We start from the raw sequence: 226,019 nt of genomic DNA, 5'->3' as shown, positions 1-226,019 counted from the left end.
CGCGCTCGACGGTGACCGGGTTTTCGACCGCCAGCAGCTTCTTCGGCGCCAGCCGGCCGAGCACCAGATTGGCGTCGGTGATGGTTGGCTCCAGGCCGCCGCGCCCGTAGCAGATCGGGCCGGGATTGGCGCCGGCGCTTTCCGGGCCGATCTGGATCAGGCCGGCGGCGTCGACGCGGGCGATCGAGCCGCCGCCGGCGCCGACCGTGTGCACGGCCACCATCGGCACGTGGATCGGCATCGCATACTCGATCTCGATCTCGTTCGAGACCGCCGGCTCCGCGTTGCGGATCAGCGCCACGTCGGTCGAGGTGCCCCCCATGTCGTAGGTGACGAGGTTTTCGTAGCCGGCGCGTTTTCCCGTATAGGCGGCGGCGATGACGCCCGAGGCCGGGCCGGACATGACGGTCTTGGCCGATTCACGTGTGACGAAGCGGGCCGAGATCATGCCGCCATTGCCGTTCATGATCAGGAAGTCGCGGGCATAGCCTTTTGCGCCCAATTCCTTGCGCAACCGCTCGACATAGCGCTCGAGGATCGGCTGCACCGAGGCGTTGACCGAAGCGGTGACGCCGCGCTCGAATTCGCGCGCCTCCGACAGCAGCGCGTGGCCCGACGTGATGTAGCCGTTCGGCCAGAGCTCGGCGGCGATTTCCGCGGCGCGCCGTTCATGCGCCGGGTTGGCGTAGGAATGCAGGAAGTGGATGACGAGGGATTCGCAACCGGCCTCGATCAGCGCCTTCACCGCGTCGCGCATTTCAGCCTCGTCGAGCGGCGTGCGCACAGTGCCCGACGCCTCGACACGCTCCGAGACTTCGAGCCTCAGATTGCGCGGAATGATCGGCACGAAGCTGCCAGTCATGCCATAGGCCTGCGGTCGCGTGCGCCGGCCGAGCTCGATCACGTCGCGAAAACCGCGCGTCGTGATCATGCCGGTTTTCGCCAGCCGGCGTTCGAGCACGGCATTGGTGGTGGTGGTCGTGCCATGCACGATGAGGTCGATGCCGTCGATCGGAAATCCGGTGGCGCCAAGCGCCGAAACGACCCCGAAAGCCTGGTTGTCGACCGTGGTCGGGGTCTTGGCTATATGCACCCGGCCACCGTCGCGTCCATCGATCAGAAGCAGGTCGGTAAAGGTCCCGCCGACATCGATACCGGCGACGACGCTGCCCAGGGAATCCGGCGGCTGCACCGAAAAATTCTCTTTCATTGTCGAAACCCGAAATGCGCGGACTACGGATATGTCACAGTTTGGAAAGGTGTTTCGCGGCGGTATCTTGACGCAAATATCGTTTGTATACTAATAAATTCCGGACACAAGAGCTTACCGCCTCGGAGTGTGCAGACAGCACGCCGGAACCTGAATGGTTCGGGCGCGCAGGTGAAGGTTTGGCGCCCGCGTTCGCAGTTGGGCCAGAAGGTTGGATTTGATGAACACCACATCCGCATTCAATACCGCCGGCGCCCGCCCGCTGCAGTTTCCGATTCCGGCCAATGTCTATGCCGAGACCGTCGTCTCGGTGAAGCATTATACGGACCGGCTGTTCTCGTTCCGCATCACCCGGCCGCAGTCGCTGCGCTTCCGTTCCGGCGAGTTCGTCATGATCGGCCTGCCCAATGCCGAGAAGCCGGTGTTCCGTGCCTATTCGGTGGCGAGCCCAGCCTGGGACGACGAGCTGGAATTCTTCTCGATCAAGGTGCCGGACGGCCCGCTGACCTCGGAACTGCAGAAGATCCAGGTCGGCGACACCGTCATCATGCGCCAGAAGTCGACCGGCACGCTGGTCGTCGACGCGCTGACGCCCGCCAAACGCCTGTTCATGATCTCGACCGGCACCGGCATCGCGCCCTTCGCCAGCCTGCTGCGCGACCCCGACACCTATGAGAAGTTCGAACAGGTCGTCCTGACCCACACCTGCCGCGACACTGCCGAGCTCATCTATGGCCAGGAGCTGGTCGCCGGGCTCGAAAGCGATCCGCTGATCGGCGAGCTGACCGGCGGCCGTGTCACCCTCTACAATTCGACGACCCGCGAAGAATCGGCGCGCATGGGCCGCATCACCGCGCTGATCGGGTCCGGCAAGTTCTACACTGATCTCGGCATCGACAAGCTCAATCCGGAAACCGACCGCATCATGATCTGCGGTTCGATGCACATGCTGAAGGACGTCAAGGAACTGGCCGAAAGCCTTGGCTTCGAGGAGGGCTCGCTGCATCATCCGGCGAGTTTCGTTGTCGAACGCGCCTTCGTCGGCTGAGCCGGTCAACTCGCTCAAGAATCGAGTTTTGACCTTTCGGTCAAAAACTAGCTGCTTTCGCAGCCTTTTTCAGCTATGACCCGCTGAAGGACTCGTGAACTACGACTTCACGGGCTATCTTCGGCGCAAGTCGATGAATGAAAGGGCAGGAGATGAGCAGCACAATCCGCGAAGCCGATCTTGGCTCGCCCAAGGTGACGCCGCTGCCGGCGCGGGCCGCCGCCAACACCCCCGTCCCGCTGGACCATCGCATTGCGCGCAACCCCGGCATGAAGCTTGACCTCGGCTTCATGGAATCGGTACGCAGCGTCAACCGCTCGGCGCTGGAACGCCGCGTCGCCAGCCTGACCAAGCGGCGGTCGATCAAGGCCGACAATCAGGCCGCCTGGCTGCTGCGCGCCGTCGCGTGCATGGACCTGACGACGCTGAATTCCAACGACACCGAAGAGCGCGTGCGCCGGCTGTGCGCCAAGGCGATCAATCCGTTCCGCCGCGACATCGTCGAGGGTCTCGGTATTGCGGGCGAGGTCATTCGCCCGGCTGCCGTCTGCGTCTACCATCCCTTCGTCGCCACCGCGGTCGATGCCGTGCGCGGCACCGGCATCCACGTCGCCGCTGTTTCCACCGCGTTCCCGCACGGCCTTGCCCCACTTTCCACCCGCCTGCAGGAGATAGAAGCCTCGGTGAAGGACGGCGCCGACGAGATCGACGTTGTCATTCCACGCGGGCTGGTGTTCGGCGCCAAGTGGCGGGAACTCTACAATGAGATCGTCTCGATGCGCGCCGCCTGCGGTGACGCGCATCTGAAGGTCATTCTCGGCACCGGCGACCTCGCCACGCTGCGCAATGTCATGCTGGCCTCAATGGTGGCGATGATGGCGGGCGCGGATTTCATCAAGACCTCGACCGGCAAGGAAAGCGTCAACGCAACGCTGCCCGTCGGCCTTGCCATGGTGCGCGCCATCCGCGCCTATTTCGAAGAGACCGGCTATCTCATCGGCTTCAAGCCGGCTGGCGGCATCTCCACGGCAAAAGCCTCGCTCGACTGGCTGGTGCTGATGAAGGAAGAACTCGGCCGGCCGTGGCTGGAGCCCGAGCTGTTCCGCTTCGGCGCCTCGAGCCTCTTGACCGACATCGAGCGCCAGCTCGAACACCATCTGACCGGGCACTATTCGGCCAACCATCGCCACGCCATGGCTTGAGCGCCCCACCCCGATCAGCCTAGCCGATCGACCCTCCCCACAAGGGAGTGAAGGAGGAACCCCATGAACATTCTCGACCGCTATCACGCCATGGAATACGGCCCGGCGCCGGAAGCCCGCAACGAGGCCGACGCCTGGCTTGCGGCGCGCGATTTCGGCAAGGCGCTGTTCATCGGCGGCGACTGGAAAGCCGCTTCCGGCGGCAAGACCTTCGAGACCAGCGAGCCCTCCGCCGGCAAGCTGCTGGCCAAAGTGTCGGACGCCAATGCCGCCGATATCGACGCGGCGGTTTCGGCCGCAGCCAAGGCGCTGCCGAAATGGTCGGCGTCTTCAGGCTATATCAGGGCGAAAGTGCTCTATGCCATCGGCCGCGCCATGCAGCGCCACCAGCGCCTGTTCGCGGTGCTGGAATCGATCGACAACGGGAAGCCGATCCGCGAAAGCCGCGATATCGACGTGCCGCTGGCCATCCGCCATTTCATCCACCATGCCGGCTGGGCGCAGGCGCTGGACAGGGATTTTCCCGGCCACAAGGGTGTCGGCGTCGTCGGCCAGATCATCCCGTGGAATTTTCCGCTGCTGATGCTGGCCTGGAAGATCGCGCCGGCACTTGCCGCGGGCTGCACCGTGGTGCTGAAGCCGGCCGAATTCACGCCGCTGACCGCCATCCTGTTTGCCGAAATCTGCGAACGGGCCGGCGTGCCGAAAGGTGTCATCAACATCGTCCAGGGCGGCCCGGAGGCGGGTGCGGCCATCGTCAACCACCCTGGCATCCAGAAGATCGCCTTCACCGGTTCGTCGGAAGTCGGCAAGATCATCAGGAAAGCCACGGCTGGCTCAGGGAAAAAACTGTCGCTGGAGCTTGGCGGCAAGTCGGCCTTCATCGTCTTCGAGGACGCCGATCTCGACAGCGCCGTCGAAGGGTTGGTCGACGGCATCTGGTTCAACCAGGGCCAGGTCTGCTGCGCCGGTTCCCGGCTGCTGGTGCAGGAAGGCATCGCCGATGCCTTGATAGCCAAGGTCAAGACACGCATGAGCCGGCTGCGGGTCGGCAGCCCGCTCGACAAGAACACCGATATCGGCCCGCTGGTCGACGCCACACAGCTCGACCGGGTCAAGGGCTTGGTTGCCGAGGGCGCCAGACAGGGCGCCGTGTGCTGGCAGCCGGACGCCGCACTGCCAACGTCGGGTTACTACCACCTGCCGACGCTCGCCACCGGTGTTTCGCCGGCTAACATCCTGGCGCAAGAGGAAGTGTTCGGGCCGGTTTTGGCGACCATGACCTTCCGCAACACGGAGGAAGCGATCGAGCTTGCCAACAACACGCGCTATGGGCTGGCCGCCTCGGTGTGGAGCGAGAACGTCAACCTCGCCTTGCATGTCGCGCCGCAATTGAAGGCCGGCGTCGTCTGGGTCAACGGCACCAACATGTTCGACGCCGCCTGCGGTTTCGGCGGCTACCGAGAGAGCGGTTTCGGCCGCGAGGGCGGGCGCGAAGGCATGTTCGAATACCTGGCGGCCAAATTGCCGCTTGGCCCGGTGATCAAGCCGGCGGCTGCCTCTGCGCCACCTGCCGAGCAATCCGACGGCGATACGATCGACCGCACGGCAAAGCTGTTCATCGGCGGCAAGCAGGTGCGGCCGGACGGCAACTATTCGCTGGCTGTCGCCACCGCCAAAGGCAAGCTCGCCGGCGAGGTCGGTCTCGGCAGCCGCAAGGATATCCGCGATGCCGTTTCGGCGGCGCGGGCCTGCAAAGCCTGGCCCGAGGCGACGGCCTACAACCGCTCCCAGGTGCTATACTATCTGGCCGAAAATCTTTCCGGCCGCGCCGGCGAATTTGCCGCCCGCCTCACCGAACTGACCGGCGCCACGCCCAAGGCGGCGCGCGACGAGGTCGACCAGTCGGTCGAGCGGCTGTTCCTCTATGCCGGCCTTGCCGACAAGTTCGAAGGCCGCGTGCACCAGCCGCCGGCGCGTGCCGTGACGCTGGCGCTGCACGAACCGGTCGGCGTTGTCGGCGTCGTCGCACCCGACGCGTCACCGTTGCTGGGCCTGATCTCGCTGGTCGCACCGGCGCTCGCCATGGGCAACACCGTGGTCGCGGTGCCGTCCGAGCGGTACCCGCTGCTCGCCACCGACCTCTATCAGGTCATCGAATATTCCGACGTTCCGCCCGGCGCCATCAACATCGTCACCGGCCGCACGGCGGAACTTGCCGGGGTGCTGGCCAAGCACGACGATGTCGACGGGCTCTGGGTGTTCGCCGATGCCGACACCTGCGCCAAGGCGGAGGCCGAGTCGATCGGCAACCTCAAGCGCGTCTGGAGCGGCAATGGCCGCGGTCTCGACTGGGCGTCCGACGAGGCGGCCGGCGATGCCTTCCTGCGCCGCGCCGTCGAGGTCAAGAACGTCTGGGTGCCTTACGGCGACTGAGCAGTTGCGACGCTGCCGCGATGGTGAGCGCAGGGCAATCGAGTCAGGTTTGATTTCGCTCCACCAGCCTTTTCCGGGCGCTGGCGCCGCCCCTCACCTGCCTGCCGGCATCCTCTCCCCGTATAGTGACGGGGAGAGGGGCGCTGCCATCGACGATTTCGCCAATCGCCAGCGGCGCAAGATCGGCGCCGGCGTTGCGGTCAGCCCCTTCTCCCCGTCACTATACGGGGAGAAGTGCCCGGCAGGGCGATGAGGGGCGGCGCCGACTTCGGCAATTGGTGGTCTCCGCACAAGTCGAACTTGTCGTTGGTCTGAGGCGATTGCCGCGATGGTGATCGTGTTCGGACTTGACGCCCGGATGCATGTTCTTTAACGAGAAAAAACATCTTTATCTGTGGGCTGACAGGCGCGCAGGCCGCATGATGGCGTCCGACTGGCCCATGACGCCGTGGCCGACCACCGGTAGACCCGGACGATCCCAAGCGGACGAGGAGAAGAGCATGGCGGATCTGGCAGGCAAGGTCGTTGTCATCACGGCAGCGGCGCAAGGCATCGGCAAGGCGAGCGCGCTGGCCTTCGCCAAGGCAGGTGCCGTCGTCTACGCCACCGACATCAACGAGGCGCTGCTGGCGGAGCTCGCCAAGACATCCGACATCAAGACCCGCAAGCTCGATGTGCTCAACGACGATGCCGTCAACGCCGCCTTCGCCGAGATCGGCAAGGTCGACGTGCTGTTCAATTGTGCCGGCTTCGTCCATTCCGGCTCGATCCTCGAGATGAAGGACGCCGATCTCGATTTCGCCTTCAACCTCAATGTCCGCGCCATGATACGCACCATCAAAGCGGTGCTGCCCGGCATGCTCGAGCGCGGCGACGGATCGATCATCAATATGTCGTCGGTTGCTGGCGCCGGCAAAGGCGTGCCGAACCGCTTCGCCTATGGCGTCACCAAGGCCGCGGTCATCGGCCTGACCAAGGCAATCGCCGCTGACTATGTTGCCAAAGGCATTCGCTGCAATGCCATTTGCCCCGGCACGGTCGAGAGCCCGTCGCTGCAGGACCGCATGCATGCGCAGGGCGACTACAAAGCCGCCCGCGCCGCCTTCATCGCCCGCCAGCCGATGGGCCGGCTCGGCACGCCGGAGGAAATCGCCGATCTCGCCGTCTATCTGGCCGGCGCTACCTATACGTCCGGACAGGCCTATAATATCGACGGCGGCTGGTCGATCTGAACCAAACGACTGAGGAGACATACCATGAAGCTGCTGCGCTATGGCGAGGCGGGGAGCGAGCGCCCCGGCCTGCTCGATGCGGATGGAACGATCCGTGATCTCACCGGCCATGTCGCCGACATCGGCGGTAAGGCACTCGATCCGGCATCGCTGGCGACGCTGGCCAAGCTCGATCCGAAGTCGCTGCCGGCGGTTTCCGGCAAGCCCCGCATCGGCGCCTGCGTTACCGGCACCGGCAAGTTCATCTGCATCGGCCTCAACTATTCCGACCACGCCGCCGAAACCGGCGCCACCGTGCCGCCGGAGCCGATCATTTTCATGAAGGCAAGCTCGGCTATCGTCGGGCCGGACGACGACGTGCTGATCCCACGCGGCTCGGTGAAGACCGACTGGGAAGTCGAACTGGCCGTGGTCATCGGCAAGACGGCGAAATATGTCAGCGAAGCCGACGCGCTCGACTATGTCGCCGGCTATTGCGTCGCCCACGATGTCTCCGAACGCGCCTTCCAGGCCGAGCGGCAGGGCCAGTGGACCAAGGGCAAGTCCTGCGACACTTTCGGCCCGATCGGCCCGTGGCTGGTGACCAAGGACGAGGTCACCGACCCGCAGAACATCAAAATGTGGCTGACCGTCAACGGCAAGACGATGCAGAACGGCTCGACCAAGACCATGGTCTATGGCGTGGCATACCTTGTTTCCTACCTCAGCCAGTTCATGTCCCTACACCCCGGTGACATCATCTCGACCGGCACGCCACCCGGCGTCGGGCTGGGCATGAAGCCGCCGGTGTTCCTGAAGGCCGGTGATGTCGTCGAGCTCGGCATAGAGGGCCTTGGCCAGCAGAAGCAGACGTTCAAGGCTGACGTTTAGGCGCATACCGCTCTTCCTTCTCCCCTTGTGGGAGAAGGTGGATTGTCGCGCAGCGACAAGACGGATGAGGGGTGCTGGACAAAACGCGACGTTAAAACATCGAAGGATTTTAGGCGCCTACACCTTTAAGGTAGTGATCCTTCCAACACCCCTCATCCGACCGAGCCTCGCTCGGCCACCTTCTCCCACAAGGGGAGAAGGCAGGTCCCGCCGCAGCGCCAGCTACTTCAGCACCTTCCCATCCGCCCCAAACCTATACGTCTTGGCCGGGTCCGGCGTCGCATAGAGCGTGGCGCCCGGCTCGGCGTCGTAGACGCCGAAGATGCGCACGGTGATCAGGCCGGCCTTCTCGCAGTCGAGATAAAGATTGGTGTCGGCGCCGAGATGCTCGGCGTGGACGACCGTGCCTTTCCAGGCACCGGATTTCGGATCGACGGTCAGATGCTCCGGCCGCACGCCGATGGTCTTGGCAGTTTCACCAAGCCTGGCGCCGTCCACGAAGTTCATCTTCGGCGAGCCGATGAAACCGGCGACGAACTCATTCGCCGGCGAATTGTAAAGCTCCATCGGGCCGCCGATCTGCTCGATCCGGCCGGCATTCAGCACCACGATCTTGTCAGCCAGCGTCATCGCCTCGACCTGGTCGTGGGTGACGTAGATCATCGTTGCCTTCAGCCGGCGGTGCAGCTGAGCGATCTCCAGCCGCGTGTTGACGCGCAATGCGGCATCAAGATTCGATAAGGGTTCGTCGAAGAGGAACAGCTTGGGCTCGCGCACCACGGCGCGGCCGATGGCGACGCGCTGGCGCTGGCCGCCGGAGAGTTCGGCCGGCCGCCTTTCGAGATAGGGCTCCAGCGACAGCATCGACGAGGCAATCCCGATGCGGCGGTCGATCTCGGCCGCCGGCGTGCTCGCCTGCTTCAGCCCGAGGCCCATATTGTTCTTCACCGTCAGATGCGGGTAGAGCGCATAGGTCTGGAACACCATGGCGATGCCGCGCTTGGCCGGCGGCGTGACGGACACGTCCTGGCCGTCGATTACGACCCGGCCCGAGGTCGAATCCTCCAGCCCGGCAATGACCCGGAGCAAGGTCGACTTGCCGCAGCCCGACGGGCCGACGAAGACGACGAATTCGCCGTCCGTCACCTCAAGGTTGATGCCCTTCAGCACCTCGACCGGCCCGAAGGCCTTCTTCACGTTCTCGATGTTCAGCGAGCCCACGGCTTCGTCCCTATTCTAGAGTTTGACGGCTGCGCCGCTGCGCACGCTCGCGTCTGCGGCAAGGCAGACGGCGAGCGATTTCACCGCATCGTCCATATGCCTGGTGAGATCCATATCCTCGCGGATCGCCTTCAGCACGAAGGCCTGTTCGAGATCGCAGAGGTCCTGATGGCCGGGCTCGCCCGCCATCGACAGCATTTCGTCAGGCTTGGCGAACTTGCCGTCCGGGCCGGTCGCCGCACTGTGCAGGCGAATGGTCGAGGTCTTGGTGTGGGTATCGATGTCATCGGACTTCACACCCTCTTTCATGACGATCGACACGCAGCCATTGGGCGAAATGACGTCCTTCACGAAGAAGGCCGTTTCCGAAATCATCGGACCCCAGCCGGCTTCGTACCAGCCGACCGAACCGTCATCGAACAGCACCTGCAGATGGCCGTAATTGTACATCGAGGGCGCGATCTCCTCGCTCAGCCGCAACCCCATGCCGCGCACCTCGACCGGCCTGGCGTCGGTGATCTGCAGCATCACGTCGAGATAGTGCACGCCGCAGTCGACGATCGGCGACGTCGTCTGCATCAACTGCTTGTGCGTGTCCCAGGTATGGCCGGAGGATTGCTGGTTGAGGTTCATGCGGAAGACATAGGGGCCGCCGAGCTTGCGCGCTTCGGCGATCAGCCTGATCCAGGACGGGTGATGGCGCAGGATGTAGCCGATCACCAGCTTCCTGCCGTTGGCCTTTGCCGCCGCAACGACGCGCCTGGCATCGGCCACCGTCGTTGCCAACGGCTTTTCGACAAAGACATGGCAGCCGGCCTCGAACGCCTTCACCGCATAGTCGGCATGGCTGTCGGAATAGGTGGCGATGCAGGCGACATCGGGCTTTTCGTCGCGCAAAGCCTCGTCGAAGGAGCGCCTGATGCCATAGGAGGAAAGCCCGTCCGGTAGCGGCACGTCGGAGCGGTTGACCAGTGCCGCAATCTCGAAGCCCGGATTGGTGTGATAAGCCAGCGCGTGGCTGCGGCCCATATTGCCGAGGCCGGCGACGACGACACGAAGGGGTGCTTGCGAACTCACTTGACGGCTCCCGAGGTGATGCCGCGGATCAGCTGCCGCGAGAAGATGACGTAGAGGATCAGCACCGGCATGATCGCCAGCGAGAGAGCTGCCAGGATCGCGTTCCAGTTGGTGACGAACTGGCCGAGGAACAGCTGCGCGCCGAGCGTCACCGTCTTGGTCTCTTCCGACGGGGCCAGGATCAGCGGGAACCACAGATCGTTCCAGATCGGGATCATGGTGAAGACGGCGACGGTCGCCATCGATGGCCTGACCAGCGGCAGCACCAAGCGGAAGAAGATGGTGTATTCGGACAAGCCGTCGATGCGGCCGGCGTTCTTCAGGTCGTCGGACACCTGCTTCATGAATTCCGACAGGATGAAGATGGCGAGCGGCAGGCCTTGGGCGGTGTAGACCAGGATCAGCGCCGTCAACGTGTTGACCAGGCCGCTCGCCACCATCAGCTGCAGGATGGCGACGGTGCCGAGGCGGATCGGGATCATGATGCCGAGCGCCAGATAGAGCCCCATCAGCGAGTTGCCGCGAAACCGGTATTCCGACAGCGCAAAGGCAGCCATGGCGCCGAACAGAAGCACGAAGAACAGCGAAGCGACGGTGACGACGAGGCTGTTCTGGAAATAGTGGATGAAATCGCCCTGGCCGATGACGGTGGTGTAGCCGATCAGGTCGAAAGTTTTTGGCGTCGGCGGCGTCAGCGGCGCGCCGAAGATGCCGGCGCGGGACTTGAACGAATTCATGATGACGAGGATCACCGGAAACAGCGCGATCGCCGTATAGGTCAGCAGGATCGCGTGGGCGCCGATGGTGCGGGGCAGGGATCGGGTGGCGGTGCTCATCTCTTGCCCCTCAGAACTGGTAGCGACGCAGGCGCGTCTGCACGAGGAAGAGATAGACGCAGACGCCGCCGAGGATGATCAGGAACATCATCGTGGCGATCGCCGCGCCCATGTTGGGGTCGCCGACCTGCAACTGGAAGCCGAAGAAGGCGCGGTAGAGGAAGGTGCCGAGAATGTCGGTCGAATAGTTCGGCCCGGCGAGCGCGCCTTGCGCGGTGTAGATCAGGTCGAAGGCGTTGAAATTGCCGACGAAGGTGAGGATCGAGATGATGCCTATCGACGGCAGGATCAGCGGCAGCTTGATCTTCCAGAACTGCGACATGCCGGTGATGCCGTCGCATTCGGCGGCCTCGATCACCTCTTCGGGGATAGACAGCAGGGCGGCATAGATCAGCATCATCGGGATGCCGACGAACTGCCACACCGAGATCAGGCTGAGCGCCGTCAGCGCGTATTCTTCCTTGCCCAGCCACGGCGTGAACAGGCTTTTCAGGCCGACGAGATCGAGCAGATGCGGCGCCACGCCCCACAGCGGCGACAGGATCAGCTTCCAGGCGAAGCCGACGATGACGAAGGACAGGATGGTCGGCACGAAGATCGCCGTGCGGTAGAAGGCGGCAAATCTCAGCCTCGGGCTGGACAGAAGGGCAGCCAGCATGACGCCGATCGGGTTCTGCACCAGCATATGGATGATGAAGAACCAGACATTGTTTCTCAGCGCGTTCCAGAAATTCACCGACCAGTTGGGGTCGCCGAACAGCGTGCGGAAGTTCTCCAGCCCGACGAAGACCTGATGCTGCTCGATGTTGCGGAACAGCGACAGCTGCAGTGTGCCGGCCAGCGGCAGGATCATGATCGCCGTATAGACAAGCACCGCCGGCGCCAGGAAGACGCCAATGTGCCAACGGAACGGTCTTTTCGGTCGTATTTCTGCGGCCATGAGTTCGGTTCCCGCCGTCTCTCGGTTGCAAATGGTGTGATGCTAGATGATGCCTCAATGCACGGCCGAATATTCTTGCCCGGTGCGGCAAGAACAAAGGCCCGCGACTGATCAGCTAGCCTTTCCCCACAATGGGAGGGTAAGGCCGAGAGGCGGTGCCGACAATCGCTATCTGAACGGGCGCAATCTGAAAAACCAGGGTAGTCCGAGACCGGCCAGGCATACGCCCGGCCGATCTCGTTGCCTGAGCTCTTACTTCGCCGGCTTGTACCAGCTGTCGAGGCCGGTCTGCAGCTTCTTGGCCGCAGCTTCCGGGGTGTCGGTGCCGTTGATGACGTTGGCCGATTCAACCCACGTCTCGTTTTCGAGGTTCGGCGTGCCACGCGACAGGATCTGGTAGGTCGAGCGGATCGTCGACTTGCACTTGCCACGCCAGGAGACGAATTCCTGGGCCAGCGGGTCTGCCATCTTCACCGGCGAGGAGTTCAGGCTGAAGAAGCCCGGCAGCGCGTTGGCGTAGATGGTGGCGAAATCCGGCGAGGCGACCCAGGACAGGAAGGTCTTGGCCGCATCGGCGTTTTTCGAAGCCGCATTCAGGCCCATGCCGATATCGGTATGGTCGGAGATGTAGCAGGTGTCGCCGGCTTTCTCGACCGGCGGCGGGAAGGCGCCCATCTTGAACTGGGCCTGGGTGTTGAACAGGCCGATTTCCCACGAGCCGGCCGGGTAAATGGCGGCGCGGCCAAGCGTGAACAGGTTCTGGCTGTCCGGATAGGTCTGTGCCTCGAAGCCGTCGCCGAGATACGGCTTCCACTTGGCCAGTTCCTCATACGGCGCGACCCAGTCCTTGTCGGTCAGCTTCTGGTCGCCCTTGATGAGGGCGGCGCGGCCGTCCTCGCCCTTCCAGTAGTTGGGGCCGATGTTCTGGTAGCCCATGGTCGCGGCTTCCCAGAGATCCTTGGTGCCCATCGCCATCGGGATGTAGGTGCCGTCGGCCTTGATCTTGTCGAGTGCGGCGAAGAACTCGTCGCGGGTCTGCGGCACCTTGATGCCGAGCTTGTCGAAGGCGTCCTTGTTGTAGATGAAGCCGTGGATGACCGAGGCCATCGGCACGCAGAAGCTCGCCTTGCCGTCGTCGGTCTGCCAGGCGGACTTGGCCACCGGCGAGAAGTTCTCCATGCCGGGCAGCGCCGAGAGGTCGGCAAGGTTGCCCTTCTTGAACAGTTCAAGCGACTTGTCGAACGGGCGGCAGGTGATCAGGTCGCCCGCCGAGCCGGCAGCAAGCTTGGCGCCCAGCGCCGCGTCATACTCGGTCGGCGCCGACGGTGCGAACACCACCTTGATGCCCGGGTTCTTGGCTTCGAAGGCCGGGATCAGCTTGTCCTTCCAGATGGCAAGGTCGTCGCCGCGCCAGCTTTCGATGTTGAGCGTTACGTCGCCGGCATAAGCCACCCCGGCCGAGCCGAGAATGCTGGTGCCCAGAAGCAGTGCCGTCAGTAGTTTCGTTGTCATGCTCAGTCTCCCTGTTGACCTTTTTCAGGTTCGGTTTTGATGAGAACAGAGGCTGCGCGCCCCTTGCTCCCCTCGATCGCGGAAAGCGCCGGCCTCAGCTTCTGGCCGGTTCCTTCCAGCAGTTTCTCCGCCGCATCGGCGCTGTCGGCGCCGGCGGCGAGCAGAATGGCGGTCTTGACCGCGCCGCCGCTCTTCTCGAGCAGGTGGACGGCTTCGTCCCTGCCGCGCCCGCTGACGGCGGCGACGATGCGCGCCGCGCGGTCGCGCAGCTTGATGTTGTCGGCCATCAGGTTGACCATGTAGCCGTCATGCACATGGCCGAGATGGACGGCGGTCAGCGTGGACAGCATGTTCAGCGCGATCTTCTGGGCGGTGCCCGCGCCCATGCGCGTCGAACCGGCAATCAGTTCCGGCGGCGTTTCGAGCAGGATCGCGGTTTCGGCCTGCCGCAGCAGGGCCGAGTCCCGGTTGTTGGCGATGCCGATGGTGGCAGCCCCGCGACGGGCGGCTTCCTGGATGGCCCGGACCGCATAGGGCGTCGTGCCGCTGGCCGAAATGGCAATCAGGCAATCGCCCTTGCCGATGCCGGCGTTGATGACGGCTGCTGCCGCCTCCTCGGTGTCGTCCTCTGGCCCGCCGGCCAATGTCCGGAAGGCTTCGTCGCCGCCGGCGATCAGGATGGCGATGCGGTCGCGGTGAATGCCGAACGTACCGGGCAACTCAAGCGCGTCGGCCAGCGCCATCAGGCCGGAACTGCCGGCCGCGGCGTAGGCAAGCTTGCCGCCGCCGCTCAACCTGCCGGCGATGATCTCGGCCGCCCTGGCGATTGAGGAAATGGCATTGCGCACGACCTTTGCGGCTTCGATCTGCGCATCGGCCAAAGAAGAAAGGATGGCGTCCGGGGCCTGGATATCCAGCCCCTCGGCATTTTGGTGAAGCGCTTCGGTGCGCGTTTCGGCCATCCCGGTTCCTCCAATGCGGGAACAATACCAAAAAAATACCACTTGTCCACATGCATTAACGAATTCGACGCTCGGAAATCGCTGAGCCGACGAAATGCCTAGGTTTTTCAATAAAATACAGCTTAATCTTTTTGAAACGGAAATTAACCCTTGGCTATTGGTATTTTATTGGTATTATCCGCCCGGAGGAGAAATCGCGTGAATTTCGTGCTCGGCATCGATGGCGGCGGCACCAGCTGCAGGGCCGCCCTGGCAACTGCGGATGGCGCCGTCATTGGCCGCGCCAAGAGCGGCGCCGCAAACATCCGCACCGATCTCACCGGCGCCCGGTCGAACATCGTCGAAGCGGCGAGGCAGGCGTTCATCGCCGCCGGACAGGATCCGGAGGTGATCCCGCAGACACCGGCCATTCTCGGCCTTGCCGGCGCCAATGTCGGCACCTACCGGCAGCAGCTCGAAGCGATCCTGCCGTTCAGCATCAGCCGTGTCGAGACCGACGCCGAGATCGCGCTGGAAGGGGCCGTCGGCGCCGGTGACGGCGCCATGGCGATCCTCGGCACCGGCACCGCGTATATGGCGCGCAAGAACGGCAAGTCGCGCGCCATCGGTGGCTGGGGCTTTCAGGTCGGCGACCAGGGCAGCGGCGCCCGCATCGGCCGCGACCTGCTCGAACAGACGCTGCTTGCCTATGACGGCGTCCGTGAGGGTTCGCCGCTGACGCAGAGCATGCTGGCGGTCTTCCGCAACAATCCGCAGGACGTGGTCGAATTCACCACCAACGCCAAGCCCGGCGATTTCGGCGGCTTCGCGCCCAAGGTGTTCGAGCATGCCGAAAAGGGCGACAGCGTCGCCAACTGGATCCTGGACAGGGTGGTCGCCGATGTCGAAGCCGCGCTTGGCGCGCTCGACCTTGCGGATGACGCGCCGCTCTGCCTGCTCGGCGGGCTGGCGCCGCTTTATGCGCCGCGCCTGTCGGCCCGCTACCGGGCGCTGCTGAAGCCGCCCCTCGACGATGCACTGGGCGGCGCGGTGCAGATGGCGGCCCGCCTTTTCGCCAAGCCAGCGGAGGCGGCTCTATGAGCGATGCCGCCGACCAGATCTTCGCCACGCTGAAACAGTCGTCGCAAAGCGGTGCCCCGCTCTATCTGCAACTCAGGAAGAGCATCGAGGACGCCGTCAATCGCGGCCTGATCGGACCGGGCGACGCATTGCCCTCCGAGCGCGACATCGCCACCAAGGCCGACATTTCGCGCGTCACTGTGCGCAAGGCGGTACAGGACCTGGTCAAGGGCGGTATCCTGGTGCAACGCCATGGCTCCGGCACGTTCGTGGCGCCGCGCATGGAGCGCGTCGAGCAGTCGCTGTCGCGGCTGACCTCGTTTACCGAGGATATGGCGCGGCGCGGCATGGCGGTGCGTTCGGCCTGGCTCGACCGCGGCCTTTACGCGCCCTCGCCCGACGAGATGATGGTGCTCGGCCTGTCGTCGAACGAACTGGTGGCGCGGGTGGCGCGCCTGCGCATCGCCAACGACACGCCGCTGGCGATCGAACGCGCTTCGCTGTCGGCCAGCGTGCTACCCGACCCGGCGGGAATAGGGTCCTCGCTCTATGCGGCGCTGGAATTGACCGGCAACCGGCCGGTGCGGGCTGTGCAGCGCATCTCCGCCGCCAACCTCGGCGACGGAGACGCGCGTCTGCTCGAGGTGCCGCCGGGCATTGCCGGCCTGCACATCGAACGCATTTCCTATCTGGCGAGCGGCAAGGTGATCGAATTCACCCGTTCCATCTACAGGGGTGACGCCTATGATTTCGTCGCCGAACTGCGGCTGACAGGGCCGAGCGAAGAGGGCCGACCATGACCACAGAGCCGACAATGCCGACTGAGCCGACCAAGTCGGCTGGAATGACCCATATGCGGCGTGAGATCGAAGAGATCCCGCTGGCTGTCGCCCGCCTGCTCGACGGCTCCGGCGCCGTGCTGACCGAAGCAGGGCGCGGCATCCGCGAACGCGACCCGCAGTTTGTCGTCACCGTGGCGCGCGGTTCATCCGACCATGCCGCCACCTTCATGAAATATGCCGTCGAGCTGACCGCGGGCCTTGCCGTCGCATCGGTCGGTCCGTCGATCGCCTCGATCTATGGAGCCGAGCTCAGGCTCGGCGGTTCGGCCTGCCTGGCGATCTCGCAGTCGGGCAAGAGCCCCGACATCGTCGCCATGGCCGAAACGGCGCGAGCCGGCGGCGCGCTGACCATCGCCATCACCAACACCGCCGATTCGCCGCTGGCGCGGGCCTCGGACTATGCCATCGATATCCTGGCCGGGCCGGAGCGCAGCGTCGCGGCGACCAAGACCTTCATCAATTCCGCCGTCGCCGGCCTTGGCCTGATGGCGCATGCCACCGGCGACGAGGCGTTGCTGGCAGCACTTTTCGAATTGCCCGAGCATTTCCGCAAGGCGATCGCCTGCGACTGGATGACGGTGCTGGCCGAAACGATCGAGAAGCAGAAGTCGCTGTTCATCCTTGGCCGCGGCCCGTCGGCGGCGATGGCCAACGAGGCGGCGCTGAAGTTCAAGGAGACCTGCGGCATGCATGCCGAGGCCTACAGTGCGGCCGAAGTCATGCATGGCCCGCTGGCGCTGATCGGCCCGGACTTTCCGGTGCTGGCGCTGGCCGCGCGTGACGCATCCGAACCGTCCGTCGCCGAGGCCGCCGACAGCCTGGCGGCCAAGGGTGCGCCGGTGTTCGTCACCTCGGCACTTGCCCAGCGCGCCGTGCGCCTGCCACATGTCGCCACGGGCCATCCGCTGACCGATCCGCTGACGCTGATCGTCTCCTTCTACATGTTCGTCGAGGCCTTTGCCCGCCATCGCGGCCTCGATCCGGACACGCCGCGCAATCTTCGCAAGGTGACGGAGACCGTATGAACGACCGCTTTGCCCTGACTGGCGCCCGCATTTTCGACGGCGACGACTGGCACGATGGCGCAGCACTCGTCGTGCGCGACGGCCTTGTCGAGGCCATCCTGCCCGCCGGCGCCATTGCCTCCGACATCCGCATCGTCGAGACCGGCGGCGGCATGCTGGCGCCCGGCTTCGTCGACCTGCAGGTCAATGGCGGCGGCGGCGTCATGCTCAACGACCACCCCGATGTCGCCTCGCTCGAAACCATCTGCCGGGCGCATGCGCCCTTCGGCACCACGGCGTTGCTGGTGACGCTGATCACCGATACGTCCGACATCACCGCTGCCGCCGTCGCCGCCGGCGAAGCTGCAACGCTACGGAAACTGCCGGGTTTCCTCGGCCTGCATCTCGAAGGCCCGCATCTGTCGATCGCCCGCAAGGGCGCGCATGATCCGGCGCTGATCCGGCCGATGCTTGACGTCGACCAGGCGAAGCTGATCGCGGCGCGGCAGAGACTGCCGGTGCTTTTGACCACCATCGCACCAGAATCCGTCGAACCGGTGCGCGTCTCGGCACTGGCCAGGGCCGGCGTCATCGTCAGTCTCGGCCATTCCGACACCGGCTACGCCATGGCCAGCACCTTTGCCGCGGCCGGCGCCTCGATGGTCACGCATCTGTTCAACGCGATGAGCCAGATCGGCAACCGCGAGCCCGGACTGGCTGGTGCGGCCATCGATATCGGCTCCCTGTCGGCCGGCCTCATCGCCGACGGCATCCATGTCGATCCTGCCACCATCAAGATCGCGCTGCGCGCCAAGCAGGGACCGGCCAAAATCGTGCTGGTCACCGACGCCATGGCGCCGATCGGCACCGACATGACCTCATTCACGCTCAACGGCCGCACCATCTACCGCAGGGATGGCAGCCTGCGGCTTGCCGACGGGACGCTTGCGGGTGCCGATCTCGACATGATCTCGGCTATTCGGTTCATCCACCGCGTCGTCGGGGTCGAGCTTTCCGAGGCCTTGCGCATGGCCTCACTCTATCCCGCGCAAGCGATCGGCCAGTCGCATCGGCTCGGGCGCTTCGCCAACGGCACGGCTGCCGATATCGTTGCGCTGTCGGACGACCTCGATGTTGCAAGCGTCTGGATCGGCGGCGACAAGGTCTTTGCAGCCGGCTCCAACAGCGCTGGGTGATATCAGGCCATGCATGACATCGATTGCGTCATTGCGGGAGCAGGTGTCGTCGGGCTCGCCATCGCCAGGGCGCTTGCCCTGTCGGGCCGCGAGGTGCTGGTGGTCGAGCAGGCCGGCGCGATCGGCACCGGCACAAGTTCGCGCAATTCCGAAGTCATCCATGCCGGGCTCTACTATGCGCCGGGCAGCCTGAAAGCCCGGCTCTGCGTCGAAGGGCGTGAACGGCTCTACGCGTATTGCCGCGAGCACAATGTTGCCCATGCGCGCACCGGCAAGCTGATCGTCGCCGTCGAACCGGGCCAGTTGGACAGGCTGGACGCGATCAGGGCCAACGCGCAGAGTTGCGGCGTTGGCGATCTCGAAATCTTGACACAGGCACAAGCCGAGAGCCTCGAACCCGCGCTGGAATGCGCCGGCGCGTTGCTGTCGCCATCGACCGGCATCATCGACAGCCAAGCACTGATGCTGTCGCTGCGCGGCGATGCCGAGGCCGCCGGTGCATCCTTGGCATTGCTCACGTCCGTTACCGGAGCGGCGATCGAAGCCGATGGTATCCGGGTCGACACTCGCGATGCCGAGGGCGAGGGCTTCGCCCTGAAGGCTGGCGCCTTCGTCAACGCCGCGGGCCTCGATGCGCAGGCTCTCGCCGGTCGTATCGAAGGTTTTCCGCAACACCTTGTTCCGCAGCGATGGCTGGCGCGCGGCAATTATTTTTCACTCTCGGGCCGGTCACCCTTCTCGCGGCTGATCTATCCGGTGCCGGTCAATGGCGGCCTCGGCGTCCATCTCACCCTCGATCTGGGCGGCAGCGCGCGCTTTGGTCCGGATGTCGGATGGATCGACAGCGTGGATTATACGGTCGACCCTGCTCGTGGTGCGGCCTTCTACGGCGAGATCAGGCGCTATTGGCCCGATCTTGCCGACGGCGCCTTGCAGCCGGCCTATGCCGGCGTCCGGCCAAAACTGTCCGGCCCGGGCCAGCCTGCGGCCGACTTCACGATCCAGGGTCCGGCCGAGCATGGCACAGGGCCGATCGTCAATCTGTTCGGCATCGAGAGCCCCGGCCTGACGGCAAGCCTGGCGATCGCCGAGCATGTTTGCGAGCTTTTGTACCCCGGCTGACGAACAGCCTGCGCATGTCCAGCCTTTAAGATGTGTAGAGACCCTTGTAAGTGTCGCGCAAAAGATTCTTCTGCACCTTGCCCATGGTGTTGCGCGGCAATTCGTCGACGAAGATCACCTGCTTCGGGTGCTTGTATTTTGCGACGCGTTCAGCGATGGCGCCGAGAATTTCAGCCCCGGTGATATTCGATGCCGGCGATCGCACGACGACAGCGGTGACGCCTTCGCCGAAATCCGGATGGGCGACGCCGATGACGGCGCTTTCGCTCACCCCGTCAAGCGCATCGATCTCGCTTTCGAGTTCCTTTGGATAGATATTGTAGCCGCCGGAAATGATCAGGTCCTTGCCGCGGCCGACGATGTGGACGTAGCCGTCGGCGTCGACGATGCCGAGATCGCCGGTGATGAAGAAGCCATCGGCGCGGAATTCCGCCTTGGTCTTTTCCGGCATGCGCCAATAACCGCCGAAGACGTTCGGACCCTTGACCTCGATCATGCCGACCTGGCCCTGGACAAGCGGACGGCCAGTGTCGGGATCGGCGATGCGAAGCGCCACACCCGGCAGGGGGAAGCCGACCGTGCCGGCGCGTCGCTCACCGTCATAGGGGTTCGAGGTGTTCATGTTGGTCTCGGTCATGCCGTAGCGTTCGAGGATCGCGTGGCCGGTGCGTGCGCGCCAGGCCTTGTGAATCTCGGCCAGCAGCGGCGCCGAACCGGAAATGAACAGGCGGATGGTCTTTGCCGCCTGGCGGTCCAGCCCGTCCTGCTGCAGCAGGCGCACGTAAAAGGTCGGCACGCCCATCAGGGCGGTGGCGCGCGGCATAAGCGAAACGATGCGGGCCGGGTCGAATTTCTGCTCGAACAGCATCGAGGCGCCGGCCATGAGGACGACGTTGGTGGCGACGAACAGACCATGCGTGTGGAAGATCGGCAGCGCGTGGATCAGTACATCGTCGGCCGTGAAGCGCCAGTGGTCGACCAGCACCCGCGCGTTCGAGACAAGGTTCTCGTGGCTGAGCATGGCGCCCTTCGAGCGGCCCGTCGTTCCCGAGGTGTAGAGGATCGCCGCGAGATCGTCCTTGGCCCGCACCACATCGTAGAAGTCCGCCGGCAGCCGCGAGGCCTGATCCGTCAGGGATCCCTCGCCATTGCGGCCGAGCGTGACGGTGGCGGCTCCCGACTTTTCCGCCAGTGCGCCGATGTCGGCCGCCCTTGCCGGATCGCAGACGACCAAGCGTGGCGCCGCGTCGCCGAAGAAGTACTCGAGCTCGGCCAGCGTGTAGGCTGTGTTGAGCGGTAGGAAGACGGCGCCGGCACGCAAGCAGGCGAGATAGAGCAGGACGGCTTCGGGACTCTTCTCGACCTGCACGGCGACGCGATCGCCGGGCTCGACATCCAATTGCAAGAGCGCATGCGCCAGCTGCGCCGACCGCGCCAGCATATCGCCATAGGTCAGCGAGCGGCCATCATCGGTTTCCATCAACAGGCGATCGGGCGCCGACATCCGGGAACGGAACGCGTCGAACAGATGGTTGCTCATGAAGTCTTCCCGGGGATGGTGGAAACGGCGGCGCCGGGCATGCTTCGGCATGCATGGGCGGCAAAGAGTTCGCGGTTCTTGACCGCGCCGTCAAGACCCGCGGACAAGGGTTTGCCCGTGGCGCCGATGGGTTGCAGGGATGGCTGCAAAAGACCGCCGGAACCGACGCTATCGTCGGGCGCGTGCGGCCTTGCCGGCCGACTTCAGACTTTCACTTTGCCTGATGCGTTCCATGCACATGGCAGCGGTCAGCTGGTAGTGATTGATCAGCGCTTCGACGGCGCCGTCGGCATTGCCGTCCAGCGCACATTCTGCGATCCGGCGATGCTCGCCGAAATCGTCGCGATGGGCGCTTTCGCTGTCACTCGCCATTTGCCGGTAGCGGTAGGCGTGATCGGAAAGCTGCTCGCAGAACCCCACCAGCCATTGCGACCGGCAGGCCGAAATCAGGACCCGATGGAAGACGCGATGCAACTTCTCCCAATCCGGATTGAGCGACGAGAGATTCTGCGGCGAAAGACGTGATGCACGCCCCAGGCGATGCAGCGCCAGTACGAGTTGTTCTTCCCATTCGGCGGTGCGGTGGGCGATCGATTCGCGAATCGTCCGCTCCTCGAGCCAGCAACGGGTGCGCGTCAGCTCTTCGAGCTCCGCCGCGCTGACCGGCATGATGAAGAAGCCGCGCTGGTCGTGCCGGCCGAGAAGCCCTTCCGAGGCGAGGCGATTGAGAGCCTCGCGAACAGGGGAGGCGCCAGCCCCATATTTGGAAACCACCCATTCGACCCGCAGCTTGCTTTCGGCTTCAAGAACTCCACCGAGAAGGTCATCCCGCAATTGGTGATAGACCGTACTGGCAAGCGTGCTCTTGGGCCCTGCGCCGTCGTCGTTCAGATTGGCAGCTCCGTATGTCAAAGCGACTCCTTGTCCCCAAATTATGTTTGGGCAATTCGAGTCCGAAGCATCCCCCTTCGTACACATACCATATCGCGTCTGGCCTCAGAGGCTCAAGCAGAAGATCACGCTATTGTACTTAAGCACAAAGGAATATACGGCATTTTGCCGTTCAGCGATGCAAAGTCGCGTATTTCTACAACCTTCGGAAACTTAACGTGTTTTGTATGCACGCAGGATCATCTGTTCTTGTCAGCACGCGCGATCGTCTTTTCTGCCGCGCGCAAAAGACGGACCGAATCAAGCCACTCGTCCAGGCTCGATGCTTCGCGAATCAGACCCTGACGGACCCTGCCGGGCATGAGAGCCGTTGGCGGCCAATTGGACTTGAAGACAGGATGGGCGTCGTGGATCAGCCGGCTGCCTTGTCGGCGGCCGTCCTGATCGCCTGGATGTTTTGCCGGTAGGCGTCGACGCTGCCGCCCTGGAAGATCGCGGCGCCTGCCACCAGCACGTCGGCGCCTGCGGCAGTAACCAGTGGCGCGGTTTCGGCTGACACACCGCCGTCGATCTCGATGCGGATCGGCCGGTCGCCGATCAGCGCCTTGACCCGCTTCACCTTGTCGACGATCGCCGGAATGAAAGCCTGGCCGCCGAAGCCCGGATTGACGGTCATGATCAGGATCAGATCGAGCCGGTCGAGCACATACTCGACCGCACTTTCCGGTGTTGCCGGATTGAGCGACACGCCGGCCTTCTTGCCAAGGTTCCTGATGGTCTGTAGCGAGCGGTCGAGATGTGGCCCGGCCTCGGCATGCACCGTCATGCCGTCGCAGCCGGCCTCGGCGAAGGCGGCCAGATAGGGGTCGGCCGGCGCGATCATCAGATGGCAGTCGAAGAAGGCCTTGGTGCGGTTGCGGATCGCCTTGATCACCGGCGGGCCAAAGGTGATGTTGGGGACGAAATGTCCGTCCATGACATCAAGGTGAATCCAGTCGGCGCCGGCAGCCACCACCGCTTCGACTTCATCGCCGAGCCTGGAAAAATCCGATGCCAGCACCGAGGGTGCAATCAAGGTTTTTTTGCTCATGGGCGCGGCCTTTCCGAGCGCCCTTCTGATCCGGTCACTCTATCGACTGCCTAATGCGCCGAAGGTGACTTGTCGAGTGCGCAGGCGGCTGGCTGCACAGGCTACGTCCCGCCGACGTCGGCTGCCGGTGCCCCCGGTCCAAACAAAAACCCGCCGGATTGCTCCGGCGGGTTTCTTGCCTGTGTCGCGGACGATTACGGCTTCAAGTTCTGGATGTTTCCAGCCGGATCGCCCTGCTGTTGCTGGTCAGTTTGCGTCCTGCGCCGCGGAAGCAGCTGCTGCAGGACGTTCGGGTTCAGCAGGCCTGGTTCCAATTGCCCACGGATCGGCCTACAGTTCGGATAGCGCCCTATCGTGCCTTCCGGGCAATGCCGCCTGATGATCGGCTGGCACTGGCCATTGATCATCTGCGAGCCCGGTGCGCACTCCTCCACCTGCGGCCTGGACCTGCGGCATGCGCCGTCGATCACCTCGGTCCCGCGCGGACAGACACACTCGCCGCGCTTGTTATGGACCTGGCCGCGTATGTCGCACTGCTCCACCGGCGGCTGTTTGCGCCGGCAGGCATTGCCTTGCACCTCGGTACCCCTCGGGCAGACACAATTGCCGTTGGCGTCGTGGACCTGGCCACGGATGGTGCATTGCTCGGGTTGCGGCCGGATCGGACGGCAGGCATTGCCCCTGACTTCCGTACCCTTCGGGCAGACGCAATCGCCATCGGCATTGTGGACCTGGCCACGGATGGTGCACTGCTCGGGCTGCGGCCGGATCGGTCGGCAGGCATTGCCCCGGACTTCCGTACCTTTCGGGCAGACACAATCGCCATCGGCATTGTGGACCTGGCCACGGATGGTGCACTGCTCAGGCTTCGGCCGGATCGGACGGCAGGCATTGCCCCTGACTTCCGTACCCTTCGGGCAGACGCAATCGCCGTCCGAATTGTGGACCTGACCGCGGATGGTGCACTGCTCAGGCTTGTCGGTCTTGACGCACTTTCCGTTTTGAAGCCCGGTTCCGCGTGGGCAGACACAGCGTCCGTCCTCGGTGCGGATCTGGCCTTCGAGCAGCACGCAGGGCCGCGGCTTTGGCTCGACGATGACACCACCGTCGGGCGAGCACTGGCCGTTGCGGAAGGTGGTGCCTTGTGGGCAGACACATCTGCCGGCGTCGTTCATGACGAAACCTGGCGAGCACTCCTTCTTCACCTCATGCGTGATGGTGAAGGGGTGGCACGCATAGGCCTTGCCACGGTCGCCCTGGACATTGGCCTGGTCGCCGGGGAGCATGTCGCCGCCTTGCACCCGTGTGTCGGGAGACAGGACGCCGACGCAGTTCTGGCCGCTGACGTTGCCCTGCAGATTGGCCAGGCGGCCGTCGTCGGGAATGACCACGGTGACTTGGTGCACCTGGCTCTCCCCGGCGCCGAGCGTCAGGTTGGCAATGCAGGACAGTGGCAAGGTCGCCGGTTCCGGCGAGCAGCCGAAAGGCGGATCGATCGAGGTGATCGCAACGCCGTCCAGCCTGCCCAGCCCTTCGACGCCGATCGCATCACCGATGCGAACCGGACCGGAGAAGGGGCTCGTCCCATCGTTCGTGATGGTGATCTCGAACGAGCAGGGTTGGCCGAGCTTGCATTCGCGGTCGCCGGTCTTTTCGACGCGGATGATCGAAGAGCCGCCGCCCTTGGCGCAGGCCTGGCCGATCGGATAGACGATGTCGTCGCCGGGGGCCGGACCATATGAACCCCGCGCGCAGTTCTCGAACTCGCCGTTCGCCGAAACCGTCACGTCGAAGTGGCGGCTGGTTCCAGGCGTCATGACGGCACCGGGAATCTGGCACGACAGCGCATTGGCCGGAACCGGTCCGCACGCCCATTCAGCGCCGTCGGGGGTGACGGTCTGGATCTGGACGGGCGCACCGCCCGCCACCAGCGTGGCGGCGTCGTTGACCCGGACCGGACCGGTGGGGGCGGCCGTCCCGGCATTGACGACGGTGATGCGGCAAGAGACGACCGCGGCACCGGCGAGCGAGCCATTGCACACCTTGGTGATGCGCAGAGCCGGCTTGCCGCCATTTGGATGACGGATGCGTTCCTTGGCGCAGGCCTTGTTGTTGGTGAGGTCGGTTTCACCAGGGATAGCCCTCACCTCGGCGCAGTTCTCCACCGTGTCGGACTGATAGCCGGCCGGCATGACCGCCTTGACGAAGATCGGCGTCGAGGCGCCCGGTGCGAGCGAGATGCCCGCATTGTCGCAGCGGAACAGGCCGGGGCCGGTCGGGCCGCAGGTCCATGGCGGGGTCGGGCCAAAGGTCGAGGAGGCCGGCGCGCCGCCCGGATAGCTGTCGATCACCGTCAGCGGCCCATTGTAGGTGAGGGTGCCGTTGTTGATGATATCGATCACGAAGGTGCAGATCCCGTCGGCCGTACAGACCTCGGTGCGGGCACGCTTCTTCAGGATCAGGTCGACCTTCTTTTCGACCGGTGGCTGGCAGTCGCGATCACGATCGCCACGCCGGCAGATCGGGATCGAGGCGCAGCCGCGATCGTTCGACTGGCTGCCGAACAGCGGCTTGCCGCTGGCCGCATAATTGTAGGCGGCGCAGTTGCGCAGCACGCTGCCTTGCCAACCGCCAGCCGGCTTGAAGCCGAGCTTGAGGTCAACGAAGGCCCCCGGATTGAGCGTGGTCACCGGATAGGTGCACGTCATCGGGGTGGTGCCAGGCACGCAGACCCAGGGCGGATTGGGCCCTGAATCGAGCGTCGAGCCGGCCGGCAGCGTCACCTCGTCGAGCACGATCTTGCCGTGGTAGGCACCGGTGCCGACATTGGTGACCCTGATGGTGAAGTCGCAGCCGCCGCCCATCGTGCAACGCTGGACTTCGGCACGCTTTTCAACCTTGAGGTCCGGTTCCTTGTCCTTGGGCGGGCATCTCTGGTCGCGCGGAATGACGATGTCGATGGTCTGCGTGCAGCACAGGCCCCAGCCTTCCTCCGGGCCGGCATAGGTTTCGATGCCGGTGACGATGAGGTGGATGACGTCGCCAGGCGACGCGCCGACGATCTTCCAGTTGAGCACGCCGCCGCCCGCCGGCACCAGCTGGGTGTCGGGGATGATGGTGATGCCGGGTGTCGTCGTCGACACCTGCACCCATTTGCCGCCCATCTCCGGGCCGACCGGCATGTGGTAGATGAAGGCGCCGCCACCGGGCACGCAATCAACCGTGCCGCGTTCCACCTTGAAGCATTCCTTGCCGGGAGGTGGCGGCGGCGGATTGCACTTGGTGACGTCGATCTTGATCGAGGTCTTCTCGCCGGTCTTGAAGTCGCCGTCGTCGGGCTTGCTCGGATCATGCGACGGTATGATGGTCCCCGTGCCGGCTTCCGGCGTCACCTTGATCATGCCCTGGTTGTCGACGATGGTCGGCGAAGGAAATGCCGCATGGTCGATCTTGGCCGTGATCTGGAAGGTGATGACGCGCTCGTTGGTAGCGCCGACGCCGTCGAGATCGGAGGCGGAAATCCGGAAATCGGAAACCGTCGCCGTGTCGTTGGGATTTGCCGATGTGCTGATCGTTGCACCCGGCAGTGGTCCGCCGGCCGCATCCGTGCCGTCGCCGGCCACATTGACGTTGACGATCTCAAGGCCGTGCGGAAGCTGGTCCTTGAAGTCGAGCCGGGCCTTTTTCAGTCTGGCCGCGAAGCCTGGGTCGGCAAAACCCTGCGGGTCGCCGCGCAAGCCGAAGCTCAGGGAATAGACGACATAGTCGCAGCCTCTCTGGGTGCCCTTCTTGGTGAAGAAAGGCACGACCCGGCCCGGTTCCGGATTGATGATGCGCGGATTGTCGAGGTCGAGTCTGGGCTCCGTAATGACGGTGTAGACCTCTTCGGCGAAACCTTGCACCGGGGTCAGGGTGGCGACCGCGATACCGGCCGCCATAAGCCAGCGCGCGCCGCGCCTGGCGAGTGACAGGGGTTTCATGATCGTCTCCAAGACGGTTGACTGCTTTGACTGGTTGCTCGTTGCGAGCGGGGAAAGTGCGAGATTTTTCATATTCCCCTCCTCAACGTTCGCAGCTGACGGCTGGGGTTCTGAGCGGCAAAGTCATCTTGCAGCAAGGGTAGTAGCCACCCTTGTCCTTGTCGGACTTCCTGTAGAAGCAGAGCCCAACATCGACTGTGTCGCCCGGATAGTGGCCGGTGATGCCGATCGTGTATGGCGTGCCGGGCGCATGCGACATGGGGGACGTCACCCCGACGCCTGGCGTCCTGGACTGGGCCTTGATCGAATCGCCGCCGAAGCCGGCATGGTCATGGAGATAGAGATCGGCCTCGAGGCCGGAAGGCGTGCAGTAATACTGGACGTCCTCGACATCGATGCAGGGAGGCAGATTGCCGGGCGGTGGGAAGTCCGGCGGGTAGAAGGGGGGCAGGTAGCCGCCCGGGATTTCTTCATAATAGCCGGCGCGGCCTTCACAGGGATGCCAGACCGCGACGTCGCCGACATGGCCTTCCACTTCGGGATCTTCGAAATAGCCATCGAAGTCGACGAACCAGGAGCCGAAGGGCGGCACGTTGGCCGGCTTGACCAGCTCCTTCGGCGTGATCTGCACGCCGTGCACGGCCGTCGGCCCACCGGCGGCGAGCTGCTCGGCGAGCGCCGGATTGTCGCGCAGCTTGTCGCCGGTGTTGACCAGCGTCTGCGTGCAGACCGAGGTGTCGAGATTGCCGTCGGCATCATAGCCATATTGCAGATCGAGACCGCCGGCCGACTGCCGGTTGCCTTGCGGGAAGCCGACGGCATATTCCTGCGGCACCTCGACCCAGACCGATTCCGTCGCCGGATCGTCCGGATTCTCGCGCCAGTAGCGGATGACCTCGCCCTTGCCGGAATCGGCGAACTGACTGTAATCGTAACGGTTTTCGACCGGGCCGCGCTGCGCCAGATACATGAAGCCGCTATTGTCGAAGGCGATGTCGGTGACGGCGTAGTCCTTGTCGGCCTTGGCCGTCAGTTCCCAGCGCGGGTCGCCGGCAAAGGTGCCGTCGCGGGCAATGCCCACCGACCAGATTTCCGACTTTTCGCCGACCGAATAATAGAGCCGGCCGCCATGATAGGAGACGCCCCAGACGCGGCGCTCGTCCTGCGTGTAGCCCCAGCTGTCGGGGTCTTCGCTATCGAAGGCCGCGCCCTGTATGTCCATCACCGAACCATCGTCGGCGACCGGAGCCAGTCCGTGCGCCGGACGCCCGGCAACGCCATGGTCGAAGCTGTCGATCAACCTGCCTTCGGCGTCGATGCGATGGATCAGGCCGGTGTCGAGGTCGGAGGCGAAGAACTGGCGGTGGATGGGATCGAAGGTGAGATTGCCTATGCCGGGACCGCTGTTGGTGTCGATGTCGGCAAACTTGGAGACCTGGCCGGTGATGCCGTCGATCTTCCAGACGGTGCCCGGGCCGCCACCGTTTTCAGTGCCGAACTGGCCATCCATGAAGGTGGCGCCGGCCGCGCCGCGGCGCTGCCGCTCCGGCCTTCCATCGCCGTCGGCATCCGGGGTGACGATGCGGATGCCGTGCAGCGAGGTGGCGCCGGCATAGAGATTGGGAACGCCCGACGGAACGCCGTCGCGCACGCCGTCATCATAGGTGAGGCCGAACACCTGGCCGATCTGTTCGGCCGTCACCTCGAAAGGCGGCGGCGTGGAGGCGAGCTGGCCGGCGGCCGGCCCGCCGAGATGCGAGACGTCGAACACGCGCAAGGTGGCGCGCGTGGTGTCGATGAAGGTTTCGTCGACCGGATCGACGCCGGGCGGCAGGCCTTCGTCGAAATGGGGAATGATGGTGCCGGAAAATCCGGTTACCGCCATCGAGCCGGGATAGATGATCTGGGTGTCCTGCGCCCGTGCTGCGCCACCCAGGCAAAGGCCGGTAGTGAGTGCCAGCGCCAGCAATCCGCCCGGATGCATGGCGCGGCGCAGGCCGCTGTTGAGAGAAGACACGAACGTGCCGCGGACGCGAGACATGAAGCTACCCCCGTTAGCCACGGGAGAAACATCCGGCGTTACCGCGCAAACCAAGGCAAGGCGCGGTGGTCCGGCACGTTCTTCCCTGATCGAATTGTCTGCTTTCCTCATCTTGACGATACGCCTGCTCTTACGCAGGGTCAACGGAATCAACGGGAAGCCCAGCGCGTCGACCTCGTCCCGAAGGCGGTGGTCGCGCCGAGCTCCTGTTGTTCCCGGAGACCGCAGAGCCTCTGGGTTAGTGGTCATGGGGGCTTCCTTTCCGGGCCGCACCATGCGGCACCTGGACGTCAGTCGCAGGCTGAGGTGGAAAGGTTCATGGAAGCCTTGCGCAGAATGCTTGCGCGCGATGCTGCCTGTTCTTATATACGCGCCAAGCCGTTCGGCGCCGGAATGCCGGTTGCCGGAACGGAATTTCTTGTGAACAGGGGCTTTCGTCGGAACGCCTGTACGGGTCCTGAGAGCCTGCTTAGCGGAGAGACTAGAAAAATGGCAAAAGTAATCGGTATCGATCTCGGCACCACCAACTCCTGTATCGCCATCATGGATGGCAAAGAGCCGAAGGTGATCGAGAATGCGGAAGGCGCGCGCACGACGCCTTCCATCGTCGCCTTCAGTGGCGACGGCGAACGTCTCGTCGGCCAGCCGGCCAAGCGCCAGGCGGTCACCAATCCTGAAAACACCATCTTCGCGGTCAAGCGCCTAATCGGCCGCCGCTATGACGATCCGGTGACGGAGAAGGACAAGAAGCTTGTCCCCTACAAGATCGTCAAGGGCGACAACGGCGATGCCTGGGTCGAGGCCGGCGACAAGAAGCAGTCGCCCAGCCAGATCTCGGCCATGATCCTGCAGAAGATGAAGGAAACGGCGGAAGCCTATCTCGGCGAGAAGGTCGAGAAGGCGGTCATCACCGTTCCGGCCTATTTCAACGACGCCCAGCGCCAGGCAACCAAGGACGCCGGCAAGATCGCCGGGCTGGAAGTGCTGCGCATCATCAACGAGCCGACCGCGGCCGCGCTCGCCTACGGCCTCGACAAGAAGGATGGCAAGACCATTGCCGTCTATGACCTTGGCGGCGGCACGTTCGACATTTCGGTGCTCGAGATCGGCGACGGCGTGTTCGAGGTGAAGTCGACCAATGGCGACACCTTCCTCGGCGGCGAGGATTTCGACATGCGCCTGGTCGAGTACCTGGCGGCCGAGTTCAAGAAGGAACAGGGCATCGACCTGAAGAACGACAAGCTGGCCCTGCAGCGCCTCAAGGAGGCGGCTGAAAAGGCCAAGATCGAGCTGTCGTCGACGACGCAGACCGAGATCAACCTGCCCTTCATCACCGCCGATGCGACCGGGCCGAAGCACCTGACGCTGAAGCTGACGCGCGCCAAGTTCGAGCAGCTGGTCGACGACCTCGTCCAGCGCACCATCGACCCCTGCAAGGCGGCGCTCAAGGATGCCGGCCTGAAGGCTGGCGAAATCGACGAAGTCGTCCTGGTCGGCGGCATGACCCGCATGCCCAAGATCCAGGAGATCGTGAAGCAGTTCTTCGGCAAGGAGCCGCACAAAGGCGTCAACCCGGATGAGGTCGTCGCTCTCGGTGCCGCCATCCAGGCCGGCGTGCTGCAGGGCGACGTCAAGGACGTGCTGTTGCTCGACGTGACGCCGCTGTCGCTCGGCATCGAGACGCTGGGTGGCGTGTTCACGCGGCTGATCGAACGCAACACGACGATCCCGACCAAGAAGAGCCAGGTGTTCTCGACGGCCGAGGACAGCCAGTCCGCCGTGACCATCCGCGTCTTCCAGGGCGAGCGTGAAATGGCCGCCGACAACAAGGCGCTTGGCCAGTTCGACCTGGTCGGCATCCCGCCGGCGCCGCGCGGCGTGCCGCAGATCGAGGTCACCTTCGACATCGACGCCAACGGCATCGTCAACGTTTCGGCCAAGGACAAGGGCACCGGCAAGGAGCACCAGATCCGCATCCAGGCATCGGGTGGCCTTTCGGACGCCGACATCGAGAAAATGGTCAAGGACGCCGAGGCCAATGCCGAGAGCGACAAGAAGCGGCGTGCGGTGGTCGAGGCCCGCAACCAGGCCGAGGCGCTGGTGCATTCGTCCGAGAAGTCGCTGAAGGAATATGGCGACAACGTCTCGGAAGCCGACCGCACGGCGATTGCCGATGCGATCACGGCGCTGAAGGCCGCGGCCGAAGGCGATGACGCGGCCGACATCGAGGCCAAGTCGCAGGCGCTTGCCGAGGCTTCGATGAAGCTGGGCCAGGCCATGTACGAGGCTTCGCAGAAGGAAGCGGCGGAAGCCGACGCCAAGGCGGATGCCGCCAAGGACAGTGACGTGGTCGATGCCGATTTCGAGGAAATCGACGAGGACGACGACAAGAAGAAGTCGGCCTGAACCGTTTGACGGCAAGATAAAGCGAAAAGCCCGGCGCAGGCCGGGCTTTTTTGCAACCCTGGCGGAAAAAATCGCTGAAAAACACGGACAGAACCGCGCCGGCCCTAGCATCCGGGCAGCACCGCTCCTAAATCGAGACAACGTGCCGGCAAACGACGCAACAAGTGCATCAAGACGTTGAACATCCGGACTGCGGGAAAAAATGAAAGCTGATTTCTACGAAACGCTGGGCGTCCAGAAAGGCGCCGACGAGAAGGAGCTCAAGAGCGCTTTCCGCAAGCTCGCCATGCAGTTCCATCCCGATCGCAATCCCGGCGATCATTCCTGCGAGCACAAGTTCAAGGAAATCAACGAAGCCTACGAGACGCTGAAGGACCCACAAAAGCGCGCGGCCTATGACCGTTTCGGCCACGCGGCCTTCGAGCAGGGTGGCATGAATGGCGGCGCGCAAGGCTTCGGCGCCGGCGGCTTCGCCGACATTTTCGAGGATATTTTCGGCGACATGATGGGCGGGCGCCAGCGCCGCTCGTCGGGCGGCCGCGAGCGCGGCGCCGACCTGCGCTACAATATGGAAATCTCGCTGGAGGAAGCCTACGCGGGAAAGACCGCGCAGATCCGCGTGCCGGCATCGATCTCCTGCTCGGAATGCTCGGGCAGCGGCGCCAAGCCGGGCACCCAGCCTGTCACCTGCTCGATGTGCAACGGCCACGGCAAGGTGCGCGCCACGCAAGGCTTCTTCTCGATCGAACGGACCTGCCCGCAATGCCAAGGCCGCGGCCAGACCATCAAGGACCCGTGCCCGAAATGCGCCGGCCAGGGCCGCGTCACCGAAGAGCGTTCGCTGTCGGTCAACATCCCGGCCGGCATCGAGGACGGTACCCGCATCCGCCTTGCCAATGAGGGCGAGGCCGGCCTGCGCGGCGGGCCGTCGGGCGACCTCTATATTTTCCTGGCGGTCAAGCCACACGAATTCTTCCAGCGCGACGGCGCCGATCTCTATTGCAAGGTGCCGATCTCGATGACGACGGCCGCCCTTGGCGGCTCCTTCGAGGTGACGACGCTGGATGGCACGCAGACCAAGGTGAAAGTGCCGGAAGGCACACAGAACGGCCGCCAGTTCCGGCTCAAGGGCAAGGGCATGCCGGTGCTGCGCCAGCCCAATGTCGGCGACCTCTACATCCAGACAGCGGTCGAGACGCCGCAGAACCTCACCCGCCGCCAGCGCGAGTTGCTGGAGGAGTTCGAACAGCTCTCCTCGCAGGACAATTCGCCCCAATCGAGTGGCTTTTTCACCCGCATGAAGGATTTCTTCGAATCCTTCGGCGAGCGCTGATGGGAATTCAAGGCAAGCCGCGTGATTTCGTGAAATGCGTCGCGTCTTGAGACGCGACGAAACTTATCTTATCCACGACATGCGTCTGACCACGCCTTGCCTTGCGCTGCTCAGATGTTAAGTAATTTGGGGGGAGTGCTGAGGAGAGCTTGCATGACACGTCCCGGACTGCGCAAGGCGCTTGCCGAAAAGTTCGATGACGAGCTCAAATTCTTCAAGGGCTGGATCGACAAGCCGAAGACGGTCGGCTCGATCGTGCCGACCAGCTCGATCACCGCCCGCAAGATGGCCTCGATCGTCAATCCGAAATCCGGCCTGCCGGTGCTCGAGGTCGGTCCCGGTACCGGCGTCATCACCCGCGCCATCCTGGCCCAGGGGGTGCGGCCCGAAAATCTCTACGCTGTGGAATACTCCACCGACTTTGTCCGCCACCTGCGGCAACTCTATCCCGGCGTCAACGTCATCGAGGGCGATGCCTTCAACCTCAACGCCACGCTTGGCGAGAAGAGCGGGATGATCTTCGATTCCGTGGTTTCCGGCGTGCCGCTGCTCAATTTTCCGGTGGCCCAGCGCATCGCCTATATCGAGAGCCTGCTCGACCGTATTCCGGCCGGACGGCCGATCGTGCAGCTGACCTATGGCCCGATGTCGCCGATCCCGGCCGGCCGTGGCGACTACACGGTTAAGCATTTCGATTTCATCTTCCGCAACATCCCGCCGACGCAGCTGTGGATCTACCGGCGCGAGGCGCATTAGGGCGACCTGCATTTCGACCTTGATTTTTGGGCAGGTGCGTTGATTTGAGCCGCCTCTGGCTGTACCTGTCCGGGAACAAGGTTGGCCAATGGCAGTGATCCCGAAAATCCTCGTCTTCGCCGGCTCGGTGCGCAGCGGCGCCTACAGCGGCAGGACCGCCGACGTGGCGCAGAAGGAGCTCGCCATGCAAGGCGCGGAGGTGACCCGCATCTCGCTCGCCGACTATCCCCTGCCGATCCTCGACGAGGATCTGGAAAAGGAAAAGGGCGTTCCCGTAAACGCCCTGAAACTCGGCCGTCTGGTCATCGCCCATGACGGGTTGCTGATCGCCACCCCCGAATATAACGGCTCGATCCCGCCGCTGCTCAAGAATACGATCGACTGGGTGAGCCGGGTGCGCAGGGATGGCAGCCGGACGGTCAGGCCACTGGCCGGCAAGGTGGCCGGCCTCTGCTCGTCCTCCAACGGGCATTTTGCCGGAATCCGCTGCATCAACCATCTGCGCGCCGTGCTGGTGCGTTGCCAGATGGAGGTAGTGACGCCGGAATGCTCGGTGCCGGAGGGCGGCAGCGCCTTCGACGAGGGCGGCAATTTCCGCGACGAAAGACTGTACAAATCGATGGAGCACCTATGCCGCACGCTGATCGAAACCTCGCGCATGCTGTCGACCCGGATCGAGGCGTGATCGCCGATTCCATGCGGGCAAAATCCATGGTCCCATCGATACAGGCCAAATCCATGCAGGAAAGACTGATCGTCGGCCTCGACGTGCCGACCGTGCGGGAGGCCGAACGGGCGGTGCGCGAACTCGACGGCGTCGTCTCCTTCTACAAGATAGGCTACCAGCTGGCCTTTGCCGGCGGGCTCGACCTTGCCAGGGAACTGGCCAGCGGCGGAACGAAGATCTTCCTCGACATGAAGCTGCTCGACATCGACCACACGGTGGCCAAGGGCGTCGAGAACATCGTCAAGATGGGCGTGACCATGCTGACCATCCACGCCTATCCAAAGGCGATGGCGGCGGCGGTGGAGGCGGCCAGGGGTAGCGGCCTTTGCCTGCTGGCGGTCAGCGTGCTGACCTCGATGGACGAGCAGGACATGATCGACGTCGGCTATGAATACGACCCGCATACGCTGGTGCTGCGGCGCTCTGAACAGGCGCTGCATGCCGGCATGGGCGGCATCGTCTGCTCGGCCGCGGAAGCGGAAGCGGTGCGCCGCATCGTCGGGCCCGACATGGCGGTGGTGACGCCCGGCATCCGGCCGGCGGGCAGCGACCATGGCGACCAGAAGCGCGTGGTGACGCCGGCACAAGCGATCCGCAACGGCGCCAGCCATCTCGTCGTCGGCCGGCCGATCGTCGCGTCGGCCAACAGGCGAGAAGCAGCCGAAGCGATCATCGCCGAAATGCGCTCAGCGTAAGGAACAGGGAGAAGAGGAATGCCCAAGGGATACTGGATCGCCCGCGTCGATGTGCGCGATGCCGAAGGCTACAAGGAGTATGTCGCCGCCTCGAAACTGGCCTTCGACCGCTTTGGCGCGAAATTCCTGGCGCGCGGCGGTGCGCATGAGCTGGCCGAGGGTGTCGGGCGCGCCCGCAACGTCATCATCGAGTTCGAATCGCTCGCCGTGGCGCACGACTGCTACCACTCGCCGGAATACCAGCGCGCGGTCGCCATCCGCCAGAAGGTCGCCGACGGCGAGATCGTTCTCGTCGAAGGCATCTGAGGCCATCGACCAGAGCCTGGCGGCGCGTCAGACGAAGTCCTGACGGCCCCGTTCCCTTGGCTCCGCCCCGCTAAGCCGAGCTTCCAGTCAGCTAATGCTTGAAGGCTAGGCAGTTTCGCTATGCCCTGGCCGACAGCCGGGCGGAGCCGTTCGACAGCGACCGCCACGCGGCCGGCGCATCCAACAATCGACTGCCGAGCTAAAGTCGCTTTCGTCCAAGGTGAATGCGACTGGGTTGGTTGCCCATTGACATGCAGGTATTTACCTGCATATTACACCTCACAAACCAACGAGTGAGGCTGATGGACGCTGACAAGGTTTTCAAGGCACTGGGCGACCCGACACGCAGAAGGCTGCTTGACCTTCTTTGCGAGAAGAACGGGCAGACGCTCAGTCAGCTTTGCGAAAACCTGGACATGGCGAGGCAATCAGCCACCCAGCACATCGACCTGCTGGAAGCGGCGAACCTGGTGAGCACGGTCAAGCGCGGCCGGGAAAAACTGCATTTTATCAACCCCGTGCCGCTGCACGAAGTCTACGAGCGGTGGGTGCGGAAGTTCGAACGGCAGCGGCTCAGTCTGCTGCACGATCTGAAGCAAGAACTCGAAGGAGAGGACCAATGACCAGAGAGACGACCAGCTTTGTCTACGTGACCTACATCAAATCGACGCCGCAAAAAGTGTTCGAGGCCATAACCCGGCCTGACATAGCGAAACGCTACTGGGGCCATGAGAACGTCTCCGACTGGCAGCCGGGATCGACATGGGAGCATATCCGCGCCAATGACGAGCGGACCGTCGAACTCGTCGGCAAGGTCGTCGAGATCTCGCCGCCGACCCGTCTCGTCATCACCTGGGCGAACGCTTCGCAAGCCAACGATCCCTCACAATACAGCCGGGTGACGTTCGGCATCGAGGAATACGACACCATGGTGCGACTGACCGTCACCCATGACGAACTCGAAGCCGGCAGCGGCATGGCGAAAGGCGTCAGCCAGGGATGGCCGGCCGTGCTGTCCAGCATGAAATCCTTCCTCGAAACCGGCAGCGGCATCGACCTTTTCGCCAAGCCGAAATCGGCCTGATGCCCTGCGATATCATGCAGAACCAGGCCAGTGGAGAACGACAATGACCAAGCGCTATATCGGTGGCTGTGCATGCGGCGCGATCCGCTATGAAACCAGCGGCGAGCCGATCTTCCAGAACCACTGCCAGTGCCTCGACTGCCAGAAGCGCGCAGGCACCGGCCACGGATCCTATCTGACCTTCGGACGGCGCGCCGACATGAAAATCGCAGGCGAGGCGACCACCTGGCGCGTGAGAGGCGACAGCGGCAACGAAAAGATCCACGCCTTCTGCCCGACCTGTGGAACGCCGGTCTACCTGACATTCATCGCCATGCCGGACCTGATTGCGGTCAACGCGACCAGCCTTGACGACCCCGGCCAATTCGACCCGCAGGTGGTCACATACGCCATCCGCGGCCATGCATGGGACACGATCGACCCCGCGTTGCAGAAATTCGAGCGAATGCCGGGATAGCGGGTCGCCTTGGGCTGTCATGTCATGTCGGGCGCTCGTCGCGGGCGCTTGCGCCCGGTGGCGGGGCTCCGAGCATTTCCGGATGCGCCGCCGCGCGTTCAAATATGGTGGTTTTGGCCGAGTAGCCGGCTGGCAGCGGTTTCGGCCATGGCGTCGGCAAGCTCGAGATCCCATTGCTGGCGGCAGTAGGCGCGGAAATCGAAGCAAGGCAGGCCGGGGCAGACCTCGAACTCGATGAGGTGAACCGTGTCGTCGGCCTCGATGCGAAGGTCGATGGAAAACACGTCGCGCAGCCCAAGCCCGCTCATCAGCCGCTCGGCTATCGCGCGAACCCTGGCGTCGGCGATCGGCTGGCTGTCGGCGACCGCAACGAGCTCCGGTTCGGCATAGTGTCCGGCCGCCTTCGCCGCCTCGCCAGTGTCGCCGTAAAGCGCCCGGCTGTCCGCCATGGTCTGGAAATCTGTGCCCGAATCGACAAAGGCCACGCCAAGCGCTTCGACCCCGGCGCCCGGCACCAGGCCGAGGAAACTGGCGCGCACGTTGCGGCCGGCAACATAGGGCTGGACGACGACATCGTCGCGATAGGCCGCAAAGACACGCCGGCTAAGCTCCAGTGCGTGGCCGAGATCGCTGATGCGCGAATCCGCCCAGATGCCGATCTTGGCACCTAGCTGGTTGGGCTTGACGAACCAGCCGGCGGCCGACGCAGGCGGCTCCACCAGCCATTTGCCGTCGCGCGCAAGACCGGCTTGCGGCACCGGCAGACCGAGCGCGCCAAGCACCGCGCCGGAACGGAACTTGTCCTGGCAAAGCGCAAACAGCGCATCGTCGGCGCCGATCGTCTTGAACCCGCCGAGCCTCGCCAAGGCGGGTGCGGCACCGCCCCGGAAATAAGCGATGCCGTCGGTCAGCGTCCACACTAGTGTCGTGCTGGGATGCTCGCCGGCGAGCACGCCTGCGGCATCGTCGAGCGCCACCGGCGTGAACGACAGGCCGCGCGCCTGGCAGGCAGCGGCAAGCGCATCGAATTCATGGGCGAGATCGGTCGACTGCGCCAGATAGGAGGCGATTTCGGCGGCACGCTCCGGTGCATGACCGTCGGCGACGAGACGGTCGTGGCAGGCTTTTTCCGGCTCATGGACGAGGATCAGTTTTGGCTTTTGGCTCGTCATGGATTTGCATGGTTTTCCAGCGATGGCATCGCCTAACATCGCATGGGAGGCGCAATCGGCTGCCGCGAAACCGACCGGGTCGGACGGTTGCGTGATAACGCACCGGCCGACCGCGGTTCAATCAGGCGATCAGCACGCGCGGCTCGAAGCGGCCGTTGACCTTGACGTCGAGCAGGAAAGTCATGCCCGCCTGCGGATCGAGCTTGCGCTGCTTGTCGTCCTTGCCCTTCCAGGCCGAGGTCACCGCCAGCCGGTCGGCTTTGGCGCCGACAAAGGCCGGGCAGGACGCCTGCGTCACCGGCATGGGAATTTCGCGCAGCAATGTGCCACTGGGCGAATAGGCCTTCACCACCTTACCGCCCCAGACCGCATTCCACAGCACGCCGTCACGGTCGACGACCGAGCCGTCGACGTAGCCCTTCGACGAGCGGTGGTCGACGAACACATTCGATTCGCCAACCGGTAGGCCAGTCGCCGGATCGCAGGCGACGCGCATCAAAAGGCCGGTCGCGGTGTCGGTGTAATAGGCGATCGTCCCGTCCTCGGAAAAGCAGATCGAGTTCGACACGGTGATGCCGGAAAACAGTTTGCGCAGCTCGCCCTTGAAGAACCAGTAGATCGAGCCCGCGCCCTTGCCCTCGTCCTTGGCCATCGTGCCGACCCAAAAGGCACCGCAGGGATGGACGCGGGAATCATTGGAACGCGTCAGCGGATTGTCGGCCTCGATCGGCGTGTGCAGCGTCATGGTGCCGGTCGCGACGTCGCGGACATGGAGGCCGGTCTCGGTGGCGATCAGCTGGCGCTGGTCGTCGATGATGGCGATGGCGCTTGCCATCTGGCCAAGCTCGTGGATTTTCAATGCGCCGCCGGCCACCGGCTTTTCCAGAAGCTGGCCGTTGACGATGTCGAACCAGAATAGCGCATCGGTGGCGGGATCGTAGCTCGGCCCTTCGCCGAGCTGGCAGATGTGGTCGGAAAAAACCGAAACCTCGCTCATCATGCTTCTCCGAACACTGCATCCCAGGCCGCGACGGCGGCGTGTGCGCGTGCCGCTACGTCGTCGACGCTCATGCCAGGCTTGAACAGGCTGGAGCCAAGTCCAAAGACCGTCACGCCCACAGCCTTGTAGCCGGCAAAGTCCTTTTCCGAAACGCCACCGACCGCACCGACCAATGTCTGTGCCGGCAGCACCGCCCGGATCGCGGAAATGCCTGCCGCTCCGAGCACGCTCGCCGGAAAGAATTTCAACGCCGAAGCGCCGAGCCGGATCGCCTGGAAGGCTTCGGTGGGCGTGAACACGCCGGGCATCGTCACCATGCCGTAGTGCATCGCTCTCGCCATCACTTCGGCATCGATGTTGGGGCTGACCAGCAGCCGGCCGCCGGCCTTGTGCAAGCCATCGACATCGGCAGGCGTCAGCACCGTGCCGGCACCGACCAGTGCCGTTTTCGGCAGCACTTCGACAATGCGGGCGATCGACGAAAACGGCTCCGGCGAGTTGAGCGGCACTTCGATGGCCTCGATGCCGGCGTCGAACAGCGCCTGGCCGATCGCGATCGATTCGACCGGCTTGAGCCCGCGCAGGATGGCGACCAGGCCGCGCTTGAGCTTCGGGAAAGGTGCGGTCAGGCTCATGGGGCTGCTCCGGTTCTGGCGATCATGCCGTTCTCGCGTGCCGCTTCGATGAGACCTGCACGCACCGCCTCGTCGGCATCGACGGTGCGGACCTTAAGTCCGGCAAGGCCGAGGGCGGCCTGGTAAAGTGCTGCAAGCGCACCGGACGCCACCAGCACGACAGGTTCGGCGCCGGCGCCATGGCGGCGGCTGGCCGAGGCGATCTCGCCACCGATCAGCAGGCCGGACAGGCAAGCGGCGGCATCATCGGCTTTTAGATCCTGCAGCAGGCCGGCGGCGCGGATGGAAAACAGCCTCGAGGTGACATCGCCGGCCTCGGCCAGTGCGGTTTCGCACCAGCTGCGGAAGAATGGATTGTCCGAGGTGACCGGCTTGGGATGTTCGCCGAGCGAATGGCGCAGGATCGAGTGGGCGGCAAGCACCGAAAACAGCTCGCCGGTCGGCCAGGTACCGAAACCCGCAACGGCGCCGTCCTCGACCAGCACCCATTTCGAATGGGTGCCGGGCATGCAGACCAGCTGGCGCCCCTTGGCCGGCAGGCCGGCCCCGGCAAGCTGGGTCTCCTCGCCGCGCATGACGTCGGGCGCATCGATCTGGCGCTGAGCGAGGCCAGGCACGATGCGGACGTCGCGGTGCTGGCCGGGTACCCGCGCGGCACCCCCCAGGACGGCACTGAGCGGCGCCGGAACGGTGACATAGGGTGCCTCGAGCCAGCCCTGGCGAGAGCCGGCCATGCCGCAGACGATGACAGGCAGCGCCTGCGGCGCGGCCATCGCCACCAGATGCCCTTCGAGAATGGTCGAAAAGCCCTTTTGCTGGGCGGTGATCAGGCCATCGTCGCCACGGCGTTCGGCAAGAACCTTGCCGTCTTTGCCGATCAGCCAGACCCGCATGCGGGTCGTGCCCCAGTCGACGGCGGCTACCGCTGGCGCGTTGCCGGCAAACCCTGGGCTCACAGGAAACCTCCATCGACGATCAGCATCTGCGCGGTCAGCATGCGCGAGGCATCCGAGGCGAGGAACAGCACCGTGCCCACGATGTCGTCGGGCTGCATCACCTGCTTGATGCACTGCTTGGCGACATGGGCGGCAAGCGCCTGTTCGGTCACCCAGAGCTCCTTTTGCCGCTCGGTGATCACCCAGCCGGGCGCAATGGCGTTGACGCGGATGCCGTCGACGCCGAGCTTGCCGGCAAGCCCCTTGGTCAGGCCCAGGATACCGGCCTTGGCGGCGGTGTAGGCCGGCATGTCGGGGTGGTTGATCAGATAGGACGTCGAGGTGAAGTTGATGATCGAGCCGCCGCCGGCCCGCTTCATGCCCGGCGCCACCGCTTGAGCGGTGAAGAAATGCGGTCTGAGATTGATCGCCTGGTTGTTGTCCCAGAATTCCACCGTCACGTCTTCGACGGCGTGGCGCTCGTCAAGCGCTGCATTGTTGACCAGCACGGTGACATCGCCATGCGCATCGGCCGCCCTGGCTGCCGAGGTCCGCAAGGCCTCGACGTCGCGCAGGTCGGTCTTGAGATACAGCGGGCGGCGGCCGAACGCTTTCTCGATGCGATCGGCAAGGGCAGTGCTGGGGCCGTCGGCGATGTCGATGAAGGCGACATTGGCGCCCTGGCGCACAAACCCCTCGGTCAGTGCCGCACCAATACCGGAACCGCCGCCGGTGATCAGCACCGAGGCTCCCTCGAGGTCGGCAAAATGCGCCGATGGCATCATATCTGTTGTCTCCCAGCGCATGACCCCGAAAATCGGACCGATTTTCGGAAAGGATCATGCGCAAATACAAAGTGCTACAGCGTCCTTTGCGCGTCCTGAAGGACGCGCGGCGCTGTAGTCAGGCCGGCGCGCATCCTAGCCAGACACGTCGTGCGGGCAAGGGCGAAAAGGCGGATTTGCTGGCTTATGTCAGACAAAACGACAATGCGCCGCACTGGACGTGCACGGCGGCATCATCGGGATCGCGGACCGCTTCGAGATCGCCGGTCAGACCGCCTTGGCGTGCAAAGCGCCGCGGAAGGAATCGCGGAGGTAGCCGAGCGTGGCATCGGCGTCGACCGGTTTGCCGAACAGATAGCCCTGCCCGCCGGCACAGCCGAACTGGACCAGGCGGTCGGCCTGCGCCTCCTCTTCGATGCCTTCGGCGACCACATCCATGCCGAGCCCCTCGCACATGGCAAGAATGGCGCGGATGATGTGTTCGGACGGGCGGTCGTCGAGAATGGAGGAGACGAAGGCGCGGTCGATCTTGAGCTTGTCGAAATGGAATTCGCGCAAGCGGCCGAGCGAGGACTGGCCAGTGCCGAAATCGTCGAGCGAAACGCGGATGCCGACGCGGCGCAGATCCTCGACGATCTTCTCGGCCGAGGCAGGATCGTTCATCAGGCCGGTCTCGGTGATCTCGATCTCCAGCCGGCGCGGATCGAAGCCGGTGCGCTCAAGGATGGCCAGTATGTGCAGGCCGGTGTTCTGGTCGACGAGCTGCGAGGGCGACAGGTTGAACGACAGGAACAATTCCTTCGGCCAGCTCCTGGCCGCTTCGGTCGCCTTGCGCAGCACCAGCTGCGACAGCGGGCCGATGATGCCACGCTCCTCGGCAATGGGAATGAACACCGTTGGCGGCACCGAGCCGAGGTCGCGATCGGTCCAGCGCGCCAGCGTCTCGAAACCGATGGTGCGGCGCGTGCTGAGGTCGACGATGGGCTGGAAATGCGGCTCCACCTCGCCGGCCGAGACGGCGCGGCGCAGCGCCTGTTCGATGCGGGTGACGCGCTTGGCCGCCTCTTCCATTTCGCGGGTGTAGACGACGACGCGGCCACGGCCGGAGCGCTTGGCGTGGTAGAGCGCCGTCTCTGCCTTGTTGATGAGGATCTCGGTGGTCTCGTCGCCCGAATAGAACAGCGAACAGCCGACCGAGGCCGAAAGCCTGGCGGTGCGTTCGCCGACATCATAGGGCGCCGAAAGAATCTCGATCAGCATGCGGGATTTCTCGGCCGCCGCCTCCTCGCTGAACACCATCGGGTAGAGATAGGCGAATTCGTCGGCGCCGATGCGGCAGACGGTGGAATGGCCGTCCATCGAGGCGCGCAGCCGCATCGCGACCTGGATCAGGATATCGTCACCGGCCTTGTGGCCGAACAGGTCGTTGATCGGCTTGAAGCCGTCGAGGTCGAGAATGCCGACGGTAAACGGCGCCGGGTCGTCGGCTCGGTCGCTGATCAGGCGATCGACCTTGTCGAAGAAGCGGCGATGGTTGCCAAGCCCGGTCAACGGATCGGTAAACGCCAGATCCGTGCTCTCCCTGTTTGCCTGACCGGTGCCAAACGAAGTTTGCATCGGTGTCCCTGTTTTGTGACTTCGGAATTTAGCTTCAGACTGGCAGCAAACCCTTTAGGAAAGGTATCGCCAAATCGATTATTCGCGGGTAAAGCGCGTCGTGTACGGAGGTGCGAGGTGCGTCCAGCCCTTGTTTCAGGCCACCTTCAGCCCCTGGGCCGGACACGGTAGAGTTCGAGCGAGGCGCCCTTCGTGTCCGCGATCGGCTCCAGCCATTCCGGCACGTTGCCGCGCATCAGCCCGGCAAGAAAACCGTCCGGCGCGGTGGTGGCCAGAAGCTGGCTTTCCGAGTTGCCGCGGCACAGCGCGACAAGGCCGACGTGATGATCGCCGACGATCGACCTGGCCTGCGCATCTGTGCCGAGGAAAGCGTCGAGTGCAAGCAGGTCTCCCGCGACGTTGCGGTGGTAGGGCCCGGCGAACACGCGATGCCCGGAGTACACCAGGATCGGCGATCCGATATTGGAGACGGCAAGCACGGTGGTATCGGGCAGCCTGCCGAGTGTGGCGAAAGTGGCCTTGGCCTGGCAGGACGGGTCGACGCTCGCGCCGACACTGGCGTCGCTGGTGATTTTTACACCGGTGGCGAGCGCCGCCGACGCCGCCTGGGCGGCGCCCGACCAGATCGAGTTCACCGAGATCAGCCACGCCGCCGCCATTCGCAGCACCGAGCCGCGCGACGGGTTTGTTTCGGCCCGCCGCCGCCATTTGGCGATCCAGGCCGACAATGGGATCACCGCGAAGGCGATGGAGAATGTCGAGCCGCGCACTTGCCAGACACTGACCAGGAACGCCACGACCAGCAGCATGGCGACAAGACTGTCCTGGCGCCGCCAGCCGCCTCGGCGCAGGCGCAACGCCATCAGCACGAGCGCCACCAGCGGCGTGGCATATCGCGCCGCCAGCTCGGCGGGATTGTGGGCGGTGAGCTGGAACAGCGACTGCGCCTCGTCGATATGATCGAGCCATAGCGTCTTCAGGCGCGGATCGAGCCCGGCATAGGGAGAGGCCAGGCATTGCGGGTACAGCAAAAGGAGGACCGCGCCGAGCACGAGCGCAAGCACGCCAACCGACAGCAGACGCTGCCCGCGCGAGCGCCCGGCCGCTTCGATCGAGGCGATCGCCGCAAGGCCGGTTCCAGCAAGGGCAGCGACGACGAACTGCATCGTCGAGAAGGCATCGCATTGCGCCTGGCCCCAGGCCGACAGCGGGATGGTGGCGACAAAGACAAGCGCTGCGACGCCGGCAAAGCCAAGGCCGAAATCCCTGGCGATCAGCCTTTCGCCCGATGCGTCAAAGGCAAACAGGATCGCCACGCAGATGCCGATGGCAGCGACGTAGGGGGCGGTTTCCATGCCGACGGCCAGCGTCAGCGCGGCGCACAGGCCGGCAAGGAACGCCGCCGGCCGGCGCATACGCGCTTCGAGCAGGAAATTCAGGCTGGCGACGGTCAGCATCAGCTGGACATTGTGATGATCGAGCGCGCCGGGCTCGAAGATGCCGATGAAATACAGTGCTGCCGCGCCGACGATGACGGCGGGCAGCACCGCGCCATCGCCGGCAAAGCCGCGCGCGGCGCGAATGATGAAGACCATGGTCAGGCCGAAGAGCAGAGCCGGCCACGCCACCTGCGCGACGTTCTCGGCAAGCGTGGTGTTGCCGGTCAGGCTCGATGCGGCGAGCACGATGGCGGCGATCGGCGCATCGACCAGCCGCGACCAATGCATGACGAAGCCGCCTTCGAGGCCCATGCGGTATTGATGCAGGTCGAACCAGCCCTGGCCGGCCAAGAGGTCGCGCACCTCGACCAGCCGCAGCAGATTGTCATTGTCGCCGCCGGCATTGGTCAGCGCCGGGAATCCGGCGCAGGCGTTGACGACAAGGAAGCCGAGCGTGGCAAGCAGCGCCAGCATGAGGTCCGCTCGCCAGGAGGCGCGTGCCCCGTCTTTGGAAAGCATCGCGGTATGAGCGGTGGTCATGGAGTGGGCTTTCAGCCTGTGTCTGTCGGCGCACGCTAGCGCCCGCCGCTTCACAAAGCGTAAAGCGGCGCGATTTGCGCCGCTTTTGGGCGCCATGCATCAGTCGCGCGCGGGAAACACCCACAGCGACGACAAAACGTAGCTCACCGTGCTTGCGGCAACCGTCATCAGCGCCGACATGGCAAGCGCCGACATGCCGAAACGGGTGACCGCCAGATGCGACACCAGGCCCGAAAACAGCGCGCATCCCACCTGCAGCGCGAGATAGCGCGGCATGGCGCTGGCATGATCGTGCTGGCCGCCGAATGTCCAGCCGCGCTGCGCGCTATAGGCGACAACGAAAGTGATCGCATAGGCGACGACACTGCCTATGAAGGGCGAAAAGCCCAGCGACACCAGGAGCCACGAGAGGAGGAACAGCAGCAATGCGGCGCCGACGCCGACCGTCAGGAACCGGAACAGGCGCGTCCGGACAAAGACCGGCAATGCTTCGCTCATGCGTCGCGCGCCGGCAGTTGGTTAGCCGGCGATTCACTGGCCGGCAACTCATTGGCCGGCAGTTCACCCGATTGACCGGTCCGCCCAGACTTCAGCCGCTTGACCGGTATTTCCAGGACACCGAGCAGAAAAGCCGAGAAGAAGACCTGGAAGGAAATGACGATCAGGCTCAGGCCCAGCACGACGATGCGCGGGATTTCGGAATCGTTCAGCGGGCCGAAGCCGAGATGCGCCCAGCGCGCCACGGCGTAGCCGAAGAACAAGACGCCGCCGGCAAAGCAGATGCCAGCATTGGCGGCGAGACGATCGGTGCTGATGGTTCTGGTCAGCCAGTCTGAACGGCGGCTTGGCGGCAGGATACCGGTTATCTCGGCATAGTATCGCGAAATGGCGCCGAAAGTGATGAGCTGGACGCCGGTGACGACCATGAAACAGGCGGCGACGAAGGTGTTGAGGTCGAGTGACAGATTGTCGATCACGCGCAGCGGCCCGAACACCAGCAGCGCCGCGAACAGTATGCCAAGGCCGCCGAGCACCGTGCCCGGGATGAAGAACATCCAGCGCGGGTTGTAGACCAGCAGGAACTTCAGGTGTCGCCAGCCATCGCGCCAGGTTCTCAGATGCGGCGGCCGGCTGCGGCCGTCGGGCTTGAGCGTGGTCGGCACTTCCTCGATGCGCAGGCCGGCTAGGGCGCCGCGCACCACCATCTCGCTGGCGAATTCCATGCCGGTGGTCTGCAGGTCGAGCTTCCTGATGCTGTCGGCATTGAAGCCGCGCAGGCCGCAGTGGAAATCACCGGTCTTGATGCGGAAGAACAGGCGGCCGACAAAGCTGAGCACCGGATTGCCGAGGTAGCGGTGCAGCGGCGGCATGGCGCCGGCCTCGATGCCGCCCTGGAAGCGATTGCCCATGACCAGGTCGGCGCCGTCGCGCAGCCGCGCGACGAAGGCTTCCAGCGCGCCGAAATCATAGCTGTCGTCGGCATCGCCCATGATGATGAAGCGGCCCTTGGCAGCCGCGATGCCGCCCAAAAGGGCCGCGCCATAGCCTTTTTGGGCCACCGGGACGACACGGGCGCCTCCCGCCGCTGCAATCGCCAGCGATCCGTCGGTGCTGCCATTGTCCGCGATCAGCACCTCGCCGGAGATGCCCGCCTTGTCGAGGAAGGTTTTCGCCTTGCCGATGCATGCGGCGAGCGTCTCGGCCTCGTTGAGGCACGGCATGAGGATGGTGAGTTCGAGCTGTTTGGTTGCGGTGGCGCGGATGGCGGTGACGGCGTTCATTGGTCGTTGTTCCATCGAGTGCCCGGCGCGCGTCAGTTCGGCCGGGCGTAATCGGACTTACCGTTGCACGGCAAGGCTTAAGAAAGCGATGACGCGCAGCCTCGCCTTGTCTCCAATCGGTCGGCAGGGCGGGCTCGCGGTTGTCTGATGCCAATCTTCAATATGTCGCGATTGGCAGACGGGCAGTGAGCCTGTACAGGCAAGACAGTCGCCCATCCGAGCCGCCGGAGACCTGCCATGAAGCTGAAAATCGCCGTCCAGATGGACCACATCTCCACCGTGTCGATCGCCGGCGACACGTCCTTCGCGCTATCGCTGGAGGCGCAGCGGCGCGGCCATCAGCTGTTCCACTACACGCCCGACCGGCTATCGCTGCGCGAGGGCAAGGTGTTTGCCCGCATCGAGGAGATGCAGGTGCGCGACGAGAAGGGCAACCATTATTCGCTGGGCGAGAGGGTGCGCACCGATCTGGAGGAAATGGATGTCGTCCTGCTGCGCCAGGACCCGCCCTTCGACATGAACTACATCACCACCACGCATATCCTCGAACGCATCCACCCGAAGACGCTGGTGGTCAACGACCCGGCCTGGGTGCGCAACAGCCCGGAAAAGATCTTCGTCACCGAGTTTTCCGACCTGATGCCGGACACGCTGATCACCAAGGATCCGCTCGAAGTCGCCGCCTTCCGCAAGGAGTTCGGCGACATCATCATCAAGCCGCTCTACGGCAATGGCGGCGCCGGCATCTTCCACATGCTGGAGGCCGACCGCAACCTTGCCTCGCTGCTCGAAATGTTCGGCCAGATGTTCCGCGAGCCCTATATCGTGCAGCGCTATTTGAAGGATGTGCGCAAGGGCGACAAGCGCATCATCCTGATCGATGGCGAGCCGGTCGGCGCCATCAACCGGGTGCCGGCCGAGCACGATTCCCGCTCCAACATGCATGTCGGCGGCCGTGCCGAAAAGACCGAGTTGACGACGCGCGAGCGCGAAATCTGCGCCCGCATCGGCCCTGCGCTGAAAGCGCGCGGCTTCATCCTGGTCGGCATCGATGTCATCGGCGACTACATGACCGAGATCAACGTAACGTCGCCAACCGGCGTGCGCGAAGTCAGGCGCTTTGGCGGCTCCGACATCGCCAGCCTGTTCTGGGACGCGGTCGAGGACAAGCGGAAATAGACCGTTTTCATTTTGTCTTAACCATGTTCCGTTTTTTCAACCGGGCACAACCCGGCCGCGACCGGCGGGGCTGGGTATTCCTGCAATGTTCCTGATTTGATCAGTCGGGCATATCAGCCCGCTGCGGATCGACACTGGCCATGGGCTTTCTTCCCAACCACTGACCTTGCTGTTTCCCATTGGTTGCGCGACAGCTAATCGCCCAAGCTTCCGATCGAAGCCGACTCATGAACGGCGCGTCCTTGCCGGTGAATTCTTCAGCTTACGTGAGGCAACCGCATGTTCTTGTAATGTTCTTGCCTAACTCCGAAATCTGTGGTTGTCTTCTCCGATCTCGCTCGCGCCCTGATCGCCAAGGCATAAGCGAACCACTATCCGGGGGCATAAAATGGTGGCGCGGGTTCGCACGGTCGCTTTCCAGGGCATCGAGGCCGTGCCGGTCGACGTGCAGGTGATGATCTCGCCCGGCAAGGTCAACATGCATATCGTCGGCCTGGCCGACAAGGCGGTGGCCGAAAGCCGCGAGCGGGTGCAGGCGGCACTGCATGCCTCCGGCCTGTCGATGCCGTCGAAGAAGGTCACCGTCAATCTGGCCCCGGCCGACCTGCCCAAGGAGGGCAGCCATTACGATCTGCCGATCGCGCTTGGCCTGATGGCGGCATTGGGCGCCATTCCGGGCGACATGCTTGCCGGCTATGTCGTGCTTGGCGAATTGTCGCTCGACGGCACAATTGCCGCAGTCGCCGGCGCCTTGCCGGCGGCAATCGGCGCCAACGCCGAGGGCAAGGGCCTGATCTGCCCGTTCGCCTGCGGCCCGGAAGCAGCCTGGGCCGGCAAGGATTTCGACATTCTGGCGCCGCGCAGCCTGATTGCGATCGCCAATCATTTTCGCGGCACGCAGGTGCTGTCGCGACCGGAGGCCGGCATCCACGCTGCGGCGCGCGACCTGCCCGACCTCGCCGATATCAAGGGCCAGGAGACCGCCAAGCGGGCGCTGGAAGTGGCGGCCGCCGGTGGGCACAACCTTTTGATGATCGGGCCGCCGGGATCGGGCAAGTCGATGCTGGCGCAGCGGCTGCCGTCGATTCTGCCGCCGCTGGCGCCGAAGGAATTGCTCGAAGTGTCGATGATCGCCTCGGTGGCCGGCGAACTCGGCGAAGGCAAACTGACCGACCGGCGGCCGTTCCGCGCGCCGCACCATTCGGCCTCGATGGCGGCGATGGTCGGCGGCGGCATCCGCGCCCGGCCGGGCGAAGTGTCGCTCGCCCATCACGGCGTGCTGTTCCTCGACGAGTTTCCCGAATTCACGCCGCAGACGCTCGATGCACTGCGCCAGCCGCTGGAGACCGGCGACTGCATGATCGCACGCGCCAACCATCGCGTCACCTATCCGGCGCGCATCCAGCTGGTCGCGGCGATGAACCCGTGCCGCTGCGGCATGGCCGGCGAGCCGGGCTATCGCTGCCTGCGCGGCGAGCGCTGCCGCACCGATTATCAGGCGCGCATCTCAGGCCCGCTGCTCGACCGCATCGATCTCAGGATCGAGGTACCGGCGGTCTCGGCCAGTGACCTGATCCGGCCCGACCGGGCGGAGAAAAGTGCCTCGGTGGCGCTGCGGGTGGCGCGCGCCCGCACAATCCAGCGCGAGCGTTTCGAGCGGCTCGGAGTCGGCTCCACCACCAACGCGCATTGCGCGCCGGCGGTCATCGAGGAGATCGCCATGCCGGATGCCGCCGGCCTGTCGCTGCTTAAGGACGCCAGCGAAAAGCTCGCCTTTTCAGCGCGGGCCTATCATCGCGTGCTGAAAGTGGCGCGCACACTGGCCGATCTCGACGCCAGCGAAACGGTCGGCCGCATCCACCTGGCCGAAGCGATTTCCTACCGCATGAGTTCGGAGCGCGTGGCGCAGGCGGCGTGACGCCCCCTGCCCTTCAAGGGCTGGAAACGCAAGCGGCGGCACCTTGCCCTTGGCTCCATGAATCTTCGGCTCAGACCGAGGCGCGCGCCTTCAGCTCCAGCCGCCGCGCGTGAAGCACCGGCTCGGTGTAGCCATTGGGCTGGATGCGGCCCTTGAACACCAGGTCGCAGGCGGCCTTGAAGGCGATCGAGTTGTCGAAGTCGGCGGCCATCGGGCGGTAGAGCGGGTCGCCGACATTCTGCAGGTCGACGATGGCCGCCATGCGCCGCAGGGAATCCATCACCTGGATGCGCGAGCAGACGTCGTGGTGCAGCCAGTTGGCGATGTGCTGCGAGGAGATGCGCAGCGTTGCGCGATCCTCCATCAGGCCGACATCGTTGATATCTGGCACTTTCGAACAGCCGACGCCCTGATCGATCCAGCGCACGACATAGCCCAGGATGCCCTGCGCGTTGTTGTCGAGCTCGCGCTGGATCTCGTCGGGAGTCCAGTTCGGGCGCACCGCGACCGGCACCGACAGGATATCGTCGAGCTTGGCCTTGGGCCGGTTCTTCAGCGCCGCCTGCACGGCGTGGACATCGACCTTGTGGTAGTGCGTGGCATGCAGCGTCGCCGCCGTCGGCGACGGCACCCAGGCGGTGTTGGCGCCGGCCCTGGGATGCGCGATCTTCTGCTCCAGCATCGCCGCCATCAAATCCGGCATCGCCCACATGCCCTTGCCGATCTGGGCATGGTCGGCCAGCCCGCATTCGAGCCCGGTGTCGACATTCCAGGCCTCGTAGGCAGAAATCCAGGCGGCCTGCTTCATGTCGCCCTTGCGGATCATCGGGCCGGCTTCCATCGAGGTGTGGATCTCGTCGCCGGTGCGGTCGAGGAAGCCCGTGTTGATGAACACCACGCGTTCTTGTGCCGCGCGGATCGCTTCCTTGAGGTTGACGGTGGTGCGCCGCTCCTCGTCCATGATGCCCATCTTGATGGTATTTCTGGCCATGCCGAGCAGTGCCTCGACGCGGTCGAAGATCTCGACGGCGAAGGCGACTTCCTCCGGCCCGTGCATCTTGGGCTTCACGACATACATCGAGCCGGCGCGGGAGTTGGCGCGCCGTCCGTTCCGCCCGACATCGTGCAGCGCGATCAGCGCCGTCATCGCCGCATCCATGATGCCTTCCGGCACCTCGTTGCCGTCGCGATCAAGGATCGCCGGATTGGTCATCAGGTGGCCGACATTGCGGACCAGCATCAGCGAGCGGCCTGGCACGGTCAGCGTGCCGCCGGCGGGCGCGGTGTAGGTGCGGTCGGGGTTGAGGTTGCGGACAAAACTCTTGCCGCCCTTGGTGATCTCCTCCGCCAGATCGCCCTTCATCAGGCCGAGCCAGTTGCGGTAGACGACGACCTTGTCCTGCGCATCCACCGCCGCGACCGAGTCCTCGCAGTCCTGGATGGTGGTCAGCGCCGATTCCAGGATGACATCGGCGATCCCCGCCGGATCGGTCCTGCCGATCTGGTTGCCGCGGTCGATCACGATCTCGATGTGCAGGCCGTTCCTGACCAGCAGCACGGCATCCGGATTGGCGGCATCGCCGCAATAACCGACGAATTGCGTGGGGTTGGCCAGCGTGGTCGAGCCGGCGCCGGCGCTCAGCCGCAACGCCCCTTGCGCCAGCGACAGGCCGTTCACCCCGGCCCATTTGCCAGAGGTGAGCGGGGCAGCTTCATCGAGAAAATTTTTCGTCCAGGCAACGACCTTGGCGCCGCGCGCCGGATTGAAGGTCTTGCCTTTCCCGGCGCCGTCGGTTTCGGGAATGGCGTCGGTGCCATAGAGCGCATCGTAGAGCGAACCCCAGCGCGCATTGGCGGCGTTGAGCGCGTAGCGGGCATTCATCACCGGCACGACCAGCTGCGGGCCGGCAACGACTGCAATTTCCGGGTCGACATTGTCGGTGGACACGCTGAAGGCCGGCCCCTCGGGGACGAGATAGCCGATCTCCTTCAGGAAGATCTTGTAGGCCTCCATGTCGATGGGCGCGCCATGGTCGCGATACCAGCCGTCGAGCTTCTCCTGGATAGCGTCGCGTTTTGCCAGCAGCGCCCGGTTCTTGGTGCCGAGGTCACGGACGATGACCGAGAAGCCGTTCCAGAAATCGGCCGCTTCGACGCCGGTGCCGGGCAACGCCTCGCCAGCCACAAAATCATGCAGCTCGCGGGCAATCCGCAATCCGGCGATCTCGATACGATCGGTCATAAGCTGGTCTCCAGACGAAAGGCTCGGTCGGGCGTTTGGCATGTCAGGTTTGCAGGGTCAATTCGGCTTAAGGTGAAGGGAACTTTTAGGCAAGGTCGCCGAAACCGGCGATGAGAGCGTCCTTGTCCCGTTCACGGGGAGAAGATGGCGGCAGCCAGATGAGGGGCGGCGCTAGGATCTACAAAGATGGCGCCACTCTTTCGATCGTCGGCGCTGCCCCTCATCCCCCTGCCGGGACCTTCTCCCCGTGAACGGGGAGAAGGGGCTAAACAGCAATCCTTGGCCTTCCCGAGGCCACCGCCACCACATGCGCCTCGATGAACATGCGCTGGGCTTCGACGGTCGAGACGCGGAATTCGGTCGCGACCTCGATTTCGGCACTGTCGGTGCCGGCATCCCTGGCGCGCTGGGCGACGATGGCGCGGACATCGGCCTCGGCCGCCGCGATGGCCGCCGCTTCGTCGAGGAAATCGCTCACGGTTTCACCCGAGGCAAGTCGAAACAGGCCTTCCTTGGGCTGGCTGACCCGCGCCTCGGCAGAAACCCTGACCTGGCCGACGACGGCGCCGAGCGCGTTGGCGACGTCGGTATCCTCCGGCACCACGCATTCATTGCCGATCAGCGGCGGCAGGCCGGCATAGTGCAGGGGTGCGGAAGCGCCGAGGCCGATGACCGGGCGGTCGAGCGCGACGCTCAGCCGGGCGATGCCGGGGTGCGAGTCGACGGCGCGCTGCACCAGCGCATGCGCCACCGTCGACGCGCCATCAAGGCCGTCCTCGGCAAAGGCGGTTTCGAGGATGTATTCCGCCGACCAGCGCGTCAGCGTCACCAGGACGCGCTCCGAGATCACCTCCGGCGACACGGCGATGGGCTGGCCGCGGCCGTCACGCTTGCGCGCGAACAGCTCAGCGCCGAGGCGAGCGCCGACCGGATCCCAGTTCGCCTGCTTGCCCAGCACATGGGCGGCGTCCGACGGCGTGAAGCCGGCGACATGCACCAGCCCGCGCGACACCAGCCGGTTCAAGGTCGCGTTCTGCGCGTTAGAGGTCAAAAGCCTGTCTACGGCGAGCGGCACGGCCCCGATCGCCTCGTAGAGCCGCGCTTCGGCGCCGGTCAGTCCAGCGGCAAGCCGATCCGGCACGCCGGTGCGCACCGCAAAGCGGCCGTCCATGCGACCAGGATTGGGCGCCCGCAATTGCCGTTCGAGTTCCGCCGTGACGGCGGCGCCGTGGGCCATCCCCGCCAGCGCCAAGGGCACCAGGCGGCGCGGTCCGAGCAGGATTTTCGGGTTGAGTGCGCCATCCTCCAGCGCCACTTCGGAATCGCCGCCAAGGCCGAAGGTGCGCATGGCCACCGCCTCGACCATGGTGCGGAAGCCGCCGACGGTGGCGCCTTCCGGATCGAGGCGCGGCCGGCCCTTGTCGAGCACGGCGACGTCGGTGGTGGTGCCGCCGATGTCGGAGACCATGGCATTGTCGAGCCCGGTCATGTGACGGGCGCCGACCAGGCTGGCGGCGGGGCCGGACAGGATGGTCTCGATCGGCCGCTGGCGGGCAAACGCCGCCGACACGAGCGCACCGTCGCCGCGCACCACCATCAGGGGTGCGGCGATGTTGCGCTGTTCGAGAAAGCCTTCGGTTGCCGCCACCAGCCGGTCGATCATCGAGATCAGCCGGGCGTTGAGCAGAGTGGTCAGCGCGCGGCGCGGACCGCCAAGCTTGGCCGACAGTTCATGGCTTGATGTGACCGGCAGGCCGGTCTTTTCGCGGATCAGCTCGCGAGTGGCGATCTCGTGCGCCGGATTGCGAGTGGCAAAATAGGCGCAGACGGCAAAGCCGGAGACCGACGCGCCGAGTTCCGGCAGCGCTGCCTCCAGTCCGGACAGGTCGAGCTTGGCGGCGTTGCCATGCACGTCATGGCCGCCGGGGCAGAACACCACCGCGTCGGTCCCGAGCGCGGCCTTCAGCCCATCGCGAGCGAGGTCAGCTTCGGAGAAGCCGATCATCACCAGCGCCACGCGGCCGCCCTGGCCCTCGACCAGCGCGTTGGTGGCAAGCGTCGTCGACATTGAGACCAGCTTGATGGCGGCCGGATCGGTGCCCGCCTTCTGCAGCACCGCGTCGACCGCGCCGGAAATTCCGACGGCCAGGTCATGCCGCGTGGTCAGCGCCTTGGCCTTGGCCAGCACCTTGCCCTTGTTCGGCCCCTCTTGCTTGCCTTCCGTTTCAGACCACAGCACGGCATCGGTGTAGGTACCGCCGGTGTCGATCCCGAGGAACAGCGGCTTTGGCTTGGTCTTGGCGGTCATTTCTGATGGCGGTCCGGCTGGCGAAATTGTTTGTCCCTGCCCTTAGCCGATACGGAGCGGCCGATAAAGCCGCGAGCGCTGGGCCACGTAGGAGTTCCATCTCTCGCCACAAGGGGGATTGGCAGCTCCGCTAAGGTGTCGAGATTCAGGTCAGGCCAGCCGGAAATGGTGGCTTCCGAGAACCGGAGCGGAGCGTACTTAAAGTACGTGAGCACAGGAAGCGGAAGCCGCCGTTTGCAGGCCGGCCTCACCTGAAATCTCGACACCTTAGCCCACAAACCCAACCTTCTTGTGTGTCCCATCGCAAAACGGCTTGTTGGCCGAGTGGCCGCAACGGCAGAGGAAGGTGCGTTGCGTGCGATCCACCGTGTGGCCGGTGCCGGTGACGATCTCGAGATTGCCCTCTAGCTTGAGCGGGCCGTTTTTCGTCGGGGTGACGTTGAGCGGACCGTCCCGCATTTCCAGCGCCGGCGTGTCCTTCAGCGGCGGCTCGCCGGTGGCGGTGAACCCTGATTTGTTGTGGCTGCCGTCGCAGAACGGCTTGTTTTCCGAAGCGCCACAGCGGCAGAGCGTAGCGCGATAAAACGTCTCACCGTCGAGCACGATCTCGGCATGCACGGCCAGCGGACCGTTTTCCCGCAGGCGCACGGTGTTGACCACCGGTGGCTGTTCCTGCGGGCCGCCATCCTTCCTGATGTAGGTGATGGCGCCGGAGGGGCAGCTTTCGGCGATGGCGACGATCTTCTCGACGCTGGCCGCCTCGGGATGGATCCACTGCCCCGGCGCGTTGGGCACGAAGACATGCGGGTCGCCGAGCACGCAGTTGCGCGAATGAATGCAGCGCTTGCCCGAGAACCCGACGTCGATCTTGTCGCTTTCGACCATACCGGCCATGGCTACGCTCCTGTTGCCTGAAGCGCGTCACATCCAGACGGACAGACGCGGCGCGCTTTGGGTATTTGTCCAGGCTATGTTCTAACGCAATTCCCGTCGGAACCGCTTCACACTTTTCCTGGAATTGCTGTACGGCTCCAGCAGGAAAACCGTCAAGCTGGCAAACCGGTCAGGGGACCAGATCGATTTCCTCGGTCTCGCCGCCGCTGCAGGTATAGCAACAGTCCTCGCATTTTTCCTTGTTGCCGGGGCCGACGCCCCAATAGGTCTCCTCGTCACCATCGACCCAGGCGCCGTAACAGATCGATTCCCCTTCGTTGCAGGTTATCGGCAAAGACTTGGTCTCGCCGTCATTGAGGTAGAAATCCTGGTTGTTGCCCGGCCAGACATAGTCGCGGTCCTGGCTGTAAAGCTCGAGGCGCATGGCATTGGGGTGGCTGTTCTTGATGGCAAAGGTAACGTCGCCGGCATGTGCCGACGGCACGACCAGCATGGCGAGAGACAGCGCGGCCAGCGTGCGGCGCGCATAGGCATGAAACATGGTAACCCCCTGGAAAGACACGGCCTACCCGGCCGCGGGGCGACCATCGCACGCTGCATTGAATCGCGGAAGTGGGTCGGCTGAATCGATCCCTGACTAAATTTGGGTCCGACTGCCCCAGGCCTTTGTTTTTACGCATGTCGTCCTCTCAAAACCGCCGAGCATCCCCGGGTCAAGCGCGAGGGCATGCTTTGGAAGACATGCATTGAGGTGTGTTGAGATTCAGGTCAGGCCGAGCCGAAAATGGTGGGTTCCGAGAACCGGAGCGGAGCGTACTTAAAGTACGTGAGCACCGGAAGCGCAGGAACCCGCCATTTGCAGGCCGGCATCACCTGAATATCGACACCTTAGGGCACCAGGTCGATCGTCTCTGTCGTGTGTTCCACGCAGATGAAGCAGCAGGTGTCGCAGGGCTGGTCGTTATCCGGCCCGACGCCGGCGGAGATGCTGTCGTTGCCGTTGACCCAGGCGCCGTAGCAGATGTGTTCGCCCTGATTGCAGGAGAGCGGCACCGATTTCTGCGAGGCCGGATCGATCAGGAACACCTGACCGTTGCCCGGCCAGACCGTTTCGCGGTCGCGGCTGAACAGCTCGACCGCAACCGCTTCCTTGCGCAGGTTCTTGACGAAAAAGGCCATCTCGGCAGCCTCGGCCGAGGTGGTGAAGACCAAGGCAGCAAATGCAGCCATGCGAAACAGCGTCACGGTCTCGATCTCCCGAATCATGGCGCCAGAATCGCATGCCTGCCGGGAACTAGAAAGACGCAGGATGCTCCGCCGCGATCTGCCGCCCCAGCCTCGTCACTTGACCCACCAGAAGGTCGAGATCCTCGCGCCGGGTGCGGTGGTTGGTGATCGCCACCCGCAGCCAATGCTGGCCATGCACCGTGGTGTCGGAGAGTGCTGCAATGCCCTCTTCCTGCAGCCGCAGCATGATTTCGGTGTTGAGCGCCTTCGGCGCCTCGCCGGCGAGGCCCGGCTGATAGCGGAAGCAGACGATGTTGATGGTCGGCAATGCTGCCAGCTCCAGTTCAGGCTCGGCCTCGATCAGCCCGGCGAGGTAACCCGCCTGCGCAATATTCTGGTCGATCAGACGTCCGAACTTGTCGGCGCCATGCTCCTTCAGCGCCATCCACACCTTGAGTGCGCGAAAGCCGCGCGACGTCTGCAGGCCGTAGTCGTGCAGCCATTCGCCGGAGGCGAGACCGCGCGGGGTCGATTCCAGGTATTCCGGCGTCACCGCGAAGGTCTTGCGATGTGCGACGGCGTCCCTGACCAGGGCGCAGCCGACCTCGAATGGTGCGTGCAGCCATTTGTGCGGGTCGAGCGCGACCGAATCGGCCCATTCGATGCCGGCGACGCGATGGGCATTTTCGGGTGCAATGGCGATCAGCGCGCCGATGCAGCCGTCGACATGGAACCAGAGGTCTTCCTCATGCGCCAGTTTGGCTAGCGCCCGCAGGTCGTCGATCGCCCCGGTGTTGACCGTGCCGGCCGTGCCGATGACGCAGGCCGGCTTGAATCCGGCCGCGCGGTCCTCGGCGATTGCTGCGCGCAAGGCGGCGATGTCCATGCGCATGCCGGCATCGGTCGGGATGCGGCGCAGCGCCCGGTTGCCGAGGCCGAGCGCTTCCATCGCCTTGCGGTGGCAGGAGTGGATCTGGTCCGAGCCATAGAAACGCAACGGCTTCTCGATGGCGGCAACGCCATGCTCGCGCACGTCGATGCCGGCCTTGACGTTGCGCGCCACGGTCAGCCCGATGATGTTGGCCATCGAGCCTCCGCTGACCAGCGTGCCGCCGGCAGAAGCGGGAAAACCCAGCATCTGCTTGCACCAGTTCACCACCTGGCTGTCCATCAGCCCGGCGGCGTGGTTGCCGCCGCCAAGATTAGAGCCCTGGATTGCCGCCAGGAAGTCGCCGAGCGCGCCAGCAAAATTGCTAGACCCCATGTACCAGGACCAGAAGCGCGGATGGATGTTGCCCATTGGATAGGACATCACAGTCCGGGAGACCTCGTCATAGACAGCGGCTAGGGGCGACGGCGATCGCGGCAGGGGTGCCGCGAAGACATCTCTTACATCCGCCGGCATCTCCCGCCATACCGGGCGGTCGCGCACGTCGCGCAGATAATCGACCGCATCGTCGATGACCCGGTGCGACAGGACCTGCACATCGGCCCAGTCCTGGGGGTCAAGCGTTTCCTCGGTCGTGCCAAGGGTTTCTTGCACCATGTCCATGATGGGTCTCCGTCAAGCCGCCGGAAACTGGCAGCCGGGCGTCGAGCGCGACAGGGCGATCTCGTCGGCATCCATCTCGGCCTCGATGCCGTCGAACAGCGGCGTCGACATGTAGCGTTCGCCGGTGTCGGGCAGCATGCACAGGATGACCGCGCCGGCCGGCGCCCGTTCGGCGACCTGCCGCGCCACCGCGAAGGTGGCGCCGCCGGAAATGCCGGTGAAGATGCCTTCCTGGCGTGCCAGCGCCTTGGCCCATTTGATGCCCTCGAGCCCGGCAACCGGCATCACCTCGTCATAAAGGCTGGCGTCGATCGCTTCCTGCAGCACGTTGGGGATGAAGTCCGGCGTCCAGCCCTGGATCGGGTGCGGCTCGAAGGCCGGGTGGGTGGCGGCAGGAGCGCCGTCGGCAGCGCGCTGCTGCGCCTTGCCGCTGCCGATGAGTTGCGCGTTGGCCGGCTCGGAGAGCACGATGCGTGTCTCCGGCCGTTCCCGCCGCAGCACGCGCGCCACGCCGACGACCGTGCCGCCCGTGCCATAGCCGGTGACAAAGCCGTCGAGCCGCGAACCGGCAAAATCATTGATGATCTCGCGCGCCGTCGTCGCCTCGTGGATGGCGGCATTGGCCGCCGTCTCGAACTGGCGGGCGAGGAACCAGCCATTGGCCTCAGCCAGTTCCACCGCCTTCTTGTGCATGCCAAAGCCCTTCTCGGCGCGCGGCGTCAGCACCACCTTGGCGCCCAGCATGCGCATCAGCTTGCGGCGCTCGACCGAAAAACTGTCGGCCATGGTGACGACCAGCGGATAGCCCTTCTGCGCACAGACCATGGCCAGCCCGATGCCGGTGTTGCCGCTGGTCGCCTCGACCACCGTCTGGCCCGGCTTCAGTGAGCCGCTGCGCTCGCCCGCCTCGATGATGTTGAGCGCCAGGCGGTCCTTCACCGAGGCTCCCGGATTGAAGAACTCAGCCTTCACATAGATCGTTGCATGGGCCGGCGAGAGATTGTTGATACGCACCACCGGCGTGTCGCCGACTGTGTCGAGAATGCTGTCGAACAGGCGGCCGCGCCCGGCGGTGGTCCTGATTTTCTGCTTCTGCAACATCTTTGATCTCCTCGATCGTTTGCCATCACAAGCCGGTTACAAACCGGCGGGTTGGGCGGCGAGGTTTCGAGACCTTGCCGCGCTAGGACAGACATGCCGGCATTGCGGCAATGGCGGCATCCGGCGCGGAACTTCGCCGCCAGATGCGCTTTGTCGGTTTCGGTGATACAGCAAGGGCCGACAGGCCAGCGTGGGAGCAGGCGTGGAAACGCACGTGGAATCCACCCGATCGAGACTGGACAGCCAAGTGACCGGCCCGTCCGTGCGCCTGCTTGGAACGCTGACGATCTCCCGCAACGGCGTTGCGGTGGCGCTGCCGGCCTCACGCAAGCTGCGCGCGCTGTTTGCCTATCTGGCGCTGGCGCCGCACGCCGTTGGCCGCAGTCGCCTGTGCGAGCTGTTGTGGGACGTGCCCAACGATCCCCGCGGCGAGCTGCGCTGGTGCCTCAGCAAACTGCGCGGCGCGCTCGACGAGCCGGATCGGCGCCGTGTCTCCACGCAAGGCGACACGGTCGCGCTTGACCTCAGCGATTGCCTGGTCGATGCGCTGGAGGTCAGCCACGCTGCGGAGCAAGGGATCGGCACCCTCGATGCGGAGCGGCTAGGGGCGCTGGCCAAACTGTTCGCCGGCGATTTCCTCGACGGGCTGGAGCTCGAACGCAGCCCGCATTTCAACAGCTGGCTGGTCGCTCAACGCCGCCGTTTTCACTCATGCCACGTCGCCGTGCTGGAGCATCTTGTCGCAAACCATCCGGCTGACACCCCGGATGTGTCCGCGCATCTCGACAAATGGGTCGAGCTGGCGCCGTTCGACACGCGCGCGCATCTGGCGTTGCTGGCCAATCTGGCGGAGCACGGTGAGATTGGCGCGGCCGAGCAGCATCTGGCGGCGGCAGAACAGTTGTTTCAGTCGGAGGCGATCGATTTCGGACCGGTCAGTGCCGCCTGGCGGGCGATGCGTGAGCAACGGCCAGCCGTCTCGCAGCGGGCGCCGCCGGCCGGCCTGTCCGCGGTATCGCAATTGGTCGCCACACCCGGCCATACCGGCCCGGTCGAACCGAGCCACGCCTCGCTGGCCGTCATGCCGTTTGTCGAGGAGACCGGCGGCTCGCGCGGTGGGCTTGCCGACGGTTTTACCCACGACATCATCACGCGCCTGGCGAAGCTCAGGGATTTCTTCGTCATCGCGCGCGGATCGGTGTTTGCACTGGCCGAGAAGAACATCGCACCCGAGGATGCCGGCCGGCGGCTGAATGTCGACTATGTCGCCACCGGCACGGTGCGCAGCCGGCCCGGCCGTCTGATTGTCAGCGTCGAACTCATCGAGGTGCGCACGGCCAGGATCGTCTGGGCCGAGACGTTCGAGCGCCGGTCCGACGACATCTTCGGCTTGCTTGACGATATCGGCAACAGCATCGTGTCGTCGATCTCGGCCGAGATCGAAACGGTCGAGCGCAACCGCGCCATGCTCAAGGCGCCCAATTCGCTCAACGCCTGGGAGGCCTATCACCGCGGCCTCTGGCACATGTACCGCTTCACCCAGGTCGAAAACGAGCAGGCGCGGCATTTCTTCGACATGGCCTTGCGGCTCGATCCGACTTTCGCCCGCGCCTATGCCGGCCTGTCCTTCACTCATTGGCAGAACGCCTTCCAGCGCTGGGGCGACCGCGACCGGGAAAGCGCGCTGGCCTTCGAGAGCGCCGGCCACAGCCTGCTGGTCGACGACCACAATCCGGCCGCGCACTGGGCGATGGGCCGGGCGCTGTGGCTGCGCGGCGAACAGGACGGTTCGCTGCTCGAACTGGAACGGGCGGTGGACCTCAGCCCTAACTTCGCGCTTGGCCACTATGCGCTGTCCTTCGTCCACTCGCAGTCGGGCGACCCGCAGGCGGCGATCGGCTCGTCCGACCATTCGCGCCATCTCAGCCCGTTCGACCCGCTGCTGTTCGGCATGCTGGGGGCGCGGGCGATGGCGCATGTCCGGCTCGGCCAGTTCGAGGAGGCGGCCGAATGGGCGCTGAAGGCAGCGGCGCGGCCCAACGCCCACGCCATCATCCTGGCGATCGCCGCACACTGCCTGGCGCTGGCGGGCCGGCTCGACGAGGCGCAGGGCTTTGCCGCCGCCATCCGCAAGACATTGCCGAACTATTCAAGCGACGATTTCATCGGCACCTTCCGCTTCGAGCCGGATGCCGCGGCACTGTTCCGGCAAGGCGCCAGACGGCTCGGGCTGGGCTGAAACCGAGGATCAGGACCCGGAACTTCGCCTCAATTCCGCCGGGTTAACAAAGTCGGAAGGAGTTGCTTAACGGTTCCCGGCTATGTCACGCCCGGGAGGTCTGACAAAGTGAGTATGATGAGCAACAGCCCCGACAAGCGCAACGAATGGCGCGCCATCTTCTACGTGCAAGCCCGCGTTGCCATCCTGTTCGTGCCGGTTGTGGCCAGCCTGCTGATCATAGCCGCGCTTGCCGGCAACGAACGCAAATCCGTTCCCAGCACGATCGACCCGACCGTCACAGGCTCCGTGCGATAGAGCGGCGGTCGTCCCTCTTCGGGGCGGCCGGCGACGAGGAAGGGCCAGGCGCGTGGCGTGCACTATCGGCGCGTTGCCATTTGGCGCTAAAGTCGCCCCATGGCACTGAAGGAATGGGCACGAACAATCAAGCGCGACGTGCATGCGCTCTACCTCGCCGCGCGCGATCCCCGAACGCCATGGTATGCCAAGGCGCTTGCCGTGTGTGTCACGGGATACGCCTTATCCCCAATCGACCTGATACCCGATTTCATCCCGGTGATTGGCTACCTCGACGATGCGATCCTGGTCCCCTTGGGCGTCCTTGCCGTGGTCAAGATGATCCCGCCTGAGGTAATGGCGGAACACAGGGAGACCGCCGCCCTTGCCGTTGACAGGCCCGTGAGCCGCAGCGCCGCCGTGATCATCGCTTGTATCTGGGTCGCTTCGGTCGCGCTGGCGGGATGGCTGGGGTATCGATATTTCGCTGGCAGATTTTGAGGTCGCGTCCCGATAACGTCGGGCTCAATAAAAGCGCGGGATCGGACCGTTCTGCGGCGTCGTGCGGTCCCCGAGATCGAGAAAGGCCTCGTCGATGTAGCACCAGCCCCAGCCTTCCGGCGGATCGTAGCCCTCGATGATCGGATGGCGGGTGGCGTGAAAATGCTTGGTGGCGTGACGGTTAGGCGAGTCGTCGCAGCAGCCGACATGGCCGCAGGTGCGGCAGAGCCGCAGATGCACCCATTGCGAACCGCTTTTCAGGCATTCCTCGCAGCCGAGCGCGCTCGGCGTCACGTCCTTGATATCACCCGCATGTCTGCATTCATCCGCCATCACACTCTCCCGATCAATTGAGGCGCGACGGCGTGGCTGCCATCTTGCGCTAGATAGCCGTGCAACGCCGCCACCACCTGGGCACCCTCGCCGACGGCCGCCGCGACGCGCTTGACCGAGCCGGCACGGACGTCGCCGATGGCAAACACACCGCTGCGGCTCGTCTCCATCACCCTATGCGCCGATCCCAGGTCTGATCCGGTGCGCACGAAGCCGTTGGCATCCAGCGCCACGTTGCAGTGAGCCAGCCAGTCCGTATTCGGGTCGGCGCCGATGAACAGGAAGAGATGGCGGATCGGGCGCGTCGTTTCCACGCCGCTGGCGCGGTTGCGCCACCGCACCGTGTTGAGATTGCCTTCGTCGCCTTCCAGCGCTTCGACCTCGGTCCCGGTCAGCACCTCGATGTTCGGCTGCGCCCTGATGCGCTCGACGAGATAGCGCGACATGCTGGCATCGAGGCTGCCGCCGCGCGCCAGCAGCGCCACCTTGTGCACGTGGCTGGCCAGGTAGACAGCCGCCTGTCCGGCCGAATTGCCGGCACCGACCAGCGCCACCTCCTGGCCCTGGCAAAGCCGCGCTTCGATCGGCGAGGCCCAATAGTGCACGCACGTCCCCTCGAACTGCGCCAGATTGGCGACATCGAGGCGGCGGTAGCGCGCGCCGCTGGCGATCACCACGGTGCGCGTCCGAACGGTCTCGCCGTCGCCGACGTCAAGCGTGTAACGGGCACCGTCGGTCCCAGCGCTCAGCAGCTTCGCCTCGTCGGGAATCACCATTTCAACTCCGAATTTCTGCGCCTGGTTGTAGGCGCGCGCCATCAGCGCCATGCCCGAAATGCCGGTGGGGAAACCGAGATAGTTCTCGATGCGCGAGGAGGCGCCGGCCTGCCCACCGAAGGCCCGGCAATCGAGGACGATGGTAGACAGACCTTCGGACGCCGCATAAACGGCCGCTGCCAGCCCCGCCGGCCCGGCGCCGACTATGGCGACGTCGTATAATTTGTCGGCATCGATCGGCCGCAGCAGGCCGATGCAGCGGGCGAGATCCTTCTCGCCGGGATTGAGCAGCAGCCGGCCGCTCGGACACAGCACGATCGGCAGATGGTGGAGGTCGACATCGAAGCGCTCGACCAGGGTTTTGGCGCAGGGGTCGCTGTCAGAATCGAGCACGCGGTGCGGCTGGCCGCTGCGGGCCAGGAATCCCTGCAATCGCAAGACGTCGGCATTGTTGACGGGTCCGATGATGATCGGCCCGCTGGTTGCGCTTTCCAGCAGCCCGACACGGCGCAGGATCAGCGCCCGCATGATGCGCTCGCCGAGATTGGCCTCCTGCACCATCAGGTCGCGCAGCCTCTGCGAGGCGATGACGAACGCCTTCACCGGCTCGGCGGCCCGCGCATCCACCAGCGAGGGGCGGGCCGAAAGCTGGGCCAGTTCGCCGACAAAGCTGCCCGGACCATGCGTCACGATCGTTTCGCGCCGGCCGAGCCCGCCGTCCTGGATAATGTCGACCCTGCCCGACAGGACGACGATCAGGCCGGGCGCCACATCGCCGGCCGTGACGATGTACTCGCCGGTGGCGTAGGCGCTGGCCTCGCCGAACCGGCGCATGCGATCGATGTCGGCTTCAGCCAACGTGGGAAACGCCTGATCCCGACGGGCGCCGAAGATCGGGTTGGTGGTCGATTGAGACATAGTTTCGACCGTACCGAACCGGCGGCGCAGTTTGAAGCGGTTTGTTCAGCGCCTAGCCGGGAGGAGAGGTTGGCGGCAAAGAAAAAGCCCGGACGAACCGGGCTTTTTCTTTGGGTCTCTGAACCGTCGAATGGTTCGAAACGGGAATTTGGTGCCCAGAAGAGGACTCGAACCTCCACTCCTTGCGGAACACGGACCTGAACCGTGCGCGTCTACCAATTCCGCCATCTGGGCTGGTGCGGGCTCATGTAAGCGGGCAAGCGATGTGTGTCAACGCGCTTTTTTCAAAGCATGATCCCGAAAAGTGGGAACCGGTTTTCGGAAGAGATCATGCCCGACCAAGAATGGCTTGCTGCTTGCCGGCTTAGCTCTCCAGCACTTCCTTGGAAGCCACCGTGGAATCGGCGTTGAGCGTGTAGATGACCGGCACGCCGGTGCCGAGCTCCAGCTTGACGATCTCCTCGCCCGACTTGCCGTCCAGCGCCATGATCAGCGCGCGCAGCGAGTTGCCATGGGCGGCGACCAGCACGGTGCCGCCGCGCAGCACGTGCGGCTGCAGGTCGTGCAGGTAGTAGGGCCAGACGCGCGCGCCGGTATCCTTCAGGCTTTCGCCGGCGGGCGGCGGCACGTCGTAGGAGCGGCGCCAGACATGCACCTGCTCCTCGCCCCATTTCTTGCGTGCATCGTCCTTGTTGAGGCCGGAGAGATCGCCATAGTCGCGCTCGTTCAGCGCCTGGTCGCGGATGGTCGTCAGATCGCTCTGGCCGACCGCGTCAAGAATGTGCTGGCAGGTTTTTTGCGCCCGGACCAGCGCCGAGGTGAAGGCAATGTCGAATTTCAGGCCGCGCGCCTTGAGTTTTTGGCCTGCGGCCTTGGCCTCGGCGTGGCCCTGCTCGGTCAGGTCGACATCGCGCCAGCCGGTGAACAGGTTCTTCAGGTTCCATTCGCTCTGGCCGTGGCGCACGAGCACGAGGGTTCTCGACATGTTTGCTCCTTCAAATTGCCAGATAGGCAGGTTGGCAGATTGGCCGCTCAGCTGAGGCCGAGCACGTCCCGCATCGAATACAGTCCCGGCTTGCGGCCGCGCGCCCACAAGGCGGCTTTGACGGCTCCGCGGGCGAAGATGGCGCGGTCCTCGGCGTGGTGGGACAGGGTGATGCGCTCGCCGGTGCCGGCCAGCATCACGCTGTGGTCGCCGACCACCGAGCCGCCGCGCAGCGAGGCAAAGCCGATCGAGCCGGTCTTGCGTACGCCGGTATGGCCGTCGCGGACGCGCACATCGTTGCCGGCGAGCGCGATACCGCGCCCGGCGGCGGCGGCCTCGCCGAGCAGCAGCGCCGTGCCCGACGGCGCGTCGACCTTGTGCTTGTGGTGCATTTCGAGGATCTCGATGTCGAAATCGTCGGCGTCGAGCGCGCGCGCCGCCTGTTCGACCAGCACCGCCAGAAGATTGACGCCGAGGCTCATATTGCCCGACTTGACGATCATCGCATGGCGCGCCGCCGCCGCGATCTTGGCGTCATCATCGGCCGAGCAGCCCGTGGTGCCGATGACATGGGCGATGCGCGCCTGCGCCGCGTAGCCGGCGAATTCGACGCTCGAGGCCGGCGTGGTGAAATCGAGCACGCCGTCGGCTCTGGCGAAGACCGGCAGCGGATCGTCGCCGATCGGCACGTCGATGCGGCCGATACCGGCAAGTTCGCCGGCATCCTTGCCCAGATAGGGTGAGCCGGCACGCTCGACGGCGCCGATCACGCGGACGCCGGGAATGGTGTGGATGGCGCGGATCAGCGTCTGCCCCATGCGGCCGGCAGCACCCACCACGACCAGGCCTATATCGCTCATGAAGGTCTCCCGACCGCCTTTTTCGCGCGGCTGCGCGGCGGCGGAGTTTGGATTGGCTTGGCATCATCGACAAGCCCCAGCCCTTTTTTGCCCTGCACCCGGTGGAAGCGGGCATAGACGCTGTGCGGATCGGCCATCAGCGAAGCATGCGTTCCCTGTTCGACCAGATGGCCCTGTTCCAGCACGATAATGTGGTCGGCATTGACCACAGTCGACAGCCGGTGCGCGATGACGATGGTGGTGCGCCCTTCCATGACCTGGATCAACGCTTCCTGGACCCGCGCCTCGGCCTCGTTGTCGAGTGCCGAAGTCGCCTCGTCGAGCAGAAGGATCGGCGCCTGCCGCACGATGGCGCGGGCGATCGACACGCGCTGGCGCTGGCCGCCCGACAAGGTCACGCCGTTTTCGCCGACGGGCGTGTCGTAGCCCTGCGGCTGCTGGCGGATGAAGCCGTCGGCCTCGGCCTGCAGCGCGGCCTGTTCGATTTCGGCGTTGGTGGCATTCAACCGGCCATAGCGGATGTTGTCGCGGATAGTGCCTTCGAACAGATAGGGCTGCTGCGAGACATAGGCGATGGAGCTGCGCAGCGAGTGCTTGGTGACCTTGGAAATGTCCTGGCCGTCGATCTCGATCGTTCCCGCCTCGACGTCGTAGAAGCGCTGCAGCAGTGCCACCAGCGTCGTCTTGCCGGCGCCGGAGGCGCCGACGATGGCGGTCATCTTGCCGGCTGCGGCGACGAAGCTCAGGTCCTGCAGCACCGGTGCCTCCTCGACGTAGCGGAAGGACACGTTGTTGAAACGCACTTCGCCGGTGGAGAACCTTGCCTCGGCGGCTCCCGGCGTGTCGCCCTGCTGCGGCTCGAGATCGAGAAGTTCGTAGATCATGCGCGCATTGACCAGCGCGCGTTCCATGCCGACCTGCATGCGCGCCAGCCGCCGTGCCGGATCATAGGCGAGCAACAGCGCGGTGATGAAGGAAAAGACCGCACCCGGCGGCTGTCCAAGAACGATCGCCCGGTAGCCGGAATAGGCGATGACACCGGTGACGGCAAGACCGGCCAGCATGTCGGAGATCGGCGCCAGCCGTTCCGAGACGCGGGCGATCTTGTTTCCGCGCTGCTCGGCGCTGTCGGCGAGCGCGCCGATGCGGCGCGACAGCTCCTCTTCCATGGTGAAGGCCTTGACGATGGCAATGCCTTGCGTGGCCTCCTGCACGGCGCCGATCAGCCGCGAATTGATCTGCACCGATTCGCGGGTGATGCGGCGCACCCGGCGCATCAGATAGGTGACAGTCCAGATCAGCGGCGGTCCGATCAGCAGGGAGCTCAGGGAGAGAACGGGATCCTGGTAGATCATGACCCCAAGAAGACCGAGCAACGTCACGCCATCGCGCGCGATCGACGTGAGCGTCATCGACAGGAGGTCGCGGATGCCGTTGACGTTCTCGTTCATCTGGGCAGCCAGCCGGCCCGAACGCGTGTCGCTGAAAAAGCCGACGCCGAGCTTCATCAGATGGTCGAAGAGGCGTTTCTGGTAGCGCGCCACCAGATTGTTGCCGACCTTGGCCAGCGTCACCGCCTGGCCGTAACCGGCGAAACCGCGCACGAGGAAGGCCGCCATGATGGCGGCGCAAATCCACACGATCAGATCGCCGCGTCGTTCATAGAATATCGAGTTGACGACGGGGCTCATGACCCAGGCGGTGAAGGCGGTCGTCGCGGACACCGCGATCAGGCAGGCAGCGGCAAAAGCATAGGACCAGCGGTAATCACGGCCGTTTTCAGCGATAATGCGGCGGAGCACCGCCGTGACCGCACGGGGCGTGACTTTCGGCTTGTTGGGTATCTGAAATGTCAAATCGGAGCGCTTCACAGGTTCCTGCTTCCCGTGGCCGGGTTGCGATTCGGCACTTCTCTTAACGCCAAGGGGCGGACTTGCCTATGCCTTGGGGTGACTAACTTCGTCGCGCCAGCGGCGGTCCGCGGTCTGGACCCCGAACAGCGAGGGGTTTCTGGCATAGGCGGCAAGGCCCAAAAGCGCTGCCAGCGGGTGGGTGATGACATAGACCGGCATGGTGCGCATCAGCGCGCTGTGCGGCGCCTTGTCCTCGAAGGCGGCACGGAAATTGCCGGCCTTCAGCGCCGGCACGATCTTCTGCGCAATACCACCGGTGAGGAACACGCCGCCTCGGCTCATGAACACCAGCGCGAGATCGCCGGCGGTGCGCCCGAGGCAGGTGACGAAGGTCTCCACCGCCTCTTCGGCAACCGGATCGGTCTTGGCCAGTGCCGCGGCGGTGACTTCCGCCGGCGTGGTGAAGGGGGCAGGCTTGCCGTCCGCCTTGGCCACCGCCCGGTAGACGTTGACGAGGCCGCGTCCGCACAGGATCTGCTCGCCCGAAATGCGGCCCTCGAGCTTCTCGATATGCGGGAAAACCTCGAAATCGCGCGGCGTGCGCGGGCCGATGTCCATGTGGCCGCCCTCGCCGGGCACCGGTATCCAGTGGCGAAGCGCATAGACCAGCCCCGCGACGCCGAGCCCGGTTCCGGGGCCGAGCACGACGCGCCCGGCATTGGGCTCCGGCGTGCCGCCGCCGATCTTTTCCATGTGCTCCTCGCCGAGCGCGACGACGGCCAGCGCCTGCGCCTCGAAATCATTGAGCACGACGATGTCGCTCAAGCCGAGGCTGGCGAACATCTGCCTGGGCTTGACGATCCACGGGCAGTTGGTGAGCTCGATCTCGTCGCCGTCGACCGGTCCGGCCACCGCCAGCACAGCCGAATTGGGGCGGACCGACGAGCGGTCGAGCACGGCCGCCTGGATCGCCTCGTCGATGGTGTTGTAATTGGCGGTCTGGACGATGGTCGGCTCGCCGGCCTCGGAATTGGCGTCGAGCACGATCGAGAAGCGCGCATTGGTGCCGCCAATGTCGCCGATCAGGATCGGAAACCGCAACAAAGTATCATCATCGCCCGTGCTTGGCATGCTCTCGTCCGTCCCCGGCGCCCCCGACGGCGCAACGCCGTTCTCCCGTTGACTAGCGCATGAGTTTGAAAAGGGAAACGGTTTTCGAGGCCAGTGTCACGGTGAGACAGGTTCTGCGGCCAAACGGCCACTATTTCGCAAAAACGGCACGGCTAAACCGGTTCAACCCTGGATAAGCGCCTCAGCGGTCAGTTTCCCGGCCGTGGCCGCGGCAGCGGGATGCCGATCTCCGGAGTCGCGGTGAATGCGTTCACCGCAGCCGGCAAGCCGGCTGCACCACTGGTAGTGGTGGCGGGCAGCGAAGGCGCTTCGGGCTCGGGCGCCGCAGCCGCGACCGGCACAGCGCCGCCATAATAGGTTGCCGCCTCGGCAGACGTCGGCCCCGGCGCGTCGAGCACGGCGCGGCATTCCTTCGGCAAGTTCGCCATCGTCATCAGGTCGCGGGCCTTCGGCGCATCCGGGTTCTTGTTGGGCCGCCAGGGCTCCTGCGTGAACCACCAGGCGAGCGGCTTGCCGCAGCCGTCATCGGCCGGCGTCGCTTCCTGCGCCTTGCAGTTGGGCGAGCCCGGCTGGCAGCCGATGCGCATGTGGAAATGATAGTCGTGGCCCCAGAACGGCCTGATCTTGCGCAGCCAGTCACGATCGCCCTTGACGGTGTCGCAGAGCTTTTTCTTGATGCCGGGATTGACCAGGATGCGTTCGACCTCGGGATAGCTCGCCGCCCGCTTCAAAAGCCTTGTATGTGCCGGCGTCCACAACGCGTCCTTCACCAGATGGGTCTTCTCGTCGACCATCAAGGTGGCGCTGATGCTTTCGCGTTGTGCTATCGACAGGGGAGAGCTGGGCATCGGCGTCAGCCAGATGTCGGCATCGAGGCCGATCTGGTGCGAGGCGTGGCCGGTCATCATCGGGCCGCCGCGCGGCTGCGAAATGTCGCCGATCAGCAGGCCCGGCCAACCATCGGCCGCGGCGTCTCGCGACAGTTTCTCGATCACCGCGATCATCGCCGGATGACCCCAACGACGGTTGCGCGACGGCCGCATCACCTCCCAGGTCGGGCCATCCATGGGAATGGCGACGCCGCCGGCAAAACAGCCCTTGGAATAGAAGCCAATGGATTGCGCTGCGGTCGCCGCCGGCAGCTTCTTGGCGCCGAACAGATCCTTCGCCCGTTCCTCGGCCGCTGCCGGCTGCGCGGCGAGCCCGGCCAGCGCGAACAGGCCGAGCGCTGTGGCCAGCAGTGATTTCCTGCCGAGAGATCGCCGCGTCGCTGTTTTCATGAAACCGGATCCCCACCGCAATCCAAGGCCGAATCATAGCACGCAACGCGCGGCGCTTCGATGATTAGCGCTTCGATGATTAGCGCTTCATCGGGCTGCGCGGCTCGCCATCGCGCCAGTTGCCATCAGTCCACATATGGTTGAAGGCGGCGCGGAAATCCGGAAAGCGCAGGGAATAGCCCGCCGCCTTGATCGCCGCGTTGGCGACACGCTTGTTCTCGCCATAGAAGGACCGCGCCATGGGTGAAAGTTGGGCGGCGTCGAAGGGAATCTCGGGCGGCGGCTCGACGCCCATCAACTCGGCGGCATAGGCGACGACATCCTGCGGCGGCGCCGGCTCATCATCGGTGACGTTGAAGATGCCGCCGGTATTGCCTTCGATAAGTTGCCAGAGGGCGCCGGCAATGTCGTCGCAATGAATGCGGTTGAACACCTGGTTGGGCTTGACCAGCCGCCGCGCGGTGCCGTTTTCCAGATTGACCAGGGCGTTGCGGCCGGGGCCGTAGATGCCCGACAGGCGCAGGATCGCCACCGGCCGGCCGATCTCCCGGCCCAATTCCAGCCAGCCCCGTTCGGCAGCCACCCGCATCACCGAGCGCTTCGAGACCGGGCGGCACTCGGCTGTTTCATCGACCCAGGCCCCGTCATAATTGCCGTAGACGCCGACTGTCGAGAGATAGCCGATCCATTCAAGTGCAGGCGTCCGCGCCACGGTCGCCGCGCGGGCGGCATTGAGCACGGGATCGCCGGCCTCATCCGGGGCGACCGAAACCACCAGATGCGTTGTCTTTCCCAGCGCATCGCCGATTTCGCCGGTCAGCGCGCTGTCGAACAGCAGCGGCGCGATGCCGGCCTGCCGCAGCGCCTCGAATTTGTCGACCGAACGCGTCGTCCCGAAGATCGTGGCGGCAGCCTTGCTGGCGCGCGCAAAAGCCTGGCCGGAATAGCCGGCGCCGAAGATGAAGATCTGCTTGTCGCTCATGCATGTGCCCTGGTTGACCGCGCCAGACGCCATTCGTCGCGCACGGCGTCATCGCTCTCGGTTTTCAGGCCGGCAGCGGCCCGTTCGGCATATTCGGCATCAGGCACAAGCCGCGCCAGCGCCCATATTGCCGCGCCCCGCACCAGTGGCGAGGGGTCGTCCAGCAAGGCGCGCACGGGGTCGGCAAGCGCCGCATCGCCGGAATTGCCGGCGGCGATTAGCACATTGCGGACAAAACGATCGCGGCCGATGCGTTTTATCGGCGACCCGGAAAAGAAGGCGCGGAAGGCTGCGTCATCCAGTTCGAGCAGCTGGCCAAGCGGCGGCTCGCGCAAATCGTCGCGCGCCGCGAGTTTTGCCTCGGAAGCCGCCCGCGCGAACTTGTTCCACGGACAAGCGGCGAGGCAATCGTCACAGCCATAGATGCGGTTGCCGACCTTCTCGCGGAATTCATGCGGGATCGGCCCCTTGTTCTCGATGGTGAGATAGGAGATGCAGCGCCGCGCGTCGAGCCGGTAGGGCGCCGGAAATGCATCGGTCGGGCAGACGTCGAGGCAGGCGCGGCAGGAACCGCAATGGTCGATCTCGGCCCGGTCGGGCACGAGTTCGGCTGTGGTGAAGATAGTGCCGAGGAACAGCCAGGAGCCGTGCTCGCGGCTGACCAGGTTGGTGTGCTTGCCTTGCCAGCCGAGCCCGGCGGCCTCAGCCAACGGCTTCTCCATCACCGGTGCGGTGTCGACGAAGACCTTCACGTCACCGCCGGCGCGCGCCACGAGCTTACCGGCGATTTCCTTCAGCCGGCCCTTCATCACCTCGTGATAGTCGCGGTTCTGCGCATAGGCCGAGATGGCGCCACGGTCTTGCTTGGCCAGCACCTCGCGCGGATCATGGTCGGGACCGTAATTCATCGCCAGCACGATGATCGAGCGCACCTGCGGCCACAGTGCCGTCGGTTCGCTGCGGCGCTCAAGCGTCTCGGCGATCCAGCCCATCGAACCGTGAAAGCCGTCGGCGACAAATTCGGCCAAGCGGGCCGGCGCCAACGGAATCGCATCGGGGGTGGTGACGGCGACTGCATCGAAGCCGGCGCGATGCGCCTCCGCGTCGATCAGCGCGCGCAGTTTTGCGGCGTCAGAAGTCGAGGTCCGCATAATGCGACACCGGCGACAGGCCGCGCACCCGATCGGTCAAAAGCGGCCGGAAGGAGGGCCGCGATTTCACCCGCGTGTACCATTCGCGCGCCGCGGCGTGTTCGCGCCAGTCGATCTCGCCGAGATAGTCGAGCACCGACAGCGTCGCGGCGGCCGCGAGATCGGCATAGGTGACTCTGCTGCCGGCCAGCCAATGGCGGGTGCCGGCGAGCCAGTTGGTGTATTTCATGTGCTGGCGGATGTTGGCGCGGGCGGCGCGGATAGCTCCGGAATCGGGAGAGCCGCCGCCCGCCGTTTCCGGCATCACCGGCTTCAGCACGCGTTCGCGCACCAGATGGCGGGTGACCTCGCTTTCGGCCTTGTTGAGGTACCAGTCGATCAGCCGGCGGATTTCGGCGCGCTGCATCGGGTCCTCGGCGAGCAGCCGCTTGTCGCGCTTCAAGACGCCGCGCGTCTCATCAAGATATTCGGCGATGACGGTCGCGCCGACGATCGGCACGTCGCCTTCGGCCAAAAGGATCGGCAGCGTGCCGGCCGGATTCAGCGCCAGGAACTCCTTGCGCCGCGTCCACGGCTTTTCCTCGATCAGGGCCAGCTCCTCGCCGTACTCGCCGAAAGCGAGGCGGACGAAGCGACAGGTGGCGAACATGGGGTGGTGGAAAAGCGTCAGCATGGTTCCGCGATGATAAAGCGCACTGGCGAATCGCCGGTCGCACCGGTAAGTCTTGGCCGCCCGGTTAGCGGGCCGTCAGGGTGTTGCGACCTATAGGGGGACTTGCAGGCCATGACAAGCAAGCCGTTCTGTTAGCCGTCACGCCAATGCCGAGGTAGCCATGGAAAGCCAGACCATCGTCGAAGCCCTGCTGCTCGGTCTGCTGGAGGGGCTGACCGAGTTTATACCGGTCTCCTCGACCGGCCATATCCTGCTCGCCGGCCATTTCCTCGGCTTCCATTCGACCGGCAAGGCCTTCGAGATCCTGATCCAACTCGGCGCCATCCTGGCGATCCTGAGCGTCTATTTCCGCCGCCTGTGGCAAATGCTGCTCGACCTGCCGCATGACCGGCTGACACGGCATTTCGTCATCGGCATCCTGATAGCCTTCCTGCCGGCGGCCATCATCGGCGCGCTGGCGCATGATTTCATCAAGACGGTGCTGTTCGAATCGCCAAGGCTGATCTGCATCATGCTGATCATCGGCGGCGTCGTGCTGCTGGCGGTAGACCGCATGAACCTCAAGCCGGTCTACCGTGACGTTGAGCGCTTCCCAACCCGGCTTTACCTGCAGATCGGGCTTTTCCAGTGCCTGTCGCTGATCCCCGGCACGTCGCGCTCGGGGTCGACGATCGTCGGCGCGCTGCTTCTAGGCGTCGACAAGCGGGCGGCGGCGGAATTTTCTTTCTTCCTTGCCATCCCGACCATGGTCGGCGCCTTCGCCTTCGACCTGTTCAAGAACCGCAACGTGCTGAGCAGTGCCGACCTGCCGATCATCGCCATCGGCTTCGTCGCCGCCTTTGTCACGGCGCTCATCGTCGTGCGCTTCCTGCTCGATTACGTCTCGCGCAACGGCTATTCGCTGTTTGGCTGGTGGCGGCTGGTGGTTGGCGGCGTCGGGCTGGTGGCGCTGATGATCTGGGGGTGAGGCGTGGTCCGCGAAGCGGACGGAAAGCCAATTGCTTGGCTTTCCGAACGACGAACGCCCTGAGCCTGCGAAGGGCGAGCACCGCTCTCCTCAGTTCCTTCCGTAAAACGCATTCTCGACATGCACCGGCCAGCGCCAGGGCAGCACCGCGACCATGTCGAAGCGCATCGACAGTCTGCCATAGTCGGACTGGCGCGACAGCCAGATGTCGGCGGCCGCCTCGATGCGGCGCTCCGATTCATGGCCGATCGCGTCCATGGCTTCGATCAGCGTGCGGCGCGCCTTGACCTCGACGAACAGGACCAGATCGCCGCGCCGCGCGATCAGGTCGATCTCGCCGAAGCGGGTACGGTGGCGGCGCGCCAGAATCCGGTAGCCCTTGAGCATCAGCGCTGCCGCCGCCAGCCATTCGCCGCGATGGCCGCGCCGATAGGCTTTTTGGCGGCTGGCGCTCGGGCGCTCAGCCACCACCTCCTCCAGTGGCACCCTTAAGCTCCAGCAATCGCCGATAGAGCGCCTGTTTCTGGCCGCCGCTCATTTTCGCGGCTTCGGACGCCGCCTTGGAGGCCGGCATTTCGGCAGCGAGCGACAACAGCAGGCGGTCGATGTCTTCAGGCTCGTTGACCTTGGCCTCGGCGGGACCGACGCAGACGACGATCTCGCCCTTCGGCGTATCGGCCGCCGCATAATGGTCGGCCAGCACTTGCAGTGTGCCGGTGCGCATTTCCTCGAAGGTCTTGGTCAATTCCCTGCCGATGGCAGCCTTTCGCTCGCCGCCGAGCGCGTCGACCATGGCGCCGAGGGATTCGGCCAGCCGGCGCGGCGATTCGAAGAAAATCAGCGTCGCCGGCACGGCTTTCAAGGCTTCGAGCCGTGTCAGCCGCTGCCCCGTCTTCACGGGCAGGAAGCCGGCGAACAGGAAGGCGTCCGACGGCAGGCCGGATGCGGTCAGCGCGGCAAGCGGCGCCGACGGGCCGGGGATCGGCACGACGCGAATGCCATGGTCGAGCGCCTCGCCGACCAGCCGATAGCCGGGATCGGAGACGAGCGGCGTGCCGGCATCGGAAATCAGCGCCACGCTCTGTCCGGCTTGAAGTGCCGCGATCAGCTTCGGTCCGGCCTCGCCGGCATTGTGCTCATGATAGGCCGTGGTGCGTCGGCGGATGCCGTAGCGGTCGAGCAGCACGCGCGACACCCGTGTGTCCTCGCAGGCGACGATGTCGGCGGCGGCCAGCGTTTCCAGCGCGCGCAGCGTGATGTCGGCGAGATTGCCGATCGGCGTCGCCACCAGATAGAGCGCCGCCTCCAGCGGCCGGGCCGCGATCTCGGTCTGCCCGACCACATAGCTGCGCTTGCCCGTTTCGCCGGTCACCGATGCATCTCCGTTCAAACCCTGTTTGGCACGGCTGACGCCGGCTTGCAAAAGCTGACGCCGCGTCCGCCTGCCATTCCTTTGCCACAGTAGGGAACGAAACCGGGTTCGGCAGATTTACCCCCTGATTCCGGAGGAGGAGGACAGGATGGACAGCCTAAAAATACAAGACGCTTTCGAACCCTACTATGCCGGCCGCAAGCGCGTTGCCGCAGCCAGGGACAAGCGCCTCCCTGCCAAGACCGACACCAGCCTGACCAAGCGGACCACAAGCGCCTTGCCGACGAATGTCAGGCTTTCCGACAACAAACCAGACAGCACGACGGAGCACTGACCGAACGATGCCCAATCGCTTCGATATCTTCATCACCCGTCTTGAAACGAAAAACGCCCGCAATGGTGTGCCGCTATCCCAAGTAGGCGACCAGCACCGCGCCCGCCGCGACAAGGACGACGCCAAGCCGCTCCGCTCCGGAGAGTCGCACGCCGAGAAGGATCGAGCCAAACACCGCCACAAGCACGACGCCTAGCGCAATAGGTAGCGACGGGTTGAGAATTCTGCCGTCGCATACCTCGGCAGGTGTCGCGGCATGGATCCTCGGGTCAAGCCCAGGATGACGAACGCATGGTTGCGAACACTCTGCCAGGTCATTCACCCCAGATATCGTGAAACGCGCGCCTCCAGGAGGCGTATCAACACCGGATCCATGAATTCATAGTCGTCGGGAATGCCGAGGCAGATAATCCGAGCCTTCTTCAGGCTGGCCTTGAATTTCTTCTGCAATTTGGCGCGATGCGCCTTTTCCATGACGAAGATGACGTCGGCCCAGGCGACCAGTTCATGCGTCAGCGACGTGTCGGCATCGTGGTTTGTTCCCGCCGACGCAACCTCGATATCCCTGCGTTTCGAAAACACCTGCTCTGCGGTCGGGCTGCTCAAGCGGTTCTGGCTGCAGACGAAGAGAACGTTCTTCAAGGGTTAGCGCGCCAGATCCGCCACCACCGCGTCGAGCACGATCATGCCGGCCGGCGTGGCGCGGAGCCGGGCGTTGCCGATCGGCGCCACCAGACCCTCGCCCTGCAGCACCGACAGCCGCGCGCTCGACAGGCTACGTCCGGAGAATGCCTCGTAGCGGGAAAGGTCGATGCCCTCGGCCAGCCGCAGGCCCATCAGCAGGAACTCGTCGGCCTCTTCGGAGCGCGTCAGGATCTCGCCGCCGGTGACGCCATGGCCCTTGGCCTCGACCAGATTGGCCCAGGTTTCCGGCATCCGCTCGGCGATCGTGACTGTGCGGCGGCCGTTTTCGACGAAGCGGCCATGCGCGCCGGGCCCGACGCCGACATATTCGCCATAGCGCCAGTAGGTCAGATTGTGCCGGCTTTCGGCGCCCGGCCTGGCGTGGTTTGAAATCTCGTAGGCTGGCAGGCCGTGCGCCGTGGTGATCTCCTGCGTCAGCGCATAGAGGTCGGCGGCCTGGTCATTGTCGGGAATAATGAATTTCTTTGCCGCATGCAGCGCGTGGAAGGGCGTGCCTTCCTCGATGGTCAGCTGGTAGAGCGACAGATGATCGGCGGCATGGCCGATCGCCTGTTCGAGCTCGGCCTGCCAGGCCTCCGGTGTCTGGCCGGGCCGGGCATAGATCAGGTCGAAGGAGAGGCGGGGGAATATTTCCCGCGCGAGCCCGATGGCGTGCAGCGCTTCCTCGACATTGTGCAGCCGGCCGAGGAAGCGCAAATCCTTGTCGTTCAACGCCTGCACGCCAAGCGAGACGCGGTTGACGCCTGCTGCCCGATAGCCGCGAAACCGTTCGGCCTCGACCGAGGATGGATTGGCCTCCAACGTCACCTCGATGCCATCAGGAACGGTCCAGTTCTTCGCCACGGCGTCCAGAACCCTGGCCACGGTTTCCGGCTTCATCAGCGACGGCGTGCCGCCGCCGAGAAAAATGCTAGTCACCTCGCGCGGCCCGCTGCGCCGACGCATGGTCTCGAGCTCCGCCTCGAAAGCGCTGGCAAAGCGTTCCTGGTCGACCGGCTGGTGGCGGACGTGGCTGTTAAAGTCGCAATAGGGGCATTTGGCCGCGCAGAACGGCCAATGGATGTAGACGCCAAAACCGGGCGCCCGGTCGAGCAGCATGCTCATGCCGAGCCCAATCTCGCTTTGGCGAATTTCTGGAAAGCGCGGGCGCGGTGCGACAGCGCCGTCGGCTGGCCGGGCTTCCAGCCATGTTTTTCCTCGGCGCTCATCTCGCCGAAGGTCTTGTCGAAGCCGTTGGGCAGGAACACCGGGTCGTAGCCGAAGCCTAGGTCGCCGCGCGGCGGCCAGACCAGCGTGCCTTCAGCCTCGCCGCGATAATATTCGGCGTCACCGTCGGGAAAGGCCAGGCAGATGACGGCGACAAAGCACCCCTTGCGCTGTTCCGGTAAGGCGGCACCGACTTCCTGCAGCGCCACTTCGGTGCGTTGCATGGCCATGGCGAAATCGCGCGAACCGTCAGGGGTTTCGGCCCAGTTGGCGGTGTAGACGCCGGGCGCGCCGTCGAGCGCGTCGACGCACAGGCCGGAATCATCGGACAGCGCCGGCAGGCCGGTGGCCTGGGCGGCGGCAAATGCCTTGATGTAGGCGTTCTCCTCGAAGGTGGTGCCGGTCTCGTCAGGCTCCGGCAGGCCATAGTCCTTGGCCGATTTCGCTTCGAAGCCGAACGGCCCCATCAGATCGGCGAATTCGCGCAGCTTGCCGGCATTGTGGCTGGCAACGACGATCTTTTTTCCATCAAGCGAGTGAATGGTTGGCGAATGCATCAAAGGCCCCAGATCCGTGGCTCGGCGAATTCGATCGAATTGCCCGAGGGGTCGCGTATATAGATCGAACGGCCGCCTTGCGGCCATTCAAATTCGCTTTCGATGGCTATCTTCTTCGCCTCGAGATGCGCTTTCCAGCGCTCGATCTCGTCGGCGCTGGCCGCAAAACAGAGATGACCCTCGCCGACCGCACCGTGCGGCGGCACTTTCAGTCTCGCATCGGGCGCGGGCGGCACTTTTGTCGCCTCGGCGTTGAAGATGAGCAACACGCCGGGTCCGCAGCGGAAGAAGAGGTGCCTGCCATCAACCTTGCCAAGCAGGTCGAGGCCGAGGATATCGGTGTAGAAGGTTTCGGCGGCGCCGAGGTCGGTGACGTAGAGGGCTGATTCAAGGATGGTGGAAGGAATCACGAGGCACCCCCCTCTGCCCTACCGGGCATCTCCCCCGCAAGGGGGGAGATTGGAAGCGTGAACGCCGGCTCACAGCTTGCAACGTTGGTGGTTGGCGAAACCCAAGGCCACAGCCGATCTCCCCCCTTGCGGGGGAGATGGCCGGCAGGCCAGAGGGGGGTGGGAAGGATCGCCAACCTCATCAATACAAACCAGGCCTAAACCACCGCCATCTGCTGCAGGCTGACCAGGCGCTGGATGCCTTTCTTGGCCAGGCCCATCAGGTCGGCGAACTGGTCCTCGGAAAAGGGCTCGCCCTCGGCGGTGCCCTGGATCTCGACGATGCCGCCCTTGCCGGTCATGACGAAGTTGGCGTCGGTGCCGGCCGAGGAATCCTCGAGATAATCGAGGTCGATGACCGGCTGGCCGTCATGGATGCCGCAGGAAATCGCCGCGACATGGTCCTTCAGCACCTTGGCGACGCTGGCCATCTGGCGGGCTTCCATCCAGCGCAGGCAATCATACAGCGCCACCCAGCCGCCGGTGATCGAGGCCGTGCGGGTGCCGCCATCGGCCTGGATGACGTCGCAGTCGACGGTGATCTGCTGCTCGCCCAGCGCCTGCAGGTCGACCACGGCGCGCAAGGAGCGGCCGATCAGCCGCTGTATTTCCAGCGTGCGGCCGCCCTGCTTGCCGGCGGAAGCCTCGCGGCGCATGCGCTCGCCCGTCGAGCGCGGCAGCATGCCGTATTCCGCCGTGACCCAGCCCTTGCCGGAATTGCGCATCCAGCCCGGCACCTTCTCCTCGAGGCTGGCGGTGCACAGGACATGGGTGTCGCCGAACTTCACCAGGCATGAGCCTTCGGCATGCTTGGAGACGCCGCGCTCAAAGGAGATGGCGCGCATTTCGTCGAATTGGCGTTTGGAGGGGCGCATTCAGGCTTCTTTCCCGTCATTTTTCGGATTCTTGGCCGGCTTGTAACCACATGGGGCGCGTGGCGCAAAGGAAAATGGCCGGTGATCTGACTTCAGACAGCCGGGTGATCTGATACAGACACCGGGTTGCGCGGACCATGGTGAAGTCTATATCCTTGGGCCGGAGGTTTTTGGCCTAATGACCAAGGCAGTTGCCGAACCCAGTTTGCTGTCGCCTGCGCTACAGTCGCTCGACATGCGTTCGCGCGACATCTTCCGGCGCATCGTCGATTCCTACCTGAAGGACGGCGAACCCGTGGGATCACGCAGCCTGTCGCGCATCCTGCCGTCCTCACTGTCGCCCGCCACCATCCGCAACGTGATGAGCGACCTCGAGCATCTCGGCCTGATCTATGCCCCCCACATTTCCGCCGGCCGGTTGCCGACGCAGGCCGGTCTGCGCTTCTTCGTCGATGCCTTCATGGAACTCGGCGACCTCTCCGACGAGGAGCGCCGCACCATCGAGGCGCAGGTGCGCGCGTCCGGCTCGGGTGCGACGCTGGAACACATGCTGACCGAGGCCAGCCAGATGCTGTCGGGCATGTCGCGAGGCGCCGGCCTGGTGCTTGCCGCCAAGAACGAGGTGGCGCTGAAGCACATCGAATTCATCCAGCTCGAGCCGACTAAGGCGCTGGCGGTGCTGGTGTCGCAAAACGGCGACGTCGAAAACCGCGTCGTCGAGTTGCCGGCCGGCATTACCGTCTCGCAGTTGCACGAAGCCTCGAACTTCCTCAACGCCCATATTCGCGGCCGCACGCTGGCCGAGGCGCGGATCGAGATTGCCCGCATCAAGGAAGAGACCAAGGCCGCGCTCGACACGCTGTCGCAAGACCTTGTCGAGAAGGGGCTGGCGGTGTGGGCCGGGGCCGAGAGCGGCCTGCCGGCGCGGCTGATCGTGCGTGGCCGCGCCAACCTGCTCGAAAACGTCACCGCCCAGGCCGACATCGAACTGTTGCGCCATCTGTTCGAGGACATGGAGACGCAGGACGGGCTGATCCAGCTGCTTGACCTTGCCGAACAGGGATCGGGCGTGCGCATCTTCATCGGTTCGGAAAACAAGTTGTTTTCGCTGTCGGGCTCGTCGCTGGTCGTCGCGCCCTATCGCGACAAGGATGCCCGCGTCGTCGGCGCACTCGGCGTCATCGGCCCGACCCGGCTCAATTATGCCCGCATCGTCCCGATGGTCGACTATACGGCGCAGCTTATTTCCCGCATGCTGCGTTGAACTGGGTAACCGAGGAGACGACCATGGCGCTCGAAGAATTCAAGGCCCGGATCAGCCTGTTGCTCGAGGAAATGGTCAACCAGCCCGAGGACCAGCACGAAATCCAGGAGCAGTTGCGTGAGAAACTGCAGGAAATGCGCGCCATGGGCCTGCCGCTGCCGGCCGATCTCGTCGCACTGGAAAAACGCCTCGACGACGATTTCTACGCTGCTGGCACCTGAGGCTGGAGACCGTTTCACCTCACCTCATCGTGTGAGGCGGAACCGAGGAACAAACAGGCCGTTGATTCCTTCGCGACAAGGTGGAGGGCAAAATGATCCGATTGGCCGGACTGGCGTTTCCCGCCGCACTGTTTCTCACGACCGCGGTATTGGCCCAGCAGGCGGAGCAGCCGGTGCTGAGGGGTGCGGCCGCCTTCGGCGACTGGCGTGCCGACAGGCCTGGGGTGCGCCGCCTGATCAAGCCGCAAGACCTCCCTAGGCCTTACGTCACCAAATCCGCCTCGAACGGCGCCGGTCTCGCCGACAGGCCGGCAGACGCCGAGCCGAAATTGCCGCCGGGCTTTTCGGCCGAGTTGATCGCGTCGGGCATCGACAATCCGCGCGTCGTGCGCACCGCGCCGAATGGTGACCTGTTCGTCGCCGACAGCGAAGCCAACCAGATTCGCGTCTATCGCCTTGCCGAGGGCAGCGCGAAGCCGGCGAAGGACAGCATCTTTGCCGGCGATCTCAGCCAGCCATACGGCATCGCCTTCTACCCGCCAGGCAACGACCCGCAATGGGTCTATGTCGCCAACAGCGACAGCATCGTGCGCTTTGCCTACCACAATGGTGACCTGAAGGCGGCCAGTGATCCGGAAACCATCGTCGACAACATCCCTGCCAATCATCACTGGACCCGCGACATCGTCTTCTCGCCGGACGGCAAGACGCTCTATCTGTCGGTCGGCTCGGGATCGAACGTCGCCGAGAACATGGCAAAGGAGCCGGATGGCGGCCTCGACGCCTGGACGAAGTCGCAGCCGCTGGGTGCTGCTTGGGGGTCCGAGGACGGCCGTGCCGACGTGCTGGCCTTCGACCCCGACGGCAAGAATGGCCGCATCGTCGCCACCGGCTTGCGCAACTGTTCGGGCATGACGGTCCAGCCGACGACCGGGGCGCTGTGGTGCGTCGTCAACGAGCGCGATGCGCTTGGCGATAATGTGCCGTCCGAATACGCGACTGTGGTCAAGGACGGCGCCTTCTATGGCTGGCCCTGGTACTACATCGGCAACAACGCGGATCCGCGCCACAAGGGCGAGCGCCCCGATCTTGCCGGCAAGGTGACCATTCCCGATGTGCTGATGCAGGCGCACTCGGCGCCGCTCAACATTACCTTCTACGATGGAAAGGCCTTGCCCGCCGAGTCCGGTTTTCCGGCCGAGTACAGAGGCGATGCTTTCGTGGCCCTGCACGGTTCATGGAATCGCGGCAACCGAACCGGATACAAGGTGGTGAGATTGCTGTTCAAAGACGGCAAGCCGACCGGCGAGTACGAGGACTTCATCACCGGCTTCGTCGTCTCCAACGGCGAGGTGTGGGGACGACCGGTCGGCGTCGCGGTGGCCCGCGACGGTGCGCTGATCGTGACCGAGGACGGCAACGGCACCATCTGGCGCGTCACCTATAGTGGCGGCCGTTCCTGACGGCGTGGTCGCACGCCGGCGTGGTGCAATCGAATCCGGCTTCAGGGAATTCCGTTCGCCTAGCCCTGTGCCATAGGTACCCGACACAACAGCGTCGCGCGAAAGGCCGCAACCATGACCCTTACCGGCTTCCTCGCCTACAGTGCCGCCCTCGGAATCGCCGCCGCCATTCCCGGCCCCGGCGTCACGGCGCTCGTCGCGCGGGCGCTCGGCTCCGGCTTCCGCTCGTCGCTGGCCATGTCCTTTGGCCTGATGCTTGGCGACCTCACCTATCTGACCGCCGTGGTGCTGGGCCTCGCCTTCGTCGCGCAGACCTTCGGCATGGTGTTTCTGGTCATCAAATGGCTTGGCGTCGCCTACCTTGCCTTCCTCGGCTGGCGCTTCTGGACCAGCGGCATCACGCCCGAGACGGTCGAGGCGAAGAAGGGCAAGGGCGGGCTGGTTTCGAGCTTCCTCGCCGGCCTCACCGTCACGCTCGGCAATCCGAAGACGATGATCTTCTACCTCGCGATCACGCCGACCATCGTCGACCTGAAGACCATCACGCTGGTCGACTACGGCATACTGGTCGCGCTGACGATCGTCGTGCTTTTGGTGGTGCTGGTGCCCTATCTGGCGCTGGCGGCCAAGGCGCGCTGGTTCCTGAAATCGCCGCGCGCGCTCAAGGCGCTGAACCGCACCGCCGCCGGCTTCATGGTCGGCGCCGCGGCGGCGATTGCCACCCGTCAGTAGGCCCCTTTCGGCCAAATCATTCCAGGGACAGGCTCTTCCGGGGAACGCTTTTCCGGGAGCCCGATGTTTTAGACATGGGTCCCACTCGATATTTTCGACCGACAGTCTATCTTGCGCGACCGAAGGTCCTATCTTGCCGGTTGCATTGCCACTTGCCTGAAGCCCTCCATTTGCCTGAAGTTCTGGGAGCGAGACCAATGAACAAGCCCGTCACCCCTGCCCGCGTGCCCGGTCGCGGCCGCGTCTACGATTCCATCACCGACACGATCGGTGACACGCCGCTGGTGCGGCTCGACAAATTCGCCAAGGAAAAGGGCATCGTCGCCAATCTCATCGCCAAGCTCGAATTCTTCAATCCGATCGCCTCGGTCAAGGATCGCATCGGCGTGGCGATGATCGAGGCGCTGGAGGCCGCCGGCAAGATTTCTCCCGGGAAGACCACGCTGATCGAGCCGACCTCCGGCAACACCGGCATCGCACTAGCTTTCGCCGCGGCCGCCAAGGGCTACAAGCTGATCCTGACGATGCCGGAGACGATGTCGATCGAGCGCAGGAAAATGCTGGCGCTGCTCGGCGCCGAGCTGGTGCTGACCGAAGGTCCCAAAGGCATGAAGGGCGCCATCGCCAAGGCCGATGAGCTGGCGGCGACGATCCCCAATGCGATCATCCCGCAGCAGTTCGAAAACCCCGCCAACCCGGAGATCCATCGCACGACGACGGCCGAGGAAATCTGGAACGATACGCATGGCGAGGTCGATATCTTCGTCGCCGGCATCGGCACCGGCGGCACCATCACCGGCGTTGGCCAGGTGCTGAAGAAGCGCAAGCCCTCGGTGCATGTCGTTGCCGTCGAGCCGGAATCCTCACCGGTGCTGTCGGGTGGCCAGCCCGGCCCGCACAAGATCCAGGGCATCGGCGCCGGATTTGCGCCAAAGATCCTCGACACCACGATCTATGACGAGATCGTCAAGGTCTCGAACGAGGATTCGGTCGCCAATGCCCGCCTCGTCGCCCGCCTCGAAGGCGTGCCGGTCGGCATCTCGTCGGGCGCCGCCTTGCAGGCGGCAATCGTGGTCGGCTCGCGGCCGGAGAACAAGGGCAAGAACCTGGTGGTGGTCATCCCGTCCTTCGCCGAACGCTATCTATCGACCATCCTGTTCGAGGGGTTGGGGGCTTAGGGTCTCGACGGCGGAGGTTGACCGCCGCACTCCTCCCTTCGTCATCCTAGGGCGGAGCGACGCGAAGCGGCGCGCAGACCCTGGGATCCATGCCGCGACGGCGGCCGGGGAATGCGGCGGTGCAAGGATGAGGGCCATCCGCACCGTCGCGACGCTGAAACGTCATGGCATGGATCCTCGGGTCTGCGCTGCGTCGCTTCGCTCCTTGTTCCGTGGATGACGAAGCGAGGGCTAATCAACAATCTCGCAGCTCGGTTGACGACGCTTCAACGAGCGGTCGCAGCTCGCTGGCCCCCGAAAAAACCGCCCGTGGCGGCAGGCACCGACTTGAGCAGAACCTGCTTCCCGTGCAAATCGTCACCGGCCTGCTTTACGCAGGCCGGTGAGAAATTTCATGTACAAGCTCTATACCCGTCCGGGCAGCGGCGGCTTCGTCGTCGAGGCCGCGCTGGCGCTGGCGAACGCGCCGTTCGAGCAGATCGACATGCCGAAGACGGACCGGCCCGATCCGGCATTTGTCGACATCAGTCCCCTGAACCAGGTTCCGGTGCTGACCTTGCCGGACGGCCGCTCGATGACCGAATCGGCGGCGATCTGCATCCTGCTTGCCGAGCGTCACCCCGATGCCGGCCTGGCGCCGGCGGTCGACGCGCCGGCCCGCGCTGACTTCCTGCGCTGGATGGCCTTCATGTCGTCCGTGCTCTATCCGGCAATCCTGCGGCTCTACTACGCCCATCGCTACACGACCGATGCCGAAGGCACGAAGGCCGTCAAGCAAGCGGCCATCGCCGAAATGGATCGCGGCTTCGCCGTCCTCGATGCGGCGCTCAAGGGCCGCGACTGGCTGGTCGGCGACCGCATGTCGGTGGCCGACATCTACCTCGTCATGCTGGTGGCCTGGCATCCCGACGCCGACAAGGCGCGAACGGCGTGGCCGAATGTGGAACGCTTGTGGGCCGGGCTGCGCGAACATCCGCTGATCAAGACGCTAAACACGGCACATGAGATGTGGCCGGCCTGAACGACTGCCGACGGCGAGGCTTAGTGTCTGAGGGCTGCCCGTTTTCCCTGCAGGAACCGGCGCACCGCCGGGTCGCGCTCAAGGCCGATCGCCCGGTCATAGGCCTCGATCGCCTGCGGCACCTGACCGAGCCTAGCCAGGAGACCGGCACGCGCCGCCCAATAAGGCTGATAGTCGTTGAGCCGCTTGTCGTCGCCCAGCACATACAGAGCCGCCAGCCCCGCCACAGCGCCTTCAGCCTCCGCGATCGCCACCGCGCGGTTGATCGCCACCACCGGCGATCCGGCGATGACTGACAGCGCATCGTAGAAATTGCGGATCGCGGCCCAGTCGGTCAGGCCGGTCAGCCGTCGCGCAGCATGGACGGATTGTACGGCCGCTTCGAGCTGGTAACGGCCTATGACGCCCATGGCGGCGGCGCGGCGCAGCAGGGATTCCGCTTCCTCGATCAAGACGGCGTCCCATTCAGCGCACTTCTGCTCGGCGAGCGGCACATACTCTCCGACCGCATCGCGCCGCGCCGCGCGGCGTGCCTCGGCAAACAGCATCAGCGAAAGCAGGCCGAGCGCCTCCGGCTCATCCGGCATCAGCGAAGCCACCAGCCGGCCGAGCCAAATGCCTTCGGTCGCCAGATTGCGGCGCTGCGTCTCGGTGCCGGCCGGATCGGACCAACCTTCGGCGAAGGCGGCGTAGATCGCTTCCAGCACCGCGTCCAGCCGCTCGCCGAGTTCGGCCCGTTCAGGCACTCGGAATGGAATGCCGGTTTCCCGGATGCGGGTCTTGGCACGCACCAGGCGTTGGCCCATGGTTGCCGGCGAGACCAGGAAGGCAGAGGCGATGGTAGCGGCGTCCAACCCCAGGACCGTCTGCAGGATCAGCGGTGCGCGCACACCCGATTCGATCGCCGGATGCGCGCAAGCAAACATCAGCCGCAGCCGTTCGTCGGGCAGCTCTTCGTCGGTCATGCGCGCCTCCGCCTCCTCGGCAATCAGCTTGAGATGATCGCGGCCGGCCTCGCTGGTCAGCCGGCGCCGCACCGCATCGACGCGCCGGCGCCTTGCCACGGCCAGCAGCCAGGCTTCCGGCCTTTCAGGCACGCCGGTCCGCGGCCAGCGTTCGAGCGCCTCGGCAAAGGCATCGGCCAGCGCATCCTCGGCAGCAGCCACATCGCGCGTGCGCGCCGCGAGCCAGGCGACCAGCTTGCCGTAGCTCTGCCGGGCGGCGGCCTCGGCGACCGCCCTGGCGGCATCTGACCCGACAGCCTTCATGCAGTGTATGTTGTCATGTATTCGGCCATCGGCCAGATCGGCCGCACTTCCATTGTGCCGGCGCTGGCACCGGGACAGCGTGCCGCCCAAGAAATAGCCGCGTCCATGTCGGGCACCTCGATCAAATAGTAGCCGCCGAGTTGCTCCTTGGTATCGGCATAGGGGCCGTCAATCACATTGGTCTTGCCGTTGGCCACCCGTACGGTGGTTGCTATCTTCGTTGGTTTCAATCGCTCACCGGCCACGAACACACCGGCCTTCTTCATCGCTTCGGTATAGGCGCCATAAGCGGCGCTCATCTGGGTGATCGCCTCCTTGGGCGCGGCCGCCATTCCGGCTTCGCTGGAATAGATAAGAAGCAGATACTGCATGGTCTTCTCCCGTGGTTTCGAGGCCGCGTCATTGCGAGCCGGACGTATGTCGCGCGGCATCGCCCGATTTCGACAGGCTGCGGAAAAAACTTTCGGCTGCGGCGGCTTTTTTCGCAAGCCGCCAACTGTTTTGTGATCGCCCGCACCCATAGAGGTGCCGTAGCCGACAATGAGACGCCTCATTCGCTGCTCCCAGAGCCGCGCTTTCAGCCCAGGAACCGCTCGCGCAGTTCGGCAGGAGGAATGCCGCAACTGTCTTTCCTGCCGAACAGGGCGTAGCGATTTTCGGCGATGCGGTCGTAAAGCCAGTTGCGCAGCGGGCGCGGCAGCAGCAACAGGACCTTGGCCGCCCGCCACGGCCAGCCGAGCTCCGCCATGACGGCAACGAGGCTGTCGAGATGCGTGAAAGCGATGCCGTCTATCAGTACGAGATTGGTCTCGTAGGTATCCGTGCGCAGCGCGTGTTGCCTGAACAACGCTTCGCCGAACGGCGACTGCGCGGTGGCGAAGCGGAAGCGGCTTTGACGGTCGAGCCTGACCACCATGCGCACGAAGCCGGAGCACAGCACGCAGACGCCGTCGAAGACGATCAGCGGATGGCTGCGATCGAGGGGGTCGGAGGGACGGACGGACTTGGGTCGACTTGAATGGGGACGACTTGGATTGGGAAGGTCGGTCACGCGGGCCTCGACTGCTTATGCCCTAGGACATTAAGCCAGCCGGAGGCGGTATCAAAGCCGAGGCGATATCGCACGCCGCCTGTCGGTCAGAGCGGGGCGCTCGGCGCGATAGGTGGTGGCGCGGGATTCGGCGGCCGGCCGGCAGATCCGGCTGTCGTGGCGGCTCTCGAAGGTCATGGTCAGCGCGCGCTCAACGAATTGCCGCGACGGGCGCTGGCCGGGCCGGGGCCGCGCATGTAGTAGCGCTCCGGCCGATAGGTCGGCGCAACGAATTCGCGAATGGCGGCGGCATAGCCGATGAGGTGCGTGAGGAAGTTCATTTTACCTGTCCCTGTCCCAATTTTCGGATGTCCCTTCCGAATTGCGGGCATCATAGCGTCGAGGCGTGAATAGTCGGTGAACACGATGTTAATCTCTGGTCGAAAAGGCCTTAGTTCGTGGCCGGAATGCGGCTGATTCGGGGTCTTTCCGTGTGGTCCGTCGACATTTCTGCTAATGTGACTTTTGCATCACATATGTTTCGTTTGAATGTCGCCTGCGCGCGGTTCTGTTTCAAATCTTGCCGCGCGAGCGAAATTTTCATGCTGGGCGACGCTGCGCCGGAAATCCCAGCCTGGCATGCTGACAGGGATCGGTGACGGAACTGGAACAGGCTCCAGTCGTTCTGGATTTCGAGACCTGTTGCGAAGGGAATTGTCATGGCGCCGCGTCCAGCCTGGAAGGGCTATCTGAAGCTATCGCTGGTCACCTGTGCCGTCGAATTGACCAACGTCGTCACTCACGCCGAGAAGGTCTCGTTCCGGGTGCTGAACCGCAAGACTGGCAACACGGTAAAACGCATCTATGTCGATGCGGAAAGCGGCAAGCCGTTGCGGGAGGGGGACGAGATCAAGGGCTACGAAGTCGACGACGGCGACTTCGTCCGCATCGAGGAAGACGAGATCGAGGCGGTGCAGATCGAGTCGTCGCACACGATGGCGCTCGACGGTTTCGTCGACAAATCCTCGATCCAGCAGATCTATCTCGACACCCCCTACTATGTGACGCCGGCCGACAAGGTGTCGGAAGAGGCATTTGCCGTCATCCGCGATGCGATGGCGGACAAGAAGATGGCGGGGCTGGCGCGCATCGTGCTCTACAGCCGCGAACACCCGGTGGTGATCGAACCGCGCGGCATGGGCATGGTGCTGACGACGCTGCGCTACGACGACACGGTGCGCGAACCGGACACTGTCTTCGGCGACATCAAGGACGCGAAGAGCGACCAGGAGATGACCGATCTGGCCGAACGGATCATCGACAAGAAGAAGGCGAAGTTCGATCCCTCGCAGTTCGAGGACAAATACGAGAACGCGCTGCTGGAGCTGATCCGCGCCAGGAAGGCCGGCAGGAAGGCGCCAAAGGCCAAGGCGGAGCCCAAGCCCTCCAACGTCGTCAATCTGTTCGACGCGCTGAAGAAGAGCCTGTCTTCGGATGCCGGCGCTTCGGAGGCTTCCGCGCCGGCAAAAGCAAAACCGGCGGCCAAACGCAGCAAGCCGAAAGCCGGCGCGTCCAAGCGCAAATCGGCCTGAGGATCAGAGACAGATGGCCAGCCTCGAACAGTATCATTCCAAGCGCGATTTCAAGAAGACGTCCGAGCCGGCCGGCAAGGTCGCGCGCGGCGAGAACGGCAAGGCGGGCGGCATTTTCGTCATCCATAAGCATGCGGCGACACGGCTGCATTACGACCTTCGCCTGGAGCATGACGGCGTGCTGTGGAGCTGGGCGGTGACGCGCGGCCCGAGCCTCGACCCGCATGAGAAGCGGCTGGCCGTGCATGTCGAGGACCATCCGATCGACTATGCACCATTCGAGGGCACCATTCCCAAGGGCGAATATGGCGGCGGGTCGGTGATCGTCTGGGACGAGGGTACCTGGGTTCCCGAAATCGACGCGGCCAAGGCGATGAAGAAGGGCCATATCAGTTTCGAACTGAAAGGCCACAAGCTGCATGGTCTCTGGCATCTGGTGCGGCTGAAGCCGCGCGCGGGCGAAAAGCGCGAGAACTGGCTGCTGATCAAATCGGACGATGCCGCGGCGCGCCCTGGCGAGGACATTCTGAAAGAGGCGCCGGAATCGGTGAAGTCGGGCCTGACGATCGAGGAAGTCGGCCAAGGCAAGGCGGCCAAGGGCAAGAAGCCTGATGTCTGGCATTCCAACAAGCGGGCCGCAGGCAAGGCAAAGACCGGCAGGCGCCTGGACTTTGTCGAACCGCAGCTTGCGACGCTGGAGCGGGACGCACCGCCGGGCAAGGACTGGCTGCACGAGGTCAAGTTCGACGGCTATCGCATGCAGGCGCAGATTGCCGGCACGGAGGTGCGGCTGCTCACCCGCACCGGCCTCGACTGGACGGAAAAGTTCGGCGACGAAATTGCCGCGGAACTCGCCGGACTGAAATGCAGCGACGCCATCATCGATGGTGAGATTGTCGTGCTGGCCGACAGTGGCGTGTCGTCCTTCGCGCTGCTGCAGGCCGACCTCTCCGCGAAACGGACAGATCGCTTCATCTACTATGTGTTCGACCTGATGCGGCTCGATGGCAAGGATTTGCGCGGCGAGCCGCTGGTCGAGCGCAAGCAGGCCCTGCAGGACCTGCTTGGCAAGCAGCCGGAGAACTCGGCCGTCCGTTTCAGCGACCATTTCGCCGAGCCCGGCAAAATCATGCTGGAACATGCCTGCCGCATGGGGCTGGAAGGCGTCGTCTCCAAGCGCGCCGATGCGCCCTATCGCAGCGGGCGTGGTCCGTCCTGGGTGAAGTCGAAATGCACGGCGCGGCAGGAATTCGTCATTGGCGGCTATTTGCCGTCGGACAAGACCGGGCGGGGGCTGCGCTCGCTGCTGGTCGGCTATCACGAGAATGGCGAACTGCACTATGCCGGCCGCGTCGGCACCGGCTTCTCGGCCAAGATGGCCACCGACCTGAAGACAAAACTCGATACGCTGAAGGCGGAGCATTCGCCCTTCGACAAGGCCGTGCCGAAAGGCAAGGGCCTGGTCTGGGTGAAGCCCGAACTGGTCGGCGAAGTGGAGTTCCGTAGCTGGACATCCGACCGTATAATACGCCATGCATCGTTCCAGGGATTGCGCGAGGACAAGCCGGCGGAGGAAGTCGTGCAGGAAAAGCCCCAGCCTTCGACAGGGAAGTCTTCGACCGGGGAGGCTTCGACAGGCAAGGCAGGCAAGAGCCCGGCCAAGGCGAAGCCGGTGCCAGGCAGCGCTGGCAAACCTGCCGGAGCGATGACGACCAGCGTAAAGCTTTCCCACCCCGACAAGCTGCTGTGGCCCGAGGAAAAGATTTCCAAGCAGGGCCTGCTCGACCACTACGCGTTGGTGTGGCCGCGCATGGAACAGTTCATCGTCAACCGACCGCTCAGCCTGGTCAGGGCGCCGGACGGCGTCGGCGGCCCGCGCTTCTTCCAGAAACATGCTTCGGCCGGCATGAGCGACAAGATTGCCCGGATGAAGGACCCGACGGACGGCGAGGAGATCCTGTTCATCCGCGATTTCGACGGCGTCGCAGCGCTCGTCCAGTACGGCGTGGTCGAGATCCACATCTGGGGCTGCACCGTCGATGCGCTCGAACAGCCGGACCAGATCATCTTCGATCTCGATCCCGATGAAGGCGTCGAAGTCAAGGCGGTGCGCGAGGCCGCACTCGATATCAGAGGCAAGCTCGACGAGCTGTCGCTGCCGAATTTCGTCAAGACGTCGGGCGGTAAGGGCTACCACGTCGTGATGCCGCTGAAACCATCGGCCGATTGGGAAGCGGTGAAGACCTTTTCCCATGATTTTGCCAAGGCGCTGGAACAGGCCTCGCCCGACCGCTACACGGCGACGCTGTCGAAAAAGGCGCGCATGGGAAAGATCTTCGTCGACTATCTGCGCAATGGCCGGGGCTCGACCACGGTCGCGCCCTATTCATCACGCGCCAAGAAGGGCGCCACCGTGTCGATGCCGGTGACCTGGGCCGAGATCGAGGCGGGACTGGCGCCGAACGCTTTCCCGGTCGGCGACAAGACGACGCTGAAGCAGCTGGCCGAAGTCGATCCGTGGGCGGATTTCTTCGGGCAGGGGAAGGTGCTGAGGCGGGGTTGATATCTCCATCCGTTCGTCATCCTAGGGCAGAGCGAACGCAAAGCGGAGCGCAGACCACATCTCAGCCCAAAAACACCCTCTCGAAAGCCTGCTTGCCCGGCGGTGAGAAGATCACCGCACGGCTGTCCTTCTCGCGGCGCGCCCATTTTTCGGCGAGGATCTTGTCGAGGATAGCGGCGCCCAGCGTGCCGGCGAGGTGCGAACGGCGCACGCTCCAGTCGAGGCAGGCGCGGCAGACCGGCCGGCGCGGCTTGGCATCGACATCGATGCCGATGGCTGCGAAATGCGGTGCCGCCGACGGCCCGAGCCTGATCTCCTTGTCGTCGCGCAGCAGGATTTCCTTCTCGACAAAACGATCGAGCATCGCCACCGCCTGCTCGCCGGCGAGGTGGTCGTAACAGACGCGCGCCACGCGCATGGCGCCGTCACGCGGGCCCGGCCGGACGCGCTTTGGGCCAACGGCTTCCGCGACACCGGTGATGGCCTCGATCATGCCCGCCACCTGCGGTCCGGCGAGGCCGTAATAACGATGCCTTCCCTGGCTCGCCAGCGTCAGCAGTCCGCCCTCCATCAGCTTGGACAGATGCGAGCTGGCCGTCGGCAGCGACACGCCGGCCTCGAGCGCCAGTTCGCTCGCCGTCAAGGCCGTGCCGCCCATCAGCGCGTTGAGCATGTTTGCCCGCGCCGGATCGCCGACCAGGCTGGCGATGCGGGCGATGTCAGGTCCTTCACGCATAGTTCGTTCCTCATCGAAGCATTCTTGTCAGATAAGCATTATTCTCCGAGCAGATCAAGGAGACGACGATGACAACCGCTTCCACTTCCGCACCGCTCCCCAGCCGCCGATCCTTCCCACTCGGCACCTGGTTCCGTTCGCGGCTGCTGGCCCGGTGGCATGACCGCCATGTGCAGCGCCTCGACCTCGCCGAGATCGACGACCACCTGCTGCGCGACCTCGGCCTGACGTCGGAAGACGTGCGCCGCGAATGCGCGAAATCCTTCTGGCAGGCATGACCCGCAAGGGAATTGCCTAGCACATCGACCCTGGGGATGCTTCGACCCCGCTCGAAATGTCGCCGCAAGAAGACATCAACCCGCCAAGGAGACCGCCATGACCATCACCTGCTTCATCCGTTATGAGATCGACCCGTTCGGCAAGGCGGCCTTCGAGGAGTATGCCCGCAACTGGGGCCAAGTCATTCCGCGCTGCGGCGCCGACCTGATCGGCTATTTCGCGCCGCATGAGGGTTCGGCGACGACGGCCTACGCCGCCTACAACATCGACAGCCTGGCGGCCTACGAGGCCTATCGCGCCCGGCTTGCCGCCGACCCTGCCGGAAAGGCAAACTATGAGTTCGCCCGCCGTGAAAAGTTCATCCATAGGGAGGATCGCATGTTCCTGAAACTGGCTTCCGGCCCCCACGCGAAACTGGTGCTGCCGTGATCGCCGTCATCTTCGAGGTCCAACCGGCGGCAGGCAGACGCGATGCCTATCTCGGCATCGCTGCCGACCTGCGCCCTCTGCTCGACGGCATCGACGGGTTTGTCTCGATCGAGCGCTTCCAGAGTCTCTCCGACCCGAACCGCATCCTGTCCTTGTCGTTCTGGCGCGACGAGGAGGCGGTCAAGGCCTGGCGCAACACCGAGGAGCACCGGCAGGCGCAGAAGGCCGGCCGTGGCGGTATCTTTGCCGGCTACCGTCTGCGCATCGCTCATGTCGTGCGTGACTACGGGCTGACGGAGAGGGCCGAGGCGCCGGCGGATAGCCGCGCAGTGAATGGATGAGGGTTAGCGGGTAGGTGTCGGCGTTGCCCCTCATCCGCCTGCCGGCACCTTCTCCCCGTAGGGGACGGGGAGAAGGGAAGCGCTCCAACGCTAAGGGTGAGGGGCGGCGCCGACCCTGTCTCAAATTAAGCATTCCCGATCAGCACGCCGGCAGCGAACACCAGCGCGCCGCCCAGCACTACCTGGAAGGCGGCACGCAGGAAGGGCGTCTGCATGTAGCGGTTCTGGACGAAGGCAATCGCCCACAATTCGAAGAACACCACCACCGCGGCGACCGCCGTCGCCGTCCAGAATTGCGGGATGAGATAGGGCAGCGCATGGCCGAGCCCGCCGAGCGTCGTCATGATGCCGACGGTCAGGCCGCGCTTGATCGGCGAGCCGCGGCCCGACAGCTTGCCGTCGTCGGACGCGACCTCGGTGAAGCCCATCGAAATGCCGGCGCCAATCGAGGCGGCGAGGCCGACCAGGAGCGTCTGCCAGGTGTCATGCGTGGCAAAAGCCGCGGCGAAGATCGGCGCCAGCGTCGACACCGATCCGTCCATCAGACCGGCCAGTCCCGGCTGCACATACGTGAGGATGAACTGGCGCTGCTCGGCAACGGCCTCTTCGTCCTTCACTTCGCCTGGCACGTGCTTTTGTTCCAGACGCTGCGCCAGCGTTTCGTGGCCCTGCTCGGCCACCGCCAGATCGTCGAGCAGTTTCCGGGTCGAGGCATCGGTGGTGCGCTTGGCCGCCTCGACGTAGAACAGATAGGCGCGCCGCTCCATCGCCTCGGCCTGGCTGCGCACATGCTCGATGCCGAGCGGTCTCACCAGCCAGTCAGGCTTGCGCTCGAAGTAGCCTTTCACATGTTCGCGCCGGATCAGCGGAATGCGATCGCCGAAACGCTTGCGGAAAAGCTCGATCAGCGAGTCGCGATGGCCATCCTCTTCCTCGGCCATCTCCTCGAACACCTTTGCCGATTGCGGAAAGCTTTCCGCCAGTCCGTCGGCGTAGGCCCGGTAGATGCGCCCGTCATCTTCTTCGGACGAAATGGCCAGTGCCAGGATCTCCTGTTCGGAGAGCGATTCGAAGGGACGGCGGCCGAAACCGAAAACACGGGAAAGCATGAGGAATTCACCCTAGTTTAGAATGGTTCTAAACTATGGTTTGATGTGCCCCAGGTCAATGCGCGCCTGGGTCGCGGTCAACAATTGTTGAAGCCCGCGCGCGTGCCGCACCCCTTCATTATCAGCGAATGTTCACCTATATTTGGCGCTAAGCCAAGCAAAAGGATTCCGCAGATGACGGCAAACCAGCCCTCGCAACACTATGATCCCAAGCCCGTTCTCGACCTCATCGCCAGCATCGAGGCCGATCTGCAGCGCCTGAAAAGCCTGGTCGAGCAGCAGGTCGAGAAATTCGATCCGGCCAATCCGCACAACAAGGCACCGGACGGCAAGTTGACAGAAGAGGGCGTCGAGTGCTGCTACCGCATGTTCGACGAAGGCAAGTCGCGCTATTCGGTCGCCCAGCAGATGAAAATCTCCTTCGCCGCCGCCACGCATCGGTTTAACAGCTGGCGCAAGCTGGGTGGCACCAGGCGGCAGCGGGCGTTGCTGGGATAAGTGGCCGCAAGGCACAAACACCGGCAAGACTCCCCAACCTTGTAACCGTCACATTTTTTCGTTGGTGTCGCGCGGCCGTTTCCGTGCACCATGGCCGGACCATCTTTTCGCAGGATCCGCCATGACCACCCCTCCCGGCATAGAAGACATCCACCGCGCGGCAGCCCGGCTTTCCGGCCTGATCGTCGAAACGCCGTTGATCGAATCGCAGGAGCTGAACAGGCGCTTCGGCGCCCGTATCCTGTTCAAGCCGGAGACGCTGCAGCGCACCGGCTCGTTCAAGTTCCGCGGCGCCTACAACAAGCTCTCCTCACTCAGCGAGGAGGAGCGCAGCCGTGGCGTGGTCGCCTTCTCGTCAGGCAACCACGCGCAAGGCGTCGCGGCGTCGGCGGCGATGTTCGGCGTCAAGGCGGTCATCGCCATGCCGGCCGACGCGCCGGCGATGAAGGTCGGTAATGTCCGCAAGATGGGGGCGGAAGTGGTGCCGTTCGACCGCTTTGGCGACGACCGTATGACCGTGGTGCGCCCCTACATCGAGAAAGGCATGGTGCTGGTGCCGCCCTTCGACGACCCGGCCATCATCGCCGGCCAGGGCACGATCGGCCTCGAATTGATGCGCCAGGCGAAAGCGCTTGGCGTCAGCCTCGATGCGGTGGTCATTCCTTGCGGCGGCGGTGGCCTGTCGAGCGGCATTTCCGTCGCCGTCAAGGACGCCTCGCCCAGCACTTCGGTCTGGGCGGTGGAGCCCGAGCATTTCGACGACACCCGCCGTTCGCTGGCCGCCGGCGCCAGGGTTTCGAACGAGCCGGGTCACAATTCGATCTGCGATGCGATCCTGACCGCCGAGCCCGGCGTGATCACCTTCGAGATCAACCGCAGGAACCTGGCCGGGGCCATCGCCGTCTCCGACAAGGCGACAGGCCAGGCGATGCGCGACGCCATGGCCTACCTCAAGCTGGTGGTCGAACCCGGCGGCTGCGTCGCGCTGGCGGCACTGTCATCGGGCGAGATCGAGCTCACCGGCAAATGTGTCGCCGTGGTGCTGTCCGGCGGCAACGTCGATTTCGGCACCTATGCCGAGATCATGGCGGCGGCGTAGGCGAAGAACGCGGCCGCGCAGGGTGACAGCCGCAGTGATCCTTCCCACCCCCCTCTGTCCTGCCGGCCTCCAAAACCTCCGCAAAAGCCCGTACGCCACCGGCGCGGCGTCTAATCCAGCGTCCGCCTGAACCGGACCAGCGCGACGCCGGCAAACAGCGCCACGAACACCACCAGCCAGCCGATCTCCGTCGCCACCGCCGGCAGTTCGGCGCCCTTCAGCATCACGGCGCGGATGATGCGCAGGAAGTGCGTTAGCGGCAGGATCTCACCGAACGCCTGCGCCCAGCCGGGCATGCCGCGATAGGGAAACATGAAGCCGGACAGCATGATCGACGGCAGGAAGAAGAAGAAGGTGAGTTGCAGCGCCTGCATCTGCGTGCGCGCGATGGTCGAGATCGTGTAGCCGAGCAGCACCAGCGCCAGCACGAAGATCAGAACGGCGGTCAACAGCAGCGACATCGACCCGGTGAAGGGGATGGCGAACAAGAGCTTGGCAGCCGCTAGCACTACCACCACCTGCACGCCGCCGACCGCCAGATAGGGCAGCACCTTGCCGAGCATGATCTCGAGCGGGCTGGACGGCATCGCCAGCAGGTTTTCCATGGTGCCGCGCTCGGTTTCGCGGGTCAGCGCGATCGACGTCATCATCACCATCGTCATCTGAAGGATGACGCCGAGCAGGCCGGGCACGATGTTGTACTGCGAGATGCCTTCCGGGTTGTAGCGCCGGTGCACCACCACTTCGAGCTGCCCAAGGGCTGCCTCGGCGGCCGCCTCCTGCATGCCGCGCGCCCTGAGCAGCGCCTGGCTGGCGACGGTGCCGAGCGTCGAGATGGCGCCGCTGGCGACGGCCGGGTCGGTGGCGTCGGCCTCGATCAGTATCTGCGGGCTGTCGCCGCGCTCGACCCGGCGGGCGAAATCCGCGGGGATAGTGACGACGAAGGCGACATCGCCGCGCGACATCAGGAATTCCGCATCGGCCGCACTTTGCGAGACATGGTCGAAACGGTAGTAGCCGGTTGTCTGCAGGGCCGAGACCATGGCGCGCGTATAGGGGTCGCTGCTCGTCGCCACAAGCGCGGCAGGCAGGCTCTTCGGGTCGTTGTTGATGGCATAGCCGAACAGCACCAATTGCATCAGCGGCACGCCGAGCATCATGGCGAAGGTGATGCGGTCGCGCCGCATCTGGATGAACTCCTTGATCAGCAGCGCGCCAAGCCGGGCGAAGGAAAAGACGCTGTTCATGCCATGTTGTCCTTCGAGCCGGACATGAACTGGATGAAGACGTCCTCGAGGCTGGTTTCGCCCGGCGCCACCGTCACGCCTGTGTGCTCTTTCTCGACATCGGCGAGCGCGGCTTCGAGCTTCTTCCTGTCCGAACCGACGACATGCAGCGTCGCGCCGAACGGCGCCACCTGGTCGACGCCGGGGCGGCCCTGAAGCGCTACAGCCACCTGGCCGAGCCGCGGGCCCTGCAGGATGAAAGTGGTCAGCCCGGCATTTTTCACCACCTCGGCGACGGTGCCGGTGGCCAGCATCTTGCCGTAGGAAATGTAGCTGATGCGGTGGCAGCGCTCGGCCTCGTCCATGTAGTGGGTCGAGACCAGCACGGTCAGCCCGCCGCCGGCGAGGCGATGGATCTCGTCCCAGAACTCGCGCCGCGCCTTCGGATCGACGCCAGCCGTCGGCTCGTCCAGCAACAGCAGTTTCGGCTTGTGCATGATGCAGGCGGCCAGCGCCAACCGCTGCTTCCAGCCGCCCGACAAGGTGCCGGCCAGCTGGTTGCGGCGCGTCGTCAGGCCGAGTTCTTCGAGCGTGCGGGCGACATGCTCCTCGACCGGCCTCAGCCGGTAAAGCCGCGCCACGAATTCGAGATTCTCGCCGATCGTCAGATCCTCGTAGAACGAGAATTTCTGCGTCATGTAGCCGACTTCGCGCTTGATGCGCAGGCTCTCGGTGCGGATGTTGAAGCCGAGCACCGTGCCTTCGCCCTCGTCGGGCGTCAGCAGGCCGCACATGATGCGGATGGTGGTGGTCTTGCCCGAACCGTTGGGGCCGAGGAAGCCGACGATCTCGCCTTCGGCGACCGTCATCGTCACATGGTCGACGACGGTCTTGTCGCCAAACCGCTTGACCAGGCCATGGACGTCGATGGCGTTCATTTTCCGCCGTCCGCCAGATCGACATCGACGATCTGGCCCGGCTGCAGCGGGCCGGCATCGCCCTCCGGCCGTGCCTCGACCAGATAGACCAGCTTCTGCCGGTTCTCCAAGGAATAGATCACCGGCGGGGTGAATTCGGGATCCGGCGAAACGTAGCTGACCCGCGCCTTCACGTCCGGGCCGCAACCGTCGCAGTGGACGCCGAGCAAGGTGCCGACCTTGACCGAGGAAAAGGCGGCTTCCGGGATGTAGACGCTGAGTTTTACCGCGCCGTCGGGCAGGATCGAAATGACCGGCGCGGTCGGGCCGGCGGTGTCGCCCGGATTGCGGATGACGTCGTTGACGCGGCCCGTCGACGGCGCCGCCAGCACCCGCTTCGACAGGCGCCACCGCGCCTGCTCCAGGGTCGCCTGCGCCTGCTTGACCTGGTTGTCGGCGGCCTTGATCGTCTCCGGGCGCGCCGGCAGGCCGCCGACAGCGAGATTGGCATTGGCCTGGCCGACCTGGGCGTTGGCTGTCTCCAGCGTCGCCGAGGCGGTGTCGAAATCGGCCTGCGTGCCGGCGCCGCGCTTGAACAGATCGGCGGCGCGGTCGTATTTGCGCTTGGCGTCCGCGGCCTGCGCGCTGGCCATGTCGACCTCGGCCTTGAGCACCGCGATCTCTTCCGGGCGTTTGCCGATCTGCAGGTCGGCCAATTGCGCCTGGGCCTGGGCAAGGCCGGCCTCGGCCTGGGCGACCGCGATCTTGGCGTCGGCGCTTTCCAGCGTCACCACGGTCGTGCCGGGTGTGACACGATCGCCGCGCTTGACGGTGACGGTCTCGACCTGCGCCACCTCGATCGGCGCCAGCAGCACATAGTCGCCCTCGACATAGCCGACGGCCAGCGGCGCTGCCGGTGCACAGGCGCTGAAAAGCTGCGCGGCGAGCGGCAGCGAACACAGAAAGCTCATGGTCTTTGCCCCTTCATCCCTGCACCTTGCGGGCGGCCAATATGGCCCTGAGATTGCCCGACGTGACCGCCACCACCTTGGCCGCCTCGGCGGCGCCAATGTCGTTCCAGCCCATGCGGCGCATCACCGCCTCGCGGCCGATGCGGAAATAGATGACCTGGCCGATCAGCGTGAACACGGTGAGCCTCGTGGCCTCGCTTTCGGCCGGCTCCCCGGTCGCCTGCTCCCAGAGCTGGCACAGCCTGCGGTGCGTCGGCTCGAACACGCCGTCATAGATGCGGTCGAGCGCTGCCGTCGGATGCGAAAGCTCGCGCAACACGAACTGCACGATCTCGCCGGCCTGCGGACTGGCCACGACGAAGCCGACCATTCGCTCCAGCGCCGCGAAGAGCAGCGCTTGCGCCGCCTCCGGACTGGCCGGTCCCGGCGCAGGTGCCTGCACATTGCCGAGCGCCTGGCCGGCAACCGCCTGGATGGTCTCGACGATAAAGTCGGCGGCGGCGGCGCGAAGGCCCTCCTTGCCGCCGAAATGATAGGCGATCGAGCCGATATTGGCTTGCGCCTCGGCCGCGATCTGGCGCGTCGAGGTGCCGTCGAAACCCTGCCGTCCGAACAGTTTCAGCGCCGCATGGACGAGAGCCGAGCGCGTCATCTCGGCGGGTGACGTCTCGCGACGGGGACTTCCGGTGTCGGGCAACTTGATCATGAGCGCACTTTAATCAATCGATTGATTAAAGTCAATCAATGACTCAAACTTGTGTATGCGACCATCTTGCCACGGCCGTCTGTTAACGCTTTAGTGCGCGGCCATGGGCAAGGAAGTCGAACGTAAATTCCTGGTCTCCGGCACAACATGGCGGGATCTGGTCGAGGCGGATATCCGCATTCGCCAGTTCTATCTTGCCGCGACCCCCGGTCGAACCCTGCGCATCCGCATCAGCGACGACGCTTCCGCCAAGCTGACGCTCAAATTCGGCAGCAGGGCGCGCGTGCGCGACGAATTCGAATATCCGATCCCGCTGGCGGAGGCCAAGGAGATGCTGGCCTTCGCGCTTGGGCGTGTCATAGAGAAGACACGCCACCATGTTAGGCATCGCGGCTATCTCTATGAGGTCGATGTCTTTGGCGGCCCGCTTGCGGGACTTGTGGTCGCCGAACTTGAGACGCCGGAGGACGTGCCGGCCGAAATGCTGCCTGACTGGCTCGGCCGCGAGGTCACTGGCGAGCCTGAATTTTACAACGCGTCGCTCGCCCTCGGGGGGATTCCGGAGATCGCCGCATGAGTTTTCGCATCGATCCGCGCCTGCCACTGACCGGCGAGGTCAGGCGTATCCTTGCCGAGGAAATCGGCAAGGCACTGGCCCATCTTGACGCCGCGCGCAGCCGGCCGGAACAGGGGCTGCACAAATGCCGCAAGCGGCTGAAAAGCACGCGCGCTTTATTGCGCCTTGTTCGTTCCGGTGACGAAACATTCTGCGAGACTGAAAACCAATGCTATCGCAACGTGGCGGGCCTGCTTGCCGGGCCGCGCCAGGCGACGGCGCTGATCGAGACCATCGACCGGCTGGCGGCAAGCTTTCCCAAGGAAAGCGCCGACGACGGGCTGGCTGCGGTGCGCGACAGGCTGATCGCACGCCAGCATGAATTGCATGAGGGCGCGGGGCTCGATGCCGCGATCGCTGCTGCGACCGCCGCTTGCGAGGAAGGCCTGCACCGGATCGAAACCCTCACTCTGCCCGATCAGCCGGAACAAGCGGCCGACGTGCTTGCCGAAGGCGCCCGCACCACCTTGCGCCGGGCCAGGAAAGCGCTCGACAAGGCCGGATCGCGCGGCGCGGCCAATGATTTCCACGATCTGCGCAAGGCGGCCAAGACGCACGGCATGCATCTGTCGCTGCTCGGCAGGCTGTGGCCGACGCCGATCAAGGCAAGGCGCAAGGCGGTCGACGCACTGGGTGAGCGGCTGGGCGACCTGCATGATCTGTTCGTCATGCGCGACCTGCTCGAGGCCGATGACCGTCCGCTCGGACCGGCCGAAGACACCAGGCTCCTGGGCAAGCTTCTGAAGCGGTCGGAAAAGCAGCTGAAGAAGACCTGCCTGGCCGAGGCGGCCGAGCTGTTCGGCGACAGTCCCAAGCGCTCGACACGCAAACTGGCCCGCAAAGCGCGCGGCGATCTGGCCGAAGCAGCCCAGGACGATCTGATCGCGACCGCCGGCTGACGGAGCTGTCCTCTCCCTTCTCTCCTTGCGGAGGGGGAGCCGACGTCGGCGCAACCACCCTCCCGCTGGCACCCAGCGGCTGCCCGTGCTAATCGGCATTTGGCATGACCGAGCTCAGAGACACGCTTCTGGATCGACTTGGCCGCCGGCTCGCCGGCGCGCTGCAGGAAGAGTCTTCCGGCTACGAACCTTATACCCCGTCCGATGCCGAGACGCTGCGCCGTGCGCTGGAGCCCGGCGACATCCTGTTGATCGAAGGCAACCAGAAGATCTCGGCGGTGATCAAGTACCTGACCCAGTCGACCTGGTCGCATGCGGCCCTCTATGTCGGCGATGCATTGCCCGAGCCGCAAGACGGAACGGAAAGGCCGCGGCTGATCGAAGTCTCGATGGGCGAAGGCTGCGTCGCCGTGCCGCTGTCGCGCTATCGGACCTACAACACCCGCATCTGCCGGGCGAGCGGCCTGGCACCGGAGGACCGCGACAGGGTCGTCGCCTTCATGATCGGCAAGCTCGGGCTGAAATACGATCTCAAGAACATCCTCGACATGCTGCGTTATTTCCTGCCGGCGCCGCCGGTGCCGGTGCGCTGGCGCCGCCGCATGCTGGCGTTCGGCTCCGGCGACCCGACACGGGCCATCTGTTCCTCGCTGATCGCCGAGGCCTACGGCCAGATCCGCTATCCGATCCTGCCCGAGATCACCCGCGCGCCCGGCCGCGCTTCGGCGCAGTCCAATTATTCACGCCGGGAAATCCTGCACATCCGTCACCACTCGCTGTACACGCCGCGCGACTTCGACCTGTCGCCCTATTTCCGCATCGTCAAGCCGACGCTGGAATATGGTTTCGACTACCGGGCGGTGACCTGGGACGACAAGGCTGCAGAGCCCGAGACGAAGGCTGCCGAATAGCGGCTCGCCTTGAGCGTTTCACAGAAACGGCTCTATCTCTCTGTTTATGCCGGCAGTGGCCGTCGTCCTTTGGCAGCAACGGCGCTTCGGCCGTCCGGCCTTGCACCGGCATCGCGCGGGTGCGGACCGATCGGCATGATCGCCTGAAACGGCGTCGCGCCAAACGCGAACGTCCATTTGTAGCCGACCAGCCCCTCCTCGGGCGTGGTGTGCTGGTCGTGATGGGCGAGCAATTTGGCGCGGTTGGCCAGATCCTCCGCCTCGCGCCGCACCATCTCAGCCGTTTCCGGCCGCATCCGCCTGCTGAAACTGACGAAGGTCGCTTCCCGCTCGATATGGGTGATGGCCCAGCCGATGAAATTCTTGTTGGTCATCTCGAACAGTGGCCTCAGCGGCCCTTCGAAATTCCACTGGATCGGCGTCTCGACCAGCAATCTTGCCGTGAGACCCCGGCCGAGTGCGATCAGGCCGAGCTCCTCCAGATCGCGCAGATAGAGGAACATCGAGGCCTCGCTCAGGCCTTGCGAGCGCATGATGCCTTCGGGGGTGAACTTCTCCGACAGCATGACGAAGATGAACAGCAGCGCCGGCCGGCCGGCGAGCCTGCGCTCGATGTCCGGCGCGATGTGGTTGACCGGTCCCGGCCCGCGGTTCATCGAGCCGAGCACGTTTTCCAGTTCGACCCCGGCCGCCGTGCAGATCTCCATCAGCCGGTCGAGCTTGCAGTTGCGCTCGTGGAAGATGCGCTTCACCGTCGGCTCGGAAACGCCCATGCGTTCGGCAAGCTGGCGATAGGTGACGCCTTTGGCCTTCAGCGTCCGCTTCAGCGCCTCGAAGATCAAACCGTTCATCGGATGCACCTCTTGCCGGCAGTTTCGTATCGATTTACGATACTAGCGGTAATCGGCCTTTTCGGAAAGTATCGAAAACCGTAGCTCTTGCCCGTCATCACAGGAGAGCACCCATGAACCGTTTCATCCCCCTTTTCGCAGTCATCGGCATCGTGGCGGCGCCCGCCGCCCAAGCTGGCGAGCTCTGGCGCGCGGCAGGCCTCGAACAGCCGGAATCGGTGCTGTTCGACGCCGCCAATAACCGCATCATCGTCTCCAACATCGTCGGCAATCCCGGCGATGCCGACGGCAACGGCTATCTCTCGGTGCTGTCCACCGACGGCAAGACGATCACCCAGCACTGGACCGACGGCATGGACGCGCCCAAGGGGATGGCGATATCGGGCGGCAAGCTCTATGTCGCCGACATCACCAAGGTCCGCGTCGTCGATCTCGCCAGCGGCAAACTGGTTTCCAGCATCACGGTGCCGAATGCCGTCTTCCTCAACGACATGACATCCGACCAATCCGGCAAGGTCTACGTCACCGACATGCTGGCCGACGCCATCTACCGTATCGACGGCGACCGGCCGGAGCTGTTCGTCAAGGATGCGGCGCTGGGTTCGCCCAACGGCGTCTTCGCCGACGGCAACCGGCTGATCGTGGCCTCATGGGGCAAGGGCATCAAGCCCGATTTCAGCACGGCCGAACCGGGCGGGCTGCTGTCGGTCGATCTCGCCAGCAAGGCGGTTTCGCCGCTGCCCGGCGCGCAGAAATTCGCCGACCTCGACGGCGTCATCGCCATCGGAGACACCATCTACGCCACCGCCTACATGACCGGCACGCTCTACCGCTACCGTGCCGGCGCCGCGCCGGAAGCGCTGGCGCATTTCAAGCCGGGCAGCGCCGACATCGGCACCGACGGCAAGTCGACCATTTTCGTGCCGCTGATGAACGAGGGCGAAGTGGCTGCGCTGACACTCGACTGAGAGCTGTCTCGCGGTATTGTTAGCCGGCTCGTCCCGACCTCCGGGCCGGCGTATGATACGCCGGCTCCATCGGCGGCGAAGGAGTTTCGATATGGAAGACGGGGACATCCGCGCGGCTCTGGTTCGCCACTGGGCCGCCTCCGATGCGAACGATTTCGAGGTGGAGCACCAGATTTACCGGGAGGATGCGGTGCTCGACTATCCGCAATCGGGGGAGCGCATCCGCGGAAGGCGCAAGATTCAATCGTCTCGCGCCGCGCAGCCGAACCGGAAGCGCTTCACGGTGCGGCGGATCACCGGAGCGGGCGACCTCTGGGTCACTGAATATGTCCTGGCCTATGACGGGCGGCCGTCCTACACCGTGAGCATCATGGAGTTCCTCGATGGCAAGGTGGCCCGCGAGACGCAGTATTTCGGCGATCCGTTCGAGCCGGGGCCTTCGCGCGCGCAATGGGTCGAGCGGATTCCCTGAAGCCTGGCCGCCGTAAGGATGGTCATCCGCCGCCCACTCGCACGCCCGGAGCTGCCGAACGATACGGCAGCTCTCGCCCGCTATCTCATTGGCAAGGTGGTGGTGCGGGAGTTGCCGGAAGGCATCGCCAGCGGCCGCATTGTCGAGACCGAGGCCTATGTCGTCGGCGATGCCGCCGGGCATGGCTACCGGGGGACGACCCCGCGCAACCATTCGCTGTTTCTTGAGCCCGGCCACGCCTATGTCTATCTCGCCTACGGCATCTCATACATGCTGAATGTCTCGAGCGACGTGCCCGGGATCGGAACCGGCGTCCTGATCCGGGCGCTCGTGCCGCTCGAAGGCATCGCCATCATGCAGCTCAATCGCGGCATCGAGCGCTTGCGCGACCTGGCGCGAGGCCCGGGAAGGCTTGCCACGGCGTTGCGGATCGATCGTTCGCTCGACGGGCTCGATCTTTGCCAGCGGGGCCCGCTGTGGCTCGGACATGGTGACGACCACGAGCCCGGCGAAATCGGGCAGAGCACCAGGATCGGTATTTCGCGGGATGCGAACCGCCTGCTGCGGTTCTATGTCAGGGGGAGCCCGTTCGTCAGCGGGCCGAGATCGCTCAACGAATAGGGGGCCACACCGGCCTCCTGAAGGCTGGCAGGATCCGAACCCCCGTTCGCGTTAGCGAACGCACCCATCCCTGCGGATTGGACCGCCATATCGACGGGGCTGCCATCTGGTCCTGCCGTTTCCTCTGAGATATCCGGCTGCACATGAGTGAAGCCGTGAAGACCCCCGGCCTGGCCGGCGCCGTTGCCCCGATGACCCCGGTGCTGGTATGCGCGTTCGCGATCTTCCTGCTGTCGGGGATGGACGCGGCGATGAAGACCCTGGTCATCGCCGTCGGCGTCTACAACACGGTGCTGTGGCGCAGCATGGTTGCGACTGTGGTCGCCGGTGCAGCCTGGTCTGCCGGGTCACGCTCAAAGCCAACCCTTGCGGTGCTGCGGCTGCATGCGCTGCGTGCCGCTGTCGTCGGCATCGTTCTGATGTGCTTCTTTTGGGGTCTCGCCAGGCTGCCGTTGGCGGAGGCGATCGGGCTCAGCTTCGTCGCGCCCCTGTTCGCCCTCTTCCTCGCCGCATTGTTGCTGGGCGAACGAATCCGGCGGCAGGCGATCTGGGCATCGCTGGCCGGCATTGCCGGCGTCGCGATCATAATGGCCGGCCAGTTCGGGCGGGAAAGCTATTCGCAGGATGCCATGCTGGGCACGGCAGCGGTGCTCGTATCGACGGTGTTCTACGGCTACAATCTGATCCTGGCGCGTCAACAGGCGCAGTTGGCCAAGCCAATCGAGATCATGTTGTTCCAGAACCTTTGCGTGGCCATCCTCCTCGGCCTCGCCGCGCCGTGGCTCGCGGTGGCGCTGCCGACCAACCTTTGGCTTCCCCTGGCCGGGGTGACGATGCTGTCGCTTGCCGGGCAGTTCCTGATGAGCTGGTCCTACGCCCGCGCCGAGGCGCAATATCTGATCCCGACGGAATACTCGGCCTTCATCTGGGCCATCGCGCTTGGCTGGTTCTTCTTCGACGAGGAGGTTGCCTGGACCACGCTGACGGGAGCATGCCTGATCGTCGCCGGCTGCCTGATCGCGGCGCGCGCAAACCCGAAGCTGGCCGAGCCGATCGAGGCGACAGTATGACGAGGCCTGTCGTCAGCCGCGCCGAGCCGCCTCGATCGCGGCGACGTCGATTTTCTTCATGTCCATCATCGCATCAAAGGCGCGTTTTGCTTCATCGCCACCGGCAGCCATCGCCTCGGTCAGCACACGCGGCGTGATCTGCCAGGAGACGCCCCATTTGTCCTTGCACCAGCCGCACGCACTTTCCTGGCCGCCATTGCCGACGATGGCATTCCAGTAGCGGTCGGTCTCTTGCTGATCGTCGGTGGCGATCTGGAACGAGAAGGCTTCGTTGTGCTTGAACACCGGCCCGCCATTGAGGCCGAGGCAGGGGATGCCGACGACCGTGAATTCGACAGTCAGCACATCGCCCGCCTTGCCGGACGGGTAGTCGCTGGGCGCACGGTGGACAGCACTCACCGCGCTGTCGGGAAACGTCTCGGCGTAGAAGCGGGCTGCAACCTCGGCATCCTTGTCGTACCACAGGCAGATCGTGTTCTTGGCAATTGCCATTGCTTGTCCCTTCCCCTTTTGAAGCCATTACGGCCCTGTTTTCCACGCACCCCGGCGACGATTCACAGTCGCCCTCGACGGTGCGAACACAGAAATGCGCTCATGCCATCGGATGTTCCGCCCACGAAACGATGTTCCTGTGAGGGGGTTTCCTGCATTCGAGTTGACCGTGGCCGGCGTTAGCCAAGAAGGTTGCGCAACGTCCGCATGAACACTTTTGAACCGATCGGGATCAGGTCGTCCGGAAAATCATAGTCTGGATTGTGCAGCGCCGGGTGCCGTTCGCCCGCGCCAAGGAAGAACATCGCCGATGCCGCCTTGTGGCCGAACACGCCGAAATCTTCCGAGGCGCGCATCGGCAGGTTTTCCTCTCCGTGCGGGACGCCCTCCTCATCGAGCGCTCGCAACAGATGCTCAACCGCCTCCGGCGCGTTGACGCTGGCAACAAACACCTCATGATAGTCACACCGGGGCGACAAACGATGCTCGGCGGCAATTCGCGTGACCAGGGCTTCCGCGGCGGCGCACAAATTGGCCATGCGGTCGTCGCGTCGGGTGCGCAGCGTCGCCCAGATCTCGGCCTGGCCGGGCGCAATGCCGAACACGGCTTCGCCCATCTCGGCATGAGTGACGGTGACCATGCTGAAGTCGTCGTCGGCAAAGGTTCCGCGCCCGAGCGCCGGTAGGGCCGGCATCAACTGGCTGATTGCCGTCATGGGCGAGATGCCGGTCTCGGGCATCGACGAATGCGCGGTCTTCCCCTCCAGCACGATGCGCATGCCGCGCGAGGCACAGTTCACCACGCCCGTCTTGAGCCGGACCTCCCCGAGCGGCACGCCCGGCAGATTATGCAATGAGAACGCGAAATCCGGCGCAATCGCGCCGAAGCGCGGATCGGCGACGACGCCGGCAGCGCCGTTGCCGGTTTCCTCGGCCGGCTGGAACATCAGCACGACACGGCCGCGAGCCGGCCTCTCGCGCCCCAGCTGTCGGCCAAGCGCCGCCAGGATCGCGGTATGTCCGTCATGGCCACACATATGCGACTTGCCCGGCACGAGCGATGCATGTGGCGCGCCTGAAAGCTCGTGGATCGGCAGCGCATCGAGTTCCGAGCGGAACAACAGCGTTGGTCCCGCCTCGCCGCTTTCGTAGACCGCCGCGACGCCGTGCCCGCCCAAGCCGGTCAGCACTTCGTCCGGTCTCGTATCGGCGAGGAAGTCGACGACCTCTTTCGCCGTTCTCTCCTCTTCATTCGAGATTTCCGGGCGCTGGTGCAGCTGGCGCCGCCACGCCGTAAGCTCGACGATGTCACGATTGGTCAGGGTCACGTTGTCTGTCTCCGCTTGCACTCTGCGTAACACACCCGGTGAAACTTCCGCCAAGCGACCGAGGCGGTCAATCCGGAGCTGGTTGTGCCAGAGCGAGTTCCGGAATGGCGCGCGCCCCGACTACCAGAGTTCAGATGTCGGGATCATCGAGAATGCGAGAGAGCGTGCTGCGCCCAAGCGCACTCATGGCAGGGTTGGTGCGATGGTAATACCAGACGAGACCCATTGCCTGCTGGAATGCCCAAGCAGCACCACGCTTCCACCAAAGGTCCTCAACTTGAAGGCTGCACCGAAAGGTCGTCCTTCGCTCGCGGTCCAGAAGATGCCACGCGACGACCAAATCCAGCGACGGGTCGGCTGGTCCGAAACTGCCGCCATCAAGCACTCCGACAAGACGCTCACCCTGCACGAGAAGGTTTGCTGGGATAAGGTCCTTATGACTCATCACGACAGGCCCAGCGGATGGCAACTCGCGGAAGCGAGCCCACAAATCGCGCAGTCTGATCACATCGAGAAGGCCCTCGCTGTTTTCAAAGCAAACAATCATCCAATCGTCATGATCGGCGAGACGTCCACCACGTCCTTGCCCGTCGAAGCGTCGGCCCCGCGTGTCCGCTTGGCGCAACGACGCCACGAGGTGCGCAAGGTCCAGGGCGAAAGTCGTCGATCCACGTAGCCCGTGCGGCGTGGCGACCTCGCCTTCGATCCACGTTTGCAATGCCCATGGCATTGGATAGTGGGGACCTGGCTCGCCGAGCCCAATCGGTTGAGGCGTCGGAAACAGGCAATGTTCTCCAAGCTCGACCATAGCGGCGGCCTCCGACCGAAGCATATCGGCGCATTCGGTCGTATTCATCGCTCGCAGTGGGAACCGTGCAGTGCTCTTCGAGCCAATGCGGAAGATGGCATTGACGGTTCCCGACGATCTGACTGGGGTGATGTCCTCATGACGATACTGGGGAAACTGATCGCGGATCATCTGGCGGGCGATATCGATGTCGATATCCACCTGATCGTCATGCATCATGAGTTCTCGTCCTGCCGAGCTCGGCATGAAGGGTACATCGTTTGGTGGTTTTAGCGAATGCAGGGACCAATGTCCGCTTCCAAGTCTTCGCACTAGATCCCAATATGTCTGGAACAGGCGCTTTTCAGACAGGCAGCCCAGGGCCGGGAACTTGCGGCTTCCGGTCCAGTCGCCCGACCCGAAAAGGAAGCCGCCCCCCGCCGCCGCCCAATCACCCCGCCTTGCTTGGCTGGAATTCGTCGCTAAGCACGCGCTCGTTGGGATCGATCGGACCCAAGTTCTTGACCACCCGGAATCGACCGCCCTTCGCCTGCGCGATGTACATGTTCATGCGAACATGGTGCTGGCCCGGAACCATTTCGGCCGGGCCGCCGGGCCCCTCGCTTATGCGGGCGTGATCGAGCGCCCGGATGACCGCCTCGCGCTCCACCGTGCCGGCCTCCTTCACAGCCGCTTCCCACATTCTGATCGCCCGGTAGTGGCCGGTGCAGCCGCTGCCGGCGGTCAGCATCGCGCTGCCGGGGAATCGATCGCTGTAGCGACGCAAGAGCGCCCGGCCAAACGGATCCTCGAGCTCCTGGTAGTAGTCGAGACAGCTGTAGAGGCCCTCGATCTGCTCCGACGGCACAAGGTTGAAGAAGTTCTCGTCGAAGTAGGTGCAGACGATCTTGCCGCCCCGCTTGCCGAAACCGGCCTTGTGCAGTTCGTCAAGGAATGGCGTCAGGCCTGGCGGGACGATGGTGTTGAAGACCACGTCGGCGCCGCTCGCCATGATCTGCTGCACCGTTCGCCGGAAATCGACGGTGTCGAGCGGGAAATACTCCTCGCCGACGATCTCGCCGCCGTTGGCGCGCACCACCCGGCTTGCCGCCTTGTTCAGCAAATGAGGCCAGATGTAGTCGGCCGACGGAAAATAGAACCGCTTCGCCCCGGTGCTTTTCATAAGCCATGGGATCAACGGTTCGACCTGCTGCGCAGGCACCGGACCCGTGCAGAAGATCAAGGGATCGTTTTCCTGTCCCTCGTACTGCTCGGTGTAGATATAGAGCGTCCTGCCTCGGGTTACCGCCTCGCTCTTGATAGCCTGGCGGGTCGAGCTGTAGATGCCGCCGACGACCACATCGACCTTGTCGACGTCGATCAGTTTCGCGGTCCTTGCCTTGGCAACGCTTTCGACGGTTTCGCCATCCTCGATGACGAGCTTCACGGGCCGGCCGAGAAGGCCGCCCTTGGCGTTGATGTCGTCGACGAGCATTGTCGTCAGATTCGCGTTGGCGATGCCCATGAAGGACAAGGGGCCAGTGAGTTCGGCGATAAGGCCGATCTTGATGGGTTTCGGATCCATTTGCTTTCTCCAAATCTGGGGTTGGTCGGGCGCGCCGCCGGACGCCAGGCGGCGCGCAGTGCGGGACCTCAGGCCTCGTAGTGGCCGAGCAGCAGTGCGGCCTGCGGCTTGCCGACATGGCCGGCTTCCTGCAGGATCGCCGGCACCTCCGGATCCGACACGAAATTCTTCCAGCCCTCGGCATCCCAGTCGAAGATGGCCCAGACGCGGTCCGCCTCGCTGGGGTCGCGGAACACGGTTGCGCCGTTCGAGCCGTGCAGCCGGCGCTTGTCGGCGCCCTTGGTCGAAAAGATACGGATGAAGCGGTCGACATCCGCCACCTTGGTCGTTGCGAGAAGCATCGGTTTACCCTCCTATCAGTCGCGGCCACCATTGATCCGTCGACAGGATCCACGATGCGCGCACTGGAGCAGGCGCGCATGGGGTGGATTCCCTATGCCTGCGTTTCGCCCGGTCGTATGAGGCCGTGCTCGACCGCGTACAGCGCGGCGGCGGCGCGCGTGGTCACGCCGATCTTTGAATAGACGCTCTGGATATGGTGGTCCGCCGTCTTGGGCGAGATGTCGAGCCTGCGTGCCGCCTCCTTCGCGGTGAGGCCAGCGGCGATCAGGCGCAGAACCTCGATCTCGCGAGGCGTCATGCCGGCCAGCGCCCGCGGCGGCACCCGGCGCGACGGCTGCCCGGCGAAGGACAACACGGCCTCGGCGGCGTCGGGGCAGATGCAGCCCTCACGAACGGCTGCGCGCAACTGTGCCGCCGCCGCCTCACTGGACAGCGCCTTGCGGTGCGGACGTTCCTCTCGCGATGTCTGGAATGCTTCGGCAGCAGCCAGGATCCTTGCCGCAGGCGACAGGTCGGAAGCGCCGACCTTGCGGTGATAGCCCGAGCCATCCAGACGTTCGTGATGGCGAAGCACAAGGGCGCCCATCGCATCGCCCTCGCGACCGAACGAGGCCAGCGCCCGTTCGCCGTAATAGGCGTGCAGCTGTGCCGCGTCGCGCTCGCGAACCGACAGCGGGCCGTTGCGCATCCAGGTCGCCACCGGCACCACCAGTTCGCCGATATCATGGATGCAGCCCGACCAGCGCAGCGCGCGAACGTCAGCGGCGGGCAGCCCGATCCCTTGTCCTGCGCCCTCCGCCAGTTCCGCCACCATCCGCGAATGCCCATGCGTGAACGGCATGCGCATGTCGATCATGTCGGCGATGGCGAGGAAAGCCTCATCGCAAGCCGCCTTATCCAGCGTCACCGGCGGATCGGGCTCGAGCGACAGGATCGTCTCGCGATCGACCGTCGTGCCGATGCCCTCCATCAGCGCCGCCGCGTTGGCCGCGACGAGCCGGGCCAGTTCCGGTTCGTATGGGCCATCGCCGCGACTGGCGATGGTCTCAGCCATCCCGTCGATGCCGACGGCATCGCTGAGCGCAATCGCATCCTGCGCCAATGTGATCAGCCGCACGGCCGGCAGGACATCCTCGCCGCTCAGCCCGCGCGGCAGGCCCTTGCCGTCCCAGCGTTCGTAGATCTGTCCAAGATTGCGCCGGATCTCGTCGGACAGGCCGAGCCGCTCGCCGATCCGCTGCGCAACCTCGCAATGCGCTGTCAGCACCGGGCGGGCCACCGCGAGCGCCTGCGACATCGCGGCCTCGATCGCCCTGGCCTGCGCGTCAGGTTCGAGATCGTAGTAGAACCGTTTGAAGGCCTGCACGAAGACCCTGCCCAGTTCCGCACGGTTGCCCATGTCGAGACCGACAAGATCCTGGCGGAGTGCGATTTCGTCGCCGAAGGTGGCCGACAGCAGGTCCGTGTCGGCATTGCAGCCGACATAGCGAAGCATCGACTGGTGGTAGGCATTGCGACGAACCTCATCGGAAACTCCGGCAAGCTCGGCGATCCGCATTGCAAGTACGCAGGATTTCAGCGCGAAGTCGCGAGAATGACCGGTGGCGAGGTCCGAAGCATAGGCCAGGACCATCATGAAGTCCGCGCGGCGTATCGAGACGTCTGTCATCGCACACCCCCAGTCAGCCCCATGCTAGTCCCGCGTGCCGTCAACACCTAGGGGAAAAATCCCAAGCCCGATGTGCTATCCTGGGAGCGACAGGCAACCGGACCGAACTCGAACGAACCGGCACCGGTTGCGGGTGCCGCACCGGTTGCAGACAAGGCGTCCCTGCTTCGGGTACAGTTGCGCCGAAAGCGACAATCATCGAAGGAGGCTATCGAGGTGAACGAAGACACCGCCAGTCCAAGGCCGCTCGCCGAGATTGCCAGCTATCATGCCCATATCTACTACGACGGGCAAAGCGAGCGACAACATGCCGAATGGCTGCGGCTTCGCATCGGAGAACGTTTCCGCGTGCGCCTGGGCAATTGGCATGAGCAGAAGGTTGGCCCGCATGATCAGGCAATGTACCAGGTCTCATTTGCGAACGAGGTTTTCGCTTCACTCGTACCGTGGCTGATGCTGAACCATAGGGGGCTCAGCATCCTCATCCACCCGAATACGAGCAACCCGCTGCGCGACCATCTGGTCGATCCGATCTGGATCGGACGGCCGCTGGCAGTGAACGGCGATATTCTTCCGGACGATCATGAGGCGGAAGAGGCGCTGCCGCCCAACACCAACCCGTCTCTCTCGGCCTAGCCGTTCCCAGCGCAAGCGTCCGCGCGGGCGAGGAGAAAGGCCGCTTCCCGCATGTTGCGGGTCAGCCTGGCCGCGGTCTCGAATTCGGAGCGGGCCTCGGCCAGCCGGCCGGCCCGAAACAGGAAGTCGCCCCTCGCCGCCGGCAATGGCGCATAATTGCGCAGCGCGGCTCCGTCGGCGATCTCGTCCACCAGCCGCAAGCCGGCTTCGGGCCCGAAGGCCATGCTGTGGGCGACCGCCCGATTGAGATCGACCACCGGCGAGGGCATCACGGCCCGCAGCCGGTCATAGAGCGCCGCGATGCGGGGCCAGTCGGTATCGGCAGGAGTGCGTGCACGCGCATGGCAGGCCGCAAGCGCGGCTTGCAATGCATAGGGGCCATCGCCCCCGATCGCCTCGGCCCGGGCCAGCGTGTCAAGGCCCCTGCGGATCAGCAACTGGTCCCAGCGTGCGCGATCCTGCTCGGTCAGCGGCATCAGGGAGCCGTCCGGGCCGATGCGTGCCGGCAGGCGCGACGCCTGGATTTCCATCAGGGCCAGCAGGCCGAACACTTCGGCATCCTCGGGCATCAGCCCCGCCAGCATGCGGCCCAGCCGTTGCGCTTCCCGGCACAGGCCAGGCCGGACAAGATCGTCGCCCACCGTGGCGGCATAGCCTTCATTGAAGATGAGGTAGATGACCTCCAGCACCGAGGAGAGCCGCGCTATTCGTTCGGCGCCGCGCGGCACCTCGAAACTCAATCCTGCCTTGCCGATCGTCCTCTTTGCGCGAACGATGCGCTGGGCGATCGCCGCCTCAGTCGAGAGGAAAGCACGGGCGATCTCGTCGGTAGTCAGACCGCCGATGACACGCAGCGTGAGTGCCGCGCGGGCATCGGCCGAAAGCACGGGGTGGCAGGCGGTGAAGATGAGGCCAAGCAGCTCGTCGCCAAGATCGTCGTTCATGGTCGCTTCGATCATCCCGGGCGTGTCGTCGACCTCGCCGTCCAGCTCGCGCGCGATCTCCTCATGCTTGCGCGCGCGCATCTTGTCGCGACGGATCGCGTCGATGGCGCGGCGCTTGGCCACCGTCATCAGCCAGGCGCCGGGATTGGCCGGAACACCGGTTGCGGGCCATTGCGACAGCGCAATGACCAGGGCGTCCTGCGCCAGTTCCTCCGCAAGGTCGACATTGCGCACGACGCGGGCCAGACCCGCGATGAGCCGGGCCCGTTCAATGCGAAAAATTGCTTCGATCGCCTGGTGCGTCTCACCTGCTGTCATGCCGCCGCATTGTCGGCCAAAGCCACAAGGCAGGCAAGCAGGCTACGGCCGACAGTCGCTGGTGCCGCTGAGCTTCGCGCGGGTCATGGATTTCCATGACCTCCGGCGCCAGCTACTCCTGCCAATCGGCCATCTCGTATAGCGGCCGGATTTCGATCTCGCTCGGTCCCGGCATGGGGTTTGGGCAGCGCTTCACCCAGGCCACCGCCTCATCCATGTCCTTGACTTCCCAAAGCCAGAAACCGGCGACCAGCTCGCGGGTCTCGGCGAAAGGCCCGTCGATGACCCTGCGGCCGGGACCATCGAACGCAATACGCTTGCCCTCCGAAGAGGGCTTGAGGCCGTCGGCGGTGAGCAGGATGCCGGCATTGCGCAGCTCGTCATTGTACTTGCCCATCGCCTCCATCATCGCCGTCGTCTCGGGCGTGGGGACAAAGCCCTTTTCGCTGTCTTCGGTCGCCTTCACAAACACCATCACACGCATCGTCTGTCTCCTGTTTTGAGCCTGCCTCATCGGCCTCGCATCGAAACGACGAACGGGGTCTACGGAAATCGACATCGTCCCGCAAATTTCTTCGACGCTTGAGGCGCAAGGCGCGCAGGCCGCTTCCGGGCCAGGGATCGACGTCGGCAATGGTCAAAAGCCGGAAGCGGACACCCGAAGACAATGGTTGCGAACCGCTAGCCTCCCAGGCCTGGCTCGGCAGGTCGCGATACATACTCGGGAAACTCCGCGGCGCCTCGGCTCAGGGCCTTCACCATGAGAAGGCCGTCATCAAAGAAGCCGTTTCGAACATAAAACTGGTGCGTGGGTTCCTTGCCAAGCACCATGGCGATACGAAAGACAGCGCATCCAGTCCGCTCGCCCTCCGCCTCGATCCACGCCATCAGCCTGCTGCCCGTGCCAAGGCGGCGCAGCGTCGTGTCGACCACCACATGGTCGGCTTCGATGTACTTTCCACACCAGAGCTGAATGCCCGTCCAGAAGCCGGAGACACCCACCATCCGATCGCCGACATAGGCCGCGATACAGCGGTAGTTGCCCTGCGCGAGCATTGCCGAGAGCCGTTTCCGAAACGCTGCTTCGTCCAGGTGCGAGTGGCTCAGCCGGTACACCGGATAGATCGAGAGCATCTCATCGAGCCCATTGAGTTCACGAATAACCACCTCGTCGGCCACGACAGCCCTCCTCCCCTGTCGTTCTACTCTGCGGTCGATCCCGGCTGCGGTCCAGTGGGATCTTCCAAATCGGGGATTGAGCCAGTGGCCGCTTCGGGTCAAAAACGGGGCCTGGCGATCGGCGCTGACAGCGGACAAGTTTCACCTGACCAAGTGGCCCCCGGCCGGCAAATCACGACCACTACTGCGTCTCTCATTTTCCGTTCAGCTGCGCCCGCGCATCCCGGATCGAGGCGGCGTAGGTCACCAGCGGCCGCTTGACGCCGTGGTTGATCAGCATGCGCCGTGTCTGCGGCGTGGCGCCCGATATGATGAAGCGGACACCGGCGCGCCTGGCCTTGTAGGCGGCGCCCTCGATGACATTGGCCGCGGTCGAATCGAGGAACGGCACGGCCGAGCAGTCGAGGATGAAATTCCTGCGCTGGTCGGCGATGCGGTCGAGCACGGTGCCGACAGTCGACGCGGCGCCGAAGAAGAAGGCGCCGGAGATGCGGTAGACGACGGTGTCGACGTCGCTTGCCTCGCTGGCATCATAGGCGCTGCCGCTGCTGTCGGCGACATCCTCCTGCACCAGCGGCAAGTCGGCCTCGACCGCGATCGACTTGGCCATGCGGTCGATGAACAGGATCGACCCCAGCACGAAGCCGACGACGATGCCTTCGGTCAAGTCACGGAAGACGACGAGCAGGAACGTCACCATCAGCACCAGCGCGTCGCCGCGCGACGCGCGCAGCAGCGTGGCGAAAGCCTGCTTCTCGAACATGTTCCAGCACACCACCGCCAGCACGCCGGCAAGGGCGGCAAGCGGAATGTAGCTGGCGAGCGGCGCGGCCACCAGCATCAGCGCAAGCAGGATGGCGGAGTGGATTATGCCAGAAATCGGTCCATGCGCGCCGGCCCGCACGTTGGTCGCCGTGCGGGCGATGGTGCCGGTGGCGCAGATGCCGCCAAACAGGGCCGAGGCGATGTTGGCGAAGCCTTGCGCCACCAGCTCACAGTTGGAACGGTGCCGCCGCCCGGTCATGCCGTCGGCGACGACCGCCGACAGCAGCGATTCGATCGCGCCGAGCAGGGCAAAGGCAATGGCATCCGGCAGCACCTCAATCATCCTGCCCAGGCTGACCGGCGGCAAGGCAGGCATTTGCAGGCTGCGCGGGATGCCGCCGAAGCGGGTGCCTATCGTCTCCGCCGGCAGCGCAAACAGCGCCACCACCAGCGACGCCAGGCCGATGGCGATGAGCATGGCGGGCCATGTCGGCCGCCAGCGCTTCAGGCCGGCGATGGTGACGATGGTCAACACCGCCACGAAGGTCGCGGCGAGGTTTATGGTGCCGGCCGCCTCACCGATCGCCATCAGCTTCGGCACCAGCGGTCCCGGCTCCTTGCCGGTAAGTTTCAGTCCGAACAGTTCAACGATCTGGCCTGAAAAGATGATGACGGCGATGCCGGCGGTGAAGCCGACCGTCACCGGATAGGGGATGAACTTGATGTAGGTGCCGAGGCGGAGATAGCCGATGGCAAGCAGGAAAACGCCGGCCATCATGGTCGCCAGCAACAGCCCGTCGACGCCGACCCGGGCCACCGTTGCTGCCACCAGCACGATGAAGGCGCCGGCGGGCCCACCGATCTGGAAGCGGCTGCCGCCGAGCGCCGAAATGATGAAACCGCCGATGATCGAGGTGTAGAGGCCACGCTCCGGCGTCACGCCCGAGCCAATCGCGATCGCCATCGACAGCGGCAACGCGACGATGGCGACGGTCAGACCGGACATGAAGTCGGCCTTGAACTGCGGCAGATGGTAGCCCTCGCGCCAGACCGTCACCAGCTTCGGCGTGAACAATTCGGAAAATGTCGGCTTTGCCGACCCTTGGGCCGACTTCTGGGCCGACCTCTGGCCCGGTTGATGCACTGCCCGCTGCGCCTGATCCATGGACTCGTTTCCGCTCCAGAAGGCGGCGGGATCGTCGGCAGGACTGTCGGCGGTCGCCGTCGCAACTTTATGCCGGCTCAGCCTTTGAATCCGGCGGCACGACAGGCTTGAGGCGCACGCCCCTGCCGCCGCGCTCGCTGGTCTGGTTCTCGCCGATCAGCTCCACCCCGGCTTCATCGAGAGCCTGGATGACCTTCATCAGCGTATCGACCACGCCCCTGACTACACCGTCGCTCGCCTCCATGCGCTGGATGGTCGGAAGCGAAACGCCGGCGCGTTCGGCGAGCGTCTTCTGATCGATGCCGGCCAGCGCCCTTGCGGCGCGCATCTGCGCGGCAGTGATCATCGGCCGAAATCCCCGTCTGAGTCTGCGGCTATAACGTATAATACCATCATTGTGATGTTTCAAGCATCAACATGAATGTCTGAGACGTAATCGCCTGCTTGTCCATTTTGTCAGATACTTCCTGGGGACTTCGAGCTAGGGTGTCCCATCTGGGGCAGGGGGTAACGCGGTTGAATCTTTTCAGGACCTTCATGACATCGGCATGCTTGCTGTCGGTGGTTTTCCTGCTTTCCGGCTGCGGACATGGGCTGATCAACCGACTGATTTGATTTCTGCTCGGGCCGTCAACCTGCAATTTCGCTTTCGTCGTTCAGGCGCCGTCCGCGCCTCGCTGCAACGCGCGGGCCGCCAACCAGCACAGCATTGCCCAGGCGAAGCCGGCGCACCAGCCGGCCAGCACATCCGACGGCCAGTGGACGCCGAGATAGATGCGGCTGACGCCGACCAGCAGCGTCACCAGCACGGCGAGCGACAACACATAGATCTTCGTCACCCTTCCCGGCAGGAAACTCGCCGCCAGCGAGCCGAGCGTCAGATAGGTCACCGCCGACAGCATGGCGTGCCCGCTCGGAAAGGACAGCGAGGTTTCGTTGACCAGATGCGAAACGAGTTCGGGCCGCGGCCGGTCGACACCGAGTTTGAGTAGGCTCGACAGCACCTGGCCACCAGCAACCGCGACGAAGATAAGCAGCGCCGTGGCCGGCCGGCGGATCAACAGCAGATAGACGATCGTCGCCGCCGTGATCAGCACCAGCACGGCCGAGCTGCCGAGGCTGGTGATGTCGCGCATGGCGCCTTCCAGCCAAAGCGGGCCGATCGGCACACCCGGTTGGCCCGGCTGGCGGAAGGCGAGCAGGATTTCGGTGTCGAAAGCGTGCGACGTGGTGGCCCGCGCCACCTCCATCAACTCCTCGAACCCCCAGAGGCAGCCAGCGATGACCAGGCCAGCCAGCAGCACCGGGAATTCGACCCGGTTCAGCAGTGCATTCGCGGCGTTCTTCATCGGCAACTGGCCCGTTACAACCGCCCTTGCAGATAGGGCCCGAGCGTGATCAGCGCCACGGCGGCGATCGCCAGCACGATGCCGGTCGCCTGCAACGTGTTGACGCGCTCGCCGAAGAACATCAGGGCGACGACATTCACCGAGACCAGCTGGATGACGGCCGAGAGGCTGAACGACACCGACATGCCGAATTCGCGGATCAGCCGCAGCATGACCAGATTGCCCAGCGAATAGAGCGCCAGCGTCAACAGGATCTTGCCCAGGCTCGGCGCCATGCCCCATTGCTTGGCCGCCATCGCCGCCAGCAGGAAGATCACCGTCGAAAAACCAAGCTGCAGCAACCCCGAAAAACTCAACGTCCTGTCCCTTCTCGAAGCGGATCGAGCCGCGTGTATCGCGGACTTGTTTCCGAAGCGCGCCGGGACGTCAAGCGACGTTGATCAAACGAAGGCCTTGGCAACGGCAAGATGGAAGCTCAAAGTGCCGGGATCGCCCAGCCTGTCGATTGAAGGGCGGTCGGGGGCCATGATTCGCATTCTGCAAAACTTGTTGCGACGCTGGAGCGAGCTTTCTCTCGCACTGCAATTCCTCGTTGCCGGCGGCTTTGGCCTTCTGGCTGTCATGCTGGTGGTGGGCGCCTGGGTGACGACACAGATCCGGGACGGCGTCATCCGCAATTCAGCTGCCACGACGGCGCTCTATGTCGACAGCGTGATTGCGCCGCTGCTGCCCGACCTGCGCAAGAGCCAGGAACTCAGCGATAGCGTCAAACAAGCGCTCGATGAGACGCTCGGCCAGGGCGCGCTCGGCAAGCGCATCGTATCGTTCAGGCTCTGGCGCCGTGACGGCATGGTTCTCTATGCGAAGGACGCGGGTTTGATCGGTCACCGCTTCGATCTGAGCCCCGGGCTGCGTTCCGCCTTCCAGGGCAATGTCGTCGCCCAGTTCGATACGTTCGACGAGAACGAAAGCCAGGCGGAGGCGATCGGCTTGCCGTTGCTTGAGATCTACAATCCCGTGCGCGAGCCGTGGTCCGGCGAAGTGGTGGCCGTCACAGAATTCTATGAGGTCGCCGACGACTTCAAAACCACCCTGGCTTCCGCTCTGCTGTCAAGCTGGCTGATCGTGGCCGGCGCGACCCTGGCGGCATTTGTGCTCCTGTCCGGCATCGTGCTGCGCGGCAGCCGCACCATCGACGATCAGCGCGGGGCGCTGCGCCGCCAGGTGTCGGAGCTGCAGGGCCTGGTGGCGCAAAACAACGCCTTGCGGGTCCGCGTGCAGCGGGCGTCCCGCCGCGCCACCGCGCTCAATGAAAGATACCTGCGCCGCATCGGCGCTGACCTCCATGACGGTCCGGCCCAACTCGTCGCGCTGGCGGCGCTGCGCATGGACAGTCCGGTATTTTCCGGCGATGGCCATTCGAGCGAAAGCCGCTCGACCGAGGTTGCGATGATCCGCAAGACGCTGGAGGATGCGATGCGCGAAATACGCGGTATCTGCACCGGCCTCGTCCTGCCGCAGATCGAGACGGCTGCCACAACGGACATCCTGCGCCTGGCCGTCAACGAACACGAGATGAGGACGGGAACGTCGGTTACACTCACGCTGGCCGGACACTTGCCAGAGCCCGGCGCCTCCGAGAAGATCAGCATCTACCGTTTCGTGCAGGAAGGGTTGAACAATGCCTATCGCCACGGACGAGGCAAGGATCAGGCGGTGAGTGCGGGGATGAAAGGCAGCAGGCTTTTCGTTGAAGTCTCGGACGGCGGGCCAGGCTTCGATCCGGCACGCGTCGAGGGCCTCGGGCTCGCCGGGCTCAGAGAGCGGGTCGAAAGCATTGGCGGCCAGTTCGAAACCTTGACCGGGCCGCACGGCACGCGATTGGTGATCCGCCTATCGGTCGAGGAGCAAGCATGATCGGCGCCATTCGCATTGCCATTATCGACGACCATCCCCTCTTCCGTGAGGGCGTGACGCGCAGCCTGACGGAAATCGGAGGCTTCGAGATGGTGGGCGAGGGCGCCACGGCGCAGGATGCCGAACGCATCGTCTCGACCGTACGGCCGGACATTCTGCTGCTCGATATCTCCATGCCGGGCGGCGGTCTGACCGCGGTTGCAAGCATCCTCGCCAGCCATCCCGCCCAGAAGATCGTCATGCTGACCGTTTCGGAGGCCAATGCCGACGTGACCAGGGCCCTGAACGCCGGGGTGCGTGGCTATGTCCTCAAGGGCGTCGGGTCGCGCGCGCTCGCCGACATACTGCACAGTGTGGCGGCCGGGGAAAGCTATCTTTCGCCGACGCTGTCAGCCCGCCTGCTTTCGGATCTCCAGTCCCTGCAGCCGACCGACGGCATAGTGGACCGGCTGCGGCAACTCACCGAGCGACAGGCAGAAATTCTGCGACTGGTGGCTGAGGGCCTAAGCAACAAGGAAGTTGCCTTGCGGCTGGAGCTGCAGGAGAAGACCGTCAAGCATCACATGACCGGCGTGCTGTCGAAGCTCAATGTGCGAAACCGCACCGAAGCAGCCTTGATGATGCGTGAGTCGCGCGACCGGGACCGGAACCATTCGTAGAGGCTTCGGCCATCCCGAGAGCGGCTCACCGTTTCACGGAAACGCCGAACCGCTATATCTGGTGACGCGCTTTAAGTCTTTTATGCATGTCGTTGCCTCTGCTTCTGGGCGACACGCATCACCCGGAAACCGGGTGACAAAAGAGAGGTCACCTCCGCCGGGGGCGGCGGAGGTGACGTGTGAAGCCGGCCGTTGCCTGTTGGCCAACTTCACAACGCTTTGAGGCGGCTGAAATCCGCCGGCGTGGCTCCGCGATCGATGATCGTGCGCCCGAGCGAATCCTCCATCCTGAAACGGCCATTCTCGATCTTTTCCATTATGCCGTCGGGATGCTGGACCGTGATCGTCTTGCCCTCCACGTCGACTTCGTCACCGGTCTTGGCGTTGACATGACGACCGTTGCCATTTTCGTTCTGCCCCTGGCTGGATTTGGAGTTGCCGCTGGCGGTTCCGCTATTTCCTTTGCCGTTTCCGTTGCCGCCGCTATTGCCGCTGTTTCCGTTTCCGTTGCCGCCGCTGTTGCCGCCGTTGCCGTTGCCGCCGCTGTTGCCACCGTTTCCGCCGCCGCCACCACCATTACCACCGCCACCGCCATTGCCGCCGCCACCGTCGCCCTTGCCGGCCTGTGCGCTAGCGGCGTGGATTCCAGGAGCGGAGCCCTGGAGGTCAATCTGATAGGGAGCGATGGTCAGCGCCAGCGCGGCCGCCGATCTGAGCGCCAGCCGGCAACAACGGGTCTTGATCGATCTATGCATGGTGATCTCCGTCGATTGAGCCGGCGTGCCACCGTCGACGTTGGAGTTGCACCAGCATCGCCGAAAGAAAAGATACCCGAAAGCCGTATCCGACCGTTGCGCTTGTCACCCAGGACCTTTGCAAGCGCAAGATTGGACTAAAGTCCCAAGCTTGTGCTAATATATGTCTTGTATGGACGGCGGCGACCGCCATCGCCGAACGGAAGCTGGCTTACCTGATGCCGCCGAACATCAAGTCACCTCCGCCGGGGGCGGCGGAGGTGACTTGTCAAACTGGTCGTTCCCCGGTTGACCTGCTTCACAGGGCGTTCTGCTTCACAAAGCCCGAAGACGACTGATGTCGTTTGCCGTCGCCGGACGTTCGACAATCGTGCGGCCGAGTGCATCCTTCATCTGGAAACGGCCGTTCTCGATCTCTTCCGTGATGCCGTCGGGATGCTGGACCTCGATTTTGTTGCCGTCGACTTCGACCCTGTCGCCGGTTTTCGCATTGACGTGATCTCCATCATCGTCTTGACCTTTGCCGACCCCTGAATTGCCGGCTGCGCCGTGATCGTCGCCGGCGCCATTGTCTCCGCCAGCGTTTCCGGAGTTACCGTTTCCGTTGCTGCTGTTGCCGCTCCCGCCACTCCCGCCGCTGCCGTTTCCACCGCCGCCGCCACCGCCACTGCCATGCCCGCCATCCTTGGCATGCGCACTTGCGGCAACGATGGCGGGACCAGAGCCGTGGAAAGCGAGTTGATAGGGGGCGATGGCCAGCGCCAGTGCCGAGGTCGCCCTCAGCGCCAGCCAGCAACAGCGGGTCGCGATCGATCTGCGCATCCTGGTCTCCTCTTCGATCAGGCAGGCGGATTTCACCGCCAGCGTTTTCGCAAGGGAACCACCATCGCCGATATGGCGGCCTAGCGTAACCGGCCCACGACCGATGCGGTGCCGCCAAGGGACCTTTGCCGGGCCTGACAAGGGACCTTTGTCCTAGCGCTAAGTGCTGATCGCAGAGTGCTTAGCCGACGTCTCAGAAAGCTGTCGCGGCTGAAAGGCTTTTGATGTCACGAAAATGTGATCAGGTGACTATAAGGGGGTTGAAGAGGCAACACGCTCCAGCCACCCGCAAAGCCAGAGGCAAGCCAGATGACCGAACACCGCTCCCCCGACGCCAAATTCCGCACCAGCCTGCTCGAGGAAAACGCCGGCCCGGCCACCAATCCCACCGACAACCGCACCATGGGCGAGATCATCGCCGCGCGGTTCTCGCGCCGTGGTTTCCTGAAAGGCTCGCTGGCCGTCTCGGCCATCGCCGCCACCGTCAGCCCGCTGGCGCTGGTCAGCGCCGACCAGGCCCGGGCTGCCGAAGGCTCCGCCTTCGCGTTCGATGAACTGGAGGCCGGCATCGACGACAAGCACCATGTCGCGCCGGGCTACGATGCCGATGTGCTGTTGCGCTGGGGCGATCCGCTTTTTGCCGATTCGCCGGAGTTCGACCCGACGAAGCAGTCGGCGCAGGCGCAGGCAAAACAGTTCGGCTACAACAACGACTATGTCGGCTACATCGCGATCGACGGCTCGGCCGAACACGGCCTGGTGGTCGTCAACCACGAATACACCAACCCGCATCTTATGTTCCCGGGCATCGTCAAGATCGTCGAGAAGGACGGCAAGAAATCGGCCGACGTCGCGCCGCTCAGCAAGGAACAGGTCGATGTCGAGATGGCGGCGCATGGCGGCACCATCGTCGAGATCCGCAAGGACGGCGGCAAATGGCAAGTGGTGCGCGACGGCAAGCTCAACCGCCGCATTACTTCCAACACCGAAATGGCGCTGTCCGGCCCGGTGGCCGGCCATGACCGCGTCAAGACCAATGCCGACCCGTCCGGCACGAAGGTTTTGGGCACCTTCAACAATTGCGCCGGCGGCGTCACGCCGTGGGGCACCTATGTGATGGCCGAGGAGAACATCCACGGCTATTTCTCCGGCGAATTGCCCGAGGGCCACAAGGAAGCCGCCAATTACAAGCGCCTCGGCATTCCCGAAGGCGCCTATGAATGGGCGGCGCACTATGACCGCTTCGACCTGGCCAAGGAGCCGAACGAGGCCAACCGTTTCGGCTGGATCGTCGAGGTCGATGTCAACGATCCAACCTCGACGCCGCGAAAGCGCACCGCCATGGGCCGCTTCAAGCACGAGGGCGCCGAATCGATCGTCGCCAAGGATGGGCGCGTCGTCTTCTATCTCGGCGACGACGAGCGCTTCGACTATGCCTACAAGTTCGTCACCAACGGTAAGTTCAATCCCAATGACCTTGCGGCCAACAAGGATCTGCTCGACGACGGCACGCTGCATGTCGCCAAGTTCGCGGAAGACGGCTCCGTCGAATGGCTGCCGATCGTCTTCGGCCAGGGTCCGCTGACTGCCGAAAACGGCCTTGCCAGCCAGGCCGACGTGCTGATCGAGACACGACGCGCCGCTGACCTGCTCGGCGCCACCAAGATGGACCGCCCCGAGGACATCCAGCCCAATGGCGTCAACGGCAAGGTCTATGTCATGCTGACCAACAATTCCAAGCGCAAGGCCGATCAGGTCGACGCCGCCAACCCGCGTGCCGAAAACGCTTTCGGCCACATCATCGAGATCGCCGAGGACGGCGGCGATTTCACTGCCACCAAGGGCAAGTGGGAAGTGCTTCTGAAATGCGGCGATCCGGCGGTGGCCGATGTCGGTGCCACCTTTTCGACGGCGACGACGGCCAATGGCTGGTTCGGCATGCCCGACAATTGCGCGGTCGATTCAGCCGGACGCCTGTGGGTCGCCACCGACGGCCAGAGCCCAAAGACCACCGGCCGCACCGATGGGCTGTGGGCGGTCGACACCGAAGGCTCGGCGCGGGCAACCTCGAAACTGTTCTTCCGCGTGCCGATCGGCGCCGAAATGTGTGGCCCGCTGTTCGCCCCTGACGATCAGACCGCCTTTGTCGCCGTCCAGCATCCGGGCGACGGGGGCGAGGACTGGGAAGCGTTCGGCCGCCCATCCTACTATGAGGACCTGTCGACGCGCTGGCCCGACTTCAAGCCCGACATGCCAGTGCGGCCGGCGGTCGTCGCCATCACCAAACAGGGCGGCGGCAAGATCGCTGTTTGATAACAGGCACTGCAATCTCAGGGGGGTTTCGGCGAGCCGAAGCCCCTCCCTTTTACGTCAAATCATTCAAGCCCCGGGAAAGATTGGAAATTTACACATGGCGCCCTAGGTCATTACCAGGAGATTGCCATGCCGAAGTCCGTTTATGACCGTGGCCTGCTCAAACCTGCCGAAGTCGCCACCTTGCAACGTGTGTTCGACGAAGCCTGCCGGCGCCGCGAAGCGCATCCCGAATCGGCCGAGGCGCGCGAACTGGCTCTCACCCTGCTGGCGCTGCACAATGCCGGCATGGTCGAGGAAGACATGCTGATGCAGGCCGTCGGCTTCCGGAGGCTCGAGCCGAAGTCAGCGTGAAGCGCCGTGGGAGGCGCCAGCGGAGTTGGCAATCCGTTTGGTGATCGCCTTGGCCATGATGCCGGCATTGGCGAAGCAGCCGCGAATGCTCGGCCGCATGCCGGTGAACCACAGGCCGGGCAATTTCGGATCGGCTTGCCCGCCGTTGAAAAGCGGAACGCCCTTTTTGTCGAGGACGCCGAGCCTGCCGACCATGGGCTCCAGGCCGGTGCGGTAGCCTGTCGCGGCAATGACGATGTCGGGATGGATCAGGCTGCCATTGGCCAGGATCACGCCATCGCGGGCGAATTCCCGTATCGCCGGCACCACAACGATCTTGCCGGCCTTGATGGCACTGACGGCGCCGTCATCGGCGGCGATCGCAATGTAGTCCGAGGTCAGCCGGCTGGCGCCACCCGAAGGCGCGGGCGGCATGCCGAATTTGGTCAGGTCGCCAAAAACCAGCCGCTGCGTTGCCGCCATCACCGCATCGGCGACCCGCAAGGGCAAGCGCGCCATGAACGGCGAAAGCCGATGCACGGCGATCTTGCCGATCCGCTTGGGCAGCAGCGCGGGACCGTTGCGGGCCGACAGCCAGATGGCGGCCGTGTTTATGCCGGCCAGATTATTGAGCGTATCGAAGCCCGAATTGCCGGCGCCGACGACCAGCACTTTCTTGCCGGCATAGTCCCGCGCGTCGCCGAAATCCGCCGCGTGGATGATGCGGCCGGCAAAACCCTTCATGCCTTTCCATTCGGGAATGAAGGGCTGCCTGTCGCGGCCCGTGGCGATGACGACATGGCGGGCCAGGCGCGGTCCGGCGCTGGTCAGCAGCGCCCAGTGATCGCCCTTGAAGACGATTTCTTCGACATCTACGCCAAACTGCACTGGCAGCCGGTTCTCCTGCCTGAAATCATTCATATGGCGGATGACGACCGTCTTGTGTGGAAAGGCAGGCGTGCCCTGGGGATAGGCAAGACCGGGCAGTGAAGACAGATCGCGATGGGTGTTGAGATGCAACTGCCGGTGCCGCCGGTGCCAGGGCTCGGCCAGCCGGCTTTCCTTTTCCAAGATCGCCGTGGGCACGCCGGCGTTCATCAAGGCATGTGCGACGGCCAGCCCGGCTGCACCGGCGCCGACGACGATTGCCGGCTCGACCGGCTCGTTCGTCACCGGTCTGATGGTCGTCTCAGCCATTCCTTCTCTGATCTCCATTCGACCCTTCCGACGCCACGCTTCCCGTGGTCGCCAAGGGAGGCCGCGGCGGCTCGATCCTGCGGTGGACTTATATATCGCGAATCGAACCCGAATTTCGAGCATGCGCCGTCCGCGATTGCGCACTATATGGCATATGCGCGATATCAGCGGTAATCAGGTCGCGGCAATGTGATTGATTCGAGGCCCTGGGGCTGGCGGGTCTCTGCTATTCCCCCACGTGCATGCCCGAAATCGAGTCGATTTCCGGGGTCATGCGCAGAATCAAAGTGTTACAGCACCTTTGCGCGTCCTGGGCGCGGCGCTGTAGGCGGCTCGCGGAATTTCGACCATGCCCTCCTTGCGGATCTATTTCGACAAAATCCTTGAGGACGTCGCGCCAAAGGTGGCGCGGCAGACGCTGACCCATGTCGAGCGCCTGGCGCTTGTCCGCCGCCATGGTGACTTCTCGCTTGCCTATTCGACCGCCGTGCAAGGCAAGCTTTCTTATTTCGGCGACACCGACGGCTACATCGCCTTCGGCACCAAGATGGGGCGCCATTTCGCGCTCGGCGATCCGGTGGTGGCTCCAATGCTGCGGCCCGATTACATCAGACGCTTCGTCGAAACCGCCGGCAGCCCGTGGTTCGTGCAGATCGGCGAAGCGACGGCGCGGGTGCTGGCCGGGCTCGGCTACAAGATCAATCGCCTCGGCATCGACACCCGCCTCAACCTGCCCGACCATGATTTTTCCGGAAAGCGCAACGAGACCGTGCGCTATTCCGAGCGCTGGCTGTTGAAGAAGGGATTTTGGTTCGACGAGGACAAGCGGACCGTCCATCTCGACGAAATCGCCCGGCTTTCCGAAAACTGGCGCGGCGACCGCATCGTCAAGCGGTGGGAGATGGGCTTTCTCAACCGCCCTTTCGCCGACCATCTCGGTACCGACATGCGCCGTTTCGTCCTGCACGGCCCCGATGGCGGACTGGTCGCACTGCTCGACTTCGACCCGCTGTTTCGCGACGGCAAGGTGATCGGCTACACCACGGCGTTCAAGCGCAAGCATATCGACGCCTCGCCGCACGCCGAGATCGGCCTGACCAAATTCGCGGTCGACCGTTTCCGCGAGCAAGCCATCTCGGTGGTCACGCTCGGCCTGTCGCCGATGCTCGATGTGGGCCCAAGCGGGTTTGCCGAAAGCGATTTCTGGCGCAATGCGTTCCAGCGCGCCTACTCTTCGCCATGGGTCAACCGCCGCAGGTTCAACCTGCAAGGACAGGCGGCGTTCAAGCGCCGCTTCCACGGTGTCGAGGAGCCGGTCTACATCGCCTTCCGCAAGGGGACATATGTGGAGATGCTGGGGCTGCTGCGGCTGGTCAAGGCGATCTGACAGGACTTGGATTCAACCAATCCGTCAGTTCCTTAGCCGGTAACCTGTCCTGAAGATCCAGGCGACGATCGCTATGCAGGCCAGCAGGAAGACGATCGTCATGCCGAGACTGACGCCGACCGAGACATCGGACTTGCCGTAAAAGCTCCAGCGGAAGCCGCTGATCAAATAGACGACCGGGTTGAACAGCGTCACCGTGCGCCAGATGCCGGGCAGCATGTTGATCGAATAGAAGCTTCCCCCGAGGAAGGTCAGCGGCGTGATGATCAGTAGCGGCACCAGCTGCAATTGCTCGAAACTCTTCGCCCAGATGCCGATGATGAACCCGAACAGGCTGAAGGTCACCGCCGTCAGCACCAGGAAGGCAACCATCCAGAACGGGTGCTGGATGGTCAGCGGGACGAATAGCGAGGCGGTGGCCAGGATGATCAGGCCAAGCAGGATCGACTTGGTCGCGGCACCGCCGACATAGGCGATGACGATCTCCAGATAGGACACCGGCGCCGACAGGAGTTCGTAGATCGAGCCGACGAACTTCGGGAAGTAGATGGCAAAGGAGGCGTTGGAGATCGACTGCGTCAGCAGCGACAGCATGATCAGGCCCGGCACGATGAAGGCGCCGTAGCTGATGCCGTCGATCTCGGTTATGCGCGAGCCGATGGCAGAGCCGAAGACGACGAAATAGAGCGACGTGGAGATGACCGGCGAGACGATGCTCTGCAGCACGGTGCGGAAGGCACGCGCCATTTCCATCCGGTAGATTGCCCATACCGCACGCAGGTTCATGGCTCTCTCCTCACCAAATTGACGAAGATCTCCTCGAGCGAACTGTTTTGCGTGTCGATGTCGCGGAACTGGATGCCGCCGGCCTCGAGATCGCGGATCAGCGAGGCGACGCCCGGCCGCTCGGCCTGGTTGTCATAGGTGTAGGTCAACTGCCCGCCATTCGGCGACAGCTCCAGCGCATAGCGCGAGAAGGTGTCGGGAATGGCCGTCAGCGGACTGCGCAGCTCCATCACCAGCCGCTTGCGGCCGAGCTTGTGCATCAGTTCGGCCTTGTTCTCGACCAAGATGATCTCGCCGCGGTTGATGACGCCGACGCGGTCGGCCATCGCCTCGGCTTCCTCGATATAGTGGGTGGTGAGGATGATGGTGACGCCGTCCTCGCGCAGCCGGCGCACCATCGCCCACATGTCCTGGCGCAGTTCGACGTCGACGCCGGCGGTCGGCTCGTCGAGGAACAGGACGCGGGGCTCATGCGACAGCGCCTTGGCGATCATTAGCCGGCGCTTCATCCCGCCCGACAGCGTAATCGCCTTGGCGTCCTTCTTGTCCCATAGCGAGAGGTCGCGCAGCACCTTCTCGACGAAGGCCGGGTTGGCCGGCTTGCCGAACAGGCCACGGCTGTAATTGACGGTCGCCCAGACGCTCTCGAAGGCGTCGATGGTCAGTTCCTGCGGCACAAGGCCGATCAGGCTGCGCGCGGCGCGGTAGTCCCTGTTGATGTCGTGACCGTCGACGGTGACCGTGCCCGACGACCGATTGACGATGCCGCAGACGATCGAGATCAGCGTCGTCTTGCCGGCGCCGTTGGGGCCGAGCAGCGCGAAGATCTCGCCGCGCTCGATATCGAGGTTGACTTCCTTGAGCGCGGTGAAGCCGGTGGCGTAGGTCTTGGAGACCCCGGAAATGGACAGGATGGAGGGCATGGCTGAAAACGGCTGCCTGAAAGAGGTCCCCTGATATAGGCTGAATGTCGGTGCGTGCAACCGCAAGTCGACGCCGCTGCTGACAGTTCTCGACAGTCGTCGCAGGCCGGCCGGTCCAGGCCGGCGGCGGTTGCAATCCGACACGGCAGCAGCACGCATGCGTCATCTTGCCCGGGCGCTGCGGCGTTCCGCCTCGCGGCGGGACGCCGCTTTGACCGACAGGCGCGACGGGCTTATTCTTGCCACATTAGAAGCAGCCGGAGCCCACCATGGACCCGCTCATCCTGTCGCGCATGCAATTTGGCGCAAATATTTCGTTCCACATCCTGTTTCCGACGATCACCATTGCGCTTGGCTGGGTGCTGCTGTTCTTCAAGCTTCGCTACAACGCGACAAACGATTCCGCCTGGGTGCGCGCCTATTTCACCTGGGTGAAGGTGTTCGCGCTGTCCTTCGCCATGGGCGTGGTGTCGGGCGTCACCATGAGCTTCCAGTTCGGCACCAACTGGCCGGGCTACATGGAAAAGGTCGGCAACATCGCCGGTCCGCTGCTGGCCTACGAGATCCTCACTGCCTTCTTCCTCGAAGCGGCCTTCCTCGGCATCATGCTGTTCGGCTTCCGCCGCGTCTCCAACCGCATCCACACGCTGGCGACGGTGCTGGTGGCAGGCGGCACGACCCTCTCGGCGTTCTGGATCATCGCGCTCAATTCCTGGATGCAGACGCCGGCCGGCTTCGAGATACGCGATGGCGTCGCGCACGCCGTCAACTGGTGGGCGATCGTCTTCAACCCGTCGATGCCCTACCGGCTGGTCCACATGCTGCTCGCCTCCGGCCTGACGGTGTCGTTCCTGATCGCCGGCCTGTCGGCGCTGCGCTATCTCTATGGCGACCGCTCCGAATCGATGTGGAAGGCGCTGCGCACCGGCGTCTTCACCGCGGCGATCCTGATCCCGATCCAGATTTTCGCCGGCGACCAGCACGGGCTGAACACGCTGGAGCACCAGCCGCAGAAGATCGCCGCCATGGAGGCCAACTGGAACACCGGCCCCAACGTGCCGTTGGTTCTCTTCGCGCTGCCCGACGAGGCGGCGAAGGAAAACAGGTTCGAGATCGCCATTCCCGACGGCGCCAGCCTTGTGCTGCGGCACCGCACCAGCGGTGTGGTGCCGGGGCTGAACGACTATCCCGGCAACCATCCGCCGGTCTTTCCGATCTTCTGGAGCTTCCGCATCATGGTCGGCACGGGACTGCTGATGCTTGCGGTGTCCTGGTCGGCAGCCTTCTTCCTCAAGCGCCGGCACAGCCTGCCGAGGCCGCTCGCCATGCTGATGGTGCCGATGGCGCTGTCGGGCTGGCTGGCGACGCTGGCCGGCTGGTACACCACCGAAATCGGCCGCCAGCCCTGGCTGGTGACCGGCGTGCTGAAGACCGCCGACGCGGTCGGCCCGGTGGCCGGCAGCCATGTCGCGCTGACGCTGACCATCTACCTCATTCTCTATGTGCTTTTGCTGATCGCCTATCTCGGCGTGCTGGTGCACCTGGCGCTGAAGGCGGCGAAGGACGGCGATTCATCGCCGCTGCCTGGCGTGATGAACGCAGCCCTGTCGCAGCCGGCTGCCGGCGAGTGAGGAGAAGACAATGACCTTCGACTGGCCAACCCTGCTGCCCCTGATCTTCGCCGGCCTGATGGGCCTCGCCATCCTGATCTACGTCATTCTCGACGGCTTCGATCTCGGCATCGGCATCCTGTTCGCCGCCGCCGAAGACACCGAGCGGGACACGATGGTCGCGGCCATCGGTCCGTTCTGGGACGCCAACGAGACCTGGCTGGTGCTGGCCGTCGGCCTGCTGCTGGTCGCCTTCCCGCTGGCGCATGGAGTCATCCTGACCGCGCTCTACATCCCGGTGTTCGTGTTGCTGATCGGGCTGATCCTGCGCGGCGTCGCCTTCGATTTTCGCGCCAAGGTGCCGAGCGGCAAGAAGCATCGCTGGAACCGTATTTTCTTCCTGGGTTCGGTCATCGCCTCGCTGGCGCAGGGCTATATGCTGGGCGTCTATGTGCTCGGCCTCGATGTCGGCCCGGGCGGCGTGGCCTTCGGCGTGCTGGTGGCGCTCTGCCTTGCCGCGGCTTACGCGGCGATGGGTGCCGCCTGGGTGATCTACAAGACCGAGGGCGATCTGCAGAAGAAGGCCGTGCGCTGGCTGCGCACCGCCCTTGTGCTGACCGCGCTCGGCATGGCCGCGGTGTCGCTGGCAACGCCGTTCGCCAGCCCGCGCATCTTCGACAAATGGTTCGTCTTTCCCGCGATGCTCTATTTGTCCCCGCTGCCGATCCTGTCGGCGCTGTTGTTCCTGTGGCTGTGGCGGCAGACCTTTCATCTGCCCAGGCCCGACGACCGCCATTCGCTGACGCCGTTCCTGACGCTGGCCGCCATCTTCGCGCTCGGCTTTGCCGGTCTCGCCTGGTCGTTCTACCCGTTCGTGGTGCCCGATCGTCTGACCATCTGGCAAGCGGCTTCGGCACCGGAAAGCCTGGCCATCATCCTGGCCGGCACGGTGGTCGTGCTGCCGGTCATCATCTTCTATTCATTCTATGCCTACCGGGTGTTCGGCGGCAAGGCGACGGATTTGACCTACGACTGAGTGCCCTTACCGGCCGCCAGTCGCCATCCTGCAGATCAAGCAGCCTGCGGTGCTTTCAGATCAGCCCCGAGTCGCGTGCCGCCGCCGTCGCTTGGCCACGGGAGATGGCGTCCAGTTTTCCCAGAACCGCCGAGACATGATGATCGACCGTCTTCGGCGAAATGGCGAGGTGGTCGGCAATCCGCTTGTTGGAGAAGCCGCGCTCGATCAGCTGCAGCACTTCCATCTGGCGCAGGGTCAGCCCGGCGCTGTTTGCGCGCGTGGTGCGGCGCGGTCCCCGCGCGATGTGATTGACACCGTTTCGCCGCATGAGGTCGCGCACGTGCTGGGCAACCGGCCTGGCGCCGAGGTTTTCGAATATCTCGAGCGCCGAGCGCTGCGCCGCCTCATCGCCCTGAACCAGGGCAAGCCCGCGTTCGAAGGGGGCTCCCATCGCGGCCCACAAATCCGCCGCCCCCTGCCAGTCGCCAGCCAGAAGCATCCGGTAGGGCGCGGCCATGCCTGACGTGTCGCCGGGGCCGATCGCCGGCACCAGCAAGCGCCGCCAGCCGGCCAGCTCGGCAAACACCGCCCGCTTCGGCGAAAGGCTTTCGGCAAGGTCTATCAGCCGCAGCGCCTCATCCTCTTCCGCCTCGCCCAGCCATGCCTGTTCGGCGACGACCGCCGCATAGGGCAGCAGCCTCTGCAACTCGGCACCCTTTTCGAGAAACCGCTTCATTTCCGCTAGAAGCGGCTCGGCTGAAGGATCGCCGCGGCGCAGGCGCAATTTCGCCAGAGCCACCAAGGCGGGATAGCGCACCAGCGCGGCTGCATGGTCGTTGGTGACGACTTCGAGCGCCTCGGCAGCCGACTCGTCCCATCGTCCGTAACGCAGCAGCAACTGCGCCCGCACGCCGCGCATGTAGTCACGCCAGGTCGCGAGGTCGTTCTCGACGCAATAGTCGATGCCGCGATCGAGAAAGGACTGAGCCTGGTTGTAGTCCAGCTGGTTCATTTCGCTGCAGGCGCAATTGGTGAAGGCACGCGCCGCGTGTTCCTGGAAATTCTGCTCGAGCGCGATTTCAAGACTGCGGGCAAGGTGCCGCCGCGCGCTGGGCAGGTCCAGCCATTGTTCGGCAGCGCCGACATTGTTGAGCGCGTGGCAGACGATGTCCGGCCGGTCCACCTGTTCGGCGAGCCTGATCGCCTTGTCGCCCAACGACAAAGTCTCGTCGAGCCGTTCGGCCAGCATCGCCAGCTGCGAGAGGTTGGAGTAGGCCATGGCCAGTTCCGGCCCGGCCGGTGCGGTCTCCAGCAACCCGACCGCCTGGGCGCCAAACAGATCGGCGGCCTGGCGGTCGCCCATCAGATAGGCGAAACGCGACAGGCATCTGAGGCTGTCGCCTTCCTTCAGCGTATTGCCCAGGGCGCGCTGCAGCGCGCGCGCCTTCTGCTGCGCCTCGATGGCCTCGGCGATCCGGCCGATCAGGTGGCATTCGAAGGCATAGTTCTCGTAGAGGCCGGCGCGCTCTTCCGAGGGCATGCCGTCAGCCTGTCGTAAGGCGACCTCGTAGTAGCCGGCGGCATCGCGATGCGCGCCGATGCGGGAAGCCTCGCGGGCGGCGACCGGCGCCAGTTCGCGCACCGCCTCCAGATTTTGCGCCTCGACCGCGTGGTGCACCAGGCGCGCGGTGGCAATGTCGCGCTTTTCGAGCAGCGCCGTCAGCGCGCGCTGGTTGAACTCTCGTCTGTGGCTTGTCGTCAGCATCGTCTCGATGGCGCGGCGGGCGATGTCGTGCCGGAAGGCATAGCCGTCGCCCAGATCGTCCAGCAGGCCATTCGAGACGCATTCCGCAAGCTGGCCGGCACTGGCCACGCCGCACAGGCCCTGCAGGGCCCAGGCGTCGGCCCGTCTTGGGAACACCGACACCGCGTCGAGCATCGAGCGGGCGCCGGCCGACAGGCGTTCGGCGCGCGCCAGCACCGCATCGCGCACGCTGGCCGGCAGCGCCGTTTCATTTTCGGCGCTCAACAATTCAGTGACGAAAAAGGCGTTGCCGGCCGTGGCCCGGTAGATGGCATCGCCGTCGCGGCCGGCGGCATCGGCGAGCGACAGCACCGCTGCCTCGCTCAAAAGCGGCACGTCGATGCGCGCGACGCTGCCCGACGGGATTTCGCCCAGCGCGCGGCGCACGCGCATCTGCCCCTCGCTGCGATCGGTACGCGCCGTCACCAGCAGCAGGATATGGGTGTTGGCAATGCGGCGGCCGAGAAAGCGGACGAAGTCGAGCGTCGCGTCATCGGCCCAGTGCAGGTCCTCGATCACCAACAGCGTTGCGCCCGTCCTCGCCTCGAAGACATCCAGCGCGTCGGAAAACAGCGGCAGCCGCTGTCCCTGCCGGGCGTCGACCGCCTGCGGCATCGCCCATTGCGCCTCGCGCGCAAGATCGTAAAGCGGCCCGAGCGGATCGGGGATCGACAGATCCTCACAAGCGCTGCGGAAGATGCGCGCCTCCTGGCCGGCACCGCCGACGAAGGCATCGACAAGCGTCGACTTGCCGGCACCCGCCTCGCCCGACAAAGCCGCCACGTGACCACGGCCGCGCGCGGCTTCCGCCAGAAGACTGTCCAGTTGCGCCAGCTGTGGCTGCCGTTCCAGAAGCATGGTCATTCGCTCATGAGTGATCCCGGTTGCCGCCGCCGCACCCCAGCTCGCCCGCCAGGATAGCCAGACTCGGTATCTGCTTTGTGGCTCCAGCACTGAACGTCGTTAACATGGGGAATCGTCCCGCCAAACATAGGGAAAGGCTCCGATGCGCGTCCTTTGCGAGCGTGATCTTTGTCCAACCGCGCTCAAAATCGAGCGTGAAGCAATGGAAAGGGAAGCCTCCCATGCCCCGTTACCTCATTGAACGTACATTTCCGGATGGCCTCAACGTGCCGATGAACGAAGCCGGCGCCGATGCGCTGGGCGGCGTCATCATGCGCAACGCGGAGAAAGGCGTGACCTGGGTGCAGTCGTTCGTTTCGCCCGACAAGAAGCACACCTTCTGCGTCTACGACGCCCCTTCGCCGGAGGCGATCCGCAGCACCGCCCAGATGAACTCGCTGCCGGTCGACAAGATCACGGAGGTGAGGGTTCTTGAACCCTACTTTTATCGCTGATGAAGATCCGTTCGCTCGAGGCGGCAATGGCGACATGCCGGCCGGTGTCGCGGCCATGGCAAACTGCGGCCGCGCGCCCTCCTTGCCCGGCCGTCTATGGCGGATCGCGTTGGAGCTGCCCGCGCAACTGCTGGGCAAGCGCCGCTTGCCACCGGAAAGCGACCATCTGAGGCACGATATCGGCTTGCCGGAGCGGCAGACGCGGCGGGATTGGCGAGATTACGACCGGTGGGATCGCTGACGACCGGCCGCCCGCAGTCGACCAGACGCCAATGCTGGAGTTTGCGTGGCGCAAGAGGTGCATAGGCGCGAGGCCCCCCTCTGGCCTGCCGGCCATCTCCCCCTCAAGGGGGGAGATCATGCGCTCAGCCGCTTTCGCCAACTATCAACGGCTATAAGGTAAGCGGGACAGCGGAGCCGCCAATCTCCCCCCTCGAGGGGGAGATGCCCGGCAGGGCAGAGGGGGGCGCTGTCGCGCCGACGCCTCTTCGTCAAAGCTGCCTCAGTTGCTGGCCGACAGCACCAGCACCGGCTTCTCGCTATACAGCGCCGGGAACAACTGCTTCAAGTTCGCCACCTTGGGCAGGTCGTTGTAGACGATGTAGGGATAGGTCGGGTTCAGGGTCAAAAAGTCCTGGTGGTAGTTCTCGGCCGGATAGAAGGTCTTGCCGGTTTCCAGCGTGGTGACGATCGGCTTGGGGAAGACCTTGGCCTGGTCGAGCTGGGCGATGTAGCTCTGCGCAATCTTCTTTTGCGCATCGGTTTCGGCAAAGATCGTCGAGCGGTACTGCGTGCCGCTATCGGGACCCTGGAAATTCAGCTGGGTCGGGTTGTGGGCGACCGAGAAATAGACCTGCAGCAGCTGGCCATAGGTGACAACAGACGGATCATAGGTGATCTCGACGGATTCCGCGTGTCCGGTGCTGCCTGAGCCGACGGTCTCGTAGACGGCGGTGTCCTTGCTGCCGCCGGTGTAGCCGGAGACCGCCTTGCTGACGCCCTTGACGTGCTGGAAGACGCCTTGCACGCCCCAAAAGCAGCCGCCGGCGAAGATCGCCTTCTCGCTGCCGCTGGCCGCCTTCTCGTCGATCGACGGCGGCGGGATGACCACCGCGTCCTCGGCGGAAACCGCCGGCGTCAGCCAGAAGGCGGCGCCCACGGCGGCAAGCGCCAACGCGGCGAGCGCGCTCCTGGCAAAATTCGACTGTCGTCTGGCGACTGGTTTTCGAATGTCGGTCATGGCTGAGCTCCTGTGACGTCCATCATGTGGAGTCTATTGGATAAGAGGGGATCATGCGACGGGTGAGTTTCGGCCGAAGCCTCACTTTCACGTGCGCCCGTATCCGGTCCTGGTCTCAGGACCGGAGCCGGAAACGGCGTCAGCCCTAGTTGGCCGGCTTCATGGCGTCCGTTGCCGGCTTCATCGCATCGGCTGCCGGCTTCATGGCATCGGCGGCTGGCTTCATGGCGTTGTCCGCGGGCTTCATGGCATTCGTGCTCATCGCGTCGGGTGCCATGGCGTCGGCCGGTTTCATGGCGTCGGTCGCCGGCTTCATGGCGTTGACGGCGGGCTTCATGGCGTTGGTCGCGTCGTCGGCGCGGGCGATGCCGCCGGCAAACAGCGCCGTCGAGCACAGAGCGAGAGCCAGCGCCGGCAGCGTCAGGCGGGCCGACAATGTCGTCCGGGAAAGAGTCGTCATGATGGTCTCCTTGGGGTTGGAAATGATGGCGCACCTCTTTCGGTGGGCCGGGTTGTCGCGGCGCCGCTGCTGCGGCGTTGCGCGGGTCGTTGTCTGCGCATGATCCTTGCCCGGCTCATGCGCAGGGGGATTTCAGTTGGTCGCGGCGGCCAGGATCGGTCCGCCGCCCGGCGACTGGACGAGCACCGCGGTGCTGAGCCCGCCGGAGGCGGCCGGCACATCGAGTGCGGTGGCGTCGCCGGTCCAGCTGCCAATCTTGTTCAGCGAATGCACGACATTGGCGTGCGGCAAGGTGCGGCCGGTGTTTTCACCGCGCGCCACCGGCACCTCGACGACACCCTTGGCATAGTGCACCAGCCAGACATCGGCCCCGCCGCCCGGCGCCGAGCCGGCGCCGATGCTGACCTTGCCGCCGTCGAGCGACAGCGACGGGCCGCTGGCGCGGCCGGTGCTAGAGATCAGCTGCTGGATCTCGCCGGGCGCAGCGCCGACGACATCAGCACGGCCATTGACCACCACTTGCGGGGTGAACGGGCCGTCATGGCCGAGGGAGGGCTCGTAGGTGACCTGGCGCTGGGTGAATTCCTGGCGGCCGAACGTGTCCTTCCAACCGAGATAGTCCCAGTAGGTGACGTTGAAGGACAGCGCCAGCACATCGGGCTGGTCCTTGACCTTGATCAGATTGGCGTTGGCCGGCGGGCAGGACGAGCAGCCCTGGCTGGTGAACAGCTCGACCACGGTGAGCGGCTGGGCTTGCGCCGCACCGAGCGACGTGGCGAGCGCGAGCGCGCCGAGGCTGAACACGACGATTGACTTGCAGGAACGCGACATCGGCTGGCTCCGTGGGTGACGGCGCTCCGATGCGCCGCTCATGTCCGCACTTCGCCGCCGGCCGAAGCTTTGTTACAGCGCTCACCGGTTTGTGATCGTTGTCGTTAGCGCCTTCCCTTCTCCCCCTGTGGGAGAAGGTGGATCGGCGCGCAGCGCCGAGACGGTTGAGGGGTGTTGGACGGAGAGCCGTCGGTGCCAAGCTGGAACACCCCTCATCCGTCGCCTGCGGCGACACCTTCTCCCACAAGGGGAGAAGGGAAGTCGGCGCCCTTACCGCCAGGGCTGCAGACTAGTGTCCCGCACATAGGCGATGATCGTATCGCAGACGGCGTTCAAGTCCTTCAGAACATCGTCGTTCCAAAAGCGCAGGATGCGAAAGCCTCGTGCCATTAGCTCAGCCTTGCGGATCCGATCAGACTCCGATTCCGCGTGCTGGCTGCCATCGACCTCGATGATCAGGCCAGCTTCGACGCAAACGAAATCGGCAATGTATTTTCCGAAAGGGACCTGGCGCCGAAATTTTATTCGATCGAGCCTGCGGTCACGCAGTTGATGCCACAGCCTGTCTTCCGCCTCTGTCATTTCGCGTCGGAGCGAACGGGCAAAGCTGCGTTTGGCAGGGGAGACGGGTTGATGCGGCATAGCGCGAGATTAGCCGGCCGTTGCGTTCCGTCCAGCATCCGTCCCGGCGCCGCGCGCCGATCCACCGCCCTGGGTGAGTCTCGCGCCCCGCCTATTGCGTCAGCATCGTGTTGGAGGGCCGCTTGTTGAAATCGCACCTGCCGGTGACGGTGTAGAAGAAGTCGGCGTTGGAGACCGGCGCCGGCACCGAGTTGCCGCCGTCCTCCCAGGCCTGGTAGCCGGGTATGCCGCACGGCACGATGCTGAAGATGTCGACTTTCTGCCCGGTCGGAATTTCGGTCAATGCGTCCGATGCAAGCCCGTTATAGAGCCGGTTGGAGGTGGCCGGATCGTTCGACATCAGCTTTGACGGGTTGCCCGATGGCACGTCCATCTGCAGATAGAGGCCGCCCATCTGGCTGACATCGATCACCGCGCCGGAGCCATTGGCTGGATACATCGTATCGACACAGTAATATTTCGTGCCACTTGCATCGGTCTTGAGCGTCACCCCGCTGGGTGGGTTGTTGCCTACGGTGCAGACCTGCTTCTGGACCGTCGTGCTGACGTCCTGGCCGCCCGAATTGGTGATGGTGTTGACGGTGGTGGTGCCGTAGCCTTTGGGGTCCTTGGTGTTGCCATAGGTATAGTTGATCGTCATCAGCGGCTTGGCCACCGTGGCACCGAATTGCGTGCCGTAGAGCGTCATCGTCTTGTTCCAGTAGCCTGACACCCCGGTGACCTTGAAGGTCGTCCCCACCAGCGCCGGCGACTTGCTCACCGCCGAGGCGACGGCGACCGACACGTTGTTGATCCTGGCGATCTGCATGAAAACGGTCGGCATCGAGTAATTTGCCGTGGCCTGCGCGGTGGCGGTGCCGTCAGTGCCGACCACGAAACTGTTCAGCGTCGCGGTGGCCCCCGTCGGTGCACCATTGGCGGCGAAGGAATCCTGCAACACCACCTGGCGCTGCGCCAGCGTCGAGCTCGTGTCCATCGTGGTGATCGACAGGATGCCGGCATCGAGCGCCGACTGCATGTCCGACCTGGTCTGGACCGCCGAGGTGTAGTCGACCGAGAAGCCGATAGCCGCAATAATCGGCATCATGGCGAAGATGAGGATCGGCGTGAACGAGCCGCTCCTCGACCTGACAAACCTACCTGCTAACCCCCGCATGCCGTGATCCTTACAACCGAATATCTCCACGGGCTAACATGGCAGTCACGAATATTGCTCTAACGCACTTGGTTAAAATTTATCGACTTTCCGCGACATCCCCCGATAAAGCCGACAAGTTCCCGCGCTGGCCCGGGTACCACCGTTCTCCAGGCGTCGGCGCCGCGCCGACTTTCGACAATTGGCGGTTTCCGCCGCAAGTTCGAACTGTCCTAGGTCTGAATGCGCTTGCCCGGCAGCCGCCCCACCCTTGCCCTCCGCAGCGGTACAGCGCTTGCCGCAGCAACGAGCCCCTGCTAAAGCGCCCGCCATGAGCACGCCCCTCGACCACATCCGAAATTTCTCCATCGTCGCCCATATCGACCATGGCAAATCCACGCTTGCCGACCGGCTGATCCAGCTGACCGGCGGGCTGGAGCTGCGCGACATGAAGGAACAGGTGCTGGACTCGATGGACATCGAGCGCGAGCGCGGCATCACCATCAAGGCGCAGACGGTGCGGCTGAAATACCACGCCAACAATGGCGAGGACTATATCCTCAACCTGATCGACACGCCCGGCCATGTCGACTTCGCCTATGAAGTGTCGCGCTCGCTAGCCGCCTGCGAGGGCTCGCTGCTGGTGGTCGACGCCTCGCAGGGCGTCGAGGCGCAGACGCTGGCCAATGTCTACCAGGCGATCGACAACAACCACGAGATCGTCGTGGTGCTGAACAAGGTCGACCTGCCGGCCGCCGAGCCCGAGCGTATCCGCGAGCAGGTCGAGGAGGTGATCGGCATCGACGCCTCCAACGCGGTGCTGATCTCGGCCAAGACGGGGCTCGGCATTCCCGACGTGCTGGAAGCGATCGTCCACCAACTGCCGCCGCCGCGCGAGGGCGACGCCACGGCCCCGTTGAAGGCGATGCTGGTCGACAGCTGGTATGACGCCTATCTCGGCGTCATCGTGCTGGTGCGCATCATCGACGGCGTGCTGAAAAAGGGCCAGACCATCCGCATGATGGGCACCGGCGCCAAATACCTGGTCGAACGCACCGGCGTGTTCACGCCGGCCCGCATCAATGTCGACGAGCTCGGCCCCGGTGAGTTCGGCTTCTTCACCGGCTCGATCAAGGAAGTGGCCGACACCCGCGTCGGCGACACCATCACCGAGGACAAGCGCGCCACCGCCAAGGCGCTGCCCGGCTTCAAGCCGGCGCAGCCGGTGGTGTTCTGCGGCCTGTTCCCGGTCGACGCCGCCGATTTCGAGGATCTGCGCGCCGCGGTCGGCAAACTGCGCCTCAACGACGCTTCTTTCTCCTATGAAATGGAAACGAGTGCGGCGCTCGGCTTCGGCTATCGCTGCGGCTTCCTTGGCCTGTTGCATCTGGAAATCATCCAGGAGCGGCTGGAGCGCGAGTTCAACCTCGACCTGATCGCCACCGCGCCGAGCGTCGTCTACCGGCTGCTGTTGACCGACGGCTCGATGAAGGAGCTGCACAACCCGGCCGACATGCCCGACGTGGTCAAGATCTCGGCGATCGAGGAGCCATGGATCCGCGCCACCATCCTGACCCCCGACGACTATCTCGGCGGCATCCTGAAACTCTGCCAGGACCGGCGCGGCATCCAGGCCGACCTGTCCTATGTCGGCAAGCGCGCGATGCTGACCTACGATCTGCCGCTCAACGAAGTCGTCTTCGATTTTTATGACCGGCTGAAGTCGATCTCCAAGGGCTATGCCTCGTTCGACTACCACCTGACCGACTACAAGGAGGGCGACCTCGTCAAGATGTCGATCCTGGTCAATGAGGAGCCGGTGGATGCTCTTTCCATGCTGGTGCACCGCACGGCGGCGGAAAAGCGCGGCAGGCAGATGTGCGAGAAGCTCAAGGAGCTGATCCCGCACCATCTGTTCAAGATCCCGATCCAGGCCGCCATCGGCGGCAAGGTCATCGCCCGCGAAACCATCTCGGCGCTGCGCAAGGACGTCACCGCCAAATGCTACGGCGGCGACGTCTCGCGCAAGCGCAAGCTGCTGGACAAGCAGAAAGAAGGCAAGAAGCGGATGCGCCAGTTCGGCAAGGTGGATATACCGCAGGAGGCGTTTATCCAGGCGCTGAAGATGGGGGATTAATAGACGCTAAATTGGGATCGCCGCTAATATCCACCCAGTCTCAAATTGGTTCAGGCGGCTGTCTCCAATCTGCGCCGCATCGCGTATGCGCTTAGACAATTTTGCGACAGTGTCGTCCAACAAATAGAATCTCTCGGAAATTTGAAACGGGATGCCTTGTTCGTCCAGATTCTTCAGCACTTCTGGCCGAAACCATCTTGGCATCTCTGCAGTAAATAGCCCATAATTTGTACGCTCATTCTTACGTCGCGCAAACATCTCGACTACGGAAAAGAGCTGGGGCAGCCCATATTCGCAGGAGCGAAGAAATTTAAATATGTTATCCTGATTGGCGTCCCCCCCTTTATAGTTTTTTGTATACCAGAAAAAGAACCCTCTAATCGGCCTATTTTTTCTTAATTCATTCAGGTAAAATGTTAGTTGCTTGTGTGTGAATACTCCAAAACTCGATGGCTGTCGAACTTTGCAAATGATCTCACAAACGGCACCGATCTGATTGTAGTCTGGATAACCATGCCAAAATATATCCGCACCGTTTCGGGCCGCTACGTCGACGTGCTGTCGTAGAGCAATAGCTTCGTCCAGCCCGACTACGGAAGCGATCCGAAGTTCTTCAGGTGTAAGGTCCAGCCGTTCCGCAATACCGTCCAATCGATCAGTTAGGCGCGGGGAGAGATCTTCGTCCGAAATGTGAACAACAAGTTCATCGGGCGCCTCATCCAGATCTCCAAAGAGAGGGGGCTCAACTTCAACATCTAGACGGGGTGGTGGGGAATTGAACAGAAACACCGAGCCGACAAAATGTTGGCCTAAGCGGCCGGCTCGGCCTCGAATATTAGAAAAAGTAAAAAAATCATAATCCTGTTTATTTATTGTTTTGTCATATATGAGCACGGATTTGGCGGCGGTATTAACACCTTCGATGAGGGTCGATGTACAAATGAGTATAGGTAACCCCCCGTTATTAAACATTCTTACAAACTGCGACGCGAGGGCTCTTGGTATCCGTCCATGATGTACGCCAATTCCGGCTGCGAGCGATCGGCTCAATGCCCAGCCCATGCCAAAATTCTGATCGAACCAAGTCGAAATTTCACTACCCTCGCCAATTGCCTGTCCATGCTCGGACAACTGATCAGCTAGCGAGTTTGCTCGATCTGGCGATGAAACAAAAACCAGCACCGGCCAATTTCGCTCTTCGAAAGCCTCTTGGGTAAGCCGTTCCTCTTTGTTGTCGACGCCGGCCAAGTCGAACGTATCAACCGCGACGGTGGAAAAGCGGGTCTTGAGGAATTCAAACCGCCAACGGCTATCCGTGGAGAAACGAACACCTTCGATATTGGGGCCGAGGAAGAAGAATTGATTCGCACGACGCAGAAGTTGATAGACGGCGGCGTTCAAGGTCATACTGCGATCGTCTTGGCGATTTGGATCAAGCTTGTAAAACTCGTCCACTATTGCAATGTCCAGACGCCCTAGGTCCTTTCTGTTGATCAACCTCTCCTGTGTTCCCAGAAAAATAACATTGCCTACCGGCGCCACCTCGGAATGGTACATAACTATCGAGTACTGCGCCGAAAAACGACCGACTAGGCGTCGTCGAAACTCATCGAGTAACGCTATCGTTGGTAGAACAATTGCAAGCCTCTGATACCTGCCGGATGCGATTAGCGCGTCAATCAGCAAACTCTTCCCGAAACTTGTAGGCGCGCTCAGAATCAAGTTCTTTCCGGATAGCAGTGTGTTTAGTGCGGCGACCTGCTCGCGATGCAGTGTTATCCCTCCAAGTTCCGGGACGGTCACTGATTCTGCTATTATCTCGTCGCGGGTATCTGCGGTCTCCGTATCGATGTAGTTCCACAAACCCACAGAACGGGCGAGCGTGCCGAAGATTTCCCGATATGAAGATAGCTCTTTTTTTTCGAGTATTAATTTGGCCAAGCGAGGGACAGAGCCGGTCACATCCGGGTCGTCAATCTCTCGTTCCTGGATCGCTCCAGCGATCTCTCTAATAAGGGAGAAAACACGGGTTTTTAGGTCATTACCGCTTAGCAACTGCAGTTCTTCCCAGCCCTGCTGAGTAATCATAGCTGTAGCCCTTTGAGCTTTTTGTCGAACTCGTCCAAGAAATGTTTTTTGTTGAATAGAGGAACATAGATCAGGACCACCCTAATGGTGGTGGGTAGAGACGAAGACGAGACTTTGCTGGCCAAAGCATCAAGCTCGGCGGAGATGGCTGATCTGTAGGAATCGTTTAGTTCCGTTGCCGTCGATAACGCATCACTATTGGATGCTATACCAATGACAAACACGGACGTCCGCAGAAATTGATCGAGGCTAGTTTGCGATTTAAAAATGTGCAAGATTTCCTCGTAATGAGGAGTGCTTCGAGATATTTGCGGACCGAGCAGTAGCTTTTCATTGGTGAGAAAGCCCTGATCTAGGTGCGCTCGAACTGAAGCAATGGCGTCTGCGATAGCGTCCATTGAATGCGTGTAAAGTTTCGATTCGCCAAGCCACAACTCGACCCCACCAATAGAGGGAAACCGAGCATGAACCATATCAAAGGATTTCACGACATCATTTGACGAGTTCTTGTAGAACACTCTCGGTGCTATTGGGATTGTATCGAAATAATCACGACAGATCGCGTGCAAAGCAATTTCGCCCGCTTCTCCTCGCTTCTGATATTTCTCACTCGTATATACACGAGCGGCAGCCTGCTGAAGTTTTACGTAGATGTTAGCATGACTTACGTCGAGTTCACTCTCTGCTAGTGCGTAGTCGGGAAGCCATTCAATCAAATGATTGACGAATGGTTTGCATCTCCATGCCTGCAACTCAAATCCAGCACAGCACGCGCTTCGCGGAGGAATGACGATGTCGTCAAAGACAATTCTCTCAAGAAAGCGCTCCGGCTTGGAACTATAGACATTCACGTAAAACATCCCCCCAGATGGCCAGCGAACGGCCATTCTAGGATATAGCGTTTTAGCTAGGATATTCATCATGAAAAATTTGTTCTGATGTTTCCAGGCTCCCTGGCCTAGTTACCTATGACGCTTTGGCGAATTGGCACGCTAAACCTATGCTCCTGACAACATGGTGTCAGTGCAGGCACTGCTCGGTGGCCGCCCCACTGTAAAGTATGACCTCCCTCGACACCTCCTTTGCTTCCATAATTTCACTCCAGCCCCATGTCCGCTCCTGTCGAAATCCGCAACAGCACCGCCGGAAAGGAGGTTGGCCATCGGCGTCGGGCGGCGACGTGTTCATGCTGGGGCTGGTGGCGTTCGGTTGTGTCGGCTTCGGGCTGTTCATGGCGCAATAAGAAATGATGCCAGGGAAGGTTGGTACGAGTCCGCACCAACCCTGAGTTGGTTGATCCTGCAGCGCCGGAGCGGTAGAAAAATCGGGCGGCGGACCTTAATCAGTTCGCCAGTGGCCGGCGCGGGCTCAGGCAGCTGCCCTCACCGGCATTCGCGCCGGCCATTTTGCCCCGCCGCTGGATCGCCAGAGGCAGACGGCAACCTCTCGACACTCTGCTTCGCTTTCGCACAGCTCCCTTTGAGAATGCACCGCGTGGGCGTATCCTCCGCACGGCTTGGGGGAGACATAAAAATGCGTTCCAATCTGGACACCGTCGCCGCGATCGGCCTCGCCATCGGTGGCGCCTTGGGAATGGCCGGCACCTTCGTCGCGAGCGACGCGCTGCGCGAAACGCTGTGGGCGATCGACGGCACGGCACTCGTGGTGGCGACCGCGCTGCTGACGATGAAGTATCAGCGGCTGGGCAATGACTGCGTCGCGGCCGGGTTCCTGACCTTCCTTGCCGGCGAGAGCCTACTGCTGGCCGGCAATGCGGCGGGCCTGCAGGCCAGTGTTCCCTCCTATGCCGGGGGCATCTCGCTTTGGGCGGCCGGACTTGTCATGGTCAGCGCAGAGAATACTTTTGCGATCTGGATGCGGCTGACCGCTGTCGTGGCCGCCGTGCTGTTTGTCGCCTCAGCAGGCATGATCCTGTGGGGCGCGCCCTTGCTGCCAACCTCGTCGCCACTGCCCGCCGCCGGCTATCCGTTCCTGGTGCTGACTTTCGTTGGGTGGATCTGGACTTTGGTGAGGCCTGGGCGGTGAGCCGATCGGCTTGCCGCGCTCTGCCTTCTCCCCCTGTGGGAGAAGGGAAGATCGAACGTTGGCGCCGCCCCACATCTGGCTGCCGCCATCTTCTCCCCGTATAGGGACGGGGAGAAGGACGCTGTCATTGAGGGTTTCGCCAATTGTCGGCGTTGCTGAAAAAGGCGCCGCGTTGCGGCCAGCCCCTTTCTCCCCGTTCACGGGGAGAAAGGCCCGGCAGGGCAATGAGGGGCGGCGCCGGCTTTGGTGATTGCCTCGCCCGAAGGCTCAGCTTTCAATCCACACCTTCTCAAAATGCTGCTCGAGCGCCTGGTGCTGTTCGCAGCCTTCGATGCCTTTGCGGTAGGTGCGGTAGACCGAGCGCCAGTAGGGTTGGATGATGATGCCGGACTCGCGCAAATTCTGCTCGATCTTGGCCATGATCTCCTTGCGTGCTTTGGCGTCGGGCATCGCCAGCGCCTTGTCGAGCAGCGTGTCGAACTCCGAATTGGCGTAGGCGCTCTCGTTCCAGGCGGCGCCGGATTTATAGGCCAGCGCCAGCACCTGGACGCCGAGCGGGCGGCCGAGCCATTCGGTGCAGGAGAAGGGGTATTTGCTCCAGTCGTTCCAGAAGGTGGCGGCGGGCAGCACGGTGCGCTTGATCTTCAGACCCGCCTCACGCATCTGCGCGGCGATGGCGTCGCCGGTGCTCTTTTGCCATTCGACGTCGACGGAGATGAGGTCGAACTCATGGTCGGCCTTGCGGGCCTCGGCGAGCAGTTTCTTCGACCCCTCCACGTCACGCTTGGCCGGGCCGATATCGGCATATTCGGGATGCATGGGGCCGACATGGTGGTTGTCGGCGGGCTTGCCGCGGCCGTCGAGGCCGAGCTTCAGCACGGCCGAATTGTCGACGGCGAGCTGGGCGGCGCGGCGCACTTTGGCGTCGTCATAGGGCGCGTTGCCGACGTTGAAGCGGGCGACGATGGTGGAGCCGGTGGCGATCTCGGAATTCTTCAGCCCCATCTTGCCGGTCTGCGAGACGGCATCGGAGGCGGTTTCATGGTCGGTGTCGATCTCGCCGGATTCGAAGGCCGACAGCATGGCGTTGGGGTCGGAGCCGTAGTCGACCCATTTGATGCCGTCGAGCCAGAATTCGCCCTTCCACCATGGCTTATCCCGGCGCTTCACCTCGGCACCGGTCTCGGCATCCCAGCTGACCAGCTCGCACGGGCCGGTGGTGATGGAAAGCGCCTTCATGGGATCACCGTCGCCCTCGTAGGAGCGGTGCATGATCAGCGCCGGATAGTCGGCCATGCCGGCGATCAGCGAGATGTCGGGTTTTGGCAGATTGAGCTTGATGGTGAAGTCGTCGACCTTCTGGATGCCGCCATCGACCAACTTCTTGGTGTCGGCATTGACCAGCGCGCCCATGCGCGCGGCAACCGAATTGCCTGCTACCGAGGCGTCGCACCAGCGGGTGAGATTGTGGATGACATCATCGGCGTTGAAGGCATCGCCATTCGACCAGGAGATGCCCTTGCGCACATGCAGCGTCAGGGTCTTGGCGTCGTCGCTCGCTTCCCAGCTTTCGAGCAGCCAGGGCTCGAAGGAGAAGTCGGTGTTCCAGCGCACCAGGTATTCGTTGCAGTGGCGGGCGACGTTGGACATTTCGACGCCGTCGAAGGTGCGCGGGTCCTTGAAACCCTTGACGTTCATGGCAACGCGCAAGGTGCCGCCGCGCTTGGGTTCGGCGGCGCGGGCCGGGGTGGCGCCAAGAGTGGGGGCAAGGCCGCCCAGCGCCAGGGCGCCGGCGGCGCTGACGCCAAGGCCGGCCATCAGGGCGAGATATTCGCGGCGGCTGATGCCGCCGTTTTTGAAATCGTCGGCAACGGGTTTGGCTTGCGGGTGCAGTTTCTTGCCGGTGAGCATGAATTTCATCGTCGTTCCCCTGTTGTTGGGCGCCCTGGCGGACACATCCAACGCGGTGTGGGCGGACCGCCAGGACGCCGTTGCCTGAGCAGGCGAATGATAGAGCGGGGTGCCGCTGGGGAGTGTTCGGTTTTCCGCAGTGATTGTGCGGTGCTCCGCAGGAGGAGGCAGTCTGAAAATTGGCAAAAGCGAACGCGACAGCCAATCTCCCCCCTTGAGGGGGAGATGTCCGGCAGGACAGAGGGGGCGCTGTCCCGCCTGCCTCTCCGCCAATTCCAGCTGCGCCCGCAACGGATTCAAGGTGTCCAGGAGGACAGAAGCTTGGCGATCCTTCGCGCCCCCCTCTGCCCTGCCGGGCATCTCCCCCTCAAGGGGGGAGATCAGCGCCGCAGCGCTGGCACCCCTCGTCTCCTCAGTCGCTCAATACGGCCACTCGCCCCGGCCCAGCGCAGCGACCGCCGCGATGATCCGCGCAAACGCTTCCGCCGCCGCAGGCACCGTCTTGCGGGCGCGCAGGAAGCTGTGCACGAGGCGGGGCTCCTCGTGCCAGAACGCCTTGCCGCCGGCGGCCAGGATGCGGTCGCGGTAGGTCTCGCCATCCGACGACAGCGGGTCGCATTCGGCTGACACGATCACCGTTGGCGGCAGGCCGGAGAAGTCGCGGCCGCGCAGCGGCGAGAAGGTTGGATCGTCAGATGATTGCGCCTTGGTCGAGCGGACATCGCGGTAGAAGGCGATGTCGTGCAGCGACAGCAGCGGCGCGTCGGCGTGCTCGATGTAGGAGCCGGCGCGCTCGTCGCCGCCAAGCTCGGGATAGATCAGCACCTGGCCGATCGTGGCGTGGCGGCGTGTCGCCCGCGCCACCCCTGCTGCGAGGTTGCCGCCGGCGCTTTCGCCGCACAGCACGAGCGGCAGGCCGGTGGTCGCCGCCGCCCATTCGAAGGCGGTCATGGCATCGTCGAAGGCGGCGGGGTGGACATGTTCCGGCGCCAGCCGGTAGTCGACCGACAGCACGTCGAAGTCGGTGCCGGCGCAGATTTCGGCGCAGATGTCGTCATGGCTTTGGAGCCCGCCGAGGATGAAGCCGCCGCCATGAAAATAGACCACCATCGCCGGCGCCGCCCTGCCGGCAAGCTGGTAGCGGCGGACCGGGATGTCGCGGCCGGTGGCGGCAATCAGGCCGTCGCTGGCCTTGACCCCTGGCGGGCGGCCCGGGTGAAAGGCCCGGCACATCCTGTCGTAGACGGCGCGCTGCTTGTCGACCGGCAGGCCGATGATCTCGGGCGGATACCAGGCGTTGACCGCGTCGATATAGGCCCACAAAGCCGGGTCGAGCCGGGTTTCGTATTTGCCGCGGCTGGTCATGTCCGTCTTTGCCGGCAAAGACACATCAAAGCTCGCTATAAAGATCTGCCGCGTTTTCAAATGTGAAGCGCAGCGGCACCGAGCCCTCGACCTGCCAGGCGGTGACGCTTTCGCCAGCCAGCAGCCGGCAGGCGCCGTCGGTGTCGGTGACGGCGCCGCCATAGAGCCGGTTGGCGAGGTTGAGGATGCCGGTCTGGTGCATGGCGGCACTGCCGCTGCCGCAGGCATCCTTGACCAGCAACACGCGAAAGCCCTTGGCGACGGCGTCCTTCACGGTGGCGTCGATGCAGGCCTCGGTCCAAACGCCGGCAACGACCAGCCATTCGATGCCGACCGACTTGAGGTCGCGGGCCGCCGGGCCGGTGCGGAAGGCGCTCGCCTCGGCCTTGATCAGCAGCGCCTCGCCGTTGACGGGCGCGACCTCGTGGCAGATTTCGGTCAGCGGGTCGCTCTTGTCGGAAAAGGCCGACTTGCCATCGGCACCAAGCGGGTGAAACGGCCGGTCCTGCTTGTCGAGATCGACGATATAGGCCCAGTGGTAGAGCGGCACATGGTTTTGCCGCGCCGCCGCCTGCAGGCGCTGAACGTTGGCGAGGATCTCGCCATAGCCCTCGACCAGATAGCGCTGGTCCTGCCGGTGCTCTTCCTGCAGGTCGATGAAGACCGCGGCCACCGCGCCGCGTTTGAGGGAGATGGGGGTTTTCATGGGCCTTCGTCATCCACGGGAGGAGCAGTCCAAGACTGTTCCCTATACCGGTGGGACAGCACCCCCCTCTGCCCTGCCGGGCATCTCCCCCTCAAGGGGGGAGATCGGCCGTCGCGAATGCCTTCACCAATCGCCAGAATTGCAGGAAAAAGCGCTGCAGGCGACGCTGCCAATCTCCCCCCTTGAGGGGGAGATGTCCGGCAGGACAGAGGGGGGTGGGAGGGAATGAGGCGCTGGTTGTGAGCGTTGGATGCCACCATCAAACCTGCTTCTCCAGAAACTCATCCTCATAGGGAAAACGCGACAGGAGTTCGGTGCCGGTGTCGGTGATCAGGATCTCGTCCTCCAGCTTGACGCCCTCGCGGCCGCCCTTCTCGCCAATATAGCTTTCCACGCTCACCACCATGCCTGGCACGATATGGCCGTCGCGGCCATAGGTCTCGTAGTCCATGGCGTGGGCGATGAACGGCGTTTCGCCATGCATACCGACGCCGTGCATGACCGAGGTGTAGCGCTGGTCGACGAAGCGGTCGGGGATCTTCCAGGCCTTTTCGGCGATCTCGCGGAAGGCCATGCCGGGCTTGACGATCCCGATGTTGTGCTGAACCTGGTCGTGCGCCATGCGATAGAGCGATTTCTGGTAGGGCGTCGGCTTGCCCGGCCCGCAGCGGAAGGTGCGGGAGAAGTCGGAATAATAGCCGTAGCAGCCGATGGTGTCGGTATCGAGCGCCAACAATTCGCCGGGCCGGATCTTGCGGCCGCTGGCCTCGTTGAACCACGGATTTGTGCGCTGGCCGGAGGTGAGAAGCCGGGTCTCGATGAACTCGCCGCCCTGGCGGATGACCTCGCCATACATGATGGCGAACAGGTCGTTTTCCGAGACGCCGGGCTTGATCGCCTCGCGCACGGCATAGACGGCGGCCTCGGCGCCGGCCATCGACACCTGCAGGCATTTGACTTCCTCCGGCGTCTTGACCGCGCGCACGGCGAGGATCTCGCCCTGGCAGTCCCTGACCTCACAGCCGCGCTTTTCCAGCGCCAGCGCCTGCAGATGGCTGCAGCGGTCAAGGCCAAGCTTCATCGAGCCGCCGCCATGCTGCTTCAAAAGCTCGGCGATCTCGTCGGCGAACGGGCCGGCGGTTTCGTCGTCGCGGCCGGAGACCGACGACCAGACCAGCTTGGATGGACGCGCCTCGTCGATCGTGTCGAGCACCATCGAGACATGGTAGCTCTGCGGGTATTCGAACAGCACGATCGGCCCGACGGTGGGGATGAAGAAATAGCGGGTCGAGTTGCGCAGGAAATAGCCGAACATGTTGCGCGAGCCGGTGGCGTAGCGCTGGTTGTAGGGGTCGAACAGCACCACGCCGCCATAGCCGGCCTCGCGCATCCAGCCGCGCAGCTTGGCCAGCCGGCCTTTTCGCAAAGCATCGGCATCGATGAAGGACGGCTCGGTGTCGGACAGCCACATGCCGCCGGCCGGATCAGCCGCCGCCGGGTGGCGCATGCGATCCTTGAAGTCGACGTCCTGCGTGCTGTCGGGGTCGAATACGACGATGCTCATGGGTGTGCGGCCTTGGCTGGGTTGCAAGGGTTGACCATGGCGCAGAAGGGGCAGAAGGATTGTGCGGAAAACCGCAGGGGTTATGCGGGATGCCGCTGGCAAATCGGTTGCGCCGCGACCCTTCGCGCCCCCCCCTCTGCCCTGCCGGGCATCTCCCCCTCAACGGGGGAGATTGGCGGTTTTATCTTCGGTGCTTTTTTCTTCGCCGTTGAAAATTGGCGAAAGCAGAAGGGACATCCGATCTCCCCCCTTGAGGGGGAGATGTCCGGCAGGACAGAGGGGGGCGCTGTCCCGCCAGCATCCGAAAGCTAATGCCTCCTCGCCAGTTTCGGCGGATGCCCATGCTCCTCGCGAAAAGCCCTTGCAAAGCTCGACATCGAGGCAAAGCCGCAGGCCAGTGCCACGTCGCGCACGGCGAGCGTCGAATGCGCCAGCAGATCGGCGGCGCGTTTCAGCCTAAGGCGCCGGTAATAGCCATTGGGCGAGATGGCCAGTTCGGAGCGGAAGGAGCGTTCGAGCTTGTCGGACGAGACGCCGAGCCTGGCGGTGAGCTCGGCCATGCCGAGGCGCTCCTCGACCGCATCCTCCATGATGGCGATGGCCGACAGCACCAGCTCGTTCTGGACGCCGGTGCGCAGGCGCAGCGGCATCATCTTGCGGTCGATGCTGGAGCGCAGCTGGCTGTGCACGAACCATTCCGCGACGCCGGCGGCAAGCTCGGCGCCATAGTCGCGGGTGATGATCTCCAGCATCATGTCGAGGCTGCCGACGCCGCCGGCCGAGGTGAAGCGCTTGCGGTCGATAACATAGAGGTCGCGCCTGAGCTCGATGTTGGGAAACGCCTCGGTGAAGGCGGCCTGGCTGGTCCAGTGCAATGTGCAGGCATGGCCGTCGAGCAGACCCGCGCGCGCCAGAAAGAACGCGGCGTCCGCTACCGCGCCGATATGAGCGCCGTTGCGCAGGCTTTTGCGGATCCAGGTCGCGGCGTCCTCGGCGACTAGGTGATCGGCATCGCCGCCCGAGCAGACGACGATGCGGTCGACCTTAGGTGCATCCCCGGCATAAAAGCCCGGCTGGATGACGACGCCGTTCGAGGCCTCGACCGGACCCGGGGTCGCCCCGACGATGATCCAGCGATAGCACTGCCGCTTGGCCAGCACATTGGCGGCGCGCAACGGCTCGATGACCGAACTGAACGCCATCATCGGAAAGCCGGGAAACACCAACACGGCAAAGGTGAGAGGCGTTTCGGCGGGTTTTTGAGGGGCGTGCGCTGCCATGGGGCGCTACAATTCGGGCAGATGGGGTTCGGGGTCAACGGCAATTGGCGAACGATGCTTGAAGCGCGGTCTGCTGTTGACCGCCCGGACGGTGCAGAAGTTTGTGTGATGTCGGCGGGACAGCACTGTCCTGCCGGCCATCTCCCCCGCAAGGAGGGAGATTGGCAGCTCAAACGCTGGCTCACGCTTTCAAGTTTGGCAATTGGCGAAGGCCGAAGTGACGTCTGATCTCCCCCCTTGCGGGGGAGATGTCCGGCAGGACAGAGGGGGGTGGGAAGGATCGCTACAGAACGCGTTCTATCCTTCTCAGCTACATTTCCTGCCGTGAATCAGCCGAAGGGCTCTCAGCCCCCCAGCGCCTGGTCCAGATCCGCGATCAGGTCATCGCCATCCTCGATGCCGGCCGACAGCCGCACCAGCGAATCCGAAATGCCGATCTCCGACCTTTTCTCGGCCGGGATCGAACCATGCGTCATCAGCGCTGGGTGTTCGATCAGGCTCTCGACCCCGCCGAGGCTTTCGGCCAGCGTGAACAGCTGCGTGCGTTCGAGGAAGCGTTTGGTGCCAGCGAGGTCGCGGTCGAGCACGGCTGATATCATGCCGCCGAAGGCATGCATCTGCTGGACGGCGATCGCATGCTGCGGATGGCTGGCGAGGCCGGGATAGATGACGCGGCGCACGTCCTTGCGGGCCTCCAGCCATTGCGCGATCTTGAGGCCGTTGGCGGAATGCCGCTCCATCCTGAGCGCCAGCGTCTTCAGGCCGCGCAGCGCCAGAAAACTGTCGAAGGGGCCCGAAATGGCGCCGATGGCGTTCTGCAGGAATTTCAGCTGAGCGGCGAGTTCCTTGTTGTCGCCGACCACGGCAACGCCGCCGACCATGTCGGAATGGCCGTTGAGATATTTGGTCGTCGAGTGGACGACGATGTCGATGCCGAGCTCCAGCGGCCGCTGGATGTAGGGGCTGCAGAACGTGTTGTCGGCGACCGTGAGGACCCCCTTGCGTTTGGCGAGGGCGGCGACGCCTTCGAGGTCGACGATGCGCAGCAGCGGGTTGGTCGGCGTCTCGACCCAGAGCAGTTTGGTCTCGGGGCGGATTGCCGCCTCGACGGCGGCAAGGTCGGTGAAGTCGACGAAGCTGACCTTGAGATCGGCCGAGCGCTTGCGCACCCGCTCCATCAGGCGGAAGGAGCCGCCATAGATGTCGTCGGTGGCGACGATATGGGCGCCGGCATCGAGCAGCTCGAGCACGGTGGCGATCGACGCCAGGCCCGAGGCGAAGGCGAAAGCCGCCGTGCCGCTTTCGAGGTCGGCCACCGCGCGCTCGAAGGCAAAGCGCGTCGGGTTCTGGCTGCGGGCATATTCGAAACCCTTGTGCACGCCGGGCGACTGCTGGCCATAGGTCGAGGTGGCGTAGATCGGCACCATCACCGCGCCGGTCAGCGGATCGTGGCTCTGGCCGCCATGGATGGTGCGCGTCGAGAAGGCCAGGCGATTTTTGCCCGATGGGGGTGGGGTGTGGCTGGTCATCGTGCGCGCCTCAAATGGTTGATCAGGTCAATGCGGGTAATCAGGCCGACGAACTCGTCGCCGTCGAAGATGATGGCGACCTCGTTGCGGTCGAACACCGGCAGCAGCGCGTCGAGCGTCTGGCTGGCCTGCAGGGTGTGCAAATTGGAGGTCATCGCCGTGCGCACCGGGCCGTTGAAGCGCTCCCAGCGGCCGTCATAGGGACCGTCGACATGGGCGAGGATGTCGCTCTCGTCGACGATGCCGATGAGCTTGCCATCGTCGAGCACCGGCAGCTGCGAGACATCGGAGCGGCGCATGCGGCCATAGGCGTTGAGGAGGCTTTCGTCCGGGCCGACATAGACGGTGTCGCCGGTGCGGTGGGTGCGCATGACCAGGTCGCGCAGATCGCCATGCTGCTCATGCTCCGCCAGGCCCTGTTCGGCCAGCCAGAAATCGTCGAAGACCTTCGACAGATATTTGTTGCCGCTGTCGCAGACGAAGGTGACGACGCGCTTGGCGACTGTCTGCTCGCGGCAATAGCGCAGGGCGGCCGACAGCAGCGTGCCCGACGACGAGCCGGCGAGAATGCCTTCCTTCGACAAGAGGTCGCGCACCGCCAGCATGCTTTGCTTGTCCGGGATGGCGTAGGCCTTTTTCACCAGCGACAGGTCGGCATTGGGCGGCACGAAATCCTCGCCGATGCCTTCCACCGTCCAGCTGCCGGCCACTTCCATCTTGCCGGTCTTGATCAGCGGCGCCAGCACCGAGCCGACCGGATCGGCGAGCACCATCTCGGTCTTCGGCGACACTTTGGCGAAGTAGCGGCCAAGCCCCGTCAGCGTGCCGCCCGAACCGACGCCGACGACCACCGCATCGACATCACCGTTGAGCTGCGAAAAAATCTCCGGACCGGTGGTCGTCTCATGCGCCAGCGGGTTGGCCGGGTTGGCGAACTGGTTGGCATAGAAGGCGCCGGGCACTTCGGCGGCGATCTTCTCGGCCATGTCCTGGTAATATTCGGGGTGGCCCTTGCCGACATCGGAGCGGGTCATGTGCACTTCGGCGCCGAGCGCGCGCAGATGCTGGATCTTTTCGCGCGACATCTTGTCGGGCACGACCAGCACGATGCGGTAGCCCTTGGGGATGCCGACCTGGGCGAGGCCGAGGCCGGTATTGCCGGCGGTCGCCTCGACGATGGTGCCGCCTGGCCTGAGCTTGCCCTGTTTTTCGGCGGCGGCGATCATCGAAAGCGCGATGCGGTCCTTGATCGAGCCGCCGGGGTTCTGGCTTTCAAGCTTGATGAACAGCCGGCACTTGCCGGTATCGAACTTGGTCAGCTCGACCACCGGCGTCTGGCCGATCAGGTCGAGAACCGACGCATAGGGCGGACGCAGGCGGGATGTTGCGCTTTCCGGGGGCGCACTGCCAGCCGCGGCGATCTTCTGCTCGCTCATATCGATGCTCCATGATCAAGCGACCGCCTCGGGCAGAGCGGCAGCGTATCCTCTTTTCCAGCCCTTTGCAGTCGGAAAGAAGATAGATCGTGCCAATCAACCGGCCAGATGGAGAATGTCATTCCACAATCTGGCGGCGCCGCCCTGACAGACGATTTCCTCGGCACGGCCACCGATCGTTGGACGCACCAACTCGTTCGTTGCGAGGCGCAATTTCCGCATGCTAGCCGGGAGGCATGAGGCGCCCCGATGCGGTCGCGCTGATGGCGTCGGGGGCCAAAAGCAGGGAAACCTTCGATGAAGATTATCGCCTATGACAATTTCAAGCCCGGCGTCACCATCGACGATCTGAAACCCTATCTGCGCGACGAGGTCTCGAATGTCTGGCGACTTTGGAAGGCGGGGATCGTGCGCGAAAACTACGCACGCGCCGATGTCGGTGGTGTGATCATCGTCTTCGAACTCGACAGCGTCGAGGCGGCCAGGCGCTACACCGACGACTTTCCGCTGTCGAAGGCAGGGCTGTTGGAATGGCATTTTCTCGCCTTCGATCCCGCACCCTTACCGCTCGAATATCTGTTCGATGCCACCGTCGACATCGCCCAACCCTGGGACCGGACGGCCGCATGATCCGGTCAAGCGAAGGCATCGAGATCCCGACCGGCCTGGCGCAGTGGTGCGATCCGCGCCGCATGGCGCTGGTGATCTACGACATGCAGGTCGGCATCTGCCGCCAGATCGCCGGCGCGGCAGCGATCGTCGAACGCACTGGCATCGCGCTCGAAGCGGCGCGCTCGGCGGGCATGCGGGTGGCGTTCACATGCCATTTGTCCCTGCCGGGCAAATGGATGGGCGCCACCCAGCTGCGCACCGCCATGGCCTGGCAGCGGTGCGATAGCCCCGACATGGTCGAGCCGTGGTTCCCGCGCGATGCCGAAGCGACGCAAATCATTCCCGAACTCGCGCCGCGCGCCGATGAGGCCGTGTTCGACAAGCTGACCATGTCGGCCTTCGATTCCACCGCGCTCAGCTTCGCCTTGCACGATTGCGGGGTGCGCGCCGTCGCACTCGCCGGAGTGGCGATGGAAATCGGCATCGAGCCTACGGTCCGACAGGCGACCGACAATGGGTTCGTGGCGGTGGTGATCGGGGACGCCTGCGGCTTCGGCAACCAGGAAGCGCGCGACCGCTCGCTGGCGACGCTGGGCTTTCTTGGCGAAGCTGTCATCACCGATGTCGCGGGTTTTTGCGGCGCGCTCGCCGCTGCCGGCGGAGACGGGCACCTTGCCAGAGCATGATCCCGAACAGTGGATCCGGTTTCTAGGCAGTTGCCTCGATCTCGGTGCGGAAGCGGACGCCGACAGCGCGTCCGCGCACGTCCCCCCAGTCATAGAGCGCCTGCAAGGTGGCCGCCAGATCGCGGCCACGGTCGGTCAAGGTGTAGCGCCCCTTGCCATCGGGCGAGGCCTCCAGCACGACAAAGCCGATGTCGACGAGATCGGCCAGTCGCTGCGTCAACATCTTGTCGGACAGCGACGGGATCGTCCGCCGCAGTTCGGAATAGCGCATCGGCTGTTGCTTGATCCGCGCCAGGATCACCGTCTTCCATTTGCCGCCGAGCGCATCGAGCGCGAACTCGACCGGGCAGCCGTAAAGTCTACCGCGTTGGGTCATGCACGCATCGTAGGCAAGGCCCGGCAGCGACGGAAGCAGAATTTGCCAGGCCATGTGGCCAGCTAGGCAGCGCAGGGCCGCGTCCGTATCAGTCGTCAGCAGGCCCTTAAGGGGAGAGCGACGATGAGTGTGCGGGACGCCAATCCGGTCGATGCGCGCAAGGCGAAGCGCGTGGCGATCGTCATCGCCAACCCGGCACTCTCGACCACGACCGGGTGGCCGGTCGGCTTCTGGTGGAGCGAGCTCACCCACCCGTGGTTCGCCTTCACCGAACGCGGCTATGCGGTGGAGATCTTTTCGCCCAATGGCGGCAAATGCGAGGCCGATGCGCTGAGCGACCCGCGCGATCCATCGGGCTATTCGCAGACCGACCTCATCTCGCTCGGCTTCCTATCGAGCCCGAAACTCAGCGCCCTGGTCGACAACACGCGGCCGGTGGCGGAGATCGAGGTCGAAAGCTTCGACGCGATTGTCGTCGCCGGCGGCCAGGCGCCGATGTTCACCTATGAGCACGCGACAGGCCTGCAACGGACGTTCGTCGCCTTCCATGAAGCCGGCAAGGTTGCCGCCGCTTTGTGCCACGGCACCGCGCTGCTGCGCTATGCCCGGCGCGCGGACGGATCTTTGCTCGTGGCCGGCAAGACGGTGACGGGCTTCGCCAATGCCGAGGAGGATTTTGCCGACAAGGCAACCTGGGAGATGGGCGCGCTCGAGCGCGGAAAGCATCTGATGCCGTGGCGGATCGAGGATGAGCTGAAGGCCCTAGGCGCCAACTATATCCAGGCCGGACTGTGGCGGCCTTTTGCCGTGCGCGACGGCAATCTGATCACCGGGCAGCAGAATTTCTCGGGCGCCGAGACCGCGCGCGCGGTGTGCGAAGTGCTGGGCGGCTGAACAATCTCGGAAATGCTCTAACTCAACAATCGCTTGCTCAGCCTGGCGCATTGAACGCGGATGTCGGGGATGGCGTCGATCTCGAAGAAGGTGCCGCGCGTGAGCGGGCCGACGGCCAGGATCTTGGCGGAGACGCCGCCGTCGCCGGCGATGATCTCACAATTGGCCGACACGTCGAGGCCGATGCGCAGCGGGTCCGGCCGCGCCAGGCCGCGGTCGACGAGCGAGCGCACGACGCTGTTCGACGAGGTTGAGATGTCCCTGACGATGCCCGAGCAATCGTAAATGCGGGCGACCTCGAAGGTTTCGAGGATCTGGGTGTGGCGCGACTGGACCTGGACCGTGAAGTCGCCGTTCCGGTCGATGTCGACGACGCGCCCGGCGACCAGGCGGATGCGGCCGGATTGCACGGCCTCGGTGACGCGGGCATAGACTTCGGGCGCCATGCGATGGCGGTGGATGTCCCACCAGGCCTTGGTGTGCTCGACGAAGCGGCGCTTGGCGGAAGCGGGCCAGTTCTGCCAGATCTTCTGGTTGAACGGCCGCAAGCCGTCGACGACGTCGCGCCAGTCGATGCCGGCCTTCTGGTTTTCCTTGATCAGGTCGCGGAACCAGCCGACGAAATAGGACAATTGCGTGCCGAGCGGAATGTCGGCGACGTCGAGCTTGATCGGATTGCCCTTGCGGTGCGGCGACGGCAGCAGGCCGCGCCGAGACACCGCGACGATGTCGCCGCGATGGCCGCGCTGCTCCAGGGAGAGAAAGGCATCGACCATGCTGAGACCGGTGCCCAGCACCATGACGCGGCTGTCGGGGGCAAGTGCCGTGTCGGCTTCCGAGCCCATCCTGATTGCATGTCCCTGCGCCGGCTCCTCGTCATGGCCGGTCGCCAGCACGGCGAGATGGGCGACGACGCTGGTGCCATTGGCCAGCGCGACCTCGACGCCGGACGTGGTCGGCGTGATCGAGAGGCTCTCCTCGCGGATCAGGCGCAACCGGCCGGTTTCGCGTTCGCGTGTTTCCAGCTCGTCGAGCAGTTCCTTGAGGTAGCGAGCATAGAGGCTGCGCGGTGCGTAGACCGGCGCCTGGTCCGGGGTCGCCAAGCCGCGCTCCAGCAGCCAGCGCCAGAAATTGCCGGGATCGTCGGCATAGGCGCTCATGCCGGCGGCGCTGACATTCAGCACATGCGCCGACAGCAGCGTCGAATAGGCGATGCCCTGGCCGAAATGCGGACGCCTTTCGATCAGCGTGACGCGCAGATCGGGATTGGGCGATTTCAGGAGATGCGCGGCCATCACCACGCCGCTGGCGCCGCCGCCGACAATGATGATCGAGTTGGCGCGCCCGGTCATGCGCCCTGCCTTGGACGAAACGCCGGTCTCAGGCCTGGATTTTCAACGCCGTCGAGAGCTCGTCGCCAGCCATGTCGCGCATTTCGGCGAGGCTGTGCTGGTCGAGCACCTCGGCGATCGCCTGCCGGACCTCGAGCATCAGATGTCGGACTTGGCATGTCGCCTCGTTGCAATCTTCACAGCGCTGGTACTGGGTGCGGCTGGCGCAAGGAATCGGCGCCAGCGGGCCGTCGAGCACGCGCACGACGTGGCCGACCTTGATCTCGTCGGCAGGCCGCGCCAGGCGATAGCCGCCCTCCTTGCCCTTGCGGCTCTGGACGAAGCCGGCATTACGCAGCTCGCCCAGGATGGCGTCGAGAAATTTCTTCGGGATGTTGTTGCCGGTGGCGATGTCGTTGACGAAAGCGAGCTGTCCGACCGGCAGTCGCGAGAGGTGTACGAGCGCCTTGAGGCCGTACTTGCCCTTTTTCGTGAGCATGAAATCAAAATTTCTCTGTCATGCGACGGCGCGAAACCATCGCTGGCCAAACGCCCGACCTGCGACCCCGCCGCGTCCAAGCTGCCATGACACATAAATTCTAGTGACATGATGTACAAGCCAACAGCTGTTGATTTTGCTTCGTTTTCAGGCGCAATGGCCATTTTGGCAGGCTTTTGTGCCCGCAGGGACACAGCCGCACGGCTTCGACAGCCAAAGTGCGTTGTCAGCGATCATCGCGATACGGTGGCCGCTCATCGTCGCCTCCAGTTCCCAATGTCGATAAGATTACTATACTTACCCCCGAAGACGCGGAATGGGTTTTTAAATCCACGGCTGTCTGAGGCATGGATTTGCCTGGTGAGGGTCGTGGCGGGAAATCTCATTCGTTCCCAGCGTCCAAGCTGTTGAGGCGGCCACCGACTTCGTCATCCACGGGCGGAGCAGGAGCGAAGCTCCGTCGCGCAGAGCCGAGGATCCATGCCGTGACATCCGTCGAAGAATGCAACGGAGGAGAATCAACGTCCGTTCTGTCGCCATCCCCTTCTTCTCTTCTGCATCGTAGCGGCGCTCTGGCATCACGGCATGGATCCAGGGTCTGCGCTCCGCTTCGCGTCGCTCCTCCCAAGACGAAGCTTGTGGGCTTCACCCAATCTCGAAGGACAGCCCGCTTGTCCGCTGCGGCACCGCACCACCAATGCATTTATTCTAACAAGCCCGTCCTGGCTGGAAGGATTTAACTCTACAAGTGCGATAGAATTAGCGGACTATCATAGGGCATTCCGGTTTTGTCTTTTCCAGGAGCCCTTCATGTCCACCATTTCGCGGCGCATCATTCTGCTTTCGTCGGCAGCCCCTGCCGGTGCCGCCTTCCTCGGTCCTGCCATGGCCGACGACCTCAAGGCGGGAAAGGAATGATCGGAAAAGGGGGAATGACGATGACCCATTCCACCGCCGTGCTGTTCAGCCATTTCGGCGCCTGGCTGCTTGGCCTGGCGTCCAATGACAAACGGACAAACGAGGACCCGCGATCGCCGGCGCCGGTGCGCTGGGATGCTGCGCGCGACCGCCTGCCGCCGCGTGACGAGAGTTTCTACTGGGCCTGGCAATACTGGTCGCAGTGAAGGGTAACTCATCCCCTTGAACGGTTTGCCCACACCAGTCCGACCAGGCCGACCAGCATGGTGACGATGCCGGTATAGAGCCATTGCGACTGGCCGGTCATGAAGCTTCCGCTGACCACGCCGATGCCTTGCAGCGACCACACCGCGCCGACGGCAAACACAATCAACGCCAGCAAATTTTTGGTCAGTCTCATTGACAGATCTCCGTTTCGAAGTCGATCGGTTGCGGCGTTCTCGGCGCGATGAAAGAGCCAAAAGAAATGGCCCGAACGCTTCGGCCTCTACTTGGATATTGTCGTTCGATCTTGTCAAACAAGTCGCTGATATCACCACGTAGATCATCGACAATTGATCATTAGGCTGTCGAAAATCCCTAACAGACTGTTACCCGGCGACTCCAAACGTGTGCCACCGCCACGGAACCGACAGATGATTGCCGCATTTCACGCCTTATTCGACACCTAACGGCTGGAGTCTGTCAAAAACGGAGCCATCCCCCAAATATGAATACTACAAAACAGACCGCGCTTGTCGCGGTGACGCTGGTTGCTGGCCTGATGGCCGGCGCATCTTCGGCAGCCGCCGCCGGCCAATGTGGCCGTGCCTCCTGGTACGCCCTTCACTCCAAAACCGCATCGGGCGAGCGCATGAACCCGTCGGCGATGACCGCCGCCCACCGTACCTTGCCTTTCGGCACCAAGCTTCGGGTGACCAACCAGAACAACGGCCGCAGCGTCATCGTGCGCATCAACGATCGCGGTCCGTTCATAAGGGGTCGCGTGCTCGACCTGTCGAAGGGTGCCGCCGGCCAGCTCGGCTTCATCGGTTCCGGCCATACCGCCGTCTGCATGGCGCGCGTCTGATATTGCCATTGCCTGGACCATGATCTCTGGACAAAACGGTTTTCCGCTTGTCCGAGAAAACCGCAATCCACTTTTCGGGAATTATGGTCGGGTGTCCCGCACCAGGCCAGACACATTTCTTACACACTTCGCGCCGCACAGTGAGCCGGCTGCGCCGTTCAGGCCGGATTTTCAAGGCTTTGGACGAAAGAAGCGTTAGTCACGCCACATGACGTATTGCATCGCAGCAATTAGTTGTTAACTTCCCCGCGAGACATTCAAGGCATGACGCTGCTCGTCGTCCCTTCAGTCGCAGGCAGCAGCGGGGTTCTCGATGTTCTACCAGCTCTATGAAATGAACCACGCCGCCATGCAGCCCGCGCGTCTCTATGCCGACGCGGTGCGAATGTTCTACACCAATCCGCTCAATCCGTTTTCGCACACATCATGGGGCCGCTCGGTCGCCGCGACCGCCGAACTGTTCGAGCGCACCACGCGCCGCTACGGCAAGCCGACATTCGGCCTCGACAAGACGGTGGTCGACTGGAAGAGCGTCGAGGTCACCGAGAAGACCGTGTGGTCGCGGCCGTTTTGCAATCTCCTCCGCTTTGAACGCGCCGTGCCCGCCGGGCGCCGGGCGGATCCGAAGCTGTTGATCGTGGCGCCGATGTCCGGCCACTATGCGACGCTGCTGCGCGGCACGGTCGAAGCGATGCTGCCCTATGCCGACGTCCACATCACCGACTGGGTCGATGCCCGCATGGTCCCGCTCGCCGATGGCAGTTTCGATCTCGACGACTATATCGACTACATCATCGACATGCTGCATGCGCTCGGCCCCGACACCCATGTGATGGCGGTGTGCCAGCCTTCCGTGCCGGTGCTTGCGGCCGTTGCGCTGATGGAGACGCGCGGCGACCCTTTCGTGCCCTCGACCATGACCTTGATGGGCGGGCCGATCGACACCCGTTGCAACCCGACCGCGGTCAATCTCCTGGCTGAGGAAAAGGGCATCGACTGGTTCCGCGAGAATGTCGTGATGCGGGCGCCCTGGCCAGTGCCGGGCTTCGGCCGCGAGGTCTATCCGGGCTTCCTGCAGCTGTCCGGCTTCATGAGCATGAATCTCGACCGCCACATCATCGCCCACAAGGACTTCTTCATGCACCTGGTGAAGCATGACGGCGACAACGCCGAGAAGCACCGCGATTTCTACGACGAGTATCTGGCTGTCATGGACCTGACGGCGGAGTTCTACCTGCAGACTGTCGACACTGTCTTCGTGCGCCATGCCTTGCCCAAGGGCGAGATGACGCATCGCGGCACCAGGATCGATCCGTCCGATATCCGCAACGTCGCCCTGTTCACGGTCGAAGGCGAGAACGACGACATTTCCGGCCTTGGCCAGACCAAGGCGGCGCACGATCTGTGCCCCAACATCCCTGCCGACAAGAAGGCGCACTACATGCAGCCGGCGGTCGGCCATTACGGCGTGTTCAACGGCTCACGCTTCCGCTCCGAAATCGTGCCGCGCATCGTCGACTTCATCACCAGCTATGGTCGCCAGAACCGCGTTGCGGTGAAGCCGAAGCTGGTCCGCGTCGCCAAAAGATAGGCTCCCGCAGTGAAAATCCAGGCCAATTGGCCGGCAAAGCTGGCCAGACGGCCAGTGCTGTGCAGCCGATTCTGTTGCACAAGTGCCGCTGTCCTGCCCCTCGGGTAACCATGCTATCAATCCGACCGTCGTCGTAATTGACACGGACTGTAAATCCCCTTTAACCTTTCGTTAATAACTAAGGGTGGACGGGGACAATGATATCCTCATCGATGGCGCGAAGGCTGCGCGTGTACGTGGCGGCCGGGCTGGCAGCAACGGGAAGCTGGGTGGCACCGGCCTTGGCGGCTGGAGCAATGGCGACCGGGGGCCTCACCTCGCAGCCGATCGGCCACTATGATTTCTGCAAGCTCCATCCGGGCGAATGCTCGATCCGCCCCAGCAATCTGGCACCGGCCGCGATGACCGACGGGCTGATGCGCAAGCTGATCAACGTCACCGCCAGGGTCAACGCCGCCGTCAAGCCGATGAGCGACATGGAAATCTACGGCAAGGACGAAGTCTGGGCCTATCCCGACAAGGGCGTCGGCGACTGCGAGGACTATGTGCTGGAGAAGCGGCGCGAGCTTTCGCGCATGGGCATCTCGCTTGCCGACCTTCTGATCACCGTCGTGCGCAAGCCCGACGGCGAGGGCCATGCGGTGCTGACGGTGCGCACCGACAAGGGCGACTATGTGCTCGACAATCTGAACGACAAGGTCAAGTCGTGGGACCTGACCGGCTACCGCTTCCTCAAGCGGCAGGCGATCGACAACACCGGCCGCTGGGTCTCGATTCGCGGTGGCCAGCAGGTCCTGGTCGGCTCGGTTCAGTAAACACGGCTCTGCTTTCGGTAGATACCGAAACTCGGCGCCGCCCCTCATTGTCCTGCCGGACATTTCTCCCCGTATGGTGACGGGGAGAAAGACGCTCTCGTCGATATTTTCGCCAATTGTCGTCGTCGCAAGACGGGCGCCAACGTCGCGGCCAGCACCCTTCTCCCCGTCATTACACGGGGAGAAGCTGCCGGCAGGCGGATGAGGGGCAGCGCGGCATTGCAAGCCGTGCACTCGCGCTTCCAGCAATTCCGCATTCTCCATGAACCATTTCCTCCCGGCCGACGACACACAGCCGTGGATAGAAACCAACCATGGAGACTTCCGATGACTGCACTTATGCGAAATGCCCTTCTCGCCGCCGTCGCGGTATCGGCGCTGGCCGGATCCGCCTTGGCCGATCAGACCATCCCAGGCTGCGCCAAGACATCGACCAACGACCTGTGGGGCGGGCGCTGTTGCAGCAACGGCGACTCGAACTGTCTGGGCGGTGGAAACGGTGGTCGAGGCCACAATGACAATGGCGGCCGGGGAGATAAGGGCGGCGCGGCCGGCAAGAAATGATCTCGACACAGCGGACCGCCGGCGGGCAGCTCTTCAGGCAAAAGCGGACGCGCGTATAAGACTCGCGCCTCCGGCCTCGCTACGGTTGCCGGCCTAGAGCCGCGCGGATCGTGGCGGTGATGCGGCGCAGTTCCGCCTCGTCGAGTTTCTCGATGTTCTCGGCCAAGAGATTGGCAAGCTCGGTGGCTGCGGGACTGAGGCCCGACGTGTCGAGCTTCACGCGCGGATGCGAGGCTTCGGCCAGCCGGGCCAGTTCCTCGGCATCGTCCCAGATGACGTTGAAATAGCCGATGATCTTCTGGATCAGCGTCCAGGTCGGCGCGCCGCGCCTGCCATGCTCCAGCGCCGACAGATAGGCGGCGCTGACGCCGATCGCCGCCGCCATGTCCTTCTGGCTGACACCGCGCTCGCTTCGGAGCGCCCTCAGCTTCTCGCCGAACGGCGTCATGCCCGCGTCTTCATGCGCGCTGCCGCCGCAGCCGGATATAAAGCGCGCCGGAGCCGCCATGATTGCGGGCGGCATGGTCGTGGCTGGAGACCAGCGGCCGGAAGGCGGGCGTCGACAGCCAGGCGGGTACAGCGCGCCGCAGCACCCCGTCGCCGCCGGAGGACGAACCCTTGCCGGTGATGACCAGCACATAGCGAATGCCGCCGGCATGCGCCCGGTGCAGGAACGAGAACAGCAGCGAATAGGCCTCGTCCTGGGTCAGGCCGTGCAGATCGACGCGGCCTTCGATCGGCAGCCGCCCCTTCGACAGCTTGTCCAGCGTCGGTTCGTCGAGTGCGTGCGCGACATGCTGGGTCTTCGGCTTTGCCGCGCCGGCCTGGTTGGCAACAGGCTGGGCCGGCTGCGACGGTGTCGCCCTTGTTTCGGCCGCGAGGTCGGGGATGTCGACGGCCATCCTGCCCTTGAGCGGCTTGGCCGTGCGCGCCACCAGGTTCCACAGCACCCGGTCGTCCTCGCTGAGCTTGGCTTCGCTCGGTCTGGCTGGCCGCCGGGTCATCGATTCGTACCCGGAACGAGCGCACGCGGGATCAGCGCATGAAAATCGGCCGCGTTGCGCACCACGCCGGCGATCTCGCCGGCCGCGGCGCCCGAGCCGGCGAACAGGTCGCCGCGCGCCGGCCCGGTGATGGCGGAGCCGGTGTCCTGCGCGATCATCAGGCGCCGGAACGGTTTTGCGTCGAAAGCGGTCAGCGACGGCGCATCGATGTGGAACGGCGTACCGAATGTGTGCAGCAGGCGGTCGACGGCGATGGAGCGGCCCGGCGTCAGCGGCACCTTGGCGGCGGCGATCGGGCCAAGGGCGGCGTCCTCGACATCGGCCTCGCGGAAGAAGATGTACGAGCGGTCTTGCCAAAGGATCTCGTCGACGCGGTCCGGATGCGCCTTGAACCAGGCGCGGATCGACTGCATCGTCACCTTTTCCAGCGGGATCTCGCCAATTTCGCTGAGGATCTTGCCGGACCCCGTAAAGCGCTGGCCGGATTTGGCGGCGTAGGTGACGCGGCGGAGCCGGCCATCGGTCATGTTCAGTCTGGCCGCGCCCTGCACATGGATGAAGAAGGCATCGACCTTGTCGGCCAGCCAGGCGATTTCCAGCCCCTTGCCATCAAGCGCGCCACGTTCGATGGCGCCGCGGTCGGGATATTCGACCGGTCCTTGCTGCGTCTGGCGGGCAAAGGCGAGGTAGGGGTCCATGCCTGGCGGCCGATTGGCGTCGTCGATATCGACGAGATCGGCCGGGCGCGACAGCAGCGGCACGCAAAACCGCTCCGTCCGCACTGGCGACGCCTCGACTTCTGGTTCGTAGAAGCCGGTGACGAGGCCGGCGCCGCCGTTCTCGGCGCAGATATTCATCGGGATAAAATGACGCTCGAAGAAGGCCCGGGCCTGCGACCGATTCGCTGGCGAAACAATCCGGGCCTCGGCATAGGCCTCGGCAAAAGCGTTGAAGTCGACGCCGAGCGAACCGCTGCGATAGGGCTTGGTCAGGACATGGAAGGCTGAGCGGCGAAAGGCCGCGAAGGCGGAGAGATGGTCGTCCTCATCCCAGCCGGGCAGGTCGCCGAAGGATTTCCCGACAAAAAGAGGCGATAGCGACACCGGAGCCTCGCCACTTCTACCGGATTCAGTCTTCTTCCTCGGTGGCGACGAGCTTCCAGTTCGGATCGCGCGAGCGCGTGTCGCGGGCAAACGTCCAGACGTCCTTGACCTCGGCGACGGTTTCGGGGTCACCGTCGATGACGGCGCCTGCCTTGTCGCGGGTCGCCGAAATCAGCTCGCTGATGATGCGCAGCGTGACATGCGCCTCGCCGCCCTTCATCTCGGCCGAGACGATGTCGGCCTTGTCGATGCCGACGAAGGAGGACTGGATCTTTTCCGACTTGGCCTCGCGCTCGCCGATGGCGGCGACGAAGCCGTCATAGACCTCGCGCGACAACAGGTTCTTCAGCGTCTTGCGGTCGCCGTCGGCATAGGCCATGACGATCATCTCGTAAGCCATCTTGGCGCCGTCGACGAAGCTCTTCGGCTCGAAGGACGGATCATTGTCCTTGATCGTGCGCAGACCCTTGTTGAGGTCGGTGTCGGGCTTGGCGAAGGCGTCGATCGCCGCATAAGTCTCGGCCGCAGGCTCGCCCGGCAAGCGCTTGCGCGGCAGCGAGACGACATTTTCGGGTTTCTGCGCGGCATCCTTGTCGCCGCTGCGGGCCGCCGTATAGGGGTCGAAGGGCGGCCGTTCGCTGCCGGTGCGTCGGCCCAGCACATTGCGCAGCTGGAAAAAGATGACCACTGCCGCAATCAGGAAGAAAATCGTGCCGAAGTCGAAGAATCCCATATCTTCCGCCAATCAATCCCTGCCTTGTAGCCGGACCGCCGGCCCCAAGGGCTACGGTCGCATAGCGTTCAACATTCAAAGCATATAGAACGCAAGGCGCAATCATTCAAATCAAAGGCAGGCATACCTATCTAACAGGCCCAGTGCCAGCGGCGATTGCTCGCCAACGGCCAAAACGATCGAAAAGGGTTGGCAAGACTTGCGCATTTCGTTCCTTCCCCTTTTTGTCCTGGCGCTGCCGCTGCTGGAAATCGCCGGCTTCGTGGTTGTCGGACGCCAGGTCGGAGCCCTGGCAACGGTCGGTCTGGTGCTGGCGTCGAGCATCGCCGGCGCGCTGCTGCTCCGGCACCAGGGTTTCAGCGTCATGACGCGGATTCGGGCCGAGATGGACGCCGGCCGCGATCCGAGCCGGCAGCTCGCGCATGGCGCGATGATCGTGCTGGCGGCGATCCTCTTGATCATACCCGGCTTCATCACCGACATCATCGGCCTGCTGCTGTTCCTGCCGCCGGTCCGCGATCTCGCCTGGCGGGCGTTGAAGGGCCGCGTCGTGCTGGCTACCAATTTCAGCACCGGCGGGTTCCGCGGCCGGCAGCGCGACAAGACCATCGACCTCGACGATGGTGATTATTCGCGCAGCGACGACTATGCGCGCGGACCGGACCACAACTCTCCCTGGCGCCGCCTCAAGGACGAATAGGGCGGCGGTCCAGAAGCAAGGTGGCAAACCTTGTCTTGTCATGCCGACCATGGTAGCGAACGCCCGATTTCAATTCGGTCAGCAATGCTGCCCAGGCAAGAGGACAAAGGCTTATGGCAAGCAAAGATGACGCGGCGCCCGGCGCAGCCAACGGAAACGGCAATGCGGCACAGCCGTCGCTCAACGTCCTGGCGCAGTATGTGAAGGATCTGTCGTTCGAAAGCCCCGGCGCGCCGAATTCACTGCGCGGCCGCGACAAGGCGCCCGGCATCGCCATCAACGTCAATGTCAACGCCAACCCGCTCTCCGACAAGCAGTTCGACGTCAATTTGACGCTGAACGCCAAGGCCTCCTTCGACCAGGAAGTGCTGTTCAATGTCGAGCTGATCTATGGCGGCGTGTTCGCGATCAGCGGCTTCCCGCAGGAACACATGCTGCCGATCCTGTTCATCGAATGCCCGCGCCTGCTGTTCCCCTTCGCCCGGCAGATCATCGCCGAAGCGACGCGCAACGGCGGTTTCCCTCCGCTGATGCTCGACCCGATCGATTTCGCGCAGATGTTCCAGCAGAAACTGGCGGAAGACCAAGCCGCGTCGAACGTCAAGGTGAGCTGAGCCTTGCCTTTGTTTGGATTATGAAGAACCCGGCCTCACGCCGGGTTTTTTGTTTTAGATGAAGACTTTAAGCGTTAGTTCTCGAACATCTGCGATTGGCCTGAGAATCCTATACCTTCGTCATCCTAGGGCGGAGCAGGAGCGAAGCGACGTCGCGGAGACCCTAGGATGACGAACGCGAGAAGGGCTTTGGCTAACCTCCAAGGTTTGTCCCGGTACCTCGCTCCCAACCGGTCTCCAATTTGCCGCTAGTTCCCAAGAACCTTCAACCACAGGGCCTTTTCGCCAAGTGTGGCGACCATGCCTGCGTGTGCGGCGCGCTCGGCTTCGGTCAGGCGCGGCGGCAAGGGGGCCGGGCGTTGGCTGATGGTGATTTCAATCTGGCGGACATTCTCGTTACCCCCAGCCGGCGCGGTGGCGCTGTCGAGGATGAGGGCAGCCTGCTTGCCGCCGATCAGCTCGATATAGACTTCGGCCAGCAGTTCGGAATCGAGCAAGGCGCCGTGCTTGGTGCGCCTTGTGTTGTCGATGCCGTAGCGCCGGCAGAGCGCGTCGAGCGAATTGGGGCCCATCGGGTGCTTGCGGCGCGCCAGCGCCAGCGTGTCGACGACACGGCCATTGTCGATGACCGGGTGGCCCAGCCGGCCGAATTCGACATTGAGGAAGCCGACATCGAACGTGGCGTTGTGGGCGACCAGCTTGGCGCCGTCGATGAAGGCCAGCCACTCCTCGGCAATCTCGGCAAAGGTCGGCTTGCCCGCGAGGTCCGCCATGCTGATGCCATGGACCGCCTGCGCTTCGGCGTGGATCGGCCGCCCCTGAGGATTGATATAGTGGTGGAAGGTCTTTCCGGTCGGGAAGCGGTTGACCAGTTCGATGCCGCCCAGCTCGATGACGCGGTCGTCGCGCGAATCAAGGCCGGTGGTTTCCGTGTCGAAGATGATCTCACGCATCGAATCAGTCGCTCCAGGCGAGCAGAATCATAAGACCGGAACAAAATGGCAATGGGCAATGCTGACGGCCTGGCGTCAGGAGATGGCATTCCTTGACTTATCCCCGGTCAGTTCCGCAACGATGGCTTTGACCGCCGTGCGGGCGGCGTCCATCCCTTGTCCGGTGTCGATGATGAAATCGGCCTGAGGGCGCTTATCCGCATCCGGCACCTGCTTGGCCAGGATCGATTCCAGTTTTTCCTCGGTCATGCCCGGTCGCGCCAGCACGCGCTGGCGCTGCACTTCGGCCGCGGCGGTGACGACGACGACCTTGTCGACGCGGTTGCGGCCGCCGGTTTCGAACAGCAGCGGAATGTCGAGCACCGCGAGCGGCGCTCCGGCGGCCCGGTTGCGCGCCAGGAAGGCATCGGCATCGGCGCGCACCAGCGGGTGGATAATGGCCTCCAGCCGCCTCAGCGCACTGGCGTCGCCAAGCACGCGTGCGCCCAGCTTTGTGCGATCGACCACGCCGGCGTCCGTCGTGCCGGGAAAGGCCGCTTCGACCAAGGGCGCGGCCTTGCCGGCATAGAGGCGATGCACCGCCTCGTCGGAATCATGAACCGGCACGCCGGCCTCGGCAAACATCCTGGCCGTTGTTGACTTGCCCATGCCGATCGAGCCGGTGAGACCGAGCACGATCATGGTTTCGGCACCAGGTCGGCGACGATGAGCGCGCGTAATTCGGCCGTAACCTGCGGCCTGACGCCGAACCAGCGCTCGAAGCCGGGCACGGCCTGGTTGAGCAGCATGCCGAGACCGTCGACCGTCTTCAGCTTCCTTGCGCGGGCCGCGGCAAGCAGCGGCGTCTCCAGCGGCACATAGACGATGTCGTTGACGATGGCGTGATCCGACAGCAAGGCCGGATTGGCGGCAAGGGTTTCATCCCCTTGCATGCCGAGCGCCGTGGTGTTGACCAGCAGGCCGGCATCGGCAAGCAGTTCGCCGGTCGCCGCAGTGCCGTGCGCGGTAACGCCGGCGCCGAAACGATCGCGCAATTCCTGCGCCCGGGCCAACGTGCGGTTGACGATGCGGATGTCGGCGACACCGCGTTGTTTCAGTGCATGGATGATGGCGCGCGAGGCGCCGCCGGCGCCAAGCACCACCGCCGGGCCGTTGCTCGCCCAGCCCGGCGCGTGATCGTCGAGGTTGGCGGCAAAGCCGTGACCGTCGGTGTTGCCGCCCCACAAGATGCCGTCCTCGAACCACAGCGTGTTGACGGCGCCGATCTCTTCAGCCGCCTCGTCTCGCCGGTCGACCAGCGCAAAGGCGGCCTCCTTGTGCGGAATGGTGACATTGCCGCCGCGATAACCGTTCGCCTGGAGCGTCGCCAGGAATTGAGCAAAGTCCTCCGGCGCCACGTCGATGGCCTGGTAGCTGCCGACGATGCCATGTTGGGCGAGCCAGTGGCCGTGGATCTTCGGCGAGCGCGAATGCTTGATCGGATGGCCGGTGACGAAGGCTTTTTTGGTCGCCTCAGCCATCGATCGCTCCAAGGGCACGAAGTTCGGCCAGCAGCGGGAGCAGCGGCAGGCCGACAATGGTGAAATGGTCGCCCTCGATCTTCTCGAAGAGCTCGATGCCTTCGCCTTCGACCTGGTAGGCGCCGACGCTGGCCAGCGCCTTGGCGCCGACGCGAGCCAGATGGCGGCCGATGAAGGCAGGGTCGAGCTTGCGCATGGTCATGCTGGCGATGCCGACATGCCGCCACAGCACCTGACCATCGCGGACCAGCACGGCGGCGCTGTTGAGCTGATGGGTCTTGCCCGACAAAGCCAGCAGGTGCCGGCGCGCGCCCTCCATGTCGGCTGGCTTGTGGAACACGTCGTCGCCGAGCGACAAAGTCTGGTCGCAGCCGAGCACCAGCGCGCCCGGCTTGCGCTCGCTGACCTCGGTCGCCTTGGCCTCGGCCAGCACCAGGGCGACATCCTCGGGCGAAACACCGCTGTCCTGCAAGGGCGCCTCGAGCGCCCGCTCGTCGACGTCGGCCGCAACCGCCTCGACGTCGACGCCGGCATTGACGAGCATCGCCTTACGGAACGAACTGCTAGAGGCGAGGATGATTTTTTCGGTCATTTTGCACTCGGGCGCAGACACAGGCGCGGTTAGAGTATGAGCAGCTCTAGTCGGTAAAGTGGGCGCTGCCCCTCATTGTCCTGCCGGACATTTCTCCCCGTATAGTGACGGGGAGAAAGGGGACAGCTTCAGCGCCGACGCTGTTTCCGGCTACGCTGGCGATTGGCGAAACCATCGATGGCAGCGCCCCTCTCCCCGTCACTATGCGGGGAGAGGATGCCGGCAGGCGGGTGAGGGGCAGCAACGACTTTCGGCTAGATTTCGCGTGGAGAAGACTCGGAAAACTCACTTTTCGCTCATTTATCTCGACTTGCCGCGCAGGGCAACGATCGCCGCCGCCGTTTCCTCGATCGAGCGGCGGCTGACATCGATCATCGGCCAGCCATGGCGCGTGCAGATCTGGCGGGCATAGGCGAGCTCCTCGGTGATGGCGGCGCGGTCGACATAGTCGCTCGCTTCGTAAGTGCTGCTGTTGCCGAGGATGCGGTTTTGCCGGACATGCGAGATGCGCTCGGCGGTGGCAATCAACCCGACGATCAGCGGGGTCTTGGCGTTGACCAGGCTCTCCGGCACCGGCACGCCGAGCACGATCGGGATGTTGGCGGTCTTGATGCCGCGGTTGGCGAGATAGATGCTGGTCGGCGTCTTCGACGTGCGCGAGATGCCGATCAGCACGATGTCGGCATCGTCCATATTGGCCGGCAGCTGGCCGTCATCATGCTCCATGGTGAAATTGAGCGCGTCGATGCGGCGGAAATATTCGGCGTCGAGAACATGCTGGGCGCCGACGCGGCGGCCGGCCGGCGTGCCGAGATAGGACTGGAACACGGTCAGCACCGGCTCCAGCACCGACACGCAGGGCAGGCCCATGGTCGCGCAGCGCTCGTCAATGCCGCGCGCCAGCTTCTGGTCTACGACCGTATAGAGGATGATGCCCGGTTCCTCCTCGATGTCCTCGAACACCTTGGCCACCTGCTTTTCGGTGCGGATGAGCGGGTAGATATGCTCGATGGCCCGCGCGTCCTTGTATTGCGCCGAAGCCGCCCGGCCGGCGGCGAGCAGCGTTTCGCCGGTCGCGTCGGAAATCAGGTGCAGGTGGAAGAAGCTCTGGGGTTTGTTCACAAGGGGTCACTCCAGGCTGTGGGCGGCTGTGGATAAAGCGGGATGGAAAGACGCGTCGGTCACGGGTGACTGTATCAGATGGCAGTTTGTCCACAATTCGTCGCACTGTCAGCTTCGCCGGGCGGCTGGGGACAAGTCTGGGGACGGTGTCTTTTGCCTCTCGCCTGTCCACAGGGGCGGCTTTTCCATTCGCTTCCTAACGCCTTGACTCCAGTCATGGATTCCAGACTTTCCCCAGAACCCTACAGTTTGGAGAGGCAAGCGCGCGACAATATGCTGGCTGGTGTTTTTGTGGGCAAAGCGGGACAGGTGACAACCACCACAACCAACAGACTCTTAGAATCAGAAGAATCTTAGATATAAGAATCTTTGATTATAGAGAGGCTTGGAGAAGCGAGCGCTCGATGCCCCAGAACCGGATCATGCTGGACGTCCTGAAGGGCAAGACGGTGTTTCCGCCTCCCCTCTGGATGATGCGTCAGGCCGGGCGTTATCTGCCGGAATATCGCGAGACACGCCGGCGGGCCGGTTCGTTCCTCGACCTTTGCTACGATCCCGACCTTGCCGTCGAAGTGACCTTGCAGCCGATCGAGCGCTTCGGCTTCGATGCCTCGATCCTGTTCTCGGATATTCTCGTCGTTCCACACGCGCTTGGCCGCGACGTACGCTTCGAAGAGGGGCACGGCCCCCTGCTGACGCCGATCACGGCGCCAGAGATTGCGGCTCTGGAGAGCAAAACGTTTCACGTGAATCTCGAACCGGTCTATGAGACGGTCCGCCGCCTGCGGGCAAAACTGCCCGATGAGACAACGCTGATCGGCTTCTGCGGCGCGCCTTGGACGGTGGCGACCTATATGATTGCCGGCCATGGCACGCCCGACCAGGCGCCGGCGCGGCTGTTCGCCTATCGCGAGCCGGAAGCCTTTCAACATTTGCTGAAAGTGCTTGCCGATCATTCGGCCGCCTATCTTATCCGCCAGATCGAGGCTGGTGCGGATGTGGTGCAGATCTTCGATTCGTGGTCGGGCGTTCTCGATGATGCATCGTTCGACCTGTTCTGCGTTCAGCCGGTGGCCGAGATCGTTGGCCGGGTCCGGGCGGTTCATCCCGATGTTCCAATCATTGGCTTTCCCAAGGGGGCCGGTGCGCGGTACCGGACCTATCGCCAGAAGACCGGAGTAACGGCCCTGGGGATCGACTGGACGGTGCCCCTGGTGGCGGCGAAGGATTTGCAGCGCTTGGGTGCGGTCCAAGGCAATCTCGATCCCTTGCGGCTCGTTGCTGGCGGCAAAGCCCTATCCGATGGTGTCGAGGCCATCCTGAAAACGCTGGGCGACGGGCCGCTGATTTTCAACCTCGGTCACGGCATCACGCCGGAGACGCCGATAGCGCATGTCGAGACAATGGTGAAACTGGTGAGGAGCGCGACCCGCTGATGACTCATTCAAACAGCACTGGCAGCACCAACAGCACCGGCCAGGCAATGATGCGGATGATGGTCGGCATTGCCGTGCTGGTCGTTCTCACGGCACTTTTGTTTTTCGTCGCGCCCGACAGCTTCTATCCATGGGCGAAAGCGATCCACATCCTTGCCGTCATCTCCTGGATGGCGGGCATGCTCTATCTGCCGCGGCTGCTGGTCTATCACGTGGATGCCGAGAAGGGCTCGGTGCAGTCGGAGACCTTCAAGGTGATGGAGCGCCGCCTGCTGCGCGGTATCATCAATCCGGCAATGATCGCCACCTGGGTTTTTGGTCTGTGGCTCGCCTGGAAAGGCTTTGGTTTCCATGGCGGCTGGCTGCACGCCAAGATCGGTGCCGTGCTTCTATTGTCCGCCGTTCATGGCTATCTGGCCGGCGCTGTGCGCAAATTTGCCGAGGACCGCAACGAAAAACCGGCCCGGCACTGGCGGATGATCAACGAGATCCCCACATTACTGATGATCGCAATCGTGATCCTGGTTGTCGTCAAGCCGTTTTAGCTCTTACCAGGGCCCATAAAACGCAGCTTGCTCTTTCACCCAAGCGACGATAAAAGACGGGTCTTCCTTCCCGTCATGCGCCGCCCTTTATTGCTTTCGGCCGCGCCCGGCATTTGTCGCATCCCGCCGATATATTTTCCCCAAAGCAGATTCAGAGTCCGTCTATGCAAGAAATGAAACTCGCAGAGTTCAAGAACAAGAAGCCACCAGAGCTGATCGCTTATGCCGAATCGCTCGAGGTCGAAAACGCCAGCGTCATGCGCAAGCAGGAGCTGATGTTCGCTATCCTGAAGAAACTGGCCGCCCAGGAGATCGAGATCATCGGTGACGGTGTTGTCGAGGTGCTGCAGGACGGTTTCGGTTTCCTGCGCTCCGCCAATGCCAACTATCTGCCCGGTCCCGACGACATCTACATCTCGCCCTCGCAGATCCGCCGGTTTTCGCTGAAGACAGGCGATACCGTCGAAGGGCCGATCCGCAGCCCGAAAGAGGGCGAACGCTATTTCGCCCTGCTCAAGGTCAACACCATCAATTTCGACGATCCCGAAAAGATCCGTCACAAGATCCACTTCGACAATCTGACGCCGCTCTATCCGACCAAGCGGCTGAAGATGGAGATCGACAATTCGACCAGCAAGGACATCTCGCCGCGCGTGATCGACCTGGTGGCGCCCATCGGCAAGGGACAGCGCGCGTTGATCAACGCGCAGCCGCGTACCGGCAAGACGGTTCTGATGCAGAATATCGCCCACTCGATTACTGCCAACCATCCGGAATGCTATCTGATCGTGCTGCTCATCGACGAGCGGCCGGAGGAAGTCACCGACATGCAGCGCTCGGTGAAGGGCGAGGTTATCTCCTCGACCTTCGACGAGCCGGCGGTGCGTCACGTCCAGGTCGCCGAAATGGTGATCGAGAAAGCCAAGCGCCTGGTCGAGCATGGCCGCGACGTCGTCATCCTGCTAGATTCGATTACCCGCCTCGGCCGTGCCTACAACACGGTTGTGCCGTCATCCGGCAAGGTGCTGACCGGCGGTGTCGACGCCAATGCCTTGCAGCGGCCGAAGCGCTTCTTCGGTGCCGCCCGCAATATCGAGGAAGGTGGCTCGCTGACCATCATCGCGACTGCGCTCATCGACACCGGCAGCCGCATGGACGAAGTCATCTTCGAAGAGTTCAAGGGCACCGGCAACTGCGAAATCCAGCTCGACCGCAAGGTTGCCGACAAGCGCATCTATCCGGCCATGGACATCTTGAAGTCCGGTACCCGCAAGGAGGACCTTCTGGTCTCCAAGCAGGACCTGCAAAAGATCTTCGTGCTGCGCCGCATCCTGGCGCCGATGGGCACCACGGACGCTATCGAGTTCCTGATCGACAAGCTCAAGCAGACCAAGACCAACGCGGATTTCTTCGATTCGATGAACACGTAACGGGTCTGGCCGAAACCTTCCGGCCTAAGCATCAACCCCATTCCGGCAAAACCGGGATGGGGTTTTTCATTGTCCGGGATCAGGTCGCATTCCCGATGCGGCGCGGCTGCATGTGGCAGCGGACTCCCCCCGTCGGTGCAAGGCGAGGTTTCCTGATCCTATTGGCGACGCAAGAGATGTTCGAGCTCTTTGGGATTCGTCACAACGGGAAGGCAGACTTGACCGGTGCAGAGCCAGCCGCCGGCTGCGTCGGTCGGCGGCAGGATACCGCCGGGCAGCAGGGGTCGATTCGCTTCCGAACCGATAGAAACCATTATGTCGACCCGACGCGGATCGGGGTTTCGATTCGCAACCGGAACAAGTTCGGGATTGGTCGGATCATCAATTAGCACCAGCTTAAGCGGCTCGATCGCCAGCGCGCAGGCGTTGACGATGCCGGCCTGGCCATAGGCCTGCTGCGCGGCTCGGCCGGCGGCATGCTCGGCGACATTCCAGGCTTTCTCCTGCAGGTCGAGGTCGCCGGTGACGGAGGCGAGCCGAACCAGCGCTTCGATAATCTGTCCGGTGGCGGAAGGAATGGCCTCGTCGACGTCGCCCCTTATGCGGATCGGCACGTCAGTGCTGTCGGAAGCGGTCAGATAGTAGCCGGTCCTGTCTGCATCGGCGTGCCAGTGGTCGAGTTGCTCGATGAACCCACTGGCCTGCTCGACATAGCTCCAGTCGCCGGTGGCTTCGAACAGCGCGATCGCGGCATTCGCCATGGCGGCATAGTCGCTGGACAGCGCCGGGAACAGTTTCCTCGGGCCGAGCATCGAATGCGGCAAACGGTTGTCGCGGCTGGCGGCGTTGATATGGGCAAAGGCCTTTGCCGCCGCGTCGATCCAGTCGCGCCGCGCCAGCGACCGGCCGGCCTCGGCCAGGGCTGCAATCATCAGGCCGTTCCAATCGGTGAGCGTCTTGGCGTCGAGACCTGGCCTGACCCGCTCTTCGCGGATAGCGAGAAGTTTCGCCTTGAGCGGTACGAGCTTTTCGTGGTCGACCACACTTTGGGATTGCTGCGAACTGGTTTGATGGACGACCGGCTTGCCTTCCCAGCCAGGTGGGCTGGAGAGCGTGAAGTATTTGAAAAACAAGGCCGAATCATCACCGAGTGCGGTTTCTATCTCCTCCCTGCTCCAGGTGTAGAACAGGCCCTCCTCGCCGTCGCTGTCGGCGTCGAGGCTGGCAGCGAAGGCGCCGCCGTCGACCCGCATTTCGCGCAACAGCCAGTCGACCGTGTCTTCGATTCGTACCCGGAACAAATTATTGCCGCTCGCCGCGTAGGCCCAGTTGCAGAAGCGGACGAGCTGGGCGTTGTCGTAGAGCATCTTTTCGAAATGCGGCACCAGCCATTCGGCATCGGTCGAATAGCGGCTCAGCCCGCCGCCGATATGGTCGTAGATGCCGCCGCTCAGCATCCGGTCGAGGCTGAGCAGGACATCGTCACGATGTGTGGAACTGCCGTCGCGCAGCCAGGACAGCCACAGCGTGAGCATGAATGGCGCATTCGGGAATTTCGGCGCGCCGCGCAAGCCGCCGAGATCGCGATCGATCATGCCGTCGATGCCCCTGGCAAGGCCTTCCAGCGTGTCGCGATCAAGCACTGTTTTGGCATGCGAACCAGCCAGCCGCGTCTCGACATGCATTGTCAGGCCGTCGGCGCTCTGGTTCAGGCTCGCCCTTTTCTCCCGCCAGGCCTTGTCCACCGCTTGCATCACCTGGATGAAGCCTGGGCGGCCGTAACGTGGCTCGCGCGGAAAATAGGTGCCACCCCAGAACGGCTTGCCGTCCGGCGTCACGAACATGGTCAGCGGCCAGCCGCCCTGCTCGCCCATCGAGGACAGCGCTGCCATGTAGATCTGGTCGATGTCCGGCCGCTCCTCGCGGTCGACCTTGATATTGACGAACAGACGGTTCATGACGGCGGCGACGTCGTCGTTCTCGAAGCTTTCATGCGCCATGACATGGCACCAGTGGCAAGCGGCATAGCCGACCGAGAGCAGGATAGGCCTGTCCAGTGCCCTCGCCTCTTCAAGCGAAGCCGGCGACCAGGCCCGCCAATGCACGGGGTTGCCGCTGTGCTGCTGCAGATAGGGGCTGGCTTCTTCGGCAAGCAGGTTTTGCGGAGGCAATGTCACGATGAAGCACTCGGCGATGCGATTGAACGGGCAAAGCTAGGGCAGTGCGGTAGAGCGGGCAAATGATTTCAAGGGATTCGATTGTCGCGCTGTCGAGCGGCCGGCTTCCTGCCGGCGTCGCCGTCATCCGCATTTCCGGCCCGCAGACTCGATTCGTAGTCGAAACGATCACCGGGAGCATGGTTAAGGACCGGGCGGCGGTTTTGCGCAAGTTCCGAGCGCCTGATGGTGCCGCGCTCGACAGCGGCCTGATTGTCTTTTTTCCCGGCCCGGCAAGCTTTACAGGCGAGGATGTGGCGGAGTTCCACGTTCATGGTGGGCGCGCGGTGGTGGCCAGGATGCTGGAGACGATCACCAGCTTCGACGGTGTCAGGCATGCTGATCCCGGCGAATTCACTCGTCGCGCCTTCCTCAATGGCAAGGTCGACCTGGTCGAAACCGAGGCGCTGGCCGATCTCGTCAACGCCGAAACCGAGGCGCAGCGGCGCTTTGCGGTCCAGAACGCGGAAGGTGTTCAGAGCGAGCTCTATCTGGGTTGGCGCCGCCGGCTGATCCACGCCCGCGCCATGATCGAGGCCGAGATCGACTTTGCCGACGAGGATGATGTGCCAGGTTCCGTTTCGGATACGGTCTGGTCTGATGTTCGGGCGATGATCGACGAGATCGACCGACACATTGCCGGATTTCGCGCCGCTGAAATCATCCGCGATGGGTTCGAGGTCGTGATTCTCGGTGCGCCCAATGCTGGCAAGTCGAGTCTGTTCAACGCCTTGGCGCGGCGCGATGCAGCTATTGTAACGGATGAGCCTGGCACGACCCGCGACTTGCTCGAGGTGGTGCTGGATCTGGAGGGGCTGCGCGTCAGGTTGACCGACACCGCCGGGCTGCGCGAGGCGGCAGGAAAGGTTGAGGCGATCGGCATTGAGAAGGCAAGGGCCAAGGCCGATCGAGCCGATCTGTTGCTTCTGTTGCAGGACGTTGCGGAGCCGCAGGCGATCGCTTCGATCCCGTCGGCGATACCGGCCCTGCGGGTTGGCACCAAGCGTGACCTTTTGGATGGCCAAGCGGCTGTCAGTGCGGACAGGCGCTATGATTACGTGATCTCGATCGTCGACGGGACCGGGGTGGAGGGGTTGCTGGCGGAAATCGGCCGGCGGGCAGCGCATGCGGCCGGCAGCGCCGGCGATATCCTGCCGTCGCGCCTGCGCCATGTCGACTTACTTGGCGAGGCGAACCGCCATCTGCACCGGGCGGTTGACGAGCGGGCTGTCGGGCAAGAACTGCGCGCCGAGGAGTTGCGGCTCGCCGCCGACCGGCTCGGCCGAATTGTCGGCGCCATCGACGTGGAGGACATGCTGGACGTGATTTTCGCGCAGTTCTGCATTGGGAAATGACTCACGTGAAACATTGGCAGCGCATCGCTGTGGCGGCCTCCTTGATTCACGTGAAACACAGTCGCGGACGCTGCGCGGCCCCTCATTGCCCTACCGGGCGCTCTTCGTTCAAAGAAAGCCAAGCAGTTGGCTTTTCGTCCGCTACGCGGACCACTCCTCAACTCCCCGTATAGCGATGGGGAGAAAGAGGCTGGCCGCTGCGCCGGCGCCTTTTCTGCAGCGCTGGCAATTGGCGAAACCATTGATGACAGCGGCCCTCTCCCCGTCATTATACGGGGAGAGGATGCAGGCAGGCAGGTGAGGGTAGAGCCAAGCTGTGATTGCCCCTGCTGTTTGGAGCGCGGATTCACGTGAAACACGGCGAAGACTCGCCACAGGGTTGTTTCACGTGAAACGAGCAGCGGAGTTTTCTTGACAGCATCGCCTTGCGGGGACATGTGTCGCTCAATCTTTTTTGAGTCTAGGACGTTTGGAAATGACCGATCACTATGATGTGGTTGTGGTGGGCGGCGGGCATGCAGGTTGCGAGGCGGCGAGTGCGTCTGCGCGCGCCGGCGCCAGAACCGCGCTGGTGACGCTGCGCTTCGACACGATCGGCGTGATGTCGTGTAACCCGGCCATCGGCGGTCTCGGCAAGGGCCATCTGGTTCGCGAGATCGATGCCATGGACGGGTTGATGGGTCGGGTAGCTGACGCCGCCGGCATTCAGTTCCGCTTGCTCAACCGTCGTAAGGGGCCAGCGGTGCGCGGGCCACGCACTCAGGCTGACAGAAAGCTCTATCGCCTTGCCATGCAAGAAGCGATTCGGCTCCAGAACGATCTCGACGTGATCGAGGGCGAGGTTCTCGACTTCGAGATCGTCGATGGGCGGATCGCGGCTGTTCTGCTGGCCAACGGCCTGCGGCTCGCCTGTGGCGCCGTCGTTTTGACGACCGGGACCTTCCTGCGTGGCCTCATCCACATCGGCGACAAGAAGATCGTCGCCGGCCGCATGAACGAGCAGGCGAGCATCGGCCTGTCGGCGACCATGAGCCGCGTCGGTTTCCAGCTCGGCCGGCTGAAGACCGGCACGCCGCCACGGCTGGACGGGAAGACCATCGATTGGGCGTCGCTGGATCGCCAGGCGGCGGATGAGGATCCGGTGCCGTTCTCTCTGATGACCGATCGCATCGAAACACCGCAGATCGAGTGCGGCATCACCCGCACGACGGCGGCGACGCATGATTTGATTCGCGCCAATCTTGGCCGATCGGCGATGTATTCCGGCTCGATCGAAGGTGTCGGGCCGCGCTATTGCCCATCGATAGAGGACAAGATCGTCAAGTTCGGCGACAGGGACGGGCACCAGATCTTTCTCGAGCCGGAAGGGCTCGACGATGACACCGTCTATCCGAATGGTATCTCGACCTCGTTGCCGCAGGATGTTCAGCTGGATATTCTCAAGACCATCCCTGGCCTAGAGCGCGCCGTGATGCTGCAGCCGGGCTATGCCATCGAATACGATCATGTCGACCCGCGCGAGCTGACCACTGGTCTGGAGACCAGGCGCGTCAGTGGTCTCTTTCTCGCCGGTCAGATCAACGGCACCACCGGATATGAGGAAGCCGCCGGGCAAGGCCTGCTCGCTGGCCTCAATGCGGCGCGCCGCGCGGCCGGCAGCGAGCAGATCGTGCTTAGCCGCACCGAGGCCTATATCGGCGTGATGGTCGACGATCTGACCAGCCGCGGCATCAGCGAGCCCTACCGGATGTTCACCTCGCGGGCCGAGTTCCGGCTGTCGCTGCGCGCCGACAATGCGGATGAGCGGCTGACGCCCCTCGCGGGCAAGCTGGGAATCGCCTCGGCGCAGCGGATGCAGCGCTACGGCAATATGATGCAGCAGCTCGACGAAGCGCGTCAGCTGGCGGTGTCGCTGACCATGACCCCAAACGAGGCGGCGCGGCATGGGCTTGAGATCAACCGGGATGGCGTGCGCCGCTCCGGCTATGAGCTGCTGGCCTATCCCGGTGTCGACGTTGGTTGGCTGGCGCGCGTCGAGCCCAAGTTTGCGGCGGTTGATGCTAAAACGGCCGAGCGCCTGGAAACGGAAGCGAAATATTCGGTCTATCTGGACCGCCAGAAGACGGATGTGGCACAGATCCGGTATGAAGAGAGCCGGCTGATCCCGGAGACAGTCGATTTCGCCGGTGTGCCCGGGCTGTCCAACGAGCTGAAACAGAAGATGCAGGCGCGGCGGCCACGGTCCATCGCCGATGCCCAGCGCATGGAAGGCATGACGCCGGCCGCGCTGGCGATCATCGTCGCGCATGTGCGCCATGAAGAGAATGCGCAGAGGCCCCAGAGGGACGTTGCGTGAATTCTTTCTCTTGGAAGAGCCTACAGGACGCGGCCGGTCCGGTTTCACGTGAAACATTCGACCGCCTGGTGACGTTCGAGCAGATGTTCCAGAAATGGAACCGCAGCATCAACCTGGTTGCGCAGTCGACGGCAGTCGATGTCTGGCAGCGTCACATCCTGGACAGCGCGCAGCTTGGGCGTATCGAGCCGACCGCGAATCACTGGGTCGATATCGGTTCGGGCGGCGGATTCCCGGGCCTTGTCATGGCCTTCTTGCTTGCCGAGCGCGACGGGGCGAACATCGATCTGGTTGAAAGCAATCGCAAAAAAGCGTCGTTCCTGCAGACCGTCATTGGCCAATTCGGCCTGCCGGCGCGGGTGGTGGCGCGCCGCATCGAAGACAGCCATGCGCTGGTCCCGGCGCCGCAGATCGTCACGGCGCGTGCCTTGGCCTCGCTTTCCACCTTGCTGGACCTGTCGGCGCCTTGGCTGACCTCAGGCGCGCGTGGCCTGTTCCACAAAGGCCGGGATTACCGCGCCGAAGTGCAAGAAAGCGTTCACCGATGGGCCTTCGATCTGGTAGAACATCCAAGCGTGACCGACCCACATGGCGTCATCCTCGAACTGTCGAATCTTCGACCTGTCTGATTTGCTCCAGGCGACCCAAAAATGAATTTCTGGCATAGATCCATGATGAAGAATGGCCCCCGAATCATCACCGTAGCCAACCAGAAGGGCGGTGTCGGCAAGACGACCACCGCCATCAATCTGGCTACTGCGCTCGCGGCAATCGGTGAAAAGGTGCTGATCGTCGACCTCGATCCGCAAGGAAATGCGAGCACCGGCCTCGGCATCGACCGCAAGGACCGGACGGTCTCGGCCTATGACGTGCTGACGGGCGAACTGGATCTGGAAGCTGCGGCGATCCCGACGGCGGTGCCCGGCCTGTCGATCGTGCCGTCGACGCTCGACCTGCTCGGCATCGAGATGGAGATCGCCTCGGCGCCTGACCGGGTGCTGCGGCTGCGCAACGCCTTGCGTGCCTCGGCCGACCGTTCGGCCGGTTTCGGCTATGTGCTGATCGACTGCCCGCCGTCGCTCAATCTCTTGACGCTGAACTCGATGGCCGCGGCTGATTCGGTGCTGGTGCCGCTGCAATGCGAATTTTTCGCGCTCGAAGGTCTCAGTCAATTGCTGGAAACCGTCGAGCAGGTGCGCCGTTCGATCAATCCGGATCTCACCATCCAGGGCATCGTGCTGACCATGTATGACGGTCGCAACAATCTCGCCAACCAGGTGGTGCAGGATGTGCGGGCACACATGGGCGACAAGGTCTACGAGACCATCATTCCGCGCAATGTGCGGGTGTCCGAGGCTCCGTCCTACGGCAAGCCGGCGATCCTGTACGATCTGAAATGCTCGGGCAGCCAGGCCTATTTGCAGCTCGCGTCGGAAGTGATCCGCCGCGAGCGCAAATTGCGCGCTGCTTGATTAGCTGCGATGAATATTTAAAAGCCGATTCGATACCGAAACGATCTGGATGTTAACTGGAAGTGTTATGAGCGAAGACCTTTCGAGAAAGAGACTGGGGCGTGGACTGGCAGCGCTGATCGGCGAGATCGATCGTCCGGTGGCACCGGAAAAGCCCGGGATGAGCTCCGACGGCAAGGTGCCGATCGAGTTCCTGACCCCAAATCCGAAAAATCCGCGCCGGCATTTCGGCGAGGCCGAGCTGACCGACCTCGCCCACTCGATCCGCGAACATGGCGTGGTGCAGCCGGTGGTGGCGCGGCCGTCGCCGACGCAGGCGGGCCGCTACGAGATCATCGCCGGCGAGCGGCGCTGGCGCGCGGCGCAGCGCGCCGGGCTGAACGAGATCCCGGTCATCATCCGCGAGGTCAACGACCGCACCGCGCTCGAACTGGCGATCATCGAGAACGTCCAGCGCACCGACCTCAACGCGGTCGAAGAAGCGCTTGGCTACCAGCAGCTGATCGACGATCACGGCTACACCCAGGCTGATCTCGGCCAGGTGATCGGCAAGAGCCGTAGCCATGTCGCCAACACGCTGAGGCTCTTGAAACTGCCGGATGTGATCCGGGACATGCTGGTCGACGGCGCGCTGTCGGCGGGCCACGCCCGCACGCTGGTGACCGCGGAAGATCCGGCCGGCCTTGCCAAGCGCATCGTCGAAGAAGGGCTTTCGGTGCGCCAGGCCGAGGCGCTGGCGCAGATGCCGGCCGGCAGCACGACAAAGGAAGCCAAGCCGGCGGCAAGCCCGGAACAGAAGGACGCCGACACGCTGGCGCTGGAAAAGCTGTTGACCGATACGACCGGGATGATCGTGTCGATCGACCACAAGAGCAAAGGCGGCACGCTTCGTGTCGCGTATCGGTCGCTGGAGCAGCTCGACGAGCTATGCCGCCGGCTGAAGCAGGAGCGGTAGTTAGCCGGCGAATATTCTGATGGAAGGCTAATCTACCAAGGGCTCACTCAAATGGAATTCGCTCGTCATTCCAAGTGCTTGGTACGCCAGCGCCGCCCCTCACCTGCCTGCCGGCATCCTCTCCCCGTAAACGGGGCAAGGGACGCTGTCATCAGCGGTTTCGACAATCGCCAACGTCGCAGGAAAAGCGCCAGCGTTGCAGCCAGCCCCTTTGTCCCCGTTCTACGGGGAGAAAGGCCCGGCAGGGCAATGAGGGGCAGCGCTGACCTCGACGGCTGAGCCGTCAGTCCCAAAACTACCGCTGCGCCAGCCGGCTGCTTTCCACCGCAATGCCAAGCAGTGCTTGGCGCGCCAGCGCGACGGAGAGATCCGGGCGCCGCCGCGTCTGCAGCACAGCGGTCTGCAGCCGGGTCAGCGCGCGACCGAGGGCTTCGCTGCTCCAGCGCTCCAGCGCCTTCTCCACTAGCTTGCGCCGCGAGAAGAAAACCGGCGGGCGGGCGGCGGCCACGACCGAAGCGGCGTTGCGGCCGGCAGATTCCATCTGACCGCGCATGGCCTGGATCGCCTGCAACTGGCGCATCGCAGAGGACAGCACCAGGAAGGGCTGGCCACCGGATTGGCAGTGCCGGGTGAAGGCGGTGTCGAAATCGCCGACCTTGCCTTCGAGAAGCGCGTCGACGGCGTCATCGAAAGAGGCGCCGGAGACGTCGCCCGACATCGCCCTGACGTCGTCGAGGCTGATCTCCTTCTGGCCATGGGCGTAGAGGATGAGCTTTTCGATCTCGCCCCGCGAAGCCAGCCGGTCGCCGCCGAGATTTCGGCGCAGCGCCTGTCTTGCTTCCATGGTCATCGACATGCCGGCCTTGCGCAATTCATCGTCGATGACGGCATCGATGTCGCGGGCCTCGTCGGCATAGCAGGGCAGCGCCACGGCGTTGTCCGCCGCCTCGACGATGGCGCGCAGCCCGACGCCTTTCTTGAGATCGCCGGCCTCGATCAGGATGATGGCGTCGCGGGGCGGCTCCGCGGTCAGAGCCTTGACGTCGTCGGCCAGCGCCTTCTGGCCGCTGGCGTTGCGCACCCACAAGAGGCGCCGGTCGGAAAACATCGGCACGGTGCGCGCCTCGTCGAGCAGCCGGCCCTCGTCGCGGTCAACCTCCGAACCATCAAGCCTGACCACCGAGAACGGATCGTCGAGCGGCAGGCCGGTCTTTTCGGCAAAGGCCTTGGCGCGCTCGGCAACGAGCCCGCGATCGGGGCCGTAAAGCAGGACGATTGAGATGCGCTGGTCCGGACGGGCCAGCCAGGAATCGACCTCGAAAGCTTTCTTCTGTGCCATGGGGGGTGGTTAGCATGATGCTGGGGCGGCTTCCAGCTTGGGTCCGCCAACCTTGGCGCCCGTCCTCCCCTCCGGGGCGTAATGTGAGGGAGAGGAACCCAACTGTTGCCAACCAAACCTTATCTGGCGAAAAACCTCCGGCAACCTTGCCCCTAATTGCGCGCCGCCGCCCAACATCGACAAGAAATTTCGCGGACATATCTTCATGTTGTGGCGGGGAGGCTGGATCGGCCGGCGCGGCCGGGAACCGAGGCCTGAAGGCTTGCCCAGACGAAATCGCACTGGTCTGGCGGCGCAGATATGCAAATATCGTTGGCCAGGGAAGTTGGGTCCAGGCAACATTGGAGGACAGAGGTCATGGCCGATGCTGGGATGTTGCGTTTTCACGTTCCGGAACCGGAAGTTAGGCCGGGCGGAACGCCTGACTTTTCCAACGTGCCCATCCCCAAGGCCGGCTCGGTGCCGCGCCCCGACATCGATGTCGATCCGCGCACCATCCGCGATTACGCCTTCTCGATCATCCGGGTGCTGAACCGCAATGGCGAAGCCGTCGGCCCCTGGGCCGGCCTGCTTTCCAGCGACGAGTTGTTGGCCGGCCTGCGTCACATGATGACGCTGCGGACCTTCGATGCGCGCATGCAGATGGCGCAGCGCCAGGGCAAGACCTCGTTCTACATGCAGCATCTGGGCGAGGAGGCGGTGGCCTGCGCCTTCCGCAAGGCGCTTGCCCCCGGCGACATGAATTTTCCGACCTATAGGCAGGCAGGCCTGCTCATCGCCGACGGCTATCCGATGGTCACGATGATGAACCAGATCTATTCCAACGAAGCCGACCCGCTGAAGGGCCGGCAGTTGCCGATCATGTATTCGTCGAAGGAGCACGGCTTCTTCTCGATCTCCGGCAATCTGGCGACGCAGTATATCCAGGCGGTCGGCTGGGCGATGGCCTCGGCGATCTCGAACGATTCGAAGATCGCAGCCGCCTGGATCGGCGACGGCTCGACGGCCGAGTCCGACTTCCATTCGGCGCTGGTGTTCGCCTCCACCTACAAAGCGCCCGTCGTGCTCAATGTCGTCAACAACCAGTGGGCGATATCGACTTTCCAGGGCATTGCCCGCGGCGGCTCGGGCACCTTCGCTGCCCGCGGCCTAGGCTTCGGCATTCCGTCGCTGCGCGTCGACGGCAACGACTATCTCGCCGTCCACGCGGTGGCCAAATGGGCGGCCGAGCGGGCGCGCAGCAATCTCGGGCCGACGCTGGTCGAATATGTCACCTACCGCGCCGGCGCGCATTCGAGCTCGGACGATCCTTCGGCCTACCGGCCAAAGACCGAATCCGACGCCTGGCCGCTAGGCGATCCGATCGTGCGGCTGAAGAACCACCTAATCCAGCTCGGTGTCTGGTCGGACGAGCGACATGCACAGGCCGAGGCGGAAATCCTCGACACGGTGATCGCGGCGCAGAAGGAAGCCGAGAGCCACGGCACGCTGCATGCCGGCGGCAAGCCGTCGACGCGCGACATGTTCGAGGGGCTCTATGCCGAGATGCCGCCGCACCTGCGGCGCCAGCGCCAGCAGGCGGGGGTCTGACCATGCCAAGACGGACCATGATCGAGGCGATCCGCGACGCCATGGACGTGTCGATGGGACGCGACGACAAAGTCGTCGTGTTCGGCGAGGATGTCGGCTTCTTCGGCGGCGTCTTCCGCTGCACGCAAGGTCTGCAGGCCAAGTACGGCAAGAGCCGCTGCTTCGATGCGCCGATCAACGAATCCGGCATTGTCGGCTCGGCCATCGGCATGGCCGCCTACGGGCTGAAGCCATGCGTGGAAATTCAGTTTGCCGACTACATGTATCCGGCCTACGACCAGCTGACCCAGGAAGCGGCGCGGCTACGCTACCGCTCGAACGGGGATTTCACCTGCCCGATCGTGGTGCGCATGCCGACCGGCGGCGGCATCTTCGGCGGCCAGACGCACAGCCAGAGCCCGGAGGCGCTGTTCACCCACGTGTCGGGGCTGAAGACAGTGGTCCCGTCCAACCCGCATGACGCCAAGGGGCTGCTGATCGCGGCGATCGAGGATCCCGATCCGGTGATCTTCCTCGAGCCGAAGCGGCTCTACAACGGCCCGTTCGACGGCCACCACGACCGGCCGGTTACACCGTGGTCGAAGCATGCCCTCGGCGAGGTCGCCGATGGCCACTACACGGTGCCGCTCGGCAAGGCGGCGATCCGCAGGCCCGGCTCGGCGGTCACGGTGCTCGCCTACGGCACCATGGTCTATGTCGCGCAGGCCGCGGTCGAGGAAACCGGCATCGATGCCGAGATCATCGACCTTCGGACCCTCTTGCCGCTCGACCTCGACGCCATCGTCGCTTCGGTCAAGAAGACCGGGCGCTGCGTCATCGTGCATGAGGCGACGCTGACCTCCGGTTTCGGCGCCGAGCTGTCGGCGCTGGTACAGGAAAACTGCTTTTACCATCTGGAGGCGCCGGTGGTGCGGGTCGCCGGCTGGGACACGCCCTACCCGCATGCCCAGGAGTGGGACTATTTCCCCGGTCCGGCGCGCGTCGGCCGGGCGCTGCTGGAAACGATGGGAGCTTAAGATGGGCGAACACATCATCAAGCTGCCCGATGTCGGCGAAGGCGTCGCCGAGGCCGAACTGGTCGAATGGCATGTCAAGATCGGCGACATCGTGCGCGAGGACACCGTGCTCGCTGCGGTGATGACCGACAAGGCGACGGTCGAGATACCGTCGCCCGTCGATGGCGAGATCCTGTGGCTGGGCGCCGAGATCGGCGACACGGTGGCGATCGGATCGCCGATTGTGCGGCTGAAGGTGGCTGGCGAGGGCAATGTGAAGCCGCAGGGCGGCGACGTTGAAGTGGTGGCCGCCGAACCGCTGGCGAAGCTGCCGACCCCGAAGCCCGAGACTGCCGCGCCGGCCGCGAAGGCGCCGCCAAAGGCGGGTGAGACAGACGTGAAACCTGCAGCGGCCGTCTCGAAGAGCCCCCGGCAGCCTTCCGTCTCCGGCGCACCGCGTCCGGAGGGCGAAAAGCCGCTGGCCTCGCCAGCGGTCCGCCTGCGGGCAAAGGAGGCCGGCATCGATCTCAGGCAAGTTGCCGGAACTGGGCCGGCCGGCCGCATCGGCCACGAGGACATCGAAGCTTTTTTGGCGCGCGGACCCCAAGTTGCGAAAACATCGGGCCTCGCCCGCAACGACGCCGTCGAGGACATCAAGGTGGTGGGGCTGCGGCGCAAGATCGCCGAGAAGATGACGCTGTCCAAATCGCGCATCCCGCACATCACCTATGTCGAGGAGATCGACGTCACCGCGCTGGAGGACTTGCGTGCCGCGCTCAACAAGGAAAAGCGCGCGGGCAAGGCGGAGCGGCCGAAGCTGACGCTGCTGCCGTTCCTGATGCGGGCGATGGTCAAGGCGATAGCAGACCAGCCCAATCTCAATTCGTTGTTCGACGACGAGGCCGGCATCATCCACCAGCATGGCGGCATCCATATTGGCATCGCCGCGCAGAGTCCGTCGGGGCTGGTCGTGCCAGTGGTCAAGCATGCCGAGGCACGCGACATCTGGGAGTGCGGCGCCGAGGTGATCAGGCTTGCCGAGGCGGCCAAGTCGGGCACGGCGACACGCGACGAGCTGTCCGGTTCGACCATCACCATCACCTCGCTCGGCGCCATGGGCGGCGTGGCGACGACGCCTGTCATCAACCATCCGGAAGTGGCGATCATCGGCGTCAACAAGATGATGGTGCGGCCGGTCTGGGACGGCACCCAGTTCATACCGCGCAAGATGATGAACCTGTCCTCCAGCTTCGACCACCGCGTCATCGACGGTTGGGACGCCGCCGTCTTCATCCAGCGCATCAAGACGTTGCTGGAAACGCCGGCGCTGATTTTTGTGGATTGAGGGAACGATCGAGATGCCGGCGGGACAGCACCCCCCTCTGCCTTGCCAGGCATCTCCCCCACAAGGGGGGAGATCGGACGTCACGCCGGCTTTCGCCAATTTTTACCGCTTGAGGGGTGAGCGGTCCGCCGATGCGGCCAATCTCCCGCCTCGTGGGGGAGATGTCCGGCAGGACAGAGGGGGACGCGAAGGATCTCGACAGAGTGTTCCTTACGATCCGGCGCGACAACGAGTTAGGATGCGATGATGAAAGAAATCTCCTGCAAGCTGCTCATCATCGGCGCCGGTCCCGGCGGTTATGTCTGCGCCATCCGCGCCGGCCAGTTCGGTGTCGATACGGTGATCGTCGAGGCCGGCAAGCCGGGCGGCACTTGCCTCAATGTCGGCTGCATCCCCTCCAAGGCGCTGATCCATGTGGCGGAGGAGTTCGAGAAGGTGTCGCACATGGTGGGCGGCAACAGCCCGCTCGGCATCTCGGTCACCGCTCCCGTGCTCGATCTTGCGAGGACCGTCGCCTGGAAGGACGGCATCGTCAGCCGGCTCAACAGTGGCGTCGCCGGCCTGCTCAAGAAGGCTGGGGTCAAGACCGTGCATGGCTGGGCGACGTTCCGTGACGGCAAGACGGTCGCGGTCGAGACCGAGACCGGCGTGCAGGTGATCCGCGCCGAGACGATCGTCATTGCCACCGGGTCGGCGCCGGTCGAGCTGCCGTTTCTGCCGTTCGGCGGCCCGGTGGTTTCGTCGACCGAGGCGCTGGCCCTGAGCGAAGTGCCGAAGAAGCTTGCGGTCGTCGGTGGCGGCTATATCGGCCTCGAGCTCGGCATCGCCTTCGCCAAGATGGGCGCTGAGGTGACCGTGGTGGAGGCCTTGCCGCGCGTGCTGGCGCAGTACGATGCCGAGTTGACGCGGCCGGTGGTCAAGCGGCTCGCCGCGCTCGGCATCGAGGTCATGCTCGGCGCCAAGGCCAAGGGGACCAAGGGCGGCGCGCTGCTGGTCGAGACATCGGACGGCAAGAGCGCCAAGGTCGCCGCCGATAAAATCCTGGTCGCCGTGGGCCGCAAGCCGGTGACCGAAGGCTGGGGGCTCGATCAGATCGACCTCGACATGGCGGGAAAGTTCATCCGCATCGACGACCAATGCCGCACCTCGATGCGCGGCATCTTCGCCATCGGCGACGTCACCGGCGAGCCGATGCTGGCGCACCGGGCGATGGCGCAAGGCGAGATGGTCGCGGAGATCGCTGCCGGCCACAAGCGCAGCTGGGACAAGCGCTCGATTCCCGCCGTCTGCTTCACCGATCCCGAGCTGGTGACGGCCGGCCTGTCGCCGGAGGAAGCCAAAGCTCATGGCGGCGAGATCAAGATCGGTATGTTTCCGTTCGCCGCCAACGGCCGGGCAATGACGAAACTTGGCGAAGACGGTTTCGTCCGCGTCGTCGCCCGCGCCGACAATCATCTGGTGCTCGGCATCCAGGCAGTCGGCCAGGGCGCGTCGGAACTGGCGGCAGCCTTTGGGCTGGCGCTGGAAATGGGTGCGCGGCTGGAGGACATCGCCGGCACCATCCATGCCCATCCGACGCAAGGCGAAGGATTCCAGGAAGCGGCGCTCAAGGCGCTGGGGCACGCGCTGCATATTTAGGATTCAGTGGGGTTTGCATTGGATTCGAGCCTCGTTCGGCCGAGTTCCTTCGCGCCCCCCTCTGTCCTGCCGGACATCTCCCCCTCAAGGGGGGAGATCGGCAGCTTTGGGCTCCGGCGCATTACTTCGATGAAAATTGGCGAAAGCCGTCATGAAGTCCGATCTCCCCCCTTGAGGGGGAGATGCCCGGAAGGGCAGAGGGGGGCGCTGTCCCGCCAACCTCTCACAAGCTAGGTGCGAAACGTCAGCTCGCGAGCCGGCTCACCATCTCATGTTGCGCGTAGGCGCGGCCGAAGCGGTTGGCGAGGAAGGCGTCGAGCGCGATGTCTTCCTGCTTGACGAAGCCGGTTGCCGGCAGGCTGCCGTCGGCCAGCATGTCGAGCACGGCACATATGCCGGAGGCGGTGGTGATCTGGATGGCGCTGCGCACGACGTCGCCGACGCGCTTGGAATAGATCTTGTTGGCGTAGGTTTCTTGCAGCAGGCGGCCGTTCTTGCGGCCGGAGACGGTGACGAAGACGATGACGACATCCTGCAGCGTCGCCGGCAAAGAGCTTTCAAAGATGTCTTTCAGCACGTCGCGGCGATGGCGCAAGCCGAGGTCGTTGAGCAGCGCCTTCATGATCGCGGCATGGCCGGGGTAGCGGATGGTGCGGTAGTTCAGCGTGCGCACCTTGCCTTTCAGCGTCTCGGCCAGCGTACCCAGCCCGCCGGAGGTGTTGAACGCCTCGTAGGTGACGCCGTCGAGCGAGAATTCCTCGCGCTCCTCCAGCGGCGGCACTTCGATCAGTTCGCCCTCGACGATCGCCTCGCAAGGCTCGCAATATTCGTTGATGACGCCGTCGGTGCTCCAGGTCAGATTGTAGTTCAAAGCATTCGACGGGTATTGCGGCAGCGCGCCAACGCGCATGCGCACGCTTTCCAGCGAATCGAAGCGGCTGGCGAGATCGTTGGCGACGATCGAGATGAAGCCGGGCGCCAGCCCGCATTGCGGGATGAAGGCGCTCTTGCCCGAAAGCGCCAGCTGCTTGACCCGCCTGGTGCTGACGACGTCCTCGGTGAGGTCGAGATAGTGCACGCCGGCGTTTGCCGCTGCCTCGGCGATGCGCGTGGTCAGGTGGAAGGGGGCGGCGCTGAGCACCGCGAACTTGCCGGCCAAAGCCGCTTCGAGCGCGCCCGATGCCTCGATGTCGAGTTCCAGGGTGGCAACCGTGGCCGGTAGTTCGGCAGCGGCGAGCTGTGCCGCCGAGCGGTCGACCAAGGTGACGTGGTAGTCACCGGTGGCGGCGAGCATTTCGGCAATGGTCGAGCCGATCTTGCCGGCGCCGACAACAACAATTTTCTTCATGAAACGTCCCTCACCCAAAAGCTGAACTTGAACACATAATTTTGTGCATGGCGTTTGTCCCAAAACCGCTGCGCACTTTTGGGAGACATGCATCAGAATCGCAGCTTGCCCGTCGAAAGGAAGCGTGGAATTGTTCGAAACGAAACTCTGATTGTGCATTCTGCCGAAGGGAATCGTCGAAATGCTCAGCGAAGCCGAACAGGCCCTGCTCTCCCTTCTGCGCGACAATGCGCGTGCCTCTACCGCCGAACTTGCGCGCAAGCTCGGTGTCTCGCGCACGACGGTGCAGAGCCGGATCGAACGGCTGGAGCAGCGCGGCATCATCACCGGCTACGGCGTCCGGCTGGCGCCGGACTACGAGCAGGGGCTGGTGCGGGCGCATGTGCTGCTCACCGTAACGCCCAAGCTCGCCGACAAGGTGGTGCGCGGCCTGCAGGCGCTGGCGCCGGTCAGGACGCTGCATTCGGTCAGCGGCAATTTCGACATGATCGTCATCGTCGACGCACCGTCGATCCGCGACCTCGACATGCTGCTCGACCAGATCGGCGCCATGGACGGTGTCGAGCGAACCTTGTCGTCGATCATCCTGTCGACCCGCATCGACCGCTGAGGACTTGGGTTCCTCGCCCCCGCGAAGCGGGGGAGAGGTGGCCGCGAAGCGGCCGGAGAGGGGGTTTTGTAGGGCGGCATTGGGCGAAGGAAGGTTCCGGGTCATCTGGCACGGCCAGCGCCGTTCTCCCTCTCAGTCTCGCCACCTCCCCCCGCTCTGGTGGGGGCGAGGAACCCAAGCTGGATCGCCGGCTAACCAAATGCCAGCGGAAAGCTCACCACCACGGCGAGGCCAGGCCGGCAATCGTCAAGGGCGATCGACGCGCCGTGTAGATCGGCGATGGCCCTGACAAGGCTGAGGCCAAGGCCGCTGCCCGGTGTCGACCGGCTGTGGTCCAGTCGGTAGAGCCGCTGGAACACTTTCTCGCGCTCGTCCGGAGGAATGCCGGGTCCATTGTCGGCGACGCTGGCGACAACGCGATCGCCCTGGCGGGTCACCGACAGCTTGATGGTCGTGCCGGGCGGGCAATGGCGCAGCGCATTCTCCACCAGATTGGCGAACATCTGCGTCAACAGCTCGCGATCGCCATGGATCCGATTCGCGGTTTCGTTCAGTTTGGTCGACGACAGCACCTTGCCGTCGTCCTCGGCCACGTCGGTGTAGATCTCGGCGATGGTTTGCAGGATTTCGCCGAGAGCGACATCGGTAAAGCGCGCCCTACGGGCGCCGGCCTCGATCTGGGCGATGCGCAGCAGCGCATCGAAGGTCTCGTTGATCTGGTGGCCCTCGGCGCGCGCTTCGGCCAGATCGTCGGAGACCTCGCGGCCTTGCGCGGCTCTGTCGGCGGCGCCCTCCAGGATCATCTGCAGCCGGTTGAGCGGCGTCTTCAGATCATGGGCGATGTCGGCGCTGACCTGTTTCATGCCCTCGACCAACGCCGACAGGCGGTCGAGCGCCGCGTTGACCTGGCGGGAGACGATGTCGATGTCGTCGTCCTTGCCGGTCAGCGGGATGCGAGTGTCCAACCGTCCATGCGAGACGTCCACCATGGTGGCGGCGATGCCGTCGAGCCGGCGCTGGACGCGCGAGGCGAGCAGGGCGCCGCCGGCGACCGCCAGCCCGGTGATGATCAGCGTTGCCCAGCCGAAGCTCATCAGCATGATCGTCTCCAGTTCCTCCGTCTCGGACAGGCTGAAGGCGACCGTCAGATTGTTGCCGCCGATCGAGCCGGAATAGGCACGGTATTCAGCGCCGGGCGGCACGCCGGGCATTTCGGCGTTGAACATCGAGAAGCCGTCGGGAAGTCCAGCTGCCGTGAAATTGCCGGCCAAGCGAATCCCGGCCGCGTCGGTCAGCGAAAACAGCTGTTCCTTCTTCGGGCTGCGCATGGAGTGGCTTTCGATGGTCTCGACAAGCTCCTTCAGGTCATTTTCGGCATAGGTAGCCGCGACGACCGCGTAGGTTTCCTTGATGGTGTCGTCGAGCTGCTCGGCAAGATCGGCGCTCATCATCTGGTAGACGATGGCGCCCGACAGCACGAAGGCGAGCATGAACAGGAAGGCGAACGTCAGGGCGAGCCGGAACGGCGTGCTGCGCAGCAGGCGGGGCCATGCTCCGGTCATGGCGCTGCGTGCAGACTGTAGCCGGTGTTGCGGACGGTGTGGATAAGCTGGGTTTCGAAAGGCTTGTCGATCTTGGCCCGCAGCCGGCTGATATGGGTTTCGACGACGCTGGTCTTGGGGTCGAAATGAAAATCCCAGACGCGCTCCAGAAGCATGGTGCGGGTGATCACGCGTCCTTCGCCGCGCATTAGGACCTCCAGCAGGCTGAACTCCCGCGGCTGCAGGTCGATCGGCTGGCCCTGTCGCGTGACACGGCGCATGATCAGGTCCATTTCGAGGTCGGCAACCCGCAAAACGGTCTTCTGCTCCTGCGCCGCCGGCCGGCGGCCAAGCGCGTTGATGCGGGCGAGAAGCTCGGAAAAGGCGAAGGGCTTGACGAGATAGTCGTCGCCGCCGGCCTCGAGCCCCTCGACGCGGTCGTCGACGCCGCCGACCGATGTGAGGAAGATCGCCGGTGTCCGTACCCCGGCGGCGCGCACCGCCTTGATCATCGACAGGCCGTCGAGATCGGGGATCATGCGATCGGCTATGATCACGTCATAGCTGCCGCTGGTCGCCGCGAAAAGCGCATCGTGGCCGTTGCGCAGCAGGTCACACACATGGCCGGCCTCGGTTAATCCCCGGACGATGTAATCGGCCGTCCTGTGGTCGTCCTCGACAAGCAGAAGTCGCATGGCTGTTCCGGTTCGTGGCCGATTTCGGTGAGAGGCTAGCACCGGCATGGGCCCGTTCCTAGGATGTCGCGAGGCTGCTTCCATACCGCGCCGCCAAATCGATGCAGCGGTACGGAATTCTGCTCCGCTGCATCCTTCGGCCAATCTCGCGGCATAGATCCTCGGGTCTGCGCTGCGTCGCTGCGCTCCGTGCTCCGCCCGTGGATGACGAAGCGATGGGCGTTCCGGCTGAACGCCCAGGCATGTGGACCGTCAATGCAAGCGACCCGACAAGACTTCGCCTAGTCCGATTCCAGCAGGATTTCGTCGGCCTCGTCGGCGGTTTTCTTGAGCGTCATGTAGAGAACGAGACCAATGATGCAGCCAAGGAAGATCAGGCTGGTGAAAATGGTGCCGAAACCCAAGCCGCCATATTCGACCGGCTGCGACAACAGATCGCCGAAGGAGGCGCCAAGCGGCCGCGTCAGGATGTAGGCGAGCCAGAAGGCCAGGATGCCGTCGAGATGGAGCAGGTACCAGGCAAGCGCGATGAGCGCGATGACGCCACCGAACAGCAGGCCAGATGTCAGGTAGCCCATGTCGAAGCTCTCCGCGACGAGGTCGCCGGCGGCGGTGCCGAGCGAGAAGGTGAACAGGATCGCCAACCAGTAGAAGATCTCGCGCCTTGTGGTGACGATGGTGTGGATCGACAGCGTTCTTTCGCTGGCGTACCAGACGGCGAATGTCGCGGCGAGCGCCACCGAGAAGGCGATGGTCGTCGTCTGCAGGCGTACGCCGAAATTGTCGACGAGGTTGTCGGTGACCAGCGTACCGACAATGCTGATCAGCACCACCGCCAGCCAGTAGGCCCAGGGCACGTAGCGCTTCTGCGCGAACTGCAGGACGAGGGCGACGACCAGGATGCCAGTCATGACCAGCGAGGTGACGGTCAGTCCAAGGCCGAGGTTGACGGCGAGATAGTCGGCCGCCGTTTCACCCATGGTCACCGCCATCAGCTTGATCAGCCAGAAATCGACAGTGACCTCCGGGACCCTGTTGTGGCTCGGCGCGGCGGGCGTAGTGGGAGAAAGCATGGCGGACGTCCCTGCGGCTGGTGGTTCGCGGCACTATTTGCCCATGACCTTCATGGCCTGGGCGAAGAACTCGTCGGCGCGCTGGTCGTCGTCGGCGTTGCAGCGTTCGATGCCCTTGGCCTCCAGTTCCGAGACCTTCGCCTTGTCCGCGGCGCTGAGCGTGGCCGCCGCTTCCGCCGCACGAAGGGTCTTCAGCGTATCCTCGCAAGGCGCGGTGGCAGCGAACAAGGACGAAACCGGACTGGACACGGCAAGGCCGCAAAGTGCGATAGCGAGCGCAAATCGTCTCATGAGATGTTTCCCTGTTTGATGCCGGTTGCGGCAATTGAATCCGGCCCGGTGGTGGCCGATCCGACACCAGCACAGTAGGGAAGCGAGTTCACGCTCGCCTGTCCGGCGGTTTACAAATTCGTAAGAATGGGCTGGGGCCGCGCGAAAGGCCTTTACGAACGCCTCGCGGTGCGCTGATAGAAGGCCCGGGCGCCTTGCATCCGCCATCAATGGGGTGACCCGGTGTCCCCGGGCTTGCCAGCGCTCCAGGAAACACGATGACCTACGCTACCCTAAAGCCGGTTTCTCGGGCCTTCAACCAACGCAAGCGGCTGATCTTCGTGCGGGCGGCGGCTGTGCTGGCGGTGCTGCTTCTGTTTCTCACTAAACCGGCGCTTAGCGAGGGCTCGAACGGGCACGAGACGCTCGAACTCTTCGGCTTCTGCCTGGTGCTGGTCTGCGTCGTCGGACGGCTGTGGAGCATCCTCTATGTCGGCGGCAAGAAGAACGAGGAACTCGTCTCGACCGGACCGTTTTCGATAACCCAGAACCCGCTCTACTTCTTCTCGACGGTCGGCGCAGTCGGCGTCGGATTGCTCTATGGCTCGTTGCTGGCGGCCGTCGCGCTTGGCCTTGCCAGCTTCTTCATCTTCCGCGTCACGGCGCGCAAGGAAGCCGGATTTCTGCTCGGCAAGTTCGGCCCGGCCTACCTTGCCTATGTCAAGAACACGCCCCGGTTCTGGCCAAATCCGCTTCTGTATCACGACCATGACCAGATGCAGTTCTCGACGCAGGCGCTGAAGCGCACGTTCTATGACGGGCTCTATTTCCTCGCCATCTTCCCGGCCATCGAACTGGTCGAGCATTTCCGGGCGACCGGCCTGCTGTTCCCGGCCTTCGTCACGATCTACTGATCAGCGGCGCGGTGCCTCGCGACGGGCGCCCCGCACCGCCAGCCAGGGGCTGCTAGCCGCCAAGCGGATGCGGCATGTAGCCGACGAAGCCCGCAATCTTCCAGCTGCCGCCGACCTTAGTGCAGAAATACAGCGTCTGCCATTTCAGCCTGTCGACGCTGCCGTCGGCCTTGGCGACGGAACCGTCGAATTTCTTGTGCAGCACGGCGCGGTCGCCGTCGACATCGATGTCGCGCATGTTGGTGACCCGAAACAGCGCCTCGCGCAGCGGCTCGGCGAATTTCGTCGCCGCGGTCTCCTTGGCCTGGCGCAGCCACTCGTCGCGATAGACCTCCAGCCTCGGGAACTGCAGCCGCCAGGCGTCGGCATTGCTGAGGAAATGCGCATGCATGCCGAAGAAGCTCGAGGCCACGAAATCGCCCTCGACCATCGACCAGTCCTGGCCGATGAAGGCGTCGATGTCGCGCCGCACCAGCATTTCCCATAGCGCATGGCGATCGGCATCGCCGGCCGGAAACGGATTCTTGTCGTAGGGCATTTTCTCACTCTCTCCGGGTCACAAATGCGTCTATCGTCGCGGCTTCAAAGCAGCGTGACGGCGCGCACGATGCAAGCGCCTCTGTAATAAAGCAACATGGATTCCGTGAAAATGTTGCTTTCCAACAGGGCCCCTATGAGGATCGCCCCGATCGCTGTAGATGTCGATCGAAGCGGGGAGCCGCCATGGCATCCCGTCACGCCATCAGAGGAGGTGATCCCTTGCCGAAGCAGTGTTTTGGAACGTCGCATGTGCCGCTGTCGCCGGCAGTGCGGGCCGGCGATTTAGTCTATGTCTCGGGCCAGGTTCCGGTCGGCAGCGACGGCATCGTGGTCAAGGGCGGCATAACGGAACAGACCGAACAGGTGCTCGCCAATGTGAAGGCTGCGCTGGCGCTGGCCGGCTGCACCCTGGACGATGTCGTCAAGACCACGGTCTGGCTTGAGGACGCGCGCGATTTCGGCGCCTTCAACGCGGCCTACGCCAGGCATTTCCCGAAGAACCCGCCGGCCCGCACCACAGTCGAGTCGCGGCTGATGATCGACATCAAGATCGAAGTCGAGGCGGTCGCCTACCGGCCGGTCTAAGCCTCTGAGGCGGCAAAACAACGAAACGGAGGTTACCTCAATGCAATTCGACCTCCTGCTTAGGGGCGGACGGCTGATCGAACCGGCCTCAGGGCTCGATGCGCCGCGCGATGTCGCCATCGCCAATGGACGCATTGCCGCGGTCGATGTCGATATCCCGGCCGACCGCGCCGCGCAGGTCGTCGATGCCGCCGGCTGCATCGTCACTCCCGGCCTCGTCGACCTGCACAGCCACGTCTATTGGGGCGGCACCTCGCTCGGCGTCGATGCTGACCGGCTGGCTGCCAAAAGCGGAACCACCACCTTCATCGATGCGGGCAGTGCGGGTGCTGGCAATTTCCTCGGCTTCCGCCGCCATGTCATGGAGCGCTCGAAGGTGCGCATCCTGGCCTATGTCAACATTTCCTTTGCCGGCATCTTCGGCTTCTCGCAGACGGTGTCGGTCGGCGAGTGCAGTGATCTCAGGCTCTGCGAACCGCGCGAGGTCGTGGCCGCGGCGCGCGAACACCGCGATGTCGTGGTCGGAGTCAAAGTTCGCTCCGGCCGCCATGCCGGCGGCACCAGCGGCATCGCCCCGGTCGACCTGGCGCTTGAGGCCGCCGACCAGGCCGGCCTGCCGTTGATGGCGCATATCGACGAGCCGCCGCCCGGCCGCTCGGAAGTGCTGCCGCGCCTGCGCAAGGGCGACATCCTAACCCACTGCTTCCGGCCGTTCCCCAACGCGCCGGTGTTCGCCTCCGGTGCAGTGCGGCCGGACATGCGGCTGGCGCGCGAGCGCGGTGTCATCTTCGACCTTGGCCATGGCATGGGTTCGTTCGATTTCGCGGTCGCGCGGGCCATGCTCGAGGAGGGACTGGCGCCCGACGTGATCAGCAGCGACGTGCATCTCTACTGCGTCGACGGGCCGGCCTTCGACATCCTGGTCTGCATGTCGAAGCTGTTGGCGCTCGGCATGCCGCTGGTCGAGGTTCTGCGCGCGGCAACACAAGCCCCGGCGCAGGCGATTGCCAGGCCTGACCTCGGCACGCTGGCAGTCGGCACCGTCGGCGACGTCGCCGTGCTGCGGCAGCGCCCCGGCCGCTTTACCTTTGTCGACGCGGTCGGCGCCTCGCTGGTCGCCGACCAGCGGCTGGTGTGCGAAGGCATCGCCATCGGCGGCACCTGGTGGCCGAACGAGGTGGTCGACGATGCCAGCGAGACCGAGCGTTTCGAGGCGCATCCCACGCATACGCATGTCGAGGTGGCGGCTAGGCACTTTGGGCATCGGCACGAGTGATGAGAGCCAATCTCCCCCACAAGGGGGGAGATCGGGCGTCACCGACCGGCGTTGCTGAACGCCCCATAGACGGTCGTCTCGATCCCCTCCATGCGCGCCTTGATCTGCAGCGCCACATATTTCGAATAGAAGCGAGACAGCGCCAGATTGCCGCCGTGGAACCACAGCGCTTGCTGAGCAGTCGGCTTCCACATGTTGCGCAACTCGCCTTGCCAGGGTCCGGGATCGCCCTTCACGCCGGAGCCAAGCCCCCAGCACGGGCCGACCTTGTCGGCGACCTCGCGCGAGACGATCGCGGCCACCGTCTCGTTCATCGACTGATAGCCGGTGCAGGCGACGATCGCGTCGAGGGCAAGCTCGCTGCCGTCCTCGAAAAGGATGCCGCTCGGCGTCAGCGATTTGATGGCGACGCCGCTGCGCACGCCGATCTCTCCGTCGATGATCAGGTCGGAAGCGCCGACATCGATGTAGTAGCCGGAGCCGGTGCGATAGGCCTTCATCAGCAGGCCGGTCTCGTCGTCGCCGAAATCGATGGCGAAGCCGGCGGCGCGCAGGCGGTCGTAGAAGGCCGCGTCGCGTGCCTTGATCACCTCGTAGAGCGCCTGCTGGCCCTTCGGCACCAGCGCGAAGGGCGTCGAGGCGACGATCATGTCGGCCTTCTCGGTGGTGATGCCGCGCGCCAGCGCGTTCTCCGAAAAGATCTCGAAGCCGACTTCCATCAGCGTGTCCGACTTGACCACGGTGGTCGGCGAGCGCTGGATCATGGTGACCTCCGCGCCGCTCTCCCAGAGGTCGACGCTGACATCATGCCCCGAGCTTGCCGCGCCGATGACGGCGACCTTCCTGCCGCGGAATTTCTCGCCGCTGGAGTACTGGCAGGAATGCAGCAACTCGCCCTTGAATTGATCGGCGCCCGGCAGATCGATCTGCCGCGGGGGGCCATAGGCGCCGGTGGCAAACACGATGTGCTTCGGCTTCAGGGTGATGTGGCGGCCGACGCGGTCGACGACGACGGTCCAGACCTTTTCGGCCTCGGCATAGGACGCGCTGAGGCACTTCGTGGCGACCCAGTAGTTGAGCTCCATGACGCGCGTGTACATTTCCAGCCAGTCGCCCATCTTGTCCTTGGGCGTGAACACCGGCCAGTTTTCCGGGAACGGAATGTAGGGCAGATGATCGTACCAGACCGGATCGTGCAGCACGAGAGTGCGGTAGCGGTTGCGCCAGGAATCGCCGGGGCGCGCGTTCTTCTCGATGATGATGGTGGGCACGCCGAGCTGCCTGAGCCGCGCCCCCAGCATGATGCCGCCCTGGCCGCCGCCTATGACAAGGCAATAGGGCTGTTCGCCGGCGCCGAGGTCGCGCGTCTCGCGCGCCCGCGCCTCCGTCCAGGTCTCGCGGCCGGGGTCGGCCTTGTGGCGCACGCCCAGCGGCCGCGCCGGCCCCTTGCGCTCCTCGAACCCCTTGAGATCGGTCATCGCGGTGAACAGCGTGCGGCAGCGGCCATCGCGCAGGCGCATGACGCCTTCGCCACGCGCCGATACGGTCTCGAAGCTGAACCAGGCCTCGACAGTGCCCTCGTCCGAGGTCGCCTCGCCGGTCAGCTGCCATGCGGCCGGCTTCGTTGCCGCCAGCGTCGACGCGAGCATGTCGGCGATCGCCTCGCGGCCTTCCATGGTCGTGATGTTCCAGGTGAAGGTCAGGAGATCGCGCCAGTAGCAGTCGTCGACGAACAGGTTGCCTACCGCCGCCACGTCGCCCGCTTCGAGCGCCTTGGCAAAGGAACCGAGCCATGCGGCCGACTGTTTCGATGGTGCCATGTCGAGCATTTCTTCCCTCTTGCCGCAAAGGCGCCGAACACGGCGCGAAAACTCAATTATCGACCTTGGCGCATCGCGCTGTGGAGCGCTACTCCTGCAGCGTACAACCACCAGGACCAACCCGCCCTCGCTAACCAATCGTCTCCAGCCGTCTTGGCAAGCGGTTCATGGCAACCGGCCCATCCGGCGTGACCAGGAACTGGTCCTCGAGATTGAAGCTGGCGAGGCCGTCGATGTAGAGCGGGATTTCGAAGGCCAGCACCATGCCGGCTTCGATCACGACTTCGCTGTCGGCGGCAATGAACGGCCATTGTTCGGAAAAGACCGACTGGCCGACGCCATGGCCAAAATGGCCGCGGCGGTAGGAGCGCAGCCCTTGCCGCGCCAGGCTGTCGCTGGCGACCCGATGCACATGGCCGAGCGAGGCTCCCGGAACAAGGGCTGCCAGCCCATCCTCGAAGGCCCGTTCGGCGATGGCATGCAGCTCGGCCTGTTCGGCGGATGGCGGCCCGAAAATGAAGTTGCGCGACATGTCGGAGGCGTAGCCGCCGACGGTGCAGACCATGTCGCACTTCAGCGGATCGCCGGGCATTGCCTTGGCATCGGCGCCTTTGGCCCGGGCGCCCAGCGTCACGTATTCGGCGGTAGCAACCGGATGCGACAGGCCGGCCGCGGCCGTGGCGACGCCTTCCCGGTAGAGTGCAACGAGATCGGCCTGGCGCATGCCCGCCATGGCATCCACCTGCAACCGGTCCAGCCCGGCTTCAGACAGGATGATGCCTTGCTGGAGCAGCTCGATTTCGCGATGCGATTTCACCGCCCGCAACCGATCGAGCACCGCCGAACCGTCGACCATCGAACAGCCCGGCAGCATCGCTTGCAGGACTGAAAAATCGGTGACCGCAATGAAATCGAGGTCGACGCCGATGGTCGCGCGGTCAAGCCCGAACCCGGTCAGGATCTGGTTCAGCTCGCGGGCGGAATTGGCCAGTTCGAATGTCGCCGGCCGGGAAAAATCGGGCGACCGGCCAGACGATGCGAGACCGGCCTCGATGCGATGCGCCAGCGCATGGCTGGAGGTCGCGAGGTCAGGCGTGGCGGTTTCGATCCAGATCGGGTGGCTGCGGACCACGGCGTCCGGCAATGCAGCCTGCAGCTGAGCCGCGTTGAAATCCGCCACCACGACGCCGATCGGCAGGTCCTGCCGGGCCGGGATGATGACGAAGCCGGCGCCGGCCCGCCGGAACAGTCCGGCCGGGCCGACCCAGGCACCGGTCGCATAGTGGAATGCCTCGGGCGCACAGAGCACCAGCGCCTGCAGGCCAGCGCGTTCCATCAGTTGCGTCGCGCGCAGGCGGTCGACAAACCCCGTCATGAATTCTTCTCCGGATGTCCGAAGCGGCAACGGAGCATTCCGGGTTCAGACAATCAAGCCGGTTTCATAGGCAGAGGTGCGCAGAACTTGCGCGATGTTGGCGGGACAGCACCCCCCTCTGCCCTGCCGGCCTGGCCGGCAGGGCAGAGGGGGGTGGGAAGGATCGCGACAGAACAACTTTCAGTTTTGCCCACAGCATTGTTCGGCGGGCGTTGAGGCGGCTTCGCGTCCAGCCGGCGTCAGCACCCCCGCTACTTGATGGATTCCAGCTTGGCGACGGCAGCCGTGAAGCCGGCCAGCGACACCGGGATGGTGACCGGCTTGCGGGTGACCGATTCCATGCCGATGTTCAGGTTGGTTCCCGACTTCATGGCCTTGATGAGGTCCGCTGACAGCGGCGTGGCGGCATAGGCGCCGTTCTGGTCGCTGGTCTGGATGGCGAGGGTCGTCTTCTGGCCCTGGTCGATCTGGAACGAGGCGCCGGACGGCAGGAACAGTCCATGCGGTAGCGCGAGCAGCATGGCCAGGCCGCCATTGGCGTTGTCTCGGCGCACGGTCACGGTCAGCACGCGCTGTCCGGACTTGGCTTCGGTCAGGTTCTGCGACACCTGGCACTGAAGCTCGGCGGTTGCCGAGCCGCTCGAGCAGTTCACCGCCCACGGATTGGCATCGGCAGGTTTTGCAGTGGAATCAGCCGGTTTGGGCTGGGCCGGCTTGGCGTCTTCGGCAAGGGCCGGTCCCGTGCCCGACAGGACCAGCCACAGGGCGGCTGAACTTGCGATCATTAGATTAGCGTGAGCTAAACTTAAGGACATTTTCTTTAAGCCCCGCATTCTTTCTTTCCCCGTCAGGTATTCTCGTCGGTGGGGCTTGATACAACACTCGGGACTGTTTCGGAAGCCGGGCCGGAGCCAAGAAAGCCGGCAAAAATACTGTGACCTTTGGGACACACGACAGAAATTTGGAGGAAAGCCATAGAAATCGAAGGATTCGCGACTCGCTCTACAATACAATTCGAGTATGAATTCACACGCGGGACGTGCAGTCCCAAAGGACTCGCCAGGGATGAGAAAACCCGAGGATACTCGGCTGGGTGGTGAGATGGCGGCGCGTGGGGAGGATTTCCGCGTGCGCGCCGGCTATCGCCGTTCGCAAATTGCCAGGCATCTGTGGAAGACGACGGCGCTGACGACGCTGGCGCTCGGCCTTTCGGGCATGTCGGCCTATGCCGATCCGAACGGATTGTGGCAGCCGCAGGTGCGCGCCATTGTCGGCGCCGACAACAATGGCGGCAACGCCGCGCTCGAAGGCTTCATCCCGCTCAAGCAGACGGCCGAATCGGTGCTGTTCCTGGATGTCCGGGCCAAGCACGATTTCAAGGACGGCTTCGGCCAGGATGTCGGCCTCGGCATTCGCCGGATCGTCAACCCGGACCTGATGATCGGCGGCTACGCCTATCTCAACGTCGAGAACTTCAACAGCAACCAGTTCACCGCCGCGACGCTCGGCGCCGAGGCGATCACGCCGCATTTCGACGCGCATGTGAACGTCTATCTGCCGATCAAAGGCGACTACAACGATCACTCGGTCGACTCGACCCTGTCGATGGTCGGAAACCAGTTGCTCGAGCAGATCTCGGTGCTCGATCATCGCCAATATGCGGCGTGGGGTATCGAGGGCGAGGTCGGCGCACAGGTGCCGATCAACCTGCCCGACAAGCATTCGCTGCGGCTGGATATCGGCGGCTATCACTTCGAGGATCCGCACGGCGACGACCACAGCGTCACCGGTGCCAAGGCCGGGTTCGAGTATACGATCGGCGATGTCTTCGGCAGCAACACCTCGCTGGTGTTCGCCGGCGAGGTCCGCAACGACAATCGCGACGACACCCAGTTCGCCGGCAGCGTCCGGCTGAACATCCCGTTCAATCCCGGCCATGGCGCGGACAATGCCGCCAACGGGGCTGCCAATGGGGCCGAAAGCGGGCCGGAGCCGGTCTATCCGGTCAGCGAAGGCCTGCGCAAACGCGTCAACGAGCGCGTGCGCGGCGATATCGGCGTCAGGATCCAGTCGCAGGACGTCAACGGCGGCACGACGACGCGCCTCGCCATCAATGCCGCCACGGGCGCTGCTTTCGGCAAGTTCTTCTTCGCCGACGGCGGCAATTCGCTCGGCCTCGGCACGATTGGCGATCCGACGACGCTGGACGATGCGGTGACCAAGGCCGGCAACGGCTTCGTCGTGGCGCTTGGCGGCAGCGGCAATCTCACCACCGGCGGCGTGACGCTGACCAATGGCCAGACCGTCATCGGCGGTGGCAGCAGTGTCACCGCCCTGCTTTTCGGCGGCGGCACCAGCAGCTTCAACCTGGGCGGCAGCAACGGCACGATCCAGGGCACCAACCCGGCCAACAACGTCATTACGCTGGGCAATGGCAACACGCTGAACGGCATCACCATCACCGGCGGCGCCGACGGCATCTTCGGCAACAACATCTCCGGCGCCACGCTGACCAACGTCACGGTGACCGGGGCCGGTGGCAATGGCGCCGACTTCACCGGCACCTCGACCGGCATAAAGGGCTCGGACTTCACGGCTGAGAACAACGGCCTCGACGGCCTGCATATCGAGGGCGACGGCACCTACAATTTCACCGGCACGACGCTGCTGCAGGGCAATGGCGACGACGGGCTCGATGCCACCGGCAAGGGCACCTACACATTCGCGACGCTCAATGCGAAGGACAATGCCGACCGCGGCATTACCGTGCAGGGCACCGCGACATCAGGCAGCTTCACCACCAGCGGCGGCACCGTGTCGGGGAATGGCGGCACCGCCGTCTTCATCGACCCGATCACCGCGCATGCGGTGCTGGATTCGATCACCCAGTCCGGCGGCACGTCGGGCGTCGTGCTCGATCAGGTCTCGGGCAGCTTCACCGTCAACGGCGCGACGACAATCTCGAACACGACCGGACCGGCGATCGCCATTTCGAATTCGCCGGCGGCGATCCGCTTCGGCGATGTCGCGATCACGGCCCCCGGCGGCGACGGCATTTCGTTTGCCGGCGTCAATGCGGCGGTGGTCGCCGGCAACATCGTCATTTCCGGCCTGGGCGTTGGCACCGGCCTCGACTTCTCCGGCAGCCGTACGAATTTCACCGCACAGTCGCTCAACATCACCGGCACCGGGGCTGCCGGCTCGATCGGCATCGATCTCTCGTCGCCGACCTCGGGCGGCGCAACGATCGCCATCACCAATGGCGGCACGATCGTCGGGGTCGACACCGGCGTGCGCTTCGGTATTGCCGGCTCGCTGGCCAATTCGGCCAATGCCGAGTTCAGCTTCGGTGGCGGCTCTATTGCCGGCATCACCGCTTCGCTCGACGCGCGCGGCCTCAACCAGACGCTCGGCCACTACGCGTTCGGCTCGACGACGTTCAGTGGCCCGCAACTGTTCGACGTGCAGAATCTGATCTTCGTCGGCGCTTCCGCGACCGGCTCGGGCACCGGCTCCTCGCTTTCGGACCTGGCTTCGATCGCAACAGCCGATGCCAACACCGACGCAGATGCGATCTTCGTGTTGGTCAATCGCGGTACGGCCATCGACGATGCCGACGGCTTCTCGCTCAACGCCGGGCAGACGCTGGCTTCGTTCGGCAACGGGCGGACCTTCTCGCTCGGCGGCATCCCGGTCAACATTACCGGTGACAACATCACACACAGCGGCGCTGTCACAGATGCGGGAGGTGCTGCGACGCTGACCGATTCCGGCAGCGGCGATGTCGTTACCCTGGCCAACAACAGCTCGCTGCTCGATTTCAACATCGCCGGCGGCAGCGCCAACGGCGTCCACGGCAGCAACATCAGCAATATCACGATCTCGGGCCTGAATGTTTCGGGCGCTGGGCTCAATGGCGTGCTGTTTGACAACGGCAACATCGACAGCAGAGCCGCCGTCAACAATTTGAACTCGAGCGGCAATACAGGCGATGGCCTGCGGATCCAAGGTGGCAGCGGCTTCAATTTCACCGGTACGACGACGCTCACGAACAACACTGGCGACGGCCTGCACATCCTCGGTGGTACCGGCTTTTTAGGTGGATTCTATGGTTTCGAGACGGTCGACGCGAAGGATAATGGCGGCGACGGCGTCTTCTTCGGTGCGACCGGCCCCGCAATACTGAAGATCACTGGCGGCACTATTTCGGGCAACGGCCTCATGGCCTTCGAGACCGAAGCTATAGGGGGGGGGATCTTCAGCCCCGACCTCGATGTCACGCTGGACACGGTGAGCCAGTCCGGTGGACAGAGTGGGATCAGTCTGTCGCGCGCCGAGGGTAATTTCTCCGTTACTGGCACGACGACGATTTCCAACACCGCGCTTGACGGCATTGCGATCTCAGCAAGCACCGCCACGGTTGATTTCGGTGGCGCCGTCACCATCACTCAGCCATCCGGCAACGGCATCTCGCTCACCAACGATTCCGGCGCCGTCACGTTCGGCCAGGTGACGATCAACCAGCCAGGCCTGAACGGTATCGACGTTTCGAGCATCAACGGCACGATCGGCTTCGGCAACATCGACATCACTGGGCTGCCCACCGGCCGGACCGGGCTCGACCTGTCGGGCAGCCAGTCGACCTTCACCGCCACCTCGCTCGAGATCGCCGGCGCCGGCAGTTCGACCGGCATCGATCTTTCCGGCACTACCGGCGGCTCGGTGACGATTGGCACCGGCACCATTTCGGCCGGCACCGGCGTGCAGATGGGCACGCATGGCGCGGCTGGAACCACTGCCGACACGACCTTCTCGTTCGGCGGCGGATCTATCACCGGCACAACGGCTTCGCTCGACATGCGCGGCCTGAACCCGGGCAGCGGCACCTATGCCTTCCACGACACGGTGCTGAACGGGCCGCAGCTATTCGACGTCGCCAATGTCATCTATGTCGGCGCCACCAGCACCGGCCTCGGCGATGGCTCCAGCGCCAGCAATTTGATCAATGCCGCCGCCGCCGATAATCTGACCACCAGTGCCAGCACGATCTTCGTTCTGGTCAAGACGGCAGCCGTCCAGACCACCAACACCGACGCCGACGGCTTCACGCTGGCCAGCGGCCAGTCGATCGTCTCCTTCGCCAATGGCGGCACCGTCACGCTGGGCGGGCCGCCCGCCAACGTCACCGGCACCCACGTCGTCACCGGCGCGACGCAGGCCGATCCGACCGGCTTTGGCGGGGCAACGCTCAACAACACAACCAACAGCACCATCGACCTCGCCAACGGCAACCTCGTCAAGAACCTCAGCGTCAGTAACGGCATAGGCGTTGCCATCGATGGAACCGGGGTCAACGGCCTGAACGTCGGTGGCGTAACGATCGCGGGTGCCTCCACCGGTCTCGTCCTCGACGGCGCGTCGGGCACGGTCACAATCGACAATCTGCACATCCAGGCCCCGGGCCAGACCGGCATCGTGCTCGTCAATTCGGCCGCGACCGTCAACTTCACCGGCAACACGACGATTACCGGCAGCAGCGTCAACGCCGTGCTGGCCAACAATTTCGACGGCACCGCAACCTTCAACGATCTCGACATCACCGGCGGCAGCGGCTCGGGTGTCGCGGTCCTCAATGGTTCCAGCGGAACCTTTACCTTCGGCGCGGCGAGCTCGATCAGCACCACCTCAGGCATCGCCGTCAACATCGATGCGTCGACGCCGAACCTGACCTACAACGGCACCATCAACCAGACCGGCGCAGCGAGCGCGGTGAAGATCAACGGCATGACTGGCGGCAGCGCCAGCTTCACCGGCAAGATCACCGCCAGCACCGGCGCCGCCAACGCGATCGACCTGACCGGCAACACCGGCAGCACGATCAACTTCACAGGCGGGCTCGACCTCACCACCGATGGCGGTTACGGCTTCAGCGCCATCAATGGCGGTACGCTGACGGTGACCGGCTCCAGCAACACCGTGGCGACCGGCGCCGGGCTGGATGAGAAGGGGATTCTCATCGGCGGTACCGGAATGACCATCGGCGCGGCCGGCGTGAATTTCGCAAGCGTCACCGTGGATGGCTCGGGCGGTATCGTTTCCAGCGGCATCGTCATAGCAAATACGAGCGGCGGCAATGTCACCTTCGGGGCCGTCGACATCAGCCGCGTCAATGGCGATGCCATCCGTCTGACCAATGTCGCCAGCGGCATCTACACGTTCAATGGCACGACGAGCATCGCGACAGTTGTCGGCAACGGCCCCGGTTTCGTGGCGCAAGGTAGCGGCGCGACCGTCAATGTCGGCAACCTGGTGACGACGCTGGTTTCGGGCGCCGACGTCAGCCTGACCAACAACACCGGCACGATCGGCATCGGCGGCACTATCACCAATTCCGGCACTGGCGACGGCGTCGTCGTCTCCGGCGGCGGCGCGGCGATCACGGTTTCGGCCGGCATATCCAGTTCGGCAGGCGCACCGGGCGCGGCGGTCAAGGTCGACGGCACCACCGGCGGCTCGGTCACCTTCAGCGGCAGCGTTACCTCGTCCGGCACCGGCAACCTGTTTGCCATCGGCACCACGACGGCGCTGACCAACAGTGCGATCAGCTTCACCGGTCCAGCGCTGACGGCGACCGGCGGCGGCGGGGCCGTGATTGGCGGGCTTGGCGCCGGCGCGAGCTTCAGCGCTACAACTCCGCTCTCCGTCACCAATTCAACCGGAACCGGGCTTGCCGTTTCGAATGTCGCCGGTACGGCGACGTTCGGCGCGGTCACGGCCAGCGGCAGCGCAACGGGCATCAGCCTGTCGGGCAATTCGGGCACGATCACCTTCGGCACCACCAACGTCACCAATGTCGGGCTGAACCAGACCGGCGTCAGCGTTGCCGGCACCAATTCGGGCACGCTGTCCTTCGCCAGCCTCGGCATCGCCATGACCGGCAATGGCGCCACCGGCATCACCTTCGCCAATGCCGTGGTCAACGGCACCATCACCGCGCGCGATTTCGACCTGACCAGCGCGAGTTCGACCGGCACGACGGCGGTCAACCTCTCCAACACCACCGGCACCGGCACCATCCAGCTCGGCGATCCCGGTGCACCCGCCAACACGACCGCTTCCACCATCGGCGGGGCTGGCAATGGCCCGGGCATCGGCTTCCAGTTCAGCAACACGACCGCGGTCAACTTCATCTATGGCGACGGCGAGGGTGCCGCGGACAAGCTGTCGACGGTCAAGGCGGTCGACATCCTGAATTCGACCGGCGGCTTCCCGGCCGGCGGCACCTACAATTTCAAGGACGTCAACGGCGCCACCGGCGGCTTCATCGGCGACATTTCCGAAGCGCAGGGCTCGACCATCTATTATGTCGACCCGAACGGCACCGGCGACGGCACCGCCGACAATCCAGGCTCGATCGCAGGCGCCGAAGCCTCAGGCGCCAAGATCATTGCGCTGATCGACAGGTCGCAGAACGGCACCAGCAATTTGATCAACATGATGCTGGCGCAGCAGAATGGCGGCGGCAACAACACACTGAACCTCGCCGACGGCCAGATCCTGATCGGCCTCAAGGCCGGCGACTCCATCGACACCGCGCCCTATGGCGGTGTCGGCGGCACGCTCGGCGGCAACTTCAAGTTCAGCAACATCAATTCGTCGAGCATCATCGATGCGCCTGCCGGCGTCGACACCGTGCTGCCGACGCTGACGACGGCGAGCGGCAACACGGTCGACTTCACCGGCCGCGCCAGCATCGACAACGTCATCATCAGCAACACCGGCACCGGCATTGGCGTCTCCGGCACCGCCATCACCGAGTTTGTGCTCAACCGGGCGACGATCGCCGGTGGCGACGGTGGCGCACTGTCGATCGTCGACGGCGCGGCCAACAGCGAGGTCGCGCTGTCGAACCTCACCCTCTCGGCCACGGGCGGCAACATCGCTTCGGTCAACGGCACGGCTGGCGCCGGCACCATGAAGGTTAGCGCCTTCTCCGACATCACGCTTCTCGGCAACAAGGGCGAAGTCGGCGGCCTCCTGTTGACGACCGCCATTTTCGACGCCAATGCGGCCACCCCCGGCATAGACGAGGTCGATGGCGGCGCCTTTGTCGCCGGCACCACGGCGAACCGCGTCGGCGGCTATGGCCTGGTGCTGGTCGGTGTGGCTGGCGACATCAAATTCGACACGACCAATGTCGCGGTCAAGACGGCGACCAGCACAACGTTCCCCGGTCCGAGCGCCATCGGTGTCGTCGCGAGCGGTGCGGTGGGAGGCGGTAACAACATCGACCTCGGCACGGCCACTTTCAATATCGACGGTACCGGCGCCAGCGCCGGGCTCAACAGTGCCTTGTGGGCGCGGATCATCCCGGGCAACCGTGTTGGCTTCTCGGGCGTGGTCACTGTCAACACCGTCGAGGCGGCCGGCCTGGTGTCCGATCTCGGCGGCACGCTGTTCTTCGGCGCGGCCGGCAACACGGTGACGACCACCGGCCAGCCGGCGATCTCGTTCAGCAACGGCACAAGGGTCGAAAACGGCTCTGGCGGCTCGGCGCAGTTCGGTGCCATCAATTCGAGCGGTGGCGGCCAGAACGGTATCCTGCTGTCCGACCTCGCGGCGTCGCCGACGCTTCTGTTCAACGGCCCGGTGACGATCGACGGCACGACGTCCAACGCCATCCAGATCCAGAATACCACCCTCGCCGCGACATCGGTGACCTTCGCCGGCGCGGTCTCGATCACCAACGCCACCGGCGGCGGTGTCGAATGGCAGCGCCTGGCCGGCAGCACCGACACGCTGACCTTCTCGGGCGGCCTCGCCATCCAGAACAGCGGCGGCGTCGGCTTCTCTGCCGACCATGGCGCGGTGGCGCTGTCCGGCACAAACACGGTTTCCACCACCAACGGCACCGGCGTCAGCATCAGCAACGCGACCGTCAGCGGCGGTTTCACCTCGGTCAGCGCCAGCTTCGCCGCCGGCAACGGCATCAATTTGCAGAACCTGACCGGCTCGCTCAATCTCGGCACCGGCACGCTGACCAACACCGGTGCGGGCGCGGCCTTCAACGTCGGCTCGGCCACCAATGCGAGCGGTGGCAATGCGGTCATCTCCTATGGCGGCACCATCGCCAGCAACGGCGCCGGTGCGGCGGTTTCGATCCGGGAACTCACCGGCGGCTCGGTGACGCTGTCGGGCAACCTGACCGACGGCAACGCCGCGGCCGGCGGCAACATCGTCGTCGGCAACATCGACAACGGCTCGGCGGCAACCGTCACCTTCTCCGGCGCCAGCAAGCAGATCCGCTCGGGCAGCACCGACGCCGTCAGCCTCGGCATCCTCGGCGCGTTCCCGGCGGGTACTCCGGCCCCCAACACGAACGGCACGATCAATTTCACCGGCGGCGGTCTCGATATAACGACGACAGGCGGGGCGGGCTTCGTCGCGCTCGGCAGCGGCGTCGTCAGCGTAACCGGCACTAACAACACCATCGCTTCCGGCGGTGACGGGCTGCTGGTGGGCTCTACCAATGTCGGCAGTGGCGGTATCACCTTCGACGACATTTCGTCGGTCGCCACCACTACCGGTGGCGTGCTGTTGAACAACGTCAACCTCGCCGGCAATGTGAACATCGGCGGGCTGACCAATACCGGTGTCATCGGCGTCACCGTGTCCGGAGTGACGACCGGCTCCGGGAAGTCCGTCAACTTCACCGGAACGACCAACATCGACGTCGACACTTCCGGCTTCCAGTTCAGTGGCCAGGTTGCAACGGTCAACATCGCCAATGTCGCCGGGTCCAGCCTGACAATCGACGGCGGCACGCGCGGTATTGATTTCAACGCCGTGATGGGCGGAACCGTCAACATCGGCGGCAATGGCGGTACTGCCAGCATCGGCGCGACGACAAGCACCAGCGACTTTGCCATCGCTGTCGGCGCCAATACCGGCGGCACGCTGAACTACAACGGCTCGGTCAAGGTCAATGCGGGCAGCGTGGTGAGCGCCGGCGGCGGCGACCTCGCCACCCTCAACCTCAGCGGTTCGGTGCTTTCGACGACAGCGTCGACGGCCTTCGTCTTCAGCGGCAACGCCGACGGCGTGTACAACATTTCGAGCACCATCGATCACACGGGCGGCACCGGTGTCCTGGTCGATGGCTTCTCGGAAGGCACGATCACCTTCTCCGGGGCGACGAAGACCCTCAACACCGGCGCCAACGACGCTGTCGTCAAGCAGCCCAGCGTCGGCCCGGGACTGGGCACGGCAACGCTCGCCTTCACCGGCGGCGGTCTCGGCATCACCACCACCAGCGGCGCCGGCTTCACCGCCAGCACCTTCGGGGCCGGCACGGTCAGCGTCACCGGCTCTGGCAACACGATCAGCACCCAGACCGGCACCGCGCTCAAGCTCGACAACGCGACGGTCGGTGCGGGCAGCCTCAACTTCAGCTCCGTCTCGGCCAATGGCGCCGCCACCGGCGTCTCGCTCAACAATGTCGGCGGCGGTGGCATCATCCTCGGCACGGTCAACCTGCAAGGCATCACCTCGCGTGGCTTCGATGTCGCAGGCACGCTCGGCTCGGCGCTGAGCATCACCAGCCTCAACATCGGGCTCGGTGGTGCGAACGCCATCGGCCTCGATCTCAACGGCGCGGTCATCAGCACCGGCATCAGCGCCGGCGATTTCGACGTCGCCGGCGGTGGCTTTGCCGGCACGCTCGGCATCGACATGGCCGGAACCACGAGCGCCGCCGCCATCCAGCTCGGCGACACCGTCAATCCCGGCGGCGCCCAGACGTCGACCATCACCAATGTCGCGCAGGGCATCCAGTTCTCCAGCACGACCAATGCGACGCTGGTGTTCGGTGACGGCGCGGGTCCGGCCGAATCGCTGATCTCGACCACCGGCGGCCAGGTCATCCACGCCACCGACACCTTGCCGCTCAGCGGCAATTACGATTTCGACGACGTCACGTTCGTCGGCGACATCTCGAACCTGTCGGCAATCAGCGTGTACTACATCGACGCAGCCGGCGAGATTTCGGGCACCGGTGACGGCAGCTTCCTCAATCCGGGCAGCGTCGCCCAGGCGGAGGCTTCCAGCGCCAATGTCTTCGTGCTGATCGACAAGACTGTCGACACGAACCAGGCGACCATCAACATCGGCAACAGTTCGCTCGACCTCAAGGACGGGCAAGCGGTGATCTCGTTCATGTCCGGCGATGCGGACATCGACGTCGGGCCGCTCGGCGTTGGCGGCGGCCTTGGCGCGCCGTCCTCCTTCCACTTCACCACCATCCAGGCTTCGACGGTCGTCACGAACCCCGGTGGCCTCGACAATTCACACCCGATCCTGGCCAGCAGCGGCGCGGCCGCGACGATCAACCTGCCATTCAGCGGCACCGGCGTCATCACCGCGGGCGTCCAGAACGTCACGGCCCTCAACAGCGGCAGCGGCGCCGGCATTTTCGTCAATGCCACACTTGCCTCCAATTTCGTGATCCGGGACAGCATCATCACCGCCGGCGGCAACGCACTCGACTTCTCGACAAGCGGTGCGGCGACAGCCGACAAGCTCCTGCTCTCGATCGACGGCAACACGCTCAGGTCGACGGCGTCCGGGCTGGCGGCGTCCTTCGTCGGCCAGAACATCAACGCGACGGACAATTCGATCGCGATCAGGTCGTTTGCCGGCAACAAAGTGACCGGCGGCGCCGGTAGCGGCGGCATCGTGTTCAACAATGTCCGCTTCGATTCCAACGGCGTGGGCGGCACCGTCAGCGCCGGTACGCTTGGCATGGGCACTCCCGGCGCGCGGATCCAGGGCAACGGCCTCAGCTTCACCAACACCAGCGGCACCTTCGATCTGGGCACGCTCAGCCTCGCCAACACTGGTGGCACTGGTGTCATCGCCAACACCAAGACCACCACCTTCACGCTGAACAGCAGCGCCGGCGTGGTCACCACCATCAACGGCGCGGCCTTCGATCTCGATCCGCTGACCGTCAACATGACGTTCTCCAGCGTCAGCGCCGTCGTCAACGGCGTCGCAAGCGGCATCACCTTCGACGGCGTTGCCGGCACCTTCACCGTCACCGGCGCGACAAGCGTTTCCAACACGACGGGCTTCGGCATCGATGCCATCAATACCAACACCGGCACCTTCAATTTCAACACGGTGACGGTGAACAACGCCTCGACAACCGGTGGCGGCATTCACGTTGCATCCGGCACGCTCAATGTCACCGGCCTCGCCAACATCGACACGACCAGCGGCATCGGTCTCTCGCAGGGCGGCGGCACGACCAGCTTCACCGGCGGCCTGACCATCGACACCACGACCGGTACAGGCATCGCCGGCACGGGCGGCACGATGGGCATCACCGCTTCCGCGGCCGCCGAGACCGTGAATGCCACCGCTGGCCAGGCGATCAACCTCTCCGGTGTCGTTGCCGCCATTGCGCTGGACTCGACCTCGTCGGCCGGCGGCGTCAACAATGTCAGCCTGACCAGTGTCGGCGGCACCATCGGCCTCGGCTCTGGCGCGCTGAGCGGCGCTTCGGGCGCTTCGTTCAATGTCGCTGGCGGCACGGCCGCTGTCACTTATGGCGGCAACATCACCCAGGCGAACAACGCCGCCCTGGTCAGCGTTTCGGCCGGACACACCGGCACGCTGACCTTCAACACCGGCACGCTTTCGGCGACCAACGGAACCGGCCTGCAGTTCAACAATGCGGACGGCACTTACAATTTCAACGGCACCACCACGCTCAATGGCGGCGATGCCGGCGTCGACATCCTCACCGGGTCGAGCGGCACCTTCAGCTTCGGCGCCGGCACTTCGATCACCAGCCCGATCGGCACGGCGTTCAATGTCGACACAAGCTCGGCGAGCGTCACCTACAACGGCAACATCACCCAGGCCAACAACGCCGCGCTGGTCGCGGTCACGGGCCACACCACCGGAACGATCACCTTCCAGACTGGCACGCTGTCGGCAACCAACGGCACCGGCCTACAGTTCAACAATGCCGACGGCACCTATCAGTTCAACGGCACGACGACGCTGAATGGCGGCGACGCCGGGGTGGACATCCTCACCGGTTCGGGCGGCAGTTTCGGCTTCGGCAGCGGTACCTCGATCACCAGCCCGACCGGAACCGCGTTCAACATCGTCGGCGGCACCGCCGCCGTCACCTATGGCGGCAATATCACCCAGGCGAACAACGCGGCCTTGATCAGCGTTTCGGGCGGCCACGCCACCGGCACGCTGACCTTCAGCACCGGCACGCTGTCGGCGACCAACGGCACCGGCCTGCAGTTCGACAATGCCGACGGCACCTACAATTTCAACGGCACCACGACGCTGAATGGCGGCGATGCCGGCATCGACATCCTCAACGGCTCGGGCGGCACGTTCAGCTTCGCCGCGGGCACCTCGATCACAAACCCGAGCGGTGTCGGTTTCCTTGTCGCCGGCGGCACGTCAAACGTCACCTACAATGGTACGATCAGCAAAACCGCCGCGGCAGGCAAGATCGTCGATATCTCCGGCGTCACCGCCGGCACCATCACGCTGGCCGGCAATCTCACCGCCACGGGCGGCTTCGACAACGGCATCTTTGTCCATGGCAATACCGGCAGCACCTTCAATTTCAGCGGCGGCACCAAGACGCTGACCACCGGCGTCAATACGGCGGTCGACCTGGCGACGAACGCCGGCGCGACGATCAATTTCAACAATGGCGGGCTGGCGATCAACACCACCTCCGGCGCAGGTTTCAATGCCACGGGCGGTGGCACGGTCTCGGTGACCGGCGCCGGCAATTCCGTCACCACGACGAGCGGCATCGCCGTCAATCTCGACACGGTCATCGTCGCCGCCGGCGGCGTGAATTTCGCCACGACCACCAAGGGCGCCGGCGGCGGCAGCGCCGTCATCATGGATACGGTCACCGGCACCGGCACGGTCAGCCTCGGCGGCGGATCGCTGGTCGCCGGCAACGCTGCCGTGATCCGTATCGGTGACGGCGCCGGCGGCGCCAACACCGGCGGCACCGCCGGTCTCACCTATACCGGCACCATCACCAGCGGCACCGGGCGGGGCATCGACATCCAGGACCGGGCGCTGACCGCGCAGAACATCACCCTGACGGGCAACATCAGCCACAGCGTGGCGGCCCAAACCGGCATCTTCCTCGACGGCAACGCCGCCGGCACCATCACCTTCTCCGGCGCGTCGAAGTCGATCAGCTCGGGGACGGCTGCCGGCGTCAGCCTGACCAACAACACCGGCGCGACGATCGACTTCACCGGCGGCGGCCTGGTCATCAATAGCACCAGCGGCGCTGGCTTCAACGCCACCGGCGGCGGTACGGTCACCGTGCAGGGCAGCGGCAACACGATAACCTCGACCACGGGCACGGCGCTCAACGTCGTCAGCACGACGATCGGTGGCTCGGGCCTGACGTTCCAGAGCATTTCGGCGAACGGCGGCACCAACGGCATCGTGCTCAACACCACCGGCCTCGCCGCCGGCAACGGTGGGCTGACGGTGACCGGCGTGAGCACGACAGCGGGTACCGGCGGCACGATCCAGAACACCGCGCAAGGCGCGCTGTTCACGTCGACGAAGAACCTTTCGCTTTCGAACATGAACTTCACCAATGCCAACACCGGCAACGGCACGTTGAACAATATCGACGGCCCAACGTTCAACAGCGCGGCCCAGGCAGCGATCAACATGAGCGGCGTGGCGACGGCAACGTTCACCAACCTGAACCTGAACGGCGGCGTCCAGGTCGGCATCAACGGCCAGAACGTCTCGAACCTGACCATCGCCAACACCACGGTGACCGGCTTCGGCGACGCCGTCTTCGAAGGCGATATGCGGTTCTACAACCTCACCGGCACGGCATCGATCACGAATTCCACGTTCAGCTTCGCGGCCGCCGACGCCACCGCCGGTGACAATCTGGTCGACATCCGCAACGACAATGGCACGAATCTGACGCTGAACATTGCGGGCAGCACGTTCAGCAACACCAAGGATTCCGCAAACGGCGCTCAGGGTCTCAACTTCGAAGCCTTCGGCACAGCCAACGCGACACTCAACATCTCGAACAGCAGCTTCCTGAGCATGAAGACGTCCGGCGTCGAAGCCTTTGCGCGCGACACCTCGACGCTGAATGTCAACATCACCGACGGCGGCACGGCAGGCAACGGCAATACGTTCGATCCACAAGGCGGCCTCGGCCGCGCCATCGGCCTCAACGCCGAGGACACCGCACACCTGAACTTCAAGATCCTCAACAACAAGAAGATCTATGGCAATGGCGGCCCGGTCATCAACGTGTTCGGCATCAACAATGCCGTCATCATGGGCCGCATCAACAACAATACCGACATCCAGGGTGGCGGCGTCGGCTCGACGGGCTCGCCGATCTTCATCCATCCCGAAGATGCCTCGACCGGTATCGTCGAGATCATCGGCAACACGATCACCAAGTCCGGCAACGACCCGGCGATCCTTGCTACGCCACATGGCGATGGCGCCGGTCCGAGCGCCGACAACGGCTCTCTGGACCTGACGATCAAGAACAACAACATCACGCTTTCGGGCACCGGTTCGGCCGGCAACGGCGCGGTCGGCATCGATGTGCGTGCGGGGTCCAATGCCGGCGACCTCACGATCACCTATCTGAACATCAGCGGCAATACCGTGACCCTTGCCCAACCTGCCGACGACATTGCCTTCCTGACGCGCGAAGGCAGCAGCACGTCGCATCTGTATTTCCAGAATTTTGCGGCCGGCGCCAACAACCAGGCGATTGCAACCGCCATCTGGAATGCCGGCGGCAACACGCCGGCAGGTTCGGTGTTCTCGTTCGACGCTGGCGGCGCGCAGGCTTACGCAGCGGTGCCGGGCGCGCACAATGGCGGACTAGTTCTTGTGCCGACTAACTGATGAAGAGAAGCCGGGGCTGGCGGCAAGGATTCGTTAACCATTCGAAGTAATACGCTAGCCGTTTTCTGTGAGATTATTGTCGACTTGCTAATGTAATCGGCCTAGAGTCAGTCTAGGTTGTTTCGGAGGGGGCATATGGCTGAGCCGTTTTTGTCGGAAATCAGAATCATGTCGTTCGTGTTCGCGCCAAAGGGGTGGGCACTCTGTAACGGCCAGCTTCTGCCCATCAATCAGAACCAGGCGCTGTTTTCGCTGCTCGGCACCACTTTTGGCGGCGATGGGAGGGTGAATTTCGCGCTTCCTGACTATCGAGGACGCACGCCAATTCATGTCGGCGGCTCTCATACGCTTGGCGAGGGTGGCGGCGAGCAGTCACACACGCTGTCGATCGGCGAAATACCCACGCATGTCCACGCCGCCAATGCATCGACGGTCACCGGCGCAACCAATCTCCCGGCCAATGACATGCTTGGCAACAGCACGCCGAACACACTCTATGGTCCGGTGCAAAACCTTGGTGCCATGATTGCCGGCACGATCAGCAATGTCGGCGGAAGCCAGGCGCATCTCAACATGCAGCCTTTTCTGACACTGAGCTTCTGTATCGCCCTGCAGGGCATCTTTCCGTCGCCGAATTGAGGGAGCGCAACCATGGGACAACCCTACGTTGGCGAGATTCGCATGTTTGCCGGTAATTTCGCGCCGGCCGGCTGGATGTTCTGCAGCGGACAACTTCTGCCGATCTCGGAGTACGAGACGCTGTTCCAACTGATCGGCACGAGCTATGGCGGCGACGGTGAGAGCACCTTCGCGCTGCCGGACCTGCAAGGCCGCCTTCCGATCCATCAGGGCAACGGCTTCGTCATGGCCGAGACCGGAGGCGCGGAGGAGATCACGCTGACAACACAGCAGATCCCGGCGCACGCTCACCTTTTGCTTGCATCCAACGACATCGCCAACCAGCCCAATCCGGCCCAGAGCGTCATAGCCAGGTCGGGCCAGGTCAACGCGTTCATCAACGGCAGTCCATCGGTGGCAATGGCGCCCCAGTTTCTCGGTCCGGTCGGTGGCAGCCAGCCACATACCAATTTCCAGCCGTATCTGTGCGTCGACTTCATCATCTCGCTGTTCGGAATCTTTCCGTCGCCGACTTAAAGAGGACCGTCATGGCCAATCCGTTCGTTGCCGAAATCCGCATCTTTCCATTCAATTTCGCGCCCAAGGGCTGGGCTTGGTGCGATGGCCAGCTGCTGCCGCTGTCGCAGAACACTGCGCTGTTCTCGCTGCTCGGCACTACCTATGGCGGCAACGGCAAGTCCAATTTCGCGCTGCCGGACCTCCAGGGCCGGGCGCCGATGCATCCAGGCCAAGGCCCTGGTCTTTCGCTGCATGATCTCGGCGAGACGGGTGGCTCGGACACCGTGACGCTGCTGCAGTCCGAGATTCCTAGTCACACCCACCAGGTCAATGCCGCACCGTCGATCGTTGCTGGAGACAGCAACATCGCCCCCGGCAACGCGTTCGCCAAGTCGAGCCAGGGAAATGTGTATATCACGCCAGGCAGTCTGGTGCCGCTGTCGGACCAGACGATAACGCCTGCCGGCGCCGGCCAGCCGCACAACAATTTGCAGCCCTATCTCACCTGCTATTTCTGCATCGCGCTGCAGGGTGTGTTCCCACCGCGCCCCTGATTTTTCGATGAACCATTTTCGCGGGACGGCTTCGGCCGGTTGGGTACGGGCGGCTGGTGCCGGGCTGACGTTTCGTCCAGTGACGGATGCCGATCTGCCGTTCCTGTCACGGGTCTATGCCTCGACCCGTGCCGAGGAACTGGCCGTAACATCCTGGACCGAGGCGCAGAAGACCGTCTTCCTCGACATGCAGTTTCGGGCGCAGCACACACATTACATCAAGCATTATTCGCAAGCCGACTGGCTGGTGGTGATGTCTGGCGCGGCAGACATCGGCCGCCTCTATGTCGAGCGTTGGCGGAACCAGTATTGCATCATCGACATCTCCTTTCTTCCGCTGCATCGCGGCAAGGGGTTCGGCGCGGCACTGCTCAGCGACCTCATCGACGAGGCAAGCGCCTCCGGCAAGGCGGTGTCGATCCATGTCGAGAAGAACAATCCGGCAAGACGCCTCTACACGCGGCTGGGATTCGTCGTCACCGAGGACAAGGGCGTCTATGACCTGATGGTGTGTCCGCCGCGAACGAGTGGCGCCACCGATCCGTGACTTGTCGGATACGCCACTCCCCCTTCGTCATCCTGGGGCGGAGCTAGGGGCGAAGCGACGCAGCGCAGACCCCAGGATTCATGCCGGGGCATTTGAGCGTCGCGGCGGTGCAGAAAGTATGTGTGATGTTGGCGGGACAGCACCCCCCTCTGTCCTGCCGGACATCTCCCCCACAAGGAGGGAGATTGGACGTCACCACCGTTTTCGCCAATCCTCAACGTCAAAGAAGATGCGCCATCAGAGCGGGCTGCCAATCTCCCCCCTTGTGGGGGAGATGTCCGGCAGGACAGAGGGGGGTGGGAAGGATCGCCGCGGAACAAGTTGTCGTCCTGCGCCGCGACGGAGCTTCGCTCCTGATCCATAGAAGTCGCGCCAATGCATGTCGCCCATCAGCCGGCGCCGATCGTCACGCTCCGTGGTACCACGACACGATGGTGAAACGCTCATAGCGCGTGACCGGTGTGACTTCGTGCGTTGTTTCCGAACGAAACGCGACGAGGGAGCCTGGCAATGCCGGTATGGCGACGCGCAGGTGCGGACCGCTGTAGGGACCATGCAGGACCAGCGAGCCGCCAGCATAGTTTGCCGGCGAAGGATTGTCCGATTGCCGGTTGAGAAAGATCACCGCCGAGATCCTTCGGAATCGCGAGTCGTCGTGGATGAGCGGCGTGTTGCCGTCCTGGTGCGGCACGAAGAAATCGCCTTCCCGATAGTGAAGAAACTGAGGTTTTTCAGTATTGCCGAGCGCGAGGCCGAAATGCCGTTCCAGAGCCGTCTTCTGCCGCGCCAACAGGGCATTCACCAGCCCTTCGGTGGCCGGCGAGACCTCGGCACGCGTGGTCCGGCGAACTTCCGGCCATGCCGGCTTCTGGTCGTCACGCCCCAACAGGCCAGCCGGACGACCGCTGGCCGCCCGGATTTCCGCGCACAGCGCACTGCATGCCGCTTCGTCAAGCACTCCCGCGATCTCGATGTAGTCGATCATCTGTTCAGCCGTCCCCTTTCGGAGTGCCCTGATCGTCGCCCCGGCCGGCCGGATCGCCGAAAATCAAAATCAGTTGAAGACAGCCTCGTAGACATAGCCGGTCGTGTCGACCGAAACCGGGACGATGAAGATGTCGTCGGTGATGGCATCGGAGGTGAGGTGGTAGATGGCCTGCGGCAGCCCAATGTCGCGCGGGCCCTTGAACAAAAGCGTGAAGCCGCCGCCGGGGCGCGGGCTGGAAGCAATCTGGCGGACCGCGGTCAGTTCGAGAGAAACCGTCCTGTCGCCAACCGCAACAGCGAAAACCGACCCGACCGCCTGTTCGAAATCCGATGCCGACACCATGCAATTCGCCTCACTCTGTCTGCTGCCGGCGGCACTGTCGCCGCTTCGCCGCAAGCTGTCCAGAGGTCCCAACCGCTGCCGGCCCTGGGCCAAGTCAATTCGTCGGAACAAACCCCAAAATACAGCACTGCCTGTCCTTTTATGCGCGCAAGAGACGCTGTAGTACTTTGTTCCTGCGCGGGATTGTTTCCAGAACAAGGTCAGCGCAAACAAGAACAGATCCCGGGTTTTGGGGTCCGGCAGTGGCGGCCTGATCGGCTTGCGGAAAAGGGACGGACGATGGCAGATGCAAAGACGGACGTGGCAAGCGATACGATGCCGTTGTTCTATTCGGCGCCGGAGGCGCTCAACCCGATGCGGCATGGCTCGCTCGGCCTGACGGCGCGCAGCGACTTCGGCTTCGCCCGCTCGGCGCACGCCATTCCGGTGGTGGCGTCCGAAATGCCGGCGGCGATGCGCTCCTACCCGATCGTCTTCATCGGCCCGGCCAAGGCGCCGGTGATCATCACCGGCGTGCGCAAGGACGAGAACCTGTTCGTCGATGCCGACGGCAAGTGGACCGGGCCGCACTACATCCCGGCCTATGTCCGCCGCTATCCCTTCATCCTGGCCGAGGACCCGAAGTCGCCCGGCCGGCTGACGCTGTGCATCGACCGGGCAAGCGACCGCGTCGTCGACCAGTTGCTGGCACCGTTCCGCGACGAAAAGATCCTGCCGTTCTTCAACGGCACCGAGCCGACGGAAGCGACCAGGCAGGCGCTCGCCTTCTGCAACCAGTTCCAGCTCGATTTCAACGCCACCCGCGTGATGATCGAAAGGATCGACGCGCACGGCCTGTTCGCGCCGCGCCAGAGCAAGGTGACGCTCGAGGGCGGCGAGGTACTCAACCTCACCGACTTCCAGGTGATCGATGAGCCGGCTTTCAACAAGCTGAGCGACGAGGCGTTTCTCGACCTGCGCAAATCAGGCGCGCTCGGCCTGCTCTACTGCCATCTCGCGTCGACCAACAGTTGGACGTCGCTGGTCCACCAGGCGTCGCTGCGCAAGGCGGGCGGCCAGCCTGGCTGACTCTCGCTGGCCCTCATCGGGTGGAAGAGGCAGTGCCGCATGATCAAGCAGAACTCGACCCGCAAACATCATGAACCCGGCAAGATTTTGCCGCGTGAGGGTAGAGCCGCTGATACCGATGTGACTTGTGATTTTTGCGGTTAGTCACAGCTTTTTTGGAAGTGACTAGAGCGGTTCACGCTTTGATGGAATCGAAGGGGATTCCCGATTTGTCGGTTGTGTGATTCAAGATGCTGGCTGGGAATGGAGGCCAGCATCTGATGACCCGACCTCTTTCCAATGATCTTCGCGAGCGGGTTGTAGCGGCGGTTTTG

The 226,019-nt window shown here is 64.1% G+C and carries 206 protein-coding genes, 1 tRNA gene and 1 pseudogene (1 of these 208 running past the window's edge); 90 read left to right on the top strand and 118 right to left on the bottom strand.

All coding sequences use genetic code 11. The features are described from left to right. Window positions 1–1,210 carry the 5' portion of a hydantoinase/oxoprolinase family protein gene (locus AC1DZU_RS01040; RefSeq protein ID WP_477280929.1) on the bottom strand. 875 nt of this gene lie to the left of the window's left edge, so 1,210 of the gene's 2,085 nt are visible here — the first part of the coding sequence; it begins with the start codon at window positions 1,208–1,210; its stop codon lies beyond the left edge, outside the window. A gap of 220 nt (window positions 1,211–1,430) precedes the next feature. Between AC1DZU_RS01040 and AC1DZU_RS01035 the strand changes: the two genes are divergently transcribed. From AC1DZU_RS01035 to AC1DZU_RS01015, 5 genes are all read left to right on the top strand, one after another. Further along, window positions 1,431–2,258 (top strand): ferredoxin--NADP reductase, encoded by an 828-nt coding sequence (locus AC1DZU_RS01035; RefSeq protein ID WP_477280927.1) that lies wholly within the window; start codon window positions 1,431–1,433, stop codon window positions 2,256–2,258. 152 nt (window positions 2,259–2,410) lie between these two features. Further along, window positions 2,411–3,460: a deoxyribose-phosphate aldolase gene (gene deoC / locus AC1DZU_RS01030; protein ID WP_477280925.1), complete on the top strand. Its 1,050-nt coding sequence runs from the start codon at window positions 2,411–2,413 to the stop codon at window positions 3,458–3,460. A 63-nt stretch (window positions 3,461–3,523) separates the two neighbouring features. Then, a complete protein-coding gene (locus tag AC1DZU_RS01025; RefSeq protein ID WP_477280923.1) occupies window positions 3,524–5,896 on the top strand; it encodes an aldehyde dehydrogenase family protein in 2,373 nt (790 codons plus the stop codon). A 500-nt stretch (window positions 5,897–6,396) separates the two neighbouring features. Continuing rightward, window positions 6,397–7,128, top strand: a complete 732-nt coding sequence (locus AC1DZU_RS01020) for an SDR family oxidoreductase (protein ID WP_477280921.1) — start codon at window positions 6,397–6,399, stop codon at window positions 7,126–7,128. A gap of 24 nt (window positions 7,129–7,152) precedes the next feature. Further along, window positions 7,153–7,998, top strand: coding sequence for a fumarylacetoacetate hydrolase family protein (locus AC1DZU_RS01015; RefSeq protein WP_477280919.1), 846 nt, complete (start codon window positions 7,153–7,155; stop codon window positions 7,996–7,998). 222 nt (window positions 7,999–8,220) lie between these two features. On the opposite strand, the gene AC1DZU_RS01010 is transcribed toward AC1DZU_RS01015, so the two are convergent. The 6 genes from AC1DZU_RS01010 to AC1DZU_RS00985 all read right to left on the bottom strand — a co-directional run bounded on the left by AC1DZU_RS01010 (window position 8,221) and on the right by AC1DZU_RS00985 (window position 14,546). Further along, on the bottom strand, window positions 8,221–9,219 hold the full coding sequence (locus AC1DZU_RS01010) for an ABC transporter ATP-binding protein (protein ID WP_477280917.1): 999 nt from the start codon (window positions 9,217–9,219) through the stop codon (window positions 8,221–8,223). A gap of 15 nt (window positions 9,220–9,234) precedes the next feature. After that, entirely contained in the window at window positions 9,235–10,296 is a 1,062-nt protein-coding gene (locus AC1DZU_RS01005) for a Gfo/Idh/MocA family protein (RefSeq protein WP_477280915.1), read from the bottom strand. Continuing rightward, window positions 10,293–11,132, bottom strand: coding sequence for a carbohydrate ABC transporter permease (locus tag AC1DZU_RS01000; RefSeq protein ID WP_095083652.1), 840 nt, complete (start codon window positions 11,130–11,132; stop codon window positions 10,293–10,295). Before AC1DZU_RS01000 ends, AC1DZU_RS01005 begins: the two co-directional genes overlap by 4 nt. Window positions 11,133–11,142: 10 nt before the next feature. Further along, window positions 11,143–12,072, bottom strand: a complete 930-nt coding sequence (locus tag AC1DZU_RS00995) for a carbohydrate ABC transporter permease (protein ID WP_477280912.1) — start codon at window positions 12,070–12,072, stop codon at window positions 11,143–11,145. Window positions 12,073–12,324: 252 nt separating this feature from the next. Next, entirely contained in the window at window positions 12,325–13,584 is a 1,260-nt protein-coding gene (locus AC1DZU_RS00990; RefSeq protein WP_477280910.1) for an ABC transporter substrate-binding protein, read from the bottom strand. A 2-nt stretch (window positions 13,585–13,586) separates the two neighbouring features. Then, on the bottom strand, window positions 13,587–14,546 hold the full coding sequence (locus AC1DZU_RS00985) for an N-acetylmuramic acid 6-phosphate etherase (RefSeq protein ID WP_477280908.1): 960 nt from the start codon (window positions 14,544–14,546) through the stop codon (window positions 13,587–13,589). A 198-nt stretch (window positions 14,547–14,744) separates the two neighbouring features. Here AC1DZU_RS00985 and AC1DZU_RS00980 point away from each other — a divergent pair, with 198 nt between their 5' ends. The 5 genes from AC1DZU_RS00980 to AC1DZU_RS00960 are packed head-to-tail and all read left to right on the top strand — an operon-like array spanning window position 14,745 to window position 19,769. Beyond that, on the top strand, window positions 14,745–15,626 hold the full coding sequence (locus tag AC1DZU_RS00980; RefSeq protein WP_477280906.1) for a glucosamine kinase nucleotide-binding domain-containing protein: 882 nt from the start codon (window positions 14,745–14,747) through the stop codon (window positions 15,624–15,626). Next, entirely contained in the window at window positions 15,623–16,405 is a 783-nt protein-coding gene (locus tag AC1DZU_RS00975) for a GntR family transcriptional regulator (protein WP_379093883.1), read from the top strand. Before AC1DZU_RS00980 ends, AC1DZU_RS00975 begins: the two co-directional genes overlap by 4 nt. A 53-nt stretch (window positions 16,406–16,458) precedes the next feature. Beyond that, on the top strand, window positions 16,459–17,472 hold the full coding sequence (locus tag AC1DZU_RS00970; RefSeq protein ID WP_477282171.1) for an SIS domain-containing protein: 1,014 nt from the start codon (window positions 16,459–16,461) through the stop codon (window positions 17,470–17,472). Beyond that, window positions 17,469–18,647: an N-acetylglucosamine-6-phosphate deacetylase gene (gene nagA, locus AC1DZU_RS00965; RefSeq protein ID WP_477280904.1), complete on the top strand. Its 1,179-nt coding sequence runs from the start codon at window positions 17,469–17,471 to the stop codon at window positions 18,645–18,647. The genes AC1DZU_RS00970 and nagA overlap by 4 nt, the downstream gene beginning before the upstream one ends. A 9-nt stretch (window positions 18,648–18,656) precedes the next feature. Continuing rightward, entirely contained in the window at window positions 18,657–19,769 is a 1,113-nt protein-coding gene (locus tag AC1DZU_RS00960) for an NAD(P)/FAD-dependent oxidoreductase (protein ID WP_477280902.1), read from the top strand. A gap of 25 nt (window positions 19,770–19,794) precedes the next feature. On the opposite strand, the gene AC1DZU_RS00955 is transcribed toward AC1DZU_RS00960, so the two are convergent. The 5 genes from AC1DZU_RS00955 to AC1DZU_RS00935 form a co-directional block, all read right to left on the bottom strand. Further along, on the bottom strand, window positions 19,795–21,309 hold the full coding sequence (locus AC1DZU_RS00955) for a malonate--CoA ligase (protein ID WP_477280900.1): 1,515 nt from the start codon (window positions 21,307–21,309) through the stop codon (window positions 19,795–19,797). A gap of 168 nt (window positions 21,310–21,477) precedes the next feature. Beyond that, the gene (locus tag AC1DZU_RS00950; RefSeq protein WP_477280898.1) at window positions 21,478–22,221 is read right to left on the bottom strand and encodes a GntR family transcriptional regulator; all 744 of its coding nucleotides are present in this window, start codon (window positions 22,219–22,221) and stop codon (window positions 21,478–21,480) included. 391 nt (window positions 22,222–22,612) lie between these two features. After that, on the bottom strand, window positions 22,613–23,290 hold the full coding sequence (gene rpe, locus AC1DZU_RS00945; protein ID WP_477280896.1) for a ribulose-phosphate 3-epimerase: 678 nt from the start codon (window positions 23,288–23,290) through the stop codon (window positions 22,613–22,615). Between the two features lie 194 nt (window positions 23,291–23,484). Beyond that, a complete protein-coding gene (locus AC1DZU_RS00940; protein WP_477280894.1) occupies window positions 23,485–27,342 on the bottom strand; it encodes a DUF7929 domain-containing protein in 3,858 nt (1,285 codons plus the stop codon). A 10-nt stretch (window positions 27,343–27,352) separates the two neighbouring features. Continuing rightward, the gene (locus tag AC1DZU_RS00935; RefSeq protein WP_477280892.1) at window positions 27,353–29,587 is read right to left on the bottom strand and encodes a hypothetical protein; all 2,235 of its coding nucleotides are present in this window, start codon (window positions 29,585–29,587) and stop codon (window positions 27,353–27,355) included. A gap of 213 nt (window positions 29,588–29,800) precedes the next feature. On the opposite strand from AC1DZU_RS00935, the gene dnaK reads away from it, so the two are divergent. The 9 genes from dnaK to AC1DZU_RS00890 all read left to right on the top strand — a co-directional run bounded on the left by dnaK (window position 29,801) and on the right by AC1DZU_RS00890 (window position 37,075). Continuing rightward, window positions 29,801–31,717: a molecular chaperone DnaK gene (gene dnaK / locus AC1DZU_RS00930; protein WP_477280890.1), complete on the top strand. Its 1,917-nt coding sequence runs from the start codon at window positions 29,801–29,803 to the stop codon at window positions 31,715–31,717. 202 nt (window positions 31,718–31,919) lie between these two features. Next, window positions 31,920–33,050 carry a molecular chaperone DnaJ gene (gene dnaJ, locus AC1DZU_RS00925; protein WP_184872869.1) on the top strand — a complete coding sequence of 377 codons (1,131 nt, stop codon included), beginning with the start codon at window positions 31,920–31,922 and terminating at the stop codon, window positions 33,048–33,050. Between the two features lie 153 nt (window positions 33,051–33,203). Further along, entirely contained in the window at window positions 33,204–33,806 is a 603-nt protein-coding gene (gene pmtA, locus AC1DZU_RS00920) for a phospholipid N-methyltransferase PmtA (protein WP_111545316.1), read from the top strand. An 88-nt stretch (window positions 33,807–33,894) separates the two neighbouring features. After that, window positions 33,895–34,491, top strand: coding sequence for an NADPH-dependent FMN reductase (locus AC1DZU_RS00915; protein ID WP_184872867.1), 597 nt, complete (start codon window positions 33,895–33,897; stop codon window positions 34,489–34,491). A gap of 26 nt (window positions 34,492–34,517) precedes the next feature. After that, window positions 34,518–35,228 carry an orotidine-5'-phosphate decarboxylase gene (gene pyrF, locus AC1DZU_RS00910; RefSeq protein WP_477280887.1) on the top strand — a complete coding sequence of 237 codons (711 nt, stop codon included), beginning with the start codon at window positions 34,518–34,520 and terminating at the stop codon, window positions 35,226–35,228. A gap of 18 nt (window positions 35,229–35,246) precedes the next feature. Next, the gene (locus tag AC1DZU_RS00905; protein ID WP_477280885.1) at window positions 35,247–35,534 is read left to right on the top strand and encodes a DUF1330 domain-containing protein; all 288 of its coding nucleotides are present in this window, start codon (window positions 35,247–35,249) and stop codon (window positions 35,532–35,534) included. A gap of 302 nt (window positions 35,535–35,836) precedes the next feature. Further along, window positions 35,837–36,157: an ArsR/SmtB family transcription factor gene (locus AC1DZU_RS00900; RefSeq protein ID WP_095084355.1), complete on the top strand. Its 321-nt coding sequence runs from the start codon at window positions 35,837–35,839 to the stop codon at window positions 36,155–36,157. Continuing rightward, window positions 36,154–36,618, top strand: coding sequence for an SRPBCC family protein (locus AC1DZU_RS00895; RefSeq protein WP_477280883.1), 465 nt, complete (start codon window positions 36,154–36,156; stop codon window positions 36,616–36,618). The genes AC1DZU_RS00900 and AC1DZU_RS00895 overlap by 4 nt, the downstream gene beginning before the upstream one ends. Window positions 36,619–36,661: 43 nt before the next feature. Continuing rightward, window positions 36,662–37,075: a GFA family protein gene (locus AC1DZU_RS00890; protein WP_477280881.1), complete on the top strand. Its 414-nt coding sequence runs from the start codon at window positions 36,662–36,664 to the stop codon at window positions 37,073–37,075. Window positions 37,076–37,173: 98 nt separating this feature from the next. Here AC1DZU_RS00890 and AC1DZU_RS00885 read toward each other — a convergent pair whose 3' ends face one another. From AC1DZU_RS00885 to AC1DZU_RS00845, 9 genes are all read right to left on the bottom strand, one after another. Next, entirely contained in the window at window positions 37,174–38,247 is a 1,074-nt protein-coding gene (locus tag AC1DZU_RS00885) for a D-alanine--D-alanine ligase family protein (protein WP_477280879.1), read from the bottom strand. 121 nt (window positions 38,248–38,368) lie between these two features. Then, entirely contained in the window at window positions 38,369–39,244 is an 876-nt protein-coding gene (locus AC1DZU_RS00880) for an SMP-30/gluconolactonase/LRE family protein (protein WP_477280877.1), read from the bottom strand. After that, window positions 39,244–39,882 carry a 2-dehydro-3-deoxy-6-phosphogalactonate aldolase gene (locus AC1DZU_RS00875; protein WP_477280875.1) on the bottom strand — a complete coding sequence of 213 codons (639 nt, stop codon included), beginning with the start codon at window positions 39,880–39,882 and terminating at the stop codon, window positions 39,244–39,246. Before AC1DZU_RS00875 ends, AC1DZU_RS00880 begins: the two co-directional genes overlap by 1 nt. Then, on the bottom strand, window positions 39,879–40,838 hold the full coding sequence (locus AC1DZU_RS00870) for a 2-dehydro-3-deoxygalactonokinase (RefSeq protein WP_477280873.1): 960 nt from the start codon (window positions 40,836–40,838) through the stop codon (window positions 39,879–39,881). The genes AC1DZU_RS00875 and AC1DZU_RS00870 overlap by 4 nt, the downstream gene beginning before the upstream one ends. Then, on the bottom strand, window positions 40,835–41,602 hold the full coding sequence (locus tag AC1DZU_RS00865) for an SDR family NAD(P)-dependent oxidoreductase (protein ID WP_477280871.1): 768 nt from the start codon (window positions 41,600–41,602) through the stop codon (window positions 40,835–40,837). The genes AC1DZU_RS00870 and AC1DZU_RS00865 overlap by 4 nt, the downstream gene beginning before the upstream one ends. Before the next feature lie 267 nt (window positions 41,603–41,869). Then, entirely contained in the window at window positions 41,870–43,219 is a 1,350-nt protein-coding gene (locus AC1DZU_RS00860; RefSeq protein WP_477280869.1) for a putative bifunctional diguanylate cyclase/phosphodiesterase, read from the bottom strand. Between the two features lie 146 nt (window positions 43,220–43,365). Continuing rightward, a complete protein-coding gene (locus AC1DZU_RS00855; protein ID WP_477280867.1) occupies window positions 43,366–45,198 on the bottom strand; it encodes a TgpA N-terminal domain-containing protein in 1,833 nt (610 codons plus the stop codon). A 99-nt stretch (window positions 45,199–45,297) separates the two neighbouring features. Beyond that, a complete protein-coding gene (locus tag AC1DZU_RS00850; protein WP_477280865.1) occupies window positions 45,298–45,696 on the bottom strand; it encodes a GtrA family protein in 399 nt (132 codons plus the stop codon). Further along, window positions 45,693–46,979, bottom strand: a complete 1,287-nt coding sequence (locus AC1DZU_RS00845) for a glycosyltransferase family 2 protein (RefSeq protein WP_477280864.1) — start codon at window positions 46,977–46,979, stop codon at window positions 45,693–45,695. Before AC1DZU_RS00845 ends, AC1DZU_RS00850 begins: the two co-directional genes overlap by 4 nt. A 237-nt stretch (window positions 46,980–47,216) precedes the next feature. Between AC1DZU_RS00845 and gshB the strand changes: the two genes are divergently transcribed. Together gshB and AC1DZU_RS00835 are read left to right on the top strand one after the other, a co-directional pair. Next, window positions 47,217–48,158 carry a glutathione synthase gene (gshB, locus tag AC1DZU_RS00840; protein ID WP_477280862.1) on the top strand — a complete coding sequence of 314 codons (942 nt, stop codon included), beginning with the start codon at window positions 47,217–47,219 and terminating at the stop codon, window positions 48,156–48,158. Between the two features lie 388 nt (window positions 48,159–48,546). Next, a complete protein-coding gene (locus AC1DZU_RS00835; RefSeq protein WP_477280860.1) occupies window positions 48,547–50,076 on the top strand; it encodes a YifB family Mg chelatase-like AAA ATPase in 1,530 nt (509 codons plus the stop codon). 70 nt (window positions 50,077–50,146) lie between these two features. Here the strand turns inward: AC1DZU_RS00835 and AC1DZU_RS00830 are convergent, their stop codons facing one another. From AC1DZU_RS00830 to AC1DZU_RS00800, 7 genes are all read right to left on the bottom strand, one after another. After that, window positions 50,147–52,318: a malate synthase G gene (locus AC1DZU_RS00830; RefSeq protein WP_477280858.1), complete on the bottom strand. Its 2,172-nt coding sequence runs from the start codon at window positions 52,316–52,318 to the stop codon at window positions 50,147–50,149. A 265-nt stretch (window positions 52,319–52,583) separates the two neighbouring features. Next, window positions 52,584–54,626 (bottom strand): hydantoinase/oxoprolinase N-terminal domain-containing protein, encoded by a 2,043-nt coding sequence (locus AC1DZU_RS00825; protein ID WP_477280856.1) that lies wholly within the window; start codon window positions 54,624–54,626, stop codon window positions 52,584–52,586. A gap of 267 nt (window positions 54,627–54,893) precedes the next feature. Continuing rightward, window positions 54,894–55,520 (bottom strand): CDGSH iron-sulfur domain-containing protein, encoded by a 627-nt coding sequence (locus AC1DZU_RS00820; RefSeq protein ID WP_477280854.1) that lies wholly within the window; start codon window positions 55,518–55,520, stop codon window positions 54,894–54,896. Between the two features lie 169 nt (window positions 55,521–55,689). Continuing rightward, window positions 55,690–56,061, bottom strand: coding sequence for a hypothetical protein (locus tag AC1DZU_RS00815; RefSeq protein ID WP_477280852.1), 372 nt, complete (start codon window positions 56,059–56,061; stop codon window positions 55,690–55,692). 347 nt (window positions 56,062–56,408) lie between these two features. After that, a complete protein-coding gene (locus AC1DZU_RS00810) occupies window positions 56,409–56,786 on the bottom strand; it encodes a hypothetical protein (RefSeq protein ID WP_477280850.1) in 378 nt (125 codons plus the stop codon). A 28-nt stretch (window positions 56,787–56,814) separates the two neighbouring features. Then, window positions 56,815–58,299 carry a pyridoxal phosphate-dependent decarboxylase family protein gene (locus tag AC1DZU_RS00805; protein ID WP_477280848.1) on the bottom strand — a complete coding sequence of 495 codons (1,485 nt, stop codon included), beginning with the start codon at window positions 58,297–58,299 and terminating at the stop codon, window positions 56,815–56,817. A gap of 12 nt (window positions 58,300–58,311) precedes the next feature. Further along, a complete protein-coding gene (locus AC1DZU_RS00800; RefSeq protein WP_477280845.1) occupies window positions 58,312–59,400 on the bottom strand; it encodes a PLP-dependent cysteine synthase family protein in 1,089 nt (362 codons plus the stop codon). A gap of 247 nt (window positions 59,401–59,647) precedes the next feature. Between AC1DZU_RS00800 and AC1DZU_RS00795 the strand changes: the two genes are divergently transcribed. From AC1DZU_RS00795 to AC1DZU_RS00785, 3 genes are all read left to right on the top strand, one after another. Then, complete coding sequence (locus tag AC1DZU_RS00795) at window positions 59,648–61,639, top strand: transcriptional regulator (protein WP_477280843.1); 1,992 nt, start codon at window positions 59,648–59,650, stop codon at window positions 61,637–61,639. 117 nt (window positions 61,640–61,756) lie between these two features. Then, window positions 61,757–61,936: a hypothetical protein gene (locus tag AC1DZU_RS00790; RefSeq protein WP_164548818.1), complete on the top strand. Its 180-nt coding sequence runs from the start codon at window positions 61,757–61,759 to the stop codon at window positions 61,934–61,936. Window positions 61,937–62,035: 99 nt separating this feature from the next. After that, window positions 62,036–62,416 (top strand): YkvA family protein, encoded by a 381-nt coding sequence (locus AC1DZU_RS00785; RefSeq protein WP_477280841.1) that lies wholly within the window; start codon window positions 62,036–62,038, stop codon window positions 62,414–62,416. Window positions 62,417–62,440: 24 nt separating this feature from the next. On the opposite strand, the gene AC1DZU_RS00780 is transcribed toward AC1DZU_RS00785, so the two are convergent. From AC1DZU_RS00780 to AC1DZU_RS00730, 11 genes are all read right to left on the bottom strand, one after another. Continuing rightward, on the bottom strand, window positions 62,441–62,749 hold the full coding sequence (locus AC1DZU_RS00780; protein WP_477280839.1) for a UBP-type zinc finger domain-containing protein: 309 nt from the start codon (window positions 62,747–62,749) through the stop codon (window positions 62,441–62,443). Then, window positions 62,749–64,443 carry an FAD-dependent oxidoreductase gene (locus tag AC1DZU_RS00775; RefSeq protein WP_477280837.1) on the bottom strand — a complete coding sequence of 565 codons (1,695 nt, stop codon included), beginning with the start codon at window positions 64,441–64,443 and terminating at the stop codon, window positions 62,749–62,751. The genes AC1DZU_RS00780 and AC1DZU_RS00775 overlap by 1 nt, the downstream gene beginning before the upstream one ends. Before the next feature lie 149 nt (window positions 64,444–64,592). Beyond that, window positions 64,593–64,677: transfer RNA gene (locus tag AC1DZU_RS00770), tRNA-Leu, on the bottom strand. A 130-nt stretch (window positions 64,678–64,807) separates the two neighbouring features. Then, window positions 64,808–65,428 (bottom strand): 2,3-bisphosphoglycerate-dependent phosphoglycerate mutase, encoded by a 621-nt coding sequence (locus AC1DZU_RS00765; protein ID WP_477280835.1) that lies wholly within the window; start codon window positions 65,426–65,428, stop codon window positions 64,808–64,810. A gap of 47 nt (window positions 65,429–65,475) precedes the next feature. Continuing rightward, a complete protein-coding gene (dapB, locus tag AC1DZU_RS00760; RefSeq protein ID WP_477280833.1) occupies window positions 65,476–66,288 on the bottom strand; it encodes a 4-hydroxy-tetrahydrodipicolinate reductase in 813 nt (270 codons plus the stop codon). After that, a complete protein-coding gene (locus AC1DZU_RS00755; protein ID WP_477280831.1) occupies window positions 66,285–68,144 on the bottom strand; it encodes an ABC transporter ATP-binding protein in 1,860 nt (619 codons plus the stop codon). Before AC1DZU_RS00755 ends, dapB begins: the two co-directional genes overlap by 4 nt. 81 nt (window positions 68,145–68,225) lie before the next feature. Next, a complete protein-coding gene (locus tag AC1DZU_RS00750; RefSeq protein WP_477224867.1) occupies window positions 68,226–69,272 on the bottom strand; it encodes a glucokinase in 1,047 nt (348 codons plus the stop codon). A 188-nt stretch (window positions 69,273–69,460) separates the two neighbouring features. Then, window positions 69,461–70,552, bottom strand: coding sequence for a penicillin-insensitive murein endopeptidase (mepA, locus tag AC1DZU_RS00745; protein ID WP_477280828.1), 1,092 nt, complete (start codon window positions 70,550–70,552; stop codon window positions 69,461–69,463). A 79-nt stretch (window positions 70,553–70,631) separates the two neighbouring features. Then, on the bottom strand, window positions 70,632–71,534 hold the full coding sequence (locus AC1DZU_RS00740) for an SDR family oxidoreductase (protein ID WP_477280826.1): 903 nt from the start codon (window positions 71,532–71,534) through the stop codon (window positions 70,632–70,634). After that, window positions 71,531–72,685 (bottom strand): tRNA epoxyqueuosine(34) reductase QueG, encoded by a 1,155-nt coding sequence (gene queG / locus AC1DZU_RS00735; RefSeq protein WP_477280824.1) that lies wholly within the window; start codon window positions 72,683–72,685, stop codon window positions 71,531–71,533. The genes AC1DZU_RS00740 and queG overlap by 4 nt, the downstream gene beginning before the upstream one ends. Continuing rightward, on the bottom strand, window positions 72,666–73,358 hold the full coding sequence (locus AC1DZU_RS00730) for a glutathione S-transferase family protein (RefSeq protein WP_184872835.1): 693 nt from the start codon (window positions 73,356–73,358) through the stop codon (window positions 72,666–72,668). The genes queG and AC1DZU_RS00730 overlap by 20 nt, the downstream gene beginning before the upstream one ends. A 160-nt stretch (window positions 73,359–73,518) precedes the next feature. Here AC1DZU_RS00730 and AC1DZU_RS00725 point away from each other — a divergent pair, with 160 nt between their 5' ends. Next, window positions 73,519–74,325, top strand: a complete 807-nt coding sequence (locus tag AC1DZU_RS00725) for an undecaprenyl-diphosphate phosphatase (protein ID WP_457150270.1) — start codon at window positions 73,519–73,521, stop codon at window positions 74,323–74,325. Between the two features lie 90 nt (window positions 74,326–74,415). Here the strand turns inward: AC1DZU_RS00725 and AC1DZU_RS00720 are convergent, their stop codons facing one another. After that, window positions 74,416–74,793, bottom strand: a complete 378-nt coding sequence (locus AC1DZU_RS00720; protein WP_477280821.1) for a YraN family protein — start codon at window positions 74,791–74,793, stop codon at window positions 74,416–74,418. Then, on the bottom strand, window positions 74,786–75,697 hold the full coding sequence (gene rsmI, locus AC1DZU_RS00715) for a 16S rRNA (cytidine(1402)-2'-O)-methyltransferase (RefSeq protein WP_477280819.1): 912 nt from the start codon (window positions 75,695–75,697) through the stop codon (window positions 74,786–74,788). Before rsmI ends, AC1DZU_RS00720 begins: the two co-directional genes overlap by 8 nt. A 148-nt stretch (window positions 75,698–75,845) precedes the next feature. On the opposite strand from rsmI, the gene AC1DZU_RS00710 reads away from it, so the two are divergent. Beyond that, window positions 75,846–76,031, top strand: a complete 186-nt coding sequence (locus AC1DZU_RS00710) for a hypothetical protein (RefSeq protein WP_095083758.1) — start codon at window positions 75,846–75,848, stop codon at window positions 76,029–76,031. A 73-nt stretch (window positions 76,032–76,104) separates the two neighbouring features. Here the strand turns inward: AC1DZU_RS00710 and AC1DZU_RS00705 are convergent. From AC1DZU_RS00705 to rph, 6 genes and pseudogenes are all read right to left on the bottom strand, one after another. Beyond that, window positions 76,105–76,227: pseudogene (locus AC1DZU_RS00705) on the bottom strand (EamA family transporter); the annotation flags it as partial. Between the two features lie 122 nt (window positions 76,228–76,349). Further along, window positions 76,350–76,673: a low molecular weight protein tyrosine phosphatase family protein gene (locus AC1DZU_RS00700; protein ID WP_477280817.1), complete on the bottom strand. Its 324-nt coding sequence runs from the start codon at window positions 76,671–76,673 to the stop codon at window positions 76,350–76,352. Window positions 76,674–76,676: 3 nt separating this feature from the next. Beyond that, window positions 76,677–77,840 (bottom strand): radical SAM family heme chaperone HemW, encoded by a 1,164-nt coding sequence (gene hemW, locus AC1DZU_RS00695; RefSeq protein WP_477280815.1) that lies wholly within the window; start codon window positions 77,838–77,840, stop codon window positions 76,677–76,679. Further along, window positions 77,837–78,484, bottom strand: coding sequence for an RdgB/HAM1 family non-canonical purine NTP pyrophosphatase (gene rdgB / locus AC1DZU_RS00690; protein ID WP_477282169.1), 648 nt, complete (start codon window positions 78,482–78,484; stop codon window positions 77,837–77,839). Before rdgB ends, hemW begins: the two co-directional genes overlap by 4 nt. 14 nt (window positions 78,485–78,498) lie before the next feature. Further along, window positions 78,499–78,909, bottom strand: a complete 411-nt coding sequence (locus AC1DZU_RS00685) for a VOC family protein (protein WP_477280813.1) — start codon at window positions 78,907–78,909, stop codon at window positions 78,499–78,501. Window positions 78,910–79,106: 197 nt separating this feature from the next. Next, window positions 79,107–79,823 carry a ribonuclease PH gene (gene rph / locus AC1DZU_RS00680; RefSeq protein ID WP_095083768.1) on the bottom strand — a complete coding sequence of 239 codons (717 nt, stop codon included), beginning with the start codon at window positions 79,821–79,823 and terminating at the stop codon, window positions 79,107–79,109. Window positions 79,824–80,001: 178 nt separating this feature from the next. Here rph and hrcA point away from each other — a divergent pair, with 178 nt between their 5' ends. The 6 genes from hrcA (at window position 80,002) to AC1DZU_RS00650 (ending at window position 85,702) form a co-directional block, all read left to right on the top strand. After that, window positions 80,002–81,087, top strand: coding sequence for a heat-inducible transcriptional repressor HrcA (hrcA, locus tag AC1DZU_RS00675; RefSeq protein WP_477280810.1), 1,086 nt, complete (start codon window positions 80,002–80,004; stop codon window positions 81,085–81,087). A 23-nt stretch (window positions 81,088–81,110) separates the two neighbouring features. Continuing rightward, the gene (locus tag AC1DZU_RS00670) at window positions 81,111–81,308 is read left to right on the top strand and encodes a hypothetical protein (RefSeq protein WP_095084361.1); all 198 of its coding nucleotides are present in this window, start codon (window positions 81,111–81,113) and stop codon (window positions 81,306–81,308) included. A 92-nt stretch (window positions 81,309–81,400) separates the two neighbouring features. After that, entirely contained in the window at window positions 81,401–82,771 is a 1,371-nt protein-coding gene (locus AC1DZU_RS00665) for a PQQ-dependent sugar dehydrogenase (protein ID WP_477280808.1), read from the top strand. Between the two features lie 114 nt (window positions 82,772–82,885). Then, window positions 82,886–83,503 carry a LysE family translocator gene (locus tag AC1DZU_RS00660; protein WP_477280806.1) on the top strand — a complete coding sequence of 206 codons (618 nt, stop codon included), beginning with the start codon at window positions 82,886–82,888 and terminating at the stop codon, window positions 83,501–83,503. Between the two features lie 197 nt (window positions 83,504–83,700). Next, entirely contained in the window at window positions 83,701–84,681 is a 981-nt protein-coding gene (gene cysK / locus AC1DZU_RS00655) for a cysteine synthase A (protein ID WP_184872824.1), read from the top strand. 394 nt (window positions 84,682–85,075) lie between these two features. Beyond that, on the top strand, window positions 85,076–85,702 hold the full coding sequence (locus AC1DZU_RS00650) for a glutathione S-transferase family protein (protein ID WP_477280803.1): 627 nt from the start codon (window positions 85,076–85,078) through the stop codon (window positions 85,700–85,702). A gap of 20 nt (window positions 85,703–85,722) precedes the next feature. Here AC1DZU_RS00650 and AC1DZU_RS00645 read toward each other — a convergent pair whose 3' ends face one another. The 5 genes from AC1DZU_RS00645 to AC1DZU_RS00625 all read right to left on the bottom strand — a co-directional run bounded on the left by AC1DZU_RS00645 (window position 85,723) and on the right by AC1DZU_RS00625 (window position 88,721). After that, window positions 85,723–86,970, bottom strand: coding sequence for an RNA polymerase sigma factor (locus AC1DZU_RS00645; RefSeq protein ID WP_477280801.1), 1,248 nt, complete (start codon window positions 86,968–86,970; stop codon window positions 85,723–85,725). Beyond that, on the bottom strand, window positions 86,967–87,341 hold the full coding sequence (locus tag AC1DZU_RS00640) for a YciI family protein (protein WP_184873322.1): 375 nt from the start codon (window positions 87,339–87,341) through the stop codon (window positions 86,967–86,969). Before AC1DZU_RS00640 ends, AC1DZU_RS00645 begins: the two co-directional genes overlap by 4 nt. Before the next feature lie 206 nt (window positions 87,342–87,547). Then, on the bottom strand, window positions 87,548–88,021 hold the full coding sequence (locus AC1DZU_RS00635) for a thiol-disulfide oxidoreductase DCC family protein (protein WP_477280799.1): 474 nt from the start codon (window positions 88,019–88,021) through the stop codon (window positions 87,548–87,550). 179 nt (window positions 88,022–88,200) lie between these two features. Continuing rightward, window positions 88,201–88,341 carry a hypothetical protein gene (locus AC1DZU_RS00630; RefSeq protein ID WP_095083793.1) on the bottom strand — a complete coding sequence of 47 codons (141 nt, stop codon included), beginning with the start codon at window positions 88,339–88,341 and terminating at the stop codon, window positions 88,201–88,203. A gap of 110 nt (window positions 88,342–88,451) precedes the next feature. After that, window positions 88,452–88,721: a hypothetical protein gene (locus tag AC1DZU_RS00625; RefSeq protein ID WP_477280796.1), complete on the bottom strand. Its 270-nt coding sequence runs from the start codon at window positions 88,719–88,721 to the stop codon at window positions 88,452–88,454. Here AC1DZU_RS00625 and ku point away from each other — a divergent pair. Beyond that, window positions 88,720–89,592 (top strand): non-homologous end joining protein Ku, encoded by an 873-nt coding sequence (gene ku / locus AC1DZU_RS00620; RefSeq protein ID WP_477280794.1) that lies wholly within the window; start codon window positions 88,720–88,722, stop codon window positions 89,590–89,592. The genes AC1DZU_RS00625 and ku overlap by 2 nt on opposite strands. A gap of 13 nt (window positions 89,593–89,605) precedes the next feature. Further along, entirely contained in the window at window positions 89,606–92,155 is a 2,550-nt protein-coding gene (gene ligD, locus AC1DZU_RS00615; RefSeq protein WP_477280792.1) for a DNA ligase D, read from the top strand. 61 nt (window positions 92,156–92,216) lie between these two features. On the opposite strand, the gene AC1DZU_RS00610 is transcribed toward ligD, so the two are convergent. Continuing rightward, window positions 92,217–92,891, bottom strand: coding sequence for an ArsR/SmtB family transcription factor (locus AC1DZU_RS00610; protein ID WP_457151747.1), 675 nt, complete (start codon window positions 92,889–92,891; stop codon window positions 92,217–92,219). A 68-nt stretch (window positions 92,892–92,959) separates the two neighbouring features. Here AC1DZU_RS00610 and AC1DZU_RS00605 point away from each other — a divergent pair, with 68 nt between their 5' ends. The 3 genes from AC1DZU_RS00605 to AC1DZU_RS00595 all read left to right on the top strand — a co-directional run bounded on the left by AC1DZU_RS00605 (window position 92,960) and on the right by AC1DZU_RS00595 (window position 93,940). Then, window positions 92,960–93,169: a DUF1127 domain-containing protein gene (locus AC1DZU_RS00605; RefSeq protein ID WP_477280789.1), complete on the top strand. Its 210-nt coding sequence runs from the start codon at window positions 92,960–92,962 to the stop codon at window positions 93,167–93,169. Window positions 93,170–93,266: 97 nt separating this feature from the next. Beyond that, on the top strand, window positions 93,267–93,599 hold the full coding sequence (locus tag AC1DZU_RS00600) for an NIPSNAP family protein (RefSeq protein WP_184872816.1): 333 nt from the start codon (window positions 93,267–93,269) through the stop codon (window positions 93,597–93,599). Beyond that, window positions 93,596–93,940 carry an antibiotic biosynthesis monooxygenase family protein gene (locus AC1DZU_RS00595; protein ID WP_477280787.1) on the top strand — a complete coding sequence of 115 codons (345 nt, stop codon included), beginning with the start codon at window positions 93,596–93,598 and terminating at the stop codon, window positions 93,938–93,940. Before AC1DZU_RS00600 ends, AC1DZU_RS00595 begins: the two co-directional genes overlap by 4 nt. 125 nt (window positions 93,941–94,065) lie before the next feature. Here AC1DZU_RS00595 and mbfA read toward each other — a convergent pair whose 3' ends face one another. Next, entirely contained in the window at window positions 94,066–95,049 is a 984-nt protein-coding gene (gene mbfA, locus AC1DZU_RS00590; protein ID WP_457151749.1) for an iron exporter MbfA, read from the bottom strand. A 174-nt stretch (window positions 95,050–95,223) separates the two neighbouring features. Between mbfA and AC1DZU_RS00585 the strand changes: the two genes are divergently transcribed. Together AC1DZU_RS00585 and AC1DZU_RS00580 are read left to right on the top strand one after the other, a co-directional pair. Next, window positions 95,224–95,547: a hypothetical protein gene (locus AC1DZU_RS00585; protein ID WP_477280784.1), complete on the top strand. Its 324-nt coding sequence runs from the start codon at window positions 95,224–95,226 to the stop codon at window positions 95,545–95,547. Window positions 95,548–95,668: 121 nt separating this feature from the next. Next, the gene (locus AC1DZU_RS00580; RefSeq protein ID WP_477280782.1) at window positions 95,669–96,646 is read left to right on the top strand and encodes a threonine/serine dehydratase; all 978 of its coding nucleotides are present in this window, start codon (window positions 95,669–95,671) and stop codon (window positions 96,644–96,646) included. Between the two features lie 110 nt (window positions 96,647–96,756). On the opposite strand, the gene AC1DZU_RS00575 is transcribed toward AC1DZU_RS00580, so the two are convergent. The 4 genes from AC1DZU_RS00575 to AC1DZU_RS00560 are packed head-to-tail and all read right to left on the bottom strand — an operon-like array spanning window position 96,757 to window position 100,466. Further along, window positions 96,757–97,893 (bottom strand): ABC transporter permease, encoded by a 1,137-nt coding sequence (locus tag AC1DZU_RS00575; RefSeq protein WP_477280780.1) that lies wholly within the window; start codon window positions 97,891–97,893, stop codon window positions 96,757–96,759. After that, window positions 97,890–98,810 carry an ABC transporter ATP-binding protein gene (locus AC1DZU_RS00570; RefSeq protein ID WP_477280778.1) on the bottom strand — a complete coding sequence of 307 codons (921 nt, stop codon included), beginning with the start codon at window positions 98,808–98,810 and terminating at the stop codon, window positions 97,890–97,892. The genes AC1DZU_RS00575 and AC1DZU_RS00570 overlap by 4 nt, the downstream gene beginning before the upstream one ends. Continuing rightward, window positions 98,807–99,760, bottom strand: a complete 954-nt coding sequence (locus tag AC1DZU_RS00565; RefSeq protein WP_477280776.1) for an HlyD family secretion protein — start codon at window positions 99,758–99,760, stop codon at window positions 98,807–98,809. Before AC1DZU_RS00565 ends, AC1DZU_RS00570 begins: the two co-directional genes overlap by 4 nt. A gap of 13 nt (window positions 99,761–99,773) precedes the next feature. Then, a complete protein-coding gene (locus tag AC1DZU_RS00560) occupies window positions 99,774–100,466 on the bottom strand; it encodes a CerR family C-terminal domain-containing protein (protein ID WP_184872808.1) in 693 nt (230 codons plus the stop codon). A gap of 103 nt (window positions 100,467–100,569) precedes the next feature. On the opposite strand from AC1DZU_RS00560, the gene AC1DZU_RS00555 reads away from it, so the two are divergent. From AC1DZU_RS00555 to AC1DZU_RS00545, 3 genes are all read left to right on the top strand, one after another. Further along, a complete protein-coding gene (locus AC1DZU_RS00555; RefSeq protein ID WP_184872807.1) occupies window positions 100,570–101,043 on the top strand; it encodes a CYTH domain-containing protein in 474 nt (157 codons plus the stop codon). Further along, window positions 101,040–101,981: a CHAD domain-containing protein gene (locus AC1DZU_RS00550; RefSeq protein WP_477280773.1), complete on the top strand. Its 942-nt coding sequence runs from the start codon at window positions 101,040–101,042 to the stop codon at window positions 101,979–101,981. Before AC1DZU_RS00555 ends, AC1DZU_RS00550 begins: the two co-directional genes overlap by 4 nt. Before the next feature lie 104 nt (window positions 101,982–102,085). Beyond that, entirely contained in the window at window positions 102,086–102,892 is an 807-nt protein-coding gene (locus AC1DZU_RS00545) for a C40 family peptidase (RefSeq protein ID WP_477280771.1), read from the top strand. Between the two features lie 44 nt (window positions 102,893–102,936). Here AC1DZU_RS00545 and AC1DZU_RS00540 read toward each other — a convergent pair whose 3' ends face one another. Beyond that, the gene (locus tag AC1DZU_RS00540) at window positions 102,937–103,743 is read right to left on the bottom strand and encodes a helix-turn-helix domain-containing protein (RefSeq protein WP_477280769.1); all 807 of its coding nucleotides are present in this window, start codon (window positions 103,741–103,743) and stop codon (window positions 102,937–102,939) included. Between the two features lie 113 nt (window positions 103,744–103,856). Here AC1DZU_RS00540 and AC1DZU_RS00535 point away from each other — a divergent pair, with 113 nt between their 5' ends. The 4 genes from AC1DZU_RS00535 to AC1DZU_RS00520 all read left to right on the top strand — a co-directional run bounded on the left by AC1DZU_RS00535 (window position 103,857) and on the right by AC1DZU_RS00520 (window position 106,874). Further along, window positions 103,857–104,711, top strand: coding sequence for an SMP-30/gluconolactonase/LRE family protein (locus AC1DZU_RS00535; protein WP_477280766.1), 855 nt, complete (start codon window positions 103,857–103,859; stop codon window positions 104,709–104,711). A gap of 91 nt (window positions 104,712–104,802) precedes the next feature. Beyond that, window positions 104,803–105,183, top strand: coding sequence for a nuclear transport factor 2 family protein (locus tag AC1DZU_RS00530; RefSeq protein WP_477280764.1), 381 nt, complete (start codon window positions 104,803–104,805; stop codon window positions 105,181–105,183). An 18-nt stretch (window positions 105,184–105,201) separates the two neighbouring features. Further along, a complete protein-coding gene (locus AC1DZU_RS00525) occupies window positions 105,202–105,804 on the top strand; it encodes a DNA-3-methyladenine glycosylase (RefSeq protein WP_477280762.1) in 603 nt (200 codons plus the stop codon). Window positions 105,805–105,947: 143 nt separating this feature from the next. After that, window positions 105,948–106,874, top strand: coding sequence for a DMT family transporter (locus tag AC1DZU_RS00520; protein WP_477280760.1), 927 nt, complete (start codon window positions 105,948–105,950; stop codon window positions 106,872–106,874). 12 nt (window positions 106,875–106,886) lie between these two features. Here the strand turns inward: AC1DZU_RS00520 and AC1DZU_RS00515 are convergent, their stop codons facing one another. The 6 genes from AC1DZU_RS00515 to AC1DZU_RS00490 form a co-directional block, all read right to left on the bottom strand. Beyond that, window positions 106,887–107,360 carry a VOC family protein gene (locus tag AC1DZU_RS00515; RefSeq protein WP_477282167.1) on the bottom strand — a complete coding sequence of 158 codons (474 nt, stop codon included), beginning with the start codon at window positions 107,358–107,360 and terminating at the stop codon, window positions 106,887–106,889. 185 nt (window positions 107,361–107,545) lie between these two features. Then, window positions 107,546–108,694: an amidohydrolase gene (locus tag AC1DZU_RS00510; RefSeq protein ID WP_477280758.1), complete on the bottom strand. Its 1,149-nt coding sequence runs from the start codon at window positions 108,692–108,694 to the stop codon at window positions 107,546–107,548. A gap of 130 nt (window positions 108,695–108,824) precedes the next feature. Then, window positions 108,825–109,721 (bottom strand): aminoglycoside phosphotransferase family protein, encoded by an 897-nt coding sequence (locus AC1DZU_RS00505; RefSeq protein ID WP_477280755.1) that lies wholly within the window; start codon window positions 109,719–109,721, stop codon window positions 108,825–108,827. A gap of 211 nt (window positions 109,722–109,932) precedes the next feature. Beyond that, window positions 109,933–111,066 carry a substrate-binding protein gene (locus AC1DZU_RS00500; RefSeq protein WP_477280753.1) on the bottom strand — a complete coding sequence of 378 codons (1,134 nt, stop codon included), beginning with the start codon at window positions 111,064–111,066 and terminating at the stop codon, window positions 109,933–109,935. A gap of 68 nt (window positions 111,067–111,134) precedes the next feature. Continuing rightward, the gene (locus AC1DZU_RS00495) at window positions 111,135–111,407 is read right to left on the bottom strand and encodes a hypothetical protein (RefSeq protein ID WP_184872797.1); all 273 of its coding nucleotides are present in this window, start codon (window positions 111,405–111,407) and stop codon (window positions 111,135–111,137) included. 92 nt (window positions 111,408–111,499) lie between these two features. After that, window positions 111,500–113,077, bottom strand: a complete 1,578-nt coding sequence (locus AC1DZU_RS00490) for an HD domain-containing phosphohydrolase (protein ID WP_477280751.1) — start codon at window positions 113,075–113,077, stop codon at window positions 111,500–111,502. A 216-nt stretch (window positions 113,078–113,293) separates the two neighbouring features. Here AC1DZU_RS00490 and AC1DZU_RS00485 point away from each other — a divergent pair, with 216 nt between their 5' ends. Then, window positions 113,294–113,713 (top strand): DOPA 4,5-dioxygenase family protein, encoded by a 420-nt coding sequence (locus AC1DZU_RS00485; RefSeq protein ID WP_477280749.1) that lies wholly within the window; start codon window positions 113,294–113,296, stop codon window positions 113,711–113,713. On the opposite strand, the gene AC1DZU_RS00480 is transcribed toward AC1DZU_RS00485, so the two are convergent. The 7 genes from AC1DZU_RS00480 to AC1DZU_RS00450 all read right to left on the bottom strand — a co-directional run bounded on the left by AC1DZU_RS00480 (window position 113,710) and on the right by AC1DZU_RS00450 (window position 119,789). Continuing rightward, window positions 113,710–114,975, bottom strand: coding sequence for an RNA polymerase sigma factor (locus AC1DZU_RS00480; protein ID WP_477280747.1), 1,266 nt, complete (start codon window positions 114,973–114,975; stop codon window positions 113,710–113,712). The genes AC1DZU_RS00485 and AC1DZU_RS00480 overlap by 4 nt on opposite strands. A 112-nt stretch (window positions 114,976–115,087) precedes the next feature. Further along, window positions 115,088–115,459, bottom strand: a complete 372-nt coding sequence (locus tag AC1DZU_RS00475; protein WP_095084367.1) for a YciI family protein — start codon at window positions 115,457–115,459, stop codon at window positions 115,088–115,090. A 197-nt stretch (window positions 115,460–115,656) separates the two neighbouring features. Next, window positions 115,657–116,154, bottom strand: coding sequence for a GNAT family N-acetyltransferase (locus AC1DZU_RS00470; protein WP_095084368.1), 498 nt, complete (start codon window positions 116,152–116,154; stop codon window positions 115,657–115,659). A gap of 193 nt (window positions 116,155–116,347) precedes the next feature. After that, on the bottom strand, window positions 116,348–118,084 hold the full coding sequence (locus tag AC1DZU_RS00465; RefSeq protein WP_477280744.1) for a SulP family inorganic anion transporter: 1,737 nt from the start codon (window positions 118,082–118,084) through the stop codon (window positions 116,348–116,350). Between the two features lie 67 nt (window positions 118,085–118,151). Then, a complete protein-coding gene (locus tag AC1DZU_RS00460) occupies window positions 118,152–118,430 on the bottom strand; it encodes a helix-turn-helix domain-containing protein (RefSeq protein ID WP_477280742.1) in 279 nt (92 codons plus the stop codon). A gap of 310 nt (window positions 118,431–118,740) precedes the next feature. Next, entirely contained in the window at window positions 118,741–119,433 is a 693-nt protein-coding gene (locus AC1DZU_RS00455) for a phosphatase PAP2 family protein (RefSeq protein ID WP_477280740.1), read from the bottom strand. A gap of 14 nt (window positions 119,434–119,447) precedes the next feature. Beyond that, on the bottom strand, window positions 119,448–119,789 hold the full coding sequence (locus AC1DZU_RS00450; RefSeq protein WP_095083841.1) for a hypothetical protein: 342 nt from the start codon (window positions 119,787–119,789) through the stop codon (window positions 119,448–119,450). 169 nt (window positions 119,790–119,958) lie between these two features. Here AC1DZU_RS00450 and AC1DZU_RS00445 point away from each other — a divergent pair, with 169 nt between their 5' ends. Next, complete coding sequence (locus AC1DZU_RS00445) at window positions 119,959–121,350, top strand: sensor histidine kinase (RefSeq protein WP_477280738.1); 1,392 nt, start codon at window positions 119,959–119,961, stop codon at window positions 121,348–121,350. Further along, a complete protein-coding gene (locus AC1DZU_RS00440) occupies window positions 121,347–122,009 on the top strand; it encodes a response regulator (RefSeq protein ID WP_095083843.1) in 663 nt (220 codons plus the stop codon). Before AC1DZU_RS00445 ends, AC1DZU_RS00440 begins: the two co-directional genes overlap by 4 nt. Window positions 122,010–122,218: 209 nt before the next feature. Here the strand turns inward: AC1DZU_RS00440 and AC1DZU_RS00435 are convergent, their stop codons facing one another. Beyond that, window positions 122,219–122,764, bottom strand: a complete 546-nt coding sequence (locus AC1DZU_RS00435) for a hypothetical protein (RefSeq protein WP_477280735.1) — start codon at window positions 122,762–122,764, stop codon at window positions 122,219–122,221. 315 nt (window positions 122,765–123,079) lie between these two features. After that, on the bottom strand, window positions 123,080–123,586 hold the full coding sequence (locus tag AC1DZU_RS00430; RefSeq protein ID WP_477280733.1) for a hypothetical protein: 507 nt from the start codon (window positions 123,584–123,586) through the stop codon (window positions 123,080–123,082). Window positions 123,587–123,895: 309 nt separating this feature from the next. Here AC1DZU_RS00430 and AC1DZU_RS00425 point away from each other — a divergent pair, with 309 nt between their 5' ends. Together AC1DZU_RS00425 and AC1DZU_RS00420 are read left to right on the top strand one after the other, a co-directional pair. After that, window positions 123,896–125,899, top strand: a complete 2,004-nt coding sequence (locus AC1DZU_RS00425; protein ID WP_477280731.1) for a PhoX family protein — start codon at window positions 123,896–123,898, stop codon at window positions 125,897–125,899. Between the two features lie 129 nt (window positions 125,900–126,028). Next, complete coding sequence (locus tag AC1DZU_RS00420; protein WP_184872784.1) at window positions 126,029–126,253, top strand: hypothetical protein; 225 nt, start codon at window positions 126,029–126,031, stop codon at window positions 126,251–126,253. Here the strand turns inward: AC1DZU_RS00420 and AC1DZU_RS00415 are convergent. Further along, window positions 126,245–127,429 (bottom strand): flavin-containing monooxygenase, encoded by a 1,185-nt coding sequence (locus tag AC1DZU_RS00415; protein ID WP_477280729.1) that lies wholly within the window; start codon window positions 127,427–127,429, stop codon window positions 126,245–126,247. The genes AC1DZU_RS00420 and AC1DZU_RS00415 overlap by 9 nt on opposite strands. A gap of 349 nt (window positions 127,430–127,778) precedes the next feature. Here AC1DZU_RS00415 and AC1DZU_RS00410 point away from each other — a divergent pair, with 349 nt between their 5' ends. Beyond that, the gene (locus AC1DZU_RS00410; RefSeq protein ID WP_477280727.1) at window positions 127,779–128,816 is read left to right on the top strand and encodes a phosphatidylglycerol lysyltransferase domain-containing protein; all 1,038 of its coding nucleotides are present in this window, start codon (window positions 127,779–127,781) and stop codon (window positions 128,814–128,816) included. A 24-nt stretch (window positions 128,817–128,840) separates the two neighbouring features. Here the strand turns inward: AC1DZU_RS00410 and AC1DZU_RS00405 are convergent, their stop codons facing one another. Next, a complete protein-coding gene (locus tag AC1DZU_RS00405; RefSeq protein ID WP_477280725.1) occupies window positions 128,841–129,602 on the bottom strand; it encodes an ABC transporter permease in 762 nt (253 codons plus the stop codon). Further along, window positions 129,599–130,525, bottom strand: a complete 927-nt coding sequence (locus tag AC1DZU_RS00400; protein ID WP_477280723.1) for an ABC transporter ATP-binding protein — start codon at window positions 130,523–130,525, stop codon at window positions 129,599–129,601. The genes AC1DZU_RS00405 and AC1DZU_RS00400 overlap by 4 nt, the downstream gene beginning before the upstream one ends. A gap of 269 nt (window positions 130,526–130,794) precedes the next feature. Here AC1DZU_RS00400 and AC1DZU_RS00395 point away from each other — a divergent pair, with 269 nt between their 5' ends. Together AC1DZU_RS00395 and AC1DZU_RS00390 are read left to right on the top strand one after the other, a co-directional pair. Then, window positions 130,795–132,156 (top strand): cytochrome ubiquinol oxidase subunit I, encoded by a 1,362-nt coding sequence (locus AC1DZU_RS00395; protein WP_477280721.1) that lies wholly within the window; start codon window positions 130,795–130,797, stop codon window positions 132,154–132,156. A 10-nt stretch (window positions 132,157–132,166) separates the two neighbouring features. After that, window positions 132,167–133,171 (top strand): cytochrome d ubiquinol oxidase subunit II, encoded by a 1,005-nt coding sequence (locus AC1DZU_RS00390; RefSeq protein WP_095083850.1) that lies wholly within the window; start codon window positions 132,167–132,169, stop codon window positions 133,169–133,171. 55 nt (window positions 133,172–133,226) lie between these two features. Here the strand turns inward: AC1DZU_RS00390 and AC1DZU_RS00385 are convergent, their stop codons facing one another. Next, on the bottom strand, window positions 133,227–135,815 hold the full coding sequence (locus AC1DZU_RS00385) for a helix-turn-helix transcriptional regulator (protein WP_477282165.1): 2,589 nt from the start codon (window positions 135,813–135,815) through the stop codon (window positions 133,227–133,229). A gap of 227 nt (window positions 135,816–136,042) precedes the next feature. Between AC1DZU_RS00385 and AC1DZU_RS00380 the strand changes: the two genes are divergently transcribed. After that, a complete protein-coding gene (locus AC1DZU_RS00380; protein WP_095083851.1) occupies window positions 136,043–136,315 on the top strand; it encodes a DUF4242 domain-containing protein in 273 nt (90 codons plus the stop codon). Between the two features lie 34 nt (window positions 136,316–136,349). Further along, complete coding sequence (locus AC1DZU_RS00375) at window positions 136,350–136,556, top strand: hypothetical protein (protein WP_477280718.1); 207 nt, start codon at window positions 136,350–136,352, stop codon at window positions 136,554–136,556. Between the two features lie 261 nt (window positions 136,557–136,817). Here the strand turns inward: AC1DZU_RS00375 and msrA are convergent, their stop codons facing one another. The 5 genes from msrA to AC1DZU_RS00350 all read right to left on the bottom strand — a co-directional run bounded on the left by msrA (window position 136,818) and on the right by AC1DZU_RS00350 (window position 140,644). Next, window positions 136,818–137,555 carry a peptide-methionine (S)-S-oxide reductase MsrA gene (gene msrA / locus AC1DZU_RS00370; RefSeq protein ID WP_477280716.1) on the bottom strand — a complete coding sequence of 246 codons (738 nt, stop codon included), beginning with the start codon at window positions 137,553–137,555 and terminating at the stop codon, window positions 136,818–136,820. 145 nt (window positions 137,556–137,700) lie between these two features. Then, a complete protein-coding gene (locus tag AC1DZU_RS00365) occupies window positions 137,701–138,015 on the bottom strand; it encodes a hypothetical protein (RefSeq protein ID WP_477280713.1) in 315 nt (104 codons plus the stop codon). 132 nt (window positions 138,016–138,147) lie between these two features. After that, window positions 138,148–138,846: a DUF1223 domain-containing protein gene (locus AC1DZU_RS00360; RefSeq protein WP_477280711.1), complete on the bottom strand. Its 699-nt coding sequence runs from the start codon at window positions 138,844–138,846 to the stop codon at window positions 138,148–138,150. A gap of 270 nt (window positions 138,847–139,116) precedes the next feature. After that, window positions 139,117–139,488 carry an endonuclease domain-containing protein gene (locus AC1DZU_RS00355; protein ID WP_477280709.1) on the bottom strand — a complete coding sequence of 124 codons (372 nt, stop codon included), beginning with the start codon at window positions 139,486–139,488 and terminating at the stop codon, window positions 139,117–139,119. A gap of 91 nt (window positions 139,489–139,579) precedes the next feature. Next, a complete protein-coding gene (locus AC1DZU_RS00350) occupies window positions 139,580–140,644 on the bottom strand; it encodes a TadE/TadG family type IV pilus assembly protein (RefSeq protein WP_477280707.1) in 1,065 nt (354 codons plus the stop codon). Between the two features lie 310 nt (window positions 140,645–140,954). Here AC1DZU_RS00350 and lepA point away from each other — a divergent pair, with 310 nt between their 5' ends. After that, window positions 140,955–142,760 carry a translation elongation factor 4 gene (gene lepA / locus AC1DZU_RS00345; protein ID WP_477280705.1) on the top strand — a complete coding sequence of 602 codons (1,806 nt, stop codon included), beginning with the start codon at window positions 140,955–140,957 and terminating at the stop codon, window positions 142,758–142,760. Window positions 142,761–142,766: 6 nt separating this feature from the next. Here the strand turns inward: lepA and AC1DZU_RS00340 are convergent, their stop codons facing one another. Together AC1DZU_RS00340 and AC1DZU_RS00335 are read right to left on the bottom strand one after the other, a co-directional pair. Then, complete coding sequence (locus AC1DZU_RS00340) at window positions 142,767–144,848, bottom strand: DEAD/DEAH box helicase (protein WP_477280703.1); 2,082 nt, start codon at window positions 144,846–144,848, stop codon at window positions 142,767–142,769. Next, on the bottom strand, window positions 144,845–145,771 hold the full coding sequence (locus AC1DZU_RS00335) for a HamA C-terminal domain-containing protein (protein WP_477280701.1): 927 nt from the start codon (window positions 145,769–145,771) through the stop codon (window positions 144,845–144,847). The genes AC1DZU_RS00340 and AC1DZU_RS00335 overlap by 4 nt, the downstream gene beginning before the upstream one ends. Window positions 145,772–146,381: 610 nt before the next feature. Between AC1DZU_RS00335 and AC1DZU_RS00330 the strand changes: the two genes are divergently transcribed. After that, entirely contained in the window at window positions 146,382–146,894 is a 513-nt protein-coding gene (locus AC1DZU_RS00330) for a hypothetical protein (RefSeq protein WP_477280699.1), read from the top strand. A gap of 267 nt (window positions 146,895–147,161) precedes the next feature. On the opposite strand, the gene AC1DZU_RS00325 is transcribed toward AC1DZU_RS00330, so the two are convergent. The 7 genes from AC1DZU_RS00325 to AC1DZU_RS00295 form a co-directional block, all read right to left on the bottom strand. After that, on the bottom strand, window positions 147,162–148,814 hold the full coding sequence (locus AC1DZU_RS00325) for an ABC transporter substrate-binding protein (protein WP_477280697.1): 1,653 nt from the start codon (window positions 148,812–148,814) through the stop codon (window positions 147,162–147,164). 411 nt (window positions 148,815–149,225) lie between these two features. After that, entirely contained in the window at window positions 149,226–150,170 is a 945-nt protein-coding gene (locus tag AC1DZU_RS00320; RefSeq protein ID WP_477280694.1) for an alpha/beta hydrolase, read from the bottom strand. Window positions 150,171–150,195: 25 nt separating this feature from the next. Further along, a complete protein-coding gene (locus tag AC1DZU_RS00315; RefSeq protein ID WP_477280692.1) occupies window positions 150,196–150,876 on the bottom strand; it encodes an isochorismatase family protein in 681 nt (226 codons plus the stop codon). A 259-nt stretch (window positions 150,877–151,135) separates the two neighbouring features. Next, a complete protein-coding gene (locus AC1DZU_RS00310; RefSeq protein ID WP_477280690.1) occupies window positions 151,136–152,440 on the bottom strand; it encodes a M24 family metallopeptidase in 1,305 nt (434 codons plus the stop codon). Between the two features lie 308 nt (window positions 152,441–152,748). Continuing rightward, window positions 152,749–153,720, bottom strand: coding sequence for a GlxA family transcriptional regulator (locus AC1DZU_RS00305; RefSeq protein WP_477280689.1), 972 nt, complete (start codon window positions 153,718–153,720; stop codon window positions 152,749–152,751). 344 nt (window positions 153,721–154,064) lie between these two features. After that, on the bottom strand, window positions 154,065–155,249 hold the full coding sequence (locus AC1DZU_RS00300; protein WP_477280688.1) for a trans-sulfuration enzyme family protein: 1,185 nt from the start codon (window positions 155,247–155,249) through the stop codon (window positions 154,065–154,067). Next, entirely contained in the window at window positions 155,246–156,685 is a 1,440-nt protein-coding gene (locus tag AC1DZU_RS00295; protein ID WP_477280687.1) for a pyridoxal-phosphate dependent enzyme, read from the bottom strand. The genes AC1DZU_RS00300 and AC1DZU_RS00295 overlap by 4 nt, the downstream gene beginning before the upstream one ends. A 297-nt stretch (window positions 156,686–156,982) precedes the next feature. Between AC1DZU_RS00295 and AC1DZU_RS00290 the strand changes: the two genes are divergently transcribed. Together AC1DZU_RS00290 and AC1DZU_RS00285 are read left to right on the top strand one after the other, a co-directional pair. Next, window positions 156,983–157,315 (top strand): hypothetical protein, encoded by a 333-nt coding sequence (locus tag AC1DZU_RS00290; protein ID WP_477280686.1) that lies wholly within the window; start codon window positions 156,983–156,985, stop codon window positions 157,313–157,315. Next, a complete protein-coding gene (locus AC1DZU_RS00285; protein WP_477280685.1) occupies window positions 157,312–157,983 on the top strand; it encodes a cysteine hydrolase family protein in 672 nt (223 codons plus the stop codon). The genes AC1DZU_RS00290 and AC1DZU_RS00285 overlap by 4 nt, the downstream gene beginning before the upstream one ends. A 22-nt stretch (window positions 157,984–158,005) precedes the next feature. Here the strand turns inward: AC1DZU_RS00285 and AC1DZU_RS00280 are convergent, their stop codons facing one another. Next, window positions 158,006–158,359: a winged helix-turn-helix transcriptional regulator gene (locus AC1DZU_RS00280; protein ID WP_477280684.1), complete on the bottom strand. Its 354-nt coding sequence runs from the start codon at window positions 158,357–158,359 to the stop codon at window positions 158,006–158,008. A gap of 123 nt (window positions 158,360–158,482) precedes the next feature. Between AC1DZU_RS00280 and AC1DZU_RS00275 the strand changes: the two genes are divergently transcribed. Continuing rightward, a complete protein-coding gene (locus AC1DZU_RS00275) occupies window positions 158,483–159,253 on the top strand; it encodes a type 1 glutamine amidotransferase domain-containing protein (protein ID WP_477280683.1) in 771 nt (256 codons plus the stop codon). 17 nt (window positions 159,254–159,270) lie between these two features. On the opposite strand, the gene AC1DZU_RS00270 is transcribed toward AC1DZU_RS00275, so the two are convergent. Next, the gene (locus AC1DZU_RS00270) at window positions 159,271–160,605 is read right to left on the bottom strand and encodes an FAD/NAD(P)-binding protein (protein WP_477280682.1); all 1,335 of its coding nucleotides are present in this window, start codon (window positions 160,603–160,605) and stop codon (window positions 159,271–159,273) included. Between the two features lie 28 nt (window positions 160,606–160,633). After that, window positions 160,634–161,083, bottom strand: coding sequence for an RrF2 family transcriptional regulator (locus AC1DZU_RS00265; protein WP_477280681.1), 450 nt, complete (start codon window positions 161,081–161,083; stop codon window positions 160,634–160,636). Window positions 161,084–162,021: 938 nt separating this feature from the next. Between AC1DZU_RS00265 and AC1DZU_RS00260 the strand changes: the two genes are divergently transcribed. Continuing rightward, window positions 162,022–162,207 carry a hypothetical protein gene (locus AC1DZU_RS00260; RefSeq protein WP_477282163.1) on the top strand — a complete coding sequence of 62 codons (186 nt, stop codon included), beginning with the start codon at window positions 162,022–162,024 and terminating at the stop codon, window positions 162,205–162,207. Between the two features lie 8 nt (window positions 162,208–162,215). Here the strand turns inward: AC1DZU_RS00260 and AC1DZU_RS00255 are convergent, their stop codons facing one another. Further along, entirely contained in the window at window positions 162,216–162,401 is a 186-nt protein-coding gene (locus AC1DZU_RS00255) for a hypothetical protein (RefSeq protein ID WP_477280680.1), read from the bottom strand. A 309-nt stretch (window positions 162,402–162,710) separates the two neighbouring features. On the opposite strand from AC1DZU_RS00255, the gene AC1DZU_RS00250 reads away from it, so the two are divergent. The 4 genes from AC1DZU_RS00250 (at window position 162,711) to AC1DZU_RS00235 (ending at window position 166,040) form a co-directional block, all read left to right on the top strand. Beyond that, window positions 162,711–163,070, top strand: a complete 360-nt coding sequence (locus tag AC1DZU_RS00250) for a septal ring lytic transglycosylase RlpA family protein (RefSeq protein WP_477280679.1) — start codon at window positions 162,711–162,713, stop codon at window positions 163,068–163,070. Window positions 163,071–163,383: 313 nt separating this feature from the next. Next, window positions 163,384–164,661 (top strand): polyhydroxyalkanoate depolymerase, encoded by a 1,278-nt coding sequence (locus tag AC1DZU_RS00245; RefSeq protein WP_095083871.1) that lies wholly within the window; start codon window positions 163,384–163,386, stop codon window positions 164,659–164,661. Window positions 164,662–164,858: 197 nt separating this feature from the next. Continuing rightward, a complete protein-coding gene (locus AC1DZU_RS00240) occupies window positions 164,859–165,476 on the top strand; it encodes a transglutaminase-like cysteine peptidase (RefSeq protein WP_477280678.1) in 618 nt (205 codons plus the stop codon). A gap of 327 nt (window positions 165,477–165,803) precedes the next feature. Continuing rightward, window positions 165,804–166,040: a hypothetical protein gene (locus tag AC1DZU_RS00235; protein ID WP_477280676.1), complete on the top strand. Its 237-nt coding sequence runs from the start codon at window positions 165,804–165,806 to the stop codon at window positions 166,038–166,040. A 79-nt stretch (window positions 166,041–166,119) separates the two neighbouring features. Here the strand turns inward: AC1DZU_RS00235 and AC1DZU_RS00230 are convergent, their stop codons facing one another. The 4 genes from AC1DZU_RS00230 to AC1DZU_RS00215 are packed head-to-tail and all read right to left on the bottom strand — an operon-like array spanning window position 166,120 to window position 168,880. Beyond that, entirely contained in the window at window positions 166,120–166,488 is a 369-nt protein-coding gene (locus tag AC1DZU_RS00230; protein WP_477280674.1) for a helix-turn-helix domain-containing protein, read from the bottom strand. A 10-nt stretch (window positions 166,489–166,498) separates the two neighbouring features. Then, complete coding sequence (locus AC1DZU_RS00225; RefSeq protein ID WP_477280672.1) at window positions 166,499–167,044, bottom strand: Smr/MutS family protein; 546 nt, start codon at window positions 167,042–167,044, stop codon at window positions 166,499–166,501. After that, window positions 167,041–168,147, bottom strand: coding sequence for a murein transglycosylase A (gene mltA, locus AC1DZU_RS00220; RefSeq protein WP_477280670.1), 1,107 nt, complete (start codon window positions 168,145–168,147; stop codon window positions 167,041–167,043). The genes AC1DZU_RS00225 and mltA overlap by 4 nt, the downstream gene beginning before the upstream one ends. 25 nt (window positions 168,148–168,172) lie before the next feature. After that, complete coding sequence (locus AC1DZU_RS00215) at window positions 168,173–168,880, bottom strand: Tim44/TimA family putative adaptor protein (protein WP_184872745.1); 708 nt, start codon at window positions 168,878–168,880, stop codon at window positions 168,173–168,175. Window positions 168,881–169,079: 199 nt separating this feature from the next. Between AC1DZU_RS00215 and AC1DZU_RS00210 the strand changes: the two genes are divergently transcribed. After that, window positions 169,080–169,580 (top strand): FxsA family protein, encoded by a 501-nt coding sequence (locus tag AC1DZU_RS00210; protein WP_184872744.1) that lies wholly within the window; start codon window positions 169,080–169,082, stop codon window positions 169,578–169,580. A gap of 113 nt (window positions 169,581–169,693) precedes the next feature. Continuing rightward, window positions 169,694–170,194, top strand: a complete 501-nt coding sequence (gene secB / locus AC1DZU_RS00205; RefSeq protein ID WP_095083878.1) for a protein-export chaperone SecB — start codon at window positions 169,694–169,696, stop codon at window positions 170,192–170,194. Window positions 170,195–170,442: 248 nt separating this feature from the next. Here secB and dnaQ read toward each other — a convergent pair whose 3' ends face one another. From dnaQ to AC1DZU_RS00180, 5 genes are all read right to left on the bottom strand, one after another. Continuing rightward, window positions 170,443–171,147, bottom strand: a complete 705-nt coding sequence (gene dnaQ, locus AC1DZU_RS00200) for a DNA polymerase III subunit epsilon (RefSeq protein ID WP_477280667.1) — start codon at window positions 171,145–171,147, stop codon at window positions 170,443–170,445. Window positions 171,148–171,222: 75 nt separating this feature from the next. Then, window positions 171,223–171,828, bottom strand: a complete 606-nt coding sequence (coaE, locus tag AC1DZU_RS00195) for a dephospho-CoA kinase (RefSeq protein WP_477280665.1) — start codon at window positions 171,826–171,828, stop codon at window positions 171,223–171,225. After that, window positions 171,825–172,667: a shikimate dehydrogenase gene (locus tag AC1DZU_RS00190; RefSeq protein WP_477280663.1), complete on the bottom strand. Its 843-nt coding sequence runs from the start codon at window positions 172,665–172,667 to the stop codon at window positions 171,825–171,827. Before AC1DZU_RS00190 ends, coaE begins: the two co-directional genes overlap by 4 nt. Beyond that, entirely contained in the window at window positions 172,660–173,259 is a 600-nt protein-coding gene (locus AC1DZU_RS00185) for a Maf-like protein (RefSeq protein ID WP_477280661.1), read from the bottom strand. Before AC1DZU_RS00185 ends, AC1DZU_RS00190 begins: the two co-directional genes overlap by 8 nt. Window positions 173,260–173,559: 300 nt before the next feature. Then, window positions 173,560–174,381 carry a pyruvate, water dikinase regulatory protein gene (locus AC1DZU_RS00180; protein WP_095083883.1) on the bottom strand — a complete coding sequence of 274 codons (822 nt, stop codon included), beginning with the start codon at window positions 174,379–174,381 and terminating at the stop codon, window positions 173,560–173,562. A 404-nt stretch (window positions 174,382–174,785) separates the two neighbouring features. Here AC1DZU_RS00180 and hemE point away from each other — a divergent pair, with 404 nt between their 5' ends. From hemE to rho, 3 genes are all read left to right on the top strand, one after another. Further along, window positions 174,786–175,817: a uroporphyrinogen decarboxylase gene (gene hemE, locus AC1DZU_RS00175; protein ID WP_477280659.1), complete on the top strand. Its 1,032-nt coding sequence runs from the start codon at window positions 174,786–174,788 to the stop codon at window positions 175,815–175,817. Continuing rightward, window positions 175,817–176,362, top strand: a complete 546-nt coding sequence (hemJ, locus tag AC1DZU_RS00170; RefSeq protein ID WP_477280657.1) for a protoporphyrinogen oxidase HemJ — start codon at window positions 175,817–175,819, stop codon at window positions 176,360–176,362. Before hemE ends, hemJ begins: the two co-directional genes overlap by 1 nt. Window positions 176,363–176,526: 164 nt before the next feature. Next, window positions 176,527–177,792 (top strand): transcription termination factor Rho, encoded by a 1,266-nt coding sequence (gene rho, locus AC1DZU_RS00165; RefSeq protein WP_095083886.1) that lies wholly within the window; start codon window positions 176,527–176,529, stop codon window positions 177,790–177,792. Window positions 177,793–177,950: 158 nt separating this feature from the next. Here the strand turns inward: rho and AC1DZU_RS00160 are convergent, their stop codons facing one another. Continuing rightward, complete coding sequence (locus AC1DZU_RS00160; RefSeq protein ID WP_477280654.1) at window positions 177,951–179,969, bottom strand: thioredoxin domain-containing protein; 2,019 nt, start codon at window positions 179,967–179,969, stop codon at window positions 177,951–177,953. A gap of 62 nt (window positions 179,970–180,031) precedes the next feature. On the opposite strand from AC1DZU_RS00160, the gene mnmE reads away from it, so the two are divergent. From mnmE to AC1DZU_RS00135, 5 genes are all read left to right on the top strand, one after another. Then, the gene (gene mnmE, locus AC1DZU_RS00155) at window positions 180,032–181,363 is read left to right on the top strand and encodes a tRNA uridine-5-carboxymethylaminomethyl(34) synthesis GTPase MnmE (RefSeq protein WP_477280652.1); all 1,332 of its coding nucleotides are present in this window, start codon (window positions 180,032–180,034) and stop codon (window positions 181,361–181,363) included. Window positions 181,364–181,838: 475 nt separating this feature from the next. Beyond that, window positions 181,839–183,719: a tRNA uridine-5-carboxymethylaminomethyl(34) synthesis enzyme MnmG gene (gene mnmG, locus AC1DZU_RS00150; RefSeq protein WP_477280650.1), complete on the top strand. Its 1,881-nt coding sequence runs from the start codon at window positions 181,839–181,841 to the stop codon at window positions 183,717–183,719. Next, window positions 183,716–184,348, top strand: a complete 633-nt coding sequence (gene rsmG / locus AC1DZU_RS00145; RefSeq protein ID WP_477280648.1) for a 16S rRNA (guanine(527)-N(7))-methyltransferase RsmG — start codon at window positions 183,716–183,718, stop codon at window positions 184,346–184,348. Before mnmG ends, rsmG begins: the two co-directional genes overlap by 4 nt. 42 nt (window positions 184,349–184,390) lie before the next feature. Continuing rightward, on the top strand, window positions 184,391–185,191 hold the full coding sequence (locus AC1DZU_RS00140; protein ID WP_477282161.1) for a ParA family protein: 801 nt from the start codon (window positions 184,391–184,393) through the stop codon (window positions 185,189–185,191). A gap of 67 nt (window positions 185,192–185,258) precedes the next feature. Further along, entirely contained in the window at window positions 185,259–186,146 is an 888-nt protein-coding gene (locus AC1DZU_RS00135) for a ParB/RepB/Spo0J family partition protein (protein WP_477280646.1), read from the top strand. 295 nt (window positions 186,147–186,441) lie between these two features. On the opposite strand, the gene holA is transcribed toward AC1DZU_RS00135, so the two are convergent. Beyond that, window positions 186,442–187,485 carry a DNA polymerase III subunit delta gene (gene holA / locus AC1DZU_RS00130; RefSeq protein WP_477280644.1) on the bottom strand — a complete coding sequence of 348 codons (1,044 nt, stop codon included), beginning with the start codon at window positions 187,483–187,485 and terminating at the stop codon, window positions 186,442–186,444. A gap of 357 nt (window positions 187,486–187,842) precedes the next feature. Here holA and AC1DZU_RS00125 point away from each other — a divergent pair, with 357 nt between their 5' ends. From AC1DZU_RS00125 to lpdA, 4 genes are all read left to right on the top strand, one after another. After that, window positions 187,843–189,075 carry a thiamine pyrophosphate-dependent enzyme gene (locus AC1DZU_RS00125; protein WP_477224795.1) on the top strand — a complete coding sequence of 411 codons (1,233 nt, stop codon included), beginning with the start codon at window positions 187,843–187,845 and terminating at the stop codon, window positions 189,073–189,075. A gap of 2 nt (window positions 189,076–189,077) precedes the next feature. After that, window positions 189,078–190,091, top strand: coding sequence for an alpha-ketoacid dehydrogenase subunit beta (locus AC1DZU_RS00120; protein ID WP_477280642.1), 1,014 nt, complete (start codon window positions 189,078–189,080; stop codon window positions 190,089–190,091). 1 nt (window position 190,092) lies between these two features. Continuing rightward, complete coding sequence (locus AC1DZU_RS00115) at window positions 190,093–191,415, top strand: dihydrolipoamide acetyltransferase family protein (RefSeq protein ID WP_477280640.1); 1,323 nt, start codon at window positions 190,093–190,095, stop codon at window positions 191,413–191,415. A 246-nt stretch (window positions 191,416–191,661) separates the two neighbouring features. Next, a complete protein-coding gene (gene lpdA / locus AC1DZU_RS00110; protein ID WP_477280638.1) occupies window positions 191,662–193,053 on the top strand; it encodes a dihydrolipoyl dehydrogenase in 1,392 nt (463 codons plus the stop codon). A gap of 244 nt (window positions 193,054–193,297) precedes the next feature. On the opposite strand, the gene AC1DZU_RS00105 is transcribed toward lpdA, so the two are convergent. Continuing rightward, a complete protein-coding gene (locus AC1DZU_RS00105) occupies window positions 193,298–194,401 on the bottom strand; it encodes a saccharopine dehydrogenase family protein (protein WP_477280636.1) in 1,104 nt (367 codons plus the stop codon). 181 nt (window positions 194,402–194,582) lie between these two features. Here AC1DZU_RS00105 and AC1DZU_RS00100 point away from each other — a divergent pair, with 181 nt between their 5' ends. Next, window positions 194,583–195,011 (top strand): Lrp/AsnC family transcriptional regulator, encoded by a 429-nt coding sequence (locus AC1DZU_RS00100; RefSeq protein ID WP_095084380.1) that lies wholly within the window; start codon window positions 194,583–194,585, stop codon window positions 195,009–195,011. Window positions 195,012–195,202: 191 nt separating this feature from the next. Here AC1DZU_RS00100 and AC1DZU_RS00095 read toward each other — a convergent pair whose 3' ends face one another. The 4 genes from AC1DZU_RS00095 to AC1DZU_RS00080 all read right to left on the bottom strand — a co-directional run bounded on the left by AC1DZU_RS00095 (window position 195,203) and on the right by AC1DZU_RS00080 (window position 198,611). Then, complete coding sequence (locus tag AC1DZU_RS00095) at window positions 195,203–196,573, bottom strand: sensor histidine kinase (RefSeq protein ID WP_477280633.1); 1,371 nt, start codon at window positions 196,571–196,573, stop codon at window positions 195,203–195,205. Continuing rightward, window positions 196,570–197,247 carry a winged helix-turn-helix domain-containing protein gene (locus AC1DZU_RS00090; protein WP_477280631.1) on the bottom strand — a complete coding sequence of 226 codons (678 nt, stop codon included), beginning with the start codon at window positions 197,245–197,247 and terminating at the stop codon, window positions 196,570–196,572. The genes AC1DZU_RS00095 and AC1DZU_RS00090 overlap by 4 nt, the downstream gene beginning before the upstream one ends. Before the next feature lie 281 nt (window positions 197,248–197,528). Next, on the bottom strand, window positions 197,529–198,320 hold the full coding sequence (locus tag AC1DZU_RS00085; protein ID WP_477280629.1) for a COG4705 family protein: 792 nt from the start codon (window positions 198,318–198,320) through the stop codon (window positions 197,529–197,531). 33 nt (window positions 198,321–198,353) lie between these two features. Beyond that, window positions 198,354–198,611, bottom strand: a complete 258-nt coding sequence (locus AC1DZU_RS00080) for a hypothetical protein (RefSeq protein WP_477280627.1) — start codon at window positions 198,609–198,611, stop codon at window positions 198,354–198,356. A 257-nt stretch (window positions 198,612–198,868) separates the two neighbouring features. On the opposite strand from AC1DZU_RS00080, the gene AC1DZU_RS00075 reads away from it, so the two are divergent. Then, window positions 198,869–199,504, top strand: coding sequence for a methyltransferase family protein (locus AC1DZU_RS00075; RefSeq protein ID WP_477280625.1), 636 nt, complete (start codon window positions 198,869–198,871; stop codon window positions 199,502–199,504). 52 nt (window positions 199,505–199,556) lie between these two features. Here the strand turns inward: AC1DZU_RS00075 and AC1DZU_RS00070 are convergent, their stop codons facing one another. Then, the gene (locus AC1DZU_RS00070) at window positions 199,557–200,042 is read right to left on the bottom strand and encodes a hypothetical protein (protein WP_477280624.1); all 486 of its coding nucleotides are present in this window, start codon (window positions 200,040–200,042) and stop codon (window positions 199,557–199,559) included. A 185-nt stretch (window positions 200,043–200,227) separates the two neighbouring features. Between AC1DZU_RS00070 and AC1DZU_RS00065 the strand changes: the two genes are divergently transcribed. Together AC1DZU_RS00065 and AC1DZU_RS00060 are read left to right on the top strand one after the other, a co-directional pair. Next, on the top strand, window positions 200,228–200,629 hold the full coding sequence (locus AC1DZU_RS00065; protein ID WP_477280622.1) for a RidA family protein: 402 nt from the start codon (window positions 200,228–200,230) through the stop codon (window positions 200,627–200,629). A 40-nt stretch (window positions 200,630–200,669) separates the two neighbouring features. After that, window positions 200,670–201,905, top strand: coding sequence for an amidohydrolase/deacetylase family metallohydrolase (locus tag AC1DZU_RS00060; RefSeq protein WP_477280620.1), 1,236 nt, complete (start codon window positions 200,670–200,672; stop codon window positions 201,903–201,905). A 38-nt stretch (window positions 201,906–201,943) separates the two neighbouring features. On the opposite strand, the gene AC1DZU_RS00055 is transcribed toward AC1DZU_RS00060, so the two are convergent. The 3 genes from AC1DZU_RS00055 to AC1DZU_RS00045 form a co-directional block, all read right to left on the bottom strand. Next, window positions 201,944–203,734, bottom strand: coding sequence for an NAD(P)-binding domain-containing protein (locus AC1DZU_RS00055; protein ID WP_477280618.1), 1,791 nt, complete (start codon window positions 203,732–203,734; stop codon window positions 201,944–201,946). Window positions 203,735–203,855: 121 nt separating this feature from the next. Beyond that, on the bottom strand, window positions 203,856–205,100 hold the full coding sequence (locus tag AC1DZU_RS00050) for a M24 family metallopeptidase (protein ID WP_477280615.1): 1,245 nt from the start codon (window positions 205,098–205,100) through the stop codon (window positions 203,856–203,858). Window positions 205,101–205,351: 251 nt separating this feature from the next. Beyond that, window positions 205,352–205,885: an invasion associated locus B family protein gene (locus tag AC1DZU_RS00045; protein WP_477280613.1), complete on the bottom strand. Its 534-nt coding sequence runs from the start codon at window positions 205,883–205,885 to the stop codon at window positions 205,352–205,354. A gap of 280 nt (window positions 205,886–206,165) precedes the next feature. On the opposite strand from AC1DZU_RS00045, the gene AC1DZU_RS00040 reads away from it, so the two are divergent. From AC1DZU_RS00040 to AC1DZU_RS00020, 5 genes are all read left to right on the top strand, one after another. Beyond that, window positions 206,166–221,069, top strand: a complete 14,904-nt coding sequence (locus tag AC1DZU_RS00040) for a beta strand repeat-containing protein (protein ID WP_477280611.1) — start codon at window positions 206,166–206,168, stop codon at window positions 221,067–221,069. A 135-nt stretch (window positions 221,070–221,204) separates the two neighbouring features. Next, complete coding sequence (locus tag AC1DZU_RS00035; RefSeq protein ID WP_095083915.1) at window positions 221,205–221,708, top strand: phage tail protein; 504 nt, start codon at window positions 221,205–221,207, stop codon at window positions 221,706–221,708. Window positions 221,709–221,720: 12 nt separating this feature from the next. Beyond that, window positions 221,721–222,224: a phage tail protein gene (locus AC1DZU_RS00030; protein WP_477280609.1), complete on the top strand. Its 504-nt coding sequence runs from the start codon at window positions 221,721–221,723 to the stop codon at window positions 222,222–222,224. An 11-nt stretch (window positions 222,225–222,235) separates the two neighbouring features. Then, window positions 222,236–222,760, top strand: coding sequence for a phage tail protein (locus AC1DZU_RS00025; protein WP_477280607.1), 525 nt, complete (start codon window positions 222,236–222,238; stop codon window positions 222,758–222,760). Window positions 222,761–222,767: 7 nt separating this feature from the next. Next, a complete protein-coding gene (locus AC1DZU_RS00020) occupies window positions 222,768–223,307 on the top strand; it encodes an N-acetyltransferase family protein (RefSeq protein WP_477280605.1) in 540 nt (179 codons plus the stop codon). A gap of 406 nt (window positions 223,308–223,713) precedes the next feature. Here the strand turns inward: AC1DZU_RS00020 and AC1DZU_RS00015 are convergent, their stop codons facing one another. Next, window positions 223,714–224,292: a 2OG-Fe(II) oxygenase gene (locus AC1DZU_RS00015; protein WP_477280603.1), complete on the bottom strand. Its 579-nt coding sequence runs from the start codon at window positions 224,290–224,292 to the stop codon at window positions 223,714–223,716. A gap of 69 nt (window positions 224,293–224,361) precedes the next feature. Continuing rightward, the gene (locus tag AC1DZU_RS00010; RefSeq protein WP_477280601.1) at window positions 224,362–224,637 is read right to left on the bottom strand and encodes a DUF6916 family protein; all 276 of its coding nucleotides are present in this window, start codon (window positions 224,635–224,637) and stop codon (window positions 224,362–224,364) included. A gap of 279 nt (window positions 224,638–224,916) precedes the next feature. Here AC1DZU_RS00010 and AC1DZU_RS00005 point away from each other — a divergent pair, with 279 nt between their 5' ends. Further along, complete coding sequence (locus AC1DZU_RS00005) at window positions 224,917–225,705, top strand: SapC family protein (protein ID WP_477280599.1); 789 nt, start codon at window positions 224,917–224,919, stop codon at window positions 225,703–225,705. Window positions 225,706–226,019: the final 314 nt, after the last annotated feature.

The sequence above is a fragment of the Mesorhizobium sp. P2_A12 genome, assembly GCF_056405075.1.
The sequence above is the reverse complement of the archived record's forward strand: the minus strand, read 5'-3'. Positions and strand labels throughout refer to the sequence as shown.

What these genes read in the sequence shown, in the direction of transcription:
- AC1DZU_RS01035 (WP_477280927.1), top strand. Translation starts at nt 1,431, where the DNA reads ATGAACACCACATCCGCATTCAATACCGCCGGCGCCCGCCCGCTGCAG.
- deoC (WP_477280925.1), top strand. Translation starts at nt 2,411, where the DNA reads ATGAGCAGCACAATCCGCGAAGCCGATCTTGGCTCGCCCAAGGTGACG.
- AC1DZU_RS01025 (WP_477280923.1), top strand. Translation starts at nt 3,524, where the DNA reads ATGAACATTCTCGACCGCTATCACGCCATGGAATACGGCCCGGCGCCG.
- AC1DZU_RS01020 (WP_477280921.1), top strand. Translation starts at nt 6,397, where the DNA reads ATGGCGGATCTGGCAGGCAAGGTCGTTGTCATCACGGCAGCGGCGCAA.
- AC1DZU_RS01015 (WP_477280919.1), top strand. Translation starts at nt 7,153, where the DNA reads ATGAAGCTGCTGCGCTATGGCGAGGCGGGGAGCGAGCGCCCCGGCCTG.
- AC1DZU_RS01000 (WP_095083652.1), bottom strand. Translation starts at nt 11,132, where the DNA reads ATGAGCACCGCCACCCGATCCCTGCCCCGCACCATCGGCGCCCACGCG.
- AC1DZU_RS00995 (WP_477280912.1), bottom strand. Translation starts at nt 12,072, where the DNA reads ATGGCCGCAGAAATACGACCGAAAAGACCGTTCCGTTGGCACATTGGC.
- AC1DZU_RS00990 (WP_477280910.1), bottom strand. Translation starts at nt 13,584, where the DNA reads ATGACAACGAAACTACTGACGGCACTGCTTCTGGGCACCAGCATTCTC.
- AC1DZU_RS00985 (WP_477280908.1), bottom strand. Translation starts at nt 14,546, where the DNA reads ATGGCCGAAACGCGCACCGAAGCGCTTCACCAAAATGCCGAGGGGCTG.
- AC1DZU_RS00975 (WP_379093883.1), top strand. Translation starts at nt 15,623, where the DNA reads ATGAGCGATGCCGCCGACCAGATCTTCGCCACGCTGAAACAGTCGTCG.
- AC1DZU_RS00970 (WP_477282171.1), top strand. Translation starts at nt 16,459, where the DNA reads ATGCGGCGTGAGATCGAAGAGATCCCGCTGGCTGTCGCCCGCCTGCTC.
- nagA (WP_477280904.1), top strand. Translation starts at nt 17,469, where the DNA reads ATGAACGACCGCTTTGCCCTGACTGGCGCCCGCATTTTCGACGGCGAC.
- AC1DZU_RS00960 (WP_477280902.1), top strand. Translation starts at nt 18,657, where the DNA reads ATGCATGACATCGATTGCGTCATTGCGGGAGCAGGTGTCGTCGGGCTC.
- AC1DZU_RS00955 (WP_477280900.1), bottom strand. Translation starts at nt 21,309, where the DNA reads ATGAGCAACCATCTGTTCGACGCGTTCCGTTCCCGGATGTCGGCGCCC.
- rpe (WP_477280896.1), bottom strand. Translation starts at nt 23,290, where the DNA reads ATGAGCAAAAAAACCTTGATTGCACCCTCGGTGCTGGCATCGGATTTT.
- AC1DZU_RS00940 (WP_477280894.1), bottom strand. Translation starts at nt 27,342, where the DNA reads ATGAAAAATCTCGCACTTTCCCCGCTCGCAACGAGCAACCAGTCAAAG.
- AC1DZU_RS00935 (WP_477280892.1), bottom strand. Translation starts at nt 29,587, where the DNA reads ATGGTGCGGCCCGGAAAGGAAGCCCCCATGACCACTAACCCAGAGGCT.
- dnaK (WP_477280890.1), top strand. Translation starts at nt 29,801, where the DNA reads ATGGCAAAAGTAATCGGTATCGATCTCGGCACCACCAACTCCTGTATC.
- dnaJ (WP_184872869.1), top strand. Translation starts at nt 31,920, where the DNA reads ATGAAAGCTGATTTCTACGAAACGCTGGGCGTCCAGAAAGGCGCCGAC.
- pmtA (WP_111545316.1), top strand. Translation starts at nt 33,204, where the DNA reads ATGACACGTCCCGGACTGCGCAAGGCGCTTGCCGAAAAGTTCGATGAC.
- AC1DZU_RS00915 (WP_184872867.1), top strand. Translation starts at nt 33,895, where the DNA reads ATGGCAGTGATCCCGAAAATCCTCGTCTTCGCCGGCTCGGTGCGCAGC.
- pyrF (WP_477280887.1), top strand. Translation starts at nt 34,518, where the DNA reads ATGGTCCCATCGATACAGGCCAAATCCATGCAGGAAAGACTGATCGTC.
- AC1DZU_RS00905 (WP_477280885.1), top strand. Translation starts at nt 35,247, where the DNA reads ATGCCCAAGGGATACTGGATCGCCCGCGTCGATGTGCGCGATGCCGAA.
- AC1DZU_RS00900 (WP_095084355.1), top strand. Translation starts at nt 35,837, where the DNA reads ATGGACGCTGACAAGGTTTTCAAGGCACTGGGCGACCCGACACGCAGA.
- AC1DZU_RS00895 (WP_477280883.1), top strand. Translation starts at nt 36,154, where the DNA reads ATGACCAGAGAGACGACCAGCTTTGTCTACGTGACCTACATCAAATCG.
- AC1DZU_RS00890 (WP_477280881.1), top strand. Translation starts at nt 36,662, where the DNA reads ATGACCAAGCGCTATATCGGTGGCTGTGCATGCGGCGCGATCCGCTAT.
- AC1DZU_RS00885 (WP_477280879.1), bottom strand. Translation starts at nt 38,247, where the DNA reads ATGACGAGCCAAAAGCCAAAACTGATCCTCGTCCATGAGCCGGAAAAA.
- AC1DZU_RS00880 (WP_477280877.1), bottom strand. Translation starts at nt 39,244, where the DNA reads ATGAGCGAGGTTTCGGTTTTTTCCGACCACATCTGCCAGCTCGGCGAA.
- AC1DZU_RS00875 (WP_477280875.1), bottom strand. Translation starts at nt 39,882, where the DNA reads ATGAGCCTGACCGCACCTTTCCCGAAGCTCAAGCGCGGCCTGGTCGCC.
- AC1DZU_RS00865 (WP_477280871.1), bottom strand. Translation starts at nt 41,602, where the DNA reads ATGATGCCATCGGCGCATTTTGCCGACCTCGAGGGAGCCTCGGTGCTG.
- AC1DZU_RS00860 (WP_477280869.1), bottom strand. Translation starts at nt 43,219, where the DNA reads ATGCAAACTTCGTTTGGCACCGGTCAGGCAAACAGGGAGAGCACGGAT.
- AC1DZU_RS00855 (WP_477280867.1), bottom strand. Translation starts at nt 45,198, where the DNA reads ATGACCACCGCTCATACCGCGATGCTTTCCAAAGACGGGGCACGCGCC.
- AC1DZU_RS00850 (WP_477280865.1), bottom strand. Translation starts at nt 45,696, where the DNA reads ATGAGCGAAGCATTGCCGGTCTTTGTCCGGACGCGCCTGTTCCGGTTC.
- AC1DZU_RS00845 (WP_477280864.1), bottom strand. Translation starts at nt 46,979, where the DNA reads ATGAACGCCGTCACCGCCATCCGCGCCACCGCAACCAAACAGCTCGAA.
- gshB (WP_477280862.1), top strand. Translation starts at nt 47,217, where the DNA reads ATGAAGCTGAAAATCGCCGTCCAGATGGACCACATCTCCACCGTGTCG.
- AC1DZU_RS00835 (WP_477280860.1), top strand. Translation starts at nt 48,547, where the DNA reads ATGGTGGCGCGGGTTCGCACGGTCGCTTTCCAGGGCATCGAGGCCGTG.
- AC1DZU_RS00830 (WP_477280858.1), bottom strand. Translation starts at nt 52,318, where the DNA reads ATGACCGATCGTATCGAGATCGCCGGATTGCGGATTGCCCGCGAGCTG.
- AC1DZU_RS00825 (WP_477280856.1), bottom strand. Translation starts at nt 54,626, where the DNA reads ATGACCGCCAAGACCAAGCCAAAGCCGCTGTTCCTCGGGATCGACACC.
- AC1DZU_RS00820 (WP_477280854.1), bottom strand. Translation starts at nt 55,520, where the DNA reads ATGGCCGGTATGGTCGAAAGCGACAAGATCGACGTCGGGTTCTCGGGC.
- AC1DZU_RS00815 (WP_477280852.1), bottom strand. Translation starts at nt 56,061, where the DNA reads ATGTTTCATGCCTATGCGCGCCGCACGCTGGCCGCGCTGTCTCTCGCC.
- AC1DZU_RS00810 (WP_477280850.1), bottom strand. Translation starts at nt 56,786, where the DNA reads ATGATTCGGGAGATCGAGACCGTGACGCTGTTTCGCATGGCTGCATTT.
- AC1DZU_RS00805 (WP_477280848.1), bottom strand. Translation starts at nt 58,299, where the DNA reads ATGGACATGGTGCAAGAAACCCTTGGCACGACCGAGGAAACGCTTGAC.
- AC1DZU_RS00800 (WP_477280845.1), bottom strand. Translation starts at nt 59,400, where the DNA reads ATGTTGCAGAAGCAGAAAATCAGGACCACCGCCGGGCGCGGCCGCCTG.
- AC1DZU_RS00790 (WP_164548818.1), top strand. Translation starts at nt 61,757, where the DNA reads ATGAGCAACAGCCCCGACAAGCGCAACGAATGGCGCGCCATCTTCTAC.
- AC1DZU_RS00785 (WP_477280841.1), top strand. Translation starts at nt 62,036, where the DNA reads ATGGCACTGAAGGAATGGGCACGAACAATCAAGCGCGACGTGCATGCG.
- AC1DZU_RS00780 (WP_477280839.1), bottom strand. Translation starts at nt 62,749, where the DNA reads ATGGCGGATGAATGCAGACATGCGGGTGATATCAAGGACGTGACGCCG.
- AC1DZU_RS00775 (WP_477280837.1), bottom strand. Translation starts at nt 64,443, where the DNA reads ATGTCTCAATCGACCACCAACCCGATCTTCGGCGCCCGTCGGGATCAG.
- AC1DZU_RS00765 (WP_477280835.1), bottom strand. Translation starts at nt 65,428, where the DNA reads ATGTCGAGAACCCTCGTGCTCGTGCGCCACGGCCAGAGCGAATGGAAC.
- dapB (WP_477280833.1), bottom strand. Translation starts at nt 66,288, where the DNA reads ATGAGCGATATAGGCCTGGTCGTGGTGGGTGCTGCCGGCCGCATGGGG.
- AC1DZU_RS00750 (WP_477224867.1), bottom strand. Translation starts at nt 69,272, where the DNA reads ATGCCAAGCACGGGCGATGATGATACTTTGTTGCGGTTTCCGATCCTG.
- mepA (WP_477280828.1), bottom strand. Translation starts at nt 70,552, where the DNA reads ATGAAAACAGCGACGCGGCGATCTCTCGGCAGGAAATCACTGCTGGCC.
- AC1DZU_RS00740 (WP_477280826.1), bottom strand. Translation starts at nt 71,534, where the DNA reads ATGAGCGACAAGCAGATCTTCATCTTCGGCGCCGGCTATTCCGGCCAG.
- queG (WP_477280824.1), bottom strand. Translation starts at nt 72,685, where the DNA reads ATGCGGACCTCGACTTCTGACGCCGCAAAACTGCGCGCGCTGATCGAC.
- AC1DZU_RS00730 (WP_184872835.1), bottom strand. Translation starts at nt 73,358, where the DNA reads ATGCTGACGCTTTTCCACCACCCCATGTTCGCCACCTGTCGCTTCGTC.
- AC1DZU_RS00725 (WP_457150270.1), top strand. Translation starts at nt 73,519, where the DNA reads ATGGAAAGCCAGACCATCGTCGAAGCCCTGCTGCTCGGTCTGCTGGAG.
- AC1DZU_RS00710 (WP_095083758.1), top strand. Translation starts at nt 75,846, where the DNA reads ATGGACAGCCTAAAAATACAAGACGCTTTCGAACCCTACTATGCCGGC.
- hemW (WP_477280815.1), bottom strand. Translation starts at nt 77,840, where the DNA reads ATGAGCATGCTGCTCGACCGGGCGCCCGGTTTTGGCGTCTACATCCAT.
- rph (WP_095083768.1), bottom strand. Translation starts at nt 79,823, where the DNA reads ATGCGCCCCTCCAAACGCCAATTCGACGAAATGCGCGCCATCTCCTTT.
- hrcA (WP_477280810.1), top strand. Translation starts at nt 80,002, where the DNA reads ATGACCAAGGCAGTTGCCGAACCCAGTTTGCTGTCGCCTGCGCTACAG.
- AC1DZU_RS00670 (WP_095084361.1), top strand. Translation starts at nt 81,111, where the DNA reads ATGGCGCTCGAAGAATTCAAGGCCCGGATCAGCCTGTTGCTCGAGGAA.
- AC1DZU_RS00665 (WP_477280808.1), top strand. Translation starts at nt 81,401, where the DNA reads ATGATCCGATTGGCCGGACTGGCGTTTCCCGCCGCACTGTTTCTCACG.
- AC1DZU_RS00660 (WP_477280806.1), top strand. Translation starts at nt 82,886, where the DNA reads ATGACCCTTACCGGCTTCCTCGCCTACAGTGCCGCCCTCGGAATCGCC.
- cysK (WP_184872824.1), top strand. Translation starts at nt 83,701, where the DNA reads ATGAACAAGCCCGTCACCCCTGCCCGCGTGCCCGGTCGCGGCCGCGTC.
- AC1DZU_RS00650 (WP_477280803.1), top strand. Translation starts at nt 85,076, where the DNA reads ATGTACAAGCTCTATACCCGTCCGGGCAGCGGCGGCTTCGTCGTCGAG.
- AC1DZU_RS00645 (WP_477280801.1), bottom strand. Translation starts at nt 86,970, where the DNA reads ATGAAGGCTGTCGGGTCAGATGCCGCCAGGGCGGTCGCCGAGGCCGCC.
- AC1DZU_RS00640 (WP_184873322.1), bottom strand. Translation starts at nt 87,341, where the DNA reads ATGCAGTATCTGCTTCTTATCTATTCCAGCGAAGCCGGAATGGCGGCC.
- AC1DZU_RS00630 (WP_095083793.1), bottom strand. Translation starts at nt 88,341, where the DNA reads ATGAACTTCCTCACGCACCTCATCGGCTATGCCGCCGCCATTCGCGAA.
- ku (WP_477280794.1), top strand. Translation starts at nt 88,720, where the DNA reads ATGGCGCCGCGTCCAGCCTGGAAGGGCTATCTGAAGCTATCGCTGGTC.
- AC1DZU_RS00625 (WP_477280796.1), bottom strand. Translation starts at nt 88,721, where the DNA reads ATGACAATTCCCTTCGCAACAGGTCTCGAAATCCAGAACGACTGGAGC.
- ligD (WP_477280792.1), top strand. Translation starts at nt 89,606, where the DNA reads ATGGCCAGCCTCGAACAGTATCATTCCAAGCGCGATTTCAAGAAGACG.
- AC1DZU_RS00610 (WP_457151747.1), bottom strand. Translation starts at nt 92,891, where the DNA reads ATGCGTGAAGGACCTGACATCGCCCGCATCGCCAGCCTGGTCGGCGAT.
- AC1DZU_RS00605 (WP_477280789.1), top strand. Translation starts at nt 92,960, where the DNA reads ATGACAACCGCTTCCACTTCCGCACCGCTCCCCAGCCGCCGATCCTTC.
- AC1DZU_RS00600 (WP_184872816.1), top strand. Translation starts at nt 93,267, where the DNA reads ATGACCATCACCTGCTTCATCCGTTATGAGATCGACCCGTTCGGCAAG.
- mbfA (WP_457151749.1), bottom strand. Translation starts at nt 95,049, where the DNA reads ATGCTTTCCCGTGTTTTCGGTTTCGGCCGCCGTCCCTTCGAATCGCTC.
- AC1DZU_RS00585 (WP_477280784.1), top strand. Translation starts at nt 95,224, where the DNA reads ATGACGGCAAACCAGCCCTCGCAACACTATGATCCCAAGCCCGTTCTC.
- AC1DZU_RS00580 (WP_477280782.1), top strand. Translation starts at nt 95,669, where the DNA reads ATGACCACCCCTCCCGGCATAGAAGACATCCACCGCGCGGCAGCCCGG.
- AC1DZU_RS00575 (WP_477280780.1), bottom strand. Translation starts at nt 97,893, where the DNA reads ATGAACAGCGTCTTTTCCTTCGCCCGGCTTGGCGCGCTGCTGATCAAG.
- AC1DZU_RS00570 (WP_477280778.1), bottom strand. Translation starts at nt 98,810, where the DNA reads ATGAACGCCATCGACGTCCATGGCCTGGTCAAGCGGTTTGGCGACAAG.
- AC1DZU_RS00565 (WP_477280776.1), bottom strand. Translation starts at nt 99,760, where the DNA reads ATGAGCTTTCTGTGTTCGCTGCCGCTCGCCGCGCAGCTTTTCAGCGCC.
- AC1DZU_RS00560 (WP_184872808.1), bottom strand. Translation starts at nt 100,466, where the DNA reads ATGATCAAGTTGCCCGACACCGGAAGTCCCCGTCGCGAGACGTCACCC.
- AC1DZU_RS00555 (WP_184872807.1), top strand. Translation starts at nt 100,570, where the DNA reads ATGGGCAAGGAAGTCGAACGTAAATTCCTGGTCTCCGGCACAACATGG.
- AC1DZU_RS00550 (WP_477280773.1), top strand. Translation starts at nt 101,040, where the DNA reads ATGAGTTTTCGCATCGATCCGCGCCTGCCACTGACCGGCGAGGTCAGG.
- AC1DZU_RS00545 (WP_477280771.1), top strand. Translation starts at nt 102,086, where the DNA reads ATGACCGAGCTCAGAGACACGCTTCTGGATCGACTTGGCCGCCGGCTC.
- AC1DZU_RS00540 (WP_477280769.1), bottom strand. Translation starts at nt 103,743, where the DNA reads ATGAACGGTTTGATCTTCGAGGCGCTGAAGCGGACGCTGAAGGCCAAA.
- AC1DZU_RS00535 (WP_477280766.1), top strand. Translation starts at nt 103,857, where the DNA reads ATGAACCGTTTCATCCCCCTTTTCGCAGTCATCGGCATCGTGGCGGCG.
- AC1DZU_RS00530 (WP_477280764.1), top strand. Translation starts at nt 104,803, where the DNA reads ATGGAAGACGGGGACATCCGCGCGGCTCTGGTTCGCCACTGGGCCGCC.
- AC1DZU_RS00525 (WP_477280762.1), top strand. Translation starts at nt 105,202, where the DNA reads ATGGTCATCCGCCGCCCACTCGCACGCCCGGAGCTGCCGAACGATACG.
- AC1DZU_RS00520 (WP_477280760.1), top strand. Translation starts at nt 105,948, where the DNA reads ATGAGTGAAGCCGTGAAGACCCCCGGCCTGGCCGGCGCCGTTGCCCCG.
- AC1DZU_RS00505 (WP_477280755.1), bottom strand. Translation starts at nt 109,721, where the DNA reads ATGATGCATGACGATCAGGTGGATATCGACATCGATATCGCCCGCCAG.
- AC1DZU_RS00500 (WP_477280753.1), bottom strand. Translation starts at nt 111,066, where the DNA reads ATGGATCCGAAACCCATCAAGATCGGCCTTATCGCCGAACTCACTGGC.
- AC1DZU_RS00495 (WP_184872797.1), bottom strand. Translation starts at nt 111,407, where the DNA reads ATGCTTCTCGCAACGACCAAGGTGGCGGATGTCGACCGCTTCATCCGT.
- AC1DZU_RS00490 (WP_477280751.1), bottom strand. Translation starts at nt 113,077, where the DNA reads ATGACAGACGTCTCGATACGCCGCGCGGACTTCATGATGGTCCTGGCC.
- AC1DZU_RS00480 (WP_477280747.1), bottom strand. Translation starts at nt 114,975, where the DNA reads ATGACAGCAGGTGAGACGCACCAGGCGATCGAAGCAATTTTTCGCATT.
- AC1DZU_RS00475 (WP_095084367.1), bottom strand. Translation starts at nt 115,459, where the DNA reads ATGCGTGTGATGGTGTTTGTGAAGGCGACCGAAGACAGCGAAAAGGGC.
- AC1DZU_RS00465 (WP_477280744.1), bottom strand. Translation starts at nt 118,084, where the DNA reads ATGGATCAGGCGCAGCGGGCAGTGCATCAACCGGGCCAGAGGTCGGCC.
- AC1DZU_RS00460 (WP_477280742.1), bottom strand. Translation starts at nt 118,430, where the DNA reads ATGATCACTGCCGCGCAGATGCGCGCCGCAAGGGCGCTGGCCGGCATC.
- AC1DZU_RS00455 (WP_477280740.1), bottom strand. Translation starts at nt 119,433, where the DNA reads ATGAAGAACGCCGCGAATGCACTGCTGAACCGGGTCGAATTCCCGGTG.
- AC1DZU_RS00445 (WP_477280738.1), top strand. Translation starts at nt 119,959, where the DNA reads ATGATTCGCATTCTGCAAAACTTGTTGCGACGCTGGAGCGAGCTTTCT.
- AC1DZU_RS00440 (WP_095083843.1), top strand. Translation starts at nt 121,347, where the DNA reads ATGATCGGCGCCATTCGCATTGCCATTATCGACGACCATCCCCTCTTC.
- AC1DZU_RS00435 (WP_477280735.1), bottom strand. Translation starts at nt 122,764, where the DNA reads ATGCATAGATCGATCAAGACCCGTTGTTGCCGGCTGGCGCTCAGATCG.
- AC1DZU_RS00430 (WP_477280733.1), bottom strand. Translation starts at nt 123,586, where the DNA reads ATGCGCAGATCGATCGCGACCCGCTGTTGCTGGCTGGCGCTGAGGGCG.
- AC1DZU_RS00425 (WP_477280731.1), top strand. Translation starts at nt 123,896, where the DNA reads ATGACCGAACACCGCTCCCCCGACGCCAAATTCCGCACCAGCCTGCTC.
- AC1DZU_RS00420 (WP_184872784.1), top strand. Translation starts at nt 126,029, where the DNA reads ATGCCGAAGTCCGTTTATGACCGTGGCCTGCTCAAACCTGCCGAAGTC.
- AC1DZU_RS00415 (WP_477280729.1), bottom strand. Translation starts at nt 127,429, where the DNA reads ATGGCTGAGACGACCATCAGACCGGTGACGAACGAGCCGGTCGAGCCG.
- AC1DZU_RS00410 (WP_477280727.1), top strand. Translation starts at nt 127,779, where the DNA reads ATGCCCTCCTTGCGGATCTATTTCGACAAAATCCTTGAGGACGTCGCG.
- AC1DZU_RS00405 (WP_477280725.1), bottom strand. Translation starts at nt 129,602, where the DNA reads ATGAACCTGCGTGCGGTATGGGCAATCTACCGGATGGAAATGGCGCGT.
- AC1DZU_RS00400 (WP_477280723.1), bottom strand. Translation starts at nt 130,525, where the DNA reads ATGCCCTCCATCCTGTCCATTTCCGGGGTCTCCAAGACCTACGCCACC.
- AC1DZU_RS00395 (WP_477280721.1), top strand. Translation starts at nt 130,795, where the DNA reads ATGGACCCGCTCATCCTGTCGCGCATGCAATTTGGCGCAAATATTTCG.
- AC1DZU_RS00390 (WP_095083850.1), top strand. Translation starts at nt 132,167, where the DNA reads ATGACCTTCGACTGGCCAACCCTGCTGCCCCTGATCTTCGCCGGCCTG.
- AC1DZU_RS00385 (WP_477282165.1), bottom strand. Translation starts at nt 135,815, where the DNA reads ATGCTTCTGGAACGGCAGCCACAGCTGGCGCAACTGGACAGTCTTCTG.
- AC1DZU_RS00380 (WP_095083851.1), top strand. Translation starts at nt 136,043, where the DNA reads ATGCCCCGTTACCTCATTGAACGTACATTTCCGGATGGCCTCAACGTG.
- AC1DZU_RS00375 (WP_477280718.1), top strand. Translation starts at nt 136,350, where the DNA reads ATGCCGGCCGGTGTCGCGGCCATGGCAAACTGCGGCCGCGCGCCCTCC.
- msrA (WP_477280716.1), bottom strand. Translation starts at nt 137,555, where the DNA reads ATGACCGACATTCGAAAACCAGTCGCCAGACGACAGTCGAATTTTGCC.
- AC1DZU_RS00365 (WP_477280713.1), bottom strand. Translation starts at nt 138,015, where the DNA reads ATGACGACTCTTTCCCGGACGACATTGTCGGCCCGCCTGACGCTGCCG.
- AC1DZU_RS00360 (WP_477280711.1), bottom strand. Translation starts at nt 138,846, where the DNA reads ATGTCGCGTTCCTGCAAGTCAATCGTCGTGTTCAGCCTCGGCGCGCTC.
- AC1DZU_RS00355 (WP_477280709.1), bottom strand. Translation starts at nt 139,488, where the DNA reads ATGCCGCATCAACCCGTCTCCCCTGCCAAACGCAGCTTTGCCCGTTCG.
- AC1DZU_RS00350 (WP_477280707.1), bottom strand. Translation starts at nt 140,644, where the DNA reads ATGCGGGGGTTAGCAGGTAGGTTTGTCAGGTCGAGGAGCGGCTCGTTC.
- lepA (WP_477280705.1), top strand. Translation starts at nt 140,955, where the DNA reads ATGAGCACGCCCCTCGACCACATCCGAAATTTCTCCATCGTCGCCCAT.
- AC1DZU_RS00340 (WP_477280703.1), bottom strand. Translation starts at nt 144,848, where the DNA reads ATGATTACTCAGCAGGGCTGGGAAGAACTGCAGTTGCTAAGCGGTAAT.
- AC1DZU_RS00335 (WP_477280701.1), bottom strand. Translation starts at nt 145,771, where the DNA reads ATGATGAATATCCTAGCTAAAACGCTATATCCTAGAATGGCCGTTCGC.
- AC1DZU_RS00330 (WP_477280699.1), top strand. Translation starts at nt 146,382, where the DNA reads ATGCGTTCCAATCTGGACACCGTCGCCGCGATCGGCCTCGCCATCGGT.
- AC1DZU_RS00325 (WP_477280697.1), bottom strand. Translation starts at nt 148,814, where the DNA reads ATGAAATTCATGCTCACCGGCAAGAAACTGCACCCGCAAGCCAAACCC.
- AC1DZU_RS00320 (WP_477280694.1), bottom strand. Translation starts at nt 150,170, where the DNA reads ATGACCAGCCGCGGCAAATACGAAACCCGGCTCGACCCGGCTTTGTGG.
- AC1DZU_RS00315 (WP_477280692.1), bottom strand. Translation starts at nt 150,876, where the DNA reads ATGAAAACCCCCATCTCCCTCAAACGCGGCGCGGTGGCCGCGGTCTTC.
- AC1DZU_RS00310 (WP_477280690.1), bottom strand. Translation starts at nt 152,440, where the DNA reads ATGAGCATCGTCGTATTCGACCCCGACAGCACGCAGGACGTCGACTTC.
- AC1DZU_RS00305 (WP_477280689.1), bottom strand. Translation starts at nt 153,720, where the DNA reads ATGGCAGCGCACGCCCCTCAAAAACCCGCCGAAACGCCTCTCACCTTT.
- AC1DZU_RS00300 (WP_477280688.1), bottom strand. Translation starts at nt 155,249, where the DNA reads ATGACCAGCCACACCCCACCCCCATCGGGCAAAAATCGCCTGGCCTTC.
- AC1DZU_RS00295 (WP_477280687.1), bottom strand. Translation starts at nt 156,685, where the DNA reads ATGAGCGAGCAGAAGATCGCCGCGGCTGGCAGTGCGCCCCCGGAAAGC.
- AC1DZU_RS00290 (WP_477280686.1), top strand. Translation starts at nt 156,983, where the DNA reads ATGAAGATTATCGCCTATGACAATTTCAAGCCCGGCGTCACCATCGAC.
- AC1DZU_RS00285 (WP_477280685.1), top strand. Translation starts at nt 157,312, where the DNA reads ATGATCCGGTCAAGCGAAGGCATCGAGATCCCGACCGGCCTGGCGCAG.
- AC1DZU_RS00280 (WP_477280684.1), bottom strand. Translation starts at nt 158,359, where the DNA reads ATGACCCAACGCGGTAGACTTTACGGCTGCCCGGTCGAGTTCGCGCTC.
- AC1DZU_RS00275 (WP_477280683.1), top strand. Translation starts at nt 158,483, where the DNA reads ATGAGTGTGCGGGACGCCAATCCGGTCGATGCGCGCAAGGCGAAGCGC.
- AC1DZU_RS00270 (WP_477280682.1), bottom strand. Translation starts at nt 160,605, where the DNA reads ATGACCGGGCGCGCCAACTCGATCATCATTGTCGGCGGCGGCGCCAGC.
- AC1DZU_RS00265 (WP_477280681.1), bottom strand. Translation starts at nt 161,083, where the DNA reads ATGCTCACGAAAAAGGGCAAGTACGGCCTCAAGGCGCTCGTACACCTC.
- AC1DZU_RS00260 (WP_477282163.1), top strand. Translation starts at nt 162,022, where the DNA reads ATGACCCATTCCACCGCCGTGCTGTTCAGCCATTTCGGCGCCTGGCTG.
- AC1DZU_RS00255 (WP_477280680.1), bottom strand. Translation starts at nt 162,401, where the DNA reads ATGAGACTGACCAAAAATTTGCTGGCGTTGATTGTGTTTGCCGTCGGC.
- AC1DZU_RS00250 (WP_477280679.1), top strand. Translation starts at nt 162,711, where the DNA reads ATGAATACTACAAAACAGACCGCGCTTGTCGCGGTGACGCTGGTTGCT.
- AC1DZU_RS00245 (WP_095083871.1), top strand. Translation starts at nt 163,384, where the DNA reads ATGTTCTACCAGCTCTATGAAATGAACCACGCCGCCATGCAGCCCGCG.
- AC1DZU_RS00240 (WP_477280678.1), top strand. Translation starts at nt 164,859, where the DNA reads ATGATATCCTCATCGATGGCGCGAAGGCTGCGCGTGTACGTGGCGGCC.
- AC1DZU_RS00235 (WP_477280676.1), top strand. Translation starts at nt 165,804, where the DNA reads ATGACTGCACTTATGCGAAATGCCCTTCTCGCCGCCGTCGCGGTATCG.
- AC1DZU_RS00230 (WP_477280674.1), bottom strand. Translation starts at nt 166,488, where the DNA reads ATGACGCCGTTCGGCGAGAAGCTGAGGGCGCTCCGAAGCGAGCGCGGT.
- AC1DZU_RS00225 (WP_477280672.1), bottom strand. Translation starts at nt 167,044, where the DNA reads ATGACCCGGCGGCCAGCCAGACCGAGCGAAGCCAAGCTCAGCGAGGAC.
- AC1DZU_RS00215 (WP_184872745.1), bottom strand. Translation starts at nt 168,880, where the DNA reads ATGGGATTCTTCGACTTCGGCACGATTTTCTTCCTGATTGCGGCAGTG.
- secB (WP_095083878.1), top strand. Translation starts at nt 169,694, where the DNA reads ATGGCAAGCAAAGATGACGCGGCGCCCGGCGCAGCCAACGGAAACGGC.
- dnaQ (WP_477280667.1), bottom strand. Translation starts at nt 171,147, where the DNA reads ATGCGTGAGATCATCTTCGACACGGAAACCACCGGCCTTGATTCGCGC.
- coaE (WP_477280665.1), bottom strand. Translation starts at nt 171,828, where the DNA reads ATGATCGTGCTCGGTCTCACCGGCTCGATCGGCATGGGCAAGTCAACA.
- AC1DZU_RS00190 (WP_477280663.1), bottom strand. Translation starts at nt 172,667, where the DNA reads ATGGCTGAGGCGACCAAAAAAGCCTTCGTCACCGGCCATCCGATCAAG.
- AC1DZU_RS00185 (WP_477280661.1), bottom strand. Translation starts at nt 173,259, where the DNA reads ATGACCGAAAAAATCATCCTCGCCTCTAGCAGTTCGTTCCGTAAGGCG.
- hemE (WP_477280659.1), top strand. Translation starts at nt 174,786, where the DNA reads ATGCCCCAGAACCGGATCATGCTGGACGTCCTGAAGGGCAAGACGGTG.
- hemJ (WP_477280657.1), top strand. Translation starts at nt 175,817, where the DNA reads ATGACTCATTCAAACAGCACTGGCAGCACCAACAGCACCGGCCAGGCA.
- rho (WP_095083886.1), top strand. Translation starts at nt 176,527, where the DNA reads ATGCAAGAAATGAAACTCGCAGAGTTCAAGAACAAGAAGCCACCAGAG.
- mnmE (WP_477280652.1), top strand. Translation starts at nt 180,032, where the DNA reads ATGATTTCAAGGGATTCGATTGTCGCGCTGTCGAGCGGCCGGCTTCCT.
- mnmG (WP_477280650.1), top strand. Translation starts at nt 181,839, where the DNA reads ATGACCGATCACTATGATGTGGTTGTGGTGGGCGGCGGGCATGCAGGT.
- AC1DZU_RS00140 (WP_477282161.1), top strand. Translation starts at nt 184,391, where the DNA reads ATGATGAAGAATGGCCCCCGAATCATCACCGTAGCCAACCAGAAGGGC.
- AC1DZU_RS00135 (WP_477280646.1), top strand. Translation starts at nt 185,259, where the DNA reads ATGAGCGAAGACCTTTCGAGAAAGAGACTGGGGCGTGGACTGGCAGCG.
- holA (WP_477280644.1), bottom strand. Translation starts at nt 187,485, where the DNA reads ATGGCACAGAAGAAAGCTTTCGAGGTCGATTCCTGGCTGGCCCGTCCG.
- AC1DZU_RS00125 (WP_477224795.1), top strand. Translation starts at nt 187,843, where the DNA reads ATGGCCGATGCTGGGATGTTGCGTTTTCACGTTCCGGAACCGGAAGTT.
- AC1DZU_RS00120 (WP_477280642.1), top strand. Translation starts at nt 189,078, where the DNA reads ATGCCAAGACGGACCATGATCGAGGCGATCCGCGACGCCATGGACGTG.
- AC1DZU_RS00115 (WP_477280640.1), top strand. Translation starts at nt 190,093, where the DNA reads ATGGGCGAACACATCATCAAGCTGCCCGATGTCGGCGAAGGCGTCGCC.
- lpdA (WP_477280638.1), top strand. Translation starts at nt 191,662, where the DNA reads ATGAAAGAAATCTCCTGCAAGCTGCTCATCATCGGCGCCGGTCCCGGC.
- AC1DZU_RS00105 (WP_477280636.1), bottom strand. Translation starts at nt 194,401, where the DNA reads ATGAAGAAAATTGTTGTTGTCGGCGCCGGCAAGATCGGCTCGACCATT.
- AC1DZU_RS00100 (WP_095084380.1), top strand. Translation starts at nt 194,583, where the DNA reads ATGCTCAGCGAAGCCGAACAGGCCCTGCTCTCCCTTCTGCGCGACAAT.
- AC1DZU_RS00095 (WP_477280633.1), bottom strand. Translation starts at nt 196,573, where the DNA reads ATGACCGGAGCATGGCCCCGCCTGCTGCGCAGCACGCCGTTCCGGCTC.
- AC1DZU_RS00090 (WP_477280631.1), bottom strand. Translation starts at nt 197,247, where the DNA reads ATGCGACTTCTGCTTGTCGAGGACGACCACAGGACGGCCGATTACATC.
- AC1DZU_RS00085 (WP_477280629.1), bottom strand. Translation starts at nt 198,320, where the DNA reads ATGCTTTCTCCCACTACGCCCGCCGCGCCGAGCCACAACAGGGTCCCG.
- AC1DZU_RS00080 (WP_477280627.1), bottom strand. Translation starts at nt 198,611, where the DNA reads ATGAGACGATTTGCGCTCGCTATCGCACTTTGCGGCCTTGCCGTGTCC.
- AC1DZU_RS00075 (WP_477280625.1), top strand. Translation starts at nt 198,869, where the DNA reads ATGACCTACGCTACCCTAAAGCCGGTTTCTCGGGCCTTCAACCAACGC.
- AC1DZU_RS00070 (WP_477280624.1), bottom strand. Translation starts at nt 200,042, where the DNA reads ATGCCCTACGACAAGAATCCGTTTCCGGCCGGCGATGCCGATCGCCAT.
- AC1DZU_RS00065 (WP_477280622.1), top strand. Translation starts at nt 200,228, where the DNA reads ATGGCATCCCGTCACGCCATCAGAGGAGGTGATCCCTTGCCGAAGCAG.
- AC1DZU_RS00060 (WP_477280620.1), top strand. Translation starts at nt 200,670, where the DNA reads ATGCAATTCGACCTCCTGCTTAGGGGCGGACGGCTGATCGAACCGGCC.
- AC1DZU_RS00055 (WP_477280618.1), bottom strand. Translation starts at nt 203,734, where the DNA reads ATGCTCGACATGGCACCATCGAAACAGTCGGCCGCATGGCTCGGTTCC.
- AC1DZU_RS00050 (WP_477280615.1), bottom strand. Translation starts at nt 205,100, where the DNA reads ATGACGGGGTTTGTCGACCGCCTGCGCGCGACGCAACTGATGGAACGC.
- AC1DZU_RS00045 (WP_477280613.1), bottom strand. Translation starts at nt 205,885, where the DNA reads ATGATCGCAAGTTCAGCCGCCCTGTGGCTGGTCCTGTCGGGCACGGGA.
- AC1DZU_RS00040 (WP_477280611.1), top strand. Translation starts at nt 206,166, where the DNA reads ATGAGAAAACCCGAGGATACTCGGCTGGGTGGTGAGATGGCGGCGCGT.
- AC1DZU_RS00035 (WP_095083915.1), top strand. Translation starts at nt 221,205, where the DNA reads ATGGCTGAGCCGTTTTTGTCGGAAATCAGAATCATGTCGTTCGTGTTC.
- AC1DZU_RS00030 (WP_477280609.1), top strand. Translation starts at nt 221,721, where the DNA reads ATGGGACAACCCTACGTTGGCGAGATTCGCATGTTTGCCGGTAATTTC.
- AC1DZU_RS00025 (WP_477280607.1), top strand. Translation starts at nt 222,236, where the DNA reads ATGGCCAATCCGTTCGTTGCCGAAATCCGCATCTTTCCATTCAATTTC.
- AC1DZU_RS00020 (WP_477280605.1), top strand. Translation starts at nt 222,768, where the DNA reads ATGAACCATTTTCGCGGGACGGCTTCGGCCGGTTGGGTACGGGCGGCT.
- AC1DZU_RS00015 (WP_477280603.1), bottom strand. Translation starts at nt 224,292, where the DNA reads ATGATCGACTACATCGAGATCGCGGGAGTGCTTGACGAAGCGGCATGC.
- AC1DZU_RS00010 (WP_477280601.1), bottom strand. Translation starts at nt 224,637, where the DNA reads ATGGTGTCGGCATCGGATTTCGAACAGGCGGTCGGGTCGGTTTTCGCT.
- AC1DZU_RS00005 (WP_477280599.1), top strand. Translation starts at nt 224,917, where the DNA reads ATGGCAGATGCAAAGACGGACGTGGCAAGCGATACGATGCCGTTGTTC.